General features: G+C 62.0%; 199 protein-coding genes, 2 pseudogenes and 1 riboswitch (2 of these 202 cut by a window edge). Of the genes and pseudogenes, 98 read left to right on the forward strand and 103 right to left on the reverse strand.

Annotation, left to right across the window (positions count from 1 at the left end; all coding sequences use genetic code 11):
• Positions 1-360: the 3' end of a sodium:proton antiporter gene (locus tag E5221_RS25835; RefSeq protein WP_247846646.1), read on the forward strand. Its footprint begins 876 nt before the window's first position; only the last 360 of its 1,236 coding nucleotides appear in the window; its start codon lies off the left edge, out of view; its stop codon occupies positions 358-360.
• Positions 361-482: 122 nt separating this feature from the next.
• On the opposite strand, the gene E5221_RS25840 is transcribed toward E5221_RS25835, so the two are convergent.
• On the reverse strand, positions 483-884 hold the full coding sequence (locus E5221_RS25840) for a hotdog domain-containing protein (protein WP_003257757.1): 402 nt from the start codon (positions 882-884) through the stop codon (positions 483-485).
• A gap of 178 nt (positions 885-1,062) precedes the next feature.
• Positions 1,063-1,159: riboswitch (S-adenosyl-L-homocysteine riboswitch) on the forward strand.
• Between the two features lie 20 nt (positions 1,160-1,179).
• On the opposite strand from E5221_RS25840, the gene ahcY reads away from it, so the two are divergent.
• From ahcY to E5221_RS25865, 5 genes are all read left to right on the forward strand, one after another.
• On the forward strand, positions 1,180-2,589 hold the full coding sequence (gene ahcY / locus E5221_RS25845) for an adenosylhomocysteinase (protein WP_013974512.1): 1,410 nt from the start codon (positions 1,180-1,182) through the stop codon (positions 2,587-2,589).
• A 166-nt stretch (positions 2,590-2,755) separates the two neighbouring features.
• A complete protein-coding gene (metF, locus tag E5221_RS25850; protein ID WP_039612479.1) occupies positions 2,756-3,601 on the forward strand; it encodes a methylenetetrahydrofolate reductase [NAD(P)H] in 846 nt (281 codons plus the stop codon).
• A 92-nt stretch (positions 3,602-3,693) separates the two neighbouring features.
• Positions 3,694-4,764 carry a hypothetical protein gene (locus tag E5221_RS25855; RefSeq protein WP_247846647.1) on the forward strand — a complete coding sequence of 357 codons (1,071 nt, stop codon included), beginning with the start codon at positions 3,694-3,696 and terminating at the stop codon, positions 4,762-4,764.
• 166 nt (positions 4,765-4,930) lie between these two features.
• Positions 4,931-5,719 (forward strand): transporter substrate-binding domain-containing protein, encoded by a 789-nt coding sequence (locus E5221_RS25860; RefSeq protein ID WP_061550437.1) that lies wholly within the window; start codon positions 4,931-4,933, stop codon positions 5,717-5,719.
• A gap of 219 nt (positions 5,720-5,938) precedes the next feature.
• Positions 5,939-7,822: a DEAD/DEAH box helicase gene (locus E5221_RS25865; protein WP_247846648.1), complete on the forward strand. Its 1,884-nt coding sequence runs from the start codon at positions 5,939-5,941 to the stop codon at positions 7,820-7,822.
• Between the two features lie 158 nt (positions 7,823-7,980).
• On the opposite strand, the gene E5221_RS25870 is transcribed toward E5221_RS25865, so the two are convergent.
• From E5221_RS25870 to E5221_RS25880, 3 genes are all read right to left on the reverse strand, one after another.
• On the reverse strand, positions 7,981-8,559 hold the full coding sequence (locus E5221_RS25870) for a YceI family protein (protein ID WP_013974517.1): 579 nt from the start codon (positions 8,557-8,559) through the stop codon (positions 7,981-7,983).
• A 34-nt stretch (positions 8,560-8,593) separates the two neighbouring features.
• The gene (locus tag E5221_RS25875; RefSeq protein WP_247846649.1) at positions 8,594-9,145 is read right to left on the reverse strand and encodes a cytochrome b; all 552 of its coding nucleotides are present in this window, start codon (positions 9,143-9,145) and stop codon (positions 8,594-8,596) included.
• A 256-nt stretch (positions 9,146-9,401) separates the two neighbouring features.
• Positions 9,402-11,255, reverse strand: coding sequence for a flavin monoamine oxidase family protein (locus E5221_RS25880; RefSeq protein WP_247846650.1), 1,854 nt, complete (start codon positions 11,253-11,255; stop codon positions 9,402-9,404).
• Between the two features lie 265 nt (positions 11,256-11,520).
• Here E5221_RS25880 and E5221_RS25885 point away from each other — a divergent pair, with 265 nt between their 5' ends.
• Together E5221_RS25885 and E5221_RS25890 are read left to right on the forward strand one after the other, a co-directional pair.
• Positions 11,521-12,927: an adenosylmethionine--8-amino-7-oxononanoate transaminase gene (locus E5221_RS25885; protein ID WP_061550439.1), complete on the forward strand. Its 1,407-nt coding sequence runs from the start codon at positions 11,521-11,523 to the stop codon at positions 12,925-12,927.
• 129 nt (positions 12,928-13,056) lie between these two features.
• Positions 13,057-13,776, forward strand: coding sequence for a 16S rRNA (uracil(1498)-N(3))-methyltransferase (locus E5221_RS25890; RefSeq protein WP_061550440.1), 720 nt, complete (start codon positions 13,057-13,059; stop codon positions 13,774-13,776).
• Here E5221_RS25890 and E5221_RS25895 read toward each other — a convergent pair whose 3' ends face one another.
• From E5221_RS25895 to E5221_RS25925, 7 genes are all read right to left on the reverse strand, one after another.
• Positions 13,777-14,394 carry a hemolysin III family protein gene (locus E5221_RS25895; RefSeq protein ID WP_013974522.1) on the reverse strand — a complete coding sequence of 206 codons (618 nt, stop codon included), beginning with the start codon at positions 14,392-14,394 and terminating at the stop codon, positions 13,777-13,779.
• 157 nt (positions 14,395-14,551) lie between these two features.
• Complete coding sequence (locus E5221_RS25900) at positions 14,552-15,025, reverse strand: chemotaxis protein CheW (protein ID WP_013974523.1); 474 nt, start codon at positions 15,023-15,025, stop codon at positions 14,552-14,554.
• The gene (locus E5221_RS25905) at positions 15,018-19,970 is read right to left on the reverse strand and encodes an Hpt domain-containing protein (RefSeq protein WP_247846651.1); all 4,953 of its coding nucleotides are present in this window, start codon (positions 19,968-19,970) and stop codon (positions 15,018-15,020) included. Before E5221_RS25905 ends, E5221_RS25900 begins: the two co-directional genes overlap by 8 nt.
• A gap of 48 nt (positions 19,971-20,018) precedes the next feature.
• On the reverse strand, positions 20,019-22,043 hold the full coding sequence (locus tag E5221_RS25910) for a methyl-accepting chemotaxis protein (RefSeq protein ID WP_230491512.1): 2,025 nt from the start codon (positions 22,041-22,043) through the stop codon (positions 20,019-20,021).
• Positions 22,044-22,084: 41 nt separating this feature from the next.
• Positions 22,085-22,639: a chemotaxis protein CheW gene (locus E5221_RS25915; protein WP_003257767.1), complete on the reverse strand. Its 555-nt coding sequence runs from the start codon at positions 22,637-22,639 to the stop codon at positions 22,085-22,087.
• Positions 22,636-23,001, reverse strand: a complete 366-nt coding sequence (gene pilH / locus E5221_RS25920) for a twitching motility response regulator PilH (RefSeq protein WP_003257768.1) — start codon at positions 22,999-23,001, stop codon at positions 22,636-22,638. Before pilH ends, E5221_RS25915 begins: the two co-directional genes overlap by 4 nt.
• 47 nt (positions 23,002-23,048) lie before the next feature.
• The gene (locus tag E5221_RS25925) at positions 23,049-23,450 is read right to left on the reverse strand and encodes a response regulator (RefSeq protein ID WP_003257770.1); all 402 of its coding nucleotides are present in this window, start codon (positions 23,448-23,450) and stop codon (positions 23,049-23,051) included.
• A 212-nt stretch (positions 23,451-23,662) separates the two neighbouring features.
• Here E5221_RS25925 and gshB point away from each other — a divergent pair, with 212 nt between their 5' ends.
• The 14 genes from gshB to E5221_RS25995 all read left to right on the forward strand — a co-directional run bounded on the left by gshB (position 23,663) and on the right by E5221_RS25995 (position 37,744).
• Entirely contained in the window at positions 23,663-24,616 is a 954-nt protein-coding gene (gene gshB, locus E5221_RS25930) for a glutathione synthase (protein WP_013974527.1), read from the forward strand.
• 91 nt (positions 24,617-24,707) lie between these two features.
• Entirely contained in the window at positions 24,708-25,613 is a 906-nt protein-coding gene (locus tag E5221_RS25935) for an energy transducer TonB (protein ID WP_247846652.1), read from the forward strand.
• A gap of 171 nt (positions 25,614-25,784) precedes the next feature.
• A complete protein-coding gene (locus tag E5221_RS25940; RefSeq protein ID WP_247846653.1) occupies positions 25,785-26,354 on the forward strand; it encodes a YqgE/AlgH family protein in 570 nt (189 codons plus the stop codon).
• Positions 26,354-26,791 carry a Holliday junction resolvase RuvX gene (ruvX, locus tag E5221_RS25945; protein WP_013974530.1) on the forward strand — a complete coding sequence of 146 codons (438 nt, stop codon included), beginning with the start codon at positions 26,354-26,356 and terminating at the stop codon, positions 26,789-26,791. The genes E5221_RS25940 and ruvX overlap by 1 nt, the downstream gene beginning before the upstream one ends.
• A 49-nt stretch (positions 26,792-26,840) precedes the next feature.
• Positions 26,841-27,359 (forward strand): bifunctional pyr operon transcriptional regulator/uracil phosphoribosyltransferase PyrR, encoded by a 519-nt coding sequence (pyrR, locus tag E5221_RS25950; protein ID WP_003257772.1) that lies wholly within the window; start codon positions 26,841-26,843, stop codon positions 27,357-27,359.
• Positions 27,360-27,371: 12 nt separating this feature from the next.
• Positions 27,372-28,376 (forward strand): aspartate carbamoyltransferase catalytic subunit, encoded by a 1,005-nt coding sequence (locus E5221_RS25955; RefSeq protein ID WP_003257774.1) that lies wholly within the window; start codon positions 27,372-27,374, stop codon positions 28,374-28,376.
• Complete coding sequence (locus E5221_RS25960; RefSeq protein WP_247846654.1) at positions 28,373-29,644, forward strand: dihydroorotase; 1,272 nt, start codon at positions 28,373-28,375, stop codon at positions 29,642-29,644. The genes E5221_RS25955 and E5221_RS25960 overlap by 4 nt, the downstream gene beginning before the upstream one ends.
• A gap of 257 nt (positions 29,645-29,901) precedes the next feature.
• The gene (gene hslV, locus E5221_RS25965; RefSeq protein ID WP_003249309.1) at positions 29,902-30,432 is read left to right on the forward strand and encodes an ATP-dependent protease subunit HslV; all 531 of its coding nucleotides are present in this window, start codon (positions 29,902-29,904) and stop codon (positions 30,430-30,432) included.
• Between the two features lie 76 nt (positions 30,433-30,508).
• A complete protein-coding gene (hslU, locus tag E5221_RS25970; RefSeq protein ID WP_015272084.1) occupies positions 30,509-31,852 on the forward strand; it encodes an ATP-dependent protease ATPase subunit HslU in 1,344 nt (447 codons plus the stop codon).
• A 171-nt stretch (positions 31,853-32,023) separates the two neighbouring features.
• Positions 32,024-32,401: a DUF971 domain-containing protein gene (locus E5221_RS25975; protein WP_003249306.1), complete on the forward strand. Its 378-nt coding sequence runs from the start codon at positions 32,024-32,026 to the stop codon at positions 32,399-32,401.
• Between the two features lie 270 nt (positions 32,402-32,671).
• Positions 32,672-34,351 (forward strand): class II poly(R)-hydroxyalkanoic acid synthase, encoded by a 1,680-nt coding sequence (phaC, locus tag E5221_RS25980; RefSeq protein WP_247846655.1) that lies wholly within the window; start codon positions 32,672-32,674, stop codon positions 34,349-34,351.
• Positions 34,352-34,413: 62 nt separating this feature from the next.
• Complete coding sequence (gene phaZ, locus E5221_RS25985) at positions 34,414-35,265, forward strand: poly(3-hydroxyalkanoate) depolymerase (RefSeq protein WP_015272086.1); 852 nt, start codon at positions 34,414-34,416, stop codon at positions 35,263-35,265.
• Positions 35,266-35,433: 168 nt separating this feature from the next.
• On the forward strand, positions 35,434-37,116 hold the full coding sequence (gene phaC / locus E5221_RS25990) for a class II poly(R)-hydroxyalkanoic acid synthase (RefSeq protein ID WP_247846656.1): 1,683 nt from the start codon (positions 35,434-35,436) through the stop codon (positions 37,114-37,116).
• Positions 37,117-37,129: 13 nt separating this feature from the next.
• Positions 37,130-37,744: a TetR/AcrR family transcriptional regulator gene (locus tag E5221_RS25995; protein WP_025340913.1), complete on the forward strand. Its 615-nt coding sequence runs from the start codon at positions 37,130-37,132 to the stop codon at positions 37,742-37,744.
• Positions 37,745-37,874: 130 nt separating this feature from the next.
• On the opposite strand, the gene E5221_RS26000 is transcribed toward E5221_RS25995, so the two are convergent.
• The 3 genes from E5221_RS26000 to E5221_RS26010 form a co-directional block, all read right to left on the reverse strand.
• The gene (locus E5221_RS26000; protein WP_247846657.1) at positions 37,875-38,648 is read right to left on the reverse strand and encodes a phasin family protein; all 774 of its coding nucleotides are present in this window, start codon (positions 38,646-38,648) and stop codon (positions 37,875-37,877) included.
• A gap of 10 nt (positions 38,649-38,658) precedes the next feature.
• The gene (locus E5221_RS26005) at positions 38,659-39,078 is read right to left on the reverse strand and encodes a phasin family protein (protein ID WP_061550444.1); all 420 of its coding nucleotides are present in this window, start codon (positions 39,076-39,078) and stop codon (positions 38,659-38,661) included.
• Positions 39,079-39,201: 123 nt separating this feature from the next.
• Positions 39,202-39,477, reverse strand: a complete 276-nt coding sequence (locus tag E5221_RS26010; RefSeq protein WP_015272091.1) for a polyhydroxyalkanoic acid system family protein — start codon at positions 39,475-39,477, stop codon at positions 39,202-39,204.
• Positions 39,478-39,601: 124 nt separating this feature from the next.
• On the opposite strand from E5221_RS26010, the gene ubiE reads away from it, so the two are divergent.
• From ubiE to E5221_RS26065, 11 genes are all read left to right on the forward strand, one after another.
• Complete coding sequence (gene ubiE, locus E5221_RS26015; RefSeq protein ID WP_013974541.1) at positions 39,602-40,372, forward strand: bifunctional demethylmenaquinone methyltransferase/2-methoxy-6-polyprenyl-1,4-benzoquinol methylase UbiE; 771 nt, start codon at positions 39,602-39,604, stop codon at positions 40,370-40,372.
• Positions 40,372-40,995 carry an SCP2 sterol-binding domain-containing protein gene (locus E5221_RS26020; protein WP_003259850.1) on the forward strand — a complete coding sequence of 208 codons (624 nt, stop codon included), beginning with the start codon at positions 40,372-40,374 and terminating at the stop codon, positions 40,993-40,995. The genes ubiE and E5221_RS26020 overlap by 1 nt, the downstream gene beginning before the upstream one ends.
• Positions 40,992-42,611 carry a ubiquinone biosynthesis regulatory protein kinase UbiB gene (gene ubiB / locus E5221_RS26025; protein WP_061550445.1) on the forward strand — a complete coding sequence of 540 codons (1,620 nt, stop codon included), beginning with the start codon at positions 40,992-40,994 and terminating at the stop codon, positions 42,609-42,611. The genes E5221_RS26020 and ubiB overlap by 4 nt, the downstream gene beginning before the upstream one ends.
• A gap of 72 nt (positions 42,612-42,683) precedes the next feature.
• Positions 42,684-43,076: a phosphoribosyl-AMP cyclohydrolase gene (gene hisI, locus E5221_RS26030; protein WP_013974544.1), complete on the forward strand. Its 393-nt coding sequence runs from the start codon at positions 42,684-42,686 to the stop codon at positions 43,074-43,076.
• 1 nt (position 43,077) lies between these two features.
• Complete coding sequence (locus tag E5221_RS26035) at positions 43,078-43,413, forward strand: phosphoribosyl-ATP diphosphatase (protein WP_013974545.1); 336 nt, start codon at positions 43,078-43,080, stop codon at positions 43,411-43,413.
• A gap of 172 nt (positions 43,414-43,585) precedes the next feature.
• On the forward strand, positions 43,586-43,858 hold the full coding sequence (locus E5221_RS26040) for a twin-arginine translocase TatA/TatE family subunit (RefSeq protein ID WP_003259853.1): 273 nt from the start codon (positions 43,586-43,588) through the stop codon (positions 43,856-43,858).
• Between the two features lie 3 nt (positions 43,859-43,861).
• Positions 43,862-44,239, forward strand: a complete 378-nt coding sequence (gene tatB / locus E5221_RS26045) for a Sec-independent protein translocase protein TatB (RefSeq protein WP_003259854.1) — start codon at positions 43,862-43,864, stop codon at positions 44,237-44,239.
• A complete protein-coding gene (gene tatC, locus E5221_RS26050) occupies positions 44,236-45,024 on the forward strand; it encodes a twin-arginine translocase subunit TatC (protein WP_013974546.1) in 789 nt (262 codons plus the stop codon). Before tatB ends, tatC begins: the two co-directional genes overlap by 4 nt.
• The gene (locus E5221_RS26055; protein WP_247846658.1) at positions 45,021-45,728 is read left to right on the forward strand and encodes a 16S rRNA (uracil(1498)-N(3))-methyltransferase; all 708 of its coding nucleotides are present in this window, start codon (positions 45,021-45,023) and stop codon (positions 45,726-45,728) included. Before tatC ends, E5221_RS26055 begins: the two co-directional genes overlap by 4 nt.
• Before the next feature lie 100 nt (positions 45,729-45,828).
• A complete protein-coding gene (locus E5221_RS26060) occupies positions 45,829-47,745 on the forward strand; it encodes a methyl-accepting chemotaxis protein (protein ID WP_247846659.1) in 1,917 nt (638 codons plus the stop codon).
• A gap of 263 nt (positions 47,746-48,008) precedes the next feature.
• Entirely contained in the window at positions 48,009-49,952 is a 1,944-nt protein-coding gene (locus E5221_RS26065) for a methyl-accepting chemotaxis protein (protein WP_015272096.1), read from the forward strand.
• A 138-nt stretch (positions 49,953-50,090) separates the two neighbouring features.
• Here the strand turns inward: E5221_RS26065 and E5221_RS26070 are convergent, their stop codons facing one another.
• The 7 genes from E5221_RS26070 to pip all read right to left on the reverse strand — a co-directional run bounded on the left by E5221_RS26070 (position 50,091) and on the right by pip (position 58,880).
• Positions 50,091-50,825 (reverse strand): amino acid ABC transporter ATP-binding protein, encoded by a 735-nt coding sequence (locus E5221_RS26070; RefSeq protein ID WP_013974550.1) that lies wholly within the window; start codon positions 50,823-50,825, stop codon positions 50,091-50,093.
• Positions 50,818-51,780, reverse strand: coding sequence for an amino acid ABC transporter permease (locus E5221_RS26075; RefSeq protein WP_247846660.1), 963 nt, complete (start codon positions 51,778-51,780; stop codon positions 50,818-50,820). The genes E5221_RS26070 and E5221_RS26075 overlap by 8 nt, the downstream gene beginning before the upstream one ends.
• Before the next feature lie 78 nt (positions 51,781-51,858).
• A complete protein-coding gene (locus E5221_RS26080) occupies positions 51,859-52,656 on the reverse strand; it encodes a transporter substrate-binding domain-containing protein (RefSeq protein ID WP_024087841.1) in 798 nt (265 codons plus the stop codon).
• A gap of 267 nt (positions 52,657-52,923) precedes the next feature.
• Positions 52,924-55,497 (reverse strand): glucans biosynthesis glucosyltransferase MdoH, encoded by a 2,574-nt coding sequence (mdoH, locus tag E5221_RS26085; RefSeq protein WP_085720884.1) that lies wholly within the window; start codon positions 55,495-55,497, stop codon positions 52,924-52,926.
• Positions 55,490-57,211, reverse strand: a complete 1,722-nt coding sequence (locus tag E5221_RS26090; RefSeq protein ID WP_015272100.1) for a glucan biosynthesis protein G — start codon at positions 57,209-57,211, stop codon at positions 55,490-55,492. Before E5221_RS26090 ends, mdoH begins: the two co-directional genes overlap by 8 nt.
• Positions 57,212-57,474: 263 nt before the next feature.
• Positions 57,475-57,912, reverse strand: coding sequence for a D-aminoacyl-tRNA deacylase (gene dtd / locus E5221_RS26095; protein ID WP_247846661.1), 438 nt, complete (start codon positions 57,910-57,912; stop codon positions 57,475-57,477).
• Positions 57,909-58,880, reverse strand: coding sequence for a prolyl aminopeptidase (pip, locus tag E5221_RS26100; RefSeq protein WP_013974556.1), 972 nt, complete (start codon positions 58,878-58,880; stop codon positions 57,909-57,911). The genes dtd and pip overlap by 4 nt, the downstream gene beginning before the upstream one ends.
• Positions 58,881-59,050: 170 nt before the next feature.
• Between pip and E5221_RS26105 the strand changes: the two genes are divergently transcribed.
• On the forward strand, positions 59,051-64,576 hold the full coding sequence (locus E5221_RS26105; protein WP_247846662.1) for a DUF6543 domain-containing protein: 5,526 nt from the start codon (positions 59,051-59,053) through the stop codon (positions 64,574-64,576).
• Between the two features lie 59 nt (positions 64,577-64,635).
• Here E5221_RS26105 and hutG read toward each other — a convergent pair whose 3' ends face one another.
• The 7 genes from hutG to hutC all read right to left on the reverse strand — a co-directional run bounded on the left by hutG (position 64,636) and on the right by hutC (position 73,081).
• Positions 64,636-65,439: an N-formylglutamate deformylase gene (hutG, locus tag E5221_RS26110; protein ID WP_247846663.1), complete on the reverse strand. Its 804-nt coding sequence runs from the start codon at positions 65,437-65,439 to the stop codon at positions 64,636-64,638.
• Positions 65,440-65,449: 10 nt separating this feature from the next.
• Entirely contained in the window at positions 65,450-66,655 is a 1,206-nt protein-coding gene (gene hutI / locus E5221_RS26115; protein ID WP_247846664.1) for an imidazolonepropionase, read from the reverse strand.
• Between the two features lie 16 nt (positions 66,656-66,671).
• Positions 66,672-68,075: an amino acid permease gene (locus E5221_RS26120; protein ID WP_123085579.1), complete on the reverse strand. Its 1,404-nt coding sequence runs from the start codon at positions 68,073-68,075 to the stop codon at positions 66,672-66,674.
• 153 nt (positions 68,076-68,228) lie between these two features.
• A complete protein-coding gene (gene hutH, locus E5221_RS26125; protein ID WP_003259868.1) occupies positions 68,229-69,761 on the reverse strand; it encodes a histidine ammonia-lyase in 1,533 nt (510 codons plus the stop codon).
• 107 nt (positions 69,762-69,868) lie between these two features.
• On the reverse strand, positions 69,869-71,542 hold the full coding sequence (gene hutU, locus E5221_RS26130; RefSeq protein ID WP_039612503.1) for a urocanate hydratase: 1,674 nt from the start codon (positions 71,540-71,542) through the stop codon (positions 69,869-69,871).
• Between the two features lie 259 nt (positions 71,543-71,801).
• Positions 71,802-72,374: a HutD family protein gene (locus tag E5221_RS26135; RefSeq protein ID WP_123085577.1), complete on the reverse strand. Its 573-nt coding sequence runs from the start codon at positions 72,372-72,374 to the stop codon at positions 71,802-71,804.
• Positions 72,371-73,081 (reverse strand): histidine utilization repressor, encoded by a 711-nt coding sequence (gene hutC, locus E5221_RS26140; protein WP_177328633.1) that lies wholly within the window; start codon positions 73,079-73,081, stop codon positions 72,371-72,373. The genes E5221_RS26135 and hutC overlap by 4 nt, the downstream gene beginning before the upstream one ends.
• Positions 73,082-73,226: 145 nt before the next feature.
• Between hutC and E5221_RS26145 the strand changes: the two genes are divergently transcribed.
• The gene (locus E5221_RS26145) at positions 73,227-74,591 is read left to right on the forward strand and encodes a formimidoylglutamate deiminase (RefSeq protein WP_247846665.1); all 1,365 of its coding nucleotides are present in this window, start codon (positions 73,227-73,229) and stop codon (positions 74,589-74,591) included.
• Positions 74,592-74,707: 116 nt separating this feature from the next.
• Here E5221_RS26145 and E5221_RS26150 read toward each other — a convergent pair whose 3' ends face one another.
• The 5 genes from E5221_RS26150 to E5221_RS26170 form a co-directional block, all read right to left on the reverse strand.
• A complete protein-coding gene (locus tag E5221_RS26150) occupies positions 74,708-75,280 on the reverse strand; it encodes a lipocalin family protein (RefSeq protein ID WP_247846666.1) in 573 nt (190 codons plus the stop codon).
• The gene (gene bamE / locus E5221_RS26155) at positions 75,277-75,531 is read right to left on the reverse strand and encodes an outer membrane protein assembly factor BamE (protein ID WP_003249234.1); all 255 of its coding nucleotides are present in this window, start codon (positions 75,529-75,531) and stop codon (positions 75,277-75,279) included. The genes E5221_RS26150 and bamE overlap by 4 nt, the downstream gene beginning before the upstream one ends.
• 295 nt (positions 75,532-75,826) lie before the next feature.
• A complete protein-coding gene (locus E5221_RS26160) occupies positions 75,827-76,423 on the reverse strand; it encodes a DUF924 family protein (RefSeq protein WP_046613482.1) in 597 nt (198 codons plus the stop codon).
• A 3-nt stretch (positions 76,424-76,426) separates the two neighbouring features.
• Positions 76,427-77,437, reverse strand: a complete 1,011-nt coding sequence (locus E5221_RS26165) for a class 1 fructose-bisphosphatase (protein WP_013974568.1) — start codon at positions 77,435-77,437, stop codon at positions 76,427-76,429.
• Positions 77,438-77,692: 255 nt separating this feature from the next.
• The gene (locus E5221_RS26170; RefSeq protein WP_247846667.1) at positions 77,693-80,143 is read right to left on the reverse strand and encodes a glycogen/starch/alpha-glucan phosphorylase; all 2,451 of its coding nucleotides are present in this window, start codon (positions 80,141-80,143) and stop codon (positions 77,693-77,695) included.
• Positions 80,144-80,327: 184 nt separating this feature from the next.
• Here E5221_RS26170 and E5221_RS26175 point away from each other — a divergent pair, with 184 nt between their 5' ends.
• Positions 80,328-80,732, forward strand: coding sequence for a YkgJ family cysteine cluster protein (locus tag E5221_RS26175; RefSeq protein WP_003259873.1), 405 nt, complete (start codon positions 80,328-80,330; stop codon positions 80,730-80,732).
• 158 nt (positions 80,733-80,890) lie between these two features.
• On the opposite strand, the gene E5221_RS28860 is transcribed toward E5221_RS26175, so the two are convergent.
• From E5221_RS28860 to thiI, 7 genes are all read right to left on the reverse strand, one after another.
• Positions 80,891-81,076 carry a hypothetical protein gene (locus E5221_RS28860; RefSeq protein ID WP_282189720.1) on the reverse strand — a complete coding sequence of 62 codons (186 nt, stop codon included), beginning with the start codon at positions 81,074-81,076 and terminating at the stop codon, positions 80,891-80,893.
• Positions 81,077-81,094: 18 nt separating this feature from the next.
• Positions 81,095-82,315, reverse strand: a complete 1,221-nt coding sequence (locus E5221_RS26180) for a PhoPQ-activated pathogenicity-related family protein (protein WP_282189721.1) — start codon at positions 82,313-82,315, stop codon at positions 81,095-81,097.
• Positions 82,316-82,524: 209 nt separating this feature from the next.
• Positions 82,525-83,010, reverse strand: a complete 486-nt coding sequence (locus tag E5221_RS26185) for a hypothetical protein (protein ID WP_247846668.1) — start codon at positions 83,008-83,010, stop codon at positions 82,525-82,527.
• Positions 83,011-83,117: 107 nt separating this feature from the next.
• Complete coding sequence (locus E5221_RS26190; RefSeq protein ID WP_247846669.1) at positions 83,118-83,927, reverse strand: hypothetical protein; 810 nt, start codon at positions 83,925-83,927, stop codon at positions 83,118-83,120.
• Positions 83,928-83,933: 6 nt separating this feature from the next.
• Positions 83,934-84,518 carry a 2OG-Fe(II) oxygenase gene (locus tag E5221_RS26195; protein WP_080604908.1) on the reverse strand — a complete coding sequence of 195 codons (585 nt, stop codon included), beginning with the start codon at positions 84,516-84,518 and terminating at the stop codon, positions 83,934-83,936.
• Positions 84,519-84,869: 351 nt separating this feature from the next.
• The gene (gene typA / locus E5221_RS26200) at positions 84,870-86,690 is read right to left on the reverse strand and encodes a translational GTPase TypA (protein ID WP_003259874.1); all 1,821 of its coding nucleotides are present in this window, start codon (positions 86,688-86,690) and stop codon (positions 84,870-84,872) included.
• Between the two features lie 127 nt (positions 86,691-86,817).
• A complete protein-coding gene (thiI, locus tag E5221_RS26205) occupies positions 86,818-88,272 on the reverse strand; it encodes a tRNA uracil 4-sulfurtransferase ThiI (RefSeq protein ID WP_013974574.1) in 1,455 nt (484 codons plus the stop codon).
• A 470-nt stretch (positions 88,273-88,742) separates the two neighbouring features.
• On the opposite strand from thiI, the gene glnA reads away from it, so the two are divergent.
• The 4 genes from glnA to ntrC all read left to right on the forward strand — a co-directional run bounded on the left by glnA (position 88,743) and on the right by ntrC (position 93,557).
• Positions 88,743-90,149 carry a type I glutamate--ammonia ligase gene (gene glnA, locus E5221_RS26210; protein ID WP_013974575.1) on the forward strand — a complete coding sequence of 469 codons (1,407 nt, stop codon included), beginning with the start codon at positions 88,743-88,745 and terminating at the stop codon, positions 90,147-90,149.
• A 173-nt stretch (positions 90,150-90,322) separates the two neighbouring features.
• Positions 90,323-90,766, forward strand: a complete 444-nt coding sequence (locus tag E5221_RS26215) for a cupin domain-containing protein (protein ID WP_052261023.1) — start codon at positions 90,323-90,325, stop codon at positions 90,764-90,766.
• Positions 90,767-91,038: 272 nt separating this feature from the next.
• Entirely contained in the window at positions 91,039-92,124 is a 1,086-nt protein-coding gene (glnL, locus tag E5221_RS26220; protein WP_013974577.1) for a nitrogen regulation protein NR(II), read from the forward strand.
• Entirely contained in the window at positions 92,121-93,557 is a 1,437-nt protein-coding gene (gene ntrC / locus E5221_RS26225) for a nitrogen regulation protein NR(I) (protein WP_013974578.1), read from the forward strand. The genes glnL and ntrC overlap by 4 nt, the downstream gene beginning before the upstream one ends.
• Positions 93,558-93,997: 440 nt before the next feature.
• On the opposite strand, the gene E5221_RS26230 is transcribed toward ntrC, so the two are convergent.
• Complete coding sequence (locus E5221_RS26230; RefSeq protein WP_015272117.1) at positions 93,998-94,435, reverse strand: hypothetical protein; 438 nt, start codon at positions 94,433-94,435, stop codon at positions 93,998-94,000.
• On the opposite strand from E5221_RS26230, the gene trmL reads away from it, so the two are divergent.
• Positions 94,434-94,895: a tRNA (uridine(34)/cytosine(34)/5-carboxymethylaminomethyluridine(34)-2'-O)-methyltransferase TrmL gene (gene trmL / locus E5221_RS26235; protein ID WP_013974580.1), complete on the forward strand. Its 462-nt coding sequence runs from the start codon at positions 94,434-94,436 to the stop codon at positions 94,893-94,895. The genes E5221_RS26230 and trmL overlap by 2 nt on opposite strands.
• Before the next feature lie 151 nt (positions 94,896-95,046).
• On the opposite strand, the gene secB is transcribed toward trmL, so the two are convergent.
• Genes secB through E5221_RS26250 form a run of 3 tightly spaced genes read right to left on the reverse strand, consistent with a single transcriptional unit; the run spans position 95,047 to position 96,241 of the window.
• Positions 95,047-95,532: a protein-export chaperone SecB gene (gene secB, locus E5221_RS26240; protein ID WP_013974581.1), complete on the reverse strand. Its 486-nt coding sequence runs from the start codon at positions 95,530-95,532 to the stop codon at positions 95,047-95,049.
• Positions 95,533-95,571: 39 nt separating this feature from the next.
• Positions 95,572-95,826, reverse strand: coding sequence for a glutaredoxin 3 (gene grxC, locus E5221_RS26245; RefSeq protein ID WP_247846670.1), 255 nt, complete (start codon positions 95,824-95,826; stop codon positions 95,572-95,574).
• 1 nt (position 95,827) lies between these two features.
• Positions 95,828-96,241 (reverse strand): rhodanese-like domain-containing protein, encoded by a 414-nt coding sequence (locus E5221_RS26250; protein ID WP_003259887.1) that lies wholly within the window; start codon positions 96,239-96,241, stop codon positions 95,828-95,830.
• 206 nt (positions 96,242-96,447) lie between these two features.
• On the opposite strand from E5221_RS26250, the gene gpmI reads away from it, so the two are divergent.
• From gpmI to E5221_RS26270, 4 genes are all read left to right on the forward strand, one after another.
• Positions 96,448-97,983, forward strand: coding sequence for a 2,3-bisphosphoglycerate-independent phosphoglycerate mutase (gene gpmI, locus E5221_RS26255; RefSeq protein WP_054572194.1), 1,536 nt, complete (start codon positions 96,448-96,450; stop codon positions 97,981-97,983).
• A 231-nt stretch (positions 97,984-98,214) separates the two neighbouring features.
• The gene (locus E5221_RS26260; protein ID WP_123085573.1) at positions 98,215-99,519 is read left to right on the forward strand and encodes a murein hydrolase activator EnvC; all 1,305 of its coding nucleotides are present in this window, start codon (positions 98,215-98,217) and stop codon (positions 99,517-99,519) included.
• A 77-nt stretch (positions 99,520-99,596) separates the two neighbouring features.
• Complete coding sequence (locus E5221_RS26265; RefSeq protein ID WP_247846671.1) at positions 99,597-100,913, forward strand: S41 family peptidase; 1,317 nt, start codon at positions 99,597-99,599, stop codon at positions 100,911-100,913.
• Positions 100,914-100,921: 8 nt separating this feature from the next.
• Positions 100,922-101,689 (forward strand): divergent polysaccharide deacetylase family protein, encoded by a 768-nt coding sequence (locus tag E5221_RS26270; protein WP_247846672.1) that lies wholly within the window; start codon positions 100,922-100,924, stop codon positions 101,687-101,689.
• Positions 101,690-101,979: 290 nt separating this feature from the next.
• Here the strand turns inward: E5221_RS26270 and E5221_RS26275 are convergent, their stop codons facing one another.
• Positions 101,980-103,926 carry a BCCT family transporter gene (locus E5221_RS26275; RefSeq protein WP_223998156.1) on the reverse strand — a complete coding sequence of 649 codons (1,947 nt, stop codon included), beginning with the start codon at positions 103,924-103,926 and terminating at the stop codon, positions 101,980-101,982.
• A gap of 533 nt (positions 103,927-104,459) precedes the next feature.
• Here E5221_RS26275 and betI point away from each other — a divergent pair.
• The 7 genes from betI to trxC all read left to right on the forward strand — a co-directional run bounded on the left by betI (position 104,460) and on the right by trxC (position 115,928).
• Complete coding sequence (gene betI, locus E5221_RS26280) at positions 104,460-105,116, forward strand: transcriptional regulator BetI (protein WP_003259891.1); 657 nt, start codon at positions 104,460-104,462, stop codon at positions 105,114-105,116.
• 39 nt (positions 105,117-105,155) lie between these two features.
• The gene (betB, locus tag E5221_RS26285) at positions 105,156-106,628 is read left to right on the forward strand and encodes a betaine-aldehyde dehydrogenase (protein WP_015272124.1); all 1,473 of its coding nucleotides are present in this window, start codon (positions 105,156-105,158) and stop codon (positions 106,626-106,628) included.
• Between the two features lie 78 nt (positions 106,629-106,706).
• On the forward strand, positions 106,707-108,404 hold the full coding sequence (betA, locus tag E5221_RS26290; RefSeq protein WP_013974589.1) for a choline dehydrogenase: 1,698 nt from the start codon (positions 106,707-106,709) through the stop codon (positions 108,402-108,404).
• Between the two features lie 265 nt (positions 108,405-108,669).
• Complete coding sequence (locus tag E5221_RS26295) at positions 108,670-110,412, forward strand: potassium/proton antiporter (RefSeq protein WP_013974590.1); 1,743 nt, start codon at positions 108,670-108,672, stop codon at positions 110,410-110,412.
• A gap of 35 nt (positions 110,413-110,447) precedes the next feature.
• Entirely contained in the window at positions 110,448-113,783 is a 3,336-nt protein-coding gene (mscK, locus tag E5221_RS26300) for a mechanosensitive channel MscK (protein ID WP_061550461.1), read from the forward strand.
• Positions 113,784-113,963: 180 nt separating this feature from the next.
• On the forward strand, positions 113,964-115,424 hold the full coding sequence (selO, locus tag E5221_RS26305; RefSeq protein WP_247846673.1) for a protein adenylyltransferase SelO: 1,461 nt from the start codon (positions 113,964-113,966) through the stop codon (positions 115,422-115,424).
• A 69-nt stretch (positions 115,425-115,493) separates the two neighbouring features.
• Complete coding sequence (gene trxC, locus E5221_RS26310) at positions 115,494-115,928, forward strand: thioredoxin TrxC (RefSeq protein WP_039612518.1); 435 nt, start codon at positions 115,494-115,496, stop codon at positions 115,926-115,928.
• Here trxC and E5221_RS26315 read toward each other — a convergent pair.
• Together E5221_RS26315 and E5221_RS26320 are read right to left on the reverse strand one after the other, a co-directional pair.
• Positions 115,925-116,698, reverse strand: a complete 774-nt coding sequence (locus tag E5221_RS26315; protein WP_025340949.1) for a ParA family protein — start codon at positions 116,696-116,698, stop codon at positions 115,925-115,927. The genes trxC and E5221_RS26315 overlap by 4 nt on opposite strands.
• Positions 116,699-116,777: 79 nt before the next feature.
• Entirely contained in the window at positions 116,778-117,680 is a 903-nt protein-coding gene (locus E5221_RS26320) for a LysR family transcriptional regulator (RefSeq protein ID WP_123085565.1), read from the reverse strand.
• A 166-nt stretch (positions 117,681-117,846) separates the two neighbouring features.
• On the opposite strand from E5221_RS26320, the gene E5221_RS26325 reads away from it, so the two are divergent.
• Positions 117,847-119,034: an MFS transporter gene (locus E5221_RS26325; protein WP_247847767.1), complete on the forward strand. Its 1,188-nt coding sequence runs from the start codon at positions 117,847-117,849 to the stop codon at positions 119,032-119,034.
• A gap of 100 nt (positions 119,035-119,134) precedes the next feature.
• Here the strand turns inward: E5221_RS26325 and E5221_RS26330 are convergent, their stop codons facing one another.
• The 11 genes from E5221_RS26330 to pilM all read right to left on the reverse strand — a co-directional run bounded on the left by E5221_RS26330 (position 119,135) and on the right by pilM (position 134,228).
• Positions 119,135-119,482, reverse strand: coding sequence for a NirD/YgiW/YdeI family stress tolerance protein (locus E5221_RS26330; RefSeq protein ID WP_039612521.1), 348 nt, complete (start codon positions 119,480-119,482; stop codon positions 119,135-119,137).
• 116 nt (positions 119,483-119,598) lie between these two features.
• Positions 119,599-120,663 (reverse strand): uroporphyrinogen decarboxylase, encoded by a 1,065-nt coding sequence (gene hemE, locus E5221_RS26335; RefSeq protein WP_247846674.1) that lies wholly within the window; start codon positions 120,661-120,663, stop codon positions 119,599-119,601.
• Between the two features lie 235 nt (positions 120,664-120,898).
• Complete coding sequence (locus E5221_RS26340; RefSeq protein ID WP_013974599.1) at positions 120,899-122,317, reverse strand: FAD-dependent oxidoreductase; 1,419 nt, start codon at positions 122,315-122,317, stop codon at positions 120,899-120,901.
• 106 nt (positions 122,318-122,423) lie between these two features.
• Positions 122,424-126,869 carry a glutamate synthase large subunit gene (gene gltB, locus E5221_RS26345; RefSeq protein ID WP_013974600.1) on the reverse strand — a complete coding sequence of 1,482 codons (4,446 nt, stop codon included), beginning with the start codon at positions 126,867-126,869 and terminating at the stop codon, positions 122,424-122,426.
• 372 nt (positions 126,870-127,241) lie between these two features.
• Complete coding sequence (locus tag E5221_RS26350; protein WP_100412792.1) at positions 127,242-128,876, reverse strand: AAA family ATPase; 1,635 nt, start codon at positions 128,874-128,876, stop codon at positions 127,242-127,244.
• A 15-nt stretch (positions 128,877-128,891) separates the two neighbouring features.
• Positions 128,892-129,989, reverse strand: a complete 1,098-nt coding sequence (gene aroB / locus E5221_RS26355; RefSeq protein WP_013974602.1) for a 3-dehydroquinate synthase — start codon at positions 129,987-129,989, stop codon at positions 128,892-128,894.
• Positions 129,990-130,085: 96 nt separating this feature from the next.
• Entirely contained in the window at positions 130,086-130,604 is a 519-nt protein-coding gene (gene aroK / locus E5221_RS26360) for a shikimate kinase AroK (RefSeq protein WP_015272136.1), read from the reverse strand.
• A 4-nt stretch (positions 130,605-130,608) separates the two neighbouring features.
• Positions 130,609-131,877, reverse strand: coding sequence for a type IV pilus secretin PilQ family protein (locus E5221_RS26365; protein ID WP_082044629.1), 1,269 nt, complete (start codon positions 131,875-131,877; stop codon positions 130,609-130,611).
• A complete protein-coding gene (locus tag E5221_RS26370; protein WP_247847768.1) occupies positions 131,801-132,802 on the reverse strand; it encodes a pilus assembly protein PilP in 1,002 nt (333 codons plus the stop codon). The genes E5221_RS26365 and E5221_RS26370 overlap by 77 nt, the downstream gene beginning before the upstream one ends.
• An 11-nt stretch (positions 132,803-132,813) precedes the next feature.
• Complete coding sequence (locus E5221_RS26375) at positions 132,814-133,350, reverse strand: PilN domain-containing protein (RefSeq protein WP_247846675.1); 537 nt, start codon at positions 133,348-133,350, stop codon at positions 132,814-132,816.
• Positions 133,347-134,228 carry a pilus assembly protein PilM gene (pilM, locus tag E5221_RS26380; protein ID WP_247846676.1) on the reverse strand — a complete coding sequence of 294 codons (882 nt, stop codon included), beginning with the start codon at positions 134,226-134,228 and terminating at the stop codon, positions 133,347-133,349. Before pilM ends, E5221_RS26375 begins: the two co-directional genes overlap by 4 nt.
• 1,360 nt (positions 134,229-135,588) lie before the next feature.
• On the opposite strand from pilM, the gene ltrA reads away from it, so the two are divergent.
• Complete coding sequence (gene ltrA / locus E5221_RS26385; RefSeq protein ID WP_033863259.1) at positions 135,589-137,295, forward strand: group II intron reverse transcriptase/maturase; 1,707 nt, start codon at positions 135,589-135,591, stop codon at positions 137,293-137,295.
• A gap of 128 nt (positions 137,296-137,423) precedes the next feature.
• Positions 137,424-139,877, forward strand: coding sequence for a penicillin-binding protein 1A (locus E5221_RS26390; protein WP_039612528.1), 2,454 nt, complete (start codon positions 137,424-137,426; stop codon positions 139,875-139,877).
• Between the two features lie 218 nt (positions 139,878-140,095).
• On the opposite strand, the gene E5221_RS26395 is transcribed toward E5221_RS26390, so the two are convergent.
• The 3 genes and pseudogenes from E5221_RS26395 to rpmE all read right to left on the reverse strand — a co-directional run bounded on the left by E5221_RS26395 (position 140,096) and on the right by rpmE (position 142,579).
• Positions 140,096-141,364, reverse strand: coding sequence for a malic enzyme-like NAD(P)-binding protein (locus E5221_RS26395; protein ID WP_247846677.1), 1,269 nt, complete (start codon positions 141,362-141,364; stop codon positions 140,096-140,098).
• 177 nt (positions 141,365-141,541) lie between these two features.
• Positions 141,542-142,361, reverse strand: a pseudogene (locus E5221_RS26400) (thermonuclease family protein).
• Positions 142,362-142,363: 2 nt separating this feature from the next.
• Positions 142,364-142,579 (reverse strand): 50S ribosomal protein L31, encoded by a 216-nt coding sequence (gene rpmE, locus E5221_RS26405; protein ID WP_003257833.1) that lies wholly within the window; start codon positions 142,577-142,579, stop codon positions 142,364-142,366.
• Positions 142,580-142,746: 167 nt separating this feature from the next.
• On the opposite strand from rpmE, the gene E5221_RS26410 reads away from it, so the two are divergent.
• The 3 genes from E5221_RS26410 to E5221_RS26420 all read left to right on the forward strand — a co-directional run bounded on the left by E5221_RS26410 (position 142,747) and on the right by E5221_RS26420 (position 147,524).
• The gene (locus tag E5221_RS26410) at positions 142,747-144,966 is read left to right on the forward strand and encodes a primosomal protein N' (RefSeq protein WP_039612529.1); all 2,220 of its coding nucleotides are present in this window, start codon (positions 142,747-142,749) and stop codon (positions 144,964-144,966) included.
• A 121-nt stretch (positions 144,967-145,087) separates the two neighbouring features.
• Positions 145,088-146,824 (forward strand): arginine--tRNA ligase, encoded by a 1,737-nt coding sequence (gene argS / locus E5221_RS26415; RefSeq protein ID WP_061550320.1) that lies wholly within the window; start codon positions 145,088-145,090, stop codon positions 146,822-146,824.
• A gap of 1 nt (position 146,825) precedes the next feature.
• Positions 146,826-147,524 carry an SPOR domain-containing protein gene (locus E5221_RS26420; protein WP_003257831.1) on the forward strand — a complete coding sequence of 233 codons (699 nt, stop codon included), beginning with the start codon at positions 146,826-146,828 and terminating at the stop codon, positions 147,522-147,524.
• Positions 147,525-147,560: 36 nt separating this feature from the next.
• Here the strand turns inward: E5221_RS26420 and E5221_RS26425 are convergent, their stop codons facing one another.
• Positions 147,561-147,980: a TM2 domain-containing protein gene (locus tag E5221_RS26425; protein ID WP_013974614.1), complete on the reverse strand. Its 420-nt coding sequence runs from the start codon at positions 147,978-147,980 to the stop codon at positions 147,561-147,563.
• Between the two features lie 166 nt (positions 147,981-148,146).
• Here E5221_RS26425 and E5221_RS26430 point away from each other — a divergent pair, with 166 nt between their 5' ends.
• A complete protein-coding gene (locus tag E5221_RS26430; protein ID WP_061550319.1) occupies positions 148,147-148,782 on the forward strand; it encodes a C40 family peptidase in 636 nt (211 codons plus the stop codon).
• A 127-nt stretch (positions 148,783-148,909) separates the two neighbouring features.
• Here E5221_RS26430 and E5221_RS26435 read toward each other — a convergent pair whose 3' ends face one another.
• On the reverse strand, positions 148,910-149,908 hold the full coding sequence (locus E5221_RS26435; RefSeq protein WP_061550318.1) for a PilT/PilU family type 4a pilus ATPase: 999 nt from the start codon (positions 149,906-149,908) through the stop codon (positions 148,910-148,912).
• A 65-nt stretch (positions 149,909-149,973) separates the two neighbouring features.
• Here E5221_RS26435 and E5221_RS26440 point away from each other — a divergent pair, with 65 nt between their 5' ends.
• The 9 genes from E5221_RS26440 (at position 149,974) to E5221_RS26480 (ending at position 156,543) form a co-directional block, all read left to right on the forward strand.
• Entirely contained in the window at positions 149,974-150,660 is a 687-nt protein-coding gene (locus E5221_RS26440) for a YggS family pyridoxal phosphate-dependent enzyme (protein ID WP_061550317.1), read from the forward strand.
• Between the two features lie 38 nt (positions 150,661-150,698).
• Positions 150,699-151,517 (forward strand): pyrroline-5-carboxylate reductase, encoded by an 819-nt coding sequence (gene proC, locus E5221_RS26445; protein ID WP_061550316.1) that lies wholly within the window; start codon positions 150,699-150,701, stop codon positions 151,515-151,517.
• 10 nt (positions 151,518-151,527) lie between these two features.
• Positions 151,528-152,118 (forward strand): YggT family protein, encoded by a 591-nt coding sequence (locus E5221_RS26450; protein ID WP_013974619.1) that lies wholly within the window; start codon positions 151,528-151,530, stop codon positions 152,116-152,118.
• Positions 152,119-152,217: 99 nt separating this feature from the next.
• The gene (locus E5221_RS26455; RefSeq protein ID WP_013974620.1) at positions 152,218-153,357 is read left to right on the forward strand and encodes a homoserine O-acetyltransferase; all 1,140 of its coding nucleotides are present in this window, start codon (positions 152,218-152,220) and stop codon (positions 153,355-153,357) included.
• A gap of 7 nt (positions 153,358-153,364) precedes the next feature.
• Positions 153,365-153,985 (forward strand): methionine biosynthesis protein MetW, encoded by a 621-nt coding sequence (metW, locus tag E5221_RS26460; RefSeq protein ID WP_039612534.1) that lies wholly within the window; start codon positions 153,365-153,367, stop codon positions 153,983-153,985.
• Positions 153,986-154,007: 22 nt separating this feature from the next.
• Positions 154,008-154,442, forward strand: a complete 435-nt coding sequence (locus tag E5221_RS26465) for a DUF4426 domain-containing protein (protein ID WP_003257823.1) — start codon at positions 154,008-154,010, stop codon at positions 154,440-154,442.
• On the forward strand, positions 154,439-155,035 hold the full coding sequence (gene rdgB, locus E5221_RS26470; protein WP_003257822.1) for an RdgB/HAM1 family non-canonical purine NTP pyrophosphatase: 597 nt from the start codon (positions 154,439-154,441) through the stop codon (positions 155,033-155,035). Before E5221_RS26465 ends, rdgB begins: the two co-directional genes overlap by 4 nt.
• Positions 155,032-156,207, forward strand: a complete 1,176-nt coding sequence (gene hemW, locus E5221_RS26475) for a radical SAM family heme chaperone HemW (protein WP_085587715.1) — start codon at positions 155,032-155,034, stop codon at positions 156,205-156,207. The genes rdgB and hemW overlap by 4 nt, the downstream gene beginning before the upstream one ends.
• 9 nt (positions 156,208-156,216) lie before the next feature.
• The gene (locus E5221_RS26480; protein WP_003257821.1) at positions 156,217-156,543 is read left to right on the forward strand and encodes a DUF3392 domain-containing protein; all 327 of its coding nucleotides are present in this window, start codon (positions 156,217-156,219) and stop codon (positions 156,541-156,543) included.
• A gap of 797 nt (positions 156,544-157,340) precedes the next feature.
• On the opposite strand, the gene trmB is transcribed toward E5221_RS26480, so the two are convergent.
• The 4 genes from trmB to E5221_RS26500 all read right to left on the reverse strand — a co-directional run bounded on the left by trmB (position 157,341) and on the right by E5221_RS26500 (position 159,596).
• The gene (trmB, locus tag E5221_RS26485; RefSeq protein WP_013974624.1) at positions 157,341-158,063 is read right to left on the reverse strand and encodes a tRNA (guanosine(46)-N7)-methyltransferase TrmB; all 723 of its coding nucleotides are present in this window, start codon (positions 158,061-158,063) and stop codon (positions 157,341-157,343) included.
• A 9-nt stretch (positions 158,064-158,072) separates the two neighbouring features.
• Positions 158,073-158,867, reverse strand: a complete 795-nt coding sequence (locus tag E5221_RS26490; RefSeq protein ID WP_015272152.1) for a thiazole synthase — start codon at positions 158,865-158,867, stop codon at positions 158,073-158,075.
• 53 nt (positions 158,868-158,920) lie between these two features.
• Positions 158,921-159,121, reverse strand: a complete 201-nt coding sequence (gene thiS / locus E5221_RS26495) for a sulfur carrier protein ThiS (protein ID WP_003257817.1) — start codon at positions 159,119-159,121, stop codon at positions 158,921-158,923.
• A gap of 103 nt (positions 159,122-159,224) precedes the next feature.
• The gene (locus E5221_RS26500) at positions 159,225-159,596 is read right to left on the reverse strand and encodes a DUF423 domain-containing protein (protein ID WP_013974627.1); all 372 of its coding nucleotides are present in this window, start codon (positions 159,594-159,596) and stop codon (positions 159,225-159,227) included.
• Positions 159,597-159,660: 64 nt separating this feature from the next.
• Here E5221_RS26500 and mtgA point away from each other — a divergent pair, with 64 nt between their 5' ends.
• On the forward strand, positions 159,661-160,371 hold the full coding sequence (mtgA, locus tag E5221_RS26505; RefSeq protein ID WP_247847769.1) for a monofunctional biosynthetic peptidoglycan transglycosylase: 711 nt from the start codon (positions 159,661-159,663) through the stop codon (positions 160,369-160,371).
• 182 nt (positions 160,372-160,553) lie between these two features.
• Here mtgA and rpoH read toward each other — a convergent pair whose 3' ends face one another.
• The 4 genes from rpoH to ftsY form a co-directional block, all read right to left on the reverse strand.
• On the reverse strand, positions 160,554-161,408 hold the full coding sequence (rpoH, locus tag E5221_RS26510) for an RNA polymerase sigma factor RpoH (protein ID WP_003249083.1): 855 nt from the start codon (positions 161,406-161,408) through the stop codon (positions 160,554-160,556).
• A 111-nt stretch (positions 161,409-161,519) separates the two neighbouring features.
• Positions 161,520-162,542 (reverse strand): permease-like cell division protein FtsX, encoded by a 1,023-nt coding sequence (gene ftsX / locus E5221_RS26515; RefSeq protein ID WP_013974629.1) that lies wholly within the window; start codon positions 162,540-162,542, stop codon positions 161,520-161,522.
• Complete coding sequence (gene ftsE, locus E5221_RS26520; RefSeq protein WP_013974630.1) at positions 162,539-163,210, reverse strand: cell division ATP-binding protein FtsE; 672 nt, start codon at positions 163,208-163,210, stop codon at positions 162,539-162,541. Before ftsE ends, ftsX begins: the two co-directional genes overlap by 4 nt.
• Positions 163,211-163,212: 2 nt before the next feature.
• Positions 163,213-164,739 carry a signal recognition particle-docking protein FtsY gene (gene ftsY, locus E5221_RS26525; RefSeq protein ID WP_247846678.1) on the reverse strand — a complete coding sequence of 509 codons (1,527 nt, stop codon included), beginning with the start codon at positions 164,737-164,739 and terminating at the stop codon, positions 163,213-163,215.
• Between the two features lie 230 nt (positions 164,740-164,969).
• Here ftsY and E5221_RS26530 point away from each other — a divergent pair, with 230 nt between their 5' ends.
• The 6 genes from E5221_RS26530 (at position 164,970) to E5221_RS26555 (ending at position 172,277) form a co-directional block, all read left to right on the forward strand.
• Positions 164,970-166,325 (forward strand): pitrilysin family protein, encoded by a 1,356-nt coding sequence (locus E5221_RS26530; RefSeq protein WP_247846679.1) that lies wholly within the window; start codon positions 164,970-164,972, stop codon positions 166,323-166,325.
• Positions 166,318-167,808 (forward strand): pitrilysin family protein, encoded by a 1,491-nt coding sequence (locus E5221_RS26535; protein ID WP_247846680.1) that lies wholly within the window; start codon positions 166,318-166,320, stop codon positions 167,806-167,808. Before E5221_RS26530 ends, E5221_RS26535 begins: the two co-directional genes overlap by 8 nt.
• Complete coding sequence (gene rsmD, locus E5221_RS26540; protein ID WP_061550310.1) at positions 167,808-168,410, forward strand: 16S rRNA (guanine(966)-N(2))-methyltransferase RsmD; 603 nt, start codon at positions 167,808-167,810, stop codon at positions 168,408-168,410. The genes E5221_RS26535 and rsmD overlap by 1 nt, the downstream gene beginning before the upstream one ends.
• Before the next feature lie 158 nt (positions 168,411-168,568).
• Positions 168,569-169,828: a pitrilysin family protein gene (locus E5221_RS26545; RefSeq protein ID WP_247846681.1), complete on the forward strand. Its 1,260-nt coding sequence runs from the start codon at positions 168,569-168,571 to the stop codon at positions 169,826-169,828.
• Positions 169,825-171,225: a pitrilysin family protein gene (locus tag E5221_RS26550; RefSeq protein ID WP_061550308.1), complete on the forward strand. Its 1,401-nt coding sequence runs from the start codon at positions 169,825-169,827 to the stop codon at positions 171,223-171,225. Before E5221_RS26545 ends, E5221_RS26550 begins: the two co-directional genes overlap by 4 nt.
• A gap of 59 nt (positions 171,226-171,284) precedes the next feature.
• Positions 171,285-172,277, forward strand: coding sequence for a hydrolase (locus E5221_RS26555; protein ID WP_061550307.1), 993 nt, complete (start codon positions 171,285-171,287; stop codon positions 172,275-172,277).
• A 128-nt stretch (positions 172,278-172,405) separates the two neighbouring features.
• On the opposite strand, the gene E5221_RS26560 is transcribed toward E5221_RS26555, so the two are convergent.
• Complete coding sequence (locus E5221_RS26560; RefSeq protein WP_061550306.1) at positions 172,406-173,260, reverse strand: sulfurtransferase; 855 nt, start codon at positions 173,258-173,260, stop codon at positions 172,406-172,408.
• Positions 173,261-173,307: 47 nt separating this feature from the next.
• On the reverse strand, positions 173,308-173,973 hold the full coding sequence (locus E5221_RS26565; protein ID WP_182328845.1) for a TetR/AcrR family transcriptional regulator: 666 nt from the start codon (positions 173,971-173,973) through the stop codon (positions 173,308-173,310).
• Between the two features lie 151 nt (positions 173,974-174,124).
• Between E5221_RS26565 and E5221_RS26570 the strand changes: the two genes are divergently transcribed.
• From E5221_RS26570 to E5221_RS26590, 5 genes are all read left to right on the forward strand, one after another.
• Complete coding sequence (locus E5221_RS26570) at positions 174,125-175,555, forward strand: coniferyl aldehyde dehydrogenase (protein ID WP_247846682.1); 1,431 nt, start codon at positions 174,125-174,127, stop codon at positions 175,553-175,555.
• A gap of 10 nt (positions 175,556-175,565) precedes the next feature.
• Positions 175,566-176,051 carry a twin-arginine translocation pathway signal protein gene (locus tag E5221_RS26575; RefSeq protein WP_182328843.1) on the forward strand — a complete coding sequence of 162 codons (486 nt, stop codon included), beginning with the start codon at positions 175,566-175,568 and terminating at the stop codon, positions 176,049-176,051.
• A 20-nt stretch (positions 176,052-176,071) separates the two neighbouring features.
• Positions 176,072-177,670 (forward strand): GMC family oxidoreductase, encoded by a 1,599-nt coding sequence (locus E5221_RS26580; RefSeq protein WP_182328842.1) that lies wholly within the window; start codon positions 176,072-176,074, stop codon positions 177,668-177,670.
• Between the two features lie 112 nt (positions 177,671-177,782).
• Positions 177,783-178,262 carry a pantetheine-phosphate adenylyltransferase gene (gene coaD, locus E5221_RS26585; RefSeq protein ID WP_003249065.1) on the forward strand — a complete coding sequence of 160 codons (480 nt, stop codon included), beginning with the start codon at positions 177,783-177,785 and terminating at the stop codon, positions 178,260-178,262.
• A gap of 108 nt (positions 178,263-178,370) precedes the next feature.
• A complete protein-coding gene (locus tag E5221_RS26590) occupies positions 178,371-178,622 on the forward strand; it encodes a YfhL family 4Fe-4S dicluster ferredoxin (RefSeq protein ID WP_003258518.1) in 252 nt (83 codons plus the stop codon).
• Between the two features lie 156 nt (positions 178,623-178,778).
• On the opposite strand, the gene mutM is transcribed toward E5221_RS26590, so the two are convergent.
• The gene (gene mutM, locus E5221_RS26595) at positions 178,779-179,591 is read right to left on the reverse strand and encodes a bifunctional DNA-formamidopyrimidine glycosylase/DNA-(apurinic or apyrimidinic site) lyase (protein WP_010955661.1); all 813 of its coding nucleotides are present in this window, start codon (positions 179,589-179,591) and stop codon (positions 178,779-178,781) included.
• A 3-nt stretch (positions 179,592-179,594) separates the two neighbouring features.
• Positions 179,595-180,413 carry an HDOD domain-containing protein gene (locus tag E5221_RS26600; RefSeq protein WP_177328634.1) on the reverse strand — a complete coding sequence of 273 codons (819 nt, stop codon included), beginning with the start codon at positions 180,411-180,413 and terminating at the stop codon, positions 179,595-179,597.
• 191 nt (positions 180,414-180,604) lie between these two features.
• On the opposite strand from E5221_RS26600, the gene E5221_RS26605 reads away from it, so the two are divergent.
• From E5221_RS26605 to ilvD, 3 genes are all read left to right on the forward strand, one after another.
• The gene (locus E5221_RS26605; RefSeq protein ID WP_247846683.1) at positions 180,605-181,144 is read left to right on the forward strand and encodes a type 1 glutamine amidotransferase domain-containing protein; all 540 of its coding nucleotides are present in this window, start codon (positions 180,605-180,607) and stop codon (positions 181,142-181,144) included.
• Between the two features lie 202 nt (positions 181,145-181,346).
• The gene (locus tag E5221_RS26610) at positions 181,347-182,543 is read left to right on the forward strand and encodes a class I SAM-dependent rRNA methyltransferase (protein WP_013974648.1); all 1,197 of its coding nucleotides are present in this window, start codon (positions 181,347-181,349) and stop codon (positions 182,541-182,543) included.
• Positions 182,544-182,814: 271 nt separating this feature from the next.
• Positions 182,815-184,656, forward strand: a complete 1,842-nt coding sequence (gene ilvD, locus E5221_RS26615) for a dihydroxy-acid dehydratase (RefSeq protein WP_025340988.1) — start codon at positions 182,815-182,817, stop codon at positions 184,654-184,656.
• Positions 184,657-184,719: 63 nt separating this feature from the next.
• Here ilvD and E5221_RS26620 read toward each other — a convergent pair whose 3' ends face one another.
• The 4 genes from E5221_RS26620 to E5221_RS26635 all read right to left on the reverse strand — a co-directional run bounded on the left by E5221_RS26620 (position 184,720) and on the right by E5221_RS26635 (position 188,178).
• Positions 184,720-185,808: a macro domain-containing protein gene (locus tag E5221_RS26620; RefSeq protein WP_182328840.1), complete on the reverse strand. Its 1,089-nt coding sequence runs from the start codon at positions 185,806-185,808 to the stop codon at positions 184,720-184,722.
• The gene (locus E5221_RS26625; RefSeq protein ID WP_135001746.1) at positions 185,808-186,449 is read right to left on the reverse strand and encodes a DUF4433 domain-containing protein; all 642 of its coding nucleotides are present in this window, start codon (positions 186,447-186,449) and stop codon (positions 185,808-185,810) included. Before E5221_RS26625 ends, E5221_RS26620 begins: the two co-directional genes overlap by 1 nt.
• The gene (locus tag E5221_RS26630; protein ID WP_182328839.1) at positions 186,446-187,024 is read right to left on the reverse strand and encodes a DarT ssDNA thymidine ADP-ribosyltransferase family protein; all 579 of its coding nucleotides are present in this window, start codon (positions 187,022-187,024) and stop codon (positions 186,446-186,448) included. Before E5221_RS26630 ends, E5221_RS26625 begins: the two co-directional genes overlap by 4 nt.
• A 98-nt stretch (positions 187,025-187,122) precedes the next feature.
• The gene (locus E5221_RS26635) at positions 187,123-188,178 is read right to left on the reverse strand and encodes a haloacid dehalogenase-like hydrolase (RefSeq protein ID WP_182328838.1); all 1,056 of its coding nucleotides are present in this window, start codon (positions 188,176-188,178) and stop codon (positions 187,123-187,125) included.
• Between the two features lie 244 nt (positions 188,179-188,422).
• Here E5221_RS26635 and E5221_RS26640 point away from each other — a divergent pair, with 244 nt between their 5' ends.
• A complete protein-coding gene (locus E5221_RS26640) occupies positions 188,423-189,814 on the forward strand; it encodes an L-cystine transporter (RefSeq protein WP_182328837.1) in 1,392 nt (463 codons plus the stop codon).
• 141 nt (positions 189,815-189,955) lie between these two features.
• On the opposite strand, the gene E5221_RS26645 is transcribed toward E5221_RS26640, so the two are convergent.
• On the reverse strand, positions 189,956-190,471 hold the full coding sequence (locus E5221_RS26645; protein ID WP_039612552.1) for a dihydrofolate reductase: 516 nt from the start codon (positions 190,469-190,471) through the stop codon (positions 189,956-189,958).
• A gap of 54 nt (positions 190,472-190,525) precedes the next feature.
• Here E5221_RS26645 and E5221_RS26650 point away from each other — a divergent pair, with 54 nt between their 5' ends.
• Positions 190,526-191,917, forward strand: coding sequence for a DUF2868 domain-containing protein (locus E5221_RS26650; protein ID WP_247846684.1), 1,392 nt, complete (start codon positions 190,526-190,528; stop codon positions 191,915-191,917).
• Entirely contained in the window at positions 191,910-193,274 is a 1,365-nt protein-coding gene (locus E5221_RS26655; RefSeq protein WP_061550299.1) for a GTPase/DUF3482 domain-containing protein, read from the forward strand. Before E5221_RS26650 ends, E5221_RS26655 begins: the two co-directional genes overlap by 8 nt.
• 125 nt (positions 193,275-193,399) lie before the next feature.
• On the opposite strand, the gene E5221_RS26660 is transcribed toward E5221_RS26655, so the two are convergent.
• The 6 genes from E5221_RS26660 to E5221_RS26685 form a co-directional block, all read right to left on the reverse strand.
• Positions 193,400-193,948 carry a phosphonate degradation HD-domain oxygenase gene (locus E5221_RS26660; RefSeq protein ID WP_024087867.1) on the reverse strand — a complete coding sequence of 183 codons (549 nt, stop codon included), beginning with the start codon at positions 193,946-193,948 and terminating at the stop codon, positions 193,400-193,402.
• Between the two features lie 114 nt (positions 193,949-194,062).
• On the reverse strand, positions 194,063-195,088 hold the full coding sequence (locus tag E5221_RS26665) for a putative 2-aminoethylphosphonate ABC transporter substrate-binding protein (RefSeq protein WP_015272178.1): 1,026 nt from the start codon (positions 195,086-195,088) through the stop codon (positions 194,063-194,065).
• Positions 195,089-195,106: 18 nt separating this feature from the next.
• Complete coding sequence (locus tag E5221_RS26670; RefSeq protein ID WP_182328834.1) at positions 195,107-196,831, reverse strand: putative 2-aminoethylphosphonate ABC transporter permease subunit; 1,725 nt, start codon at positions 196,829-196,831, stop codon at positions 195,107-195,109.
• A gap of 1 nt (position 196,832) precedes the next feature.
• Entirely contained in the window at positions 196,833-197,891 is a 1,059-nt protein-coding gene (locus E5221_RS26675; protein WP_182328833.1) for a putative 2-aminoethylphosphonate ABC transporter ATP-binding protein, read from the reverse strand.
• Between the two features lie 225 nt (positions 197,892-198,116).
• On the reverse strand, positions 198,117-198,980 hold the full coding sequence (locus E5221_RS26680; RefSeq protein WP_013974661.1) for a LysR family transcriptional regulator: 864 nt from the start codon (positions 198,978-198,980) through the stop codon (positions 198,117-198,119).
• A gap of 9 nt (positions 198,981-198,989) precedes the next feature.
• The gene (locus tag E5221_RS26685) at positions 198,990-201,203 is read right to left on the reverse strand and encodes a heavy metal translocating P-type ATPase (protein ID WP_247846685.1); all 2,214 of its coding nucleotides are present in this window, start codon (positions 201,201-201,203) and stop codon (positions 198,990-198,992) included.
• A gap of 84 nt (positions 201,204-201,287) precedes the next feature.
• On the opposite strand from E5221_RS26685, the gene cadR reads away from it, so the two are divergent.
• The gene (gene cadR / locus E5221_RS26690; protein WP_015272183.1) at positions 201,288-201,731 is read left to right on the forward strand and encodes a cadmium resistance transcriptional regulator CadR; all 444 of its coding nucleotides are present in this window, start codon (positions 201,288-201,290) and stop codon (positions 201,729-201,731) included.
• A gap of 113 nt (positions 201,732-201,844) precedes the next feature.
• Here the strand turns inward: cadR and E5221_RS26695 are convergent.
• A pseudogene (locus tag E5221_RS26695) lies at positions 201,845-202,159 on the reverse strand (thymidylate synthase); the annotation flags it as partial.
• A 388-nt stretch (positions 202,160-202,547) separates the two neighbouring features.
• Here E5221_RS26695 and E5221_RS26700 point away from each other — a divergent pair.
• Both E5221_RS26700 and E5221_RS26705 read left to right on the forward strand, forming a co-directional pair.
• Positions 202,548-203,342, forward strand: a complete 795-nt coding sequence (locus E5221_RS26700; RefSeq protein WP_047596034.1) for a Hachiman antiphage defense system protein HamA — start codon at positions 202,548-202,550, stop codon at positions 203,340-203,342.
• A complete protein-coding gene (locus E5221_RS26705) occupies positions 203,343-205,823 on the forward strand; it encodes a DEAD/DEAH box helicase (RefSeq protein ID WP_047596033.1) in 2,481 nt (826 codons plus the stop codon). It abuts the gene before it with no gap.
• A gap of 88 nt (positions 205,824-205,911) precedes the next feature.
• Here E5221_RS26705 and E5221_RS26710 read toward each other — a convergent pair whose 3' ends face one another.
• Positions 205,912-206,823, reverse strand: a complete 912-nt coding sequence (locus tag E5221_RS26710) for a CAAX protease (RefSeq protein WP_047596032.1) — start codon at positions 206,821-206,823, stop codon at positions 205,912-205,914.
• A 389-nt stretch (positions 206,824-207,212) separates the two neighbouring features.
• Between E5221_RS26710 and E5221_RS26715 the strand changes: the two genes are divergently transcribed.
• Both E5221_RS26715 and E5221_RS26720 read left to right on the forward strand, forming a co-directional pair.
• Complete coding sequence (locus E5221_RS26715) at positions 207,213-207,785, forward strand: hypothetical protein (protein ID WP_170033481.1); 573 nt, start codon at positions 207,213-207,215, stop codon at positions 207,783-207,785.
• An 86-nt stretch (positions 207,786-207,871) separates the two neighbouring features.
• Positions 207,872-208,993 carry a YiiX/YebB-like N1pC/P60 family cysteine hydrolase gene (locus tag E5221_RS26720; protein WP_170033483.1) on the forward strand — a complete coding sequence of 374 codons (1,122 nt, stop codon included), beginning with the start codon at positions 207,872-207,874 and terminating at the stop codon, positions 208,991-208,993.
• Positions 208,994-209,148: 155 nt separating this feature from the next.
• Here E5221_RS26720 and E5221_RS26725 read toward each other — a convergent pair whose 3' ends face one another.
• Positions 209,149-210,018, reverse strand: a complete 870-nt coding sequence (locus tag E5221_RS26725; RefSeq protein ID WP_170033485.1) for a hypothetical protein — start codon at positions 210,016-210,018, stop codon at positions 209,149-209,151.
• A gap of 333 nt (positions 210,019-210,351) precedes the next feature.
• The gene (locus E5221_RS26730) at positions 210,352-210,978 is read right to left on the reverse strand and encodes a hypothetical protein (protein ID WP_021783621.1); all 627 of its coding nucleotides are present in this window, start codon (positions 210,976-210,978) and stop codon (positions 210,352-210,354) included.
• Positions 210,979-211,566: 588 nt separating this feature from the next.
• Here E5221_RS26730 and E5221_RS26735 point away from each other — a divergent pair.
• Positions 211,567-211,866 carry a hypothetical protein gene (locus tag E5221_RS26735; protein WP_021783619.1) on the forward strand — a complete coding sequence of 100 codons (300 nt, stop codon included), beginning with the start codon at positions 211,567-211,569 and terminating at the stop codon, positions 211,864-211,866.
• Position 211,867: 1 nt separating this feature from the next.
• Positions 211,868-213,367, forward strand: coding sequence for a hypothetical protein (locus tag E5221_RS26740; RefSeq protein ID WP_021783618.1), 1,500 nt, complete (start codon positions 211,868-211,870; stop codon positions 213,365-213,367).
• 145 nt (positions 213,368-213,512) lie between these two features.
• On the opposite strand, the gene E5221_RS26745 is transcribed toward E5221_RS26740, so the two are convergent.
• The 8 genes from E5221_RS26745 to ilvC form a co-directional block, all read right to left on the reverse strand.
• Positions 213,513-213,767: an antirestriction protein ArdR gene (locus tag E5221_RS26745; RefSeq protein WP_080671125.1), complete on the reverse strand. Its 255-nt coding sequence runs from the start codon at positions 213,765-213,767 to the stop codon at positions 213,513-213,515.
• 86 nt (positions 213,768-213,853) lie between these two features.
• On the reverse strand, positions 213,854-215,134 hold the full coding sequence (gene umuC / locus E5221_RS26750; protein ID WP_021783617.1) for a translesion error-prone DNA polymerase V subunit UmuC: 1,281 nt from the start codon (positions 215,132-215,134) through the stop codon (positions 213,854-213,856).
• The gene (locus E5221_RS26755; RefSeq protein ID WP_021783616.1) at positions 215,121-215,549 is read right to left on the reverse strand and encodes a S24 family peptidase; all 429 of its coding nucleotides are present in this window, start codon (positions 215,547-215,549) and stop codon (positions 215,121-215,123) included. Before E5221_RS26755 ends, umuC begins: the two co-directional genes overlap by 14 nt.
• 128 nt (positions 215,550-215,677) lie before the next feature.
• Positions 215,678-215,911, reverse strand: coding sequence for a hypothetical protein (locus E5221_RS26760; protein WP_021783615.1), 234 nt, complete (start codon positions 215,909-215,911; stop codon positions 215,678-215,680).
• A 267-nt stretch (positions 215,912-216,178) separates the two neighbouring features.
• Positions 216,179-216,445 (reverse strand): LysR family transcriptional regulator, encoded by a 267-nt coding sequence (locus E5221_RS26765; RefSeq protein ID WP_021783614.1) that lies wholly within the window; start codon positions 216,443-216,445, stop codon positions 216,179-216,181.
• Positions 216,446-216,459: 14 nt separating this feature from the next.
• Positions 216,460-217,452, reverse strand: coding sequence for a PDR/VanB family oxidoreductase (locus tag E5221_RS26770; protein WP_046784302.1), 993 nt, complete (start codon positions 217,450-217,452; stop codon positions 216,460-216,462).
• Between the two features lie 54 nt (positions 217,453-217,506).
• Positions 217,507-219,057 (reverse strand): Rieske 2Fe-2S domain-containing protein, encoded by a 1,551-nt coding sequence (locus tag E5221_RS26775; RefSeq protein ID WP_009681437.1) that lies wholly within the window; start codon positions 219,055-219,057, stop codon positions 217,507-217,509.
• A 109-nt stretch (positions 219,058-219,166) separates the two neighbouring features.
• Entirely contained in the window at positions 219,167-220,183 is a 1,017-nt protein-coding gene (gene ilvC, locus E5221_RS26780; RefSeq protein WP_247846686.1) for a ketol-acid reductoisomerase, read from the reverse strand.
• 173 nt (positions 220,184-220,356) lie between these two features.
• On the opposite strand from ilvC, the gene E5221_RS26785 reads away from it, so the two are divergent.
• Together E5221_RS26785 and E5221_RS26790 are read left to right on the forward strand one after the other, a co-directional pair.
• Complete coding sequence (locus tag E5221_RS26785) at positions 220,357-221,022, forward strand: GntR family transcriptional regulator (protein ID WP_031322396.1); 666 nt, start codon at positions 220,357-220,359, stop codon at positions 221,020-221,022.
• A gap of 328 nt (positions 221,023-221,350) precedes the next feature.
• Positions 221,351-222,991, forward strand: a complete 1,641-nt coding sequence (locus E5221_RS26790; protein ID WP_247846687.1) for an AAA family ATPase — start codon at positions 221,351-221,353, stop codon at positions 222,989-222,991.
• 27 nt (positions 222,992-223,018) lie between these two features.
• On the opposite strand, the gene E5221_RS26795 is transcribed toward E5221_RS26790, so the two are convergent.
• A complete protein-coding gene (locus tag E5221_RS26795) occupies positions 223,019-224,002 on the reverse strand; it encodes an IS5-like element IS2000 family transposase (protein WP_013973047.1) in 984 nt (327 codons plus the stop codon).
• An 89-nt stretch (positions 224,003-224,091) separates the two neighbouring features.
• Between E5221_RS26795 and E5221_RS26800 the strand changes: the two genes are divergently transcribed.
• Entirely contained in the window at positions 224,092-224,550 is a 459-nt protein-coding gene (locus tag E5221_RS26800; protein ID WP_247846688.1) for a hypothetical protein, read from the forward strand.
• 48 nt (positions 224,551-224,598) lie between these two features.
• On the opposite strand, the gene E5221_RS26805 is transcribed toward E5221_RS26800, so the two are convergent.
• Positions 224,599-225,906, reverse strand: coding sequence for an MFS transporter (locus E5221_RS26805; protein WP_031322394.1), 1,308 nt, complete (start codon positions 225,904-225,906; stop codon positions 224,599-224,601).
• 86 nt (positions 225,907-225,992) lie between these two features.
• Positions 225,993-226,832, reverse strand: a complete 840-nt coding sequence (locus E5221_RS26810) for a class II aldolase/adducin family protein (RefSeq protein WP_247846689.1) — start codon at positions 226,830-226,832, stop codon at positions 225,993-225,995.
• A gap of 117 nt (positions 226,833-226,949) precedes the next feature.
• Between E5221_RS26810 and E5221_RS26815 the strand changes: the two genes are divergently transcribed.
• Positions 226,950-227,843, forward strand: a complete 894-nt coding sequence (locus E5221_RS26815; RefSeq protein ID WP_021783607.1) for a LysR substrate-binding domain-containing protein — start codon at positions 226,950-226,952, stop codon at positions 227,841-227,843.
• Positions 227,844-227,886: 43 nt separating this feature from the next.
• Here E5221_RS26815 and E5221_RS26820 read toward each other — a convergent pair whose 3' ends face one another.
• A complete protein-coding gene (locus tag E5221_RS26820) occupies positions 227,887-228,840 on the reverse strand; it encodes an AEC family transporter (protein WP_021783606.1) in 954 nt (317 codons plus the stop codon).
• Positions 228,841-228,943: 103 nt separating this feature from the next.
• Here E5221_RS26820 and E5221_RS26825 point away from each other — a divergent pair, with 103 nt between their 5' ends.
• A complete protein-coding gene (locus E5221_RS26825; protein WP_021783605.1) occupies positions 228,944-229,831 on the forward strand; it encodes a LysR substrate-binding domain-containing protein in 888 nt (295 codons plus the stop codon).
• A 28-nt stretch (positions 229,832-229,859) separates the two neighbouring features.
• On the opposite strand, the gene E5221_RS26830 is transcribed toward E5221_RS26825, so the two are convergent.
• A protein-coding gene (locus E5221_RS26830; RefSeq protein WP_021783604.1) for an MFS transporter crosses the window boundary here: on the reverse strand, positions 229,860-230,686 show its 3' portion. It continues 487 nt past the right edge of the window; only the last 827 of its 1,314 coding nucleotides appear in the window; its start codon lies beyond the right edge, outside the window — the gene reads right to left on this strand; its stop codon occupies positions 229,860-229,862.

The raw sequence follows: 230,686 nt of genomic DNA on the forward strand, positions 1-230,686 counted from the left end.
ATGCTCAACGCCTTGCTGTTCGCGTTGATCGGCCTGGAGCTGTTGCTGCTGCCTTTCAACTGGATGCACATGGTAGCCGGCGGCGTGCTGGCGCTGGCGGTGCTACTGTCGAGGTTGCTGACCGTGGCCCCGGCGATCGTGCTGCTGCGGCGCTGGCGCCCGGTGCCCAAGGGCACGGTACGGGTGCTGACCTGGGGTGGCTTGCGCGGTGGGGTGTCGGTTGCCCTGGCACTGTCGCTGCCACTGGGCGAAGAACGTGACCTGATGCTGTCGATCACCTACATCGTGGTGCTGTCGTCGATCCTGGTGCAGGGGTTGAGCATCGGGCGGGTGGTGCGCAAAGTCAGCGCTCAGCCTTGAGAAATTGTGCCGGCCTCTTCGCGGGTAAACCCGCTCCCACAGGATCTGCGCTACCTTTCGGACGGTGAAAAACCTGTGGGAGCGGGTTTACCCGCGAAGAGGCCGGCACCGACAACCGAGATCTATTCGACTGCACTGTCCGGGAACTGGTCCTGGATGTACTTGATCTCGGTCCGCCCATGCGCCGCTGGCAACCCATCCTCGCCAAGGTTGACGAAGACCATCTTGTCGACCGTGAGGATGGCCTTGCGGGTGATCTTGTTGCGCACTTCGCACTTGAGGGTGATCGAGGTACGGCCGAACTCGGTGGCAGTGATGCCCAGCTCGATGATGTCGCCCTGACGCGAGGCACTGACGAAGTTGATTTCCGATATGTACTTGGTCACCACACGCTGGTTGCCCAACTGGACGATGGCGTAGATCGCAGCCTCTTCGTCGATCCAGCGCAACAGGCTGCCACCGAACAAAGTGCCGTTTGGGTTGAGGTCTTCGGGTTTAACCCACTTGCGGGTATGAAAGTTCATCTGTACTCCTGACCTGCCTGGCTAACGTGTAGCAATGATGGCAGAGCGGCCGCTGTCGCTCCATTGAACATCGACTATCGTCGCGATTAATCGACAGAAAACCTTGGGCAAGCCGGCGGGCGCGGCTATAATCTCCGCCGCTTCACATGGCCGCCCTCAGCGGCGCCATGCCCGCCACCCGTCCGAGGGGCGCTGCAGCAGGCTAGGCCTGTCAGGCTCGGATGGGGCGTTGCTCGCTCTCGCGGGCGCTTAACGCACAACGGCGCCCATTCGCACACTACGAATGGAGGCTCTCATGAGCGCTGCAAACATGCCTGCTGGTTTTACCGATTACAAAGTCGCCGACATCTCCCTGGCCGCCTGGGGTCGTCGCGAAACCATCATCGCCGAATCGGAAATGCCTGCACTGATGGGCCTGCGTCGCAAGTACCTGGCCGAGCAACCGCTCAAGGGTGCGAAGATCCTGGGCTGCATCCACATGACCATCCAGACCGCCGTGCTGATCGAAACCCTGGTTGCCCTGGGCGCCGAAGTGCGCTGGTCGTCCTGCAACATCTTCTCCACCCAGGACCAGGCCGCCGCGTCCATCGCCGCCGCCGGTATCCCTGTGTTCGCCTGGAAAGGTGAAACCGAGCAAGAGTACGAGTGGTGCCTGGAGCAGACCATCCTCAAGGATGGCCAGCCATGGGACGCCAACATGGTCCTTGACGACGGTGGCGACCTGACCGAGCTGCTGCACAAGAAATACCCGCAAGTGCTGGAGCGCGTGCACGGTGTGACCGAAGAGACCACCACCGGCGTGCACCGCCTGCTGGACATGCTGGCCAAGGGCGAGCTGAAAGTCCCGGCGATCAACGTCAACGACTCGGTTACCAAGAGCAAGAACGACAACAAATACGGCTGCCGTCACAGCCTGAACGACGCCATCAAGCGTGGTACCGACCACCTGCTGTCGGGCAAGCAGGCCCTGGTGATCGGCTACGGTGACGTGGGCAAGGGCTCGGCCCAGTCCCTGCGCCAGGAAGGCATGATCGTCAAGGTCACCGAAGTCGACCCGATCTGCGCCATGCAGGCCTGCATGGACGGTTTCGAAGTGGTTTCGCCGTTCATCGACGGTATCAACAACGGTACCGAAGCCAGCATCGACAAGGCCCTGCTGGGCAAGATCGACCTGATCGTGACCACCACCGGTAACGTCAACGTCTGCGACGCCAACATGCTCAAGGCGCTGAAGAAGCGTGCCGTGGTGTGCAACATCGGCCACTTCGACAACGAGATCGACACCGCCTTCATGCGCAAGAACTGGGCCTGGGAAGAGGTCAAGCCGCAGGTGCACAAGATCCACCGCACCGGCGCTGGCAGCTTCGACCCGCAGAACGACGACTACCTGATCCTGCTGGCCGAAGGCCGCCTGGTAAACCTGGGTAACGCCACTGGCCACCCAAGCCGCATCATGGACGGTTCGTTCGCCAACCAGGTACTGGCGCAGATCTTCCTGTTCGAGCAGAAGTTCGCCGACCTGTCGCCCGAAAAGAAAGCCGAGCGCCTGACTGTCGAAGTACTGCCGAAGAAGCTCGACGAAGAAGTGGCCCTGGAAATGGTCCGCGGCTTCGGTGGCGTGGTCACCCAACTGACCAAGCAGCAGGCCGACTACATCGGCGTGACCGTCGAAGGCCCGTTCAAGCCACACGCATACCGCTACTAAGCGGCCAGCTTGAAGCTTCAAGCGGCAATCAAAGGCAGACCATGCCGTTGCCGCTTGCAGCTCAAGCATCACGGATCTTGAACGATGCCCAAGCCAGGCCGGCCATAACCGATCTGGCTTTTACTTGCAGCCTGCCGCTTGAAGCTTGCTGCCAGAGGAACGCCCGATGTCCCAGGAACGCCGTTACAGTTTCGAGTTCTTCCCGACCAAGACCGATGCCGGTCACGAAAAGCTGATGGGCGTCGCCCGCCAGCTGGCCGCCTACAACCCGGACTTCTTCTCCTGCACCTACGGTGCCGGTGGCTCGACCCGCGACCGCACGCTGAACACCGTGCTGCAGCTGGAAAGCGAAGTGAAGATACCTGCCGCGCCGCACCTGTCGTGCGTAGGCGACACCAAGGCCGAACTGCGTGCCCTGCTGGCCGAATACAAGGCTGCAGGCATCAAGCGCATCGTCGCCCTGCGTGGCGACCTGCCATCGGGTATGGGCATGGCCAGTGGCGAACTGCGCTACGCCAGCGACCTGGTCGAATTCATTCGCCAGGAAACTGCCGATCACTTCCACCTGGAAGTGGCCGCCTACCCGGAGATGCACCCCCAGGCCCGCAACTTCGAGGCTGACCTGGCCAACTTCGTGCATAAGGTCAAGGCCGGTGCGGACAGCGCCATCACCCAGTACTTCTTCAACGCCGACAGCTACTTCTACTTCGTCGAGCGCGCGCAGAAGCTGGGCGTGGACATCCCGGTGGTACCCGGCATCATGCCGATCACCAACTACAGCAAGCTGGCGCGCTTCTCCGATGCCTGTGGCGCCGAGATTCCTCGCTGGATCCGCAAACAGCTGGAAGCCTATGCCGACGACACCGCCAGCATCCAGGCATTCGGCGAGGAAGTGATCACCCGCATGTGCGAACAGCTGCTGCAAGGCGGCGCACCGGGCCTGCACTTTTACACCTTGAACCAGGCCGAGCCGAGCCTGGCGATCTGGAACAATCTGCAGCTGCCGCGCTGAAATTTTTTGCAAAATCTGTTTAAGATTTGATTAAGGCTTTGGTCATAGACTAAAGCCTTATTCATTTTCCGGTTAAACAGGTCTTGCCTGCCATGCAGCCCCCTCAGCCATTGCGTCCCCAGCTCGTCTACCTGGCTTTTGGCCCGGCAACCTACCATCAGGAAGCCTGCTTCAGCATCATCAGCGCCCTCGCCCATCTGGGCACGGGCGAAGCCATGGACATTCAGGTTTACACCGACAACCCGCAGCCCTATGCCGGTCTGCCGGTCACCGTGCACCTGTTGGACGAAGCCACACGCCAGGCATGGAACGCGCCTCACGGTTATCACTTTCGCAGCAAGCATGTGCTGTTGCGCCAGGTGCTGCAGCAACACCCGCTGGCAGTGCTGATCGACACCGACACCTTCTTCCGCAAGTCGCCGCTGGAGCTGTTCGCTCGGGTAGCCCCTGGCCGCCTGCTGTGCAATGCCATCGGTGCGCGCTACGGCAGCAACCAGAAGTGCCTGCTGTACAAGAACCTGCTGGCCATCCTCGAGTCCAGAGGCCTGGCTGATTGCCAGATGCCACTGGTCAATTCGGGGGTGATCGGCCTCACCGTCGAAGACGCCGGAACCCTGGACCGCTCCATCGCCATGATGGACGAGTTCCACCCCCTGGCTCGCGAAGCGTATACCCTCGAGGAGTTCTGCCTGGCGGTGGCGGCCTACCGCACGCTGGAATTGGCCGAATGCACAGATGTCATCCACCACTACTGGAGCCGCAAGGCGCAGTTCCGCGCCAAGATTCAGGCCTGGCTGCGCAAGCACGGCCACGACCCGCTGAGCCAGGCGGCGCTGGCCGACGTATCCCTGGTCAATGACCAGCTGCCACGGCCGCCGGCCCTGCAACGCCTGGGTTACAAGGCACTGAGCATGACCCTGCCCAGCCACGAGCGCCAGTTCGCCCGCGAGCTGCTTTATGGCTGCTACCCCTATGCCAATGAGTTCGACCGCGCCTGCGCGCCGGCCTGGTGGGACAAGGCCCTGGAAAACCTCAACGCCCGCCATGGCCACGTGGAGCCCGAACAACTGCGCCAGTGCCTGCGCCACCCGGGGTTGCGCCTGTCGCTGGGCGAGCGGCGCAAGGATATCGAGGCGCACCTGCTGAGGTCATCCCACACTTGAGTGAACCTGTGCCGGCCTCTTCGCGGGTAAACCCGCTCCCACAAGTACATCGCGAGCCTGCAAGCCAGCAGAGATCCTGTGGGAGCGGGTTTACCCGCGAAGAGGCCGGCACAGGGGAACATCATCCTCACTGGCCTTGAACAGGCCGAGCGCGTAATCTCCGGGCATGCCACACATCGCCCGACTGTTCTGGATCCTGTTGCTCGCCTGCCTGAGCCCGCTGGCCCTGGGCGAGCGCCTGCGCCTGGTGACCGACGACTGGGCACCTTATGCGTACCAGCACGACGGCCAACCGCGCGGCATCGACTACGAAGTCACCACACGGGTGTTCGAGCGCCTTGGCGTCGAGGTGGAGTGGGAGTTCCTGCCGTGGAAGCGCTGCCTGGCAATGATCGAGCAGGGCTTGGCCGACGGCATCATGGATATCTTCCAGAACGAGTCGCGCCAGCACTACCTGGTGTACGCCCCCGAGCCCATGTCGGAGGTAGAGTTCGTCCTGTTCCAGGCCCGCACTCGACGCCATGCCGTCAAGACTCTCGATGACCTTGCCGGCCTCACCGTCGGCACCTCACCCGGCTACGCCTACGGTGCCGCTTTCAACGAGGCTGTACATTTCCGGCGCGAAGCTGCACCTACCCATGAAGCCAACTTCGGCAAGCTGATGCTGGGCCGCGTCGACCTGGCAATCACCGACCGCAAGGTCGGCCATTACCAGCTGCGGCATCTGGGCCTCCAACAGCAGGTCGAGGAGCTGCCCCTGGTGATCAGCCGCCAGGCCCAGTACCTGGGGCTGGCGCGCAAGCCGGGGCGGGAAGCACTGGCCCAGGCCTTCGCCGTGGAACTACGGCGCTTCAAGCTGGAACCGGCCTATGCAGCAATCAACAACCGCTACACAGGCGACATCGGAAACATTCTCAACGCCGTTGAGCAGCAGGAAAGCAGCACAGCGCGATAGCTCTGTTATACTCGGGCCTTCCCGCCCGGCTCACGCCCGGACGCTCGGCCTCGCAACAGGCATCCCGATCGGCATCGACGCACTTTCGCGTCCACCCTCTGCTACCCGGATGTGCAGTGAAAGCCCAGCTGGACCGGACGCGATCGCATCCCACCGATGCCCGTCGCGCCAGGCAGAACATCCCAAACGGGCCCAGCCCACACGAGAACAGGATTGCCCATGTCCTTTGCTTCCCTCGGTCTCTCCGAGGCTCTTGTCCGCGCTATCGAGGCTGCGGGCTATACCCAGCCGACCCCCGTGCAACAGCGGGCGATTCCCGCCGTGTTGCAAGGCCGCGACCTGATGGTCGCCGCACAGACAGGTACTGGTAAAACCGGCGGTTTCGCCCTGCCGATCCTCGAGCGCCTGTTCCCGGCCGGCCACCCCGACAAGTCGCAGCGCCATGGCCCGCGCCAACCTCGCGTGCTGGTCCTGACCCCGACCCGCGAACTGGCAGCCCAGGTGCATGACAGCTTCAAGGTCTATGCCCGTGACCTGCCACTGGTCAGCGCCTGCATTTTCGGCGGCGTCGGCATGAACCCGCAGATCCAGGCCATTGCCAAGGGTGTGGACGTGCTGGTCGCCTGCCCTGGCCGCCTGCTCGACCTGGCCGGCCAAGGCAAGGTTGACCTGGCCCACGTGGAAATCCTGGTGCTGGACGAAGCCGACCGCATGCTCGACATGGGCTTCATCCATGACGTCAAGAAGGTCCTCGCTCGCCTGCCGGCCAAGCGCCAGAACCTGTTGTTCTCGGCCACGTTCTCCAAGGACATCACCGACCTCGCCGACAAGCTCCTGCACAACCCGGAGCGTATCGAGGTCACCCCGCCGAACACTACCGTCGAGCGTATCGAGCAGCGCGTCTACCGCCTGCCCGCCAGCCACAAGCGCGCGCTGCTGGCGCACCTGATCACCCAGGGTGCCTGGGAACAGGTACTGGTGTTCACCCGCACCAAGCACGGCGCCAACCGCCTGGCCGAGTACCTGGAAAAGCACGGCCTGACCGCCGCCGCAATTCATGGCAACAAGAGCCAGAACGCCCGCACCAAGGCCCTGGCCGACTTCAAGGCCAACAGCGTGCGCGTACTGGTCGCCACCGACATCGCCGCCCGTGGCCTGGACATCGACCAGTTGCCGCACGTGGTCAACTTCGAGCTGCCGAACGTAGAGGAAGACTACGTCCACCGTATCGGCCGTACCGGCCGTGCCGGGCGTTCGGGCGAGGCCATTTCCATGGTCGCGCCGGATGAAGAGAAACTGCTCAAGAGCATCGAGCGGGTAACCAAGCAGAAGATCCCGGACGGCGACCTGATGGGCTTCGACGCCAGCCAGGTTGAAGCCGAAAAGCCTGAAGTGCGCGAACGCCAGCAGAACAATGGCCGTGGTGGCCGTAACCAGCAGGCCCGCGGCGAAGGCGGCAAAGACGCCAACGGCGGCCGCAAGGACAAGGGCAAGGATAAAGGCAAGGCCAAGCAACAGGCTGCGGACAAGCCGGTCGACAAGGAAAAGAGCGGCGACAAGCAACAGCAGCAACGCAAGCCGCGTGACAAGAAGCCACGCCAGCAGCAACAGCAGGCCAGCAACGGCAGCGTGCCGAAAGTGCCTGCCGACCGTGATCCTGAAGAGTTCCTGGACGACGATATCGACAACTTCGGCAACCGTGCCGACTATGTCAGCCCGTACCAGGGCAAGAACCAGGGCCGCAACCGCCGCCCGGGCGCCAATGCCGGCCAAGGTCAGGGCCAGGGTAATGGCCGCAGCAACACCGGTGGCCAAGGTCGCAACAGCGGCCAGCAGCGCAACGGCGGTGGCGGCGAGAAACGTCCAGCCCGCGCTAACAACGGTGGCGGTGCCCGTCGTGATGGGGGTGGCCGTGGCCGCCCGGCTCGTGACGATGCTGCCCGGCAAGAGCCGGCCGTTCGCAACCCGCGCCAGCCGGAAAAACAGCCAGTGATCATCCGCAAGGAGTCCAAGCTCGACCGTTACCCGACGCCTGAGCAGCTGGATGACCTGCCGAGCCGCCCGCGCGGTGAGCGCCCGGCGCTGCTGACCCGCAAGGGCTGACAGAAAGTATGAGGGGGCCGCTTTGCGGCCCTTTCGCGACACAAGGCCGCTCCCACAGGTATTGCGCAGATTTCACTTGCAGCGCAATACCTGTGGGAGCGGCCTTGTGTCGCGAAAGGGCTGCGAAGCAGCCCCCTCGGTACTTCAGCTAAAGCAAATTACTTCTGCTTCACACCTTCAACACTGATATCCAGGTCCAGGGTCTGCGAGGTAGCGCCCGGGCCCTTGATGCCGAAGTCGTTCAGGTTCAGCGTGGTGGTAGCGTTGAAACCAGCGCGCTCGCCGCCCCATGGGTCCTTGCCTTCACCGTTGAAAGTGGCCTTGAAGGTGACCGGCTTGGTCACACCGTGCATGGTCAGGTCGCCAGTCACGTCAGCAGTCTTGTCGCCAGTCGGCTTGACGCTGGTGGAGACGAACTTGGCTTCGGGGTACTTCTTCACGTCGAGGAAGTCGGCGCTGGCAATGTGCTTGTCACGCTCGGCGTGGTTCGACCACAGGCTGGCGGTTTTCAGGTCGACGTTGATCTTGCTGGCTTCAGGCTTTGCACTGTCCCAGGTGAAGTTGCCGTCGAAGTCCTTGAAGGTACCGTGAATGAAGCTGTAGCCCAGGTGGCTGATCTTCCAGTCAACGAACGCGTGCTGGCCTTCCTTGTCGATCTTGTACTCGGCAGCCATGGCCTGGCCGGCGGAGAGCAGAGCGGTACCGAGCGCCAGAGCGGCAAAAGTCTTTTTCAACATCCTTACTTCCTTCCTTTGCAATTGAGGTTGAGAGTCAAGCTTTGCGGCCCAGCATGCGGGTCAGGGTCGCGTCACGGTCGATGAAATGGTGCTTGAGCGCTGCCAAGCCATGCAGCACGGCAAAAATCACCAAGCCCCAGGCCAGCCAGAGATGGATCACGCCTGCCAGGTCTGCCTGGTCGGGCAGGTCGCTGACCAGTGCCGGCACTTCGAACAGGCCAAACACCGGAATGCCGACACCGTCGGCGGTGGAAATCAGGTAACCGGCGATCATTACCGCGAACAACCCAACGTACAGGGCCAGGTGGCCCAACTTGGCTGCCAGGCGGGTGAATGCGCCGTGGCTGGCTGGTGCCGGTGGTGGCGGGCTGATGAAGCGCCAGAGCACCCGCAGCAGCATCACCGCCAGCAGCACCAGGCCAATGCTTTTGTGCAGGTCCGGGCCGGCCTTGCGCCAAGGGCTGTAGTAGTCGAGGCCGACCATCCACAGGCCCAGGCCGAACAGGCCGAAGACTGCCACAGCCACGCCCCAGTGCAGGACGATGCTGACCACGCCGTAGCGAGAAGGTGAATTGCGCAGTTGCATGTTGACGTGTTTCCCCGTGAAAGCTGTGCACAGACTAACGCGTAACGCATCGAATAAAAGCGTAAAAAATTGCTTTGGATTATCGATAAATACGATATGTATTCTGTAAGCTTTCCATTAAGGAAACATTAACGATAGACGGAGCGTTCGCGGTTGCCAGTGCCGCCTCTTTCGCAGCACAAGGCTGCTCCTACAGGACGGCGCAGTACTTGTAGGAGCAGCCTTGTGCTGCGAAGAGGCCAGCACTGGCAATAAATCAACCCGCTTTGGCTTGGGTATTGGCTACAGCTTTCTTGGCCGGTTCGGACTTGGCAGTCGCCTTTTTGGTCTGGGCTGGCTTGTGCGCCGGTGCGCGCTTGGCAGGCGCAGCCTTGGTCGCAGCAGGCTTGGCCGCTGCTTCCTTGACCACAGGCGCTGGCGCAACCGGGGCCGGCGCGGCTTGCGGGGTTGGCGCAGGTGCCAGCGCCACTTCCTCGGCCTTGGCAATCGGCTCGGCCTTCACCTCAGGCTTGTCCGCCCCGCCAAACAGGCGCTTGAAGAAGCCCGGCTTATCCTGCTTGGCCTCATCGACCGGCTTCGGCTCGGCCTTGACCGGGGCCTTGTCAGCCTTGTCGCCCTTGTCGGAAGAACCACCGAACATGTTGGAGAAGAACCCGCCCTTGCTCTCCTTGGCCGCCACCGCGCCTGCAGCTGCTGCCGCCGCCACTGGTGCCGCCTTGGCCGGGTCGAACGCCTTGCCGGCCAGCAGGTCCTGCACCTGGCTGGCCGCGCGCTGGCCACTGCGCAGGGCGCCTTCCAGGGTGCCTGGGTAGAGGGCGTCGGTATGCTCACCGGCAAAGGTGATGCGCTGCACCGGGCGCTCCCACAGGCGCCAGTATTTGCTGATCTGGCCCGGGCCATAGGCCAGGTAGGCGCCGCCGGTACCGGCGTCGGTGCTGTAGCGCTTGACCTCGTAACCGGTGAACGAGCCACGGGCCTGTGGGTAGAACGCATGCAGGCGGATCAGCACCTGATCGACCATCTGCTTGTCGCCGAACGCTTGCAGCAGGCGGGCGTTGTCGCCCGACAGGTTGATCACCACGTTGGCGCCACCCTTGAGCGCGGGTTCGATCCACAGCATGCCCAAACCTGCGTTACTGAAGATTTCGCCCGACATGCGCGCCCGGCTTTCCCACACCGGCTTTTTGAACTTGAGCATCAGCTGGTCGCGCCAGCCATAGTTGGTACCTTTCAACGCCGCCAGGTGCTGGCTGTCCAGGCCCGGAGTCATCTGGATCTTGGCCAGGGCGCGCAGGGGCACGGCCATGACCAGGTAATCCGCCTGGTAGCCGACGCTGCCGACCTTGACCGTGACACCGTCCTTGTCCTGGACGATGGAGGTCACGGGCGAACTGGTCTTGATAGTCTTCAGTTGCTTGACGAACGCTTGGGCCAGCACCGGGCTGCCACCGGGCAGGCGCGCGGCACGCAGGTCACGGTCGCTGACGCCGCGATACACGCGGTTCTGCTGGGCAAAATACAGCAGCGACAGGCGCGATGGCTCATCGTAGCGGGTACGGATCTGCTGGTTGACCAGCTGGCGGGCGGTGGTCGGCAGCTGCAGCTTGTCCAGCCAGGTGGAGACGTTGATCTGGTCGAGGGCGAACAGCGTGCTGTTGGCTTGCGGGTTCAGCGGGTCTTCGATCGAACGGGCCAGGTCATCGAGGGTTTTCTCGTAACGCTTGAGCGCCTCGGCGGTGGCCGGCTGCTTGGTAGCCAGGTCGGTGGCACTGAAATACTCGCCCTCAATCAGGTAACCGGGGGTACGCACGAATTCCGGTGCCGGCAGTGTTTCAAGTTTGAAACGGTCGAGGTACTGGTTGAGCACCGGCTGCGCCTTGGCGTTGCCGATCCACTCGCTGGTAGCCAGGCCCGAGCGCCCGCCCATGCCCGGCTTGGCTTCCAGCAGCGTCACCTGCCAGCCTTTGTTCTGCAGCTCGTAGGCGGCCGTCAGGCCCGCCAGGCCGCCACCCACGACGATCGCCGAAGGTGTCTTGTCCTTTGCCAGCGCGGCGCCGCTGGACACACCAATCAATACCAACGCGCACAGGCGCACCCAAGCAGCAGCCATGTCGGCGAACTCCGAGTCAGGGGGTTACAGAAACGTGGAGAGGCAGGAATGCCCCGGGAGAGATGCGTTAAGAATACGTCAGGTCTACCGACCCTGCCAGCGCAGTGACATCAAGTCCTTTTCGCCACTGACATTTTTGCCTGCAGCGTTTCCACGCGGTAGCAAGCGTAGCTGGCAACCCGATGAACAGCGGCGGTTGTCCTGCCCTGCGGCATTGCTTAGGCTTACGCGGTCGAACCAAGCCGCAAAGCCAGGAGAAGTGCCCATGGGCCTCAATGATCAGTGGATGCAACGCGACCTCAAGGTCCTGTGGCACCCCTGCACCCAGATGAAAGACCACGAGCAGCTGCCGCTGATCCCGATCAGGCGCGGCGAAGGCGTGTGGCTGGAAGACTTCGAAGGCAAGCGCTACCTGGATGCGGTGAGCAGCTGGTGGGTCAACGTGTTTGGCCACGCCAACCCGCGTATCAACCAGCGCATCAAGGACCAGGTCGACCAGCTGGAGCACGTGATCCTGGCCGGTTTCAGCCACCAGCCGGTGATCGAGCTGTCCGAGCGCCTTGTAGCCATGACCCCGGCCGGCCTCGACCGGGTGTTCTATGCCGACAACGGTTCGTCGTGCATCGAAGTGGCGCTGAAGATGAGCTTCCACTACTGGCAGAACGTCGGCAAGCCGGGCAAGAAGCGCTTCGTCACCCTGACCAACAGCTACCACGGCGAAACCATCGCCGCCATGTCGGTCGGCGATGTGCCGCTGTTCACCGAAACCTACAAGGCGCTGCTGCTCGACACCCTCAAGGTGCCCAGCCCCGACTGCTACCTGCGCCCCGAAGGCACGAGCTGGGAAGAGCACTCACGCACCATGTTCCAGGCCATGGAACAGACCCTGGCCGAGCACCACGCCTCGATCAGCGCGGTGATCGTCGAGCCGCTGATCCAGGGTGCCGGCGGCATGCGCATGTACCACCCGGTGTACCTCAAGCTGCTGCGCGAGGCCTGCGACCGCTACGACGTGCACCTGATCCACGACGAAATCGCCGTGGGCTTCGGCCGCACCGGCACCATGTTCGCCTGTGAACAGGCCGGCATTCGCCCGGACTTCCTGTGCCTGTCCAAGGCCCTGACCGGCGGTTACCTGCCGCTGGCCGCCTGCCTGACCACCGACAAGGTGTACCAGGCGTTCTACGACGACTACCCGACCCTGCGCGCGTTCCTCCACTCGCACAGCTATACCGGCAACCCGCTGGCCTGCGCCGCGGCGCTGGCGACCCTGGACATCTTCGAGCAGGACAACGTGATCGAGGCCAACAAGGCATTGGCCACCCGCATGGCCAGCGCCACCGCGCACCTGGCCGACCATACGCATGTGGCCGAGATTCGCCAGACCGGCATGGCCCTGGCCATCGAAATGGTCCAGGACAAGGCCGGCAAGGTCGCCTACCCGTGGCAAGAGCGTCGTGGCCTGAAAGTGTTCGAGCATGCCCTGACGCGTGGCGCCCTGCTGCGCCCGCTGGGCAGCGTGGTGTACTTCCTGCCGCCGTATGTGATTACGCCAGATCAGATCGACTTCCTGGCAGAAGTGGCCAGCGAAGGCATCGACATTGCCACTCGCGATAGCGTCAGCGTGGCCGTACCGGCCAACTTCCACCCCGACTTCCGCGACCCGGGCTAAGCCCGGAAGCCCGCCGCGTACCCTGTGGGAGCGGGTTCACCCGCGAATGCAATAGTGGAGTCACCGCCGCATTCGCGGGTGAACCCGCTCCCACAGGGACCACATTCTCCCTTTAGCTTGAGCTCAACCATGAGACTGTCCCGCTTTTTCATCGACGCCCCCCTGAGCCTTGGCGAGCATGACCTGCCCGAAGCCCAGGCCCACTATATCGGCCGCGTTCTGCGCATGGCCCCCGGCGACGCCGTGCAGCTGTTCGACGGCAGTGGCCAGGAATACCGCGGCCAGTTGCTCGAAGTGGGCAAGAAAACCGTGCGCGTCAGCCTCGACCAGGCCCTCGCCGGCCAGGCCGATTCACCACTGCACGTGCATCTCGGCCAAGGCCTGTCCCGTGGCGAGCGCATGGACTGGGCAATCCAGAAAGCCACCGAACTGGGCGCCAACGAAATCACCCCGATCGTCAGCGAACGCTGCGAAGTGCGGCTGAAGGACGAGCGCGCCGACAAGCGCCTGGCCCACTGGCGCCAGGTGGCGATCAGCGCCTGCGAACAATGCGGCCGCTCGACCTTGCCGGTCATCCACCCGCCAGTGACCCTGGTTGAATGGCTGAACAGTGCCAAGGCCGACTTGAAACTGGTCCTGCACCCGGTGGCCGAACCGCTCACCAGCCATGCCAAGCCGGCCACCCTGGCCTTCCTGATCGGCCCCGAAGGCGGCCTGAGCGAAGCGGAGGTCGACCAGGCCAAGGCTGCCGGTTTCCACGCCGCACGCCTCGGCCCACGCGTGCTGCGCACCGAAACCGCACCGGTGGTGGCACTGTCGGTGGCACAGCAACTGTGGGGCGACTTTTAACTAGCGCACGTAGAACGACACCGCCACGAAGTGCATGAGGCTGCCGGCGATCACGAACAGGTGCCAGATGCCATGCCAGTGGCGGAAGCGGCTGTCGAAGGCGAAGAAGATGATGCCGACGGTGTAGAACACCCCGCCGGCAGCCAGCCAGGCAAAGCCGGCGCTGCCGAGCGAGTGCAGCAATGGCTTGACAGCCACCAGCACGATCCAGCCCATCACCGCATAGATGATGATCGACAGGATGCGCGCTTCGGAACGTGGCTTGATCTCCTGCAACATGCCGATCACCGCCAGCCCCCAGACAACCCCGAACAGGCTCCAGCCCCAGGGCCCGCGCAGGCTGACCAGGCAGAACGGCGTGTAGCTGCCGGCGATCAGCAGGTATATCGACAGGTGATCGAGCTTGCGCATGATCACCTTCGCCCGCCCGCGAGTGCTGTGGTACAGGGTAGAAATGCTGTACAGCAACAGCAAGGTGCTGCCGTAGATGGAGAAACTGACGATCTTCCACGGGTCGCCCTGCAGGCCCGCGACCACGATCAGCCAGATGGCACCGATACAGGCCAGGACGGCACCGACCAGGTGGGTCCAGGCGTTGAAGCGTTCACCGTAGTACATGCAAACACAGACCTCCTGAGGTGGGCTGGGTTCCTGCGTCCTTCTGTTCCGGCCTCTTCGCGGGTAAACCGCTCCCACAGGGATCCCACGATACCAGAGGGTGGCGCACTACCTGTGGGAGCGGGTTTACCCGCGAAGAGGCCCTGTGTCTTACATCCTACCCAAGCTCAGGTTGCAATTGCGCGTCACGCACCAGCCGTTCCAGCCCGGCCAGGTCCGGCACCCGCGCTACCTGTTCGCCCACCTGCACCGCCGCCAGTTCCAGGCGACCCAACGCCACGTCCACGTAGTTCAGCTGGCTGTCCAGCTTGCATGAGCGCGGTATGTCCTGCAGCAACAACGCCAGGTAGCGCAGACCGGTATCACCCAAGGCATTGAGCACCACCACGCGTGCCCGCTCGCCGCAGGGTGTCTCGCCACCGCACGCGGCTTCGAAGCCGATCAGCGGCAGGCGCTGCTGGCGCCAGTCGATCCAGCCCAGGTGCCAGGCCGGCTCGCCGCGTTGGCACACCACATTGCGCTGGCCACTCAACTCGGCCACCGCCACGTTGGGCAACACCAGGGTACGGTCACCCAACGGCAGCAAAAGCCCGGTCAGGCTGCTGCGTTGGCCGGCGATCAGTTCAAGCATGGGTCTGGCTCCAGTGGGCAATGCTCTGCAACAGGACCGACTCCTGATACGGCTTGCCCAGGTATTCGTTGACGCCGATGGCCATGGCGCGGTCGCGGTGCTTCTGCCCGGTGCGCGAAGTAATCATTATGATCGGCAAGTCTTTCAGACGCTCGTCACGGCGGATACGTGTGGCCACCTCGAAGCCGTCCATGCGCGGCATCTCGATGTCCAGCAGCAACACATCGGGGCGGTGTTCTTCCAGCAGGGCCATTGCATCGACCCCGTCCTTGGCCGTCAGCACACTCATGCCGTGGCGTTCCAACAGGCGGCTGGTGACCTTGCGCACAGTCACCGAATCGTCCACCACCATTACCAGCAACGCCCGCCGTGGCGCAGGGCCGAACACCTGGCGCCGAGCCGCACCGCCACCCGGCAGGCGCGCCAGGCGCCGCTGCTGGCCACGCAACTGGCCCAGCAGGTCGAGAATCAGTACCACCCGACCATCGCCCAGCAGCGTCGCCCCCGACAACCCGGCAACCGCGGCAAACTGCGGCCCCAGGCTCTTCACCACGATCTCGCGGCTGGGCGACAGGCTGTCGGCCTGGATGGCGAACGACTGCTCCTGGGAATGCACCAGCAGCACCGGCAGCGGCACGCTCTGCCCGAGCAATGCCGGGCGCGGCATGCCCTGCAGCAGCTCACCCAGGTAGCGCAGCTCGTATTCGTGGCCGGCGTACACATAACGCGGGGCGTCCAGTTGGTAGCACGCCGCCAGTTCGGCCGGCGGCACGCGGACGATGCCCTCGATGGTGTTCAGCGGAATGGCGTACTGCTCTTCGCCCAGGTGCACCATCAGCGCACGGTTGACCGACACGGTGAACGGCAGGCGGATCAGGAAGCGCGCCCCCTTGCCTTGGGCCGACTCGATACTCATCGAGCCACCCAGTTGCTTGACCTCTTCGTGTACCACGTCCATGCCCAGACCACGCCCGGAAATCTGGGTGATCTTCTCGGCAGTGGAAAAGCCCGGTCGCAGGATGAACTGGAGGATCTCGTGATCGCTCAATTGCGCCTGCGGGTCCAGCAGGCCGCGCTTGATGGCCTTGCGGCGCACCGCTTCCAGTGGCACGCCGGCACCGTCGTCGGTCATTTCGATAACGATGTCCGCGCCTTCGTGCAGCAGATTCAGGTGAATGGTGCCCTGCTCCGGCTTGCCGGCGGCCAGGCGCATTTCGCGGCTTTCCAGGCCATGGTCGACGGCGTTGCGCAGCATGTGCTCCAGCGGCGCCACCATACGTTCGAGCACGCTGCGGTCCAGTTCGCCCTCGGCATTGCCGACCACCAGTTCCACCTGTTTGCCCAGTTCACTGGCCACCTGCCGTACCACACGCTGCAAGCGTGGCACCAGGCGCTCGAAGGGCACCATCAGGGTCGCGGTCAGGCCTTCCTGCAACTGGCTGTTCACCCGCGCTTGCTGCTGCAGCAGGCTGTGGGCTTCCTGGGCGCGCTGTGCCAGGGTTTCCTTGAGGTCAAGCAAGTCCGAGGCGGACTCGAACAAGGCCCGCGACAGTTGCTGCAGTTGCGAGTGGCGGTCCATTTCCAGCGGGTCGAAGTCGTCATAGGCATCGCCTTCGAACTGCTGCCGGCTGGACATCCGCCCTTGGGTCTCGATATCCAGGCGCAGCAACTGGTCGCGCATGCGCTCGAGGGTGGTTTCCATCTCGTTGAGGGTGAATTGCGCATCGTTCACCTGCTGCTCGATGCGCCCACGGATGATCGAGTGCTCACCGGCCAGGTTGCCCAGGTCGTCGAGCAGCTCGGCATCGACCTTGACCATGTCGCCTGGTGCCCGCTCCGGAGCCACCGCCGGCGCCTCACTGGTCGCGGCCTCGACCGGCCCTTGGCCGGCAGCGCTGTCGGCCAGAGCCGAGAAGCTGAAGTTGCGGATGTAGTCGATCAGCGCGGTGGCAGCATGCAGCGGTTGCCCCAGGCGCACGGCATCGAGCATATGCGCCAGGCGGTCATGGCAGTTCTGCAGCAAGGCGAACAGTGGCGCGCTCGGTGGCATACGGCCTGCGGCCAGCAGTTCGTAGAGAAACTCCAGCTCGTGGGCCAGGTCGCCGATCGGCGCAATTTCGACCATGCGCGCCACACCCTTCAGGGTGTGCAGGTCGCGCATCAGGTTGTCCACCTCGACACTGCTGCGCGGGTCGGCCTGCCAGCGCGCCAAGGCAGCGGCGGCACTCTCGACGATGTCCGAGCTTTCTTCGAGGAAGACTTCCAGCAGCTCTTCGCCTGGGCTTTCCGGCTCTTCGACCAGCGGCTCGGCCACAGCTGGCAGCAAAGGGTTGTGCGCAGGCCCGAGGCCAAGGGTATCGGCCAGGTCCATGTCCGGATGCAACGGCGTGACCGTGTCGATGCCCACCAGGCCAGTGGCCTCCGGTGCCAGGGCCTGGCCAAGCAGGTGGCGCAGGCTGTCGACCAGCTCTGGCCTTGGCGGGATGTCCTGCCCGGCCGCCACTTCGTCGAGCATGTCCAGCAGTGCTTCATGGGCCCGCTGCACGTGGGCGAAGAACCGTGCATCGGCGGGCAGGCTACCCTCCTCCACGGCGCCGTACAAGTCGAGCAAGGCCTCGCACACGTCATCCATCTGCCACAGGTCGGCCAGATGCGCAGCGTGGCCCAGGGTAGTCAGTTCGTCGAGCAGGGTGTCCAGCGCATCGCGCTGGCCGGGCTGTTCCTGCCAGCGCGACAGCAACGACTCGGCATCAAGCAGGATATCCATGGCCTGGGCCAGGAAACTGGCAATCGATTGCGGGTCGCGCTTGCTGCGCCGCCCATGCTGCGGGTCGTCATGCAAGCTGGCCAGGTGCCCGTCAACCGCCTGGCCGACCTGCTCGATCAGTTCCGCGGCGCCGGGGATGGCTGCCAACGGCGTGCTGTCGAGTTGCGCCAGGCCCAGGTGGAACAGCGAGCGCGCAGCTTCCAGCCATTCGATCTCGGCCATTTGCAGGGGCAGTTGGTGGCCCTTGTATTCACGTGCCAGGCGGTCGAAGGCGGTGGCCAGTTCGGCGACCGGCATCACCCCGGCCATGGCGGCACTGCCCTTGAGCGTGTGCAGGGCGCGCTGCAGGCCATCGCTGACCTGCGTATCGTGGCCGTCGGCGCCCTGCAGGAAAGCATCCAGGCTGGCCAGGTGGCCCTGCGCCTCGCTGCGGAAAATGTCGAGCAGTTGCGGATCGAGGCCGTCGATGTCGGCCGCCACTGTGGCATCGTTTTCGGCCAGGGCATGCAGGTGCCCGGCCAGTTGCTCGATTTCCGTCAGTTGCGGTAACTGGCCTGCGGCAAAGTCGGCCAGCAGGTCGGGCAGGTAGACGAATACCTGCTGCAGGGCCACCACGCCTTCCGGGCTGAGCACGCTGCGGCCCTCGAGTACCCGGTTCAGCAGGTGTTCTGCGCCCCAGGCCAGCTCGGCCACCGCCTCGGCATGCACCATGCGGCCGCTGCCCTTGAGCGTATGCAAGGCGCGGCGTACTTCTCCCAGTGCCTCGCGCTGCTGGTTGTCGGCACGCCAGCGCAACCAGTGGCGCTCGATTTCCGGCAGCAGTTCACCGGCCTCGTCGAGAAACACTTCACGCAGCTCGTCATCGATGCCATCAGCGCTGCCATCCTGGCCTGCGGTGACCTCGACCATCGCGCAGTGCACACCCAGTGTCGCCAAACTGGCGCGCGCCATGTCGATGAAGGGCTGGCCATCCGCCAATGGGTCCGCCACCCGCCATTGCAGGTAGCATTCGGCGGCGCTCAGGGCCTCGGCCAAGTGCGTCAGCTCATCGGCTGGCGGCTCCACCTCCAGGTGCTGCAGCCACCGCTGCACATAGCTGGCGCAACCGGCAAACAGCTCGGCCACGGTCGGCAGCATCAACATCGCCAGCGCACCACGAATCTGCTGCAACAGCCCTGGCAAGGGTTGCAGGCGTTGCCGAGGCCAGCCGGATTCCAGGCAATCGCCGATCAGGTCCTTGGCCTGCTGCAGCACGTTCAGCGACTCGTTCAACACCAGCTGGCGGATTTCGGCCAGGTCCGAGCCAGGCAGGCCGCCCTGGCCGTTTTCCTCCAGCGGGCCGACCATGCCATTGAGCGTGGCCTCCACGTACAGCAGGGCCCCCGCTACATCCATCAACACCGCGTCGTCCACGGCCCGCTCGCCCTGGGCCAGGGCCTGCAGCGCCAGCACCTGGTCGATGATCACCCGGCGTGGCTGCTGGAAGCCAAGCACCGCCAGGGTGTCGGCCACGTGGCGCAGCGGTGCCAGCAGGGCATCGAGCTGCTCGCTGTGCTGGCGGTCGCCACGCACGAACTGGTCCAGGCGCTCCTTGATGCGCATCAGGTCGTCGCACAGCGCGGTCACCACCGAGCGCAGGGCATCGCGGCCCGGCCCTGCCTGCAGCTGGTCGCGCCAGTTGCCCAGCGACAGGTCGAGGTTGGCCAGGTCGTCGGCACCGGCAAAGCGTTGGGTGGCGCCGCTGATCAGGCTGGCCTGGGCCAACGGCTCCTCGCCACGGCAGGCACGCAGCTGGTTGAGCAGCGGCAGCATCACCAGTGGCAGGTCGTGGCGGGCGCCGCGCAGGCGCTCCAGATACGATGGCAATTGCTCCAGGCCGCGGAACAACGCGCCCAGGCAATCACCGCGGGGGCTGACCTGACCATCGGCCAGGGCCTTGGCGAACAGCTCCAGTTCTTCAGCCAGGCGCGTGGCACCGCGCAGTTCGAGCATGCGCAGGCAGCCGTGCACCTGGTGCAGGTTGTCGACCACGAATGCCAGCATCGACAGGTCGCCAGGCTCGCCGGCAAAGCGCTCCAGCGCCTGGCGCGCCTGGCCCAGGCAGTCGAGGATGGCGGCTTTGGTCCAGGCCAGCGCCACGGTGTCGTGGCGCTCGGGGCTTACAGCAGCTACAGCCATGGGCATTCCTCGGCGCGGCTTTTCAGTAGAGCTCATCAGTAGGGCTCTTCACTTGGGCTCTGCTGGTGGTGGCAGGGTGAACCCGGACACCGAACGGCGCATCTCGCTGGCCATGCGTGCCAGGTGGCGGATGCTGTCGGCAGTGGCGCCGGAGCCGGCGGAGGTCTGCGCGGTAATCTGCTGGATGACCGCCATGGTGTGGGAGATCTGCCCGGCAGACGAAGTCTGCAGCTGGGCGGCATCGGAGATGCTGTGGATAAGGTCGGCAAGGTTCTGCGATACGCCTTCGATCTCGGCCAGCGCCACCCCGGCATCCTGGGCCAGGCGGGCACCGCGCACCACCTCGGCGGTGGTCTGCTCCATGGATATCACCGCCTCGTTGGTGTCGGCCTGGATGGTGCGCACCAGCGCTTCGATCTGCCGGGTGGCCGACGACGAGCGTTCGGCCAGGCGCTGCACTTCGTCGGCGACCACGGCGAACCCACGGCCGGCCTCGCCGGCCAGCGAGGCCTGAATCGCCGCGTTGAGGGCGAGGATGTTGGTCTGGTCGGCAATGTCGTCGATCAGGCTGACGATATCGCCGATTTCCTGGGAGGACTCACCGAGGCGCTTGATCCGTTTGGCGGTGTCCTGGATCTGTTCGCGAATGTTGTCCATGCCGTTGATGGTGTTGTGCACCACCTCGTTGCCCTTGTTGGCGATCGCCACCGAGCGCTCGGCCACCTTGGCCGACTCGTAGGCATGCGCCGAAACCCGGTCGATCGATTCGACCATGTCGCCAACCGCCTCGGAAGCCTCGCTGATCTGCTCGGCCTGGTGCTCCGAGGCCTTGGCCAGCTGGCGTGCGGTGTTCTGTGTGTCCTGCACGGCGGCAGCGACCTGCACGGCACTGTGGTTGATGGTGGCGACCAGGTCGCGTAATTGGTCCACGGAATAGTTGATCGAGTCGGCAATGGCGCCGGTGAAGTCTTCGGTCACCGATACGGTCACGGTCAGGTCGCCGTCAGCCAGCTCTTCGATTTCGTCGAGCAGGCGCATGATCGCCTGCTGGTTGCGTTCGTTCTTTTCCGCCGTCTCACGCAGCTGGCGGTTGGTGGTGCGTACCATGACCAGGCCGATGAGGATGATCGAAGCCAGCGCCAGAAGGCCCAGGACATAGCCGCCGACGGTGTCGAGCGTGCGCCCGCCAGCCAGGTTCTCGAAACCGTTGGCCAGGTGCGAGGCCTCGTCGAGCAGGGTTTGCGACAGGCTGAAGATGTTGCCCGCAGCCTCGCGCACGCGGAACAGTTCCGGCGAGGTTTCGAGGATTTCATCCACCGAGCCGGCAACGAACTGGAACAGCTCGGCAATTTCAGCCAGGCGCGCACGGGCATCGGCGTCCTCGACACGGGTCACCTGGATCGCCGCGTTGCCACTGAGCATGCCCTCGAGCACCTGGCCGAAGCGCCCGGCATCGCGGCCGAAGGCATCCGCCGCCTGGGCCGCGGCATCGTCACCGGCCAGCACGGTGTTGACCGAGCCGAGAATGCGTTCGGCCAGCAGCAACTGGCGCTGGGCCACCGCCACCTGGCTGGCCGGGGCGCCACTCTGCAGCAGGATTTCGACCACTTTCTCGTATTCCACCTGCAACTGCGGCACGGTCTCGGCCAGGGTCGCCGCCACCTGGTGCAGCGACAGCACGGTCTGCTCGCTGGCCAGGATGGTGTCGGTGTTCTTGCGCAGGTTTTCCCAGTCGCGGCGTACCGCTTCCATCTCGTCACGCACCATGGGCGGCGCAGGTGGCAGGCCGGTGGACTTGTCACCTTCACGCAAGTAGCCCCAGCGCCGTTCGAAATCGTTGCGCGCGTCCGACAGCAGCTTGAAGGCCAAGGCCTTGCCGGTGGCGGCTTCGGTGGCGTTCTTGGCGATGCGCTGCGACAGCACCCGCAGTTCGCCGGCGTGGCCGATGTACTGCTTGTCGTAGTTGGACTGGGTGTTCAGGTAGGCAAAGTTGGCGAACAACAGAATGATCGACAGGATCAGGATCAGGAACAGCACGGTGATCTGCGCGATGCTGCGGGTACGTGGGGTCACGGTGGTGACGGGGGTGGCAGGCTTGTTCACGTTCGCAGGTCCTATAACGCCACATCGAGAAAGCCCGGCGCCTGGGCCAGGGCGAAGGGGCTGAAGATCGCCCAGTTGCGTTCACGCGGGAAGTGCCCCTGCACGAAAGGTGCAGCGGCGCGGATCAGGGGCTGTGGCGGCGACAGTTGCAGGCTGTCGAGGGCAAAGTGCTGCAGGCCCAGCACCTCGTCCACCAGCAGGCCGACGAACAGGTCCTCGTGGTCCAGCACCAGCACCCGCCGCTGCTTGCCCGGGGCGGCGTGGCCCAGGCCGAAGAAACTGCTCAGGTCCATCACCGGTAGCAGCCGGCCGCGCAGGTTGGCTACCCCGCAAACCCACGGCTGCACGCCGGGGACGCGGCTGCTGCGCGGTTCGCGCAGCACCTCGGCAACCTCGCCCATGGGCGCGACGAACCATTGCCCGGCTATGCGGAAGCCGATGCCGCTCCACTGTTGCAGGCGGTTGTCCTGCGGCGGCTGGTCGGCGACCAGCAGGCGGCAGCGCCGGTCGATGTCCAGCAACAACTCGAAGGCGGTCAGCGACGCGCCCTGCGGGCGGGTGGTCAAGCCCCGAGCACTTCTTTGAGCTTGGCGATCAGCGCGTCCTCTTCCACCGGCTTGGTCAGGAAGTCACGAGCGCCCTGGCGCGTGGCCCAGATACGGTCGGTTTCCTGGTCCTTGGTGGTGACCACGATCACCGGGATGGTGCTGGTTTCCGGGTCCTTGCTGAGCTGACGGGTTGCCTGGAAGCCGTTCATGCCGGGCATCACGATGTCCATCAACACCGCGTCGGGCTTGTCCTGCCGTGCCAAGGCCACGCCATCGGCACCGTTGTTGGCCTTGAGCACCTGGTAGCCGTGCTTTTCCAGCCATTCGGTCAATCGGTACATCTCTGTCGGCGAGTCGTCGACAATCAGAACTCGGGCCATGCTGGTTCCCCATCAGGAAAGAAAGACCGTGCCATGGCGGGGCGCGGTCAGGGTGCGTGTTGTTGGGCTGCGGCAAAACCGGGCACGTGGGCGCGGATCGCGTCGAGCAGTTCTTCCTTGCTGAACGGTTTGGTCAGGAACTGGTCGGAGCCGACCACCCGGCCGCGGGCCTTGTCGAACAGGCCGTCACGTGACGAAAGCAGAATGACCGGGGTGTCCTTGAAGGCACTGTTGTGCTTGATCACCGCGCAGGTCTGGTAGCCGTCCAGGCGCGGCATCAACACATCGACGAAGATGATGCTGGGCTGGTGGTCGACGATCTTGGCCAGGGCATCGAAGCCATCACTGGCGGTGATCACCTCGCAGCCCGCTTCACCGAGCAACATCTGTGCGGTGCGGCGGATCGTGCGCGAGTCGTCGATCACCATCACCTTCAGGGGTTGTTCCATCACTTGGGCTACCGTCGCTGCTTATGCCGAATTCCTGGAGCTGCTGCGCAGCCCCAAAGGCCTGTTGTATAGCGCTATGACTGGCATTTTTAGCACACTCCGGGTGGCCGTTCCATCTGCGGCGCCCCTTGACCGGCGGCGTTCACGGCGCCACCCTGAGCCACTTTTCTTTCGATCCATCGCGGCCACGTGCCGCCAAGAGGAACCACCCCATGAGCGTTCGCCTCGGCATTGTCATGGACCCCATCGCGTCCATCTCCTACAAGAAGGACAGCTCGCTGGCCATGCTGCTGGCCGCCCAGGCGCGCGGCTGGAGCCTGTTCTACATGGAACAGCGCGATATGTACCTGGGCGCCGGCCAGGCCCGTGCGCAGATGCGCCCGCTGAAAGTGTTCGCCGACCCGGCCCGCTGGTTCGAGCTGGGCGAGGAGCAGGATAGCGCGCTGGCCGAGCTGGACGTGATCCTGATGCGCAAGGACCCGCCCTTCGACATGGAGTTCGTCTACAGCACCTACCTGCTGGAGCAGGCCGAGCGCGAGGGGGTACTGGTGGTCAACCGCCCGCAGAGCCTGCGCGACTGCAACGAAAAACTGTTCGCCACCCAGTTCCCGCAGTGCATGGCGCCTACCCTGGTCAGCCGCCGTGTCGACATCCTGCGCGAGTTCGCCGACAGCCGTGGTGACGTAATCCTCAAGCCGCTGGACGGCATGGGCGGCGCCTCGGTGTTCCGTCACCGCAAGGACGACCCGAACCTGTCGGTGATCCTGGAAACCCTGACCCAGCACGGCAACCAGCAGATCATGGCGCAGGCCTACCTGCCGCAGATCGTCGACGGCGACAAGCGCATCCTGATGATCGACGGCGAGCCGGTGGACTACTGCCTGGCGCGTATCCCGGCCAGCGGCGAGACCCGTGGCAACCTGGCCGCCGGCGGCCGTGGCGAAGCACGCCCGCTGACCGACCGCGACCGCTGGATCGCCGCCCAGGTCGGCCCGACCCTGCGCGAGAAGGGCCTGATGTTCGTGGGCCTGGACGTGATCGGCGACTACCTCACCGAAATCAACGTCACCAGCCCCACCTGCATCCGCGAGATCGATGCCGCCTACAACACCGATATCGGCGGGCAATTGATGGATGCCATTGATCGCCAGCTGAAGGCGCGCTGACCGCCGACGCACGGCAACAACCCAGAGTGGGGTATGATGCGGGTCCTTTTAGCCTGGCCTGCTGCCCCGCCCTGCGGTTGCTGGAAACCCGATGACGCTGCCCGCTGACATCCCCGCCGACCTGCTGCCCCCCCGTGTTCGCCCGGTGGACCGGCTCGGCTTTACCCTGTTCCTGGCTGCCCTGGTGCACCTGGCGCTGATCCTCGGCGTCGGCTTCAGCGTGGTCAAGCCTGCCGAAATCCGCCACACCATGGACATCACCCTGGCCACCTTCAAGAGCGAGAAACCGCCGGAGAAGGCCGATTTCCAGGCCCAGGACAACCAGCAGGGCAGCGGCACCCTGGACAAGAAAGCGGTGCCCAAGACCACCGAACTGGCACCGTTCCAGGACAGCAAGATCAACACGATCACCCCGCCACCCGCCGCGAAGCCCGAGGTGGTACCGCCCCCTGTCCCGCAGAAGTCGGCGGTAGTGACCACGGCGCCCAAGCCGCAGAAGGTCGAGCCCAAACCCAGGGAAAGCAAACCGCAGCCCAAGCCGGCAGCCCCGGCACCGGACTTCGACAGCTCGCAGTTGTCCAGCCAGATCGCCAGCCTGGAGGCGGAGCTGTCCAACGAGCAGCAGATGTACGCCAAGCGCCCGCGCATCCACCGGCTCAATGCCGCCTCGACCATGCGCGACAAGGGGGCCTGGTACAAGGAAGAGTGGCGCAAGAAGGTCGAGCGGGTGGGCAACCTGAACTACCCCGATGAAGCGCGCCGGCAACAGATCTACGGCAACCTGCGCATGATGGTGTCGATAAACCGCGATGGCTCGCTGTACGAGGTACTGGTGCTGGAGTCGTCCGGGCAACCGGTGCTTGACCAGGCGGCGCAGCGCATCGTGCGGCTGGCGGCGCCGTTTGCGCCGTTTACCGGGGACCTGGCCGAGTTTGACCGGCTGGAGATCATCCGCACCTGGCGCTTTGCCCGAGGGGACCGTTTGTCCAGTAACTGACCTGCGGCATTACGCGGTCCCTGTGGGAGCGGGTTTACCCGCGAAAGCGTCCGACTAAGCGACATCATTGCCTGATCTGGCGCATTCGCGGGTAAACCCGCTCCCACAGGGAACGCGCAAGCCTCGTTACGCACCTTGTCAGTCTCGCCACCTGGCGCCACACTATCCCCCATGAAAACCCTCACGCCGAGCTACCTCAAGCATCAGTTCCTGATCGCCATGCCACACATGGCCGATCCGAACTTCGCCCAGACCCTCACGTACATCGTCGAGCACAACGCCCATGGCGCCATGGGCCTGGTGGTCAACCGGCCGCAGGAGCTGAACCTGGCCGACATCCTCGAGCAGCTGCGCCCGGACGAAATGCCACCGGCCAGCACCTTGCAGGTGCCGATCTACCAAGGTGGCCCGGTACAGACCGACCGTGGCTTCGTGCTGCACAGCAGCGAATGCAGTTTCCAGGCCACCGTGGCGCTGGAAGGGCTGTCGCTGACCACCTCGCAGGATATATTGCTTGCCATCGCCGCCGGGGTAGGCCCGAAACAGAGCCTGATCACCCTGGGCTATGCCGGCTGGGAAGCGGGCCAACTGGAAACGGAGCTTGCCGACAACGCCTGGCTCAACTGCCCGTTCGACCCGGAAATCATCTTCGGCCTGACCAGCGACCTGCGCCTGGAAGCCGCCGCCGCCAGCCTGGGGATCAACCTGAACCTGCTGACCAGCCAGGCGGGCCACGCCTGATGGCCGAACTGCACCCGGAATTGCGTCTGCTGCTGGGCTTCGACTACGGCAGCAAACAGATCGGCGTAGCCGTCGGCCAGGTGGTTACCGGCCAGGCCCGCGAGCTTTGCACCCTGAAGGCACAGAACGGCGTGCCGGACTGGGCCCAAGTGGAAAAGCTGATTGCCGAATGGAAGCCCGACGCCATCGTCGTCGGCCTGCCGCTGAACATGGACGGCACCCCCAGCGAAATGAGCGCCCGCGCAGAAAAGTTCGCCCGCCGCCTGAACGGCCGCTTCAACCTGCCCGTGCACACCCACGACGAACGCCTGACCACCTTCGAGGCCAAGGGCGAGCGCATGGCCCGTGGCGGCCAGCGCGGCAGCTACCGCGACAACCCGGTCGATGCCATCGCCGCCGCCCTGTTGCTGCAAGGCTGGCTGGAGGCCAATACCTGATCATCTTTGCCGCCGGCCCCGCCCGGCGCACCCTTCCGAGGAGCCCGCAATGAGCCTACCCAATCCCGCCGACCTGATTCGGCAGATGGCTGTCGACCTTCGTGCCCACCTGGCGCGCCGGGCAATTAACGAACCGCGCTACATCGGCATCCGCACCGGCGGCGTCTGGGTTGCCCAGGCCCTGCAGGAAGCCATGGGCGACACCAGCCCCATGGGCACTCTGGACGTCTCGTTCTATCGCGACGACTTCAGCCAGAACGGCCTGCACCCGCAAGTGCGCCCGTCCGAGCTGCCGTTCGAGGTCGAGGGCCAGCACCTGGTGCTGGTGGATGACGTGCTGATGAGCGGCCGCACGGTACGCGCCGCGCTCAACGAACTGTTCGATTATGGCCGCCCGGCCAGCGTCACCCTGGTCTGCTTGCTGGACCTGGATGCCGGCGAACTGCCAATCCGCCCGAATGTACTCGGCGCCACCCTGTCGCTGCCCCCCCATGAACGGGTAAAATTGACCGGACCCGCACCGCTCGCCCTCGAGCGCCAGGACCTCGCCTCCGCTTCCGCCCTTTAAGAGTCCCCCGCGATGACGCCAATCGACGCCAAGCGCCCGCTGCAGCTCAATGATCAGGGCCAGCTGCGCCACTTCCTCTCGCTCGACGGTTTGCCCCGCGAACTGCTCACCGAGATCCTCGACACCGCCGACTCCTTCCTGGAAGTCGGTGCCCGGGCCGTGAAGAAAGTCCCGTTGCTGCGCGGCAAGACTGTGTGCAACGTGTTCTTCGAGAACTCCACCCGAACCCGTACCACGTTCGAACTGGCGGCCCAACGCCTGTCGGCCGACGTGATCAGCCTGAACGTGTCGACCTCCTCGACCAGCAAGGGCGAAACCCTGTTCGATACCCTGCGCAACCTCGAAGCCATGGCCGCCGACATGTTCGTGGTGCGCCACTCCGACTCCGGGGCTGCGCACTTCATCGCCGAGCATGTGTGCCCGGAAGTTGCCGTGATCAACGGCGGTGACGGCCGCCACGCGCACCCGACCCAGGGCATGCTCGACATGCTCACCATCCGCCGCCACAAGGGCAGCTTCGAGAACCTGTCGGTGGCCATCGTCGGCGACATCCTGCACTCGCGCGTGGCCCGCTCCGACATGCTGGCGCTCAAAGCGCTGGGCTGCCCGGACATCCGCGTGATCGGCCCGAAAACCCTGATCCCGATCGGTATCGAGCAGTACGGCGTGAAGGTCTACACGGACCTCGCCGAAGGCCTGAAGGACGTCGACGTGGTGATCATGCTGCGCCTGCAGCGTGAGCGCATGGCCGGCGGCCTGCTGCCCAGCGAAGGCGAGTTCTACCGCCTGTTCGGCCTGACCACCGCGCGCCTGGCCGGCGCCAAGCCCGACGCCATCGTCATGCACCCGGGCCCGATCAACCGTGGCGTGGAAATCGAGTCGGCGGTGGCCGACGGCAAGCACTCGGTGATCCTCAACCAGGTCACCTACGGCATCGCCGTGCGCATGGCCGTGCTTTCCATGGCCATGAGCGGGCAGAACGCGCAACGTCAATTCGACCAGGAGAACGCCCAGTGACCATCAGTATTCTCGGCGCCCGGGTCATCGACCCGAACAGCGGCCTGGACCAGGTCACCGACCTGCACCTGGACGGCGGCCGCATTGCCGCCATCGGTGCAGCCCCGGCCGGCTTCAGCGCCAGCCGCACGATCCAGGCTGATGGCCTGGTCGCCGCACCCGGCCTGGTCGACCTCGGCGTGTCCCTGCGCGAGCCGGGCTACAGCCGCAAAGGCAACATCGCCAGTGAAACCCGCGCCGCCGTCGCCGGCGGTGTCACCAGCCTGTGCTGCCCGCCGCAGACCAAGCCGGTGCTGGACACCTCGGCCGTGGCCGAGCTTATCCTTGACCGCGCCCGCGAGGCCGCCAACAGCAAGGTCTACCCGATCGGCGCCCTGACCAAGGGCCTGGAAGGCGAGCAACTGGCCGAGCTGGTGGCACTGCGCGACACCGGCTGCGTGGCCTTCGGCAATGGCCTGAAGGAAATCCCCAACAACCGTACCCTGGCCCGCGCCCTGGAATACGCCGCCACCTTCGACCTGACCGTGGTGTTCCATTCCCAGGACCGCGACCTGGCCCAAGGCGGCCTGGCTCACGAAGGTGCCATGGCCAGCTTCCTCGGCCTGCCGGGCATTCCGGAAACCGCCGAGACCGTGGCCCTGGCGCGCAATCTGCTGCTGGTGGAACAGACCGGCGTGCGTGCTCACTTCACCCAGATCACCAGCGCCCGTGGCGCGCGGCTGATCGAGCAGGCCCAGCAGCTTGGCCTGCCGGTGACCGCCGATGTGGCGCTGTACCAACTGATCCTTACCGACGAGTCGCTGCGTGAGTTCTCCAGTCTGTACCACGTGCAGCCACCGCTGCGCACCGCCGCCGACCGTGACGGCCTGCGTGCGGCGGTGAAGTCGGGCGTGATCCAGGCGATCTCCAGCCATCACCAGCCACACGAGCGCGACGCCAAGCTGGCCCCGTTCGGCGCCACCGAGCCGGGCATCAGCAGTGTCGAACTGCTGTTGCCGCTGGCCATGACCCTGGTGCAGGACGGCCTGCTCGACCTACCAACCTTGCTAGCCCGCCTGAGCAGCGGCCCGGCGGCAGCCCTGCGCCTGCCGGCTGGCGAGCTGAAAGTGGGAGGCGCGGCCGACCTGGTGCTGTTCGACCCGCAAGCCTCGACCGTGGCCGGCGAGCATTGGTTCTCCCGCGGTGAGAACTGCCCGTTCATCGGCCACTGCCTGCCGGGTGCGGTGCGTTATACCTTGGTCGATGGGCATGTCTGCCACGAGGCCTGACAAAGCGCACACTCGCTTTGTGTAGGAGCGGCCTTGTGTCGCGATCGGGCCGCAAAGCGGCCCCAGCTAATCTTGCATGATGCCGAGATCCTGGGGCTGCATTGCAGCCCTTTCGCGACACAAGGCCGCTCCTACATCGACCGAGTACGGTTAAGAGACCGAGCCGACCATTCATCCCCCACGGTTGAAATCCTTCCCCCCACCCCCATATGAGTCTGCATCAGGCACTTTCGCCCCGCTGCGTGGAGACTCTCCCCTTGACCACCATCGTTTCTGTCCGCCGTAACGGCAAAGTCGTCATGGGCGGCGACGGCCAGGTATCCCTCGGCAACACCGTGATGAAAGGCAACGCCAAGAAGGTGCGCCGCCTGTACCACGGCCAGGTCATCGCGGGCTTCGCCGGCGCCACCGCCGATGCGTTCACCCTGTTCGAGCGCTTTGAAGGCCAGCTTGAAAAACATCAGGGCCACCTGGTCCGCGCCGCCGTCGAGCTGGCCAAGGAATGGCGTACCGACCGTTCCCTGAGCCGCCTGGAGGCCATGCTGGCCGTGGCCAACAAGGACGCTTCCCTGATCATCACCGGCAACGGCGATGTGGTCGAACCCGAAGACGGTCTGATCGCCATGGGTTCCGGCGGTGCCTACGCCCAGGCCGCAGCACGCGCCCTGCTGAACAAGACTGACCTCTCGGCCCGTGAAATCGCCGAGACCGCCCTGAACATCGCCGGCGACATCTGCGTGTTCACCAACCACAACCTGACCATCGAGGAGCAGGACCTGGCCGACTGATCAGCTGTTCTGGCGCTCCATCCCGGTGATGGGGCTTTTCCACGCTGAATCATTCTGCCCGAGGACCCTATTGATCATGTCCATGACCCCCCGCGAGATCGTCCACGAACTCAACCGCCACATCATCGGCCAGGACGACGCCAAGCGCGCCGTGGCAATCGCCCTGCGCAACCGCTGGCGGCGCATGCAGCTCCCCGCCGAGCTGCGCGCCGAAGTGACCCCGAAGAACATCCTGATGATCGGCCCAACCGGCGTCGGCAAGACCGAAATCGCCCGCCGCCTGGCCAAGCTGGCCAACGCGCCGTTCCTCAAGGTCGAAGCCACCAAGTTCACCGAAGTGGGCTACGTGGGCCGCGACGTCGAGTCGATCATCCGCGACCTGGCCGATGCCGCGCTGAAGATGCTGCGTGAGCAAGAGATCATCCGCGTGCGCCACCGCGCCGAAGACGCCGCCGAAGACCGCATCCTCGACGCCCTGCTGCCGCAGGCGCGGGTCAGCAGCTTCGCCGAAGAAGCCGCGCAGACCAGCACCGATTCCAACACCCGCCAGCTGTTCCGCAAACGCCTGCGCGAAGGCCAGCTGGACGACAAGGAAATCGAGATCGAAGTGGCCGATGCCGTGGGCGTCGAAATTGCCGCGCCGCCCGGCATGGAAGAAATGACCAACCAGCTGCAGAGCCTGTTCGCCAACATGGGCAAAGGCAAGCGCAAGGCGCGCAAGCTGAAGGTTAAAGAGGCGCTGAAGATGGTTCGCGATGAAGAAGCGAGCCGCCTGGTCAACGAGGAAGAACTCAAGGCCAAGGCCCTGGAAGCTGTCGAGCAGCACGGCATCGTGTTCATCGACGAAATCGACAAGGTTGCCAAGCGCGGCAATGTTGGCGGCGCCGACGTGTCCCGTGAAGGCGTGCAGCGCGACCTGCTGCCGCTGATCGAAGGCTGCACCGTCAACACCAAGCTGGGCATGGTCAAGACCGACCACATCCTGTTCATTGCCTCGGGTGCGTTCCACCTGAGCAAGCCGAGCGACCTGGTGCCCGAACTGCAAGGCCGCCTGCCGATCCGCGTGGAACTCAAGGCCCTGACCCCGGAAGACTTCGAGCGCATCCTGCAGGAGCCGCACGCGTCGCTGACCGAACAGTACCAGGCCCTGCTCAAGACCGAAGGCCTGAATATCGAGTTCCTCGCCGACGGTATCAAGCGCCTGGCCGAGATTGCCTACCAGGTGAACGAGAAGACCGAGAACATCGGTGCCCGCCGCCTGCACACCCTGCTCGAGCGTTTGCTCGAAGAGGTGTCGTTCAGCGCTGGCGACCTGGCCAGCACCCATGACGAAGCGCCGATCCAGATCGACGCGGCGTATGTGAACAGCCACCTGGGTGAGCTGGCGCAGAACGAAGACCTGTCGCGTTACATCCTGTAAGACCGCAGGGGGCCGCCTTGCGGCCCATCGCGACGCAAGGCCGCTCCTACAAGGGAACGCGATCTCCTGTCGGAGCGGCCTTGTGTCGCGATGGGCTGCAAAGCAGCCCCCTTGCACAATCCCCCGAATCTCCTGAAGCTGTGCACCATCAGCTCCCGAGAGATTCCGCCCATGGCCCGCCTGCCCACCGCCATCAACCTGCACAAAGCCTCGAAAACCCTCAGCCTCACCTACGCCCCCGGCGAGGTCTACCACCTGCCCGCCGAATTCCTGCGCGTGCACTCCCCCTCCGCCGAGGTCCAGGGCCACGGCAACCCCATCCTGCAGTTCGGCAAGATCAACGTCGGCCTCAGCGGGCTGGAACCTGCCGGGCAATACGCACTGAAACTGACCTTCGACGACGGCCATGACAGCGGCCTGTTCACCTGGGAGTACCTCGAGCAACTGTGCCTGCGCCAGGAACAGCTGTGGGCCGAGTACCTCGACGAACTGCACAAGGCCGGGAAATCCCGCGACCCCGCCGAGTCGGTGGTCAAACTCATGCTCTAGCGCAAGGCCTTCAGGATTTAGAGCGCATTTTCTAAATTCATTTGTTTGAATACCTTACAGACAGCCCAGTGACGGGCTGTCTTGCGCATTACATGAAAGTCGGGTAACCAATGGGGGGGTGGCAAGTTCCCTGCATCAAATTGCAGGTAGCCAGAACCCTCGCAGCACCGCTGTTCCTTATCACTGGTCACCCGAGTAGCAGTACCGGGCTCAGAACTGTGCACCCGCCACAGCAACCGGTACTCGTCTCAGGACAACGGAGCGTCGTAGATGAGTAACAAGAACAACGATGAGCTGCAGCGGCAGGCCTCGGAAAACACCCTGGGGCTGAACCCGGTCATCGGTATCCGTCGCAAGGACCTGTTGAGCTCGGCACGCACCGTGCTGCGCCAGGCCGTGCGCCAACCGCTGCACAGCGCCAAGCATGTGGCCCACTTTGGCCTGGAGCTGAAGAACGTGCTGCTGGGCAAGTCCAGCCTTGCCCCGGAAAGCGACGACCGTCGCTTCAATGACCCGGCATGGAGCAACAACCCACTTTACCGCCGCTACCTGCAAACCTATCTGGCCTGGCGCAAGGAGCTGCAGGACTGGATCGGCAGCAGTGACCTTTCGCCCCAAGACATCAGCCGTGGCCAGTTCGTCATCAACCTGATGACCGAAGCCATGGCGCCGACCAACACCCTGTCCAACCCGGCAGCGGTCAAACGCTTTTTCGAAACAGGCGGCAAGAGCCTGCTCGATGGCCTGTCCAACCTGGCCAAGGACCTGGTCAACAACGGCGGCATGCCCAGCCAGGTGAACATGGACGCCTTCGAGGTGGGCAAGAACCTGGGCACCAGTGAAGGCGCCGTGGTGTACCGCAACGATGTGCTGGAGCTGATCCAGTACAGCCCCATCACCGAGCAGGTGCATGCCCGCCCGCTACTGGTGGTGCCGCCGCAAATCAACAAGTTCTACGTATTCGACCTGAGCCCGGAAAAGAGCCTGGCGCGCTACTGCCTGCGCTCACAGCAGCAGACCTTCAGCATCAGCTGGCGCAACCCGACCAAAGCCCAGCGCGAATGGGGCCTGTCCACCTATATCGATGCGCTCAAGGAGGCGGTCGACGCGGTGCTGGCGATAACCGGCAGCAAGGACTTGAACATGCTCGGTGCCTGCTCCGGCGGCATCACCTGCACGGCATTGGTCGGCCACTATGCCGCGCTCGGCGAGAACAAGGTCAATGCCCTGACCCTGCTGGTCAGCGTGCTGGACACCACCATGGACAACCAGGTCGCCCTGTTCGTCGACGAGCAGACCCTGGAGGCCGCCAAGCGCCACTCCTACCAGGCCGGCGTGCTCGAAGGCAGCGAGATGGCCAAGGTGTTCGCCTGGATGCGCCCCAACGACCTGATCTGGAACTACTGGGTCAACAACTACCTGCTCGGCAACGAGCCGCCGGTGTTCGACATCCTGTTCTGGAACAACGACACCACGCGCCTCCCGGCCGCCTTCCATGGCGACCTGATCGAGATGTTCAAGAGCAACCCGCTGACGCGCCCGGACGCCCTGGAAGTGTGCGGCACTCCGATCGATCTGAAACAGGTCAAATGCGACATCTACAGCCTCGCCGGCACCAATGACCACATTACCCCTTGGCAGTCGTGCTACCGCTCGGCGCACCTGTTCGGCGGCAAGATCGAATTCGTGCTGTCCAACAGCGGCCATATCCAGAGCATCCTCAACCCGCCAGGCAACCCCAAGGCGCGCTTCATGACCGGTGCCGATCGCCCAGGTGACCCGGTGGCCTGGCAAGAAAACGCTACCAAGCATGCGGACTCCTGGTGGCTGCACTGGCAAAGCTGGCTGGGCGAACGTGCCGGCGAGCTGAAAAAGGCACCGACCCGTCTGGGCAACCGTGCCTATGCCGCTGGCGAGGCATCCCCGGGCACCTACGTTCACGAGCGTTGAGCTGCAGCGCCGTGGCCCCTGCGGGGCGCCACGGTGTTCATTTCACCCCATGAGTCACGCGCATGCCGCAACCCTATATCTTCAGGACCGTCGAGCTGGACAACCAGTCCATCCGCACCGCCGTCCGCCCGGGCAAGTCGCATCTGACGCCGCTGCTGATCTTCAACGGCATCGGCGCCAACCTGGAGCTGGTGTTTCCGTTCATCGAGGCGCTGGACCCGGACCTGGAAGTCATCGCCTTTGACGTGCCCGGGGTCGGCGGCTCGTCCACGCCGCGCCACCCTTACCGCTTCCCCGGGTTGGCCAAGCTGACGGCACGCATGCTCGACTACCTCGACTACGGCCAGGTCAATGTCATCGGTGTGTCGTGGGGCGGCGCCCTGGCCCAGCAGTTCGCCCACGACTACCCCGAGCGCTGCAAGAAGCTGGTGCTGGCCGCCACTGCCGCCGGTGCGGTGATGGTGCCGGGTAAGCCCAAGGTGCTGTGGATGATGGCCAGCCCGCGGCGCTACGTGCAGCCGTCGCATGTCATCCGCATTGCGCCGACGATCTATGGCGGCGGCTTCCGGCGTGACCCGGACCTGGCCATGCAGCACGCCGCCAAGGTGCGATCCGGCGGCAAGATGGGCTACTACTGGCAGCTGTTCGCCGGGCTTGGCTGGACCAGCATCCATTGGCTGCACAAGATCCAGCAGCCGACCCTGGTGCTGGCAGGCGACGACGACCCGTTGATCCCGCTGATCAACATGCGCCTGCTGGCCTGGCGAATTCCCAATGCCCAGCTACACATTATCGACGACGGCCATCTGTTCCTGATCACCCGGGCCGAGGCCGTCGCCCCGATCATCATGAAGTTCCTTCAGCAAGAGCGTCAGCGCGCTGTCATGCACCCTCGCCCGGTTTCGGGTGTGTGAAGGCGATTTGGGACCCTGTGGGAGCGGGTTCACCCGCGAAGAATCCAACTCGGTGTATGGCACCGGCTTCGCCGGTGTTCGCGGGTGAACCCGCTCCCACAGAGCCCCTGCTAAATCAGTGAATATGTTTAGTCATGAGGCACCAGGTCAGGACGAGGGAGTGTTGCCATGAAAGACAAAACGGCCAAAGGAACGACAACGCTTCCCGCCACCAGCATGAACGTGCAGAACGCCATCCTCGGCCTGCGCGGCCGTGACCTGATTTCCACGCTGCGCAATGTCAGCCGCCAAAGCCTGCGTCACCCGCTGCACACCGCGCATCACCTGTTGGCCCTGGGTGGTCAGCTGGGCAGGGTGATGCTGGGTGACACACCGTTTCAGCCGAACCCGCGCGATCCGCGCTTCAGCGACCCGACATGGAGCCAGAACCCGTTCTACCGGCGCGGCCTGCAAGCCTACCTGGCCTGGCAGAAGCAGACCCGCCTGTGGATCGAGGAAAGCCACCTGGACGACGATGACCGGGCCCGTGCGCACTTCCTGTTCAACCTGATCAACGATGCACTGGCGCCGAGCAACTCGCTGCTCAACCCGCTGGCGGTCAAGGAACTGTTCAACAGCGGTGGCCAGAGCCTGGTACGCGGCGTGGCCCACATGCTCGATGACCTGCGCCACAACGATGGCCTGCCACGCCAGGTCGACGAGCGCGCCTTCGAAGTGGGCGGCAACCTGGCTGCAACCGCCGGCGCCGTGGTGTTTCGCAACGAGCTGCTGGAGCTGATCCAGTACAAGCCGATGAGCGAAAAGCAGCACGCCCGGCCACTGCTGGTAGTGCCGCCACAGATCAACAAGTTCTACATCTTCGACCTCAGCTCGACCAACAGCTTCGTCCAGTACATGCTCAAGAGCGGCCTGCAGGTGTTCATGGTGAGCTGGCGCAACCCCGACCCGCGACACCGCGAATGGGGCCTGTCGAGCTACGTGCAGGCCCTGGAAGAAGCGCTCAACGCTTGCCGCAGCATCAGCGGCAACCGCGACCCCAACCTGATGGGTGCCTGCGCCGGCGGCCTGACCATGGCCGCGCTGCAGGGTCACCTGCAGGCCAAGCACCAGCTGCGTCGGGTGCGCAGCGCCACCTACCTGGTCAGCCTTCTGGACAGCAAGTTCGAAAGCCCCGCCAGCCTGTTCGCCGACGAGCAGACCATTGAAGCCGCCAAGCGCCGCTCCTACCAACGCGGCGTGCTGGATGGCGCCGAGGTGGCGCGGATCTTCGCCTGGATGCGGCCCAACGACCTGATCTGGAACTACTGGGTCAACAACTACCTGCTCGGCAAGACACCACCAGCTTTCGACATCCTGTACTGGAACGCCGACAGCACGCGCCTGCCCGCCGCGCTGCATGGCGACCTGCTGGACTTCTTCAAGCTCAACCCGCTGACTCACCCAGCCGGCCTGGAGGTATGCGGCACCCCCATCGACCTGCAGAAGGTCGATCTGGACAGTTTCACCGTGGCCGGCAGCAACGACCACATCACCCCGTGGGATGCGGTGTACCGCTCGGCCTTGCTGCTGGGCGGCGACCGTCGCTTCGTGCTGGCCAACAGCGGGCACATCCAGAGCATCATCAACCCGCCCGGCAACCCCAAGGCCTATTACCTGGCCAACCCCAAGCTGTCCAGCGACCCCCGTGCCTGGTTCCACGACGCCAAGCGCAGCGAAGGCAGCTGGTGGCCGTTGTGGCTGGAGTGGATCACCCCGCGCTCCGGCCCGCTCAAGGCACCACGCAGCGAATTGGGCAATGCCACCTACCCACCGCTGGGCCCCGCGCCGGGCACCTACGTGCTGACTCGATGAGCATGCCAATTGGATGAAGACTCGCGACCGTATCCTGGAATGCGCCCTGCAGCTGTTCAACCAGCAAGGCGAACCGAACGTATCCACCTTGGAAATTGCCAACGAACTGGGCATCAGCCCCGGCAACCTCTACTACCACTTCCACGGCAAGGAGCCGTTGGTGCTGGGGCTGTTCGAGCGCTTTGAAGAAGCGCTGATGCCCCTGCTCGACCCGCCGCTGGAGGTACGCCTGGATGCCGAGGATTACTGGCTGTTCCTGCACCTGATCGTCGAACGCATGGCGCAGTACCGCTTCCTGTTCCAGGACCTGTCGAACCTGACCGGGCGCCTGCCCAAACTGGCCCGCGGCATGCGCAGCCTGATCAACGCACTCAAGCGCACACTGGCAGCGTTGCTGGCCAGCCTCAAGGGCCAGGGGCTGGTAGAGAGCGAGACCCAGGCGCTGGGACAACTGGTGGAGCAGATCACCCTGACACTGATGTTCTCGCTGGATTACCAGCGGGTACTGGGGCGCGAGGGGGATGTGGGGATTGTGGTGTACCAGGTGATGATGCTGGTGGCGCCGCATCTGCAGGCCCAGGCGCGGGGGGCGGCGGAGCAGTTGGCGGTGAGGTATCTGGAGGGGTAAGCCTGACAGGAATGTATTGCAGCAGCCGACGCATTCGCGGGTGAACCCGCTCCCACAGGTACGGTGCAGAGCTTACAAGCGGCGCAGCACCTGTGGGAGCGGGTTTACCCGCGAAGAAGGCGACGCGGTATCAGATCAGGGTACCGGTGCCTGTCGGTGCCGAAGGCGGATTGCTCGCCGGAGCCGCGGTTGGTGCAGGAGCTGCGCTAGCGGCCGGAGCGGCGCTGGCCGCTGGAGCTGCCGGCTTGGCGGCTGCTGGCTTGGCCGGTGCTTTCTTCACTGCAGGCTTCTTCGCCACAGCCGGCTTGGCCGCTGCCGGTTTCGCCGCAGGCTTGGCCGCCGCAGTCTTGGCAGCAGGTTTAGCCGCTGCGGCCTTGGCCGCCGGCTTGGCCGCCGCGGTTTTCGCCGCAGGCTTGGCCGCTGCCGTCTTGGCCAGTGGCTTGGCCGCCGCCTTGCTCGCAGCCGGTTTGGCTGCAGTGCGCGACGAAATCGGGGTAACCGAAGCGCCGGTGAGTTTCTCGATCTGCTTGGTCAGGCTGTCCACCTGCTGGTGCAGGGCCTTGATCTCGTTGCGGCTCGGCACGCCGAGGCGCGAGATGGCGCTGTTCAGGCGCTTGTCGAAGGCCTCTTCGAGTTCGCTCCACTTGCCCAGCGCACGGTCCTTCACGCCCGACACACGCGAAGTGGTCGACGACTTGGCAGTTTCAGCAACATCTTCGGCGGTCTTCTTCGCCTGCTTCTCGGCCTTCTCGCCATCCTTCACCAGCGAGTCGAACAGCTTCGGGCCGTCCTGGTCGATCTTCGAATAGATACCAAGCCCCGCCAGCCAGATCTTGCGGGAGTACTTCTCGATCCCGCCGACCCAGGAGCTGCCTTCTTTCTCGGAATTCTTCTTGCCAGCCATCCTGCTCTCCTTATGGTTTGTGCGCGACGCGCTCGAGCAGCTCGTGCAGCTGTTCAAGCTTGATGGACAACGCCTCAACGTCATGTTTAGACGGAATGCCAAGGCGATTCAAGGCGCGACCTACCCGCGCGTCGAAAGCTTTTTCGATCTTGTCCAGTTGAACTTCGACCTTGCCGCGTACGCGACTGACTTCCTGAGTCGCTTCGTCGAGCTGGTTGTTGGCAGCATCGAGCTCCTTGTCGATGCGCTTCTTGCCACGCTTCTCGACGCCTTCGCCGGCCTTGACCAGCTCATTGAAGTAGTCGGAGCCTTCCTGGCCCACACGCGCATAGGCGCCGATGCCCGCCAGCCAGATCTTGCGCGCGTAGCCGCGCACCTCGCCCAGCGTGCCCGGGGCGTCGTCCTTTTTCTTCACAGTCACTTTGGCCATGCTCTGTACCTCATGCTCATGAGTGGAGGAGAAACCGCCCATGGAGGTTGGGCTTGAGCACAAGGTAGAGAGGGAAATTAGAATCTTCACCCTAAGGTGAACGAGCATGGCCCCGGGAAGGGGTCAGGCCAGGGCTTTGTCCAGCGCCCGCTCGATCTCGCCCTTGATGGTGCCGCTCATCATCGACAGCATCATGCCCAGCTTCAATTCGACGCGGATGCGGTCATCGAAGATGTGCACGCTGCCGTTGGCACCGCTGCGCGCCACGTCGACCCTGTCGCCGTTCCAGGTGGCCTTGAGGTCGTATTCGCGGGTCAGTTTGTCGACCAGCGCTTCAGCCTTGGCACGGGCGGCATCGCGGCCGAGGGAATGTTTGCGTTCGACGCTGATCTGGGTCATGCGGGTGTTCCTGAAGATGAAGACATAATGAGCATTATGCCCGCCCCTGCCCACTGGCACACCCCGCCAAGACAAATCTGCCCGTTCGCCCTAGAATGGCGGTAATTTTTTCCGGTGAAGCGATATGAACGACCAGCGCAAAGGCGACCACGCCGAACCCACCACCCATTTCGGTTACCAGGACGTCCCTGAAAGCCAGAAGGCGAAGAAAGTCGCCGAGGTGTTCCACTCGGTAGCAGCCAAGTACGACCTGATGAACGACGTGCTTTCCGGCGGCATGCACCGCCTGTGGAAGCGCTTCACCATCGAGCTGTCGGGCGTACGCGCCGGCAATCGTGTACTGGACATCGCCGGCGGTACCGGCGACTTGGCCGCCAAGTTCTCGCGGCTGGTTGGCCCGACCGGTCAGGTAGTGCTGGCCGACATCAACGAATCGATGCTCAAGGTCGGCCGTGACCGCCTGCTCGACCGTGGCGTGGCCGGCAACATCGAGTTCGTTCAGGCCGACGCCGAGAAGCTGCCATTCCCGGACAACCACTTCGACTGCGTGACCATCGCCTTCGGCCTGCGCAACGTCACCCACAAGGACGAAGCCATCCGCTCGATGCTGCGCGTGCTCAAGCCAGGCGGTCGCCTGCTGGTGCTGGAGTTCTCCAAGCCGACCAACAAGCTGATGTCCAAGGCCTACGACGCCTACTCGTTCGCCTTCATGCCGCTGGCCGGCAAGCTGATCACCAACGACTCGGAGAGCTACCGTTACCTCGCCGAGTCGATCCGCATGCACCCCGATCAGGAAACCCTGAAGGCCATGATGGTCGAGGCCGGTTTCGACCGGGTCACCTATCACAACATGACCAGCGGCATCGTTGCCGTGCATCGGGGGATCAAGCCCTGATGCTGCTGGCCGGGCTGCTCGCCAGCGCCGAACATGGCCTGAACCGCGTCCTGCGCATGGACAGCACGGCCCTGCCGCGGCTGGCCGCGCTGGAGGGCAAGGTCATCGAGATCGACTGCCGCCAGCCAGCCTTGCAGGTGTTCATCCTGCCCGATGAAGAGGGCCTGATGCTCGCCGCCCACTGGCAAGGCGAGGTCGACTGCAGCCTGCGAGCCCCGGCCGGCAGCCTGGCGCAACTGGCCCTGGCCAGGGACAAGACCGCCGTGCTGCACAGCCCGCAAGTCGAACTGCATGGCGACAGCGCCGTGTTGCTCGACCTGTTCGGTGTGCTGCAGGACCTGGAGCTGGACTGGGAACACGAACTGCAACGCTGGCTTGGCCCGGTCGCCACGGCGCTGCTGGCCGGCCACATCCGCCTGCGCGCACGCTGGACCCGCCAGGGCCTGGCGCGCTTCAGCCAGAACCTTTCCGAGTACCTGGCCGAAGAGTCCCGCACCCTGGTCGGCAAGCGCGAAGCCGAAGCCGCCTTCAGCGAGCTCGACACCCTGAAGCTCGATACAGAACGCCTCGAGGCGCGCCTCAAGCGCCTCTCCCGATCCCTTGATACCAGCGATAACGCATGAAGCTGCTCGCCGTCCGCCGTCTTTTTCGCATCCAGCGTGTGGTGATCCGCTACCGTCTCGATGACCTGCTGTTCGACCTGCCGCTGCCCTGGTGGCTGATGAGCCTGCGACTGCTGATGCCGTGGCGCTGGCTGCCGCGCAAGCCGTCCGAGCTCAACCGAGGCGCGCGCCTGCGCCTGGCCCTGCAGGACCTGGGGCCGATCTTCATCAAGTTCGGCCAGTTGTTGTCCACCCGCCGTGACCTGCTGCCCAACGACATAGCCGATGAACTGATGCTGCTGCAGGACCGCGTGCCGCCGTTCGACCCCAAGCAGGCCGTGGCACTGATCGAGGCGCAGCTGGGCGCCCCGGTAACGCAACTGTTCAGCCGCTTCGACGTCGAACCACTGGCCTCCGCCTCGGTGGCCCAGGTGCATGCTGCGCGCCTGAAAAGTGGCGAGGAAGTAGTGGTCAAGGTGGTGCGCCCGGGCCTGAAGCCGGTGATCGCCCAGGACCTGGCCTGGCTGTTCCTGATCGCCAAGGCCGCCGAGCGCGCTTCGGCCGACGCCCGCCGCCTGCACCCGGTGGAAATCGTCGGCGACTACGAAAAAACCATCTACGACGAGCTCGACCTGCTGCGCGAAGCGGCCAACGCCAGCCAGTTGCGGCGCAATTTCGAAGGCTCCGAGCTGATGTACGTGCCCCAGGTGTACTGGGACCTGTGCCGCCCCAAGGTGCTGGTGATGGAGCGCATCTACGGCGTGCCGGTGACCGACATGGCCACCTTGGCCGACCAGCGCACCGACATGAAGCTGCTGGCCGAACGGGGTGTGGAGGTGTTCTTCACCCAGGTGTTCCGCGACAGCTTCTTCCATGCCGACATGCACCCGGGCAACATTTTCGTCAGCACGGTCAAACCATGGAGCCCGCAGTACATTGCCATCGACTGCGGCATCGTCGGCAGCCTGACCGCCGAGGACCAGGACTACCTGGCGCGCAACCTGATCGCTTTCTTCAAGCGTGACTACCGCCGCGTCGCCCAGTTGCACATCGACTCGGGCTGGGTGCCGGCGCACACCAAGGTCAACGAGTTCGAAGCGGCGATCCGCACCGTGTGCGAGCCGATCTTCGAAAAACCGTTAAAGGATATTTCCTTCGGCCAGGTGCTGATGCGCCTGTTCCAGACCGCCAGGCGCTTCAACATGGAAGTGCAGCCGCAGCTGGTATTGCTGCAGAAAACCCTGCTCAACATCGAAGGCCTGGGCCGCCAGTTGTACCCAGACCTGGACCTGTGGAGCACCGCCAAGCCGTTCCTCGAGCGCTGGATGCGCGACCGCATGAGCCCCAAGGCCGTGCTCGGCAACATCCACAGCCAGGTCGAGCAACTGCCGCACCTGGCCGACATGGCCCGCGACCTGCTCGAGCGCCTGTCGCAACCGCACCTGCACGATCCGCAACTGCCGGAGCGGCGCCGCCACGGCGACCGCTGGGCGCTGCGCCTGCTCGGCGCCGGCCTTCTTGGCGGGGGCGCGGTACTGGCCGCTGGTGCCGCCGCGGCCGCCAGCCTGGCCGCCCCTGCCGCCTGGCCGGCCTGGCTGATGCTGGCCGCCGGCCTTTACCTGATCGTGCGCCAATAGCCAGCCGCGCCCATGGCTGGCACACTAGCGCAAAGGGCCCGGCACAGGAGCGGGCCCGCTTTGGAGTCGACGATGAAAGACTGGCTGGACGAGATCAAGTGGAACAGCGAGGGCCTGGTACCGGCGATCGCCCAGGACCACAAGACCGGACGCGTGCTGATGATGGCCTGGATGAACCGCGAATCGCTGGCCCTGACCGCCGCCGAGCAACGCGCCATCTACTGGTCGCGTTCGCGTGGCAAGCTGTGGCGCAAGGGCGAGGAATCCGGGCATGTGCAGAAGCTGCATGAAATGCGCCTGGACTGCGATGCCGACGTGATCATCCTGATGGTCGAGCAATTGGGTCATATCGCCTGCCATACCGGCCGTGAAAGCTGCTTCTACCGCGTCTTCGAAGACGGCCAGTGGAAAACCGTCGACCCGGTCCTGAAAGACCCGGATGCCATCTACAGCGCAGGACACTGACATGAGCGACACCCTGAACCGCCTGGCCGAAGTGCTTGAAGAACGCAAGCAAGCGGCGCCCGACAGCTCCTACGTGGCCAGCCTGTACCACAAGGGCCTGAACAAGATCCTCGAAAAGCTCGGCGAAGAGTCGGTCGAGACGATCATTGCCGCCAAGGACGCCGCGGTCAGCAAGGATTACAGCGATGTCATCTACGAAACCGCCGACCTGTGGTTTCATAGCCTGGTAATGCTCAGCGCGCTGGGCCAGCATCCGCAGGCCGTGCTCGATGAGCTGGAACGCCGCTTCGGGCTTTCCGGGCATGATGAGAAGGCGGCTCGACAGCCGTCTGCCTGATGTAATTCAAGTGCGCGGGGCCCCCTCTCTTTTTTGTGGGAGCGGGTTCACCCGCGAAGAATGCGACGCGGTGTATGGCACCGGCAAAGCCGGTGTTCGCGGTTGAACCCGCTCCCACAGGGGCCGCGTTGCCAGAACAATTCGCTTTACCTGTAAATTTCAGGAGTACGAAATGGGTATCTTTGACTGGAAACACTGGATCGTCCTGCTGGTGGTCGTGGTCCTGGTGTTCGGTACCAAGAAGCTGAAGAACTTCGGCAGTGACCTGGGTGAGTCGATCAAGGGCTTCCGCAAGGCCATGAGCGACGAAGAGAACAAGCCGGCCGAGCAGACCCCGCCGCCTGCCCAACCCGTTCCACCGGTGCAGAACACTGCCCAGCAGAACCAGGGCCACACCATCGAAGGCCAGGCCCAGCCGGTCCAAGAGCCGCAGCGGAAAGACTGACCCATGTTCGGCATCAGTTTCAGCGAGCTGCTGCTCGTCGGTCTGGTCGCCCTGCTGGTGCTCGGCCCCGAGCGCCTGCCCGGTGCCGCGCGCACCGCAGGCCTGTGGATCGGCCGGCTCAAGCGCAGTTTCAACAGCATCAAGATGGAAGTGGAGCGCGAAATCGGCGCCGACGAAATCCGCCGCCAGCTGCACAACGAGCACATCCTGCAGATGGAGGAGGAAGCCAAGCGCATCCTCAACCCGATGACGCCGCCGGCGCAGCCGCCTGTCACCACCGCCACCGTTCAGCCCCCCGCCGGGCTCGAAGCCAGGCCGGTCGAGACCGCTGCCGCCCCGGCCACGCCTTCTGAACCGCCTCAACCGCCGCGAGCCCCATGAGCGAAAATCCGGAACACGACCAGCCAATGCCGCTGGTTTCGCACCTGACCGAACTGCGCACCCGCCTGTTGCGCTGCGTTGCCGTCATTTTCCTGATCTTTGCCGGGCTGTTCTCCTTCGCCCAGCAGATCTACACCCTGGTCTCCGCACCGCTGCGCGAGCACTTGCCGGCCAATGCGACGATGATCGCCACCGACGTGGCATCGCCGTTCCTCACGCCGTTCAAGCTGACCATGATCGTCTCGCTGTTCCTGGCGATTCCGTTCATCCTCCAGCAGATCTGGGGCTTCATCGCACCCGGGCTGTACCGCCATGAAAAGCGCATTGCCATTCCGCTGCTGGTGTCGAGCATCTTCCTGTTCTACGCCGGCATGGCCTTCGCCTATTTCCTGGTGTTCCCGCTGATCTTCGGCTTCTTCGCCAGCGCCACGCCGGAAGGCGTGTCGATGATGACCGACATCGCCAGCTACCTCGACTTCGTGATGACGCTGTTCTTCGCCTTTGGCGTGGCCTTCGAAATCCCGGTGGCGGTGGTGCTGCTGGTATGGATCGGCGTGGTCGACGTGAAGTACCTGAAGAAGATTCGCCCCTACGTGATCATCGGCTGCTTTGTGGTCGGCATGGTCCTTACCCCGCCGGACATCTTCTCCCAGACCCTGCTGGCCGTACCCATGTGGCTGCTGTTCGAGATCGGCGTGCTGTGCGGCAGCCTGATCCGCAAGCGCAGCGCCCACGACGAAACCGCCAACGACCACAACGACCAGCCACCAGCGACCCAACCGTGAACCTGTTGCTCCTTGAAGAGGCCGACTTCGTCTCGGCCGACCGCGTCGTCCTCGCAGATCGGCGCTTCACCCACATGCAGGATATCCACCGTGTGGCGGTGGGCGACAACCTGCGCGTTGGCCGTATCAACGGCCTGATGGGCAAGGCCACGGTGCTGCGCCTGGAAAAGCACGAAGCCGAACTGGAAGTCGCCTTTGACCAGCAGCCACCGGCCAAGCTGCCGCTGACCCTGGTGCTGGCCGTACCTCGGCCAAAAATGCTGCGCCGGCTTTTCCAGACCGTGGCCACCCTTGGCGTGCCGCGATTGATCCTGCTGAACAGCTACAAGGTCGAGAAAAGCTTCTGGCAAACACCGTTCCTGCACCCGGACAGCGTTCGCGAGAACCTCATCCTGGGCCTGGAACAAGCCCGCGACACCGTGCTGCCCGAAGTGATCATCGAGAAGCGCTTCAAACCGTTCGTCGAAGACCGCCTGCCGGCCATCACCGCAGGCACCCTGGGCTTGGTCGGCCACCCCGGCCCCTACCCCGCCTGCCCGCGCGCCGTGGAGCAGCACGTGACCCTGGCCATCGGCCCGGAGGGCGGCTGGATCCCCTACGAAGTGGACCTGCTAGGCAAGGCAGGCCTGGCTCCGGTCCAGCTGGGCGACCGCATCCTGCGGGTAGAGACCGCGGTGACAGCGCTGCTTTCACGGATTTTCTGACACTCTAGTCAATTTTTACCCATAAAGTTTCCCTTCCCCAGGCCGATTGTCTTGGCAACACAACAATTAATCGTGCTGCCAAGGCGCCGGGGAGTCGTACATGTATCAATGGTTCGCCCAATCATTGGGCAATGTGAGCGTCAATCGCAAACTGGGGCTGGGCTTCGGCCTGGTGCTGCTGTTGACCCTGGCCATTACCCTGGCTGGCTGGCACGGCATGGACAGCATCATCAACCGTGGCGACAAGCTGGGAAACATCTCGGTCATCCAGCAGTACACCCAGGAACTGCGCATCGCCCGCCAGCATTACCAGCGCCAGCCTGACGAAGCCTCGGTGGCAGAGCTGGAAAAAGCCCTGGGCAATCTCGAGCGCCAGGTGCAGCTTATGCTCGGGCAGATCGAGCAGCCCGCTGACAGACAGCGCCTTGAGCAGCAGCGCGAGGCCGTGCGCGGCTACCAGCAGGCATTCAACGACCTGAAACAGGCCGGCCAGCGCCGCGAGGCCAGCCGCGCCGTGCTAGGCGACACTGCCGACAAGGCCGCGGAGCTGATTGGCCGGGTGCAACGCGGCCTGCTGCAGGGTGGCGATATCAGCCAGTACCAGCACGCGGTGGAAGTCAGCGCCCTGTTGCAACAGGCGCGGTTCCAGGTACGCGGTTACACCTACAGCGGCAACGCCGACTACCAGCAAACGGCGCTGAAGGCCATCGACCAGGCCTTGGCCGAGCTACGCGCGCTACCGGCCAAAGTGCCGGCGGAGCACGCTGCCAGCCTGGACGATGCCACCACCGCCCTGGCAGGCTACCGCGACGCGGTCACCCAGTTCGGCAATGCCCAGGCCGCCAGTGAGCAGGCCCTGCAGAGCATGGTCGAGCACGGCACGGTACTGCTGCAGACCAGCCAGGCGATGACCACCTCACAAACCGCTGTGCGCGACGCCGGGGCGGCCCAGGCCAAGACCGTGCTCGCCGTGGCCACCGTGCTGGCGCTGGCCCTCGGCCTGCTGGCGGCCTGGGCCATCACCCGGCAAATCATCGTCCCGCTGCGCCAGACCTTGCACGCCGCCGAGCGCGTGGCCAGTGGCGACCTGACCCTGAACCTGCAGGTACAACGCCGCGACGAACTGGGCCAGTTGCAGGCCAGCATGCAGCGCATGACCCAGGGCCTGCGCGAACTGATCAGCGGTATCGGTGATGGCGTCACGCAGATCGCCAGTGCTGCCGAGGAGCTGTCGGCGGTGACCGAGCAGACCAGTGCCGGAGTCAACAACCAGAAGGTCGAGACCGATCAGGTGGCAACCGCCATGAACCAGATGACCGCCACCGTGCATGAGGTGGCGCGCAATGCCGAGCAGGCCTCGGAAGCTGCGTTGATGGCCGACCAGCAAGCCCGCGAAGGCGACCGTGTGGTGGGCGAGGCGGTGGCGCAGATCGAGCGCCTGGCCGGCGAAGTGGTCAATTCCAGCGAAGCGATGAACCAGCTCAAGGCCGAAAGCGACAAGATCGGCAGCGTGCTCGACGTGATCAAGTCGGTGGCCCAGCAGACCAACCTGCTGGCCCTCAACGCGGCGATCGAGGCGGCCCGGGCCGGCGAGGCCGGGCGTGGCTTTGCTGTGGTGGCTGATGAGGTGCGCAGCCTGGCGCAGCGCACCCAGCAATCGACCGAAGAGATCGAAGAGCTGATTGCCGGCCTGCAGAGCGGCACCCAGCGTGTGGCCAGCGTGATGGACAGCAGCCGCCAGTTGACCGACAGCAGCGTCGAACTGACCCGCCGAGCCGGCAGTTCGCTGGAGATCATCACCCGTACCGTGTCTTCGATCCAGGCCATGAACCAGCAGATTGCCACGGCAGCGGAAGAACAGACGGCTGTTGCTGAGGAGATCAACCGCAGCGTGATGAACGTGCGGGATATTTCTGACCAGACCTCGGCGGCCAGTGAAGAGACGGCCAGTTCCAGCGTGGAGCTGGCGCGGTTGGGTACCCACCTGCAAGGGTTGGTGGGGCGGTTCAGGCTCTAGGCTGATGTGTAGGTCACCTGTACTGGCCTCTTCGCGGGTAAACCCGCTCCCACAGGTACCGCACAGTTCTCAAAATCTGTGCAGTACCTGTGGGAGCGGGTTTACCCGCGAAGAGGCCGGCGCAGGTGGAGTATTCCTACCTGTTGAAGTGAAATTTCCTACCTGATTATCAGGTCAAGTCCTACAGCTCCGCTGCCGATTGGCAAAGGTGTGATGCCAGCAATGCGCCTGCATCCTCGCCCCCAATCGCACGGAGATTCCTCATGCTCGGCTACCTCAACCGCAAGCTCGGCAACATCAGTGTCGCAGCCAAGCTCGCCCTCGGCTTTGCCGTAGTCCTGCTGCTTACCCTGGCCACTACCGTCAGTGGCTGGCGTGCACTGGATGACGCCATTGTGCGCTCGCAGCAACTCAGCGAAATCGGCCTGATCAACGACCTGACCAAAGACTTGCGCGCAGAGCGCATCACTTACCGCGTACTCAACGACAATGCCAGCAGAACGCGGATAGCCAACATTCTCGACCAGCTCAACAGCATGCTGAGCACCTTGCAACAACGTAGCAGCGTGGATGAATCCCGGCAGATGCTGACCGAAAAGCTGGCGTTGCTGCAGCGCCTGCGCGGCGATTTCAGCGCGCTGGAGAATACTGTCGCCAAGCGTATCGCCCTGCGCCAGGCCATGCAGGCCCATGAGCAGAAGCTCACCGAAGTAATCGACGATCTCCAGACCCAGGCCTTGCTGAGGATGCCTGCCGACAGCCAGCAAAGCGGTGTGCTGGGGCTGATGGACACGCTTGGCCGACATATCGACGGTGCCAACCAGCAGAGCCTGATTCCGGCCTATACCTTCTCCCCTGTGGAAAGCTTCGCCAAGGTCGGCGACACCTCCCTGGATGCCGCCGCCAGCAGCCTTGCGCAACTGCTCAAAGGCCTTGCTCCACTTGGCTTGCCCCATGCGCTCACCCAGCAGCCCGGAGAACAGCTGGCCAAGTACCGCGCCAGCCTGGATGAGTATCGTCGGGCTGCGGTGCGTGTCGAACAGCTGCAAAACAACATGGAGAACATGGGCAACGAGCTGCGCGCGGTAAGCCTGGAACTTGGCAAACGCAAGATCGAGCAGCGCGACAGGGAAGCCCTTGAGGCCCGCTCGCTGCTGACCACTGTAGCCCTGCTGGCGTTGGTCGTAGGCGTCGTGGCCGGCTGGCTGATCACCCTGCAGATCACCCAACCTTTGCGCCAGACCCTGGCCGTGGCCGGGCGCATCGCCAAGGGCGACCTGAGCCAGGTCGAACCGGTGCAACGCCGCGACGAGATGGGCCAGTTGCAAACCAGCATGCGCGAAATGACCTTGAGCCTGCGCGAGCTGATCGGTGGCATCGACCAGGGCGTCAGCCACCTGTCACAGGCCGCCACACAGCTGGCGGCCAGCAGCGAAGACACCAAGCTGCGCATCAACCAGCAACGCGAGGAAACCGACCAGGTGGCCACGGCCATGAACCAGATGAGCGCCACCGTGCAGGAAGTGGCGCAGAACGCTGAACAGGCCTCGCTGGCGGCGACCAACGCCGACCAGCAGGCGCAGATCGGCGACCAGGTGGTGGCCGAAGCCATTGGCCGTATCGAACAGCTGGCCGGGCAGATGGACCATTGTCTGGCGGCCATGCAGCACCTGGCGGGCGAGAGCCAGCGCATTGGCAGCATCCTCGATGTGATCAAGTCAGTGTCCGAGCAGACCAACCTGCTGGCCCTGAACGCGGCGATCGAAGCGGCACGGGCGGGTGAAGCCGGGCGTGGTTTTGCCGTGGTGGCCGATGAAGTGCGCGGTCTGGCCCAGCGTACCTCGACGGCGACCGAGGAAATCGGCCAACTGATCGACAGCCTGCACAACGGCACCGACGAAGTGACCCGCCTGCTGGACAACAGCAAGAGCCTGACCGAGCAGAGCGTGGAGCTGAGTCGCAAGGCAGGCCAGGCCCTGAGCCAGATAACTGACACCGTGTCGAACATCCAGGGCATGAACCAGCAGATCGCCACGGCCAGCGAAGAGCAGAGCGTGGTCGCCGAGCAGATCAATCGCAGTGTGCTGAATGTGCGCGATGTGTCGGATCAGACCAGTGCGGCCAGTGAGCAGACGGCGGCGTCGAGCGGGGAACTGGAGCAATTGGGGCAGCAGTTGCGGGGGATGGTGGGGCGGTTCAGCATTTGAGATTGCGGGGGGCTGCTTTGCGGCCCATTCGCCGGCAAGCCAGCTTGCTCCCACAGGGACCGTACAGTTCTCAGTACCTGTGGCACTCCTGTGGGAGCCGGCTTGCCGGCGATTGGGGCGCAAAGCGCCCCCCTTCGGTTAAAGCACCTGGCGCAGGAACGCCTGCGCACGCGGGTCTTTCGGCGAGGCGAAGAACGCGGCCGGGGCCGAATCTTCCAGCAACTTGCCATGGTCGAAGAACAGCACGCGGTCCGCCACTTCACGGGCAAAGCCCATTTCGTGGGTAACGCAGACCATGGTCATGCCTTCCTGGGCCAAGGTCTTCATCACGTCCAGCACCTCGCCGACCATTTCCGGGTCAAGCGCCGAGGTTGGCTCGTCGAACAGCATCACTTTCGGGTCCATGGCCAGGGCCCGGGCGATCGCCACCCGCTGCTGCTGGCCACCGGACAGGCGCGACGGGTATTCGTTGGCTTTCTGCGCAATGCCTACCTTCTCCAGCAGCGCCCGGGCCTTGGCTTCGCGGTCGGCCTTGTTGCGCTTGCGCACCACCTTCTGTGCCAGGCACAGGTTCTCCAACACGGTCATGTGCGGGAACAGGTTGAAGTGCTGGAACACCATGCCGACTTCGCGGCGGTAGGCGTTGATGTCGGTCTTCGGGTCGGCCAGTTGCAGGCCGTCGATGGCCACATGGCCTTCGTCGAAATGCTCCAGGCCGTTGAGGCAGCGCAGGAAGGTCGATTTGCCCGAGCCCGACGGGCCGAGCACCACCACCACCTCGCCCTTGGCGACCTGGGTGGTGACGTTATCCACAGCCCGTACCACGTGGCCACGGGTGTCGAAGACTTTCAGCAAGTCACGGACTTCAATCACTTTGCGCAAGCCTCCGCTCGAGCCGGCTGGCCAGGTGCGACAGCGGCAGGTTGATCAGCAGGTACAGGCCTGCCACGCAGAACCAGATCTCGAAGGTCGAGAACGAGGTGGTAATGGCCTCGCGGCCGCTCTTGGTCAGTTCGGTGATGGCGATCACCGACACCAGCGAGGTGTCCTTGACCAGGCTGATGAACTGGCCGGCCAAAGGCGGCAGCACGCGCTTGAAGGCCTGCGGCAGGATGACGTGGCGCATCGACTGGCCTGCGTTCAGGCCCAGCGAGCGGGCCGCTTCGTTCTGGCCCTTGGCAATGGACTGCACGCCGGCACGAACGATTTCGGCCACGTAGGCGCCAGTGAACAGCGCCAGTGCAGCCACCCCGGCAAACTCACGGGACAGGTTGAGCACGGTACCGATGAAGAAGTAGAAGATGAAGATCTGTACCAGCAGCGGTGTACCGCGCACCAGCTCGACGTACACCGTCGACAGGTCCCGCAGCGTAGGGTTGCTGGACAGGCGGCAAAGGCCGGCGAACAGGCCGATCAACAGGCCCAGGGCACCGGATACCACCGAAATCCAAAGCGTGGTCCACAGGCCCCAGGCCAGCGGGCCGGCCGCCCAGTGGCGGGTGACGCCAACCTGGTCGCCTTCGGAAACATCGTCGCCACGGGCCAGCTGCAGGCTGTCCTTGTCTACATCGAGCACCTGCTCGGCACCGCTCTCATCTTTCAGCGTGACACGGGCATTGTCGCCAGAGATGACGATGTCCTGCACGGTGCCGTAACCGGCGGCGCGCTGTGCTTCCTCGGCCTTGTAGGCGAAGTACTGCGGTACGCGGTTCCAGCGCCACTCGTAGGAAATCATCGAGGTGGCCATGTACAGGCTGAACGCCAGGCCCACCAGGACCAGGGCAGTCAAACCGTGCCAGGGCCACTGGGCTTTCTTGTGTTTGATCACGTGGGGTACTTCCGTAAATACGAACGCGCAGGGTTTGCCTGCGCGTCGGGGTCATAAAGCCGGCTTGTGGCCTGGGCCTTATTCCATTTCCTTCAGCCAGTCCTTGTTCTTGAACCACTTGTCGTGAATACGATCGTAGGTCCCGTCATGCTTGATCTGGTGCAGGAAGTTGTTGATGAAGTTGATGCTGTCGTAGTCGCCTTTCTTCAGGCCGAAGGCCAGCGGCTCGTAGGTGAAGGGTTCTTCGAGGAACAGCAGCTTGCCGGCACCGGCCTTGTCCACTGCCACCACGTTGTACGGCGCGTCGTAGACGAAGGCGTCAGCCTTGCCGTTGACCACGTCCATCACCGCTTCCTGCTCGTTGTCGTAGCCGTGGTACTTGGCCTTGGCGATCAGCTTCTTGGAAACCATTTCGCCGGTGGTGCCGAGCTTGGAGGTGATGCGGTACTTCTCGTTGTTCAGGTCCTTGTACGACTTGATCTCGCCCGCCAGTTCCTTGCGGATCAGCAGGGTCTGGCCGACCACGATGAAGGGTTCGCTGAAGTTCAGGCGCAGGTTGCGTTCCTGGGTCAGGGTCATGCCGCTGCCGATCATGTCGAACTTGTCGGTCAGCAGGGCCGGGATGATGCCGTCATAGGCCGTGGATACCGGCTCGAACTTGACGCCCATGGACTTGGCCATTGCCTTGAGGATATCGACTTCGAAGCCGATGATCTCGCCACGCTTGTTGGTCATCTGGAACGGCATGTAGGTCGGGTCCATGCCCACCCGCAGGGTGCCGCGCTTGACCGCGTCATCGATCGCGCCCGCCTGGGCGGCCGTCACGGCGACCAGGGCGGTGACACCGACCAGCAGTCGCGAAAGGTATTTCTTGATCATCACCAAGTCCCCTAGCAAGAAAAGTAGCGAATCTTATTGTTGGCATGGCCGTCGTAGCCAATGCGTCATATCGGAGAGGGATGCTAACGCATGGCGGCTCGGGGACCTAGAGCCGGGGGGGACTTTGTTGGCCAAAATCGAGGGAGGGCCCTAAAAGCTTCGCGGGTGAACCTGCTCCCACAGGTACGGCGCACACCTTGAAGGCTGTGCTGTACCTGTGGGAGCGGATTCATCGGGGCGCCGAACCGCCGCGAATAGGCCCGATCAGGCGCCGACGAGTGCCGGTTGGCCTTCATTCTCCGGATGCAACGGCAACAGCGGCGAATGCGGGTCGTTCTTGATCGACGCACGCCACACGTCGATCCACGCCGCATTGTGCTCGGCCCAGACCTGCTCGTGCAGGCGGGTCAGCGCCACCGGGTCGCTGAGCAGGGCCAGGCGGGTATTGAGGTCCAGCCCTTTCGGCCCTACCTCCATCGCCTTGGCCACACGCTCGGCGCGCAGTGCCTCGATCGGCGCTGCCTGACCATGACGGGCAGTGGCCATGGCACAGGCCAGGGCGTTCTGCCGCGGGTCGACCACAGCCCGTACGAAGCCGTCATGCAGGGCATGCCAGCGGTTTTCGTGGGTGTACTGGTCGGTGGCCAGCAGCTCTTGCGGGGTGGCATATTCCTCGGGGATGAGGAACAGCTTCTCGTCCTTGGCGGCAAGGCCCAGGCGGGTACGGCTGGAGATCACCGAAACCGGGATCGACAGCACCAGCGAACCAACGATTGGCGCCAGCCACCACAGGAAGCTCGGGTTCAGCCAGGCGACCAGCGCCGCCCAGGCGATGCCCAGCAGGGTCTGCGGGCCGTGGCGGCGCACCGCTTCACTCCACGGCGTGGAGTCGTCGTCACGCTGCGGCGAGTTCCAGGTGGCGGCCCAGCCGAGGAACGCGGCCAGCACGAAGCGGGTGTGGAAGATCATGCGCACCGGCGCCAGCAGCATGGAGAACAGCATCTCCATCAGCATCGACAGGGTGACCTTGATGCGCCCGCCAAACTCGGTCGCGCCCTTGGCCCAGATCAGAATGACGCTGAGCAGCTTGGGCAGGAACAGCAGCACGATGGTGGTGGAGAACAGCGCCACGGCCTTCTCCGGGTGCCACTGCGGCCACAGCGGGTAGAGCTGGTACGGCTCGATGAAGTACTGCGGCTCCATCAGCGTGTTGGTGGCCAGCAGCGCGGTCGACAGCACCAGGAACAGGAACCACAGCGGTGCCGACAGGTACGACATCACCCCGGTGAGGAACACCGCACGGTGCACCGGGTGCATGCCCTTGACCAGGAACAGGCGGAAGTTCATCAGGTTGCCGTGGCACCAGCGGCGGTCGCGCTTGAGCTCATCGAGCAGGTTCGGCGGCAGTTCTTCGTAGCTGCCCGGCAGGTCGTAGGCAATCCACACGCCCCAGCCGGCACGGCGCATCAGCGCGGCTTCGACGAAGTCGTGGGAGAGGATTGCACCGGCGAACGCACCCTTGCCCGGCAACGGCGCCAGGGCGCAGTGCTCGATGAACGGCTTCATGCGGATGATCGCGTTGTGGCCCCAGTAGTGCGACTCGCCCAGCTGCCAGAAGTGCAGGCCAGCGGTGAACAGCGGGCCGTACACGCGGGTGGCGAACTGCTGCAGGCGCGCATACAGGGTGTCCATGCCCGAGGCCTTCGGCCCGGTCTGGATGATACCGGCGTCCGGGTTGGCCTCCATCAGGCGCACCAGGCTGCTCAGGCACTCGCCGCTCATGACGCTGTCGGCGTCGAGTACGACCATGTACTTGTATTCGCCGCCCCAACGACGGCAGAAGTCGTCGAGGTTGCCACTCTTGCGCTTCACCCGGCGCCGACGACGGCGGTAGAAGATGCGGCCGAAGCCTTTGGTTTCGCGGCACACATCCAGCCAGGCCTGTTGCTCGGCAACGGCGATGTCGGTGTCGTTGGTGTCGCTGAGCACAAAGAAGTCGAAGCGATCGAGGTTGCCGCTGGCGGCCACCGACTCGAACGTTGCGCGCAGGCCGGCGAACACGCGCGGCACGTCTTCGTTGCAGATCGGCATCACCAGCGCGGTACGCGCCTCGGGCGCGATCGGCTCGTTGCCTGCACTGCTACCCGAAATCTTGTACTTGTCACGCCCGGTGAGCAGCTCGAGGAAGCCCATCAGCGCGGTCCAGAAGCCCGCCGATACCCAGCAGAACAGGATGCCGAAGAGAACCAGGATGGACGTCTGCAAGGCATACGGCCAAACCTGCACCACGGTGTCCCACAGCGGCTGGTTGACGACTTCGTCAAAGTCCACGAACGACCAGCCCTGGTACGGCAGGATGCCCTTCATGTACCAGCCGGCAACGATGGTCTGGCCGATCATCAGCGCCAGCAGGATGTAACGGCGGATCGAGCCGACCGTACGCCAGCGGGCTGGTGGCAGCTCGCGCTTGGGCGGCTGCGGGGCGTTGGTGCGGCCAGTCATGCGCCGCCACATGCGGATCAGCACGTTGGTACGCCATGGCTCGGGCACGACCTTGGTGCGCTTGATCGGCGGGGCGATCTTCAGGCACAAGCGGCCGCTGCCGTCGACGCCAAGCATTTCGGCGTCTTCCAGCTCGGCGGCGCTGCCTACGGTCAGGCGCGGGCCCACCGAGGCCTGTACGGCCTCGGTAGAGCTGGCGGCCGGGTTGGCCGCCAGGCGTTGGTGCAGCTCACTGAATGACGTGCAGCTGGCGAGTTCCGCCCGTTGCTCGTCGCTCAGTGGTAGGTGGGCCAGGTACTCGCGAAGCGATTCCGGCCTTGCGCTTGAGTTACTCATCGGCAGGCAACTGATAGCTCCAGGTCTCGGTCAGCACCTTCTCGGTGGTGGCCGGGGTCCCGTTGGTGGGCGCCGCATCGGCGGCAGGTTGTTCGGCCTTGGCGGCTTTCTCGGCCTTGGCTTGCTTGGCTGCAGCCTTGTCCTGCTTGGCGTCCTTGGCAGGCTTGGCGGCTTCGACCGGCACGTCACGCACCAGCGCGGCACGCATTTCGGTCGATTTGTTGGCTTCCTTGACCTTCAAACGCAGGGTCAGGCGCCAGCCCTTGGTCTCAGGGTTATAGCGCAGGTTGTTCTCGACCACCTCGGCGTTGTCGCCCACGCTGATCTGGCTGCGCACGGCGGTGTCTTCCGGCAGGGCGGCCAGCGCCGGGCCGGCGAAGTCGACCAGGAAGGCCACGCTGCCGTCTGGCTGGCGGATCAGGTTGGACTGCTTGACGTCGCCGGTGGAACGCAGGGTCTGCTTGACCCAGCCCAGCTCGGGAGCCTGGAACTTCGGCTCGTCGATGGTCCAGTGCAGGCGGTAGGCGTACTCGAATGGCTTGCCTGGCTCAGGCAGCTTTTCCGGGCTCCAGAAGGCCACGATGTTGTCATTGGTCTCGTCGGCAGTCGGGATTTCGACCAGGTCGACGGTGCCCTTGCCCCAGTCCCCTTTCGGCTCGATCCAGGCGCTCGGGCGCTTCTGGTAGTTGTCGTCGAGGTCTTCGTAGTCGCTGAAGGCGCGCTGGCGCTGCATCAGGCCGAAACCACGCGGGTTCTCGACGCTGAAGTTGCTCACGGCCAGGTGTTTCGGGTTGTTCAGCGGGCGCCACAGCCATTCACCGTTGCCGGCATGGATCGACAGGCCTTCGGAGTCGTGCAGGGCCGGGCGGTAGTTGAGGACCTTGGACGGCTGGTTGGGGCCGAACAGGTACATGCTGGTCAGCGGGGCAATGCCCAGGCGGCTGACATGGTCACGCAGGAACACGCGGGACTGCACGTCGACCACGGTATCGTTGCCTGGGCGCAGGGTCAGCTTGTAGGCGCCGGTGGAACGCGGCGAGTCCAGCAGGGCGTAGATGACCAGGTGCTTGTCGGCCGGCTTTGGCTTCTCGACCCAGAACTCGGTGAAGCGCGGGAACTCCTCGCCCGACGGCAGTGCGGTGTCGATGGCCAGGCCACGGGCCGACAGGCCATATACATGGCCCTTGCCGACCACGCGGAAGTAGCTGGCGCCAAGCAGGGTCATGATCTCGTCCTGCTTGTCGGCCTTGTTGATCGGGTACAACACGCGGAAACCGGCGTAACCCAGGTTCTTGGTGGTTTCCGGGTCGTGTGGCACGTCACCGAACTCGAAACGGCTCGGGTCGTACTTGATTTCCTCGACCTTGGTGGCGGTGACCTCGTTGATCTTCACCGGGGTATCGAAGTGCATGCCCTGGTGATAGAACGACAGCTTGAACGGGGTCTTGTCCTTGGCCCACTCGGCCTTTTCCTGCAGGAAATGAATCTTCTGGTAGTCCGCGAACTTCATGTCGCGGAATACGGCCGGCAGGTTGCTTTTCGGTGCTTCGTACTTCTGGCCGGCCAGATCCTTTGCCTTGGCTGCAACATCGTCAAGATTGAATGCCCACAGCTGGCCCGCGCTCATCAGGCCGACCAGTGCAACACTGGCCATCAGGGCCTTGCGCAGCCCGGTACCGGGGATTCTTGATGCTTTTTGGGGACTAACAATCACGAGCAACCCTCGCCGAAAACAGATCATGAAACCAACGGCCAGCGACAAATGCCGGGTTGGCGAGCACTGTTCGGACCCCGTGAGGGCGTAATGATTCCCCAAACGGATCCAGACAATACTCGAGTCAGAGTGAAACGAACCTGCGAACGCAGGTCCATGCAGCGCGCGATTATCCAGCAGGTCGCGTGACAACGCATCAGGCTGGAACAACTATTTATCGTACAAAACCCCTTGTTTTCCTGTGAACAAGGGGTTTTTTACACTCACATTTGTAACATAAATGTTACGGGGCCATCATTGACCAGGTGCACCTGCATGTCCGCACCGAATTGCCCGCTTGCCACATCGGTGTGCCGGGCCTTCGCCTGCTGCAAAAGATAGTCGAACAACTCGGCGCCGAGGGCCGGTGGCGCTGCCGTCGAAAAGCTCGGGCGCATGCCGTTGCGGGTGTCTGCCGCCAGGGTGAACTGCGACACCAGCAACAAACCTCCCCCCACATCCTGGAGCGACAGGTTCATCTTGCCCTGCTCGTCGCTGAACACCCGGTAGTTCAACAGCTTGTGCAACAACTTGTCGGCCTGCTCACGGGAATCTTCAGGCTCGACGGCCACCAGCACCAGCAAACCCTGGTCGATGGCACCTACCACCTCCCCCGCTACTTCCACCCGCGCACCACGCACGCGCTGCAGCAGGCCCCTCATGCTTCTTCCAGGGGCAGATCGAGCAGGCGCCGGGCCATCTGGTCGGCGGCACGCACCAGGGCATCGGTGATGCCCGGCTCGGAAGCCGCGTGGCCAGCGTCACGGATCACCTTCAGTTCGCTGTTCGGCCAGGCCTGGTGCAGCGCCCAGGCGTTATCCAACGGGCAGATCACGTCATAGCGGCCATGCACGATCACGGCCGGCAGGTGGGCGATCTTTGGCAGATCGCGGATCAGCTGGTCCGGCTCGAGGAAGGCGTTGTTCATGAAGTAGTGGCATTCGATACGGGCGATCGACAGTGCACGCTGCGGCTCGGAGAAGCGGTCGACCACCAGCGGGTTGGGACGCAGGGTGGCGGTACGGCCTTCCCAGGTGGACCAGGCCTTGGCCGCGTGCATCTGGGCGATTTGGTCGTTGCCGGTCAGGCGCTTGTGGAAGGCCGTGACCAGGTCACCGCGCTCCTCCGGCGGGATCGGCGCGATGTAGTCCTGCCAGTAATCGGGGAACAGGCGGCTGGCGCCTTCCTGGTAGAACCATTGTATTTCCTGGGGCCTGCACAGGAAGATGCCGCGCAGGATCAGGCCATGCACCCGCTCGGGGTGGGTCTGGGCGTAGGCCAGGGCCAGGGTGGAGCCCCACGAGCCGCCGAACAGCACCCACTTGTCGATGCCAAGGTGCTCGCGGATGCGCTCGAGGTCCTCGACCAGGTGCCAGGTGGTGTTGTTCTCCAGGCTTGCGTGCGGCGTGGAGCGGCCACAGCCGCGCTGGTCGAAGGTGATGATGCGGTACAGGGTCGGGTCGAAGTAGCAGCGGCTCTGGGCGTCGCATCCGGCGCCCGGGCCGCCGTGGATGAATACCACCGGCAGACCTTCTGGCGAGCCGCTTTCGTCGACATACAGCACATGCGGCGCTTCCACGGCCAGATCGTGCCGGGCGTAGGGTTTGATCTGCGGGTACAGGGTCTGCATTGCGCACTCCGTGTGAGGATTATTCGGCCGTGGGCCATCATAAACCTGAATTGCGCTTTGAGCACTGCCCGCGCTGATGCCGCCGCACCTCGAGGGCACATATATCTACCTCCAGCAGCTCAGACAGGCCCGCGATAGTCCCTCGCCCCAAATCAAGCAAGGGCTTCGCCATGCCAACTGCAGTCACTGCCGTACCTAGTGTTCATTACGCCACCATCGAGCGCAGAATCCCCACCTGGCTCAAGCAGGCTCCGCCAGAAACCCAGAGCGCGATGCGCAACTGGCATCAAGCCCCTGCCTGGCTGGCGACGGCAATCCAGCAACAACCGGAAGTCGCCAAGGCATGGCAGGAAGAGCACGCACGTCACCGCGAGCACCAGGTGCAGGTGCACAAGCTGTTCGAAAAGCTTCCAACCCTGGAAGCGTACGCCACCAAGACACTCACCGAAGCCATCAAGCAGCGATTCAGGCTTGACCTGGACGTGCGCAACACCTACCTCGTCGATGCCCGCCAGATCGAAACGACCAATGCCATCGACAGCCGCCAGGCCGTCGACCGGGCTACACGCTCGCTGCTGCACTGCGCCTTGCACAACTTCGACCAGGATGCCGCTGCCGAACATGGCATGGACGCGCCCGCCTCCCTGCTCAAGAGGTCGGTCATAGTCGATCACCGGCGCTTCATGGGCACCGTGCCGATCAACAATGCACTGGATATCGCCGCCGAAGATTTCGCCGATTTGTGTCGTACGCTGGATATCGGCGGTAAATACCATCAACAGGTACATGCCATCTACTATCCAGCGGCCACGCCGCCACTCGGCGCGGATGAAGCCGCACTGGCCGTTTATGAAACACTGGGGCGTGCGGAGGTCTCGGCATTCCGGCAATCCCTGCATTTCGCCCGCCTCAAGGGGGATATCAGCGAGGCGCTATATTCCGCCGCTCTTGCCACGCCACTTGACCAGGCGCCATCGCCCTCTTCGCCCGTGACGTTCAGCCTGCTCGACTTGTGGGAAGCCGAGCTGACCGGCGTTGTGCTCATCACCCTGCAAGCTGAAGAGCATCAGGCAGTGGCGCTGTACATCCCCGAAGACAGTACAACCCCCCTCAAGGAATTCGCCAGCCAGGAAGCCATGAACGAAGAGTTGCGCGACAGGCTCCAGGCCGATATCGGCTACCTGGACAGGCACCTCGCCGACCGCGACAAGGCGCCGATAACCACCCGTCTGAAGGACCGGCTAATGCCCCTGGCCTGGAGTGCCCGCGGCCTGCATGAGCGTGTTCCGGACCCGCACGCCACCCTGTATCCGGTCAAAAAGCCTTTCAGCCACGCCTTTCAGGGCGTGATGACGTTCCAGAAGACCCAGCGTCATGAGAAGGATGTGCTGTTCCACGCCACGCCAACCGAAATCGTCGATCGGCGCACCGCCCAAGCCCACCGCGAGCTGATTGCCGGCCGTGTGCTCACGGCCTTGAACATCGCCGGCTTCTTCGTGCCAGGGCTTGGCGAGGCAATGCTTGCTGTTTGCCTGGCCCAGCTGGCCCATGAGGTATATGAAGGGATCGACGCCTGGGAAAACGACGAGCGTGATACTGCCTATGGCTATCTGGTCGATGTGATCGAAAACGTGGCCATCATGGCCGCCCTCAGCGCAGCAGCCAAAGCTTTGAGAGGCTTGCACGGCAGCGAAACCGGCACGTCGCTGGAAGGGCTGGAGATTGAAGAGCCAGAGGATGAGGAGCCAGGGATAACCCGTATTCCGGTAGAAACGCCTTCATTCATCGAAGAACTGGAAGACGTGGAAACATCCGATGGTCAGACGCGGTTGTGGAAACCCGACCTCACGCCCTACCAGAGTCACGAGACGCTGCCCCATGACCTGGTACCGGACGAACTGGGCCTACGGCATCACCAAGGCAAACGCTGGCTGGTACTGCAAGACAATCAGTACATCGTCAGCCAAACGCCAACGACTGGCGAATATCGTTTGCAACACCCTGCAAGTCCTCGCCGTTACCAGCCGCCAGTGCGGCACAATGGTGCCGGAGCATGGTTGCACGTTACGGATAAGCCACTGAGTTGGTCGGGCATGACACTCCTGCGCCGCATCGGCCACTTGAGTGGGCACTTCGACGAGCCGACGCTGCAACGGATTATCGCCGTCAGCGGCGTACACGAAGACGAGCTGCGCCGGGCCCTGGCCGAAAGCCAGCGGCTGCCGGCCTTGCTGGAAGACACCCTGCAACGCTTCAAGCTGGACGAAACGGTCCGCCGGCTGGCGGACGAGAGCACTCGGCCCGCTGAGTTCGCCAGGGCCTACGCCAGCCTTTCGCGCGACCTGGCGCCGGGCGCCGAGGCCATCCAGAGGGCGTATCCAAAATTGCCGTCAGCAGTCGCCAGTGAGCTGGCGCGCGAGGCCAGTGCCAACGAACTGCAGATACTCGACAACGGCAAGGTACCACTGCGCCTTGCCGAAGAGGCCCGCATCTACCAGCAACAAATTCGCCTTGCCCGCGCCTGCGAAGGGCTGTACCTGGCCAGCGTGCCGAACTGGGATAGCGACCTGTTGATCGTGCATACGCTCGAACGCTTGCCAGGCTGGCCTGCACAGACCAGGCTCCGGCTGCTCCAGCGCATGTCCTGGCCGACCCAGGATCATGCCATAGGCACACTGGACACCCGCCCATTCAAGACCATCACCCATGCCCAGGCAGGGTACATCGTCCACGACGAAAGCCTGCCCAGCGCGGCGGTCAAGGTGTATTCAAGCCTTTACGCTGCATTGTACGAGGCACTGCCAGCGGCCATGGCAAGCATCGACGTCGCCGATCAGCAAGCGCTGCAGCGTCTTGTACAGGGAAGCCCGTTGCTGCCCCGCCCGGCCTTGAGGGTGCTGCTGGGCATGCAGCCCGTACGCCCAGGCTACCGTTCTCCCATGCGCCTGGCCGATGGCCGCCTGGGCTACCCACTCAGTGGTGGCGGCCCGGCCACCCATGGCATCACCCGCCAGCAGCTGTTCGAAGCTATCGAAGCCACAGGGCTCGCCGCACGCACCGGCCGCTCGGCGGATCAGATTCTGCTGGCACTTGCCAGCCGCGGCCGCACACAGCTGCAGATATTCGAACATTTGCAGACGCTGCTGGAGCAACGCAACGAGCTGCAAAGCAGCCTGGACGATTGGAGCGAAGCCATTTCGCCGGCAAGCGACCAGGCAGCACAGGACTACGACAGCCTGCGTGACTCGATCATGCAACATTGGTACGACACTGCGCTGGACGAGAGCACCGGGCCCACCACAGAACTGCGTATCGCCCGCGTCCCCCTTGCCGACGTGCCCCTCACCTTGCCCGCTTTTTTCAACGCACGCGTGCGCAGCCTGAGCCTGATCGACTTACCGTCAGGGTCCTTGGCGGGCTGGGCGCAAAACGAGCGCCTGCTGCAACGCCTGCTCAGGCAGATGCCGCAGATCGAGTCGCTGGAAATCAGCCGTCCGTTTGACCCCAGGGCAACGCCCTCGCCCTTCCTGTTCAGCGTGCCCACCATCACCGAGTGCCTGCCAGGGTTGCAACGACTGGTGCTCACCAACCAGAACATGACGCTCTCCGAAAGCGACCTGAACCTGCTGTCAGGGCTTCGCCAATTGAGATACCTCGACCTGAGTGGTAACCGGCTGGCGCAGAGCAACAGGCCAAGCTTCCATGAATTGACCCTGGATTACCTGGGCCTGGACCAGATGCAATTGGCCCAATGGCCGATCGGGATTGGCAGCGACGCCCTGGCGCGCATTGCCCACCTGTCATTGCGCCACAACAATCTCAGGTCGTTGCCCACGTTCCTGCTTCATGAAGCGGACATGCTGACCACGCCACCGGTGATCTCGCTGGAAGGCAACAGCATCAATCAATCCCACCTGCAGCGCTTGTTGCTGAACGAGCACGTCGACACCTCGGGTATCACCACGGACCAGCCAGCAGCACTTTCCGAACAGCTCGCACGCATTCGCGATGAGCGACGGCAGATGCGCGATGCGATCGATGGCTGGGCCCAGGCATCCAGTTCGAGCAACCCATTGACCCAGGCCGCACTGGCGGACAGGCAACGTATCGCGTCAGCGATCGATCAATTCTGGGAACAGCAGGAGCAGGGCCAGTCATACCTGCGCCTGCAACTCGAGGACGTGGCCATCGAGCATTTCCCCAGGCGGCTTCCAGCGTTCTTCGGCGCCCGCGTACGTGCACTCAGCCTGACGCGGTTGCGAGGCAGCACCTCACAGCTCGATGAATTACTCAGCCGGTTCCCTAACATCAGCCGGCTGACCATCGATGCACACCAGGCCGCCATGCCCTCGCTGGCATCCGCCCTGGCTCGCCTTCCCCAACTCACCTACCTGGAGTTTCGCAACATGGGTCTGGAGGTCGACCAGGCCATGATGGACATTTTCGCAGGGCTGCGAAACCTGACCTCGCTGGACCTGTCGGGCAACCGGGCAGGCAGCATCGACCATGTGCCCGCATCGCTGGCCGGCAACCTGCAGTCACTCGCATTGACCAACATGAACCTGCAAGCCTGGCCCAGCTGGTGTGACAGTTTGCTGCCACTGGAACTTCTGGACCTGAGCTCGAACAACATCACCCAGTTGCCCGAGCACATCCTGACGAACCTGAACAATCCCATGCCAATCTCGTCGATCGCCTTGTTCGACAACCCACTGCCTCTTGAAACCATCCTGCGGGTACGCACCTTCTCGGACAGCCAGCACAGCTATTCCTTTGCCCTGGATATCCCCGACGACCTGATGTTCTTCGATTCTTCCAGCGAAGGGTCTCTCGACCACCCTCACTTCCCACTGCTGGGCGATGATACGCCCAAGCTGGAGGACTGGATGCTGGGTAGCGAAGCACAGAATGCCGCATTGCAGGACTGCTGGGAGCGGCTCGAAGGCAGTGATCTGTTGCGTCTGGCGGGCCGTTTGCACAATGCCGCCCCATACGTTGACCCGAATACGCGAGCCACCTTCTGCGAACGGGTGCGCTTGATGCTGGTGGTGGCTGCAAGCAACGAAAGCGAACGCCCGATCATGGAGAGCATCGCCGCAGCGGCATTGCCAGACCCGGTAACCGGCTCGCAGACCTGCCATGACGGAGCGCTGCAGGAGTTCAACAATATTGAACTGTACCTGATGAGCCAACGCCTGTTGGTCGACGCCGGCGATTCCCTGCAAGCACTGCGTCGTCGCCTGTTGCAGCTTTTCCGGATCGAACAGCTGGAGCTGCTGGCCAACCAACGGACCGGCTCGGGTGACCTGGTCTCGGTACGCCTGGCCTACCGCCGGGAACTGGCCAGGGAACTGGACCTGCCGATCGCCGACAGCATGCGTTTTCGAGGTGCTGCGAACCTGGCGCGCGATGAGCTATCCAGTGTGCTGGAAAAGGTCCGGAAAAGTGAACTGAGCGATGCACTGGTCGACTACATGCTGGCGAATACGGACTGGACCACGCGCCTGCGCGCCGAGTGTGCCGACCGCTTCGCCGAAATAGACGCACGCTTCCGCCTGCGGGTGCTCGAGCTGGCCAGCAAGGACCACTCGCTTCAGGACGAGTTGAACTTGCAGCAAGGCCTGCAAGATGACAAGGACCAGGAAGAGAAGGAGCTACTGCGCGAACTTACCATCAAGCAGATCAACAACAACTGACCCGTAGTGACTGGCGACGCGCATGGCCTGCATCGCGTCGCCATTCTTACTGGCGAACTTCACCGCCCGTAATGCGCCTTGCCCCAGTCCAGCACTGCCTGCAGAAGCTGCTTCAACACCTCCTGTGTCGGCCGTGCCAGGTCTTCGCGGTAATCGAACGGCTCGGTCTCTTCCATATAGGTGCTCTGCGCCAGCTCCAGCTGCACCGCATGGATGTGGTTGGCCGGATCGCCGTAATGCCGGGTGATATGCCCGCCCTTGAAGCGGCCATTGAGCACATGGCTGTAGCCTTGGGCCTGGGCGCACACCTCTTTCAGCCGTTCGGCCAGAGCCGGGTCGCAGCTGGCGCCGTTGAAAGTACCCAGGTTGAAGTCCGGCAGCTTGCCGTCGAACAGGTGCGGGATCAGCGAACGGATCGAATGGGCGTCCCACAGCAGGGCGTAGCCGAACTGCTCGCGCAGCCGCGCCAGCTCGCGACGAATCGTGTCGTGGTAGGGGCGCCAGATCTGCTCCAGATACTGCTTGCGCTCCTCGCCTGTCGGCACCAGCCCGTCCTTGAACAATGGCTCGCCATCGAACAGCGTGGCCGGGTACAGGCCGGTGGTGGCACCAACGTACAGTGGCTTGTCGTCATCCGGCCGGTTCAGGTCGATGACGAAGCGGGAATACTCCGCCGCCACCACGCTGGCGCCCATGTCACGGGCAAAGTCATACAACTGTGGAATATGCCAGTCGGTGTCCGGCAGGCTGCGCGCCTGGTCGACCAGGCCGTCTCGTACCGCCGGCGACAGTTGCAGGCCGGCATGGGGCATGCTGATCAGCAGCGGCAGGCGCCCCTGGTGAAAACTCAGTACCTTGTCCATCGTGCCTCACTCAGTTGGAAATCTCGTGGCCCTTGCGCACCACGCGCTTGGGCAGGTCGCCGCCCAGCCAGTAGGCCAGGTCGGCGGGGCGTTCGATCTGCCAGGCGACGAAGTCGGCGACCTTGCCCACTTCCAGCGAGCCGTGGCTGTCGCCCAGGCCCAGCGCCGTGGCGGCGTGCACGGTGACGCCGGCCAGGGCTTCTTCCGGGGTCATGCGGAAGCAGGTGCAGCCCATGTTCAGCATCAGCCGAAGCGACAACCCTGGCGAGGTGCCGGGATTGAGGTCGCTGGCCAGGGCGATCTTCACGCCGTGGCGGCGCAGGGCGTCCATCGGCGGCAGCTGGGTTTCGCGCAGGAAGTAGAACGCGCCCGGCAGCAGCACGGCGACCGTGCCGGCTTTTGCCATGGCAAGGGCGTCGTCCTCGGTCATGAACTCCAGGTGGTCGGCCGACAGCGCCTGGTAGCGCGCCGCCAGGCTGGAACCGTGCAGCGACGACAACTGTTCGGCGTGCAGCTTGACCGGCAGGCCCAGTTCGCGCGCCTTGATGAACAGCCGCTCGACCTGGGCCGGGGAGAACGCCAGGTGTTCGCAGAAGGCATCCACTGCGTCCACCAGGCCTTCGGCGGCCAGGGCCGGCAGCATTTCATCGCAGATGTGCGCGATGTAGTCATCAGCCCGGCCGACGTATTCCGGCGGCAAGGCATGGGCTGCCAGACAGGTGGCGCGCACCGCCAGGGGCAACTCGTCGGCCAGGCGCCGGGCCACACGCAGCATCTTGCGCTCGTTGGCCAGGTCCAGGCCGTAGCCGGACTTGATCTCGATGGTGGTCACGCCATCGCGCATCAGCGCCTGGACCCGCTGGCGAGCACTGGCGAACAGCTCGTCCTCGCTGGCCGCGCGGGTGGCCCGCACGGTGCTGGCGATACCACCGCCCTGTGCGGCGATTTCGGCATAGCTCACACCCTGCAGGCGCTGCTCGAACTCGCCGCTGCGGTTGCCACCGAACACCGCGTGGGTGTGGCAGTCGATCAGCCCCGGGGTAACCCAGGCGCCGCCCAGGTCCACCGTACGTTCGGCCTCGACCGACGCCAGCTCGACGCGTGGGCCGATCCACTCGATCAGCCCGGCGTTGGTGACAATGGCCGCGTCCTCGATGGCCGAGTAACGGCCCTCGGCCATGGTTGCCACATGGCAGTGCTGCCAGACGGTTCTCATACATCGACTCCTTTACTTAGCGGTGCAGCTCGGCCGGTTCCGCTACTGGCTTGCCCTGCCCTGCGCGCGGCTTGCACCACAGCAGGTAGGACGCCACCAGGAACACCACCCAGACCACGCCGACGAGCAGTGCCGCCTGGGTATCCGGGAAGTAACCGAGCACGCCAAAGATGAACACCATGAACGCAATGGCCATGGCTGGGCCGTATGGCCAGAATGGTACCGGGAACTGCAGCTGGGCCACTTGTTCACGGCTCATGCTGCGGCGCATGGCCACCTGGGTGAGCAGGATCATCAGCCACACCCACACGGTAGCGAAGGTGGCGATCGAGGCGATCAGCAGGAACACGTTCTCCGGGATCAGGTAGTTGAGCAGCACGCCGATCAGCAGCGCAGCACCCATCACCACCACGGTCATCCACGGCACGCCGTGCTTCGACAGCTTGCTGAAGCCGCGCGGTGCGTGGCCTTGCTGGGCCAGGCCGTACATCATGCGGCCGGCGCCGAAGATGTCGCTGTTGATGGCCGAGATCGCGGCAGAAATCACCACGATGTTCAGCAGCGCGGCGGCAGAGCCGATGCCCAGGTTACTGAAGATCTGCACGAACGGGCTGCCCTGGCTGCCGATCTGCGGCCATGGGAACAGGCACATCAGCACGAACAGGGTAAGCACGTAGAACAGCAGGATGCGCAGCGGCACGGCGTTGATCGCCTTGGGGATGACCCGCTGCGGGTCCTTGGCCTCACCGGCGGTGACGCCGATGATCTCGATGCCGCCGAACGCGAACATCACCACGGCAAAGGAAGCGATCAGGCCACCCACGCCATTGGGCATGAAGCCGCCGTGGTCGAACAGGTTGCTGACACCCACTGCCTGCCCGGTGCCTACCTGGCTGAAGCCGAAGGCCATGATGCCGAGGCCGGCCAGGATCATCGCCACGATGGCGCCGACCTTGAGCAGCGACAGCCAGAATTCCATTTCGCCAAAGACCTTGACGTTGCACAGGTTGAGGCCGCCGATCAGGAAGACGATGCCCAGCACCCAGATCCAGCGGGCCACTTCCGGGAACCAGAAGCCCATGTAGATACCGAAGGCGGTGACGTCGGCGATGGCGACGATGACCATCTCGAAAGCGTAGGTCCAGCCGAGGATGAAGCCGGCCATGGGGCCGAGGTAGGTGCTGGCGTAGTGGCCGAACGAACCGGCGACCGGGTTGTGCACAGCCATTTCGCCGAGGGCGCGCATGACCATGAACACGGCAGCGCCGCCGATCAGGTAGGCCAGCAGCACCGCCGGGCCGGCCATCTGGATGGCCGAGGCGGAGCCGTAGAACAGGCCGGTGCCGATGGCAGAACCGAGGGCCATGAAGCGGATGTGGCGGGCACTTAGCCCGCGTTTTAGACCTTGAGCTTGTTGCATGTCACGTCCTTAAATTGTTTTTGTGGTCGTGAGATCGAGGGGGGCTGCCTTGCAGCCCTTTCGCAGCACAAGGCTGCTCCTACAAGGGAGCGCGTCGCCTTTGCAGGAGCAGCCTTGCGCTGCGAATGGGCCGCACAGCGGCCCCTGGGGGCATTACAGGCTTGGCAGCACACCAGCCGGCAGCAGGCCGGTCAGGCGACCCTTGGCCAACAGTTCCACGGCCTTTTCGATGTCGGGCGCGAAGAAGCGGTCACGGTCGTAGTGCGGCACCTCGCTGCGCAGCGCCTGGCGCGCCTGCTCCAGCTTGGCCGAAGTTTTCAGGCCCTTGCGCAGGTCCAGGCCCTGGCAGGCGCCCAGCCATTCGATGGCCAGCACGCCACGGGTGTTTTCGGCCATTTCCCACAGGCGCTTGCCGGCAGCCGGGGCCATCGACACGTGGTCTTCCTGGTTGGCCGAGGTCGGCAGGCTGTCGACACTGTGCGGGTGAGACAGGGCCTTGTTCTCGCTGGCCAGGGCAGCAGCGGTGACCTGGGCGATCATGAAGCCCGAGTTGACCCCGCCGTTTTCCACCAGGAACGGCGGCAGCTGGGACATGTGCTTGTCCATCATCAGCGAGATACGGCGCTCGCTGAGCGAGCCGATTTCAGCGATGGCCAGGGCGATGTTGTCGGCGGCCATGGCCACCGGCTCGGCGTGGAAGTTACCGCCGGAAATCACGTCACCTTCGGCAGCGAACACCAGCGGGTTGTCCGACACGGCGTTGGCTTCGATGCCCAGTACCTCGGCGGCCTGGCGCAGCTGGGTCAGGCAGGCGCCCATGACCTGCGGCTGGCAGCGCAGCGAGTAAGGGTCCTGGACCTTGTCGCAGTTCTTGTGCGACAGCGACACTTCGCTGGAGTCGCCCAGCAGGTCACGGAAGCAGGCAGCGGTGTCGATCTGGCCGCGCTGGCCACGCACTTCGTGAATGCGCGCATCGAATGGCGAGCGCGAGCCCAGTGCGGCTTCGACGCTCAGGCCGCCGCAGGCGATGGCAGCGGCGTACAGGTCCTCGCCCTGGAACAGGCCACGCAGGGCATAGGCGGTGGACGCCTGGGTGCCGTTGAGCAGGGCCAGGCCCTCCTTGGCGGCCAGGGTCAGCGGCTCGAGGCCGGCCACGGCCAGGGCTTCGGTGGCTGGCAGCCACTGGCCCTTGTAGCGGGCCTTGCCTTCACCCAGCAGCACCAGCGACATGTGCGCCAGCGGGGCGAGGTCGCCGGAGGCGCCCACCGAACCCTTCAGCGGGATGTGCGGATAGACTTCGGCGTTGACCAGGGCAATCAGCGCGTCGATGACTTTGCGACGGATGCCGGAGAAACCACGGCTGAGGCTGTTGATCTTCAGCACCATGATCAGCCGCACCAGGTCGTCATCCAGCGGCGCGCCGACACCGGCGGCGTGGGACAGCACCAGCGAGCGCTGCAGGTTTTCCAGGTCGTGGCTGGCGATGCGGGTCGAGGCCAGCAGGCCGAAACCGGTGTTGATGCCGTAGGCGGTACGGTCTTCGGCAATGATCTGCTCGACGCAGGCAACGCTGGCGTCGATGGCCGGCGCGGCGCTGGCGTCCAGTTGCAGGCGCACGGGCGCGGCATGGATGGCGCGCAGCTGGGCCAGGGTCAGGGTGCCGGGCTTGAGGGTCAATTCGGTCACTTCACTACTCCAATCGCGTGGAGCCGCAGGCCCGTTTGTGAGTGCCTGCGTGCTCCTTCTTGTTGTTCAGTATCACCCCTCGTGGGGTGCGATCCAAAGCGTGGCGATCAGCCAGTGATCATCGGCAGGTCCAGGCCCTGCTCCTTGGCGCACTCGATGGCGATGTCGTAACCGGCATCGGCATGACGCATCACACCGGTCCCTGGGTCGTTGGTCAGCACGCGAGCGATACGCGCGGCGGCTTCATCGGTACCGTCGCAGACGATGACCATGCCAGAGTGCTGGGAGAAGCCCATGCCTACGCCACCACCGTGGTGCAGCGAAACCCAGGTAGCACCGCCGGCGGTGTTCAGCAGGGCGTTGAGCAGCGGCCAGTCGGAGACAGCGTCGGAACCGTCGCGCATGGCTTCGGTTTCACGGTTGGGGCTGGACACCGAACCGGAGTCCAGGTGGTCACGACCGATCACGATCGGTGCCGACAGCTCGCCGCTGCGTACCATTTCGTTGAACGCCAGGCCCAGCTTGGCGCGCAGGCCCAGACCAACCCAGCAGATACGTGCTGGCAGGCCCTGGAAGCTGATGCGCTCGCGAGCCATGTCCAGCCAGCGGTGCAGGTGGGCGTCGTCGGGGATCAGTTCCTTGACCTTGGCGTCGGTCTTGTAGATGTCTTCGGCATCACCGGACAGCGCCGCCCAGCGGAACGGGCCGATGCCACGGCAGAACAGCGGGCGGATGTAGGCCGGCACGAAGCCAGGGAAGTCGAAGGCATTGGCCACGCCTTCTTCCTTGGCCATCTGGCGGATGTTGTTGCCGTAGTCGAAGGTCGGAACACCCTGCTTCTGGAAATCGAGCATGGCTTGCACGTGCACGGCCATCGACTGCTTGGCGGCCTTGACCACTGCAGCCGGCTCGGTCTGCGCGCGGTCGCGGTACTGTTCCCAGGTCCAGCCGGCTGGCAGGTAACCGTTCAGCGGGTCGTGGGCGCTGGTCTGGTCGGTGACCATGTCCGGGCGCACGCCACGCTTGACCAGCTCTGGCAGGATTTCGGCAGCGTTGCCGTGCAGGGCGATGGAGATGGCCTTGCCTTCGGCGGTGTACTTGGCGATACGTGCCAGAGCGTCGTCGAGGTCAGTGGCCTGCTCGTCGACGTAACGGGTTTCCAGGCGGAAGTCGATACGGCTCTGCTGGCATTCGATGTTCAGCGAGCAGGCACCGGCCAGGGTGGCGGCCAGTGGCTGGGCGCCGCCCATGCCGCCCAGGCCGGCGGTCAGTACCCACTTGCCTTTCAGGCTGCCGCCGTAATGCTGGCGACCGGCTTCGACGAAGGTTTCGTAGGTGCCCTGGACGATGCCCTGGCTACCGATGTAGATCCAGCTGCCGGCGGTCATCTGGCCGTACATGGCCAGGCCCTTGGCGTCCAGTTCGTTGAAGTGTTCCCAGTTGGCCCAGTGCGGCACCAGGTTGGAGTTGGCGATCAGTACGCGCGGGGCGTTGCTGTGGGTCTTGAACACGCCGACCGGCTTGCCCGACTGCACCAGCAGGGTTTCGTCGTCTTCCAGGCGGGTCAGGGTCTCGACGATCTTGTCGTAGCACGCCCAGTTACGGGCAGCGCGGCCGATACCGCCGTACACCACCAGTTCTTTCGGGTTTTCCGCGACCTGTGGATCGAGGTTGTTCATCAGCATGCGCAGTGGCGCTTCGGTCAGCCAGCTTTTGGCAGTCAGCTTGTTGCCACGTGGGGCACGGATTTCAACGTCACGGTATTTGTTGTTGTCGGTCACGGGAAAGGTCCTCTGCGGTCGTCCGCGGGCGGGTATGTCGTGGTAGATATACAAACACACCTTTACTTGTATGTACAAGCATGGACAACCAAAATAATTGGACTTTTCCGCTGAGCGGCCAAAAAACGCGGGGCCGCTGCGCGGCCCTTTCGCGACACAAGGCCGCTCCTACAGGGGACCGCGCCAGCCAAAGCATGCACGGTGCGTGTAGGAGCGGCCTTGCGTCGCGAAAGGGCTGCGCAGCAGCCCCCCGGCTATCTCAACGTGAAACGAGTTCGATCAGGCAGAACCGCCCCTGCACATCCAACCCCAGCAACTGGTCATTGCCCTCCAGCCGCAGGCAGTCATACAACCCCAACCGCTGCGTCTCGCGCCCGGCAATGCCAACCTCGACCTGGCTGCTGGCAGCGAACAGCAACACCGTCGTCGCTGAACTGTACAAACGGCTGGTGCCATCGAACCACTGCAACCGTGCCCGGTAGCGCTGCGGTGCGTAGATCAGGTTGAAATCGCGGATCGCCCCGCCCAGCAGCTTGCAGCTGACCTGGCTCTCGCCACTGAAGGCAAAGGCATCGAAAGGCAGCAACGGCCGGCTGGCCTGGCCGTCGACCAGCAGGCGCATGCCGTCGCCCTGCAACACGGTGATGATTCGCTGGTAGCCGGCGAAGGCGGAAAAGCCACCGGACTCCTCGATATCGGCAATCGACAAGCGCCAGCCAAAGCCGTCCAGGCCTTCGCCACTGTCGCGGGTGATCTCTTCGGTGAAACCGCCACCGTTCTTCCACGGCATGCGCGGGTAGCCCTGCGCACGCAACAACTGCAGCTGACTCATTTACTGAAACGTCCTTCCAGGCGATGACGGGAACCGGGGTGGATCAGCCGCGCGGCGGTCACCGGCTGGCGGCCGGACCAGGTGCGACGGCGGATCAGCAGGCAGGGCTCGCCCCGCTCGATCTGCAACAGGCGGCATTCTTCCGGCTCGGCCAGGATTGCCTCTACCACGTGCTCACCCTCGGTCAGCGGCGCCACCTGCGACAGGTAGGCGTATGGCGTCTGCCGGGTGAAGTCCTGCTTGAGGTAGTCGGGGGCAATCGCCGCATTGACGTAGCGGTCCTCGATCTGCACCGGCAGGCCGTTCTCGAAATGCACGATCAGCGAGTGGAACACTCGCTGGCCTTCGCGCATGTCCAGGGCCAGGGCCCGCTCGGAACCGGCCGTTTCCTCGGTGAGGGTGATCACCTGGCAGCTATGCTGGTGGCCTCGCGCGGCAATTTCGTCGGCAATGTTGTTGACCTCGAACAGCGCCGAACGCCCCTTGGGCTCGGCCACGAAGGTACCGACCCCTTGCATGCGCACCAGCAGGCCTTCGGCAGTGAGCTCGCGCAGGGCGCGATTGATGGTCATGCGGCTGAAGCCCAGCTCGCTGACCAGTTCGCTCTCCGAGGGTACCCGGTGATGCGGTGGCCAGCTGCCGTTGTCGATCTGCTGGATGATCATCTGTTTGACCCGGGCGTACAGCGGAGCCGGGCCCTCGCCCATCTGGGCAACCAGCGCGGAGACAGGAGGTGTCGGCACGGCGTTGGATCCTTGTGCAAATGGAATGAGCGGTAGCTTGCCGCAGTTTACCCGGCAGGCAAACGCCTGTATATGTATATACAAGTTAACAATAACAGGATTTTTACCGATGTCCGCCTACTTCGCCGAACGCGCCCTGCTGCCCACGGGCTGGGCCAGCCATGTCCGCATCGAGGTCACCAGCGATGGCCATGTGGCCCGCATCGAGTCGGGCGCCTCGGCCAAAGGCGCCGAGCGGCTGGCCGGCCCGCTGCTGCCCGGCATGCCCAATCTGCACTCGCATGCTTTCCAGCGCGCAATGGCAGGGCTGGCGGAAGTCGCCGGCAACCCCAACGACAGTTTCTGGACCTGGCGCGACCTGATGTACCGCCTGGTCGGCCAGATCAGTCCGGAGCAGCTTCAGGTCATCGCCCGCCAGCTGTACATCGAAATGCTCAAGGCCGGCTATACCTCGGTCGCCGAGTTCCACTACGTGCACCATGACCAGGCCGGCAGGGCCTACGCCGACCCGGCCGAACTGTCTCACCGCATCAGTGCGGCTGCAGCCGACAGCGGCATTGGCCTGACCTTGCTGCCGGTGCTTTACAGCCACGCAGGCTTCGGCGGCCAAGCCCCGAATGACGGGCAACGGCGCTTCATAAATTCCACTGAACAGTACCTGCAACTGCAAGCGCAGCTGGCCCCGCTGCTGGCCGCGCAACCCGCGCAGCAACTGGGTCTGTGCTTCCATTCGCTGCGCGCGGTGACGCCCGGGCAGATCGCCGAAGTGCTGGCAGCCAGCGACAAACAGTGCCCGGTGCATATCCATATCGCCGAGCAGCAGAAGGAAGTCGACGACTGCCTGGCCTGGAGCGGACTGCGCCCGTTGCAGTGGTTGTACGAGCATGTGGATGTGGACCCGCGCTGGTGCCTGGTGCACGCAACCCACGCAGAGTCGGATGAAGTCACCGCCATGGCCCGTAGCGGCGCGGTAGCCGGGCTTTGCCTGACCACCGAGGCCAACCTGGGCGACGGGATTTTCCCGGCAGTGGACTATCTGGCACAGGGTGGGCGCATGGGCATTGGATCGGACAGCCATGTGTCGCTGAGCGTTGTGGAGGAACTGCGCTGGCTGGAATACGGCCAGCGGCTGCGCGACCAGCGGCGTAACCGCCTGTATCGCGGCGACCAGCCGATGGTCGGGCGAACGCTGTATGACGCTGCCCTGGCGGGCGGTGCGCAGGCGCTGGGGCAGGCGATCGGGGAACTGGCCGTGGGCAAGCGCGCCGACTGGCTGGTGCTCGATGGGCAGGACCCTTACATCGCCATGGCCGATGGGGATGCGATTCTCAACCGCTGGCTGTTTGCTGGCGGCGATCGGCAGGTGCGGGATGTGATGGTGAATGGGCAGTGGGTGGTGCGCCAGGGGCGGCATGCGCAGGAAGAGCAAAGCGCGCTGGCGTTTGCCGAGGTGTTGCGACAGCTGTTGGGGTGAGTGTATTGGGGCCGCTTTGCGGCCCATCGCGACACAAGGCCGCTCCTACAGGAATGTGCGTTCCCCTGTAGGAGCGGCCTTGTGTCGCGATGGGCTGCAAAGCAGCCCCCAGAAATTCAGTGCATCTTGACGATCTGCTGGTCCGACGCGCGCCAGATCAGCCGGCTGGTGTCATAACCCTGCTGCCGGGCCTTGGACATCAGGTTCTCGCGCTCCCAGGCTGGTAGCGTCGGCGTACGCGACAGCAGCCACAAGTGCTTGCGGTCCGGGCTGCCGACCACCGCCGTGCGATAGCGATCATCCACATACAGAATCCAGTACTCGCCCCTCGCCACCCCTGGCACCAGCTTGGTGAACCAGTTGTCGAACTCGACCCACAACTTGTCGGTATGCCCTGGCTCCTGGATGTTCGCATGCCCTTCGGCGCGCAGCCATTCGTCACCCATGGTGCGGCAGCGGTTGAGCACGCCGAGGCTACCATCGAGCCTGAGGTTGTAGTGCGCTTCGGACTGCTCACAGCCGGTCTGGTAGCGCATTGGCAGGCGCGCCAGTTCGTACCACTTGCCCTGGTAGCGCTTGAGGTCGATGTTGCCCGCGGTTTTCGGCGCCAGCGGGTCGTGCACGGAGCCGGCACAACCGCCCAGCAGCAACGCCAGGCATACCCCCATCAGCAGATACAGGTGCCTCATTTGAGACCCTGCCCTGAATACATGAGCACCTTGTCAGCCGCGTACTGCACACTGATGAAGCTCTTCTCGTCCCCCCAGGTGCAGCTGCTCATCCCCAGCGCACCAGAGCACTCGGTCGGCGTGCCGAGCAACTGCTCGACCTCGGCCTTGTTCATACCGGCCTTGATCTTGGAATAGTTTTCCTGATTGATCTTGCTGCAGGCAGTCAGAACGACGCACAGCGACAACAGGGCGAGGGAACGCAACGACATGAAGGACACTCCTGGAGAGGGGATACAGGCGAGTGGCCTGCAGTGACCTTCGACGGTAAAAACCCTCCCAGGTTCCCTGCTCCCCCTCCTCTACCCCTACGCCATTGGTCGGATGGCCACTACTGTGCGATTAATCACAAAGAATTATCCCGCCCAAACAAAAAGGCCGCCCCTACGTACTGTAGGAGCAGCCTTGTGCTGCGAAAGGGCCGGTAAGGCCAACAGGGATGCATGGGCAGCGAGGGACACTTCGCAGCACAAGGCTGCTCCTACAATGATCCCGACAACCCTGGAATCAGAACCTGGACCCAGGCTCCAGCAAAAAGTCCATCTCTTCGCTGGTACTCGGCCGCTCCAGCACCAGATTGCGGTGCGGGAAGCGCCCGAAACGGGCAATTACCCGCTGGTGCTGCTCGGCATAGTCGAGAAAGCCTTCGAACAACCGGCGGTTGGCTTCGGGTTGCTCGTCCAGCAGCACCTGGTAGCGCTCGACGCACAGGTTCTGCCAGTCCAGCACTTCGGCATGTTCCAGAACCAGCAGCACGAACACCCGCTGTATCGGCAGCAGCTGGTAATCCCAGTTCTTCTGCAAACCCTGCATCGCCACCACCTGGGCACGCCGGTCGCCCTCGAAGGCACGCGGCGTGTCGCGGTAGATCATGCGCGGCAGCTGGTCCAGCAGGATCAGCAGGCCCAGCCAGCCCTGCGGGCTTTGCTGCCACTCGTCGAGCCCACCCGCCAGGGCATGCTCGACCAGCTCGCCAAACAGCGCATGGGCCTCGGCATCATGATGCTTGCCGAACCACAGCGTGCTCTTCTCGTCAGCCACGGCCTGGGGACTGGTGCCCCAACCGAACCACCACTCCAGCAACGGCTGCCAAGGTGCGAGCATGACTTACTCCTTGTGGTAGGCGGTGACGCGCTCGACCTCTTCCTTCGAGCCGAGGATTACCGACACACGTTGGTGCAGGCTTTCTGGCTGGATGTCGAGGATGCGATCGTAACCGTTGGTGGAGGCGCCGCCGGCCTGTTCGATGATGAAGGACATCGGGTTGGCTTCGTACATCAGGCGCAGCTTGCCCGGCTTGCTCGGTTCGCGGGCGTCACGTGGGTACATGAACAGGCCGCCACGGGTCAGGATGCGGTGTACGTCGGCCACCATCGAGGCGATCCAGCGCATGTTGTAGTTTTTCTTCAGCGGGCCGGTCTCGCCTGCCAGCAGTTCGCCCACGTAACGCTGAACCGGGGCTTCCCAGTGGCGCTGGTTGGACATGTTGATGGCGAATTCTGCGGTAGTTTCCGGCACGCGAATGTTTTCGTGGGTGAGGACGAAGCTGCCCAGTTCGCGGTCCAGGGTGAAGCCCTTGACGCCGTTGCCCAGGGTCAGGATCAGCATGGTCTGCGGGCCGTAGATGGCGTAACCGGCGGCGACCTGCTGGGTGCCTGGTTGCAGGAAGGCTTTTTCGTTCAGGGTTTCGTTCTGGCTCAGGTATTCGTTAGGGCAACGCAGTACCGAGAAGATGGTGCCGACCGAAACGTTGACGTCAATGTTGGACGAGCCGTCCAGCGGGTCGAACACCAGCAGGTAGGCGCCTTTCGGGTACTTGCCCGGGATCTGGTAGGCGTTGTCCATTTCTTCGGAAGCCATGCCGGCCAGGTGGCCGCCCCACTCGTTGGCTTCCAGCAGGATATCGTTGGAAATCACGTCCAGTTTCTTCTGGACTTCGCCCTGCACGTTTTCAGTGCCCATGCTGCCCAGCACGCCACCGAGGGCGCCTTTGGACACGTGATGGCTGATTTCCTTGCACGCACGCGCCACCACTTCGATCAGGAAGCGCAGATCGGCAGGGGTATTGTTGCTGCGGGTCTGCTCAATCAGATAGCGACTCAGGGTAACGCGGGACATGTATGGCTCCGAAAGGATTGGGGGATAAAAACCCCCGCAGTTTACAGGGAGAGTTGCAGGCTAGCGAGTGATGAGACTCGCAACGGCTCTCAGACGGCACAATAGGTCGGTAGTTCAGCGCGCGCCAGGCCGGTGGTCTGGTTGTGGGCCCATTCGCGGGCACGCCCGCTCGCACAGGAGTTGCACAACCTTGGAAACCTTGTGCAGTCCATGTGGGAGCGGGCGTGCCCGCGAAGAGGCCGGCACAGGCCTACCTCAATCCAGCGCCTTCCAGATCTCACTGGCATATTCCCGAATGGTCCGGTCCGAGGAGAACCAGCCCATCCGCGCGGTATTCAGCACCGCCATGCGCCACCATTCCTGCGGCGTGTGCCACAGCTCCTCGACCCGTCGCTGGGCATCCCAGTAGGCATCGAAATCGGCACACACCAGGAAGCGGTCATGAGCCACCAGCCCGTCGATCAGCGCGCTATAGCGCGACGGGTCGTCCGGTGAGAACACCCCGCTGCGAACAGCCTGCAACACGTCGTTCAGGCGGCTGGAGGCGGCAATCGCCGCACTGGCACCAAAGTCCCCGTCGCGCCGTCTGGCCTCCACCTGCTGCGCGGTAAGGCCGAAGATGAACATGTTTTCGGTACCCACCTGCTCGCTCATCTCGACGTTGGCACCATCCAGGGTGCCGATGGTCAGCGCGCCGTTCAGGCCGAACTTCATGTTGCTGGTGCCGGAGGCTTCGTAACCGGCGGTGGAAATCTGCTCGGAAAGGTCCGCCGCCGGGATGATGCTTTCGGCCAGGCTGACGTTGTAGTTGGGCAGGAATACCACCTTCAGCAGGCCGCGCACGGTGGGGTCGTTGTTCACCACCCGGGCGATGTCGTTGGCCAGCTTGATGATCAGCTTGGCCTGGTGATAGCTGGCCGCGGCCTTGCCGGCGAAAATCTTCACCCGCGGCACCCAGTCGGTACCGGGGTCGTTGCGCATGGCCTGGTACAGCGCCACGGTGTGCAGCAGGTTGAGCAACTGGCGCTTGTATTCGTGGATGCGCTTGACCTGCACATCGAACAGCGCTTCGGGGTTCACCGTAACGCCCAGGCGGTCCTGGATGATGCTGGCCAGGGCCCGCTTGCTGTGCAGGCGCTGCGCGGCGAACTGCTTGCGGAAACCGCTCTTGTCGGCGAACGGCACCAGATTGACCAGGCGCCCTTCCGGATCGTCCAGCAACTCGGGGCCCAGCGCCTCGACCAGCATGTCGGTCAGTTGCGGGTTGGACTGGTACAGCCAGCGGCGGAAGGTAATGCCATTGGTCTTGTTGTTGATCCGTTGCGGGTAGAGCTTGTGCAGCTCGGCAAACACCGTGCTTTTCATCAGCTTGCTGTGCAGCGCCGACACACCGTTGACGCTGTGCGAACCGAGGAACGCCAGGTTGCCCATGCGCACTCGGCGGCCGTTGTCTTCTTCGATCAGCGACACGGCCCGCAGCACGTCGAAGTCGTGCAGGCCTTTCGCCCGCAGCGCGTCGATGTGGTAGGCGTTGATCAGGTAGATGATCTGCATGTGCCGCGGCAGCATGCGTTCCATCAGCGCCACCGGCCAGGTTTCCAGGGCTTCGGGCAGCAAGGTGTGGTTGGTGTAGGCCAGGGTGCCGACGGTCAGCTCCCAGGCGGTATCCCAGGGGATTTCATGCTGGTCGACCAGCAGGCGCATCAGCTCGGCCACGGCGATCGACGGGTGGGTGTCGTTGAGCTGGATGGCCGCCGCATCCGGCAGGTTGAGCAGGTTGTCGTGCATGTTCAGGTGGCGGCGCAGCAGGTCCTGCAACGAAGCCGAAACAAAGAAGTACTCCTGGCGCAGGCGCAGCTCCTGACCCGCCTCGGTGCTATCGGCCGGATACAGCACCCGCGAAATGCTTTCGGCCCGCGCCACCTCGGCTACCGCACCCAGGTGGTCACCGGCATTGAAGCGCTCCAGGTGCAGCTCTTCCAGCGCCCGTGCACGCCAGAGGCGCAGGGTATTCACGCTGGCCCCGCGCCAACCGACAACCGGGGTGTCATAAGCCACCGCTCGCACGGTCTCGCCCGGCCACCACACCTGGCGCTGCTGGCCGTGGGTGTCGTGCACCGTTTCGACGCTGCCGCCAAAGCTGATCGGGTAGATCACCTCGGCGCGCTCGAACTCCCAGGGGTTGCCGAAGTCCAGCCAGTTCTCGGTCTGCTCCTGCTGCCAGCCATCGACCATGGCCTGGCGAAACAGCCCGTGCTCGTAGCGGATGCCATAACCGTGAGCAGCGATGCCCAGGGTCGACATGCTCTCCATGAAGCACGCCGCCAGGCGGCCCAGGCCACCGTTGCCCAGCGCGGCATCGGGCTCGAGCAGGCGGATGCGCTCCAGGTCCACGTCCAGCCCTTCCAGTGCGTCGCGGGCAATGTCGAGCAGGCCCAGGTTGCTCAGGCTGTCGTACAGCAAGCGGCCGATGAGGAATTCGAGGGAAAGGTAATAGACCCGCTTCTGGCTGCGGCGATAAGCCTGGCGGGTGTGGTCCATCCAGTGATCGACCATGTGATCGCGCGCGGCCAGTGCGATGGCTTCGAACCAGTCGTGGTCGAAAGCGTGCTCCGGGTCCTTGCCGACCGCGTAGGTCAGCTTGTCCAGTACAGCGGCGCGAAATTCGGCCACCTCGGCGTCACGAGCTTTGGGTTCCTGGGACATGCGGCATCCTCGGGCAAGTTGACGAAAGCGGAGGGAGACTGTTGAGCCTAGACCCTTCGACAGGGAGTGACAGTTAGCGTTCGCAGTTTTCATGCCCACTCTGCGATTCCGGCAAAAGGTTGTTCATAAATTGAACAATTCCGGTATCATCGCGCGCCCCAAGACCGTGATACACCCCATACAGATGAAAACGACCCTGATCGCCGCAGCCGAAGTCGACCGCCTGGAGACCTGGCAGCGCTACACCAGCAACATGTGCCATGGCTGCCATTCGACCTGCTGCACCCTGCCGGTGGAGGTGAAGATCAAGGATCTGATCCGTATCGGTGTGGTCGACGAGTTCGAGAAAGACGAACCGCCGAAGAACATCGCCAAGCGCCTGCAGAAGGACGGCATCATCGAACGCTTCAACCAGAAGTCGGGGATCTTCACCCTGACCCGGATGAGCAATGATGACTGCCTGTATCTGGATCGTAAAAGCCGGCTGTGCACCATTTATGACAAGCGGCCGGATACCTGCCGCAACCACCCCAAGGTCGGGCCGCGGCCAGGTTATTGTGCGTACAAGCCCAAGGTGGTCGGGCGCTGATCGCTAGCCTTCAAGGGCCAAGGGCCTCTTCGCGGGCTTGCCCGCTCCCACAAGGGGCGCGCAAATCATGGGTTCAGCGACACACCTGTGGGAGCGGGCAAGCCCGCGAAGGGCCGCAAAGCGGCCACTGCTGGCCAATTATGTGCCAAGCCAGATTTCTACTTTCCGCCAGAGGGAAAGCTCCTGCACGCACCACCCTGCTCCGCCGGTGGATGTTCGGGATAGGTCTGCGGCAGCACGCTGACCGGGCTGGTAGCGATAAAGCCATCAGCAAACTTCGCTTCGACGAACTGCGCCTGCCATCCCACCGCCGGCGGCGTGCGCTGCAGGGTGAAGTTCTGCATGGGAGCGAGCGTCTCGGATTAGTAGCGCACCCCGCAGGCAAAACGGAAGTCGCGGTCCTGGCTGTTGCTCGCCGTCCACACCTTCACCGCCACTGGCGGCTCAGAGAAGTCGACGCTCATCTGCCCGGCATGCCCGCTGGCCGACACCTGCACGCTTGGCAAAGGTGTGCCATCGCGCAGGCGCGACACCGCAGGTACCAAGGTACTGACTACCGCTTGACGCACCCCGCCATGGTCAGAGTTCGGCAATACCCTGAGGCTGGTCTGGCCCGGCAGGCGCTGCTGATAATCGGTGACCGGGTCAGGGGCGAAGAAATCGTCACCACTGGCGGACACCAGGTACTTGGGAATGGCCAGACGCTGCCTTTTCTCGTTCAGGTACTGCATCGGGTCCATCATCGCCATCAGCCGCTCGAATGCCGGGGTACCCAGCTGCTGCAGGACACCAGCCTGCTGGTAGGAACCCAGCGCCAAGGGCCAGTGACCACCATAACGCTTGCGCAATCCGGCCAGCATGTCCGAAGTATCCGCGACGTCGATCACACTGGGCACGATGGCCATCACCCGCTCATCGGCCAATGCCGTGAGCCATGCGCTCCAGCCGCGCTTGGAGGCGCCCGTGATAATGAAGCGGTCCACAGTGAGCCCTTGCCCTGCCAGCTCTTGCTCGGCCAGATCCATCGCCCGGCTTGCCGCCGCGGCCATCGGCACGTGCAGTGGCAATTCCGGCGCGGCGCCGCGAAGCGCATGAGCCCAGGTATGGGCCACGGCGTCATCCTCGCGCAAGGGCTTCTCGTTATCGTTGAAGGTCACATACTGATTGGGCACATCGCTGATCATGACCACGGCCATCCGCGCCTTGAGGGCGACCTCGCGCAATGCCTCGCGGGTATAGTCCGGGGTTTGCGCCGGTCCGAACCGTACACCGTTGTTCACCACCAGCAAGGCTTTGCCGGGCACGGCATTGTGCGGGATATGCAGCTCGACATCATGCTCCCAGCGGCGCGGCTCAACCACCGGCGCTGGCTCCCAAACCTGCGAAACCATCTGCAAGCGACGGAACGCATACCCAGGCTCGGAGGCTTGCTCGAGCAATACGGCTTCCAAGGGTGCCTGACGCACCTTGCCAATATGGCACTGGACAACATCCTGCGGACGCAGGCTGGCACAATCCTGCAGGGTGCAAGCCTGCAAGCCAGCCATCAGGCAGGGGATGGCCAGCGCTAAACGGTAATTCATGTGCATGCTTCCTGCTTCGAGAAAGCACTTCACGCTATGCATCACAACAAGCGCGCACAAGTCGCAAAAGGCCGTGAAAGATGCCACCTACATCAGCTTGAGATATCACCTACAAAAACCTGCGTCAGACAAACAAAAACGCCCCCGGCGATGCGTGCGAGGGCGTTTTTGACTCGAACGAGCAAAATGGGAATAGCTCTATTTCTATATCAACCCTGCCGAGCAAGGTCGCGCAGATGAAGTACAACCATAACGATCGCGGCTATGGCGGTCACTATTGATGCCAAGGTACCCAACACGACCGTGGACATTATCGATTCATTGTTCCAAACCACGACCTGTTGATTGAGACGATCGTCATAGAGTATTTGCCCGTCCAACGTGGCGAGTTCACGCACGGTGCTACCATCATCCCCACGTTCCACTGTAAGAACAACCTTCGTATTGATACGAAGCCCCGATACCTCATACAACTTCCGGTAAGTATAAACACGTTTACCCTCCCGCTTTCCATCAAGCTTATATGCTACGCCAAAATGTACTAGCGAACGGTTATGCTCCCAAACGTCTGGATAACCGGATACTCGCCCCTCGATAACTAGTAGCCTAGACAAATCAGGGGCCTTATATACTTCCAGCTGACTGAAATAAAGCGCAACACCTGCAAGCATCGTAATCACGACAATCGCAAGCAATTGAGCTCGCCTTAAAGGAGGGGACACTCTGAGCAAACTGATGAATCCAGAAAATGACTGCACACGCCCCTCCTGCTATTTTAAATAGGAAAATCACCTAAAAATCTTTAATGATACCTATCAACTCCACCTACGCCCCCTCCAGGCGGGATGATCTCTATAGGACCTATATCAATATTCCACCTGGGGAGTTCCGGCAATGGGAATACCATAGGCCCGCCACCGAAGTCCGGCTCAATATAGCCACCCCCGCCGCCGTCGCCGCCGCCAGATATTCCGTACAGGTGAGAAAGGTCGCTTCCAAGCACCACGCCTTGTGTATCCGGGTTCCACTGGGTTACCGCAACTCGGCCCGCATAGATTGCGCTGATTTGGGCGAGCGATGCAAGGGCCAAGTCCGGCGCTACCCAGTAATCAGGGTAGGTGGCATTTGTATTTGCAACGAAATGTTTTTGCACTACAGGTGCGATAAAAGAATGATACAAATTTGATGCCGCATCGGAATTGAGTATCCCCAAGGCATTAGCCCCAACGCCCACAGCAGTGAAAATAACTGCGGGAGTGCCAGCCCCAGCAAGCAAGCTTATACTGCCGACAATCCCCGCAACATTTCCAACCAGGCTCAGGACGTCACCTTTTTCAAATTTCTGGTCGGTCTTGTACTGAGCAGTAATTTTTAGAAATACTGTAGTCGCAGCAAGCGTATTCACCTTGATATTGAGGAAGGGTGTAAAACCCGCAGTCAGCTTTACTATTGACGTGATCCCGGCGACTGCAGCTCCGGTTTGGGCACTCTGATTCACTAGAACGAACCCTGACTTGTCGCTATTGTACTGATCCGTCAGGGAAGTAGCTGCCGCACCCGCCGCTACCGGTTTTTCAACGTAGCCCAAGATAATCTCAAGTGTTTTGATCATCTTTCGCTACTCCCTGATCAATGTCTTGAAGGCGATGCTCATACGCAGCCGATTACAACTCACACCAGGCGCCCGAGCACCATGCGGCACTTCCCCATTGAAGATTACAACCCGCCTCGGCTTAGGCTGTACCGACAGCACAATACTTTCTTTGTCAGCATCGTAGAATACAAGTTCACCACCCCAGCAGGTAGCCCAGTACTCGCTGCAAAACAGCATTACAGTTTTCCCTGGAGCCTCGGCTGTATTGTCACGATGAATAGGACCATCCTGGCTGCTTGTTTGACCATTGGCGTATACCCCTAACAGGGTCGCCGAAGGCATATGCGCAGCCTTGATACGTGCCCAGATATTCGCCAGAAAAGCCCAGTCCGGTCGTTCTCGCAGTTCTTGTTCACAGTCTTCCAATTCATTTCTGCGAGTGCCGGCGATAAAACTGTGCCAACATGGACGATCAAGGGGGGCATAAGGATAGGGCCAGCCATAACGCCAGAGCGAGCCAGTTAGGAGCCTCAATATTTTCGTGTGCTCTTCGTCCGTTATTCCATCATCAATCACACAGATATTTTTACAAGCAGTCAAACCTACCATTACTTCAATCTCCTGATCTCAACATAGCGATTGGAGACTGAAAGTTAAAACACCTTTAGATATTCTCACACAGGGAAACAGCCGCTCAGCCGGTGACCTTTACCATAGCCTTGATGTGATAAAAGATTTAGTCGCCATAACGAGCTCCCATTTTCTTTACCTCAAACAAACTTTTTTCAGACTGACACCAACCTGAAGTCCTGTCTGCCCCAAGCATTTACCATTGATAAAGGCACGTGTGCGTGAGAGACCGCAGGCAGCCACTGCCCTTGGCTTCACTCAGAATTGGCATAAAAAAACGCCCCCGGCCTTTCGACCGGGGGCGTTTTCGTTTCAGCTCAAGCTAGACGATCAAGCTTTGGCTTTCTTGGCAGCGCGGGTACGCTCGCCTTCGTCCAGGATCTTCTTGCGCAGGCGGATCGACTTCGGAGTCACTTCGCACAGCTCGTCGTCCTGGATGAATTCCAGGGCCTGTTCCAGGGTGTGGCGAACCGGCGGTACCAGGGCGATGACTTCGTCTTTGCCCGAAGCACGCATGTTGTCGAGCTTCTTGCCTTTGGTCGGGTTCACGCCCAGGTCGTTGTCACGGCTGTTCAGGCCGATGATCTGACCGTTGTAGATGTCCTGGCCGTGCTCGATGAACAGCTTGCCGCGAGCCTGCAGGGTTTCCAGCGAGTAGGTCAGCGCCTTGCCGGTCTCGATCGAAACCAGTACACCGTTCAGGCGACCGGACATCTGGCCGGCTTTCATGGTGTCGTAGCGATCGAAGATCGAGGTCAGGATGCCGGCACCGTTGGTCAGGGTCAGGAACTGGTTACGGAAACCGATCAGACCACGAGCAGGTACGTTGTACTCCAGACGTACACGGCCTTTGCCATCCGGCGCCATGTTGGTCAGGTCGCCCTTACGCAGGCCCATTTCTTCCATGACCTTGCCCTGGGATTCTTCAGGGATATCGATGGTGACGTTCTCGAACGGCTCCTGCTTCACGCCGTTGACTTCGCGGATGATCACTTCAGGGCGGCCCACAGCCATCTCGAAGCCTTCACGACGCATGGTTTCGATCAGAACCGACAGGTGCAGCTCACCACGGCCGGAAACCTTGAACTTGTCAGCCGAGTCGCCTTCTTCAACGCGCAGTGCAACGTTGTACAGCAGCTCTTTGTCCAGACGTTCCTTGATGTTACGGCTGGTGACGAACTTGCCTTCCTTGCCGCAGAACGGCGAGTCGTTGACCTGGAAGGTCATCGAAACGGTCGGCTCGTCAACGGTCAGTGGCTTCATCGCCTCGACGTTGTTCATGTCGCACAGAGTGTCGGAGATGAACAGCTCGTCGAAACCGCTGATGCAGACGATGTCGCCAGCCTGGGCTTCTTCAACGTCGACGCGGTGCAGGCCGTGGTGGCCCATCAGCTTGAGGATACGGCCGTTACGCTTCTTGCCTTCGGTGTCGATGGCAACAACCGGGGTGTTCGGCTTGATACGACCACGGGCGATACGGCCAACGCCGATAACACCGAGGAAGCTGTTGTAGTCCAGAGCGGAGATCTGCATCTGGAACGGGCCATCGACGTCAACGTTCGGCGCCGGTACGTTGTCGACGATCGACTGGTACAGCGGGGTCATGTCTTCGGCCATGTCGGTGTGGTCCAGACCGGCGATGCCGTTCAGGGCCGAGGCGTAGACAACCTGGAAGTCCAGCTGATCATCGGTGGCACCGAGGTTGTCGAACAGGTCGAAGATCTGGTCCAGAACCCAGTCAGGACGCGCGCCCGGACGGTCAACCTTGTTGATCACGACGATCGGCTTCAGGCCAGCTTCGAAAGCCTTCTTGGTCACGAAGCGGGTTTGCGGCATCGGGCCGTCCTGGGCATCGACCAGCAGCAGCACGGAGTCGACCATCGACATTACACGCTCAACCTCGCCACCGAAGTCGGCGTGGCCGGGGGTGTCGACGATGTTGATGTGGTAGCCGTTCCAGTTGATGGCGGTGTTTTTCGCCAGGATGGTAATGCCGCGCTCTTTTTCCTGGTCGTTGGAGTCCATCACGCGCTCGTCGTTGAGCTCGTTACGCTCCAGGGTGCCGGACTGGCGCAGGAGTTTGTCGACCAGGGTGGTTTTACCATGGTCAACGTGGGCGATGATGGCGATGTTACGCAGATTTTCGATCACAACTGTATCTCGATCAGAGGATTCGGTTGCCGCCAGTGTAGGCGGCGAATATGTACGGTTTGAGGCTCAGCGGGCCCGGTGGTCGGGAGGGCGATGGCGGATGCTGCCGCCATACAGCCCTGGCGTCTTATGCCGGACGATAAACACGCACATTGGCATGTCCCTCACTGAGCAGGTGGTGTGCGTGCAGACGGCTCATCACACCTTTGTCGCAATACAGCAAGTACTGGCGGTTGGCATCCAGCTGCTTGAACTTGCTGTTGATGGCATAGAACGGCATGGCCTGGACTTCGATACCGTCCAGCACCAGAGGTTCGTCTTCCTGGGCATCGGGGTGACGAATGTCGATGACGATCTGGCCGGGCAGCGCCTCGGTCACTTCCTCGATTTCGATGTCCTTGCCCAGTTCGTCGATCACATGGTCGATGGAGATCAACCGGGCGCGTTCCAGGGCGCGCTCCAGCACGGCCATGTCGAACTGCTTCTCTTCATGCTCCATGCGGTGGCGCTTGGCGTGGGTGGTCGGGTTTACCGAGATCACGCCGCAGTATTCTGGCATGTGCTTGGCGAAGTCGGCAGTGCCGATCGCGTAGGCCTGGTCGATGATGTCCTGCTTGTGGCTGGCCAGCAGGGGGCGCAGCACCAGCTTGTCGGTGGCCGAGTCGATGATCGACAGGTTCGGCAAGGTCTGGCTGGACACCTGGGAAATCGCTTCGCCGGTGACCAGGGCATCGATCTCCAGGCGGTCGGCCATGTGCGCGGCACCACGCAGCATCATGCGTTTGAGGGTCACGCCCATGTAGCTGTTGTCGACCTTGTTCAGAATCTCGCCGACCACTTCCTCGAACGGCACGCTGATGAACAGCACGCGCTGGCTGCTGCCGAACTTCTTCCACAGGTAGTGAGCCACTTCCATCACGCCCAGCTCGTGGGCACGGCCACCGAGGTTGAAGAAGCAGAAGTGGGTCATCAGGCCGCGGCGCATCATCTGATAAGCCGCCACGGTGGAGTCGAAGCCACCGGACATCAGTACCAGTGTCTGCTCCAGGGCGCCCAGCGGGTAGCCGCCGATGCCCTGGTGCTGGTTATGGATCACGTACAGGCGCTGGTCACGGATTTCGATGCGCACCAGGACTTCCGGGTTTTTCAGCTCGATGCCGGCGGCGCCGCACTGCTGGCGCAGCTGGCTGCCGACGTAACGGTCGACGTCCATCGAGGTGAAGTCGTGGTGACCACCGCGCTTGCAGCGCACGGCGAAGTGCTTGCCGGCCAGCAGGTGGCCGAAGTGCTGCTTGCACTTGGCGACGATGTCATCGAAGTCGCCGAGCGGGTATTCCTCTACCTGCAGGAAGTGGGTGATACCCGGGGTGCAGGTGAGGCGCTCGATCATCTCGCGCTGGACCTTTTCGTCTTCGACGCGGGTGACCACTTCGAGATTGTCCCAGACACCATCGACCACGAGCTCAGGATCGAGGTCCTTGAGCACGTTGCGGATGTTCTTGCCGAGCTGGCGGATGAAGCGCTTGCGCACCGGCCGGCTCTTGATGGTGATTTCTGGGAAGACTTTGACGATAAGTTTCATTGGTTAACAGCGCGCGCAGGGCCTGCCGAAAATGAGGGGCGCGAATTATAGCGGAAATTGCTCAGGATTTGACCAACTTTTGTACAGAAGGTCGGATTTATATTGCCTGCACCGGCCTCATCGCCGGCAAGCCAGCTCCCACAGGCTATCCACAGTCCTCAAGACCTGCGCCCTACCTGTGGGAGCTGGCTTGCCGGCGATGAGGCCCCCAAAGAAAGCACACAACTCAAGCAATGCACACTATTGGTGCACTGCTACCAAAATTCGCATCTTAAAAGTGCACTTTTCCCCAGCACCCCACTCCCAGATGCCCGCAAACGCCCCCTTTTATCCCGCCCTCGCCATTTTCGGGCACTGGCATGCAATTTGCTCCCTTGTGAGGCAGGTAAGCTTGGCCGACTATCCGCGCCCGGCAACACCCTTTTTCCAGGGCAGCGGCCCACCGCGCTCTAGACCATCCGGAGGACAACATGTCGAAGTCGGTTCAACTCATCAAAGATCATGACGTCAAGTGGATTGATCTGCGTTTCACGGACACCAAAGGCACTCAGCACCACGTGACCATGCCGGCGCGTGATGCACTGGAAGACGACTTCTTCGAAGTCGGCAAGATGTTCGACGGTTCCTCCATCGCTGGCTGGAAAGGCATCGAAGCCTCCGACATGATCCTGATGCCGGTCGACGAAACTGCCGTACTGGACCCGTTCACCGAAGAGCCGACCCTGATCCTCACCTGCGACATCGTCGACCCGTCGAGCATGCAGGGCTACGATCGTGACCCTCGCGCCATTGCCAAGCGCGCCGAAGAGTACCTGAAGAGCACCGGCATCGGTGACACCGTATTCGCAGGCCCGGAGCCAGAGTTCTTCATCTTCGACGAAGTGAAGTTCCAGTCGGACATCTCCGGCTCGATGTTCAAGATCTTCTCCGAGCAAGGCTCGTGGATGACCGGCGCTGACGTGGAAGGCGGCAACAAAGGCCACCGTCCAGGCGTGAAGGGCGGCTACTTCCCGGTTCCGCCGTTCGACCACGACCACGAAATCCGTACTGCCATGTGCAACGCACTGGAAGAAATGGGCCAGACCGTCGAAGTTCACCACCACGAAGTGGCGACTGCCGGCCAGAACGAAATCGGCGTCAAGTTCAACACCCTGGTGAAGAAGGCTGACGAAGTACAGGCGCTGAAGTACGTCGTGCACAACGTTGCCGACGCCTACGGCCGCACCGCCACCTTCATGCCGAAGCCACTGTACGGCGACAACGGCTCGGGCATGCACGTGCACATGTCGATCTGGAAAGACGGCAAGAACACCTTCTCGGGTGAAGGCTATGCCGGCCTGTCCGACACCGCCCTGTACTTCATCGGCGGTATCATCAAGCACGGTAAGGCCCTGAACGGCTTCACCAACCCGTCGACCAACTCCTACAAGCGTCTGGTCCCAGGCTTCGAAGCCCCGGTAATGCTGGCCTACTCGGCTCGCAACCGTTCCGCCTCGATCCGTATTCCTTACGTCGGCAGCCCGAAAGCCCGCCGTATCGAAGCTCGCTTCCCGGACCCATCGGCCAACCCATACCTGGCCTTCGCGGCCCTGCTGATGGCCGGCCTGGACGGTATCCAGAACAAGATCCACCCAGGCGATGCTGCCGACAAGAACCTGTACGACCTGCCGCCTGAAGAGGCCAAGGACATCCCGCAGGTTTGCGGCAGCCTGAAGGAAGCTCTGGAAGAGCTGGACAAGGGCCGTGCGTTCCTGACCAAGGGCGGCGTGTTCTCCGACGACTTCATCGATGCCTTCATCGAGCTGAAGAGCGAAGAAGAAATCAAGGTCCGCACCTTCGTTCACCCGCTGGAATACGAGCTGTACTACAGCTGCTGATCTGATCGGCGCCTCACGCCGATGACATGATCACGAACGGCCTCCTTCGGGAGGCCGTTTTCGTTTCCGTGGCTGCCTCATCGATTTCATACAGAACCGGCAGATGCCGCTGACATTTCGCCGCCCCCTCAGCACGCAGGGTAGGCGTCCCTTCAGTCAAAGGACATCACGCCATGCGCAAACTTCTACCTGCAATGATTACCGTATCCGCCCTCCTCACCGGCTGCGCCAGCAATGGCACCGCGCCAGGCCAGGCAACTTCACAGGTGCTTCACCGCGCCACCGGCAGTTGGGACGGTACTCCCTATCTCGATTACCCCGAAGGACGACCAGTGCTGTCGCTTGTGAAAGTCAGCATTCCTGCCCACACCACCCTTGGCTGGCACTGTCACCAGGCACTCAATCTAGGCTATCTGACCGAGGGGCGACTCGAGGTGGAAACCCGTGACGGCAAGCGCACAAGCCTGGTTGCAGGCCAGACGCTGGCCGAACTTCAAGGGGAAGTGCACCGCGGGCACACCACTGCGCAACCCGCCACTGTCATGGTGTTCCACGCAAGCAATGAAGACCTGGGGTTTTCAACGCCAGAAGCCGAATGCCCGCCAACTGTGCGATAAACCCTGAAACCACCTATGCTCCATATTGGTGCATGCTGTGGTCTAACGCCCCCGAATGCATCCCAAAAGCGATCACATGAACCGTTTAATCAGTTCATTCTGGTGCGAATTTTCCCGTTTCCAGGGCTTTATCGGCAAATTCCGCTTCTTTTCGGAGCCTTGGTTTGGTTCTTGCATTTTTTGCCCAAAGACTGGAATCAGCGGATCCACCGCGCGCCCGACCATGGCCGCGCCCATGCCCGACACGCGCCAAAAGAGGTCGACGACGCCCTATGACCATCAGCGATGCCCAGCACCGTCTACTTCTGGACAACCTGACCACCGCCACGCTGCTGCTCAACGCCGAGCTGCGCCTGGAGTACATGAACCCGGCCGCGGAAATGCTTCTGGCAGTGAGTGGCCAGCGCAGCCATGGGCAGTTCATCAGCGAGCTGTTCACCGAGTCGACCGAAGCGCTCAGCTCGCTGCGCCAGGCGGTCGAGCAGGCGCACCCATTCACCAAGCGCGAAGCGCAGCTCACCTCGCTGACCGGGCAGACCATCACCGTCGACTACGCGGTTACGCCGATCCTGCACCAGGGCCAGACCCTGCTGCTGCTCGAGGTGCACCCGCGCGACCGGCTGCTGCGCATCACCAAGGAAGAAGCCCAGCTGAGCAAGCAGGAAACCACAAAGATGCTGGTGCGCGGCCTGGCCCACGAAATCAAGAACCCCCTTGGCGGCATCCGCGGCGCAGCCCAGCTGCTGGCCCGCGAGCTGCCTGAAGAAGGCCTGCGCGACTACACCAACGTGATCATCGAGGAAGCCGATCGCCTGCGTAACCTGGTCGACCGCATGCTCGGCTCGAACAAGCTGCCGTCGCTGGCCATGACCAACATCCACGAAGTGCTTGAGCGGGTTTGCAGCCTGGTCGAGGCCGAAAGCCAGGGTTGCATCACTTTGGTGCGCGATTATGACCCCAGCCTGCCTGACGTATTGGTCGACCGCGAGCAGATGATCCAGGCCGTACTCAACATCGTGCGCAATGCCATGCAGGCGATCAGTTCGCAGAACGAACTGCGCCTGGGCCGCATCACCCTGCGCAGCCGTGCCCTGCGCCAGTTCACCATCGGCCATGTGCGCCATCGCCTTGTGGCGAGGGTGGAGATCATCGACAACGGCCCGGGCATCCCGCCGGAACTGCAGGACACCCTTTTCTATCCCATGGTCAGCGGTCGCCCGGACGGTACCGGGCTGGGCCTGGCCATTACCCAGAACATCATCAGCCAGCACCAGGGCCTGATCGAGTGTGAAAGCCATGCAGGCCACACCGCATTCTCGATCTACCTGCCCCTGGAACAAGGAGCCACCGCCTCATGAGCCGAAGTGAAACCGTATGGATCGTCGACGATGATCGCTCCATCCGCTGGGTCCTGGAAAAAGCCCTGCAACAGGAAGGCATGACCACCCAGAGCTTCGATAGCGCCGATGGCGTGATGGGCCGCCTGGCACGCCAGCAACCGGACGTGATCATTTCCGACATCCGCATGCCGGGCACCAGCGGCCTCGACCTGCTGGCACAGATCCGTGAGCAGCACCCGCGCCTGCCGGTCATCATCATGACCGCCCACTCCGACCTGGACAGCGCCGTTGCGTCGTACCAGGGCGGTGCATTCGAGTACCTGCCCAAGCCATTCGATGTGGACGAGGCGGTCTCGCTGGTCAAGCGCGCCAACCAGCACGCCCAGGAGCAACAAGGGCTGGATGTGCCGCAGAGCCTGGCGCGCACCCCCGAAATCATCGGTGAAGCACCGGCAATGCAGGAGGTGTTCCGCGCCATCGGCCGCCTCAGCCACTCCAACATCACCGTGCTGATCAACGGTGAGTCTGGTACCGGCAAGGAGCTGGTGGCCCACGCCCTGCACCGCCACAGCCCGCGTGCGGCCTCACCGTTCATTGCCCTGAACATGGCAGCCATCCCCAAGGACCTGATGGAGTCCGAGCTGTTCGGCCATGAAAAGGGCGCCTTCACCGGCGCCGCCAACCTGCGCCGAGGGCGCTTCGAGCAGGCCGACGGCGGCACCCTGTTCCTCGACGAGATCGGCGACATGCCCGCCGACACACAGACCCGCCTGCTGCGAGTGCTGGCCGATGGCGAGTTCTACCGCGTGGGCGGCCACGTACCGGTCAAGGTCGATGTGCGCATCATCGCCGCCACTCACCAGAACCTGGAGTCGCTGGTGCAGGCCGGCAAGTTCCGCGAGGACTTGTTCCACCGCCTGAACGTGATCCGCATCCACATTCCACGGCTGGCCGACCGCCGCGAGGATATCCCCGCCCTCGCCCGCCACTTCCTCGCCCGCGCCGCCCAGGAACTGGCGGTCGAGCCGAAGATCCTCAAGCCGGAAACCGAGGAATTCATTCGCAATCTGCCGTGGCCGGGCAACGTACGGCAGATGGAGAACACCTGCCGCTGGATCACCGTGATGGCCTCCAGCCGCGAAGTGCTGATCGGCGACCTGCCGCCGGAGCTGCTGAACCTGCCACAGGACGCCGCACCAGTAACCAACTGGGAGCAGGCCCTGCGCCAGTGGGCCGACCAGGCGTTGGCGCGTGGGCAGACCAGCCTGCTGGACAGCGCAGTGCCGAGCTTCGAGCGGATCATGATCGAGACGGCGCTCAAGCACACCGCTGGCCGTCGGCGCGATGCGGCACTGTTGCTGGGTTGGGGACGCAACACCCTGACGCGCAAGATCAAGGAGCTGGGGATGAATGTGGCGGGGGGCGATGATGAGGAAGGTGACGAGCACTGAGTTCCAGGTAAACCCATAGTTCTCTGGGGCTGCTGCGCAGCCCATCGCGACACAAGGCCGCTCCTACAGGAGAACGCGATCCCCTGTAGGAGCGGCCTTGTGTCGCGATGGGCCGCAAAGCGGCCCCAAACATTTCAGCCCTTCGATGCACCGATCCTGTGCCCGATGCACCTCACTAAGGCACAAATCCCCTCAAAAAACGGCCAATTCACCCTGAAAGCCCAGATTCACGGGCTTTTCAAAACTGGCACGCCCCCTGCAATAAACAATACATATCCAGTTTCGGGGGCCCTGGTACAGGCAGGCCGGGTGAACCCCTCTTTTATTCGCAACATCGCCAGTTTTGGGGACCTCGGTACAGGCAGGCCGGGCCATCCCCCCTTTATACGCAGTACCCCTTTCGGGGACCCTGGTACAGGCAGGCCGGGATATCCCCTCTTTTATTCGTGCAGTTTCACCTGCAACCGCCAGCGCCCAGCGTCCTCTGCACCGGCCCACTCGCCGTGCAGGGGGCGCGCGGCCACCACCGTCAGCAACAGCCCTTCCTTGCTATTCTGCACCCGCCAACTCACAGGTTTGCCCTGCAGGCTCAGTTGCCCTTGCCGGGCCTTGCCTTGGGCCTGGAACAACAGTGCTACGGTACCGTCCACATTCTCGCCATGCAGCTGAGGCTCTTCGTTGAACCACAGCTCCAGGCCATCCTGCACCACCTCCACCTGCTGCAACTCGCGCTCGTCGGGCGTGGTCAGGCGGCCGATCATCAGCCCCACCATCAAGCCGACGATCGCCAGCGACAGCATCACCCGCGGGAACGCCTTCGAACGCACGTCCGGTTCGGGGGTAGAATGCCCGTCATCTTCACGCTTGGAGCCGTGCATGTTTCACGTCATCCTTTTTCAACCAGAAATTCCGCCGAATACCGGCAACATCATTCGCCTCTGCGCCAACAGCGGCTGCGACCTGCACCTGATCGAGCCCATCAGCTTCGAACTGGACGACAAGCGCCTGCGGCGCGCGGGGCTGGATTACCACGAGTATGCCACGCTCAAGCGCCACGAGAGCCTGGCCGGATGCCTGGAAAGCCTGGGCAACCCACGGCTGTTCGCCTTCACCACCAAGGGCTCGCACCCGTTCCACGAAGTGGCTTACCAGCCGGGTGATGCCTTCCTGTTCGGGCCAGAAAGCCGCGGCCTGCCGGCCGAAGTACTGGACAGCCTGCCGGCCGAACAACGCCTGCGCCTACCGATGCGGCCGGGGTGCCGCAGCCTGAATCTGTCCAATACCGTGGCTGTGACGGTGTATGAGGCGTGGCGGCAAAATGGGTTTGCCGGCAGCTGAGCTGTAGCCTGTGCCGGCCCTTTCGCGGGCTCGCCCGCTCCCACAGGCAGTGCGCCGAACGCGAACCTGTGGGAGCGGGCATGCCCGCGAAGAGGTCGGCACAGGCAATAAAAAAGCGCCCCGAGAGGCGCTTTCTTGATACCAGCAGCTATTACTGCACAGTCGGCGCTTCGCCGGCTTCCTGCATGCGCTGCATTTCTTGCGCGTACAGGGCGTCGAAGTTGACCGGCGACAGCATCAGGGCCGGGAACGAACCGCGGGTCACCAGGCTGTCCAGGGTCTCGCGGGCGTACGGGAACAGGATGTTCGGGCAGAACGCACCCAGGGTGTGGCTCATCGAAGCCGCGTCCAGGTTCTTGATCAGGAAGATACCGGCCTGCTGCACTTCCGCGATGAAGGCCACTTCGTCACCGTTCTTGACGGTAACCGACAGGGTCAGTACCACCTCGTGGAAGTCGCCTTCCAGGGCTTTCTGCTTGGTGTTCAGGTCCAGGGCAACGCTCGGCTCCCAGGTCTGGCGGAAGATCTGCGGGCTTTTCGGGGCTTCGAACGACAGGTCGCGCACATAGATGCGCTGCATGGAGAACTGAGGGCTGTTGTCTTCTGCAGCAGCGCCGTTGGTCTGTTGGTCAGTCATGGCAGATCCTTATCCTAATGTTTTTGAATGCAGTGCAAATCAGGCCGCCAGCAGCGCGTCGAGCTTGCCGGCGCGCTCCAGGGCATAAAGGTCATCGCATCCACCGACGTGAGTGCTGCCGATCCAGATCTGCGGCACAGATGTACGGCCGGCCTTCTGGCTCATCTCGGCACGAACCTGTGGCTTGCCGTCGACCTTGATTTCCTCGAAGACCACGCCCTTGCTCTCGAGCAGATACTTGGCGCGCATGCAGTAGGGGCAGTAGTCGCTGGAATAGACGATGACGGGCTTCATATCACTTCACCAGGGGCAGGTTATCGGCTTTCCAGCTGGAAACGCCACCGCTCAGTTTGGCGGCGTTGTAACCAGCCTTGAGCAGCTCGCGGCAGATGGTGCCGGACTGCTGGCCCATCGAGTCGACAACGATCAGGGTCTTCTCTTTGTGCTTGTCCAGCTCGCTCATGCGGTTGACCAGCTTGTCCTGCGGGATGTTCACCGCACCGACGATGTGACCGGCGGAGTATTCCTTGGTCGGGCGGATGTCGATGACCAGGGCTTTCTCGGCATTGACCAGGGCAGTCAGCTGGCCGTTGCTCAGGCTCTGGCCGCCGCGACGGATTTCGTTGACCAGCAGCGCGACCAGCAAAACAACGAAGATCGCCACCAGGATGTAGTGGTTTGTCGCAAATTGAATCAGGTTAGCAACCATCTGGGGTGTTCCACGCGATTGAAAATGCCGGCCAGTATACACAGGCCCTTATTGCCACCAAAGCCCGACGGGCCGGCCGGAAAGGTACCTTCATGTTGCCACATTGGCCACGCTGGTCAGGGAACAGGACGAATATTCGCCGCCGGTGGCGCATTTGCCCTAAAATGCGTGTCTTTATCATCTTTGAACAACCGTGAGTTTGATTGATGACGAGTACGCCCAAACCCCTGGTCCTGATCATCCTGGATGGCTTCGGCCACAGCGAAAGCCCCGAATACAACGCCATCTACGCCGCCAACACACCGGTCTATGACCGCCTGCGCGCCAGCCAGCCGCATGGCCTCATTTCCGGCTCAGGCATGGATGTCGGCCTGCCGGACGGGCAGATGGGCAACTCCGAAGTCGGTCACATGAACCTCGGTGCCGGCCGCGTGGTGTATCAGGATTTCACCCGGGTGACCAAAGCCATCCGCGACGGCGAGTTCTTCGAGAACCCTGTACTGACCGGCGCCGTGGACAAGGCAGCCAGTGCCGGCAAGGCCGTGCACATTCTCGGCCTGCTGTCCGATGGCGGCGTACACAGCCACCAGGACCACCTGGTAGCCATGGCCGAACTGGCCGCGCAGCGCGGCGCGCAGAAGATCTACCTGCACGCCTTCCTCGATGGCCGCGACACGCCACCACGCAGCGCGCAGTCGTCCATTGAGCTGCTCGACGCCACCTTCGCCAAGCTGGGCAAGGGCCGCATCGCCAGCCTGATCGGCCGCTACTACGCCATGGACCGCGACAACCGCTGGGACCGCGTCAGCGCCGCCTACAACCTGATCGTCGACAGCGCTGCCGAATACACCGCCGACACCGCCCTGGCCGGCCTGGAAGCGGCCTACGCCCGCGACGAGAGCGACGAGTTCGTCAAGGCCACGCGCATTGGTGAAGCCGTCAAGGTCGAAGACGGCGACGCGGTGATCTTCATGAACTTCCGCGCCGACCGCGCCCGCGAGCTGTCGCGCGTGTTCGTCGAAGCCGACTTCAACGAATTTCCGCGTGCCCGCCTGCCAAAACTGGCCGCCTACATCGGCCTGACTCAGTACTCGGCGAAAATCCCGGCCCCCGCCGCCTTCGCCCCGGCCAGCCTGAACAACGTGCTGGGCGAGTACCTGGCGAAGAACGGCAAGACCCAGCTGCGCATCGCCGAGACCGAGAAGTATGCCCATGTCACCTTCTTCTTCTCCGGCGGCCGTGAGGAGCCGTTCGAAGGCGAAGAGCGCATTCTGATCCCGTCGCCGAAGGTCGCCACCTACGACCTGCAGCCGGAAATGAGCGCGCCGGAAGTTACCGACCGCATCGTCGAGGCTATCGAGCAACAGCGTTATGACGTGATCGTGGTCAACTACGCCAACGGCGACATGGTCGGCCATACCGGCGTGTTCGAGGCTGCGGTGAAGGCCGTCGAGGCCCTGGATGGCTGCGTCGGGCGCATCGTCGAAGCTCTGGACAAGGTCGGCGGCGAAGCGCTGATCACCGCCGACCATGGCAACGTCGAGCAAATGGAAGACGAGTGCACCGGCCAAGCACACACCGCGCATACCACCGAGCCGGTACCGTTCATTTATGTGGGCAAGCGCAACGTCAAGGTGCGTGACGGCGGCGTGCTGGCCGATGTGGCGCCGACCATGCTGAAGCTGCTGGGGCTGGAAAAGCCGGTAGAAATGACCGGCACCTCGATCCTGGTCGACGCCTGACTCGGTGCCAAAGGGGGCCGCTTTGCGGCACATTCGCAGCACAAGGCTGCTCCTACAAAGGGCTCATGCAATGCCTGTAGGAGCAGCCTTGAGCTGCGAATGGGCTGCATAGCAGCCCCAATAACACATGAATTCCAGACAAACGCCCCTCTGCACCCGCAGCGAGGCGTTTTTTTTGCCCGCCCGCGCGGGCATACTAGGCCAGTCTCCATCCTTGGTACGCCAAACCCCATGCTTCGCGCCCTGATCCTCCTAGCCCTGTCTTGCCTGCTCAGCCCGGCCTTTGCCGATGAGCGTGCGCAGACCCAGCAGCAACTGGACGCCACCCGCCAGGACATTGCCGAGCTCAAGAAGACGCTGGGCAAGCTCCAGGAAGAAAAGGCCGGTGTGCAAAAGGACCTCAAAGCCACCGAGACCGATATCGGCAACCTCGAAAAGCAGGTGGAGGCCCTGCAGCAAGAACTAAAAAAGACCGAGGGCGAGCTGGAGCGCCTTGATACCGAGAAAAAAAAACTCCAGAGCGCCCGCGTTGAACAACAGCGACTGATCGCCATCCAGGCCCGTTCGGCCTACCAGAACGGCCGCGAGGAATACCTCAAGCTGCTGCTCAACCAGCAGAACCCCGAGAAGTTTGCCCGCACCCTCACCTACTACGACTACCTGAGCAAGGCGCGCCTGGAGCAACTGCGCACCTTCAACGAGACCCTGCGCCAACTGGCCAACGTCGAACAGGAAATCGCTACCCAGCAGCAACAGCTGCTGGCCCAGCGCGCCGACCTCGACAGCCGCCGCCAGGCCCTGGAAACCGAGCGTGGCAAGCGCCAGCAGGTGCTGGCCAAGCTCAACAGCGACATGAAGGACCGCGATCAGAAGCTGCAATCGCGCGAGCAGGATCAGGCCGACCTGTCCAAAGTACTCAAGACCATCGAGGAAACCCTCGCTCGCCAGGCCCGCGAGGCCGAAGAAGCGCGCAAGAAGGCCTTGCTGGCCCAGCAGGAAGCGGAAAAACGCCGCCAGCAGGAAGCCCTGGCCGCCGCTGCCGCCCGCGAACAGGCCCGCGAACCGGTGGAGCCACCGAAAAAGGCCCGCACCACCCTGGGCCCGATGGTTTCCAGCGACGGCGCAAGCTACGGCGGCGCATTTTCTGCCGCCCGGGGAAAACTTCCCTGGCCAGTCAATGGTCGATTGCTGGCACGTTTCGGTGATGCCCGCGGCAGCGATGCCCGTGCCAAGTGGGACGGGGTGATGATCAGCGCCAACCCGGGCACCCAGGTACGTGCCGTGCACGGCGGGCGCGTGGTGTTCGCCGACTGGTTGCGCGGTGCCGGGCTGCTGGTCATTCTCGACCATGGCAACGGTTACCTGAGCCTGTACGGCCATAACCAGAGCCTGCTCAAGAGCGCCGGTGATATCGTCAAGGCCGGCGAGGCCATTTCCACCGTTGGCGACAGCGGCGGCCAGGACGCTGCCGGCTTGTACTTCGCCATCCGCCAGCAGGGTCGGCCTACCGACCCTTCGCAATGGTGCCGGGGCTAGTCAATTTTCTACGGGGTAGCCACGGGCTGCACCGATGCTCCCCAGGGAGCGCTTACAGGATCAGGAGTTCGTTCGACATGCTGCACTCGCCTTGTCTCACCCAGCTGGCCCTGTCCATCGCCCTGGCGGTCGGCGCGCCCCTGGCCACTGCCGCGGAACCGGCCAAGCCGGCTGCAGTACCGGCCACCGAGGTGACCGCCAAGGCGCCACTGCCGCTTGAAGAGCTGCGCACCTTCGCCGAGGTCATGGACCGCATCAAGGCGGCCTATGTGGAGCCGGTGGATGACAAGACCCTGCTGGAAAATGCCATCAAGGGCATGCTCAGCAACCTCGACCCGCACTCGGCCTACCTCGGCCCAGAGGACTTCCAGGAGCTGCAGGAAAGCACCAGCGGCGAGTTCGGCGGGCTGGGCATCGAAGTAGGCCAGGAAGACGGCTTCATCAAGGTGGTGTCGCCGATCGACGACACCCCGGCCTCGCGTGCCGGCGTGCAGGCCGGCGACCTGATCGTCAAGATCAACGGCGCCCCGACTCGTGGCCAGACCATGACCGAAGCGGTCGACAAGATGCGCGGCAAGGTGGGCGAGAAAATCACCCTGACCCTGGTGCGCGACGGCGGCAATCCCTTCGACGTGACCCTGGCCCGCGCGGTCATCCAGGTCAAGAGCGTGAAGAGCCAGCTGCTGGAGAACGACTACGGCTACATCCGTATCACCCAGTTCCAGGTCAAGACCGGCGACGAAGTAGGCAAGGCCCTGGCCAAACTGCGCAAGGACAACGGCAAGAAGCTGCGCGGCGTGGTGCTGGACCTGCGCAACAACCCGGGCGGCGTGCTGCAGTCGGCGGTGGAAGTGGCCGACCACTTCCTGACCAAGGGCCTGATCGTCTACACCAAGGGCCGCATCGCCAACTCCGAGCTGCGCTTCTCGGCCGACCCGGCCGACGCCAGCGACGGCGTGCCACTGGTGGTGCTGATCAACGGCGGCAGTGCCTCGGCCTCGGAAATTGTCGCCGGCGCCCTGCAAGACCAGAAACGCGCCGTGCTGATGGGCACCGACAGCTTCGGCAAAGGCTCGGTGCAGACCGTGCTGCCACTGGCCAACGACCGTGCGCTGAAGCTCACCACCGCGCTGTACTTCACCCCCAACGGCCGCTCGATCCAGGCCCAGGGCATCGTCCCCGACATCGAAGTGCGCCCGGCCAAGCTCACCGCCGAAGCCGACACCGACAACTTCAAGGAAGCCGACCTGCAGGGCCACCTGGGCAACGGCAACGGCGGTGCCGACCGCCCGACCGGCAGCGGCAAGCGCAAGGAGCGCCCGCAGGATGACGACTTCCAGCTGAGCCAGGCCCTGAGCCTGCTCAAAGGCCTGAACATCACCAAGGGCGACTGATCCACCCCATGCGTTATCTGCTGTGTCTGCTGTTCTGCCTGATGGCCGGGGTCGCGCAAGCGGCGCCGGCCGGCAAGGCCTACATGAGCATCATCATCGACGACCTGGGCCAGAGCAGCGAGCGCGACAGCCGGACCTTGGCCCTGCCCGGCCCTGTGACCATGGCGATCATGCCCGACACCCCGCATGCCACCGACTTTGCCCGCCAGGCGCACAAGGCTGGCAAGACGGTGATCCTGCACATGCCCATGGACCCAGCCACCGGCCCTTACGCCTGGCACCCTGGCACGCCGATCGATGAACTGGCCAAACGCTTTGACGCAGCCCTGGCCAAGGTTCCGTATGCCGCCGGCATCAACAACCACATGGGCAGCCGCATGACCGCCCAGCGTGAGCCGATGGCCTGGCTGATGGGGGAACTGCAGCGCCGACACCTGTTCTTCGTCGACAGCCGCACCAGCGCCGCCACCGTGGCAGCGGCCGAAGCCCAGGCGCAGGGGCTGGCGCATGTTTCTCGGGATGTATTCCTCGATGATGTGCGCACCGCTGAAGCGATTACCGGGCAGTTGCAGCAGGGCATCGCCCTGGCGCACAAGCAGGGCTCGGCGGTGCTGATCGGGCACCCCTATCCACAGACCCTGGAAGTACTGGAGCGGGAATTGCCAAGGTTAAGGAGCCAGGGCATCGAGCTGATCAGGCTCAAGCAGATGATCGCCGTGCGCAGCAATCAGGCGATGCCGGGGCATGGCCGGAATGGCCGCTACAGCAATCGCTGATATTGCTGACGACCCAGCCGCCTCATAGAACAACACATAACTCATTGAATTAGCAGGGACCCTGTGGGAGCGGCTTTAGCCGCGAACACCGGCGCAGCCGGTGCCATGCACCGCGTTGGATTCTTCGCGGCTAAAGCCGCTCCCACAGGGTATGAGGATCGCTTGCGAATTCAGTTATCTGCGCGACAGCACAACCCAAAGGGCTGGGAAATCTCCCACAGAGACCACATTGGCTTCAGGTCATAAAAAACCCGCTCATGCGAGCGGGTTTTCTTTTGCCTCAACAGCGATCAGCTGTACACACGCCCCAGCAACTGGCGGTGGCTTTCGAACTGGTCCAGCACATCACGCACGATCTGCTCCGGCGCAAAGCCCATCAGGTCGTACTCCTGGCTGCCATCGTGCAGGTATACCTCGGCGCGGTAGAAGCGCTGGCGCACCTCCGGCTCACCTTCCACCGGCGCTTCGCTCGGCGCGGCCAGGTAGCCATCCAGGCTCACTTCATAGACGAACGGGTTGCCCTCTTCCATCATCACCCGCAGGCCCATCATGTTGCGCGACTGGCCAACCCGGGTTTCCACCTCGAAGCCCAGGGTCTGCAACTGCGCGGCAGCTTCTTTCAGCGCCGGGCTGACCTGCTTGTCCATGAAGCGCTGTACAACGGCCTGGGTCGGCTGCAGCTCCAGCTGGGTCAGGCGCTCGCTGAAGCCACGACGGCCACGTGCGGCCAGCTCGGCACGCTCCTGCTCCACCGCCACGTCCTGCTTCATGGCCTTGTACAGGCCGAACATGAACAGCACCAGCACCACCGAGAACGGCAGACCCGCCAGCACCACCATGGTCTGCATGGCTTCGAAGTTACCGGCGAACAGTAGGCCGATGGTGACCAGGGTGATGACCACCGACCAGAACACCACCATCCAGTGCGGGGCGTCTTCGTCGACCTTGCCACCTTTGCACGACAGGTTGGCCATCATCACCGCGCCGGAGTCGGCCGGGGTGAGGAACAGCACGAAGCCGACGAACACCGCTACACCGATCACGATCTTGGCCGCCGGGAAGTATTCCAGCAGCTGGTAGATCGACATCGACGGCTGTTCAAGGGCGGTCTTGCCCAGTTCCACGGCGCCTTGGTTGATCACCAGGTCCAGCGCGGTGTTGCCGAAGATCGACAGCCAGGCCAGGGTGAAGCCCAGCGGGATCAGCAACACGCCGCTGACCAGCTGGCGCACGGTGCGACCCTTGGAGATACGGGCAATGAACATGCCGACGAACGGGCCCCAGGAGATCCACCAGGCCCAGTAGAACACGGTCCACAGGCCCAGCCAGCGCTCGGACTTGCCGGCTTCGCCTTCATACACATAGAGGTCGAAGGTTTTCAGCACGATGCCGTTGAGATAGTCGCCGATGTTTTGCACGAAGCCGTTGAGCAGGTGCAGGGTTTCGCCGCCCAGCAGGACGAAGATCAGCAGGCCGCTGAACAGCACGATGTTCAGGTTGGACAGGCGGCGAATGCCGTTTTCCACACCCGAGACCGCCGCCACGGTGGCGACGCCGGCCATGACCAGGATAACCACCAGCAGGTTGGTCTTGCTGTGGTCCATGCCGAACAGGTATTCCAGCCCGGAGGCCACCTGCATCGAACCGATGCCCAGGTTGGTCACCAGGCCCAGCAGTGTGACGAACATGCCGAAGATGTCCACGGCATTGCCGGCAGCACCCTTGACCCAACGCTCGCCGACCAGCGGGTACAGCGCCGAGCGCAGGGCCAGCGGCTGGTTGTGGCGGTAAGCGAAGTAGCCCACGGCCAGGCCGACCAAGGCGTAGATCGCCCAGCCGTGCAAACCCCAGTGCAGGAAGGTCAGCTGCAGGCCCTGACGCGCTGCGTCGAGGCTGGCAGAAGTGCCTTCCGGCGGGTTGAAGTAGTGGTCCAGCGGCTCGGAGGCGCCGAAGTACAACAGCGAAATGCCGATACCGGAGGAGAACAGCATGCCGGCCCAGGCGCCATAGCTGAAGTCGGGCTGGTCATCCTTGCCGCCAAGCTTGAGCTTGCCGTAGTCGGAGAAGGCCAGGTAGATGACGAACAGCAGGTAACCGCCGATTACCAGCATGTAATACCAGCCGAAGGTGCGCGTCAGCCATTTCTGGGCTACGCCCAGCACTTGGCCGGCGGTTTCGGGTACAGCGATAAGCAAGGCAGTCAAAACGAGAATCATCAGCGCGGAGGTGAAGAACACCACGCGGTTGACCCGTACCCTCTCGGCCGGAGGGTTGGTAAGTGAGGCAGAACTCATTGCACGAATGCTCCGGGCAGTGCGGCTGTGGAGGCTAATCAGTCTTTCCCGAGCAATTGGTGGAATATCCCCACTGCATCAGGTGTTATAAAAGCACCCTTGGAAACCGTGATCCCGAATCGATACGTTGCAAAAAACAGACAGGTGGCCCGCTGCAAATGCCACGCCTCAGCTGAGGTGCGCGCATTCGTCACAGATCACCCCGCCCGCTCCAAGGGCCCGCCGCAGGGTCCATGACCGCACGGCAGAATCTGCATTTCGCATCGCTCATGCCCGTCAACGCCTTGTATTCAGGGGGTTACGCGATTTCCTGGGGTGTCAATCCGTGCCTTCTCGACCGCCTTAAAAACTGTCAATGGCACAAATTGTCGCAGAGCTTATTCTTTATTGATTGAACGTTCAATCAAAACAAAATAGACTGGCCTTCGCCGAGTCAGCCGCCCGTCGTCTGCTCGCAGGCCTGAGGAGAACGCAAGATGCCCAAGGTCGGTATGCAACCCATCCGCCGCCAGCAGTTGATCGAAGCCACGTTACAGGCGGTCGATCAGGTCGGACTGGGTGACGCCAGCATTGCGCTGATTGCCCGTTTGGCCGGTGTGTCGAACGGCATCATCAGTCACTACTTTCGGGACAAGAACGGCCTGATAGCAGCGACGATGGGTTACATCATGAACATGCTCAACGAAGGTGTCAGAGCACGTCGCCAGGCCCTGACGGACGACAGCCCGCGCGCCCACCTGAAAGTGATCATCGAGGGCAACTTCGATGCCAGCCAGGTAAACGGCCCGGCGATGAAAACCTGGTTGGCCTTCTGGGCTTCCAGCATGCACCAGCCCGATTTGCACAGGTTGCAGCGGATCAACGACCACCGCTTGTATTCCAACCTGTGCTGCCAGTTCCGCCGCGCCCTGCCGCTCTACCATGCGCGCAAGGCAGCCCGCGGCCTGGCAGCTTTGATCGACGGCTTGTGGCTGCGTGGCGCCCTGTCGGGTGATGCATTCGACACCGACCAGGCGATACGGATTGCTTACGAATACATGGATCTACAACTGGCTAAGCAGCACACCCTGGGTACAAACGACCAGGCCGCTGAACAACCGCGCACGGCCCTTGCCAACCCAGCAGGAGCATGACGCGCAAGCCAAACCACACACTGCACTTGCGAGGACACTATGGCCCGTTTCGGAACGCAAAAACTCTACATTGATGGCGCTTACGTCGACGCTGGCAGCGATGCCACCTTCGAAGCCATCAACCCGGCTACCGGCGAAGTCCTCGCCCACGTGCAACGTGCCACCGAGGCTGACGTCGAGAAGGCCGTCGAAAGCGCCGAGCGAGGCCAGAAGGTCTGGGCCGCGATGACCGCCATGCAGCGTTCGCGCATCCTGCGCCGCGCCGTCGAGATCCTGCGCGAGCGCAACGACGAGCTGGCCATGCTGGAAACTCTGGACACCGGCAAGTCGTACTCGGAAACCCGCTACGTCGACATCGTCACCGGCGCCGACGTGCTGGAGTATTACGCTGGCCTGGTTCCGGCCATCGAAGGCGAGCAGATCCCGCTGCGTGAATCGTCCTTCGTCTACACCCGCCGCGAGCCGCTGGGCGTGACCGCCGGTATCGGTGCCTGGAACTACCCGATCCAGATCGCCCTGTGGAAATCCGCCCCGGCCCTGGCCGCCGGCAACGCGATGATCTTCAAGCCGTCGGAAGTCACCTCGCTGACCACCCTGAAACTGGCCGAGATCTACACCGAAGCCGGCTTGCCGAACGGCGTGTTCAACGTCCTGACCGGCAGCGGCCGTGAAGTCGGCACCTGGCTGACCGAACACCCACGCATCGAAAAAGTCTCCTTCACCGGCGGCACCACCACCGGCAAGAAGGTTATGGCCAGCGCCTCGAGCTCGTCGCTCAAGGAAGTCACCATGGAGCTGGGCGGCAAGTCGCCACTGATCATCTGCGCCGACGCCGACCTGGACAAGGCCGCCGACATCGCCATGATGGCCAACTTCTACAGCTCGGGCCAGGTTTGCACCAACGGCACCCGCGTGTTCATCCCGGCTGATATGAAAGCTGCCTTCGAGGCCAAGATCGTCGAGCGCGTTGCCCGCATCCGCGCTGGCAACCCGGAAGACGAAAACACCAACTTCGGCCCGCTGGTCAGCTTCCAGCACATGGAAAGCGTGCTTGGCTACATCGCCAAGGGCAAGGAAGAAGGCGCACGCGTGCTGTGCGGTGGCGAGCGTCTGACCGCCGGTGATTTCGCCAAGGGTGCATTCGTGGCCCCGACCGTGTTCACCGACTGCACCGACGACATGACCATCGTCAAGGAAGAGATCTTCGGCCCGGTGATGAGCATCCTCACCTACGAAACCGAAGAAGAAGTCATCCGTCGCGCCAACGACACCGAGTACGGCCTGGCCGCCGGTGTCTGCACCAACGACATCACCCGCGCTCACCGCATCATCCACAAGCTGGAAGCCGGTATCTGCTGGATCAACGCCTGGGGCGAATCGCCGGCCGAAATGCCGGTCGGTGGCTACAAGCAGTCGGGCGTCGGCCGTGAGAACGGCGTCAGCTCGCTGGCTCAATACACTCGCATCAAGTCGGTCCAGGTCGAGCTGGGCGGCTACAACTCGGTCTTCTAAGGCCCTGTCCAGCCACGCCCGTGCCTCAGCGCACGGGCGTTCCTGCTCCCTGAACACCGCCAACACGAGGGTACTTTCATGTCCCAAGAATTCGATTACATCATCGTCGGTGCCGGTTCGGCCGGTAACACCCTGGCGACCCGCCTGACCGAAGACGCAGGCGTCACCGTATTGCTGCTGGAAGCCGGTGGCCCCGACTACCGCTTCGACTTCCGCACCCAGATGCCAGCGGCCCTGGCCTTCCCGCTGCAGGGTCGCCGCTACAACTGGGCCTACGAGACCGATCCGGAGCCGTACATGGACGGCCGCCGCATGGAATGCGGTCGCGGCAAAGGCCTGGGTGGCTCGTCGCTGATCAACGGCATGTGCTACATCCGCGGTAATGCCCTGGACTTCGATGGCTGGGCAGAACTGCCAGGCCTGGAAGACTGGACCTATCTGGACTGCCTGCCGTACTTCCGCAAGGCCGAAACCCGCGACATCGGCCCGAACGACTACCACGGTGGCGAAGGCCCGGTCAGCGTGACCACGCCGAAAGCCGGCAACAACCCGCTGTTCCACGCCATGGTCGAAGCCGGCGTGCAGGCCGGTTACCCGCGCACCGAAGACCTGAATGGCTACCAGCAGGAAGGCTTCGGCCCGATGGACCGTACTGTGACCAAGAACGGCCGCCGCTCCAGCACCGCCCGCGGCTATCTGGACCAGGCCAAGAAGCGCCCGAACCTGACCATCGTCACCCACGCCCTGACTGACCGCGTGCTGTTCGACGGCAAGCGCGCCATCGGCGTGACCTACCTGGTCGGTGACAGCGAAGAGCGCGTTGAAGCCCGTGCCCGCAAGGAAGTCATCGTCAGCTCCGGTGCCATCGCTTCGCCGCAGCTGTTGCAGCGCTCCGGCGTTGGCCCGCGCGCCCTGCTGGAAAGCCTCGACATCCCGGTGGTGCACGATCTGCCAGGCGTTGGCGAAAACCTGCAGGACCACCTGGAGCTGTACCTGCAGTACGCCTGCACCCAACCGGTGTCGCTGTACCCGTCGTTGCTGTGGTGGAACCAGCCGGCCATCGGTGCCGAGTGGATGTTCAACGGCACCGGCATCGGCGCCAGCAACCAGTTCGAGGCCGGTGGTTTCATTCGTACCCGCCCTGAATTCAAATGGCCGAACATTCAATACCACTTCCTGCCAGTGGCCATTAACTACAACGGCTCCAATGGCGTGAAGGAACACGGCTTCCAGGCACACATGGGTTCCATGCGCTCGCCTGCCCGCGGCCGCATCCAGGCCAAGTCGAAGGACCCGCGCCAACACCCGAGCATTCTGTTCAACTACATGTCCACCGAGCAGGACTGGCAGGAATTCCGTGACGGCATCCGCCTGACCCGTGAAATCATGGCCCAGCCGGCACTGGACCCGTACCGTGGACGTGAGATCAGCCCCGGCGCCCACGTGCAAACCGATGAAGAGCTGGACAAGTTCATCCGCGAGCACGCCGAAACCGCCTTCCACCCGTCCTGCTCGTGCAAGATGGGCACCGACGACATGGCGGTGGTCGACGGCGAAGGCCGCGTGCATGGCATGAAGGGCCTGCGTGTGGTCGATGCGTCGATCATGCCGCTGATCATCACCGGCAACCTCAACGCCACCACGATCATGATCGCCGAGAAAATCTCGGACAAGATCCGTGGCCGCAAGCCGCTGCCGCGCAGCACTGCCAAGTACTACGTGGCGGGCGATGCACCGGTGAAGGGCAAGCCCATGCGCGAGGTCAAGCAGGCGTAAGCCTGCACCGGCCTCTTCGCGGCTAAAGCCGCTCCCACAGGGCTCACACAGGTTTTGAAAACTGTGCAGTACCTGTGGGAGCGGGTTCACCCGCGAAAGGGCCCACCCAGGCAACACCCGAAAAGGCACCCACCGCGGTGCCTTTTTTTCATCTGCAGAAACGCTTTACAGCCTGCCAATTCATCAGGTTAGAATCATTTGGCACGCGACCTGCTAGCGTCATGCTATCAAGTCCCCTCCCCCGCGGTCCCCGGAGTACCTGCCTTTGGATGCAAGCACCATCAACAGCCTGTTCCTGATCGGCGCATTGCTGGTGGGCGCAAGTATCCTGGTCAGTTCGCTGTCGTCGCGCCTGGGCATCCCTATCCTGGTCATCATCCTTGCGGTCGGCATGATCGCCGGCGTCGATGGTGGCGGCATCATCTTCAACAACTATCCGACCGCCTACCTGGTGGGCAACCTGGCTCTGGCCGTGATCCTGCTAGACGGTGGCCTGCGCACACGGGTGGCGAGCTTCCGCGTGGCGCTGTGGCCGGCGCTGTCGCTGGCCACCATCGGCGTAATGATCACCACCGCCCTCACGGGCCTGGTCGCCGCCTGGCTGTTCGACCTGAGCCTGATCCAGGGCCTGCTGATCGGCGCCATCGTCGGTTCCACCGACGCTGCGGCGGTGTTCTCGCTGCTCGGCGGCAAAGGCCTGAACGAGCGGGTCACCGCCACCCTGGAGATCGAGTCGGGCAGCAACGACCCGATGGCAGTTTTCCTTACCGTCACCCTGATCGACATGATCGCCAGCGGCCAGACCGGCCTGCACTGGAGCCTGCTCACCCACCTGCTGCGCGAATTCGGCATCGGCGGGCTGGTGGGCCTGGGCGGCGGCTGGCTGATGCTGCAACTGGTCAACCGCATCAAGCTGGCTGGCGGCCTGTACCCCATCCTGGTGATCGCCGGCGGCCTGGTGGTGTTCTCGCTGACCAACGCCCTGCACGGCAGCGGATTCCTTGCCGTGTACCTGTGCGGCCTGGTGCTGGGCAACAAGCCCATCCGCAGCCGCCACGGCATCCTGCACATGCTCGACGGCATGGCATGGCTGGCGCAGATCGGCATGTTCCTGGTGCTGGGGCTGCTGGTCACGCCCCACGACCTGCTGCCCATCGCCCTGCCGGCGCTGGGCCTGGCGCTGTGGATGATCCTGGTGGCGCGCCCGCTGTCGGTGGTCGCCAGCCTGTTGCCGTTCAAGGCCTTCCACGGCCGTGAAAAAGCCTTCATTTCCTGGGTCGGCCTGCGCGGTGCGGTTCCGATCATCCTCGCGGTGTTCCCGCTGATGGCCGGCCTGCCGGACGCCCAGCTGTTCTTCAACCTGGCCTTCTTCATCGTGCTGGTGTCGCTGCTGGTGCAAGGCACCAGCCTGCCGTGGATGGCCAAGCTGCTGAAAGTGACGGTACCGCCAGACCCGGCGCCGATCTCCCGTTCGGCGCTGGAAGTGCACATCACCAGCGAGTGGGAAATGTTCGTCTACCGCCTGGGTGCCGAAAAATGGTGCATCGGCGCCGCCCTGCGCGAGCTGAAGATGCCCGAAGGCACGCGAATCGCCGCGCTGTTCCGGGGCGAGCAACTGCTGCACCCGTCCGGCAGTACGGTACTGGAAGTAGGCGACATGCTCTGCGTGATCGGCCACGAGCACAACCTGCCGGCCCTGGGCAAACTGTTCAGCCAGGCGCCACAACGTGGCCTCGACCTGCGTTTCTTCGGCGACTTCGTGCTCGAAGGCGATGCCGAACTGGGTGCGGTGGCAGCGTTGTACGGTCTGAAACTCGACGGCCTGGACGCGAAAATGCCACTGGCCCAGTTCATCCGACAAAAGGTCGGAGGCGCTCCAGTAGTAGGTGACCAGGTCGAATGGCATGGCACGATCTGGACCGTGGCCACCATGGACGGGAACAAGATTCAGAAAGTAGGCGTCAGATTCCCCGAAGGAACGCGACCCGGACCAGGATTGTTCCTCTAAACTTCGTTTCTGCCGGATCCACAAGTAGTCTGCCTATGTCCCTGCGCGTGTACCTCCGCACAGCCCTGTTCGGGCTGTGCCTGTCTCTCTCGTTCGCCGCTGGCGCGGCCGAGCTTCCCACCACGACCAGCATCCAGAGCAGCCTGAACAAGATTTCCCAGCCCAAGGGTGCCGAGGCCGACCCCAAGGCTGCGCAACAGACACCGGAGCAGAAGGCCCAGCAACAGGTGCTGGAACAGACCCTGGCACTGCTGCTCAGCAAGGAAGACAGCGAAAAGAAGCTTGAGGCACTCAAGCAGCAATTGGCTGGCGCGCCCAAGGAAACCGCCGACAGCCAGCGCGAGCTGATCAAGCTCAAGGCCAGCAAGCCCCTGCCGGTGGCCCAACGCTACGCCACCCTGAACGTGCCACAGCTGGAGCAGATGCTCAGCGAGCGCAGTACGCAACAAGGCGAACTGCAAAAGGCACTGTCGGATGCCAACAGCCTGATCATCAACTCGCAGACCCGCCCAGAGCGGGCTCAGGCAGAAATCAGCAACAACCAGACACGTACCCAGCAGATCAACCTCAGCCTCAAGAGCGGCAAGGAGAACGGCAAGCCACTCAACAGCGACCAACGCAACAAGCTCAATGCCGAGCTGGCGTCGCTCAATGCCCTGACCTCGTTGCGCCGCCAGGAACTGGCCGGCAACGGCCTGCTGCAGGACCTGGGCAATGCCCGTCACGACCTGCTGATCGAGCGCGCCACACGAATGGAGCAGGAAATCCAGGACCTGCAATCGCTGATCAACGAAAAGCGCCTGGCCCAGTCGCAGCAGGCGGTCACCCAGCAATCGATCGAAGCGCAGAAAGCCGGCGGCAGCACCCTGCTGGCCAACGAAAGCGCTGCCAACCTGAAACTGTCCGACTACCTGCTCAAGAGCACCGACCGCCTCAACGAGCTGACCCAGCAGAACCTGCGCAGCAAGCAGCAGCTAGACAGCCTGACCCAGGCCGACCAGGCCCTCGACGAACAGATCAGCGTGCTCAAGGGCAGCCTGCTGCTGTCCAAGATCCTCTACAAGCAGAAACAGGCCCTGCCGCACCTGAAAGTGGACCGCGACCTGGCTGACCAGATCGCCGATATCCGTCTTTACCAGTTCGAAGTGAACCAGCAACGCGAGCAGATGAGCAGCCCCGCCGCGTACGTCGACAACCTGCTGCTCGGCCAGCCGCAGGAGCAGGTTACCCCTCAGCTGCGCAAGGCGCTGCTGGAGGTGATGATTACCCGCGTCGACCTGCTCGAACGCCTCAGCCGGGAGCTGTCGGCACTGCTCAACGAATCGATCACCTTGCAGCTCAACCAGAAGCAGCTGCTCGGCACCGCCCAGGGCTTGCGCACCACGCTCGAAGAGCAGATGTTCTGGATTCCCAGCAACAAGCCACTGGACTGGGAATGGCTGAGCCTGGTGCCGGCACGCTTTGCCGACCAGGTAGCCAGCCTGCCCTGGGGTTCGGGCCTCAAGGAACTGGCCGATGGGCTGGGCCAGCGCCCGCTGCTGTTCCTGCCCTTGCTGCTGGTGATCGGCGGCCTGCTGTGGCGGCGCAAATACCTGTACCAACGGCTGGGCAAGGTGCACCAGGACATCGGCCACTTCCGCCGTGACAGCCAGTGGCACACGCCCCAGGCGATCTTCATCAACATCCTGCTGGCAATGCCGGTCAGCCTGGGCCTGGCCCTGTGCAGCTACGCCCTGCAGATCGACGCCCGCGGGCAGAATGCCAACCTCGGCGCCGCCCTCTGGCAACTGGCCCAGGCCTGGCTGGTGTTCTACACCGCCTACCGCATCCTCGCCCCGGGCGGCGTGGCGGAAATCCACTTCCGCTGGCACAAGCCGCAGGTCGAGTTCCTGCGCGGCTGGGTGCGGCGCCTGGGCACCGTGGTACTGGCACTGGTCGGTGTGGTGGCGGTGGCCGAACATCAGCCTTCGGCGCTGGCCGATGATGTGCTGGGTATCGGCGTGGTACTGACCTGCTACGCACTGATGGCCTGGCTGCTCAGCCGCCTGCTGCTCAGCAGCCCGGCACACCGCGACACCTCGCTGTTCCGCAAGGCCGTTGGCGTGGCCTTCACCGCCCTGCCCATCGCCCTGTTCGTGGCCGTGTGCTTCGGCTACTACTACACCGCGCTGAAACTTACCGACCGGCTGATCTACACCCTGTACCTGCTGCTGTTCTGGCTGGTGATCGAAGCCGCGTTCGTGCGTGGCCTGTCGGTGGCGGCACGGCGCCTGGCCTACCAGCGCGCCCTGAGCAAGCGGGCGGCGGCCAAGGAAGGGCTGGATGGCGAAGTCATCACAGAAGAACCAACGCTGGATATCGAACAGGTCAACCAGCAGTCGCTGCGCCTGATCCGCCTGGCCCTGCTCGGCGGCTTCATCGCCGGCCTGTACTGGGTGTGGTCGGACCTGATCTCGGTGTTCGCCTACCTCAACAATTTCACCCTGTACGAGTACTCCAGCGGCACCGGTGCCACCGCCAGCATGGTGCCGATCAGCCTGGGCGACTTCCTCGGTGCGCTGGTCATCATCGGCATCACCTTCGCCCTCGCACGGAACTTGCCCGGCCTGCTCGAAGTCCTGGTGCTGTCGCGGCTCAACCTGGCCCAGGGCAGTGCGTATGCCACTACTACCTTGCTGTCCTATGTCATCGTCGGCGTCGGTATCGTCAGCACCCTGTCGACCCTCGGGGTCAGCTGGGACAAGCTGCAATGGCTGGTGGCCGCGCTGTCGGTGGGCCTGGGCTTCGGCATGCAGGAAATCTTCGCCAACTTCATCTCCGGCATCATGATCCTGTTCGAGCGCCCGGTACGGATTGGCGACACCATCACCATCGGCAACCTGTCGGGCACGGTGAGCAAAATCCGCATCCGCGCCACCACGATTACCGACTTCGACCGCAAGGACATCATCGTCCCCAACAAGACCTTCATCACCGGTCAGCTGATCAACTGGTCGCTGACCGACACCGTCACCCGGGTAACGCTGAAGCTGGGCATCGACTATGGCTCGGACCTGGACCTGGTGCGCGACCTGCTGCTCAAGGGCGCCCACGCAAACCCACGCGTGCTCAAGGACCCGGAGCCGATCGTGTACTTCCTCAACTTCGGCGAGAGCTCGCTGGACCACGAGCTGCGCATGCATGTACGCGACCTGGGCGACCGCAACCCGACGCTGGACGAGATCAACCGCTACATCAACCGCGAGTTCAAGGCACACAACATCAAGATCTCGGTGCGCCAGGTCGAGGTGTTTCTGATGGATCCGAAGGGCGGCAAACAGCAGCTGATTCCGGTGGAGCAGCCGAAACCGGATGGCACTGCTTCGGCCTGAGTGGGCTCTAATACTTTATTCTGTGCAGAATCCCTGCGAGGGCTTCGCCCTCGTTCGCGGGCGCGCCCGCTCCCACAAGGGCCGCGCCGCTCTGAGGCACTGCGCAATACCTGTGGGAGCGGGCTTGCCCGCGAAGGGCCGCAAAGCGGCCCCAGCCCATCAATTTCTGGAGCCGGCCCCGTGAAAGCCCTCGACCAACTCACCTTCGACAATCGCTTCGCCCGCCTGGGCGACGCGTTCTCCACCCAGGTCCTGCCCGAACCCATCGCAGACCCACGCCTGGTGGTAGCGAGCGAGTCGGCCATGGCGCTGCTCGACCTCGACCCGGCCCAGGTAGAGCTGCCGGTTTTCGCCGAGCTGTTCAGCGGCCACAAGCTATGGGAAGAGGCCGACCCGAGGGCGATGGTCTATTCCGGCCATCAGTTCGGCTCCTACAACCCGCGCCTGGGTGATGGCCGCGGCCTGCTGCTGGCCGAAGTGCTGAATGATCAGGGCGAGCACTGGGACCTGCACCTCAAGGGCGCCGGCCAGACGCCCTACTCGCGCATGGGCGACGGCCGCGCCGTGCTGCGTTCCTCGATCCGCGAGTTCCTCGCCTCCGAGGCCCTGCACGCCCTGGGCATTCCCAGCAGCCGGGCACTGTGCGTGATCGGCTCGAGCACCCCGGTTTGGCGCGAAACCCGCGAAAGCGCGGCCATGCTCACCCGCCTGGCGCAAAGCCATGTGCGCTTCGGGCATTTCGAATACTTCTACTACACCAGGCAACCAGAACAGCAGCGGGTGCTGATCGACCATGTGCTGGAGCAGCACTATCCGGAATGCCGCGATGCCGAACAGCCCTACCTGGCCATGTTCCGCACCATCGTCGAGCGCAATGCCGAACTGATCGCCCGCTGGCAAGCCTATGGTTTCTGTCACGGGGTGATGAACACCGACAACATGTCGATCCTCGGTATCACCTTCGACTTCGGCCCGTATGCCTTCCTCGACGACTTCGACGCCAACTTCATCTGCAACCACTCCGACGACCGTGGCCGCTACAGCTACGCCAACCAGGTACCGATCGCCCACTGGAACCTCAGTGCGCTGGCCCAGGCGCTGACCACGGTGATCGAAGTCGAACCACTCAAAGAGGCGCTGGGCCTGTTCCTGCCGCTGTACCAGGCACACTACCTGGACCTGATGCGCCGCCGCCTGGGCCTGACCACCGCGGAAGAGGACGACATGGCGTTGGTCGAACGCCTGTTGCAGCGCATGCAGAGCGGTGGAGTGGACTACAACCTGTTCTTCCGCAAGCTGGGCGATCAGGCCGTGGCCGAGGCGCTGAAGGTGGTGCGTGACGACTTCATCGACCTGGCCGGTTTCGATGCCTGGGGGGCGGACTACCTGGCCCGCTGCGAGCGCGAAGCGGATAATGCCGAAGGGCGGCGTGAGCGCATGCATGCGGTGAACCCGCTGTATGTGCTGCGCAACTACCTGGCACAGAAAGCTATCGAAGCGGCCGAAGCGGGGGACTACAGTGAAGTGCGACGGCTGCATCAGGTGTTGAGCAAACCGTTCGAGGAGCAGGCCGGGATGCAGCGCTATGCCGAACGCCCGCCGGAATGGGGCAAGCACCTGGAAATCAGCTGCTCCTCCTGACCAACTCCGAACCCTGTGGGAGCTGGCTTGCCGGCGATAGGGCCCGAACAAACAACACAAGGAAACGACATGTCCGACCCACTGGTAATCCCCTGCCCCCACTGTAACGGCCTCAACCGCCTGCCCGCCGAGCGCCTGGGCGACGCGCCGAAATGCGGCCGCTGCAAACAGGACGTGCTGCTGAGCACCCCCTTCGAACTCACCGAAGCCAGCTACGCCAGCCAGATCAAAGGCGACCTGCCACTGCTGGTCGACATCTGGGCCGACTGGTGCGGCCCGTGCAAATCCTTCGCCCCCACCTTCGAACAGGCCGCCCGCCAACTGGCCGGCCGCTGCCGCCTGGCCAAGCTCGACAGCGAAGCCAACCGCAACCTGGCCGGGCAACTGGGCATCCGCTCTATCCCCAGCCTGCTGCTGTTCAAGAATGGCCGTGAAGTCAGCCGTCAGGCCGGGGCGTTACCACTCCAGTCGTTGCTGGAGTGGTTGCGTAACCAGGGGGTCTAAGCGTTCTCTTCGAGCAGCGAATGCAACTCGACAAACTGCTGGGTCAGCTTGTGCCTGGGCTCCAGGTGAATCAGCGGAAGGCTGGCATGGTGCGACTCACGCATCTTCACCGAGCTGCCCAGGTACACCGGTAGCACCGGGAGCCCTTCGGCCAGCAGCTCGTCGAGCATCTGCTGTGGCAGGCTGGCGCGGGACTGGAACTGGTTGACCACGATGCCTTCGACCACCAGGTCTTCGTTGTGGTCTTCCTTGAGTTCTTCGATCTCGGCCAGCAGGCCATACAGGGCCTGGCGCGAGAAGCTGTCGCAGTCGAAAGGAATCAGCACGCGATCGGCGGCGATCAGTGCGGAAACCGCATAGAAGTTCAGCGCTGGCGGGGTATCGATGTAAATGCGCTCGTAGTCCTCGTCCAGTTCGTCGAGCAACTTACGCAGCTTGTTGATCTTGTGCTTCGCCTCAAGCTTCGGCTGCAGATCGGCCAGCTCGGCCGTGGCGGTGACCACATGGAGGTTGTCGAACGGGGTTTCGTAGATATCGACCTGGTTCTTCTTGCTGAACGGCCCGCTGGACAGGCTTTGCTTGAAGAAGTCGGCGATGCCCATGGGGATATCGTCGCCGGTCAGGCCAGTCAGGTACTGGGTCGAGTTGGCCTGGGCATCCAGGTCGATCAGCAGGGTCCGATAACCTTCGCTGGCGCTCACAGCCGCCAGGTTGCAAGCGATGCTCGACTTGCCCACACCACCTTTCTGATTGAACACCACGCGCCGCATGATTGACCTCCGTGTATCAACGAATGCCCGAGTATGTGGCGCCGCTGCGGCAATGACCAGTGCCATTTGCCCGGAACAACTACACTGCCCCGCCAACCACCTGCCCCGTGAGCAACTCGGCAAATGCCCGTGCCATCGCCGACCCACCATGCTCGCGCTGCACCAGCCACACAGCCGACATCGCCCCTTCATCCAGCAGCGTACGATAGACCACCCCCTCGATGCGCATGCGCTGGAACGACGCCGGCAGCACCGATACCCCAAGCCCTGCCGATACCAGCCCGATGATGGTCATCGCCTCCCCCGCCTCCTGGGCAAAATGCGGGCTGAAACCCGCCTGGCGCGCCAGGCTCAGCAACTGTGCATGCAACCCGCTGCCATAGCTGCGCGGGAAGAACACGAACGGCTCATTGGCCAGGGCGGTCATGTGCACGCCATGCTCCGTACCTTCGGCAAGTGGATGCGAGGCGTTGATCACCGCCACCAGCGGCTCGCGAAACAGTTCGGTGGCCATCAGCCCTTCCGGCAGCGGCATCGGCCGCATCAGCCCGACCTCGATGGACTCGTCGAACACCCCTTCCGCCACATCGCGGCTGCTCATTTCCTTGAGGTTCAGGTGCACCGCCGGGAAGCGCTGGCGAAACGCGTGGATGGCCTTGGGGATCTTCGAGGTGAACGGGGCCGAGGAGGTAAAGCCGATCTTCATCTCCCCCAACTCCCCCAACTGCGCACGCCGGGCGACATCGGCAGCCTTTTCCACCTGCGCCAACACCTGACGGGCCTCCTCGAGGAACAATCGACCCGCCTCGCTCAGCTCCACCCGACGGTTGGTGCGCTCGAACAGCCGGGCACCCAGTTCCTGCTCCAGCGCCTGGATCTGCTGGCTCAAGGGCGGCTGCGAAATACCCAGTTGCTGGGCAGCGCGGCCAAAATGCAGCTCTTCGGCCACGGCGATGAAGTAACGCAAATGGCGCAGTTCCATGATCAGCTCCGAACAGGTCGCAAAACATCTCAAATAGGTCGAACAATATATTGGATCTAATCATTAGCCAGCTATATGCTTTTTTTCATTGCGCCAGAGGTACCCGCCCGTGAAAACTGCTGCAGCTGCCCTTCCCGCCGAGCCAGAACCTGCACCGCTGAACGAAATGTGGATCGAAAAAGGCACCCCCGCCTTCATGAAGACCGTGCTGGCGCTATTCAGCGGCGGCTTCGCCACCTTCGCCCTGCTGTACTGCGTGCAGCCGATGATGCCGTTGCTGTCGAAGGAATTTGCCATCAATGCGGCGCAGAGCAGCCTGGTGCTGTCGGTCTCCACAGCCATGCTGGCGTTCGGCCTGCTGATCACCGGCCCTATCTCTGACCGCATCGGGCGCAAGCCGGTGATGGTGTTTGCCCTGGTATGCGCCGCCCTTTCCACCCTGGCCAGCGCGGTGATGCCGAGCTGGGAGCTGGTACTGGCCACCCGCGCCCTGGTCGGCCTGTCGCTGAGCGGCCTGGCGGCGGTGGCGATGACCTACCTGAGCGAAGAAATCCACCCGCAGCACATTGGCCTGGCCATGGGCCTGTATATCGGTGGCAACGCCATTGGCGGCATGAGCGGGCGCCTGATCACCGGCGTGCTGATCGATTTCGTCAGCTGGCACACGGCGATGCTGACCATCGGCGGCCTGGCCTTGGTTGCGGCGCTGGTGTTCTGGAGGGTGCTGCCCGAATCGCGCAATTTCCACCCGCAGGCGATGAACCCACGCAGCCTGCTGGATGGCTTCGTCATGCACTTCAAGGATGCCGGACTACCCTGGTTGTTCCTCGAAGCCTTCCTGCTGATGGGCGCATTCGTCACCCTGTTCAACTACATCGGCTACCGCCTGCTGGCCGAGCCCTATCACATGAACCAGGCGCTGGTCGGCTTGCTGTCGGTGGTTTATCTGTCGGGCATCTACAGCTCGGCGCAGGTCGGCGCGCTGGCTGACAAACTGGGCCGGCGCAAGGTGTTCTGGGCCAGTATCGTGGTGATGGCGGGCGGTTTGCTGATGACCCTGGCCAGCCCGCTGGTGATGGTGATCGTCGGTATGCTGGTATTCACCTTCGGCTTTTTTGGCGCGCACTCGGTGGCCAGCAGCTGGATCGGCCGCAGGGCTTTGAAGGCCAAGGGACAGGCGTCGTCGTTGTACCTGTTCAGCTATTACGCAGGGTCGAGTGTGGCCGGTACGGCGGGCGGGGTGTTCTGGCACCAGTGGGGCTGGAATGGCATCGGGCTGTTCATTGGCAGCCTGCTGGCGGTGGCGTTGCTGGTGGCGCTGCACCTGAGCAGGCTACCACCGAAAACTGCTTGAGGCCCATTCGCGGGTAAACCCGCTCCCACAGGGACCGCGCTAGAAATAAGGGAAGCGCCGTACCTGTGGGAGCGGGTTCACCCGCGAAGAGGCCAGCGGATCAGTTGATGATCTCGACCATATCCACATCCACCTCCCGGCTCATCAGGTGCTTCTCCACCTCACCGGTCAGCTTGACCTTGGTCTTGTCGTTGAACGGCGTCGGCGGCAGGTCTTCATCATCGATTTCCACGGTGATGGTGCCGGTGTTGTCCTTGAACTCGTACTTGTCGTCGTTGTTGATCTTCTTGGTCACGAAGCCTTGCAGCACCACTGGGGTGTCGTCGGCAGCATCGTTGGCCGCAGCTACGGTGGTGACGGACTGGGCACCGGGGCCGGTATAACCGGCAGCCAAGGCAGCTGTGCTGAACAAGGGGGCGAGGATCAACGCAAGATAACGTGCTTTCATAAGGATCAGGTCCTGTTTCGGTTTCGATGGGACCAGATTAACGACGATCGCTGAATTAAAACTTAATGCAACAAAAAGCCCGGCTCATGGCCGGGCTTTCGTGTTCAGAGATCAATTCACTGATGGTACTGCGCCGACAGCTCATGCACGGCGTTGATGAACACGCCGGCGTGCTCCGGGTCGACTTCCGGTGTGATGCCGTGGCCGAGGTTGAACACATGGCCTGTGCCGTGGCCATAGCTGGCCAGGATGCGCGCCACTTCCTTGCGGATTGCCTCGGGCTTGGCGTACAGCACGGTCGGGTCCATGTTGCCCTGCAGCGCAACCTTGTCACCCACGCGGTGGCGGGCGTCGCCGATCTCGCAGGTCCAGTCCAGGCCCAGCGCGTCGGCGCCGGCTTCGGCGATGCTTTCCAGCCACAGGCCGCCGTTCTTGGTGAACAGGATCACCGGCACCTTGCGCCCCTCGTGCTCGCGGATCAGCCCGCTGACGATCTTGCGCATGTAGGCCAGGGAGAACTCCTGGTAAGCCGCCGCCGACAGGTTGCCGCCCCAGGTGTCGAAAATCTGCACGGCCTGGGCACCAGCGAGGATCTGGCCGTTGAGGTAGCTGGTGACCGACTGGGCCAGCTTGTCCAGCAGCAGGTGCAGGGCCTGCGGGTTGTCGTAGGCCATGGCCTTGGTCTTGCGGAAGTCCTTCGACGAGCCGCCTTCGACCATGTAGGTGGCCAGGGTCCACGGGCTGCCGGAGAAGCCGATCAGCGGCACGCGGCCGTTGAGCTCACGGCGGATGGTGCTGACCGCGTCCATCACGTAGCCGAGGTCTTTCTGCGGATCGGGGATTGGCAGCGCCTCGATGTCGGCCGGGGTGCTGACGACTTTCTTGAAGCGCGGGCCTTCGCCGCTTTCGAAGTACAGGCCCAGGCCCATGGCATCGGGGATGGTCAGGATGTCCGAGAACAGGATCGCCGCGTCCAGCGGGTAGCGGTCCAGCGGCTGCAGGGTGACCTCGCAGGCGAACTGCGGGTTCATGCACAGGCTCATGAAGTCACCGGCCTTGGCGCGGCTGGCGCGGTACTCCGGCAGGTAGCGGCCGGCCTGGCGCATCATCCACACCGGGGTGACGTCTACGGGTTGCTTGAGCAGTGCACGCAGGAAACGATCGTTCTTCAGGGCAGTCATGTCGGCATCCGGAAAAATAGTGCGGGCATTTTCTCAGACGCCAGCGCAAAAGGCACGGTCAAGGCCATGCGTTTTGTCTATTGGATGCCATGGATCAAGGATTTTTGTATACAAAAATGCCGTTGGGGCTGCTTTGCAGCCCATCGCGACACAAGGCCGCTCCTACAGGAAGTACGCGATCCCTGTAGGAGCGGCCTTGTGTCGCGATGGGCCGCGAAGCGGCCCCGACAATCAATCAGACTTCCAGGTAGTCCAGGATACCTTCAGCAGCAGTACGCCCTTCGAAGATAGCCGTCACCACCAGGTCCGACCCACGCACCATGTCGCCGCCGGCAAACACTTTCGGGTTGCTGGTCTGATGCTTGAACTTGCCCTTCTCTGGTGCAACCACGCGGCCCTGGCTGTCCAGCTGGATGCCATGCTGCTCGAACCAAGGCGCCGGGCTCGGGCGGAAGCCGAAGGCGATGACCACGGCATCGGCCGGCAGAATCTCTTCAGACCCCGGGATCGGCTCCGGGCTGCGGCGGCCACGGGCGTCCGGTTCGCCGAGACGGGTCTCGACCACCTTCACGCCTTCGACCTTGTCCTCGCCGACAATGGCGATAGGCTGGCGGTTGTAGAGGAACTTCACGCCCTCTTCCTTGGCGTTCTTCACCTCACGACGCGAACCCGGCATGTTGGCCTCGTCACGGCGATAGGCGCAGGTCACCGACTTGGCGCCCTGGCGGATCGAGGTGCGGTTGCAGTCCATCGCGGTGTCACCACCGCCCAGTACCACCACCTTCTTGCCCTGCATGTCGACGAAGTCTTCCGGCGACTTCTCGAAGCCCAGGTTGCGGTTGACGTTGGCGATCAGGAAGTCGAGCGCGTCATGCACGCCCGGCAGGTCCTCGCCCGGGAAGCCGCCCTTCATGTAGGTGTAGGTACCCATGCCCATGAATACCGCGTCGTACTCGGCGAGCAGCTGCTCCATGGTCACGTCCTTGCCCACCTCGGTGTTCAGGCGGAACTCGATGCCCATGCCGGTGAACACTTCACGGCGGTTGCTGAGCACGGTCTTTTCCAGTTTGAACTCGGGAATACCGAAGGTCAGCAGGCCGCCGATTTCCGGGTTTCGGTCGAACACCACCGGGGTCACGCCGGCACGTACCAATACGTCGGCACAGCCCAGGCCGGCCGGGCCGGCACCGATGATGGCAACGCGCTTGCCGGTTGGCTTGACCTTGGACATGTCCGGGCGCCAGCCCATGGCGAAGGCGGTGTCGGTGATGTACTTCTCCACCGAGCCGATGGTCACCGCACCGAAGCCGTCGTTCAGGGTGCAGGCACCCTCGCACAGGCGGTCCTGCGGGCATACGCGGCCGCACACTTCCGGCAGGGTATTGGTCTGGTGCGACAGCTCCGCCGCAGCCAGGATGTTGCCTTCGGAAACCAGCTTCAGCCAGTTGGGGATGAAGTTGTGTACCGGGCACTTCCATTCGCAATACGGGTTACCGCAGCCAAGGCAGCGGTGCGCCTGCTCCACGGACTGCTGCGGCTTGAACGGCTCGTAGATTTCCACGAACTCCTTCTTGCGCTGGCGCAGCAGCTTTTTCTTCGGGTCCTTGCGGCCCACTTCGATGAACTGGAAGTCGTTGTTCAGACGTTCAGCCATTTTTCAAAACCTCTTTACCGCAGTTGCCAGCCTCAGGCTGCAAGCTGCAAGACGATCACTTGAGCACGACGGGACCCGCGCACGGGGCCGTCACTTGCAGCTGTTGTTACTGCGGGTTGGCACGGGTGCTGGACAGCAGTTGCTTCAGGTTGGCTGCCTTCGGCTTGACCAGCCAGAAGCGCCGCACGTAGTCGTCCAGGTTCTCCGAGAGCTCACGCCCCCACTCGCTGCCGGTCTCTTCCACGTACTCGGCAAGGACCCGCGCCAGGTGGCTGCGGTAGGCCTCCATCGCTTCACCACTGATACGCTGGATTTCCACCAGCTCATGGTTGAGCTTGTCAACGAAGGTATTGTCCATGTCGAGCACGTAGGCGAAGCCGCCAGTCATGCCAGAACCGAAGTTGTAACCGGTCTTGCCCAGCACGCAGACAAAGCCGCCGGTCATGTACTCACAGCAGTGATCGCCAGTGCCCTCGACAACAGCGTGGGCGCCGGAGTTACGTACAGCGAAGCGCTCGCCAGCAGTACCGGCGGCGAACAGCTTGCCGCCAGTGGCGCCGTACAGGCAGGTGTTGCCGACGATGGCGCTGTGCTGGGTTTCGAACGGGCTGCCGGCTGGCGGCACGATGGTGACCTTGCCACCGGTCATGCCCTTGCCAACGTAGTCGTTGGCGTCGCCTTCCAGGTGCAGGTTCAGGCCACCGGCGTTCCACACGCCGAAGCTCTGGCCCGCAGTACCCTTGAAGCGGAAGGTGATCGGCGCCGCAGCCATGCCTTGGTTGCCGTGCAGGCGGGCGATTTCACCCGAGACCCGCGCACCGATCGAGCGGTCGCAGTTGCAGATGTCGAGGCTGAACTCGCCACCGGCCTGGTCGCGGATGGCCGGCATGGCCATTTCCACCATCTTCTCGGCCAGCTCGCCCTGGTCGAACGGCGGGTTCTTGTCGACTTCGCAGAACTGCGGCTTGTCAGCCGGGATGTGCGAGCTGCCCAGCAGCGGCGTCAGGTCCAGGTACTGCTGGCGCTCGGTGTCGCCTGGCAGCACGTCGAGCAGGTCGGTACGGCCGATCAGCTCGCCGAGGCTGCGTACGCCCAGCTTGGCCAGCCACTCACGGGTTTCTTCGGCGACGAAGGTGAAGAAGTTGATCACCATGTCGACGGTGCCGATGTAGTGATCCTTGCGCAGCTTGTCGTTCTGGGTGGCCACGCCGGTAGCGCAGTTGTTCAGGTGGCAGATGCGCAGGTACTTGCAGCCCAGTGCGATCATCGGCGCGGTACCGAAGCCGAAGCTTTCAGCGCCGAGGATGGCTGCCTTGATCACGTCCAGGCCAGTCTTCAGGCCGCCGTCGGTCTGTACCCGTACCTTGCCGCGCAGGTCGTTGCCGCGCAGGGTCTGGTGGGTCTCGGCCAGGCCCAGCTCCCATGGGGCGCCGGCGTACTTGATCGAGGTCAGCGGCGAAGCACCGGTACCACCGTCGTAGCCGGAGATGGTGATCAGGTCGGCATAGGCCTTGGCCACACCGGCGGCGATGGTGCCGACGCCGGCTTCTGCCACCAGCTTGACCGAAACCAGGGCCTGCGGGTTGACCTGCTTGAGGTCGTAGATCAGCTGGGCCAGGTCTTCGATCGAGTAGATGTCGTGGTGCGGCGGTGGCGAGATCAGGGTCACGCCCGGTACCGCGTAACGCAGCTTGGCGATCAGGCCGTTGACCTTGCCGCCTGGCAGCTGTCCGCCTTCACCGGGCTTGGCGCCCTGGGCAACCTTGATCTGCAGCACTTCGGCGTTGACCAGGTACTCAGGGGTCACGCCAAAGCGGCCGGTGGCCACCTGCTTGATCTTCGAGCTCTTGATGGTGCCGTAGCGCGCCGGGTCTTCACCGCCCTCGCCAGAGTTGGAACGCGCGCCCAGGCGGTTCATCGCCTCGGCCAACGCTTCGTGAGCCTCCGGCGACAGTGCACCCAGCGAAATACCGGCGGAGTCGAAGCGTTTGAGGATCGCCTCCAGCGGCTCGATCTGCTCCAGCGGCAGCGGCTGGTCAGCCACTTTCACCTTCAGCAGGTCGCGGATCATCGACACCGGACGCTGGTCGACCAGCGTGGTGTATTCCTTGAACTTGGCATAGTCGCCCTGCTGCACGGCAGCCTGCAGGGTGTTGACCACATCCGGGTTGTAGGCGTGGTACTCGCCACCGTGAACGAACTTCAACAGGCCGCCTTGCTGGATCGGCTTGCGCGCGCTCCAGGCCTCGGCTGCCAGCAGCTTCTGGTCGCTTTCCAGGTCTGCGAAACGCGCACCCTTGATGCGGCTGGAAACGCCCTTGAAGCTCAGGCCGACCACTTCCTCGGACAGGCCGATGGCTTCGAACAACTGCGCGCCACGGTACGAGGCGATGGTGGAGATACCCATCTTCGACAGGATCTTCAGCAGGCCCTTGGAGATGCCCTTGCGGTAGTACTTGAAGACTTCGTCCAGGTCGCCCAGAACTTCGCCGGTACGAATCAGGTCAGCCAGCACTTCATAGGCCAGGTACGGGTAAACGGCCGAGGCACCGAAGCCCAGCAGCACGGCGAAGTGGTGCGGGTCGCGGGCGGTGGCGGTTTCCACCAGGATGTTGCTGTCGCAACGCAGGCCCTGTTCGGTCAGGCGGTGGTGTACCGCACCAACGGCCAGCGAGGCGTGCACCGGCAGCTTGCCAGGGGCAATGTAGCGGTCGCTCAGCACCAGCTGGGTCTTGCCAGCGCGCACGGCTTCTTCAGCCTGGTCGGCGATGTTGCGGATGGCCGCTTCCAGGCCGACGCTCTCTTCATAGTTGAGGTCGATCAGCTGGCGGTCGAAACCTTCGCGCTCCAGGTTCATCAGCGAACGCCACTTGGCGGGCGAGATGACCGGCGAGCTCAGGATTACCCGCGAAGCGTGCTCGGGGGATTCCTGGAAGATGTTGCGTTCGGCGCCCAGGCAGATTTCCAGGGACATGACGATCGCTTCGCGCAGCGGGTCGATCGGCGGGTTGGTCACCTGGGCGAACTGCTGGCGGAAGAAGTCGTACGGCGAACGCACGCGCTGCGACAGAACGGCCATCGGCGTGTCGTCACCCATCGAGCCGACCGCTTCCTGGCCCTGCTCGCCGAGCGGGCGCAGCACCTGGTCACGCTCTTCGAAGGTGACCTGGAACATCTTCATGTACTGCTTGAGCTGGTCAGCGTCGTAGCTGGCCACGCCCTGGTCATCGGTCAGCGTCGCCTGGATACGCGTGGCGTGCTGACGCAGCCAGCGCTTGTACGGGTGGCGCGACTTCAGGCGGTTGTCGATGGCGTCGGTGTCGAGGATCTGGCCGGTTTCGGTGTCCACGGCGAAGATCTGGCCCGGGCCAACGCGGCCCTTGGCGATGACGTCCTCGGGCTTGTAGTCCCATACGCCGATTTCCGACGCCAGGGTGATGTAGCCGTTCTTGGTGGTCACCCAGCGCGCCGGGCGCAGGCCGTTACGGTCGAGCAGGCACACCGCATGGCGGCCTTCGGTCATGACGATACCGGCCGGGCCATCCCACGGCTCCATGTGCATGGAGTTGTATTCGTAGAAGGCACGCAGGTCGGCGTCCATGGTCTCGACGTTCTGCCAGGCTGGCGGTACCAGCATGCGCACGCCACGGAACAGGTCGATGCCGCCAGTGACCATCAGCTCCAGCATGTTGTCCATGCTAGAGGAGTCGGAGCCGACGCGGTTGACCAGCGGGCCGAGCTCTTCGAGGTCGGGGATCAGGTCGTTGGCGAATTTGGTGCGACGGGCCATGGCCCAGTTGCGGTTGCCGGTGATGGTGTTGATCTCGCCGTTGTGGGCGAGGAAGCGGAACGGCTGCGCCAGCGGCCATTTCGGCAGGGTGTTGGTGGAGAAGCGCTGGTGGAACACGCAGATCGCGGTTTGCAGGCGCTCGTCACCCAGGTCCGGGTAGAAGGCCGCGAGATCGCGCGGCATCATCAGGCCTTTGTAGATGATGGTCTTGTGCGAGAAGCTGCAGATGTAGTGGTCGGCGTCGTGGGCGTTGGCCACGGACGAACGGCGACGGGCACTGAACAGCTTGATGGCGAATTCCTGGTCGCTCAGGCCTTCACCGCCGATGAACACCTGCTCGATCTGTGGCAGGCGCTCAAGGGCCAGGCGGCCGAGCACGCTGGTATCGATCGGCACCTTGCGCCAGCCGACCAGTTTCAGGCCAGCAGCGAGGATTTCGCGGTCCATGTTGGCGCGGGCGGCTTCCGCTTTGACCGGGTCCTGGTTGAAGAACACCATGCCGACGGCGTACTGCTTGGGCAGCTCGACGGCGAAGTGCTCCTGGGCCACGGCACGCAGGAATTGATCGGGCTTCTGCATGAGCAGACCGCAACCGTCACCGGTCTTGCCGTCGGCGTTGATACCGCCTCGGTGGGTCATGCAGGTCAGTGCCTGCATGGCGGTTTGCAGAAGGTGGTGGCTCGGTTCGCCCGTCATATGGGCGATCAGGCCAAAACCACAGTTGTCCTTGAATTCTTCGGGATGGTACAGACCTGTTTTCATAGACACATTCTCACCAGGTTCACCTCTCAACGGAGGTAAATCTCTTTTTTAACAACCACTTACCATCCACGCCGATCAAACGCCAGCTTTTTTGCGGTGGCCATGGAAAACCATTGTTGCACAGCGACAGCGATGCTCACAAATTTTCATGTCTCACCATTGAAAATTTATGTCGCAATTTTGAATGTTTTTGCGCCATGCGCCGTGATAGCGGCTTGGCTCGAGTCTGAAGCGTTTCAGCCATGACTGCAAGTAAGGCTTGTGGCCGGCAGTCTGGGACAGAAAAGCCTGCCGCGTGACAACGCAGCAGGCTAGTCGAAAGTCAGTAATCGCTCAGCAACTGGGCGGCGGGGTGGTGCCGCCCGGAAGGTATCAGCGGGCCGAGGCCAGCTCTTGTTGGACGCTGGCGACGGTACGTGGCCAAGGTTTACCAGCCTGGACCTTCGCTGGCAAGTTCTTGATTGCCGCAACCGCTGCGTCGCGGTTGGCGAAGTTGCCGTAAGTAACTACGTACAGCGGCTTGCCCTGCAGGTTTTTCTTGAAGTAGCGATAGTCGCCACCTTGAGCCTTCACGAACGCCTGAGCCGAAGCCTCGGAGCTGGTACCCAGGATCTGCACCACGTAATTGCCCGGTTTCTGCCCGGCGTACCAGCCGCTGTTGCCGCTGCCACCGGCTGCCGGCTTCTCGACAGGCTTGGCGGCCGGCTTGGCCACGGCGACCTGGGTCGGTGCTGGTGCAGGCTTGGCAGGCGCAACCGGCTTGGCAGGTTGGGTTGCGACAGGTTTTGGCGCAGGCGCAACCGGCTGCGGTGGCGTCTGTACTGGCTGGGCTGGCGCCGCGGCTACTGGCTGGGCAGGTACCGGTGCCGGGCCCGCTGGCACACCTTGCGGCGGCGCGATGGTGGTCACGGTTGGCGGCGGGTTGCCTGGCTGCAGGGCGGTATCACCGGCCGGGCTGCCCTCTTCACCCTCGCCCATGCCCGCGGCCTGGGCCAGTGGCTCGCGCATCACCGGCTGCGACTGGCCAACCAGCGGCAGCGGCATCGGCTGGGACGAACCCGAGAACTCGATGGCGGGGTTGCCACCATTGGCCTGGCCCTCGCCTAGCGGCAGCTGGGCCTGGGCGGCCGGCGCTTCGGCAGGCGCCTTGTCACCTTTCTTCGGCATCAACACCGCGGCCGCAACGGCGACCACAACCACAGCGGACAGCGCGAGCACATGTTTTTTAGGCATCTTGAACCCCATGGATGGTCGCTTGGCCGTCGAGCGGCTGGCGATCATGGCTTCGATCAAAGTGTCACGGGCGACCTGGTTGATGTTGCCAGGCCAGCCGTCGGAGTTTTCATGGATATCGACGATCTGTTCACGACTGAACACCTCGATGCCCCGGCCAGCACCTTCCAGGCGCTGCTCCAGGTACTCGCGGGTTTCTTCTTCACTGTAGGGGGCGAGTTCGATGATGTGGAAGCGTTCTTCCTCGATATTGATCTCGTCCAGCCCGGCAATCAGCGACGGCTCACCGAACAGGAACACGTGCGGGCGCCCTTCCGGTACACCCGCCGCCAATTCCAGCAACGCTTGGAGTGCCGACTCGTCGAGTTGTTCCGCATCGTCCACCAGCAAATACACTTCCTGGCCGGTCAGTGCCAGTTGCACCACCTTGGCCAGGATCGCCTGCATTTCGGCCTCGGCCACATCCAGGTTCTGTGCAACCTGGCCGAGTACGCTGGCGGCATCGCTGGCGCCACGGGCGGACACCACCACGCTCTGCACCGCCTGCTTGTTGGTACTGGCCACCAGGGCCTGGCGCAGCAGGGTCTTGCCACTGCCCAGCGGGCCGGTGACAACCAGCATCAGCTGGCTGTAGCGCGCCAGGTGATGCAGCTGGCCGAGCACGGGTTTGCGCTGGGCCGGGAAGAACTTGAAGCCGGGCACGCGGGGCGCGAACGGATCATGGCTCAACTGGTAATGGTCGAGAAAGGCCTCATCGGCATGCAAACTGGTCATTGCGCTGTCACAACCTCAAAGCTGGGCCACGATCGCGCGGTAATCCGCCGACAACGTGGCCTGTAGAATCTCTTTCGGATAGTCGTCGGTCACCACGGCCTCGCCCATCTGGCGCAGCAGCACCAGACGCAGTCGGCCGTCGAGCACTTTCTTGTCGACCGCCATGTGCTCCATGAAATGCGCCGGGGTCATCTCCTGTGGTGGCACCACCGGCAAGCCTGCGTCCTGCAACAGGCGGATTCCGCGATCGCGCTCGGCCTGGTCGATCCAGCCAAGGCGCATGGACATCTCCAGAGCCATCACCGTGCCCGCCGCCACGGCTTCGCCGTGCAGCCACACGCCGTAACCCATGTGGGTCTCGATAGCATGCCCGAAGGTGTGCCCCAGGTTCAGCGTGGCGCGCACGCCAGACTCGCGCTCGTCGGCACCCACCACCGCGGCCTTGGCCGCGCAGGAGCGGCGGATGGCTTCGGTCAGCGCCACCGGGTCGAGGGCACGCAGTGCCTGCATATTGTCCTCGAGCCAGGCGAGGAACGGTTTGTCGCAGATCAGTCCGTACTTGATCACTTCGGCCAGGCCTGCGGACAGCTCGCGCGACGGCAGGGTCTTGAGGCTGGTGGTGTCGATCAGCACCGCATTGGGCTGGTAGAAGGCACCGACCATGTTCTTGCCCAACGGGTGGTTGATGCCGGTCTTGCCGCCGACCGAGGAGTCGACCTGGGACAGCAAAGTGGTCGGCACCTGGATGAAGTCGACGCCGCGCTGGTAGCAGGCGGCAGCGAAGCCGGCCATGTCACCGATCACGCCGCCACCCAGGGCAACCACGGTGGTGCGGCGGTCGTGCCGTGCAGTCAACAGGCCATCGAAGATCAGCTGCAGGGTTTCCCAGTTCTTGTGGGCTTCGCCATCGGGCAATACCACTGGCAGCACCGAATAGGCCCCCAGGGTCTTGCTCAGGCGTTCGAGATACAGGGGCGCGACGGTCTCGTTGGAAACAATGGCAACCTGCCGCCCGGCAATGTGCGGCGCCAGCAACTCAGGCTGGTCCAGCAGGCCTTCGCCAATGTAGATCGGGTAGCTACGCTCGCCCAGGTCGACCTTTAGTGTCTGCATGTATCCCCACAATGTACTTGTGCGCGGCGCCGCTCGGGCACCTACGCGGTTACGTTGAACCTCGCCTCGGCGCTGGTGGCCGAGAATAGTCCCGGGCTAACGGGGCGGCAACTGCTGCAAGCGCTCGAGAATATCGATCACCACCATGCGTGGCGGCCGCTCGTCGGTTTCTACCACCAGGTCGGCGATCTCGCGGTAGAGCGGGTCGCGGGCTTCCAGCAGGGCGCGCAAGGTCGCCTCGGGATTGGCGGTGCGCAACAGGGGGCGATTGCGATCACGCGCGGTGCGACCAACCTGCTGTTCGACCGAAGCATGCAGATAGATCACCCGGCCACCCTGGTGCAGGGCCTTGCGGTTGGCTTCACGCATTACCGCGCCACCGCCGGTCGCCAAGACCACGCCATCGAGTGCGCACAGCTCGGCGATCATCGCCTGCTCGCGGTCACGGAAACCCGGCTCGCCTTCCTTGTCGAAAATCCACGGGATGTTGGCGCCGCATCGCAGTTCGATTTCCTTGTCGGAATCCTTGAACAGCAGGCGCAGCTCTTTGGCCAATAGGCGTCCGATGGTGCTTTTACCAGCACCCATGGGCCCCACAAGTATCAAATTTCGCACAGAATCAACGACTCACAGCAATCGCCTGGTCACTCATGATACGCGGAGTCAGGAAGACCAGCAGCTCGGATTTTTTCTCTTGTAATGCATCGCGTCGAAACAGCCGCCCAACATACGGCAGATCGCCGAAAAATGGCACCTTGTCGACCACATTGTTTTGCGAAGTCGAGTACACGCCACCGATCACGATCGTTTCTCCGTCCGTCACGCGAACCTTGGCATTGACCTCGTTCTTGCGGATCGGCGGTACGTTGTTCAAGGCATTGACGTAATCCGGCTCGTCCTTGGTCACCCTGACGGTCATGATCACCTTGTTGTCCGGGGTGATCTGCGGGGTCACTTCCAGCGACAACGAGGCTTCGCGGAACGCTACCGAGGTGGCACCGCTCTTGCTGGTTTCCTGGTATGGCACCTCGGTACCCTTGAGGATCCTGGCCGTTTCCTTGTCGGCCGTGACCACCTTGGGCTGCGAGATGATTTCGCCGTTACCGCTCTTTTCCATGGCACTGAGCTCCAGGTCGAGCAGCACGTCGCCACGCAGCAGGCCCAGGCCGATGCTGCCGCCCACCCGCTCCACCCCGAGATCGACGAACAGATCCTTGCCCGGGCGCGGGCTCTCGACATACAGCGGCCCACCCCAGCGCACCCCCAGGCTTTTCTCGTAATCGACGTTGGCCTCGACGATACGTGCCTCGATCGCCACCTGACGCACCGGCACATCCAGCTGCGCCACCAGTTGCCTCAGCTCGGCAAGGCGATCTGCCGGCTGGTGCACCACCAGCGTATTGGTGCGCTCATCGACACTGAGGCTGCCCCGACCGGTGAGGATGCCGTCATCCGCCAGGCTCGCCAGCAGCAGCTCTGCCAGCTCGGCGGCCTTGGCGTGATGAATGGGCAACAGCTCCCGACGCAACGGCTGCAACTGTGCATCCAGCGCCTGGCCCACATGGGCATCGACAGACTGCGCGGCAAACTCCGCCGCGGGCGCCACCAACAGCACATTGCCCTCCTGTCGCCGGGCCAAGCCCTTGCTGCGCAGCACCAGATCCAGCGCCTGGTCCCATGGAACATCCTCAAGGCGCAAGGTGACGCTACCCTGCACGGCATCGCTGGCAACCAGGTTGACACCGGCATAGTCAGCCAGCACCTGCAGCACCGAGCGCACTTCCACATCCTGGAAGTTCAGCGACAGTGGTTCACCCTGATAAGGCATTGCCGACGCCAGCGGGAACGGCAGCAGGGCTGCCAGCATCCATTTCATCAATCTTTTCATCGTCATCCGGGGCCTCCTTGCCCAGGTGCTTTGCCAGCGTGATGAACGCCGTGCGTTCATGCCACCCCCCTGCCATGAACAGCCGTTCGCGTACTTCGACCTGGGATTGATCAACTCTCGCCACCACCCCCTGGTCACGCCCGACCCGGTCCCCAGGGCGTACGCGATAGAGCCTGCCCGCCGCCATCAGCAGTGCTTCGTGTTCCGCTCCACGTGACAGGCTGCCGACCATCTCCAGTTGCGCCAAAGGCACGCCGGCCAACCCGTCGCCCGCCAAGCGCGTCGCTCCAGGCGCAAACGGGTCGACTGCGGGCGCTGCCGTCCCGCTGCTGGCAGGCATGCGCGCAAGCATCGCAGGCTGCGACACAGGCGCCAGCGCCTGATAGGCATCAACCCGCAACTGCAGGCGCAGCAGCCCAGGCTTGCCATCTGCTGGAGCCAGTTGCAGGTCAACGCTGCGCAACACACGCGCCTGGCCCAACCAGTCACCCAGCCACTGGCGCAATGCCGCGTATCGCCCCACCACCTGTAGCTCCAGCGGCACCTTGCGGAAACCGGCCTGCCGTTCGTCTTCATGGACGTCGAAGCGTTCGATCAGCAAGCCATGCGCATGCCCCGAAGCCGCCAGACGTTCGAGAAGGTCACTCATGCCCTCACCGGCCGCCAGGTGCCAGTGCGCCTCGCGCAAGCGTTGCTCGGCGATGGTTACCGACGCGTGGAGTTGCTCCAACTCGGCCAGCTGCACCGCGCCGGCTGAATGCTGTTCGTGCAACTCGGCGTGCCGGGCCTCCTCCTGCGCCTGCTGTTGCAGCGCTGCAGGCAGACGTATGGCGCAGCCCAGGCCGAACAACGCCAAGGCCACCAGCAATGGCGCCAGCTGCCTGATGCGGCTGAAGCGCTCGGCCATGGCCAGCCAGCCGAGCACCTGTGCAGCATTCACGACCAGGACGCCGAAACGCGCGCCCCCAGCAGGAATTCATCGCCGCCTGGCAGGCTCCTGACGCGTTTGAGCTCCAGACCGACCAGCGCACTCGAGCGACTCAGGTCACGCATGAACTGTGCGACCACGGCACCTGACTTGGCCAGCCCGGTGATCTGCAGATTGCCATCTTCCAGGCTGAGGTCGAGCAGCTGCACACCCACCGGCAACGCCCGCTCGAGGTCAGCGAAGACCCCGGCCAGCACATCCTGATGGGCGCGAAGTGCTTCCAGCGCCACCGCGCGTGCCAGCAGCGCCTCATGCTGCGCATGCACATCGGCCAGCGGCTGCAACTGCTCGCCCAACACCTCAAGGGCTGCCTGGTGCCGGGTATTGGCCAGCGCCTGCTGCTCCCCGCGCTGGCGGGCCAGCTGGTCGACCAACATCACGCCACACAGGGCCAGTAGAGCGCCGGCGACCAGTTGCCTGCGGAAAGACCGCAACGCGGCTTGGCGCTGCCGTTCGCGCCAGGGCAGAAGGTTCAGCCGTATCATCGACGCAATCCTCCGAGAGCCAGGGCGCAAGCCAGAATCATCGCACCATCCACGCGTTCCAGGCGCGCCAGGTCAGGCACCAGGCGACACGGAAGGTTCAGCTGGGAGCCGAGGCTTTGCAACTGGCCCGCTTCGACCGGAGAACAGCTGGCAATCAACAGGCATTCCGGCAAAGGCTCACCGGCGAGCAAGGCCAGCAGGCGCTCTGGCAGCGCCCCAGTTATCGTCGACAGCCCCAGGCTCAGCTCACGCCGTTGCTGCGGCTGCCCCGAATGCCAACCATAAAGGATGGTGCTGTGCGCCTCGATACGCAGCAACGCCGAACCCTGGTGCCGGCCCTGCGGCAGCATGCGCCCCAAGGCAATGCTGTCGACCTCCACGGCCTCCAGTTGCAGCCCTGCCTCCTCGACGATGCCTTCAAGTGGCGCCAGTGCGCTCTGCCGACATGCCGCCACCATCACCTCGGCGCAGCCTGGCTGGACGCGAGAACCTCCCAGGACCTGAAAATCCAGGGCCAGGTCTTCCAGCGGAAATGGAAATAGCCGTTCGGCGTCAGCCAGCAGCTGCGCCTCCACTTCTGCACCGCCCTGTTCCACTGGCAGGTGGCAAAGCTTGCAGATCACCTGGTTACCCGGCAGTGCCAGCGCGACCCGGCGCTGTCTGAGGCCGCTGCGCCTGTAGGCGCGCCTCAAGGCAGCCGCCACGGCGCCAGGCTCTGCCGCCCAATCACTGCCAGCCAATGATTCGAACGGCTCTTGTACCGAGGCAAGCACCCGGCAGCGCCGGTTACGCCGCTGCAGTTGCACAATCCGAACGGAGTCAGGGGCAATTTCCACCCCCACAAGTGAACCGGCATCCTTGCCGAAGCGTCCTAGCATCGTGGCATCCTTGTTGTCTGTCGCCGCCATCCTTCGCGGCTACCTGCCCCAACCCCGCGTCAGCACTAGGCCGCGCCTGCCCATCGAGGCGACGGGCAGCCTGGCCGGTAACCCGGAGAGGCGAAAAAATGCTTATAATGCCCAGCGTTGTGCGACACGTGTAACGTGTCTCCCGTCCCAAGCTGTAGGGTCAGCTTGAGAGATTCCCAAAGGAATCAAATACTTGGGTATCCATCCCCTTGAACCAAAACCCGCCCAGAGGTCCCTCGCCTTAAAGGACTTGCCGCAGCGGCGGTGGCAAAACCCCTAGGTCGCTGAGCACTCGGAAGCGCGACTGCGGACCGATTTCATCGGTCTTGGAGTGCCATTCGTCGGAAAGTGATATGTACGAAATGAGTCATGACACATTTGGCATCATTTGCCTCACTAGCCTCCTAATCTTTTGCTTAGGGCTGGCAACGTGGGCCAACTGGTCAGAGGTCAAGAAACTTTTCAAACGGTCACCTCCACGACACTAACTCAAGCCCTTGCGGCTTCAACCCTCGCGGGAGAAATCCCCGCTGGGGTTTCTCCTGCCTCAAAACAGGAGTAACCCAACCTAAGTGAGCCGCCACAGCGGTCCCCACTTCTTCCAAACGGAGACATGAGCGAAAGCTCTGTCTGTCATTGTCCAACCATCGCTAATACAGGATGGCAGCGGACTCGTTGTGCGACCAACGGTAGCCTACGACGGCGTGCATCACTAGTAATGGTGGTGTTCGAAGCCCGTCCGACAATGTAGCCCCCCTTCAAGGGGTGCCGCTCTCCTGCGAGGGAGGCGGTAGATACTCGGAGCAGTACCGGGTTGAGGCGCTAGGCTGACTGGTATGGACAACATACGTGAACTGCTAATAAACACCGTAAGCATTACCAAGCCAAAACTGCTGTTAGGCTTGAACCAAAAGGTACGCGGTCGGTTATCTCCGTGGCGCTTGGGGATACGTCGCCTCATATGATCGCCGGTGAAAAGGCAGGTCCTAACCCAGTCGTGTGACAGATAGGGAACGTGGTAAGCCCGTATCGCTGCCCTTGGGCAGGTGAACCGTAAGGGACACTGTTAGCGGTGCGGGTATGGGATCGCAGAGAAAGCGAATGCCAGGCTGTAATGGCCTGGATAGGGGTTGGAACATCACCCCACGGGAAAACCGGGCAGACTTCTGCGTGGTCTTCCATCGCAATAACTCTGACTGAGACCGTCTCATTAACTTCAGGGCCTAGCTCCAATTGGCCCTTGATAACCCTACCCTGACGGGGTGCATGCACCCCTCAGGGGGTACGTGCGCCTTCCGCTCGGGTGGTTTCACTTTGAGAGGAAAGCAGCATGATAGAGCTCAGCCAGCAAGGTGAGTCTGCGCTTTCCGGCACTCCGCAACAGTGGCACGACGTCGATTGGCGCCGAGCCCAGCGGAATGTCCGGGGAATGCAGATGCGAATTGCGAAGGCTTGTCGGGAAGGCAAATGGCGCAGAGTCAAATCTCTGCAACGGATGCTCACCCGCTCGAAGTCGGCCAGATACTTGGCTGTACGGAGAGTCACGGAAAATCAGGGGAGCCGCACGGCGGGAGTCGATAAGCAACTCTGGGATACACCCAACGCAAAATGGAATGCGGTTGGTCAGTTGAAGACGCGGGGATACAAGGCTCGGCCACTACGGCGAGTCTACATCCCGAAGTCGGATGGACGGGAACGCCCACTGGGTATACCGACCATGACGGACAGAGCCATGCAAGCGCTGTATATGCTGGCTCTGTCCCCCATCGCTGAAACCCGAGGCGACCCGAATAGCTACGGCTTCAGGATCGAACGTTCCACGGCGGATGCGATGGCGCAGTTGTTCTTGTGTCTATCCAAACGGGCTTCGGCCTGCTGGGTATTGGACGCAGACATCGAAGGGTTCTTCGACAACATCAACCACGACTGGCTGTTAAGAAATGCCCCAACGGAAACACGGGTGCTGCGGCAATGGTTAAAGGCCGGGGTCATCCACAAGGGGCAGCTACACGCAACGGATGCAGGTACGCCGCAAGGGGGGATTATCTCCCCGACGCTGGCAAATCTGGCACTGGATGGTCTGGAAACGCTCCTCAAGGAATACCTGGGAGTGACAAGGGCGAAAAAGCTGAAGGTGAACGTGGTGCGATACGCCGACGACTTCGTGATCACAGGGGCCTCTCCGGAGGTGCTGGAGAATGAAGTAAAACCTTGGGTAGAGCAGTTCCTCGCAACGCGCGGGCTACGGTTGTCACTCAAGAAAACGCGCATCGTCCACATCGACGAAGGCTTTGACTTCCTTGGCTGGAATTTCCGGAAGTACGACGGAACGTTACTGATCAAGCCGAACAAGAAGAACGTCAAGGCGTTCTACAGCAAGATCAGAGAGGCAATCGACTCTCACAAGACGGTCAAGCAGGAGGATCTGATCCGACTGCTCAACCCGAAACTGAGGGGCTGGGCGCTGTACCATCAACCAGTCGTCGCGAAACAGGCTTACAGCCGAATGGACCACAGAGTGTTTATCAAACTCTGGCGTTGGGCGAAGAGGCGACACCCTAACAAGTCCCTCGACTGGGTAAGGAAGAAGTATTTCCGGACCTCAGGAGACAGGAGCTGGGTGTTTGCCACCACAGTGGTAGATGCAGACGGAGGTAAAAGGGAGGTCGAGCTGTACTCGCTCGCGAGTACTCCGATCGAGCGACACAAAAAGGTGAGTGGGGATTACAACCCCTACGATCCCGCCATGGAGGCTCAAGGCGAGAAACTGCGGATGGACCGGATGCTGAGCAAGCTCAAATACCGGAAACAAATCGGCAGCCTCTTTGCCAGTCAAAATGGACTGTGTCTGCTGTGTAAGCAACCGATTACCAGAGAGACAGGGTGGCATGACCACCACGTCGTACACCGCTCCCTCGGCGGTGGAGACGAACTGGCCAATCGGGTACTCTTACACCCTAACTGCCACAACCAACTGCATACTCGTGGCCTGCACGTGAACAAACCGGCTTCCATCGGAAGCTTAGCGAAGGCTTGAGCCGTATGCGCTGAAAGGCGCACGTACGGTTCTTAGGGGGGAGTCAGCCAGGAATGGCTGGCTCCCACCCGACTTTTGGTCCGCCGGACCTGCGTGCAATCCACTCCCAACCTGGACACCGAAAAGCCTTGATACGTCTGCTGAAGTTCTTCTGGTGGTCTTCCGTCGCAGTCATCTGCGCGCTCGTACTCGGTGTGAGCGGTGCGTTTCTGTATCTTAGCCCCAACCTGCCCTCGGTCGAGTCGCTCAGAAGCATCCAGTTGCAGATCCCCCTCAGGGTGTACAGCAGCGACGGCAAGCTGATTGCCGAGTTCGGCGAAATGCGTCGCTCACCGATCCGCTTCGAGGAAATTCCCCCACAATTCATCCAGGCGCTTCTGTCGGCCGAGGACGACAACTTCCTCAATCACTACGGTGTCGACCCCAGCAGCCTGATGCGCGCCGCGACCCAGTTGGTGAAAACCGGCCATATCCAGACCGGCGGCAGTACCATCACCATGCAGGTGGCGAAGAACTTCTTCCTCACCAGCGAGCGCAGCTTCTCGCGCAAGACCAACGAAATCCTGCTGGCCCTGCAGATCGAGCGTGAGCTGACCAAGGACGAGATCCTCGAGCTGTACGTGAACAAGATCTACCTGGGCAACCGCGCCTACGGTATCGATGCCGCCGCGCAGGTGTACTACGGCAAGTCGATCCGCGACGTGAGCCTGGCGCAGATGGCGATGATCGCCGGCCTGCCCAAGGCACCATCGCGCTTCAACCCGCTGGCCAACCCCGTACGCGCCAAAGAGCGCCGCGACTGGATCCTCGGCCGCATGTACAAGCTGGGCAAGATCGACGAAGCCAGTTACCAGGCGGCCCTGGCCGAGCCGCTCAACGCCAGCTACCACGTGCCCACGCCCGAGGTGAATGCACCTTACATCGCCGAAATGGCCCGCGCCGAAATGGTCGGCCGCTACGGCAGCGACGCCTACACCGAAGGTTTCCGCGTCACTACCACGGTACCCAGCGACATGCAGGAAATGGCCAACAAGGCCATCCTCAACGGCCTCTCCGACTACGATGAGCGCCACGGCTACCGCGGCCCCGAAGCACGCTTCCCGGGCCGCACCCAGGCAGCCTGGCTGCAGGAACTGGGCAAGCAGCGCAGCCTTGGCGGCCTGGAGCCGGCCATCGTCACCCAGGTCGAAAAAACCGGCCTCAAGGTCCTGACCCGCAGCGGCCAGGAAGAGCAGGTGGCCTGGGACACCATGAAATGGGCGCGCCCGTTCATCAACAGCAACTCCCAGGGCCGTGCGCCGCAGTCACCGGCAGATGTGGCTCAGGTTGGCGACCTGGTGCGCGTGCAGCGCCTCGAGGATGGCAAGTTCAAGTTCAGCCAGGTACCTGGCGCGCAGAGTGCGCTGGTCACCCTCGACCCTTACAACGGCGCCATCCGCGCCCTGGTCGGCGGTTTCTCGTTCGAGCAGAGCAACTACAACCGCGCCATGCAGGCCAAGCGTCAGCCGGGCTCGAGCTTCAAGCCGTTCATCTACAGCGCCGCACTGGACAGTGGCTACACCGCATCCAGCCTGGTCAACGATGCACCAATCGTGTTCGTCGACGAGTACCTGGACAAAGTCTGGCGACCGAAGAACGACACCAATACCTTCCTTGGTCCGATCCGCATGCGCGAAGCGCTGTACAAGTCGCGCAACCTGGTGTCGATCCGCCTGCTGCAGGCCATGGGCGTAGACCGCACCATCGACTACATCGCCAAGTTCGGCTTCAACAAGCAGGACCTGCCACGCAACCTGTCGCTGGCACTGGGCACCGCCACCCTGACCCCTATGGAAATCGCCACAGGCTGGAGTACTTTTGCCAACGGCGGGTACAAGATCACCCCGTACCTGATCGAACGCATCGAAAGCCGCAGCGGCGAGACGCTGTTCACCGCCAACCCGGCTCGGGTACCGCAAGGTACCGAGGACCAGGCGGGTGTGGCCGCGCCCGAACAGCCGATCAGCACAACCGCCATGCCTGGCGAGGCACCCGCTGCCTTCAGCCAGGTGGCTTCTGCACCGCAGGCGCCGGCCGTGGCCGAGCGGATCATCGACGGTCGCACCACCTACATCCTCACCAGCATGCTGCAGGACGTGATCAAGCGCGGCACCGGCCGCCGGGCGCTGGCCCTGGGCCGCACCGACCTGGCAGGCAAGACCGGTACCACCAACGAGTCCAAGGACGCCTGGTTCTCTGGCTACAATGCCGATTACGTGACCACCGTGTGGGTCGGCTTCGACCAGCCCGAAACCCTTGGGCGCCGCGAATACGGCGGCACGGCGGCACTGCCTATCTGGATGAGTTTCATGGGCGCGGCACTCAAGGACAAGCCTGAGCATGCGCCGGCGGAGCCGGAAGGCATCCTCAGCCTGCGCGTCGACCCGGTCAGCGGCCGTGCCGCTTCGCCGAGCACGCCGAATGCCTACTTCGAGCTGTTCAAGGCCGAGGACTCGCCGCCGTCGGTGGACGAACTGGGCACTGGCGCGGCGCCAGGCAGCCCGTTGCCGGCGGATGAAGCGGCGCCGATGGATCTGTTCTGACCAGATGTAAAGCCGGGGGGCGCTTTGCGCCCCTATCGCGACACAAGGCCGCTCCCACAGGAAACGCCTAGCCCTTGTGGGAGCGGCCTTGTGTCGCGATGGGCTGCAAAGCAGCCCCAGAATCCGACAGGCAGCCAAAAATAGCAGCATGGCGCACCGCCAAACAAAAAAGCCCCGGCTCATACGAGCCGGGGCTTTTTTGTGTCGCCAGGCAGCAATCAGCCTTTGAACACGTCATCCACGCTGGTCAGCGGGTAGTGCTTCGGATACGGCAGAGTTGCCACGCCGGATTCGATGGCGGCCTTGGCCACAGCGTCGGAAACGACGGTGATCAGGCGTGCGTCCAACGGCTTCGGAATGATGTACTCACGACCAAATTCCAGAGCCTGTACGCCGTAGGCGTCGCACACTTCCTTCGGCACTGGCAGTTTGGCCAGATCTTTCAGGGCGATGGCGGCGGCGATTTTCATTTCTTCGTTGATGCGCTTGGCGCGAACGTCCAGGGCACCACGGAAGATGAACGGGAAGCCCAGTACGTTGTTGACCTGGTTCGGGTAGTCGGAACGACCGGTAGCCATGATCACGTCGCTGCGAGTGGTGTGCGCCAGCTCTGGCGAGATTTCCGGGTCCGGGTTCGAGCAGGCGAACACGATCGGGTTGGCAGCCATCGACTTCAGGCCTTCGGCGCTCAGCAGGTTCGGGCCGGACAGGCCTACGAACACGTCGGCACCGTCGAGGGCGTCAGCCAGGGTGCGCTTGTCGGTGGCGTGGGCGAACTGCGCCTTGTACTGGTTCAGGTCATCACGGCCAGCGTGGATCACGCCGCTGCGGTCGATCATGTAGATGTTTTCGACCTTGGCACCCATGCTTACCAGCAGCTTCATGCAGGAGATGGCGGCAGCGCCGGCACCCAGGCAGACGATCTTGGCGTCTTCCAGCTTCTTGCCGGCGATTTCCAGGGCGTTGATCATGCCGGCCGCGGTCACGATGGCGGTACCGTGCTGGTCATCGTGGAATACCGGGATGTCGCACTGTTCGATCAGGGTGCGCTCGATTTCAAAGCACTCAGGCGCCTTGATGTCTTCGAGGTTGATGCCACCGAAGGTGATCGAGATGCGGCGAACGGTGTCGATGAACGCCTGCGGGCTTTCCGACTCCACTTCGATGTCGAACACGTCGATACCGGCGAAACGCTTGAACAGAACACCCTTGCCTTCCATGACCGGCTTGGAAGCCAGTGGGCCGAGGTCACCCAGACCGAGGATGGCGGTGCCATCGGAAATCACCGCAACCAGGTTGCCTTTGCCGGTGTATTTGTAAGCCAGCTCTGGATCACGGCCGATTTCACGCACGGGCTCAGCAACACCTGGGCTGTAGGCCAGGGCGAGGTCACGGGCGGTGGCTGTGGGCTTGGAGAGTTCGACGCTCAGTTTCCCCGGACGAGGTTGAGCGTGATATTCGAGAGCGGCGGTTTTCAGGTCTGACATGGTGGGCATTCCGCTATTTACTGTTCTGACGGACCGCCGAGGATACGCAAAGAGCCGGGGAGCCACAAGACTGGTCGGTCACTTGTGTCAAGGCCTTTAGCCTACGACTTTACGCTATAACCCACGGGGCATACGCCTAACAGTGTGTACAATCCAATAGCGAAATGTCTACATCTTTTAGCCTGAAATGCGCTCCAACATGCTCGGATCGGTCAACGGCAACAGCCAGCGTCGCTGCCCGGGCTTGAGGCCGCCCTTGCGGGAACGATCCAGCACCCAGCCACGCGCCTCGACTTGGCGTCCCTTGAGGTTATCGAAGAAGCTGGCGGGGAAGTTGCGTTGTAGACGAGCGGGAACCTGCAGCACCACCGCACCGTCCAGGTTCAGCCAGACCCCGCCACGGTTGCGCTCCACGCCTTCGATGCGGCCCGCAATGACCGCGAAACCCGACTGCCGGACATCCCCGGCACGCACCACCGGCGAACGACGCCACAGCCCGGAGCCAGCCTTGCGCGCAGCCTGCTCGGCAAGCTGCTGGCAAGCGCTGAGGCGCACATGGGGCAACCGCGACGCGATAGCCCAAGCCCTCGCTGAGCAGCTGTGCTTCGATATTGTCGCCATTGCGGCCGTAGATATGCGCCAGCGTGCGGCCGTATTTGTCCTTGGACTCGACGCCCGGCTCCAGCCCGACACGCCCATCGCTGGCCTTGACCAAGGCCTGCAAACGCTGCCTGGCAGCCTCGGCATAGGGCTCGCTGGAGCGCCCGTTACGGCCGATTTCCGGGGCATTGATGCCGATCAATCGCACGCTGCGGCCATCGACCAGGCGCAAGGTATCGCCATCGACCACCTGGCGCACCGCCACCTGCTGAGGGCTGCCTGGTAGCGGGCAGAACGCCAGGGCCGGGAAATGCCAGATGACACCCATAAAAAAGGCGCCCACAAGGGGCGCCTTTTTTTGCAGCAATGCGAAACCCGAGGGGTTCGCCATGCGCATGATTACTTCTTGGTACCGAACATACCGAAGCGATCGGCGAACTTCTGTACGCGACCACCGGTGTCCAGGACTTTCTGCTTACCGGTGTAGAACGGGTGGCACAGGTTGCAAACGTCGATCGCCAGGGTGCTGCCCAGGGTCGAACGGGTTTCAAACTTGTTGCCGCAGCTGCAGGTGACTGCAACTACTTCGTAGTTCGGATGAATATCTGCTTTCATGGTCACTTCCTCGAGCTGCGTGCCGCCACCCAACACCAATTGTTGAATACCGCACGTAATTAGGCGGCGAATAATACCAGAGCATCACGCCAACGCAAGTTGTCGCTTGCACCGACCGTCGTCTGCTAGGCTCGCCAGTCTTTGAAACGCCCTCCGAGACTTTCCGCGTGTCCGACGTCATCCTGCGCCTTGCCCTGCCCTCCCCGCTGCGTCGCCTGTTCGACTACAAGGCACCGGCAAGCATGGCGCGCCAGGCCTTGACTCCGGGCATGCGCATTCGCGTGCCGTTCGGCCGCCGCGAAATGATCGGGGTGCTGGTGGAGGTGTGCGAGCAAAGCGAAGTGCCCGCCGACAAGCTCAAGCCGGCCAGCGCCCTGCTCGACCCGGTATCACCGATCCCGCCGTCGCTGTTCAAGTTGTGCTTGTGGACCGCCCAGTACTACCAGCACAGTCTGGGGGACACGCTGAGCTGGGCCTTGCCGACCCTGCTGCGCCAGGGCGAACCTGCCGAGATGCGCCAGGAGCGCTTCTGGCACGTCGCCCCCGGCGCCCGCCTGGAAGACCCGCGCATCGCCCGCGCTCCGCGCCAGCGCGATGCCCTCAAGACCCTGGCCCAGCACCCGCATGGCGTGGCCCACAGCCTGCTGGCCAAGCTCAATCTGAACAAGGACAGCCTGGACCTGCTGCTGGCCAAGGACCTGGTGCAGATCGAGGTCCGCCGCCATCTGCCGGCACTGCGCCACGAACACTGGCTGGCACAGCCGGAACTACCGCTCAACGAAGAGCAACGCGATGCCTTCGACGCCGTGCGCGAAGGCTTTGGCGGCTTTGGCGCCTTCCTGCTGGCCGGTGTCACCGGCAGCGGCAAGACCGAGGTGTACCTGCAACTGATCCGCGAAACACTGGAAGCCGGCAAGCAGGCCCTGGTACTGATCCCGGAGATCAACCTCGGCCCGCAGACCCTGGCCCGCTTCGAGCAGCGCTTCAACGCCCGCATCGCCCTGCTGCATTCGGCGGTGAACGACCGCGAACGCCTGGATGCCTGGCTGGCAGCCCGGGACGGCGAGGCCGACATCATCATCGGCACCCGCTCGGCACTGTTCACGCCGATGAAGAACCCCGGCCTGATCATCATCGACGAGGAGCACGACGGCTCCTATAAACAGCAGGAAGGCCTGCGCTACCACGCCCGCGACCTGGCACTGGTACGCGCCCACCAGGAAAACGTCCCGATCCTGCTCGGTTCCGCCACGCCATCGCTGGAAACCCTGCACAACGCCCTGACCGGTCGCTACCGCCTGCTGCGCATGAACCAGCGCGCCGGCGGTGCCCGCCCGCCACGCATGCTGCGCCTGGATGTGAAGAGCCTGCCGCTGGACAGCGGTATCAGCGGCCCACTGCAGCAGGCCATCCGCCAAACCCTGGAGGCAGGCCAGCAAGTGCTGGTATTCCTCAATCGCCGCGGTTTCGCCCCGACCTTGCTGTGCCATGATTGCGGCTGGCTGTCCGAATGCCCACGCTGCGATGCACGCATGACCGTGCACCAGCGCTCCGGCGTGCTGCGCTGCCACCATTGCGGCTATGACGAGCGCCTGCCGCAGCAGTGTCCGCAGTGTAACCACGTTGACCTGCGCCCGGTCGGCGCCGGCACCGAGCGCGCCGAGGAGCGCCTGAAAGTGTTGTTCCCGGATTACCCGATCCTGCGTGTGGACCGGGACAGCACCGCGCGCAAGGACGCCATGCACAACCTGTTCAGCACCATCCAGCGCGGCCAGCCGAGCATCCTTGTCGGCACCCAGATGCTCGCCAAGGGCCACCACTTCCCGCGGGTGACCCTGGTGGCCATCCTCGATGCCGATGGCGGGCTGTTCTCCGGCGACTTCCGTGCCAGCGAACGCATGGCACAGTTGATCGTGCAGGTCGCCGGGCGGGCCGGGCGGGCCGAAGAGCCCGGCAAGGTCATCATCCAGACCCACCTGGCCGACCATCCACTGCTGGTGCAGCTTACCGAGCAGGGCTACTTCGCCTTCGCCGAGCAGGCCCTGGACGAACGCCGCGCCGCCGGGCTGCCGCCTTACTCGCACCTGGCGCTGCTGCGCGCCGAAGCGCACAAGCCCGGGCAAGCCGAAGGTTTCCTCGACGAGGCCTGCGCCGCCGCCGAGCGCCTGGTGGCCGAACAGCGCCTGCCCGGCATCGAGCTGCTGGGGCCGGTGCCAGCACCGATGGAGCGCCGCGCCGGGCGCTTCCGCGCACAACTGTTGATACAGGCCAATACGCGGGCGCCTTTGCATCGACTGATCAGCGCCTGGTTGCTAGTGTTGGAGCAGATGCCGAGCGGGCGCCAGGTGCGGTGGTCGCTGGATGTCGACCCGGTAGATCTTTATTGATCCTGCGGGCTGCTTTGCAGCCCCAAAGGTTGGCAACCCGCCCCCAGCCACGGATAATGCCCAGTTTTTCCACCTGCGCATCCAAGCGCTCCACCGCGCTTGCGGTCGAAAAGAGATCCCCATGAAAGACACCATTCGCCAGCTGATCCAGCAAGCCCTCACCCAACTCGTCACCGACGGTGTGCTGCCTGAAGGGCTGTCGCCGGCGATCCAGGTGGAAAACGCCCGGGACAAGACCCACGGCGACTTCGCCAGCAACATCGCCATGATGCTGGCCAAGCCGGCCGGCATGAAACCGCGCGACCTGGCCGAGAAACTGATCAATGCCCTGCCGACCAGCGCCGACATCAGCAAGGTCGAAATCGCCGGCCCCGGCTTCCTCAACTTCTTCCAGAACACCGACGCCCTGGCCAACCGCCTGGATGCCGCACTGGCCGACGCCCACCTGGGCGCGCGCAAGGCCGGCCCTGCGCAAAAGGTTGTGATCGACATGTCGGCACCCAACCTGGCCAAGGAAATGCACGTCGGCCACCTGCGTTCGACCATCATCGGTGACAGCGTGGCGCGCGTGCTGGAGTTCCTCGGCGATGACGTGATCCGCCAGAACCACGTGGGCGACTGGGGCACCCAGTTCGGCATGCTGCTGGCCTACCTGGAAGAAAACCCGATCACCAGCGACGAGCTGTCGGACCTGGAAAACTTCTACCGCGCCGCCAAAAAGCGCTTCGACGAATCCGAAGAGTTCGCCACCCGTGCCCGTGGCCTGGTGGTCAAGCTGCAGGCCGGCGACCCGGACTGCATGGCCCTGTGGACGCGCTTCAAGGACATCTCGCTGTCGCACTGCCAGAAGACCTACGAGCTGCTCAACGTCAAGCTGACCATGGCCGACGTGATGGGTGAAAGCGCCTACAACGACGACCTGGCCAACGTGGTCGCCGACCTCAAGGCCAAGGGGCTGCTGGTCGAAGACCAGGGCGCCCAGTGCGTGTTCCTCGACGAATTCAAGAACAGCGAAGGCGAGCCACTGCCGGTGATCGTGCAGAAGGCCGACGGCGGCTACCTGTACGCCACCACCGACCTGGCCGCCGTGCGCTACCGCAGCAACGTGCTCAAGGCGGACCGCGCCCTGTACTTCGTCGACCAGCGCCAGGCCCTGCACTTCAACCAGGTGTTCGAAGTTGCACGCCGCGCAGGCTTCGTCGGCCACCCGATGCAGATGGAGCACATGGGCTTCGGCACCATGAACGGTGCCGATGGCCGCCCGTTCAAGACCCGTGACGGCGGTACCGTGAAGCTGATCGACCTGCTCACCGAGGCCAAGGAGCGCGCCTACGCGCTGGTCAAGGAAAAGAACCCGAGCCTGGCCGACGAAGAACTGCGCCACATCGGTGAAGTGGTTGGCATCGGCGCTGTGAAGTACGCCGACCTGTCCAAGCACCGCACCAGCGACTACAGCTTCAACTTCGAGCTGATGCTCAACTTCGAAGGCAACACCGCGCCTTACCTGCTGTACGCCTACACCCGCGTGGCCGGCGTATTCCGCAAACTGGGCAAAGGCTTCGATGAAGTCGATGGCAACATTGTGCTGCAGGCTGCCCACGAGCAGGACCTGGCCGCGCGCCTGGCGCAGTTTGGCGAAATCCTCAACAACGTCGCCGACAAGGGCACGCCGCACGTGCTGTGCAGCTACCTGTACGACCTGGCCGGCCTGTTCTCCAGCTTCTACGAGAACTGCCCGATTCTTGCCGCCGAAACCCCGCAGCAGCAGCAGAGCCGCCTGCGCCTGGCGGCCCTGACCGGCCGCACCCTCAAGCAAGGTCTGGAACTGCTCGGCCTGGAAACCCTGGAGCGCATGTAAGTTGGCTGCCAAGAAAAAACCTGCACCCAAACGCGGCGCCAGCCGCCAGACGGCGCCGGCCAAGCAGCCGATTCCCGGTTGGGTATGGCTGGCGGTCGGCCTGACCGTAGGCGCGTTCATCGTGTTCCTGATGAAGCTCGAGCCTGGTGGCGAAGACATCAAGCGCACCAAGCCGGAGCAGCAGAAAGCGGACAAAGTGGCCGAAGCCGGCAAGTCGGCGCAGCCCACTCCGCAGCAGCCTGTGAAGCCGAAGTACGACTTCTACACGCTGCTGCCGGAGTCCGAGGTGATCGTGCCGCCGGAGGCCGTACCAGAGAAGACACCACCCGTCCCGGCCCAGCCGGTGACCCCGGTGACGCCAGCCGAAGCGGCAAAGATCGACACGGCGCGAGCCCAGGCAGCATTGATGGGCCAGACACCGCCACCGGCACCGCCAGTCATCAAGCCGGCGGCGACCACCCAGTTCTTCCTGCAGGCCGGCTCGTTCCGCAAGCAGGCCGATGCTGACAAGGTGCGCGCGCAGATCATCCTGCTGGGGCAGTCGGTAAAGGTAGAGTCGGGCACGGTCAAGGACGAAACCTGGTACCGCGTGCTAGTGGGCCCGTTCAGCAACCGCGAGCAGCTGACCGGGGCGCAGAAGCAACTGGCCGGGGCAGGTTTCAGCAACCTGCTGCTGCAACAGCGGCAGACCCGTCAGTAACCTGGAATTCGGGGGCGCTTTGCGCCCCCTGTGTCCTCAACCCCGCCCCGCATTCCGCTCGGAAACCTGGCTGTTCAGCGTCCAGAAGTCATACAGCACCCCCACCAGAAACAGCCCGCCGGTAAAGAAGTAGATGATCGCGGTGATCCACTTGCCCTGATACAGCCGGTGCAGACCAAACACCCCGAGGAAGGTCAGCAGGATCCAGGCGATGTTGTAGTCAATGCGCCCGGACTGGAACCGGAGGTCAGCTTCACGGTCCATGGACGGGATCAGGAACAGGTCAATCAACCAGCCGATGCCCAGCAGGCCCAGGGTGAAGAACCAGATGGTGCCGGTTACGGGCTTGCCGTAATAGAAACGATGCGACCCGGTAAAGCCGAAAATCCATAGCAGGTAGCCAATGGTCTTGCTGTGGGTGTCGTGAAACGGCGCCCCCTGTTGATAACTGTTCATTCATAGCCCCCGTGGGTTATCCGAAAATTTTCTAAGAAAAAATGTGACTTTCTTGCCGCAGGCCGACGTACGGCACCTGGACAATCGACCAACGGATCAAAGATTGATCAAAAAGCTGTTATAAAGTTGCGCGCCCAACACATAACTATTCATAAGAGCTTCATCTATGCCGCCTTTACTCAAGACATGGCTGACCCTCTGCCTATTATTGCCCCTGGCCGCCCACGCCACCAATCGTGAGCAACGTCTTCCCAATGGTTTCACCGGCTACACCACCAATGCCTCGGTAAAACATGCACCGGTCAAGCAGACCGCAATGCGCACCCGTCCAAGCAATGCCGCCAACAGCCGCGGCGTGCCCGGTGTGCCGGTCGCTGCAATGTCGCCGAAGCAGAGCAGCGATGTGCTCAGCCGTGCGGTGAATGTGCTCGGCACCCCTTATGTCTGGGGCGGCAGCAGCCCGAAGAAAGGCTTCGACTGCAGCGGGCTGGTCAAATACGCCTTCAACGACGTCGCCGACGTCGACCTGCCGCGCACCTCCAATGCCATGGCCCAGGGCCACGGCATCAAGGTGTCCAAGGGTGACCTGAAGCCAGGCGACCTGATCTTCTTCAACATCAAGAGCCGTCGGGTGAACCACGTTGCCATCTACCTGGGCAACGACCGCTTCATCCATGCTCCACGCCGTGGCAAGCGGGTAAGCATCGACACCCTGAGCAAGCCTTACTGGCAGAAGCATTACGTGGTGGCCAAGCGAGTGCTGCCGAAAGAACAGCAGCAACTGAGCCTGGCCAAGCGCTGATCTGATCGGCGCTCTCCTGTCCGGGCCTCTTCGCGGGTAAACCCGCTCCCACAGGTACACCACAGCATTCGAAGGCTGTGTTATCCATGTGGGAGCGGGTTTACCCGCGAAAGGGCCAGCACAGGCACTATAGATCGCTGATCAGCCCCCTCTCCTTCAACCCCCGCATCGCCCCCTCCATCGTCCGCATCCCGTCCGCACCACCCGCCTGCATCACCGAACATAACTGCGCCATCCGCCCTTCCCGAACCAGGTTACGCACCGCTGGCGTCACCACCAGCACTTCCCGCGCAGCAACCCGCCCTCCGCCCGCGCGCCTGACCAGCACCTGCGCCACCACCAGGCGCAACGACTCGGCCAGCATCGCCCGCACCAACGGCTTCTCTTCGGCAGCGAACACCTCCACCAACCGGTCAACACTGCTCACCGCCGAACGGGTATGCACGGTCGCCAGTACCAGGTGCCCGGTCTCAGCCGCGCGCAAAGCCAGGCGAATGGTTTCCAGGTCGCGAAGCTCACCGATCATGATCACATCCGGGTCCTGGCGCAGGGCACTGCGCAGCCCCTGGGCGAACCCACCACAATGGCGGCCGATCTCACGCTGGTTGACCAGGCTGCGCTGGCTACTGTGGATAACTTCGACAGGGTCTTCGAGGGTGATGATATGCAGAGCCCGATCGCGGTTCAGTTGGTCAAGCAGTGTCGCCAAGGTGCTGGACTTGCCGCTGCCGGTCGGCCCACCCACGAGGATCAAGCCATCGCTACACTGCGCAACAGCTTGAAACACATCGCCCAGGTCGAGTTCATCGAGCGTGGCGATATGCCCCGGGATCAGGCGAAAGGTGGCCGCAGGGCCGTGCAACTGGCGAAACAGATTCAGCCGAAAGCGCCCTAGCGCCGGCAATTCCAGCGCCAGGTCCAGCTCATCACCCTGGGCCCACTGTCGGCGCTGGTCTTCATCCAGCATGGGTGCCATGCCCTCGATCAAGGCGACCGGGCCCAAGGTCGGCAGGGCCATGCGCTGCAGCTCGCCATCCAGGCGCAACATCGGTAACTGGCCCGCCGCCAGGTGCAGGTCGGAAGCCCCCGCATCCACGGCCCGGGCCAACAGGTCGGTCACATCCATGAGACTCCCCAAAGGCCTTCAAGTAGGTAGAATGCCGCAAACCCTCCAGCCGCCGGCATCAGTCCATGTCCACCCTAGCAGACAACCTTTCCGCTATTTCCGCCCGTATCGCCAGCGCTGCCCAGGCTGCCGGGCGTGATCCGGCCAGCGTCCAGTTGCTGGCCGTGAGCAAGACCAAGCCAGCCAGCGCCATCCGCGAAATCCACGCCGCCGGCGTATGCGATTTCGGGGAAAACTACCTACAGGAAGCGCTGACAAAGCAGCAGGCACTCAGCGACCTGCCCTTGATCTGGCACTTCATCGGCCCCATCCAGTCGAACAAGACCAAAGCCATCGCCGAGCATTTCGACTGGGTACATTCCGTGGACCGCCTGAAAATCGCCCAACGCCTCTCGGAGCAGCGCCCGGCCGGTCTGCCACCACTGAACATCTGCCTGCAGGTGAACGTCAGCGGCGAAGACAGCAAATCCGGCTGCACCCCTGCCGACCTGCCGGCCCTGGCCAAAGCGGTAGCCGCACTGCCCAACCTGCGCCTGCGCGGGCTGATGGCCATTCCCGAACCCACTGATGACCGCGCCGCCCAGGAAGCCGCCTTCGCCACCCTGCGCCAGTTGCAGGAAGGCCTTGGCCTTGGTCTGGACACCCTGTCCATGGGCATGAGCCACGATCTGGAAGCGGCCATTGCACAGGGTGCGACCTGGGTGCGTATCGGTACCGCCCTGTTCGGTGCCCGCGATTACGGGCAGCCCTGATTCCATGCTTTACTCACTCTTTCCTACAAGGACCTGACATGAGCAAGACTCGTATTGCCTTTATCGGCGCCGGCAACATGGCCGCCAGCCTGATCGGTGGTCTGCGTGCCCAGGGCCTGGACGCCTCGCAGATCCGCGCCAGCGACCCGGGCGCCGAGACCCGCAGCCGCATCCAGGCCGAGCACGGCATCGAAACCTTCGAGAACAACGCCCAGGCCATCGATGGCGCCGACGTCATCGTGCTGGCGGTCAAGCCGCAGGTCATGAAAGCCGTATGCCAGGCCCTGCAACCGAACCTGCAGGAAGGCCAGCTGCTCGTTTCCATTGCCGCCGGCATCACCTGCGCCAGCCTGCAAAGCTGGGTCGGCGCTCGCCCTGTGGTGCGCTGCATGCCCAACACCCCGGCACTGCTGCGCCAGGGCGTCAGCGGCCTGTACGCCACCGCGGAAGTATCCAGCGAACAACGCCAGCAGGCCGAGCAACTGCTGTCGGCCGTGGGCACCGCCCTGTGGCTCGAGCAGGAGCAGCAACTGGACGCCGTGACGGCAGTCTCCGGCAGCGGCCCGGCGTACTTCTTCCTGCTGATCGAAGCCATGACCGCGGCAGGCGAAAAGCTTGGCCTGCCACGTGAAACCGCCTCCCAGCTGACCCTGCAGACAGCCTTGGGCGCCGCACGCATGGCGGTTGCCAGCGATGTCGATGCTGCCGAACTGCGCCGCCGAGTCACCTCGCCTGCAGGCACTACCGAAGCGGCGATCAAGTCGTTCCAGGCCAGCGGCTTCGAAGCCATTGTCGAACATGCGCTGCAGGCTGCGGCTACACGTTCCGCCGAGCTGGCCGAACAACTGGGCAAATAAGGAGCTTCAGATGAATGCACTGTCCGGCGCCGCGATCTTCGTGGTGCAAACCCTGGTCAGCCTGTACCTGGTGATCGTCCTGCTGCGCTTCGTCCTGCAGTTGGTCAAGGCCAACTTCTACAACCCGCTGTGCCAGTTCGCCGTGCGCGCCACACAGCCGCTGCTCAAGCCGATTCGCCGAGTCATCCCCAGCGTTGGTGGGCTGGATACCTCGTCGCTGCTGTTGTCGGTGGTTATCCAGGCGCTGCTGATGGCTTTCGTGCTGATGGTCACCTACGGCACCTTCGGTGACATCCTGCACCTGCTGATGTGGGCCATCATCGGTATCACCTCGCTGTTCCTGAAGATTTTCTGGGTCGCGATGATCGTCATGGTGATCGTGTCCTGGGTTGCTCCCAACAGCCACAACCCGGCGGCTGAGCTGGCCTACCAGATCAGTGAACCGGTGCTGGCACCGTTCCGCCGCATCGTGCCCAACCTGGGCGGCATGGACATCTCGCCGATCTTCGCCTTCCTCGCGATCCAGGTAATCCAGTCGTTCGTCATGCCGCCGCTGGCCGCCTACGCCGGCATGCCACAAGAGCTGTGGCGGATGATCTGAGCCCCACCTGACTCTGGTTGCTTCCAGCGACAAGCCTCTGCTTGCCGCTGGGGGTAGCGCTCTTTAGACTTACGCCTCCGTCAAGCGTGAGCAGGGTCGATGTCCACTGTCTTTCCCGAAGATTCCGTCGGTCTGGTAGTACCGCAAACCGCCCGGTTCGATGAACCGCTGGCCCTGGCCTGCGGCCGCTCCCTGGCCAGTTACGAACTGGTCTACGAGACCTATGGCACCCTGAACGCCAGCGCGAGCAACGCCGTGCTGATCTGCCATGCCCTCTCCGGCCACCACCATGCCGCTGGCTACCATGCCGCCACCGACCGCAAGCCGGGCTGGTGGGATAGCTGTATCGGCCCTGGCAAGCCGATCGACACCAACCGCTTCTTCGTGGTCAGCCTGAACAACCTGGGCGGCTGCAACGGCAGCACCGGCCCCAGCAGCATCAACCCGGCAACCGGCAAGCCCTACGGCGCTGACTTCCCGGTGCTGACCGTGGAAGACTGGGTGCACAGCCAGGTGCGCCTGGCCGAGCGCCTGGGCATCCAGCAGTGGGCCGCCGTGGTCGGTGGCAGCCTGGGTGGCATGCAGGCGCTGCAGTGGACCATCAGCTACCCCGAGCGTGTGCGCCATTGCGTCGACATCGCCTCGGCGCCCAAGCTGTCGGCACAGAACATCGCTTTCAATGAAGTGGCACGCCAGGCCATCCTCACCGACCCCGAATTCCACGGCGGTTCGTTCCAGGACCAGGGCGTGATCCCCAAGCGTGGCCTGATGCTGGCGCGCATGGTCGGCCACATCACCTACCTGTCGGATGACTCGATGGGTGAAAAATTCGGCCGCGAGCTGAAGAGCGACAAGCTCAACTACGACTTCCACAGCGTCGAATTCCAGGTCGAGAGCTACCTGCGCTACCAGGGCGAGGAGTTTTCCGGGCGCTTCGACGCCAACACCTACCTGCTGATGACCAAGGCGCTGGACTACTTCGACCCCGCCGCCGCCCAAGGCGGCGACCTGGCAGCCACCCTGGCCCACGTCAAGGCGGATTACTGCATCATGTCGTTCACCACCGACTGGCGCTTCTCCCCGGCCCGTTCGCGCGAGATCGTCGACGCCCTGATGGCCGCACGCAAGAATGTCTGCTACCTGGAGATCGACTCGCCTTACGGGCACGATGCCTTCCTGATCCCCACGCCTCGCTACATGCAGGGTTTCTCGAATTACATGAACCGCATTGCCATCTGAGGACAGCATGAGAGCCGATCTGGAAATCATCCACGACTGGATCCCCGCCGGCAGCCGGGTACTCGACCTGGGCTGCGGCAGCGGCGAACTGCTGGCCTCGCTGCGCGACCGCAAGCAGGTCTCCGGCTATGGCCTGGAGATCGACGCCGACAACATCGCCGCCTGTGTGGCCAAGGGCGTCAACGTCATCGAACAGGACCTGGACAAGGGCCTGGGCAACTTCGCCAGCAACAGTTTCGACGTGGTGATCATGACCCAGGCCCTGCAGGCCGTGGAGTACCCCGACCGCATCCTCGACGAGATGCTGCGTGTGGGCCGCCAGTGCATCATCACCTTCCCCAACTTCGGCCACTGGCGTTGCCGCTGGTACCTGGCGACCAAAGGCCGCATGCCGGTTTCGGACTTCATGCCGTACACCTGGTACAACACGCCAAACATCCACTTCTGCACCTTTGCCGACTTCGAAGAGCTGTGCCACGAGCGCCGCGCCAAGGTGCTTGACCGCCTGGCAGTCGACCACTTGCACCGCAACGGGTGGGGTGGCCGGCTTTGGCCTAATCTTCTAGGTGAGATCGGCATCTACCGTGTCAGCAGCCCGGGCCTGCAAGAACATCAGCTCGCGGTCTGACGCCCACCGGAGGAATCACCCCATGCGTCGCCTAGCCCTGTTCCTGATCAGCCTGTGCCTGGCCCTGCCGGTACTGGCTGCCGATGCTGCCCGTCCCGAGCGCAAGGAAGTGTTTGGCGACGTGACGGTGCACTACAGCGCGTTCACCTCGAGCATGCTGACGCCGGAGGTGGCCGCAGCCACCGGCCTGGTACGCAGCAAGAACCAGGGCGTACTCAACATTGCCGTGCTCAAGGCCAACAAGCCCGCCATGGCGGTGGTCAGCGGCACGGTCAAGGACCTGACCGGGCGCAGCAGCCCGCTGTCGTTCAAGCAGATCACCGAACAGGGCGCGGTGTACTACATTGCCCAGTTCAAGATCGACCAGCCAGAAACCGTCACCTTCGACCTGAATATCGAAACCGGCGGCATCAGCAACTCCCTCAGCTTCAATCAGGACGTTTTCCCAGGCGAATGATGAATTTCCAGCAACTCGTATTGGCCAGCCACAACGCCGGCAAACTCAAGGAACTCCAGGCCATGCTCGGCGCGTCCGTGCAACTGCGCTCGATCGGTGAGTTCAGCCAGGTCGAGCCGGAAGAAACCGGCCTGTCGTTCGTCGAGAACGCCATCCTCAAGGCGCGCAACGCCGCACGCATTTCCGGCCTGCCGGCCCTGGCCGACGACTCGGGCCTGGCGGTGGACTTCCTCGGCGGCGCGCCGGGCATCTACTCGGCGCGCTATGCCGACGGCAAAGGTGACGCTGCGAACAATGCCAAGCTGCTCGAAGCACTGAAAGACGTGCCTGAAGCCGAGCGCGGCGCACAGTTCGTCTGCGTCCTGGCACTGGTGCGCCATGCCGACGACCCGCTGCCGATCCTGTGCGAAGGCCTATGGCACGGGCGCATCATGTTCGAGGCCAGTGGCGAACACGGCTTTGGCTACGACCCGCTGTTCTGGGTACCGGAGCGCAGCTGCTCCAGCGCCGACCTGGCCCCTGTGGACAAGAACCAGCTCAGCCACCGCGCCCGCGCCATGGCCCTGCTGCGCCAACGTCTGGGCCTGGCATGATCGAAACGCTGTCCAACCCCGGCGCGGCGGGCTTCACCAGCCTGCCGCCGCTGGCGCTGTACATCCACATCCCGTGGTGCGTACGCAAATGCCCTTACTGCGACTTCAACTCCCACGCTGCCGGGCCTGAACTGCCGGAAGACGCCTACGTCGCCGCCCTGCTGACCGACCTCGACCAGGAGCTGGCTGCCGTGCAAGGCCGGCCGATCAGCTCGATCTTCTTCGGCGGCGGTACTCCCAGCCTGTTCAGTGCCGACGCCCTTGGCCGGCTGCTGCGTGGCGTGGAACAACGTATCCCGTTTGCGCCGGACATCGAAATTACCCTGGAGGCCAACCCGGGCACGTTCGAGCAGGACAAGTTCAAGGCCTACCGGCAAACCGGTATCAATCGTCTGTCCATCGGTGTGCAGAGCTTCCAGCCAGCCAAACTGCAGGCGCTGGGGCGTATCCACAATGGCGATGAAGCGGTCCGCGCCGCCGGCATGGCACGCGCCGCCGGCTTCGACAACTTCAACATGGACCTGATGCACGGCCTGCCCGACCAGTCGCTCGACGACGCGCTGGGCGACCTGCGCCAGGCCATCGACCTGGGGCCGACGCACCTGTCGTGGTACCAGCTGACCGTGGAGCCGAACACGGTGTTCTGGAACCAGCCACCCGAGCTGCCCGAGGACGACATCCTCTGGGATATCCAAGAGGCCGGCCAGGCACTGATGGCCGAACACGGCTTCCGCCAGTACGAAGTCTCGGCCTATGCCCAAGCGGGGCGCGCTGCCCGGCACAACCTCAACTACTGGCGCTTTGGCGACTTCATCGGCATCGGCGCTGGTGCCCACGGCAAGCTGACCTTCGCCGATGGGCGCATCCTGCGCACCTGGAAGACCCGCCTGCCCAAGGACTACCTGAACCTGGCCAAGCCGTTCAAGGCCGGCGAAAAGCTGCTGCCAGTCGACGAGCTACCGTTCGAGTTCCTGATGAACGCCCTGCGCCTGACCGATGGAGTGGAAGCCGAACTGTTCACCCAACGCACCGGTTTGCCGCTGGCACAACTGCGCGAGGCACGCCGCGCGGCCGAACAAAAGGGCCTTTTGCAGGTCGAACCGGATCGGCTGGTGGCCACGCCGAGGGGCCAGTTGTTCCTCAATGACCTGCTGCAGTATTTCTTGACCTAAGGATGACCCATGGATCTGGTACTTGATCTGCTCGCGACGGTTTCTCGCTGGAGCCGCAGCAACCTGTCGGAGATTTCACTGGCCTTGGTAGGCTGCCTGCTGGTGCTGTTCGGCACCGATATCAAGGGCTGGGTCGAACAACGCCTGGGCGGCCTGGCGGGCGCCCTGCGCGTACCGTTCATGGCCTTGTTGGTGATGATCGGCAGCGGTGCGGCGCTGATCTATGCCACGCCTTGGGTGGTGAAAGGGCTGAGCCAGTTCAACAACTACGCGCTGGCGCCGGTGCTGCTGGTGGTACTGGTGCTGATCGGGGTGGTGGCGGATCGACGGGGCTGAGCCACGGCCTTGCACTGAACCTTGCAGGAGCGGCCTTGAGTCGCGATGGGCCGCAAAGCGGCCCCAGCAATTGCTGCCTCACCGCTGACATCCTGGGGCCGCTACGCGGCCCATCGCGACACAAGGCCGCTCCTACAATGACCGCGTAATCTGGCGAGTACAGAGATGGGTTGTAAAAGCTGCCCCGGAGAACCAGGGCAGCCCTACCACCTGACTAGCCCTTACTGGGCATCATCGAAGTGATCGCGCATGAAGTCCCGAACGGTCTTGAGCACAGTCAAGATCCGGATGAACGTCCAAACGCGGCTCAGCGCATCAAGCAAACGCTTCATATGCCTTGGCCTCCGTGTTGGCGGGCCAATCTTCCAGCATCTAACCGGTACTTCGATGCCTTCAAAAACTGTGTGAGAGTCTTCTGTGAAGTGGCCAGGTCAATGGCCCTTCGAGAGGTGCACCGGCACGGTTCTCAGGCCGTGTCGAAGGGGCCGGAAAGCAGAATTCTTCTCCTACCCGGCCCATCACTGATTTCATCCACACAGGAGCAGCGCGATGATACTTGGAATGCTCACCCAAGACTGTTAACCGCTCCGACACACGTGATGCCGGATATTTCTGAGCATTGACGTTCCCCCGCTACGCTGCCTATGATCAGCCAACTGTGTGAGGGTTTTCTGTGAAACCTCAGAGCGAAGGATACTCAGTCCTGTTGCTCACATAAAAAACCGCCCTTTCAAAGGCGGTTTTTTTTCGCCTGCATTTCTGCAGGCATCGGCAAATCGAAAGGCCGTATCAGCCGGTCAATCCACCTTCTCGAACTTCAAATCCCAAACCCCATGCCCCAGCCGCTCGCCGCGGCGCTCGAACTTGGTGATCGGGCGTTCTTCCGGCCGTGGCACGTAAGTACCGTCGGCCGCACGGTTGCGATAGCCCGGGGCAGCGCTCATCACTTCCAGCATGTACTCCGCATACGGTTCCCAGTCGGTGGCCATGTGGAACACGCCACCGGGCTTGAGCTTGCGCCGTACCAGTTCGGCGAACTCCAGCTGGACGATGCGGCGCTTGTGGTGGCGCGCCTTGTGCCATGGGTCGGGGAAGAACAGCATCAGGCGGTCGAGGCTGTTGTCCGCCACGCAGCGGTTCAGCACTTCGATGGCATCGCAGTCATATACCCGCAGGTTCTTCAGGCCCTGGGTCAGCACGCCGTTGAGCAGCGCACCAACACCCGGGCGGTGTACTTCCACACCGATGAAGTCCTGTTCAGGCGCGGCAGCAGCCATTTCCAGCAGGGAATGGCCCATGCCGAAGCCGATCTCCAGGGTGCGCGGCGCCGAGCGGCCGAACACCTGGTCGTAGTCCACCGGGCTGTCGGCCAGCGGCAGGATGTACAGCGGGCCGCCCTGCTCCAGGCCACGTTGCTGGCCTTCGGTCATGCGCCCGGCGCGCATCACGAAACTCTTGATGCGGCGGTGCGGGCGGGCTTCGCCGTCGGGGGTGATCGGCGTATCGTGCGATTCAGTCATCAGGGGCTCTTACTTGATCAGACCATCCAGCGGCGAAGAGGCGCTGGCATAGAGTTTCTTCGGCATACGGCCGGCCAGGTAGGCCATGCGACCGGCGACGATGGCGTGCTTCATGGCCTCGGCCATCAGCACCGGCTGCTGGGCGTGGGCGATGGCCGAGTTCATCAGCACAGCTTCGCAGCCCATTTCCATGGCGATGGTGGCGTCGGACGCAGTACCCACACCAGCATCCACCAGCACTGGCACCTTGGACTCTTCCAGGATGATCTGCAGGTTGTAGGGGTTGCAGATACCCAGGCCGGTACCGATCAGGCCAGCCAGCGGCATGACCGCAATGCAGCCGACTTCGGCCAACTGGCGGGCGATGATCGGATCATCGCTGGTGTAGACCATCACATCGAAACCGTCTTTGACCAACACTTCGGCGGCCTTGAGGGTTTCGATCACATTGGGGAACAGGGTTTTCTGGTCGGCCAGTACTTCCAGCTTGACCAGATTGTGGCCATCCAGCAATTCGCGGGCCAGGCGGCAGGTGCGCACGGCTTCGACCGCGTCGTAGCAGCCAGCAGTGTTCGGCAGGATGGTATAGCGGTCCGGTGGCAGCACATCGAGCAGGTTCGGCTCGCCCGGGTTCTGGCCAATGTTGGTGCGGCGCACGGCTACGGTGACGATCTCGGCACCCGAGGCTTCGATGGCCAGGCGGGTTTCTTCCATGTCACGGTACTTGCCGGTACCGACCAGCAGGCGCGACTGGAAAGTACGCCCGGCCAGGGTGAAGGGCTTGTCGCTACGAACGTTGCTCATGGTTGTTCCTCGGGAAAAGGTTGCTGGGCTTGCAGGTGAATCGCCGGCCAGAATCAGCCGCCACCGATGGCGTGGACCACTTCGACCTGATCGCCGTCGTTCAACAGCGTGCTGTCGTGCTGGCTACGCGGCACGATATCCAGGTTCAGTTCCACCGCGACGCGGCGCCCGGTCAGCTCCAGGCGGGCCAGCAGGGCCGCGACACTTTCGCCAGCGGGCAATTCGTAAGGTTCACCGTTCAGTTGAATGCGCATGCGCACGGCCACCATTGTTCTTTGGGGGCCCGCATTCTAGCGCTGAACCGCCCTGCAACCCAAGGGCGCTGCACGCCATTAGTCGCGATTGTGGACCACTCGGTCAACCGAGCCGCCAGGCTGCCAGGCCCAGGCACAGCCAGCCGGCCAGGAAGCAAAGGCCACCAAGCGGGGTGATGATGCCGAGCTTGCCCAGGCCGCTGAGGGTCAGCAGGTACAGGCTACCGGAGAACAGCACTATCCCCAGGGCAAACAGGCCGCCAGCCCAGCCGACCAGGCGCCCTGGCAGGTGCACCGAAAGCACGGCGACAGCGAAGATGGCCAGGGTATGTACCAACTGGTAGGTCACACCAGTCTGGAAGATCGCCAGGTAGTCGGCCGTCAGCCGGCTTTTCAGGCCGTGGGCGGCGAAAGCGCCCAGGGCGACACCGGTGAAGCCGAAAAAGGCGGCAAGCATCAGGAAGCTGCGAAGCATGGGACGACTCCTTGGATCGGGTCTGTATAATGGCCCCTTCCACCCGTACGGCCAAGCCATCGCCATGCTGCCAACCCTTCTCCGCCGCCTCTCTCGCGCCCTGCTCTGGTTCGCTGCCGGCAGCATCGTGCTGGTACTGGTGTTCCGCTGGATCCCACCACCCGGTACGGCGTTGATGGTGGAGCGCAAGGTGCAGTCCTGGGTGAATGGCGAGCCGATCGACCTGCAGCGCGACTGGGAGCCGTGGGAGAACATCTCCGACGACCTCAAGGTCGCGGTCATTGCCGGCGAGGACCAGAAGTTCGCCAACCACTGGGGCTTCGACATCCCGGCCATCCAGGCAGCGCTGGCCTACAACGAGCGCGGCGGCAGCATTCGCGGTGCCAGCACCCTGACCCAGCAGGTGGCCAAGAACCTGTTCCTGTGGTCCGGGCGCAGCTGGTTCCGCAAAGGCCTGGAGGCCTGGTTCACTGCGTTGATCGAGCTGTTCTGGTCGAAGGAGCGGATTCTCGAGGTCTACCTGAACAGTGCCGAATGGGGCAAAGGTGTGTTTGGCGCCCAGGCGGCAGCGCGCTACCACTTTGGCGTCGATGCCAACCGGCTTAGCCGCCAGCAGGCGGCGCAGCTGGCGGCGGTGCTGCCGAGCCCGATCAAGTGGAGCGCCAGCCGGCCGAGCGCCTATGTGGCCAGCCGTGCCGGCTGGATTCGCCGGCAGATGAGCCAGTTGGGTGGGCCCAGCTACCTGATGCAGCTCGACACTTCGCGCAAACTTTGAGCCTTTTGGGGCTGCTGCTCAGCCCATCGCGACACAAGGCCGCTCCTACAGGGGATCGCAGTCTCTTGTAGGAGCGGCCTTGTGTCGCGAAAGGGCCGCAAAGCGGCCCCAAAATCCCCCGGCCAAAAAAAAGCCGCTAACCCTATGCGGGCCAGCGGCTTTTCCTTGCTGTCAGGGCTCGATCAGGCCGCGATCAGCGCCTTGACCTTGTTCATCGCATTCTTCTCCAGCTGGCGAATCCGCTCAGCCGAAACGCTGTACTTGTCCGCCAGCTCATGCAACGTGGCCTTCTCTTCCGCCAACCAGCGCTGGTAGAGAATGTCGCGGCTACGCTCGTCCAGCCCTTGCAATGCTTCGTGCAGGTTGCTGGTGGAGTTGTCGCTCCAGTCGGCATCCTCCAGCTGCACCGCCGGGTCGTAACGGTGGTCTTCCAGGTAATGCGCAGGCGACTGGAAGGCACTGTCGTCGTCAGCTTCCGCTGCCGGGTCGAAGGCCATGTCCTGGCCGCTGAGGCGGCTTTCCATCTCGCGCACTTCACGTGGCTCCACGCCCAGGCTTTCCGCCACGCGGTGCACTTCGTCGTTGTTCAGCCAGGCCAGACGTTTCTTCTGGCTGCGCAGGTTGAAGAACAGCTTGCGCTGGGCCTTGGTGGTGGCCACCTTGACGATGCGCCAGTTGCGCAGGATGAACTCGTGGATCTCTGCCTTGATCCAGTGCACGGCGAACGACACCAGGCGCACGCCCATTTCCGGGTTGAAGCGCTTGACGGCTTTCATCAGGCCGACGTTGCCTTCCTGGATCAGGTCGGCCTGGGCCAACCCGTAGCCGGCATAGCTACGGGCGATATGTACGACGAAACGCAGGTGGGCCATCACCATTTGACGAGCGGCCTCGACATCCTGCTCATAATAGAGACGCTCGCCCAGATCACGCTCCTGCTCGACAGTCAGCAGCGGGATGCTGTTGACCGTGTGCACGTAGGCTTCCAGGTTTGCACCAGGTACCAGGGCATAGGCAGGTTGCAACGATGTGGTCATTCAAGAACCTCCGACTTACAGAACTCGCGCCTTGTGGGCGCTGCCAACATTGACCTGGAACGACGGTACAAGTTCCATGGTGAATAATTTGTCAATGCTGGCACGTAAAAACTATCGCGGCGCCAGCTCGTTCAGATGGCGGGCCACTGCGATCCATGCACCGATATACCCCAACAGCACCGCTCCGATCAAGAGCGACAGACCATCGGACGCCGGCACCCCACCCAGGGCGAAGTCGCTGCCGTACAGCCCGGAAAGCCCTACCACCGCCTCGTTCAGCCAGTTCAGGCCAAACGCCAGGATACCCCAAGCAATCACCCCTGCACCCAGGCCATACAGTGCGCCCATGTAAAGGAAAGGCCGGCGTACGTAGGCGTCTGTACCACCGACCAGCTTGATCACTTCGATCTCGGTACGGCGGTTTTCAATATGTAGACGAATTGTGTTACCGATTACTAACAGCAGGGCAGAAATCAGCATCACGGCCAGGCCGAAGACGAAGCGGTCACCCAGTTTGAGGATGGCCGCCAGGCGCTCGACCCATACCAGGTCGAGTTGCGCCACTTCCACCCGCGGCAGCTCCGACAGGCGCTGACGCAAGGCTTCCAGGGCCGGCTTGTCGACTTCGGTCGGGGTCACCACCACTACGCCGGGCAGCGGGTTGTCAGGCAGTTCACGCAGAGCTTCGCCCAGGCCGGACTGTTGCTGGAACTCCTCCAGCGCCTGCTCGCGGCTGACATACTGAGCGTCGGCCACGCCGGGCATGCCCTTGATCTCGTCGCGCAGCGCCTCGCCTTCGCGGCTACCGGCATCGAGCTTGAGGTATAGCGAGATCTGTGCGGCGCGCTGCCACGAGCCGCCAAGCTTCTCGACGTTCTTCAGCAGCAATGACAGGCCCATGGGCATGCTCAGCGCCACCGCCATCACCAGGCAGGTGAAGAAGCTGCCGATCGGCTGCTTGCCCAGCCGGCGCAGGCTGTCGGCCATGCTGGCACGGTGGCTTTCCAGCCAGGCATGCAGCAGCGTGCGGAAATCCGGGCCGTCATCGTCGTCGTGCTTTTTCTTCGCCGGTTGCGGGTCGGCCGGTTTCGGCGCAACCCGCTCGGAAACCTTCGGCGTACGTGTAGTGCTCATTGCCCGGCCTCCCCATCGCCGATCAAGCGGCCGCGCTGCAAGGTCAGCATGCGGTGACGCATGCGCGCAATCAGTGCCAGGTCGTGGCTGGCGATCAATACCGTGGTACCCAGGCGGTTGATGTCCTCAAACACCCCCATGATCTCCGCGGCCAGGCGCGGGTCGAGGTTACCGGTGGGTTCGTCGGCCAGCAGCAGGGCTGGCTGGTGAACGATGGCGCGGGCGATGCCCACCCGTTGCTGCTGCCCGGTGGACAGGTCGGCCGGGAACAGCTCGCCCTTGTCGGCCAGCGACACTCGCTCCAGCGCCGAGTCCACGCGCTTGGCGACCTCGGCCTTGGACAGGCCGAGAATCTGCAGCGGCAAGGCGATGTTGTTGAACACCGTGCGGTCGAACAACAGCTGGTGGTTCTGGAACACCACGCCGATCTGCCGACGCAGGAACGGGATCTGCGAGTTGCTGATCTGGCCCAGGTCCTGCCCGGCCAGCATCAGCTTGCCGCTGGTCGGGCGCTCCATGGCCAGCAGCAGGCGCAGCAAGGTGCTCTTGCCCGCGCCCGAGTGGCCGGTGACGAACAGGAATTCGCCCCGGCGCGCCCGGAAACTCAGCTCATGCAAACCCACATGACCATTGGGATAGCGCTTGGCAACCTGTTCGAATCGGATCATGTTCAGTCTCGCTCGGCGAACAGAGCCTTGACGAACGGCTCGGCTTCGAAGGTACGCAGGTCGTCGATGCCTTCACCGACACCGATGAAGCGGATCGGCAGCTTGAACTGCTTGGCCAGGGCGAAGATCACCCCGCCCTTGGCAGTGCCGTCCAGCTTGGTCAGGGCCAGGCCGGTCAGTTCGACGCTCTGGTTGAAGTACTTGGCCTGGCTGATGGCGTTCTGGCCGGTGCCGGCATCGAGCACCAGCAGCACCTCGTGTGGCGCTTCGGCGTCGAGCTTGCCGATGACCCGGCGGACTTTCTTCAGCTCTTCCATCAGGTTGTCTTTGGTGTGCAGGCGGCCAGCGGTGTCGGCGATCAGCACGTCGACGCCACGGGCCTTGGCGGCCTGTACGGCATCGAAGATCACCGAAGCGGAGTCGGCGCCAGTGTGCTGGGCGATCACCGGGATCTGGTTACGCTCGCCCCACACCTGCAGTTGCTCGACCGCAGCGGCACGGAAGGTGTCGCCAGCAGCCAGCATCACTTTCTTGCCTTCGAGCTGCAGCTTCTTGGCCAGTTTGCCGATGGTGGTGGTCTTGCCGGCGCCGTTCACACCGACCACCAGGATCACATAGGGCTTGTTCTGCGCCTGTACCACCAGCGGCTGCTCGACCGGGCGCAGCAGCGCAGCCAGTTCTTCCTGCAGCGACTTGTAAAGGGCATCGGCGTCGGCCAGCTGCTTGCGGGCAACCTTCTGGGTCAGGTTCTGGACGATGGTGGAAGTGGCTTCCACACCAACGTCGGCAGTCAGCAGCCGGGTTTCGATTTCGTCGAGCAGGTCGTCATCGATGACTTTCTTGCCCAGGAACAGGCTGGCCATGCCCTCGCCGATGCTGGCGCTGGTCTTCGACAGGCCCTGCTTGAGGCGGGCGAAGAAGCCCGGCTTGGCCTGCTCGGCCTGCGTGGCGACCGGGGCTGCAGCCACAGGGGCCGCAGGCTCTGGTGCAGGGCGTTCCGGGATGGCGGGCGGCGCTTTCGGCTCCAGATCCGGCACCAGGGCCACGGGCTCTTCGGCAACCGGCAGCACCAGGTTGCTGACCGGCGCGACCGGCTCGACGACCGGGGCCGCCTCGACAGGGGCTGGCTCGACCGGGGCCGCCTGCAAGGGCATGGACGCGACCGGCTGCGGTGCAGGTGCCACCAGCGGCTGGGACGCGACCGGCTCGGGTTCAGGGGCCTGCAACGGTTGGGAAGCAACCGGTTCGGGGACAGGGGCCTCGACCACCGGGGATTGGACGGGTGCGACGACCTGCTGCGGTTCTGTCAGCTGTGGGGCCGCAGGGGCCTGAACGGGTTCAGGGGCCTGTGGCGCTTCGGCGGTAGCCCCTTCGACCGGAGCGGCTGCAGGCTGCTCGACGGCTGGGGGTTCATTCGCGGGCACGCCCGTTGCCACAGGTTGCTGCGGCTTCTTGCGAAACCAGCTGAACAGGCCTTTCTTCTCACCAGCCTCGGCTGGCGCTTTTTTGTCGTCGTTGGAACCAAACATGGAAGACGGCTATCTCAGGGTAGCGATGGGCCAGCTATGGCGCATCGGGAATTCTCTCTACGCAGAACAGACTATCTTGAAGCCGGCTGGTTCATGCGCAACGTTTTGTCTTAGTGTCCTGCGGGCCAGAACGGCGACAGGCATGGTCGCCAGGCAACCGGATCAGTATCCTAGCACCTCCTGGCCCGCCGACGCTAAACCAGCGGGCCGCCGAACAGGTTAAACACCGTATGAATGCTCTAGCCCGCCGCGCCGCTGGCCTGTTGCTCGGCACGCTCTGCCTGCCGCTCGCGGCCTTCGCCGCCGATGTGCAACCCACCCACGAATTCATCCTCGACAACGGCCTGAAAGTAGTCGTGCGCGAGGACCACCGCGCCCCGGTGGTGGTCTCGCAGATCTGGTACAAGGTTGGCTCCAGCTACGAAACCCCTGGCCAGACCGGCCTGTCCCACGCGCTGGAACACATGATGTTCAAGGGCAGCGCCAAGGTCGGCCCCGGCGAGGCCTCGCGCATCCTGCGTGACATTGGCGCCGAAGAAAACGCCTTCACCAGCGACGACTACACCGCCTATTACCAGGTGCTGGCCCGCGACCGACTGCCGGTGGCCCTGGAGCTGGAGGCCGACCGCCTGGCCAGCCTGCGCCTGCCCGCTGACGAATTCAGCCGCGAAATCGAGGTGATCAAGGAAGAACGCCGCCTGCGCACCGACGACCAGCCCAACTCCAAGGCGTTCGAGCTGTTCCGCGCCATGGCCTACCCGGCCAGCGGCTACCATACCCCGACCATCGGCTGGATGGCCGACCTGGAGCGTATGAAGGTCGAGGAACTGCGCCACTGGTACGAATCCTGGTACGCCCCCAACAACGCCACCCTGGTGGTGGTCGGCGATGTCACCGTCGATGAGGTCAAGGGCCTGGCGCAGAAGTACTTCGGCAGCATCCCCAAACGCGCCGTGCCACCGGCCAAGTTGCCGCTCGAGCTGGCCCAACCAGGCCAGCGCCAGCTAACGCTGCACGTGCGCACCCAGTTGCCGAGCCTGATCTACGGTTTCAACGTACCTGGCCTGCCCACCGCCAAGGATCCGCGTACGGTGCATGCCCTGCGCCTGATCTCGGCATTGCTCGACGGCGGCTACAGCGCCCGCATGCCGGCACGCCTGGAACGCGGCCAGGAACTGGTGGCCGGCGCTTCGTCCAGCTACAACGCCTTCACCCGCGGCGACAGCCTGTTCCTGATCTCGGCCACGCCGAACGTGCAGAATCAAAAAACCCTCGCCGATGTCGAGCAAGGCATCTGGCAGCTGCTTGAGGAGCTCAAGACCACCCCGCCCAGCGCCGAAGAGCTGGAGCGCGTACGCGCCCAGGTCATTGCCGGCCTGGTCTACGACCGCGACTCCATCAGCAGCCAGGCCACTACCATCGGCCAGCTGGAAACCGTCGGCCTGTCCTGGAAGCTGATCGACAGCGAGCTGGACGAGCTCAAGCGCGTGACCCCGCAGGACATCCAGAACGCCGCGCGCACCTACTTCACCCGCGAACGCCTGAGCGTTGCCCATGTATTGCCCGAGGAGTCCGCTCATGAGTGATCACCGCGCACCCCGCCCAACCCTGCTGGCCACGGGCATCCGCGCCCTGGCGCTGGCGGCGGTGCTGGCCGCCCCGGCCATGGCCGACAACGCCGCCAAGGCCGACAGCAACGCGGCACGCCCGGCCAACACCTTGCAGTCGCTGGCCGAGCTGGATGGCAAGGCGCCCAGCCGGCGCCAGTTGAACATCCAGCACTGGAACACCGCCGAAGGTGCCCGGGTACTGTTCGTCGAGGCTCGCGAACTGCCGATGTTCGACCTGCGCATCACCTTCGCCGCCGGCAGCAGCCAGGATGGCGGAACGCCAGGCCTGGCTGCCCTGACCAACGCCATGCTCAACGAGGGCATAGCCGGCAAGGATGTGACTGCCATCGCCGAAGGCTTCGAGGGCCTGGGTGCCGACTTTGGCAACGGCTCCTACCGCGATATGGCCGTGGCCTCGCTGCGCAGCCTCAGCGCCAAGGACAAGCGCGAACCGGCGCTCAAGCTGTTCGCCGAGGTGGCCGGCAAGCCGACCTTCCCCGAAGACGCCCTCAAGCGCATCAAGAACCAGATGCTGGCCGGCTTCGAGTATGAAAAGCAGAACCCCGGCAAGGTCGCTGGCAAGGCCCTGTTCGCCAAGCTTTACGGCGACCACCCCTACGCCCACCCGAGCGACGGCACCGCCGAAAGCATCAGTGGCATCACCCTGGCACAGCTGCGCGCCTTCCACGCCAAGGCCTACACCAGCGGCAACGCAGTCATCGCCCTGGTCGGCGACCTCAGCCGCGCCGAGGCCGAAGCCATCGCCGCCCAAGTGTCAGCCGGTCTGCCCAAAGGCCCCGCGCTGGCCTCACCTGCGCAACCCGGCGAAGCCAAGGCAGGCTTGACCCACATCGACTTCCCGTCCAAGCAGACTCACCTGATGCTGGCCGAGCTCGGCATCGACCGCCAGGACCCGGACTGGCCGGCCCTGTCACTGGGTAACCAGATCCTCGGCGGCGGTGCATTCGGCACCCGGCTGATGAGCGAGGTACGTGAAAAGCGCGGTCTGACCTACGGCGTGTACTCGGTGTTCAGCCCGATGCAAGTACGCGGCCCGTTCATGATCAACCTGCAGACCCGCGCCGAACTCAGCGAAGGCACGCTCAAGCTGGTGCAGGACATTCTCGCCGACTACCTCAAGACCGGTCCCACCCAGCAAGAACTGGACGATGCCAAGCGCGAACTGGCCGGCAGCTTCCCGCTGTCCAATGCCAGCAACGCCAGCATCGTCGGCCAACTGGGTGCCATTGGCTTCTACAACCTGCCGCTGACCTGGCTGGAGGACTTCATGCAGCAGTCCCAGGCCCTCACCGTCGAGCAGGTAAGGACGGCCATGAACAAACACCTGTCAGCCGATAAACTGGTGATCGTCACCGCTGGCCCGAAAGTGCCGCAAAAACCGCTGCCAGCCCCTACTGACAAGCCCTCCGAGCAGCCGCTCGGGGTACCGGAGCACTAATGCCAAGATCCACCCCTACCGCCCGCCCACAACCGGGCCACAGCAAGGGCCAGGGCCACCTGCGCATCATCGCCGGCGAGTGGCGCAGCCGACGTCTGGCGGTGCCGGAAGGCGAAGGCCTGCGGCCAACGCCTGACAGAGTGCGGGAAACCCTGTTCAACTGGCTGGCCCCCTATATCGAGGGTGCCCGCGTTCTGGACGCCTTCACCGGCAGCGGTGCCCTGGTGCTCGAAGCCCTGTCCCGCGGGGCCGAGGACGCGGTCGCGCTGGACAGCAACCCGGCGGCCATCGCCAACCTGAAGAACAACCTCGAGATCCTGCGCTGCCCGCGCGGGCAAATCCTGCAGACCGACGCCCTGCGTTATCTGCAAGGCCCAGCCAAGCAGCAGTTCGATGTGGTGTTCCTGGACCCACCGTTCCACCAGGACCTGCTGGCCGACACCTGCAAACTGCTGGAACAGAACCAGTGGCTGCGCGAGCAGGCGTGGGTCTACACAGAAAGCGAGGCTGCACCGTCGACCTTGCAACTGCCAGGTAACTGGCGCCTGCATCGCGAGAAAAAGACCGGCCAGGTGCATTACGCACTCTGGCAGCGGGGCTAATTATGTAAAGCAGGTGCAGCACCCTTGTCGCTGAAGCTGTTCGGGTTTACACCAACCAGAGCACTTCAGCGATGACCTTACCATCACCTGCGTCACCACCCGACCTGGGCCAGGTCTCTGCGGGGCTTGCCGCCCTGGCCTGCCCCATTACCTCGGCATTGCAGCACTTCACGCTGGAAAACGGCCTGTCCGTCTACTTGCGAGAAAACCACAAGACCTCTCTGGCCGCGGTCCAGCTTTGGTATCACATAGGCTCAAGCCATGAGCCTGCCGGCCACACCAACCTGTCACACCTTCTGGAGCACCTGATTTTCGCAGGCAGCAGCAAAATCCCCGCCGACCAATACAGCCGGGTGATTGCACGCTTAGGCGGCAGCGCTAATGCCACCACCCACCTGGATGCCACCTCTTTTGAAATCTCGCTACCGGCCAGCCGCCTGCCCATAGCGCTGGAGATCATGGCCGATGCCATGAGCACCGCTTCCTTCGGCAAAGCTGAAATGGAGAGGGAGATAAAGGCGGTAGAAGATGAGCGCCGGCTCAAGCTGGACGTCCAACCTGACCAGCAAGCGTACGAGCAGCATAACGCCCTGGCACATGGCGACAGCGCCTATGCAGGCCCGAGCTTCGGTGATCCGGCAGACCTGCACGGCATCGACTTGGCAGCGCTGCGAACCTGGTACAGGACCTGGTACCAGCCAAACAACGCAACGCTTGTGGTGGTCGGTAGTGTTGACCTGCCAACGCTCCGGCAGCAGGTGGCACGTTACTTCGCCGGCGTGCCGAAAACACCCCTCGCCGCCCGACCGGTCCCACGCCATGACGCTCGACTGAAGGCCCGCAGCCACACCGTAAGTCTGCCAGGGCTACGCGAGGGGCTGTTCATGTCCTTCAATGTTCCAGGCCGAGCAACAGCCCCCGACGCCAGCACATCGCTTGCCCTGAGCCTGCTTTGCGACCTGCTTGGCGTAGGCTTCAGCTCCAGGCTGTACAGCGACCTGGTACGGGACAAGCGCCTGCTTACAGGCGTACGGGTGTCCTACGAGCCCTTGGTGCGTGGCGACACGCTGTTGACGATCTCAGCCTATGTGAACACCAGCCACACCACACCGGAGGACGCTGCCCAAGCTATTTACGAGCATGTGCAGGCGCTGCGTAGTGTTGCCTTGCCGGAAGAAGATCTGCAGCGCGCCAAGTTACGCATGCTCGCCCGACGGCTGTTCAACCTTGACGCGCTCACTTCCCAGGCAGGCGAGTTGGGCGCCGCAGCCGCAGCCGGTTTGCCGGCCTCGGTAATTGACGAAGACGGCCCTCTTATCCAGAACCTCGACAGTGCGACAGTGCAACAGGTAGCAGTTGCCTACCTGGGGCGCGAACGGCTGACCACGACCTACCTTCAGCCGGGAGCACAAGCATGAGCCCAGACAATTTGACGACCACCCGACCGACGCTTTGCGACGGCCCAGCCACCGACACCGCCTTGGAGGCCATGGCCAACCTTCAATCGGCCAAGGAAATAGAGCTTGGCCAGGTACCGCCCTTGCAAGCCGCAGCCACGTGCTGGCAAACCACCAGCGGCACAAAGGTCAGCTTCATCGCAGATCATGAACGCCCGATGTTCGACCTGGCCTTGCGTTTTCGTGCTGGCAATGTGCTTGACGGGGCGAACCCGGGCCTGGCCGCAGTCACCCTGTACAGCCTCGACCAAGGGACTGGTGAACTCGATGCAGCCCAGTTTGCCGAGCAGTTAGCCGGGTACGGGGCCATCCTCGGCAGGAGGATCACCGATGACAGTGCCGTCATCACACTCCGCTGCCTGAGCTTGCCCACAATACGCACCAGCGTGATGCAGCTGTTCACCCAGATGCTTGCACGCCCTGCTTTCAGGGAGCCTGATGTAGCGAAAATCCGGGAGCGGCTCGCTTTCAACCGGGTCAGACAGGGCAGTCACCCCCTGGTACGGCTTACCAACACCACGATGGCTCATGTTTTCCGTGATCATCCGTACGCTGCCAGCGCCACCACGACAGCCAGTGGTCCCGTCAAAATCGAGCAGATCAGGGGCTTCCACCAGAAGGCTTACTCGGCGAACAATCTGGATATTGGCCTGGTGGGGGACCTGAGCCGGGAAGACGCGGAGCAACTGATCGACGAACTCACCCGTGCCCTGCCGCAGGAGTGGGCCGCCGCGGCCCCGCCGCCACTCCCCGAACACCCGCCACTCGTGCAGCACCTGGCCGCCGCCGGCAGCGCCACACGGTCGCTGTTGACTCTGTCCTCGAAAGCTTCGCCAAGCAGCCCGCTATTTCCGGCTTTGACGCTACTCAACGTGATACTTGGCACCAGCTATGAATCACGCCTGACGCAAGAGTTGCGAACCCTGCGCAGCCTGACCTACGCCATCTACTCCGACCTCAACCCGCTGGATGCGGCATGCCTGCTGCAAATTCATTGGGACATCGCCCCGCAGTACCGCGATGCGGCAGCGGCCCTGGTGTCGGGGATTGTCGCGTGCCTGCGCGAACGAGGCCCCAGCCAGGCAGAATGCGACATCGCTGTGAACGAAATTGCGGCCAAGCTGCATCACGACCTTGCAGACAGCGCCAAACTGGCCAGAGCACTTGCGACTTACAGCCACCAAGGGCTGCCAGGCGATCACCTTGCCACTTTTCTTGACAGGCTGCAGTCGCTCACGCCTGCGAACCTGCGTGAAGCCGGGCAGGTGTGGTTGGGCAACGCGACGCAAGTGCTGGTGACCGTAGGCCCCGAGTCAATGCAGCTGCCACTGCCGGAAACAATGAAGGACGACCAATAGCGCAGGTACATCGGGGTTTTTCCATGGCATTCTAGGCACGCACAACATGAGTCGCCCACATGCCCAGCCCCAGCGCAACGTTCCGTCCAGCCCTCGGCCTTGCCAACCCCCACTTGCAAACCTTGTGGGGGCCATTGTGGCGAAAACTGCCAGAGCTGCAGCGCAACCGCGAGCGGCTATGGCTGGCCGATGGCGACTTCATCGACCTGGACTGGCACGGCCCGCACCAGCCCCACGCGCCGTTGGTGCTGGTCCTGCACGGTTTGACCGGCTCCTCCCACTCGCCCTACGTCAAAGGTTTGCAGCAAGCGCTGCAAGGCCGCGGCTGGGCCAGCGTGGCGGTGAACTGGCGCGGTTGCTCGGGCGAGCCCAACCTGTTGCCACGCAGCTACCATTCCGGTGCCAGCGAAGACCTGGCCGAAATCGTCAGCCACCTGCGCGCCCAGCGCCCGTTGGCGCCGTTGTATGCGGTGGGGTATTCGCTGGGGGGCAATGTGCTGCTGAAATACCTTGGCGAAAGCGGTGTCGCCAGCCAGTTGCAGGCTGCGGTGGCAGTGTCGGTGCCGTTTCGCCTGGATCACTGCGCCGACCGCATCGGCCAGGGCTTTTCAAAGGTGTACCAGGCGCATTTCATGCGCGAGATGCTGGCTTATGTGCAGCTCAAGCAGCGGCACTTCCACGACAAGGGCCAGCATGAAGGGCTGGCGACGCTGCAACGGCTGGGGCCGTTGGGCAACCTGCGCACGTTCTGGGATTTCGACGGCAAGGTCACCGCACCGCTGAACGGTTTTCGCGATGCACACGACTACTACCGCCGCTCATCGAGTCATTTCTTCCTCGGCCAGAACCGCACGCCGACGCTGATCATCCACTCCAGCGATGACCCTTTCGTCTCCGGCCACAGCCTGCCAACAGCCCGCGAACTGGCGCCGCAAACCCGCTTCGAACTGCACAGCCGCGGCGGCCATGTGGGCTTTGTCGATGGCAGCCTGCGCAACCCGGGCTATTACCTGGAGCGGCGGATTCCACAGTGGCTGGTGGAGGGTCAATAGGAGCTGCGGTTTTCATTGGCAGCACCGGCCTCATCGCCGGCAAGCCAGCTCCCACAGGTGTGGTATAGGCCTGATGGACAGTGGTGTACCTGTGGGAGCTGGCTTGCCGGCGATGAGGCCGGGCCTGCTTACTCGCCAGTGGCTACGCCATGCTGCGGATCGTTGATCCACTCACTCCACGACCCGGCATACAGCTTGCCCAGCGGGTACCCGGCCAACGCCAGGGCAAACAGGTTATGACACGCCGTCACCCCTGACCCGCAATACGCCACCAACTGCTCCGGCGCCCGCCCGGCCAGCTTTTCGGCAAAGCGCTGTTTTAGCTGGTCCGGCTGCAGAAAACGCCCATCAGCCCCCAGGTTGTCGGTAAACGCCGCGCACTGCGCCCCCGGAATATGTCCAGCAACCGGGTCGATCGGTTCCACTTCGCCACGGAAGCGCGGCAAGGCACGCGCATCGATCAAGGTCAGGTCTGGGTTACCCAGGCGCTTGGCCAGGTGCTCGGCATCGATCAGCAGCTTGCCGTCCGGCTCACCGTTGAAGGTGCCTTCCCGCTTGAGCGGCGGGTCCAGGCTGAGCGGCAGGTGCGCCGCATGCCAGGCCTTCAGGCCACCATCGAGGATCGCTACACCGCTGCGCTTGCCCAGCCAGGCCAGCAGCCACCAGGCACGGGCGGCAAAAGCGCCAGGGCCGTCGTCATACAGCACCACCTCGCTGTCATCGTCCAGGCCCCACTCACGCAGGCGCTCGACCAACCGGCGCGCATCCGGCAATGGGTGGCGCCCGGTGCGTCCCTTGCTCACAGGCCCGCTGAGGTCACGCTCCAGGTCGGCAAAATGCGCTCCGGCAATATGCCCCTGGGCATAGCTGCGTTGGCCATAGTCCACATCCTCGAGGGCAAAGCGGCAGTCGAGGATCACCAACTTGGGCGAGCCCAGACGCTCGGCCAACTGCTGCGGGGTGATCAATTGCGCAAGGGGCATGACAATCTCCTGATCGAAGGCACTATCGATAACACTGAGGCCCTGGGTTAGTGCTCCAGGGCCTGGTTGAACGGTACATGGAATTCCTTGCAAAGGGCGTCCACCGCATTGCGGGCGTTGTCGGTGACGAAACCGAGCTCCAGCACCAGTACCTGGTAGACGCCGCGCTTGAAGGCTTCTTCACCCAGATGCGCGGAATGTTCCCGCGTGGTGCTGAGAAAACGTACCCAGGACGTCAATACGATCCAGGCATTGATGGTCAGCGATTCGATCTGGGCTGGTGTCATGGCCAGGATGCCCGCCTCGACGAAACCGCGGTAGATCGCCTGGCCCTGACGCAGGCATCGTTCGGAAAAGCACCGATAACGTGCGGCCAGCTCCGGGTCGCTGTCCAGCAGGTGTTCCAGATCACGATGCAGAAAACGGTAGTTCCACATCGCCGCCAGCAGCGCCTTCAGGTAGAAGCGCTTGTCCTCCACGGTCGCCGCACGGCCTTGCGGCGGGCGCAGGAAGCTGTCCACCAGTTCTTCGTACTGACTGAACAGCAAAGCGATGATCGCCTGCTTGTTGGGGAAGTGGTAATACAGGTTGCCGGGCGAAATTTCCATGTGCGCGGCAATGTGGTTGGTACTGACGCTGCGTTCGCCCTGCTGGTTGAACAGCTCCAGGCTGTTCTGCACGATGCGCTCTCGGGTCTTCATGCGCGGGGCCATGCTCAGCTCCCAGTCTGCGGGCCTTCAACAAAGGGGCATCTTACGGCGTATTGGCGGTGGAGTGCACCGCTCGATAAAGCGGAAAAATTCGCACCATGGTACAAATTAGAGTATAGGCTCTAGTGATTTCCTGCTCGGACTCGGAGCCGCCATGAACTCGCCCAGTGCCTTGCCCCCTGTGCAATTCGACCTCGACCTTGCGGCGACGTTCGCCACCCAACGCCAGGCCTTTGCCGGCAACCCACTGCCACCAGCTGCGCAGCGGCGTCAATGGCTGAAAAGCCTGCGGGAAGCCTTGCTGGCCAGCCAGGCCGAACTGATCGAGGCAATCGGCCACGACTTTGAAGGGCGCAGCGCCGACGAAACCCTGCTGGCCGAGCTGCTGCCCTCGGTGCAAGGCCTGCGCCACGCCGAAAAACACCTGCGGCGCTGGATGCGCGCCAGCCGGCGCAGGGTCGGCCTGGCCTTCCAGCCGGCCAGCGCGCATGTGCGGTACCAACCCCTGGGCGTGGTCGGCGTCATCGTGCCGTGGAATTACCCGCTGCTCCTTGCCATCGGCCCCCTGACCTGTGCTCTGGCCGCAGGTAATCGGGTCATGCTCAAGCTCAGCGAGGCCACGCCTGCCACTGGCCTGGCGCTGAAACAACTACTTGAGCAAGTGTTCCCCACCGATCTGGTCAGCGTGGTGCTCGGCGAGATCGAGATAGGCCAGGCCTTTGCCCGCCTGCCGTTCGATCACCTGTTGTACACCGGCGCCACCAGCGTGGGGCGCAAGGTAATGCTGGCTGCGGCGCACAACCTGACCCCCGTCACCCTGGAGCTGGGTGGCAAGTCGCCAGCCATAGTCTCGGCCGACGTACCGCTGGACAGCGCCGCCGAGCGCATTGCCTTCGGCAAGACCCTAAACGCCGGCCAGACCTGCGTCGCCCCCGACTACGTGCTGGTGCCACGCGAGCGTCTGGAGGCCTTCAGCGACGCCTACCAGCGTGCAGTACGCCGGCTATACCCGCGCATCGCCGACAACCCTGACTACACCGCAATCATCAACTCGCGCCAACTACAGCGCTTGCAGCATTTACTGGACGATGCTCGCGCCAAAGGAGCGCAGGTCCTTGACCTGTACCCGGGTGAAACCCGCCAGGGCCGGCGTCTGCCACCACACCTGCTGCTGGGCGTGAACGATGACATGCAGGTGATGCAGGACGAAATCTTCGGCCCGCTGCTACCGCTGGTTCCCTACGACAGCCTCGAGCAGGCACTGGCCTACATCAACCAGCGCCCGCGCCCGCTGGCGCTGTACTACTTCGGCTATGACCGCGCCACACAGGAGCAGGTGCTGCGCCACACCCACTCCGGCGGAGTGTGCCTGAACGACACCCTGCTGCACGTGGCTCAGGACGACTTGCCGTTCGGCGGCATCGGCCCTTCAGGCATGGGCCATTACCATGGTCATGACGGCTTCCTGACCTTCAGCAAGGCCAAGGCGGTGCTGACCAAGCAACGCTTCAACGCTGCCCGGCTGGTCTACCCGCCTTATGGCAAAGCCTTGCAGCGCCTGGTCTTCAAGCTTTTTATCCGCTGAGGGCCGGCAGATGCACCGCCGCGAACTGTTGCGCTTCAGCCTTGGCGCCAGCGTCTTTCTGGCCGGTACCAGCCTGGTCGGCTGCAGCGCACAGACAGCCGCAACGGGTTACCGGGTACTGCGGGACGACGATCTGCCGATGTTGCGCGCGCTGATCCCGGTGGTACTGGCCGGCACCCAGGCCGCCGAGACACTGGTGCTGCATAGCCTCGACCACAAACTGGCAGCGCTTTCGCCGGAAATGCTCAAACTCACCCGGCAGTTGTTCGACGTGCTCAACCTGCCGCTCACCCGCGGCCCCCTGACCGGTGTCTGGGGCGCCTGGGAACGAGCCAGCGCCGCGCAGGTCACGGCCTTCCTGCAACGTTGGCAGGACAGCTCGCTGAATCTGCTGCGCATGGGCCACGCCTCGTTGCTGCAGTTGCTGCAGATGGCCTGGTACGAACGCCCCGAATCCTGGGCCGCCTGCGGCTACCCCGGGCCACCGAAAATCTGAAAACAACAAGAGCAGCACCAATGCCTGTACCCGACCCGTTTCGCCAAGGCCTGGAAAGCGGCTGGATCACCCACGACGCGTCGCGCCTGGAGCACGACCTCACGCTGGAAGCCGACGTTGCCGTGATCGGCAGCGGGGCCGGCGGCGCTACCAGCGCGCAAATGCTCAGCACTGCCGGCTTCAAGGTGCTGCTGATCGAAGAAGGCCCGCTGAAGACCAGCAACGATTTCCACCTGCTGGAAAACGAAGCCTATGCCAGCCTGTACCAGGAAGGCCTGGGCCGCATGAGCAAGGACGGCGCCATCACCATCCTCCAGGGCCGCGCCGTGGGCGGCACCACGCTGGTCAACTGGACCTCGAGCTTTCGCACGCCGCCACAGACCCTGGCGCACTGGGCCGCAGCCCACAACGTGAGCGGCCTGGGCGAGGAGCAAATGCGCCCCTGGTTCGAGCGCATCGAGCAGGAACTGGACATCACCCCCTGGGCCCTGCCACCGAACGCCAACAACGACGTACTGCGCCGTGGCTGCGAACAGCTGGGCTACCGCTGGGCGGTGATCCCGCGCAACGTGCGCGGCTGCTGGAACCTGGGCTACTGCGGCATGGGTTGCCCGGTGAATGCCAAGCAGTCGATGCTGGTAACGCGTATTCCCGCCACCCTCGAACAGGGCGGCGAGCTGCTGTACCTGGCTCGGGCCGAGCGCTTCGAGCACAACGGCGAGCGTATCCAGGGCCTGTCATGCCAGGCGCTGGATAGCCAGGGCATACACACCACAGGCCGGCAGGTCCGCGTTCGCGCGCGTCACTACATCCTTGCCGGTGGCGGCATCAACAGCCCGGCCCTGCTGCTGCGTTCCGACGCGCCCGACCCGCATGGCCGCCTGGGCAAACGGACCTTCCTGCACCTGGTCAACTTCAGCGCAGCACGCTTCAACGACCGTATCGACCCCTACTACGGCGCCCCACAGTCCATCTACAGCGACCACTTCCAATGGCAAGGCGGCAACGATGGCCCGATTGGCTACAAGCTGGAGGTGCCACCGCTGCACCCGGCCCTGGCCAGCACGCTGCTGGGCGGGCATGGCCACGAGAATGCCCAGCGCATGACCGAGCTGCCACATACCCACGTGATGCTGGCGCTGCTGCGTGACGGCTTCCACCCGCAAAGCCAGGGCGGGACCGTGGAGCTGCGCGGCGATGGCTCACCGGTGCTTGATTACCCGGTCACCGATTACCTGCGCGACGGCCTGCGCCGCGCCTATCGCAGCATGGCGCAGATCCAGTTCGCCGCTGGTGCCACCCAGGTCACCCCCGTGCACAGCGATGCCAGCGCCGCGTCCCGCCTGGAACACGCCTTGGCCATGATCGACAAGTTGCGCCTGGAGCCGTTCCGCACGCGCCTGGGCAGCGCTCACGTGATGGGTGGCTGCGCCCTTGGCGACGACCCGCGCCAGGCGGTATGCGACAGCCTGGGCCGCCATCACCAACTGGAAAACATGTCGGTTCACGATGGCTCACTGTTCCCCACCAGCATCGGCGCCAACCCGCAACTGTCAGTGTATGCCATCAGTGCCAGGCTCACCGAAGCACTGGTCGCCCGCCTGGCACACAGTGCATGACAAGGAACAGGCCCCCTGTCTATAGTGCCGTCAGCCGGCCGCATGACTTGGCCGGGGCGCCGTCGCTGCGCTACCATCCGACTCCCCAACGCACTCCAGCCAGGATGACGCGATGAACCGAGTGTTGTACCCGGGTACTTTCGACCCCATTACCAAAGGCCATGGCGACCTGGTCGAGCGCGCCTCGCGGCTGTTCGACCACGTGATCATCGCGGTGGCGGCCAGCCCGAAGAAAAACCCGCTGTTCCCGCTGGAACAACGGGTGGAGCTCGCCCGTGAGGTCACCAAGCACCTGCCCAATGTCGAAGTCATCGGCTTCTCCTCCCTGCTGGCGCATTTCGCCAAGGAGCAGGGCGCCAACGTCTTCCTGCGTGGCCTGCGTGCGGTGTCCGACTTCGAGTACGAGTTTCAGCTGGCGAACATGAACCGGCAACTGGCCCCTGATGTCGAGAGCCTGTTCCTCACGCCTTCGGAGCGTTATTCGTTCATTTCCTCGACCCTGGTCCGGGAAATTGCCGCGCTGGGTGGTGATATCAGCAAGTTCGTCCACCCAGTGGTGGCCGATGCGCTGACTGAACGCTTCAAGAAATAACCTTTAGCGGCTGATCATCGCGCCCGCGTGCACTGCGGGCGCGAATGCGGCACAATTGTGCCCACTGCGTTGAACATGCCCGGGCGCGGAGCCCCGGCCGGAGTCCCCATGTCCCTGATCATCACCGACGATTGCATCAACTGCGACGTCTGCGAACCCGAGTGCCCGAACGAGGCCATCTCCCAAGGCGAAGAGATCTACGTGATCGACCCTAACCTGTGCACCCAGTGCGTAGGCCATTACGACGAGCCGCAATGCCAGCAGGTCTGCCCGGTCGATTGCATCCCGCTGGATGAAGCGCACCCGGAAACCGAAGAAGAGCTGATGGCCAAGTACCGCCGGATTACTGGCAAGGACTGATCGCTCGGCCCTACGCTGTACCTGTAGGAGCGGCCTTGTGTCGCGATGGGGTGCGAAGCGCCCCCCAGATTTCAGCTCAGCGGCAGAAATTGCCGGGGCCGTTTCGCGGCCCATCGCGACACAAGGCCGCTCCTACAAGGTACCGAGTAACTTGCCTCAGCGCTGGCAACGCGGGCAATACACACTCGCCCTCTGCCCCAGCTTCACCTCGCGCAACTCCGTGCCACACACCTTGCACGGCTGCCCGCCCCGCCCGTACACGAACAATTCCTGCTGGAAGTACCCCGGCTGCCCGTCGCCACCGATGAAGTCGCGTAGCGTGGTGCCGCCCTGCTCGATCGCCGCCGCCAGCACGCGCTTGATCTCGATCGCCAGCTTCAAGTAGCGCGCCCGGGAAATCCCGCCCGCTTCCCGACGGGGGTCGATGCCAGCGGCAAACAGCGCCTCGGTGGCGTAGATGTTGCCCACCCCCACCACTACCGCGTTATCCATGATGAACGGCTTGACCGCCATCGACCGCCCACGGGACAGCTGGAACAGCCGCTCGCCGTCGAACAGGTCGGTCAGCGGCTCCGGCCCCAGGCGCAGCAGCAGTTCGTGGTTGAGCGGGTCCAGGCTCCACAGCATCGCGCCAAAGCGGCGCGGGTCGGTGTAGCGCAGCATCAACCCCGACTCCAGCTCGATATCCACATGCTCATGCTTGGCCGCCGGCAAGCCCAGTTCGACCAGGCGCAGGTTGCCCGACATGCCCAGGTGACTGATCAGGGTGCCAACCTCGGCATTGATCAACAGATACTTGGCGCGCCGCTCGACACTGACGATGCGCTGCCCAGACAGGCGCACATCCAGGTCTTCCGGAATCGGCCAGCGCAGGCGCCGGTCACGTACCACCACCCGGCTGACGCGCTGGCCTTCCAGGTGGGGCGCAATACCGCGCCGGGTGGTTTCTACTTCTGGCAATTCCGGCATGTGTCAGTGCCCGCCCAACTCGCGAATGTTCTGCTTGAGGTTCTCGAAATCGTATTCCGACAAGCCGATGTAATCGAGCACCAGCGGGCCGACCACATTCCATTCGTGGTCCACGGCCTGGTTGCCCAGCACCCGGTACGATGCGCAGATGTGCTCGGCCATCTTCAGCACCGCCAGCAGGTTTTTAAGCTGGCTCTGGGTATTGCGCGAACTCTCGTCGCGGAACACCGCCAGAGCGTTGTGGTGGTTGGCAATGGCCGCGCTGAGGTGCTCGGGCAGGCGCCAGGATTTGGCAGTGAAATAGCCGACCACCGAATGATTGGTGTTGAACGCGCGGTTTTCGGTGTCGACCACGCGGGTTTCCTCGTCGGACTTGGCATAGGCCTCTTCCAGTACATCCATGTAGTCGGGGAAGCGCTTGAGCATCAGCGGCACGCCACAGTCATGGAACAGGCCCAGGGTATAGGCCTCGTCCGCCGCCTGGATGCCGGTGCGCTTGGCCAGGGTCAGACAGGTCATCGCCACGTCCTGGGCGGTGTCCCAGAAGCGGTTGAGGGTAACGATGGTCTCGTCGCTCATCTCGCCCTTGATCGACTGGGCATTGATCAGGTTGATGATCGAACGGCTGCCCAGCAGGTTCACCGCGCGCTGGATCGAACCGATCTTGTTGGAAAGGCCGAAATGCGGTGAGTTGACCAGCTTGAGCAAGGCGCCCGAGAGGCCCGGGTCCTGGGAAATCAGCTTGGCGATGGTTTCCAGGTCCGGGTCAGGCATGTACTGCTCGAACTGCAGGTCGACCATGATCTGCGGTTGCGGCGGGATGGTGATGCCTTGCAAGGCTTGCTGGATCTGTTCGGCGCTGAGTTCTTGGGACATACGTGCACACTCGTTTGGGACCGGCGATTCTAACCCTCCAGACCGGAAAGGGACCAACCACTGAATCGTTGCGCCGGAACTTTACTTTATCCATGCGGGCCTCTTTCTCATATTCATCAAGGAAAGGAGCAAGGCCCATGAGTGCAGAACTGAACGGCAAGCGAGTGGCTTTCCTGGTCACCGACGGCTTCGAGCAAGTGGAACTGACAGGCCCTCGCGAGGCCCTGCAACAGAGCGGCGCGGTGGTGGACATCCTCAGCGACAAGGAGGGCACGGTACGCGGCTGGAACCACGACCAGCCGGCCGACGCATTCGCCGTGGACGCAACCTTCGAAAGCGCCCACCTGGACCTCTACGATGCCCTGGTGCTGCCCGGTGGCGTGCAAAACTCTGACACGATTCGGTTGATTCCCGCTGCGCAGAAACTGGTGAAAAGCCACGATTCGGCTGGCAAGCCGCTGGCGGTGATTTGTCATGGTAGCTGGTTGCTGGTGTCCTGCGGGTTGGTCAAGGGCAGGCGGCTGACCAGCTACAAGACCCTGCAGGACGACATCCGCAATGCCGGCGGAGACTGGGTGGATGAAGAAGTGGTAGTCGATGGCAACCTGATCACCAGCCGCCAACCCGACGACATTCCGGCGTTCAACCAACAACTGATCAAGGCATTGGCAGCCTGACGCCATCTCTTGGCCTACGCGAGACCTGTAGGAGCGGCCTTGTGTCGCGAAAGGGCCGCAAAGCGGCCCCGGCAATTTATGCGCCGCTGCTGAAGTTCCGGGGACCGATGCGCAGCCCTTTCGCGACGCAAGGCCGCTCCTTCAAGGGACGTGTGCCCAGGCAACAGGCTATAATCCCGCTCTTTTTTCCCGGAGCGACGTCATGTCCCTGCCCAGCCTACGCCTCAAAGCCAATGCCGACCGCCGCCTACGCGCCGGCCACCTGTGGGTCTACAGCAACGAAGTCGACGTCAGCGCGACCCCGCTGCAAGGCTTCCAGGCCGGCCAGCAGGCTGTTCTCGAGGCGGCCAACGGCAAGCCGCTGGGTATCGTCGCACTGAGCCCGAACAACCTGATCTGCGCCCGCCTGCTGTCGCGCGACGCCAAGCTGCCGCTGGACAAGTCGCTGCTGGTGCACCGCCTGAACGTCGCCCTGTCGCTGCGCCAGCGCCTGTTCGACCAACCGTGCTACCGCCTGGTCTATGGCGATTCCGACTTGTTGCCAGGCCTGGTGGTCGACCGCTTCTTCGACATCCTCGTGGTGCAATTGGCCTCCGCCACCATGGAAGCGCACAAGGACGACGTGATTGCAGCCCTGGTACAGGTGCTCAAGCCAAGCGGCATCCTGTTCAAGAACGATTCCTCCGCACGTGACGCCGAAGGCCTGCAGCGCTATGTCGAGACCGTCTATGGCGAAGTGCCGGACTGGGTGCCGCTGGAAGAAAACGGTGTCAAGTTCGAAGCCCCGGTACGCGAAGGCCAGAAGACCGGCTGGTTCTACGACCACCGCATGAACCGTGCACGCCTGGCGCCGTACGTGAAAGGCAAGCGCGTGCTCGACCTGTTCAGCTACATCGGTGGCTGGGGCGTGCAGGCCGGTGCCTTCGGCGCCAGCGAAGTGTTCTGCGTCGATGCCTCGGGCTTTGCCCTGGACGGCGTCGAGCGTAACGCCGCCCTGAACGGCATCAGCGAGAAACTGACCTGCATCGAAGGCGATGTGTTTGAGGCCCTGCGCGAACTGAAGGCCGCCGAAGAGCGCTTCGACGTGATCATTGCCGACCCACCCGCCTTCATCAAGCGCAAGAAAGACCTGAAGAACGGCGAAGCGGCCTACCGCCGCCTGAACGAACAGGCCATGCGCATGCTGACCAAGGACGGCATCCTGGTCAGTGCCTCGTGCTCGATGCACCTGCCCGAGGACGACCTGCACAACATCCTGCTGACCAGCGCCCGTCACCTGGACCGCAACCTGCAGTTGCTCGAGCGCGGCGGCCAAGGCCCCGACCACCCGGTGCACCCGGCCATCGCCGAAACCCGCTACATCAAGAGCATCACCTGCCGGTTGCTGCCAAACAGCTGATATCCGCTAAAAAGGGCCGCCAAGCGGCCCTTTCCTGCTGCAATCTCCCCGCCAGCTATCCACATCTGCATTCCCTCGCCGCGCCAGCGGTGTAGAATCGGCCTATTCATCGCCAGTCATCCCCGGCGGGTTTATGAGCTCTGCCCAAGCACGCGGCGATCCCGCGCGGTCTTCGGCCCCATCCGTGCCAGTGGCAACCGGCCTGCGGTACAAAGGACAAGAGAAGCTCACTCCCCTTTTTGTGACCTGATTAAGCCGCCAGGAGTGTTTCATGCCTGATTATCGTTCCAAGACTTCCACCCAAGGCCGCAACATGGCCGGCGCCCGTGCCCTGTGGCGCGCCACCGGGATGAAGGACGAAGATTTCAAGAAACCGATCATCGCCATCGCCAACTCGTTCACCCAGTTCGTCCCGGGCCACGTGCACCTGAAGGACCTGGGCCAGCTGGTCGCCCGCGAAATCGAACGCGCCGGTGGCGTGGCCAAGGAATTCAACACCATCGCGGTCGATGACGGCATCGCCATGGGCCACGACGGCATGCTCTACTCGCTGCCAAGCCGCGAGATCATCGCCGACGCCGTGGAGTACATGGTCAACGCCCATTGCGCCGACGCCATCGTGTGCATCTCCAACTGCGACAAGATCACCCCCGGCATGCTGATGGCCGCCCTGCGCCTGAACATCCCGGTAATCTTCGTCTCCGGCGGCCCGATGGAAGCCGGCAAGACCAAGCTGGCCAGCCACGGCCTGGACCTGGTCGACGCCATGGTCATTGCCGCCGACTCCTCGGCTTCCGACGAAAAAGTCGCCGAATACGAGCGCAGCGCCTGCCCTACCTGCGGTTCGTGCTCCGGCATGTTCACCGCCAACTCGATGAACTGCCTGACCGAAGCCCTGGGCCTGGCCCTGCCGGGCAACGGTTCGACCCTGGCCACCCACGCCGACCGCGAGCAGTTGTTCCTCACTGCCGGCCGCACCATCGTCGAGCTGTGCAAGCGCTACTACGGCGAGAACGATGAGTCGGTACTGCCGCGCAACATCGCCAACTTCAAGGCGTTCGAGAACGCCATGATGCTCGACATCGCCATGGGCGGCTCGACCAACACCATCCTGCACCTGCTGGCTGCCGCCCAGGAAGCCGAGGTGGCGTTCGACCTGCGCGACATCGACCGCCTGTCGCGCAAGGTGCCGCAGCTGTGCAAGGTTGCGCCGAACATTCAGAAATATCACATGGAAGACGTGCACCGTGCCGGCGGCATCTTCAGCATCCTCGGCTCGCTGGCCCGTGGCGGCCTGCTGCATACCGACCTGCCGACCGTGCACAGCCGCAGCATGGAAGAAGCCATCGCCAAGTGGGACATCACCCAGACCGATGACGAAGCCGTGCACACCTTCTTCAAGGCCGGCCCTGCCGGCATCCCGACCCAGACGGCATTCAGCCAGTCGACCCGTTGGGAATCCCTGGATGACGACCGTGAGAACGGCTGCATCCGCAGTGTCGAGCACGCCTATTCGCAGGAAGGCGGCCTGGCCGTGCTGTACGGTAACATCGCGCTGGATGGCTGCGTGGTGAAAACCGCCGGTGTCGACGAGTCGATCCTGGTGTTCGAAGGCACCGCGAAGATCTTCGAGAGCCAGGACAGCGCCGTACGCGGCATCCTCGCCGACGAAGTGAAGGCCGGCGACATCGTGATCATCCGCTACGAAGGCCCGAAAGGTGGCCCGGGCATGCAGGAAATGCTGTACCCGACCTCGTACCTGAAGTCCAAGGGCCTGGGCAAGGCTTGCGCCCTGCTCACCGACGGCCGCTTCTCGGGCGGCACCTCGGGCCTGTCGATCGGCCACGCATCGCCGGAAGCTGCCGCTGGCGGTGCTATCGGCTTGGTGCGCGACGGCGACAAGGTGCTGATCGACATCCCGAATCGTTCGATCAACCTGCAGGTCAGCGACGAAGAGCTGGCCGAGCGCCGTGTCGAGCAGGACAAGAAGGGCTGGAAACCGGCTGAAGTACGCCCACGCAAGGTGACCACCGCGCTGAAGGCCTATGCCCTGCTGGCGACCAGTGCCGACAAGGGTGCTGTGCGTAACAAGGCGATGCTGGAAGGGCTTTGATTTTCTGAAGGCATAAAAACCGGCGCCTAGTGCGCCGGTTCTTTTGTGATTTAGTCGTTAGTTTCAATGAAGCGGAGAAACTGTACCCGAGCGAAATACTGATAGCTTTTGAAGAGCTATTCCAAGTGACTCATCATCAAACAATCTGCTTTTCCGTACAGCAGCACCTGCCCCTCCCGACCATTTCTTGAGGTGTTCTCGAACTGCTGGGACTGTCGGCTCAACACCCTCTTCATACAATAGCCAGTCAACCGTAGCCAGAAGCTCCATTCCAAATGGAGACTCGAAGCCATCGATCAAATCAGCAGTAAACTCCAGCGCAGGCAAATAGGCTTTGGCTTCACTGTTCAAATACGCCTGCACAAATGTTTTGCGCCCCTCATCGAACCAAATCACATCGAGAGGACCTGCGTCGCTAATCCGCTTTCCGCAGTGCAAATAGCTTCCGTCCAGATTGTCTAGAAGGTGCTCAAGACGGTTGGCGTAAGGGCCATATTTATGAGCGACAAATTTCAACTCCAGTGGATTGATGCCCGGGGTGAATTGCTCAATTGATCGCTCCAGAAACCAGGCTAGCTTCTGGATCTCAAGCAAGCTGCACTCCATGCCCAATACCCAATAACGGCGCACCAGTTCTGCGATCAATGCACGAGCAGGGGTCAACGTCTCAACACCACTGCGCTTGGATACGTTTTGGTAATTTCCAGTGGGTTCGAAAACGAGAATATCGGCACTCAAATCATCCAGAATACCCTCAATCTGCTCGCGCACCGCAGTCCAAGGCAATCCTCCATTGCCTGCGCCAAGAGGAGGGATAGCGATCGAAGCCACCTGGTTCTCAATAATAAAGCGGCGCAGGTCATGCAACCCGTCAATGATCCAACCAATTTGTGAAGGTGAACGCCAATGCCGCTTGGTAGGGAAATTCACAATCCATCGCGGCCCGTCCAGCTCGCACACTTCCGTAACAAACATCTTTCCGGTAATTACTTCTTTCGCTTTGCAGGCAGCAGCGTACTGGCGATAGTTTTCGACAAAGCGCTCCTTAAACATTAGCGCGATGCCTTTTCCCATCACCCCTACGGTGTTGACTGTATTAACCAGCGCGTCGGCCTTGGCCTCCAGCAGGTTACCTTGCATGAAGCGGATCATCAGAAGTACCACCCAGGACGAGCATGCACGGGGAGATCCAGCTGACGTTGCTGAACCTCCTTGTCGACACGACTCTTCAAAGCTTCGTTGTAGCAGACAATTCCCAAAAGGCCAGCGACCGGGACATGTCCATAGATAAGGGCCTCAGCCTGATAACGCTCCATTTTTCGAGGGTCATCAGGATCACGCTTGAAGTCCCTGCGTTGCAGAATCTCCCAATCGATTTTGTCCAGCTGCGCGAGATCGCTGTAGTAGCCGGCCCAATGCGGGTAAGCATGGGCATCTGTGAACACAAAACGCAGGCCCAGCGATTGGGCATGGTACAGGCTGGAGACAAGAATCACGATCTCTTCGTTCCGCCGCTGCTGAACACTCCAACCCGAGTGGATGTTCTTCATCATCACCGAAAACGGAGTGAAGTAGAAAGGCACATAGTCTGCAAGTGTTCCGTTGGGTTCAATAGGCACGTTGCGTTGAGCTCGCTTGCTGATCAGATCAGGATTGCCGATCCCAACGTAAGCGTTGGACAGCCTCCCGGAGGAGACCGCATGCAACCCATGGTCCAGAAGCCACGGCAGGTTATCGCGATGAACAATTCGCCAGATCAGCGCTTTGGATGGGTTAAGACTGGTATAAATCATCTAGGTGGGAACATGTTTGGATTCGAGTCGACCCACAGATTGCCCATCCCTGCCCCCCTAGCCTCCCGAACGACGGACTGCTGGACTTCAGGTGATGGCGTATAAATTTTGGCAAAATGGGTCGCCAGTACTGGACCCGGAGCTAAGCACTCAGCCATGCAGACATGCTTGCACAAAGGCTCACGATACTCTCGTCGCTCCATCATGTCCCAATCAATTGCGCCAAACCCAGCTTCGTAATCCAGCAACTCAAAAACGCCACCTGCCAACGGATGCCTTGGTATCACGCGCCAGTTAGACTGGCGAGCATGCTCTCGAGCCACGGCAATCAGCACAAAACGCTCGCCCGGTCGATCCTGATGCACTCTGCCATCGAAGGGGTTTTTTGCAAACCAGTGAAATGGCACAAACTGTTCAAGAGCCTCACCTCGTCGGCCTTCGATAATCTCAGGATCAGCGATGTCAGTGAAGCCTCCGTTCAACTGGGCTCTCGGAAGCAAACCGCGCCGCATGATGGAGGGTACATTCCCCACGCTTGTCAGGTGGTAGATGAATTGTTGATCTCGAATAGCCACTGAAAACCTCTGGCAGAAATGATATCCATACGCCATCAAGCGTAGTCATTGGATCCATCTCTGCCAGGATTGACCAGCATTCGAGCGAAATAGCATCACTACTGAATCTGCTCCGGCGTCACGATCACCCAGTTCTTGTCCGCCGTCACCGGCAGCCCTTCCTTGGCCTGCGCCGCGGCATTCCTGGCAATCATCCCGTTCATCTGGTCCATGTACTTGGCCTTGCGGTTTATCCACAGGTGGATGCCACCTTTGCCCACATCCACCCCATGAAACTGCATGTAGCCATCACTGGTCGGCGTATCGCCCCCCACCAGCACCGGTTTCTTCCACTCATCGATATAGGTCAGGATCGCCGCCTGCTTGCCTGCCATCCAGGTGGCCGGGGTCCACAGGTACGGGGTCAGCTCCAGCCCCACGTTGGCCTTGGCATCATAGTGCCCGGCGCTGATCTGCTTGCGCGCGGTGGTCAACTGGCCGCTGACGCGGTCCTTCAGCAACAGGCTCACGCCAATCACATTCTGCGGCTTCACGTTGTAACCGTACTTGGGGTCCGACGCGACCATGCGCACCAGCTCCTCGGAAGCAGCGGAAATCACATAGACCTCGATACCGTTCTCCATCAGCTTGTTGTACAGCTCGGCCTGGCCCTTGAAGACCTTGGGCGGCTGTACCTCGATGGCCTTGACCTGGTCCCCTTCGTAATAGGTGGCCGGGATCGGTTTGCCGGAGGCCATCAGCTCATCCACCTGCACCTTCAGCTCCTGCAGGGTAAAGCCGGAGAACACCTGGGCCACCCACGGGTAGCAGACCATGTCGTCCACTTCGCACAGCCGGTAGTAGTAACTGAACAGGCTTTCCTTGTGCTCGGCGGTGTCCTTGAACGGCATCAGCTTCAACGAGGGGTCGAGCTTGTCGCGGCTCAGCAGGCCCTTGTTTTCCATGAACGGCAGCAAGGCTTCTTCAAGGTCGTAGCGGTAGCTGGTGTTGTCCATGTCGAACACCGCGTAGTTACCCTTGTTGGCATTGGCGGCAATCATGCCGTCGAGCTGCCTGGCTGCCTCGGCGGGCCAGTGCTTGAGCTCGGTGGCGAAGGTTTCGATACTGAACAGCAGGGACAGGCCGATGGCGACGGCTTTCGGAGCGAACTTCATGTACGAATCTCCTGAAATGACCCAGAAACGCTAGTGCAACAATCCCCGCCGGCAGCCCTTGATAACGACCTCCATGCAGCTGCAAACGCCGTGTTCATTGCAATCCGCGACACGCCGTTATTCCATAAACGACTATGCACATTCCATTTGGGTATAAATTCGTTTGTTTTCAGCCTGTTAGCATTTCCGTTCGCAATCGCTCACAGAGGCGATGCCTCTTCTGCTTTTTTCTGCTGGAGCTTCAATGAACCTGCCGCTGTCCCTTAACCTGCTGGCGTTCCTGGCCCTGTTGCTGGGCCTGGCACAAACCCGCCGCACCGACTGGAGCCTGGCCAGGAAAGTATTGCTGGGCCTGGTGCTGGGCGTGGTGTTCGGCCTGATCCTGCATACCGTCTATGGCGCTGGCCACCCCGTACTCAAGGCCACCATCAGCTGGCTCGACCTGGTCGGCAACGGCTACGTCGGCCTGTTGCAGATGATCGTCATGCCGCTGATCTTCGCCTCGATCCTCAGTGCCGTGGCTCGCCTGCACAATGCCTCGTCACTGGGCCGCATCAGTGTGCTGAGCATTGGCACCCTGCTGCTGACCACCGCCATCGCCGCGTTGATCGGCATCGTCCTGACCAACCTGTTCGGCCTGAGCGCCGAAGGCCTGGTGGCCGGCGCGCAGGAAAGCGCGCGCATGCAGGTTATCCACAGCGACTATGCCGGCAAGGTCGCCGACCTCAACATCCCGCAATTGCTGCTGTCGTTCATCCCCAGCAACCCGGTAGGTGACCTGGCACGGGCCAAGCCGACCTCGATCATCAGCGTGGTGATCTTTGCCGTGTTCCTCGGCCTGGCCGCGCTGCAGCTGATCAAGGACGATGCCGAGAAAGGCGAGCGCGCACTGTCGGCCATCGACACCCTGCAGGCCTGGGTGATGCGCCTGGTGCGGGTGGTAATGAAGTTGACCCCGTATGGCGTACTGGCGCTGATGACCAAGGTGGTGGCCAGCTCGAACATGGAAGACATCCTCAAGCTGGGCAGCTTCGTGGTGGTGTCGTACCTGGGCCTGGCGCTGATGTTCGTGGTGCACGGCATTATCCTCGCCGCCACCGGCGTGAGCCCGCTGCGCTTCTTCCGCAAGGTGTGGCCGGTGCTGACCTTCGCCTTCACCAGCCGCTCCAGCGCCGCCAGCATTCCGCTGAACATCGAAGCGCAAACCCGCCGCCTGGGCGTACCGCAGTCGATTGCCAGCTTCAGCGCATCGTTCGGTACCACCATTGGCCAGAACGGCTGCGCCGGCCTCTATCCCGCCATGTTGGCGGTGATGGTGGCGCCGGCGGTGGGCATCGATACCTTCGACCCGCTGTGGATCGCCACCCTGGTGGCCATCGTCACCCTGAGTTCGGCAGGTGTTGCCGGCGTAGGTGGCGGTGCAACTTTCGCCGCACTGATCGTGCTGCCGGCCATGGGCTTGCCGGTGGAGCTGGTGGCGTTGCTGATTTCGGTGGAGCCGCTGATCGACATGGGCCGAACGGCGTTGAACGTGAACGGTTCGATGACCGCAGGGGTGGTGACCAGCCAACTGCTGAAAGAGACCGACAAGGATGTGCTGGCTGGCGATGAACATGCCGAGCTGAGTCATTCCTGACAGATTGCCGGGGGCGCGTTGCGCCCCTGTCGCGACACAAGCCCGCTCCTACAATGGTCCCGCGTACGCCGATCAATGTGGGAGCGGCCTTGCCGGGGCGCCGGACCGGTCGGAAAGGGCTGCAAGGCAGCCCCGGCAATCTCAAACCTTGTCCCAGACCTCGAAATGATACCCAGGCTTGCCTTCCTCAGCCTGCGCCTCGCTCGATACCCGCTTCCACTGCCCCCGATCGAACTCAGGGAACCACGCATCCCCTTCCGGCGACAACTCGACCCGCGTCAGGTACATGCGGCTGACCAGCCCTTTCTCCAGCGCCTGCCCATACAGCTGCGCCCCGCCAATCAGCATAAGCTCATCAACGCCCTGCTCACGCGCCCACTGCTCGGCCCGCACCAGCGCCTCTTCCAGCGAGCCAAACACCTCGGCCCCCGCCAGTTCCAGCCCGGCCTGCCGGCTGACGACGATATTCAACCGCCCGGGCAATGGCCTGCCCAGCGAGTCCCAGGTCTTGCGCCCCATGATGATCGGCTTGCCCAGGGTAGTGGCCTTGAAGTACTTGAAGTCCCCCGGCAGATGCCAGGGCATGGAGTTGTCGATGCCGATCACGCGGTTCTCGGCGTGAGCCGCGATCAGGCTGAGGGGGAGTGATGTATTCATGCCAGCGAGGATAGCACCGGGCGTGTGGGTTATGCTTCTGCCCTGACCTGTGCAATGGAAGACCTTGTGACTGCACCCACTTCACTGGACAAGCGCTGGCTCACCGAAGCGGTACGCCTGCGCGAGGAACATGCCGGCCCCCTGGAGGACCAGGAAGCCAACCGCCGCGCCCGCCAGGCAGGCGGTGACCTGGCGGCCCGCATCGAAACCCGTGCCCTGTTCCTGGCCGAACGCGACGGCATCACCACCGCCCTGCGCCACTGGAAACAGGGCGCACGCCTGGCGCTGCTGGCCTTGCTGGTGCTGGCCGTGCTCAGCGGCGCAGGGTTGGCCCTGGCCGCCTTGAGCGACGGGCAGCGCCCGGTGAATGTGTTCTGGGCCCTCGGCAGCCTGCTCGGGCTGAACCTGCTGATGCTGCTGGGCTGGGCCATCGGCTTTGCCCTGAGCGGCGAGCATGGCGCGGGGCTGGGCCGTTTGTGGCTGTGGCTGAGCGAACGCTTTGCCCGTGACGCCAAGGCCGCGCACCTGGCACCGGCGCTGCTGGTGCTGCTGCAACGTCAGCGCCTGAACCGCTGGCTGCTCGGCCTGCTGGTGCATGGCCTGTGGCTGCTGGCGATGATTACCGCACTGGGCATGCTGCTGGCCTTGCTGGCGACCCGGCGCTATGGCTTTGTCTGGGAGACCACCCTGCTCGCCGCCGACCCGTTCATCCACCTGACCCAGGCCTTGGGCGCGCTGCCCTCGTTGCTGGGCTTCACGGTACCCGACGAGGCCATGATCCGCGCCAGCGGCGACAGCCAGCCGGCCCTGAACCTGGCGCGCCAGGCCTGGGCCAGCTGGCTGCTTGGCGTGGTGCTGGTGTACGGCCTGCTGCCGCGTCTGCTGCTGGCCGGGCTGTGTCTGTGGCGCTGGCTTCAAGGCCGCCAACGCCTGGCGCTGGACCTCAGCCTGCCCGGCTACGCGCAGCTGCGTGAAGCGCTGATGCCGCGCAGCGAACGCATTGGCGTCCAGGATGCCGCGCCCGAGGTCTTGCCGCAGTTTGCCGCTGGCCAGCTGGAAAGCGGCAGCAGCGGTGCCCTGCTGGTCGGCCTGGAGCTGGACGACCAGCATCCCTGGCCACCCGCGCTGCCAAAAAGCGTAACCAGTGCCGGCGTTCTCGATAGCCGCGAATCGCGTAACCGCCTGCTGGAACAGCTCAGCCGTTTCCCGCCAGCACGCCTGGCCATCGCTTGCGACCCGCGCCGCTCTCCCGATCGTGGCAGCCTGGCGTTGCTCGCCGAACTGGCACGCAACGCCGGTGCCACCCGTATATGGCTACTGCAGGCCGTACCGGGCGAGGCCCTGAACGCCCAGCGTCTGGGCGACTGGCACGAAGCCCTCGACCGCCTTGGCCTGGCGCATGCCGATACCTCACCGCTGACCTGGCTGGAGCATGGCCATGACTGAGCCGCTGAAACTGGCCGTGGTCGGCCACACCAACGTCGGCAAGACCTCGCTGCTGCGCACCCTGACCCGTGACGTCGGCTTTGGCGAAGTTTCCCACCGCCCCAGCACCACCCGCCATGTGGAAGGTGCGCGGCTGTCCGTGGACGGCGAACCCTTGCTCGAGTTGTATGACACCCCTGGCCTGGAAGACGCCATTGCCCTGCTCGACTATCTCGAACGCCTGGAGCGCCCGGGCGAGCGCCTGGACGGCCCGGCCCGCCTCGAGCGCTTTCTGCAAGGCAGCGAGGCACGCCAGCGTTTCGAGCAGGAGGCCAAGGTGCTACGCCAGCTGCTGGCCAGCAATGCCGGCTTGTATGTGATCGACGCCCGCGAACCAGTGCTGGCCAAATACCGCGACGAACTGGAAGTGCTGGCCAGCTGCGGCAAGCCGCTGCTACCGGTGCTCAATTTCGTCGCCAGCCACCAGCACCGCGAGCCGCAATGGCGTGAAGCCCTTGCCAGGCTTGGGCTTCACGCGTTGGTGCGGTTCGACAGCGTGGCCCCGCCAGAGGATGGCGAGCGCCGGTTGTACGAAAGCCTGGCCCTGCTGCTGGAAGACGCCCGCCCGGCCCTGCAGCGGCTGATCGACGACCAGCAGGCACAGCGCCTGGCACGCCGCCACAGCGGCAAGCGCCTGATTGCCGAGCTGCTGCTGGACTGCGCCGCCTGCCGGCGCAGCGTCGAGGCCGAGCCGGCTGCCGAAGCCCGGGCCATCGAGGCATTGCGGCAAGAGGTGCGCCAGCGCGAACAGCGCTGTGTCGAGGCACTGCTCAAGCTGTATGCCTTCCGCCGCGAGGACGCCCATGCCAGCGACCTGCCGTTACTGGATGGCCGTTGGGGCGATGACCTGTTCAATCCCGAAACCTTGAAGCTGCTGGGCGTGCGTTTGGGCAGCGGTGTGGCCGCCGGTGCTGCGGCGGGTGCCGGGGTGGACCTGCTGGTCGGCGGCCTGACACTGGGGGCTGCCGCCCTGGCCGGGGCAATTGCCGGCGGCGCGCTGCAGACGGCGCGCAACTATGGGTCGCGGCTGATGGGTAAGCTCAAGGGCAAGCGCGAGCTGACGGTGGACGATACGGTGTTGCGCTTGTTGGCTTTGCGTCAGCAGCAGTTGATGGTGGCGCTGGAAAACCGCGGGCATGCGGCGCAGGACAGCATTCGGCTGGGGGAGCTGGATGAGAAGGCCTGGCGGGAGGGCAAGTTGCCGGAGGCGCTGAGCAAGGCGCGGGCACATCCGCAGTGGTCCACCCTCAACCCTGGGGCGAAGCTGAACCAGGCTGAGCGGCAGGAACAGCTGGAGGCGCTGGTTTCACAGTTTTGATCAAGCAGGTCTGGCCTCTTCGCGGGTAAACCCGCTCCCACAGGTATCTCACATTCGTTGAGATGTGCACTATTCCTGTGGGAGCGGGTTCACCCGCGAATAGGCCCGCACAGGCAGCCCACATCTCAAAGTAATGCCAAAGCCTTCCGCTTCAACCCATCCAGGTCAATCACCGCCACCCCGACCACTTTGGCCCGCTCATCCCACTCCCTCATCCGCAAGCTCACCTCGAACAGCGGATCCCGCTCGAACACATCCGCCTCGTCCTCGCTCATCACGCCCCCCTGATACTCCAAGGTCCGCCGGCTCGCTTCACTCAACCTCTGGTAATACCCAGGCTGGCGCAAAGTCAGGTAGCGCTTGGCCTCCACGTGATACTGCACCAGCCGCGCCATGCGTTCGCCGAAGCCACAGCGGCGTAAATACTCAGCGCCGATGCGCTCATGGCTGACCACGCCATAGCCGCCCATGCTCGCGTCACCGCCGCACAGGTGGCCGATGTCGTGGAAGAACGCCGCCAGCACCACTTCGTCGTCGAAGCCTTCGGCCATGGCCAGTTGCGCGGCCTGGGACATGTGTTCGAGCTGGGTGATCGCTTCGCCGATGTAGTCGTCACTGCCGTGGCGTTCGTACAGCGCGAAGGTACTGTCAATGATCTGGGCTGGGGTTGGCATCACCGTCTTCTCCTGGCTTGATTGGGTGGTGGCTTCTTCGCAGCACAAGGCTGCTCCTACAGGTTGTCGCCGCCCCGTAGGAGCAGCCTTGTGCTGCGAAGAGGCCGGTGCAGGTTACTGCTGAGCCACCTTCTCCGACTTGCCGTCATAGCGCTTGCGCCACTCGGCCAGGATCTGGTCACGGTTCTTCGAGGCCCAGGCAAAGTCGTTCTTGATCAGGCGCTGTTCATAGTCCGCCGGCAGTTCGGTCTGCGGCTTGGCAATACCCGGGGCAGCCAGCACGGCGAAGTTCTCCTTGTACAGCTCCATGGCCGCCGGGCTTGCCGAGAAATCAGCCAGGCGCCTGGCCGCATCCGCTTTTGGCGAACCTTTGATCACCGCAGTCGCCTCGATCTCCCAGCCCAGGCCTTCCTTCGGCAGCACGATGTCCAGCGGCGCGCCCTGGCGCTTGAGCTGCACGGCCGGGTACTCGAACGAGATACCGATCGGGAATTCACCCGCTGCGGCAAGCTTGCACGGCTTGGAACCGGAATGAACGTACTGGCCGATGTTCTGGTGCAGTGCATCCATGTACGCCCAACCCTGTGGCTCGCCAAAGGTCTGCAGCCAGGCACTGACATCCAGGAAGCCGGTGCCGGACGAAGCCGGGTTCGGCATGACGATCTTGCCCTTGTACTCGGGCTTGGTCAGGTCCTGCCAGCTCACCGGCTTGCTCAGGCCCTGTTTCTCGGCCTCGATGGTATTGAAGCAGATGGTCGCGGCCCAAACGTCCATACCGACCCAGGCTGGCGGGTTGGCAGCATCGCGGTAATTGGCGGCAATCTTGCCCAGGTCCTTCGGTGCGTAGGCTTCGAGCATGCCGTTCTGGTCGAGGATAGCCAGGCTGGAAGCAGCCAGGCCCCACACTGCGTCGGCTTGCGGGCGGTCTTTCTCGGCCAGCAGCTTGGCGGTGATGATGCCGGTAGAGTCACGAACCCACTTGATCTCGATGTCCGGGTTGGCCTTCTCGAACGCCTGCTTGTAGCTCTTCAGCTGTTCGGCTTCCAGGGCGGTGTAGACCGTCAGCTGGGTGCCAGCGGCCGAAGCCTGCAGGCTGAACACGGCGGAAACGGCAGCGGCAAGTGCAAGGTGCTTGTACATGGGTAGGTTCCTTACAGGTCAGACGGTCGCGGCGCGTTGGCGCCAGGCTTGGGAGCGGCGCAGCAGGCCGCGTGAGGCTGCGGCCAGCAGCAGTGAAGCGCCGGCACTGGTCAGCAGGATCAGGGTGGACATGGCGGCGGCACCACCGACGTTGCCGGCGTCATCCATGTTCAGCACGGCGACGGCAGCCAGGATGGTGTCGGGGCTGTACAGGAAGATTGCCGCCGACACGGTGGTCATCGCCGAGACGAACAGGTAGCGGATGATGTCCAGCAGCGCCGGCAGGCAGATCGGCACGGTCACCCGCAGGAAGTGCCTGTACAGCGGCGCCTTCAGCGACAGCGCGGCGGCCTCGAACTCGCCGTCGAGCTGGCGCAGGGCGGTGGTCGCGGTCATCTGCGCGGTGGTCAGGTAGTGGGCGATGGTGCACACCACCAGCAGCCCCATGCCGCCGTAGAACACATGCAGCGGGTTGCCGTTCAGGTTGAAGAAGAATACGTAGCCCAGGCCCAGCACCAGGCCCGGCACGGCCATGGGGATGAAGCTGAGCAGGCGCAGCGCCTGGTTGAGCAGGCGTTGGCCCTGGGTCTTCTCCATCAGGTAGGCGCCGGTGAAGATCACGATGCTGCCGATCAGCGCGGTGCCGATGGCCATGGTCACGCTGTTGCGGTAGGCCAGCCAGCCACCACCGGCGGTGTCCTCGAACATGTAGTGACGCAGCGACAACGACAGGTTGTAGGGCCAGAACGTGACCAGCGACGAATACACCGCCATGCCGATCACCAACAGCAATGCCGCGCACACCAGCAGCACGATCGCCAGGAAGCAGGCATCACGGCCGCGCGACGGCTTGGGCTCGAACACCTGGGCACGGCCGCTCATGGCCTCGCCCTGGCGCCGGCGCAGCCAGGCATCGACGGTAAAGCTGAACAGCGCCGGCAACAGCAGCACCATGCCGATCAACGCGCCGCGGCCGAACTGCTGCTGGCCGACCACCGCCTTGTAGGCTTCCAGCGCCAGCACCTGATAGTCGCCGCCGACCACGACCGGTACACCGAAGTCGGTGATGGTCAGAGTGAACACCAGGCAGAACGCTGCGAATACTGCCTGGCGCGTGGCCGGCCAAGTGATGCTGGTGAACGCTCGCCAAGGGCCGGCACCCATGCTGGACGCTGCGTCGAACAGGCGTGCATCGGCCAGCGATAGCGCCGACAGCAGGATCATCAGGGCATGCGGGAAGGTGTAGATGGCCTCGCCTAGCACAATGCCCCAGAAGCCATAGATGTTGTCGCTGAGCAACCCGCGTAGCAGCCCCTGGTTACCGAACAGGTAGACCAGGGCGATGGCCGGCAGCATCGACGGCGCCAGCAGCGGCAGCAGCGAAATCCCCCGCCACAGACCTTTGGCCGGAATCAACGTGCGTTGCAGGGCATAGGCGAACAGGTAGGCCAGCGGCACCACGATGGCTGCCACTGTGAAGGCCACCGACAGGCTGTTGCCCAGCAACCAGTGGAAGTTTTCACTGGCGAACAGCTCGCGGGCCGCCAGCGGGCCACCACCCTGGCCCGCTTCAGCGCTGAAGCCGCGCCAGAAGATCGCCAGCAGCGGCATCAGCACCGCCAGCACCAGAAGGATCAGCAGCAGGCTCTTGCCGCCGACGACGAACAACCGGTCGCCCAGGGCGACGCCAGCGCGCGGCGTGGCCTTGGCCTGGCTCAGCGGCAGGGACATTGGCGCGGCCATCTCAGGCAAACACCTGCAGGCTCTGCGGCGGCAGCGCCACCCAGATGTCCTGCGAGCCCAGCCGCGGCATGGCCTCGGGGGCCAGCTCCGCCAGCAGTGCATGGCCAGGCAGCGCCTTGAGCTCGAAGCTCATGCGGCAGCGGTTACCGAGGAAGGTGATTTCACGGACCATGGCCGGGAACAGGTTTTCTTCGTGCACCGCAGGGTTGACCGTGATCGCCTCCGGGCGGCAGAACAGCCGTCCGCTACTGGGTCGGGCCGAACCTGGTGCCAGACGCATGTTCATGCCACCGACCTGGGCATGGCTGTCACTGCTGCGCTGGAACGGCAACCAGTTGCCCTGGCCGACGAACTCGGCAACGAACGGCGTGGCCGGCTGGTCGTAGATTTCCTGCGGGGTGGCGTATTGCTCGACCTGGCCGTTGTTCATCACCGCAATGCGGTCGGCCATCAGCATGGCCTCCTCCTGGTTGTGGGTGACCATCAGCGTGGTGATACCCAGCTGGCGCTGCAGCTGGCGCAGCTCGGTGCACAAGTGCTCACGCACCCGGGCATCCAGCGCCGACATCGGCTCGTCCAGCAGCAGCAACGACGGCGACGGTGCCAGCGCGCGGGCCAGGGCCACACGCTGCTGCTGGCCACCGGAAAGCTGACCGGGGTATTTCTTCTCGCTGCCGGCCAGGCCCACCAGTTCGAGCATTTCGGTCACTCGCTGGCGGGCCTGTTCACGGCCGCTGCCAGTCAGGCCATAGGCGATGTTGGCTTCGACAGTAAGGTTGGGGAACAGCGCGTAGGACTGGAACAGGATGCCGTAGTCACGGGCCTGGGGTGGCAGCTCGGAGATATCGCGCTCGCCGATGTACAACGTACCGCGGTCCTGGCGCTCCAGGCCGGCGATGCAGCGCAGCAATGTGGTCTTGCCGCAGCCGGAAGGCCCGAGCAGGCACACCAGTTCGCCGGCGGCGATGTCCAGCGAGACATCATTCAGCGCCGTGAAGGCGCCGAAGCGCTTGTGGATGTTGCGCACTTTCATCTGTGCGCCGGGGGTGGTGTGGTTCATGGCAGGGCCTCATCGAAGAGATGGGGGCCATGCTAGGAAGGCTGTGCGAAGGTTCTGTGGCTTTAGGGCAAAAGCCGGTGATAGTGGTATAGGCAGATTTTGTAGTGGTCTTCGCGGGCCTCTTCGCGGGTAAACCCGCTCCCACAGGAATCTCGCCGCATCTGAAGGCTGTGCAGTACCTGTGGGAGCGGGTTTACCCGCGAAGAAGCCAACACGGGTCTAGAACTATGAACCGGCCACTTCCTGCGCCACCCCAAGGAAGGCCGCCGGCAACCGCGCCTGGCGCCGCTCCTTCAGGCAATACAGGTATTCATGCATCACCGGCGCGTTCTCCAGCGCCAGCACCCGCAACTCAGGGTTGTGCGGCACCTCGTGCCGGGCAATCACGCTGATGCCGATATTGCGCAGCACCGCCTCGCGGATCGATTCGCGGCTGCCAATCTCCAGCAACGCCCCGGCCTTCACCCCGGCCTCCTGCATCATCTGCTCGGTCAGCTTGCGTGTGGTCGAGCCCTTCTCGCGCATCAGCAGGCAATGCCCGGCCACCACGTCAATGGACACCGCCTGGCGGTGTGCCAACGGGTGGTTGCGGTGCACCGCCACCACCAACGGGTCGGTCCCCAGCACCCGCCGCACCAGCCGAGCATCTTCCAGCAGTTGCGACGAAGCGGCGATATCCACCCGGTAGTCCTCGAGCATCTCCAGCACCTGCTGCGAGTTGCCGATTTCCACCGCCACCTCCACCTGCGGCAGGCGTTCACGGTAGATCTTCACCAGGTCGAGGATGTAGTAGGGCGCCGTGGCCGCGATGCGCAAGCTGCCCTGGGCCTGGCCGCTGTTGCGCAGCTCGAACTCGATGTCGGCCTCCTGCTGCAGCAGTGCCTTGACCATCGGCAGCAGGCGCACGCCCTCCTCGCTCAGCACCAGGCGCCGCCCGCCGCGGTAGAACAGCTCCACCGCGTACTGGCTCTCCAGGTTGCGAATCTGCGTGGTCACCGTGGGCTGGCTGAGGCCGAGCTTCTTCGCCGCCAGGGTGATGCTGCCCAGGCGGGCCACCATGTAGAAGGCTTTCAGCTCCGAACTCAGCATGCACGTCCTCTATTTGCGCAACAGGCGCAAGCCGTTGAACACCACCAGCAGGCTCACGCCCATGTCGGCGAACACCGCCATCCACATGGTGGCCATGCCGGCAAAGGTGATCGCCAGGAATATCGCCTTGATGCCCAACGCCAGAACGATGTTCTGCATGAGGACCGCCGCACTTTGGCGCGACAGCCTGACGAAGGCCGGGATTTTCCGCAAGTCGTCGTCCATCAGCGCCACATCGGCGGTCTCGATGGCGGTGTCGGTACCGGCCGCCGCCATGGCAAAACCGATCTCGGCACGAGCCAGCGCCGGGGCGTCGTTGATACCGTCACCGACCATGCCCACCCGATGGCCCTGGGCGTACAGGGTTTCGATGCTCTTCAGCTTGTCGGCAGGCAGCAGGTTGCCTTCGGCACGGTCAATACCCACCACGGTGGCGATGGCCTGGGCGGTATGCGGATTGTCACCGGTCAGCATGACAGTCTTGATGCCCAGCTCATGCAGCTCGGCGATGGCCTGGCGACTGCTTTCCTTGACCGTGTCGGCCACCGCGAACAGCGCCAACGGGCCGGAGCGGTCGAGTAGCAGCACCACGGTCTTGCCCTGGCGCTCCAGCGCATCCAGCTGGGCCTCGAGCTCGGGCGAGCACAGCCCCAGCTCCTCGACTAGACGGTGGTTACCCAAGTGGTAAACCTCACCCGCGATGGTACCGCGCACACCGCGCCCGGCCAGGGCGGCGAAGTCATCAACCTCGCTCAAGGCCAGGCCTTGCTCCTTGCCGAACTGGGCAATGGCGCGGGAGACCGGGTGGTCGGAACGCTCGCCCAGGCTGGCGGCCAGGGCTTGCGCGCGGCCTTCGAACAGCGGCTCCAGTATCTTGGCATCGGTTTGCACCGGTTTGCCGTGGGTGATGGTGCCGGTCTTGTCCAGGGCCAGGAAGTCCAGCTGGCGCCCGCCTTCCAGGTACACGCCACCCTTGATCAGGATGCCCTTGCGCGCGGCAGCGGCCAGGCCGCTGACGATGGTCACCGGGGTCGAGATCACCAGGGCACACGGGCAGGCCACCACCAGTAGCACCAAGGCGCGATAGACCCAGTCGAACCAGGCACCGGCCATGAACAGCGGCGGTATCACCGCAACGGCCAGGGCAATGGCAAACACCACTGGGGTGTAGATGCGCGAGAAGCGGTCGACGAAACGCTGGGTAGGCGCCCGCGCGCCTTGCGCTTCCTCGACGGCCTTGATGATCCGCGCCAGGGTCGATTGCCCGGCAGCGGCGGTAACGCGGAACTCCAGCGCCCCTGCCTGGTTGATGGTGCCGGCGAACAACTTGTCGCCCACGGTCTTCTCCACAGGCAGGCTTTCGCCGGTGATCGGCGCCTGATCGACGGTGGATTGCCCGCTGGTCACTTCACCGTCCAGGCCAATGCGTTCGCCGGGGCGCACCCGCACCAGGGCCCCGATGGCCACCTCCCGCACCTCCACTTCCCGCCATTGGCCATCGGCCTGGCGCACGGTGGCCATGTCCGGGGCGAGCTGCATCAGGCCGCCAATGGCGTTGCGCGCGCGGTCCAGCGAGCGGGCTTCGATCAGCTCGGCGACGGTGAACAGCACCATCACCATGGCCGCTTCCGGCCACTGGCCAATCAGCACCGCGCCAGTCACGGCAATGCTCATCAGCGCGTTGATGTTGAGGTTGCGGTTTTTCAGGGCGATCCAGCCCTTCTTGTAGGTACCCAGGCCACAGCCGAGGATCGCTGCCAGCGCCAGCGCCGCCACCACCCACTCCGGGGCCAGCGCGGCAAAGTGCACGATTTCGGCGGCGATCGCGGCAATACCGGACAGCGCCAGCGGCCACCAGCGGGTCTTGGCCACTTGCGGTGCGCTGGCAGTGCCATCGTCTTCGGCGCCAAGCGGCTCGGCTTTCATGCCCAGGCTGTCGATGGCCTGCTCGATTTCAGCAGTGCCACCCAGGGTGTGGCGCACGCCGAGCACACGGTTGATCAGGTTGAACTCCAGCTGCTCGATACCGGCCAGCTTGCCCAGCTTGTCCTGGATCAGGGTCTGCTCGGTAGGGCAGTCCATGGCCTCGATGCGGAAACGGCTGAACTGGGCGTGGCTGCTGGCCTTTTCGCTCAGCTGGACCAAGGCTGGCGTAGCAGCGCTGCCACAGCAGCTGTGGGCGTGGTGATCGTGCTTGTGTTCGTGGCTGACAGGCTGGTTCATGGGGTCATCCTTAATTTGAGCCTGTTGCCAAGTGAACACCCTGTAGCCACTATAGGGTCAAGACACTTGCTGGAGAATTTCGTGATGAAGATCGGAGAACTGGCCAAAGCCACCGACTGCGCCGTGGAAACCATCCGCTACTACGAGCGTGAACAGCTGCTGCCGGAGCCGGCGCGCAGCGACGGCAACTACCGGCTGTACACCCAGGCCCACGTCGAGCGGCTGACGTTCATCCGCAACTGCCGCACCCTGGACATGACCCTGGATGAAATCCGCAGCCTGCTACGCCTGCGCGACAGCCCCGATGATTCGTGCGGCAGCGTCAATGCGCTGATCGACGAGCATATCGAGCATGTGCAGGCACGGATCGATGGTCTGGTGGCGTTGCAGGAACAGCTGGTGGAGCTGCGGCGGCGCTGCAATGCACAAGGGGCGGAGTGTGCGATCTTGCAGCAACTGGAGACGAACGGGGCGGTATCGGTGCCGGAAACCGAGCATTCGCATGTAGGGCGAAGCCACGGGCATTAAGCCAAAAGCTTCGCGGGTAAACCCGCACAGGTACTGCACAGGCCTGAGCTTCGTGCGGTCCCTGTGGGAGCGGGTTTACCCGCGAAGAGGCCGGTACAGGCAATAGAGATCTGTCACACCGCCATCGGCGCCGTCATCGGCGCATGGTGCTCATACCCTTCCAGCCAGAAATCGCTAGGCTCGATCTTCTCCAGCCACTCCGGCTCGTACTTCCCTGTGTCGGCAAACGCTGGCACGCGGTCGCTGATCACCAGCTTCGGCGCCTCCAGCGGCTCACGCTTGAGCTGCTCGTTGAGCATGTCCAGGTGGTTCTCATACACATGGGCATCGCCGATGAAGTAGGTGAACCAGCGCGGGGTGTAGCCGGTCAGGCGGCCGAACAGCGACAGCAGCGCCGCGCCTTCGGTGAGGTTGAACGGCGTACCCAAAAAATTCTTCCGACACCATACATGCACATTTCACCGTAGATTCTGGCTTTCACGCCGCAAGTGCTTGTGTGCAAAACAAATATCGCACAGTACGACACGAATAGCAAGGCATATATGCAGCAATCACATGCGGCTCAAGCCCAATGTTTACGTGGCCTAGCGGCCAACCAGCGTTCGTCGGGTCAACCACGTCCACATCCCCTCCCTCTCGCTATACTTCCTACTAAATGGCACAGTGCCTCCATGGCATTTATTGCCGTGAATTGCCTCTCTATCGCGAGCGCAGGAGCTCACCGGAGAGCTGATTCTTGGCTGCCAAATCCTCGAGTCCTGTCGCCTCCGGCGATGGGGAAAGCAAAGGCTGCGGCCCCTTTGGAAAGATCGTGTTATGGATGGCGTAATCTTCAAGCAAACCGGTCAGTACGCAGTGTGCTGTGTTGAAAACTTTTCTGATGAGCTAAAGACCACGATACGAGACAACCTAACGCGTATCTGCCATGGCGCCGATCTCGCCAGCCGCAGCTCGATCATGTTCAAGTATGCAGCCACCCTCAAATCATTCTGGGATCGCTATTCGACTAAAGATGATAAGACGCGCATTGGTATGCTTGGAGAACTCCTGGCACACGTGATCATTCTTAAAAAGCTTGATAGCTTCGATGTCATTTCCCCGTTCTTCAACATGGAAGAAAAACACATCAGGAAAGGCTTTGACCTCGTCCTGTACGAATCCGCTTCGAATGAAGTGTGGATCACCGAGGTGAAGTCGGGCGGAGCAGGCACAAGAACCTCTTGCGCAGCTACTAGTGCCTTGCTGGCCAAGGCTCGAGATGACTTAAAGGGTCGACTTGCCGAGGCCGAAACGAACCATTGGCACAACGCGATCAATGCCGCCCAGAAATCAATCAGTGAAAGTAAAGGCTACAAAGAATCAGTTCTTGAGATTCTAGGTCTAGAGGGTGACAACGCCTACCTGAACACTGCTGTTGCCTCAGACAACAATGTCGTTCTGGTATCTGCGCTATTCAACGATGCGACGCGAAAAGTAGAAGAGAAGACAGTCGAACATTTCACAAACAAGCTGATAGCCAACCCGATATTCAAAACCGTTCTGGTGCTATCGCTACAGAAAGGAACGCTTCAGAAACTAGAAGATTTCCTCCGCACAGAGGCAGGATGCTAAATGCAAGAGATCACCATTAAGGAACTAGCAAAAACCCGTTTCAAAGACATCTACATGAACCTTCTGCGCGGTCACGAAATGTCCGACGGGGAAACTGTAAAGCTGCTCGCTATTGCTGTATTACTACTTAATCACAGCGCGGCAGAGATTAAGCGTCTAGGTTATCGAATCACCCTATTTTATGGAAACCTTACTGGCCGATACGAGCCTCTTTACGACGTAGCCGTGAACAGCGGCCTTCTTCCAGTTTCTGCCGCTATCGGAAAGTCGTTTGAACAAGATGAACGGCTGAGTAACTCTTTTATCCAGAATATCGTGAGCAGCTATGTAGATACCTTCCGCGACCAAGGAATGGTGCTTACAGAGCAGCAGGATATTTTGAGAACTTTCGTACAAGCCGAGTATGAGAATTCATCAGTTGTAGTAGCTCCGACCTCCTACGGCAAATCAGAGCTGATCATCAAGTCCGTTAGAGACAATCCTGAAAAACGTGTACTCATTCTTGTACCGTCAAAAGCCTTACTAGCTCAGACAAAAAAGCGGTTGATTTATGCTGACATCAACGACATGGGCAAAGTCATCACGCATCCCGAGATGTATTCTCCTGAACGAAATAGCCGCGTTTTTGTGCTGACTCAAGAACGACTGAATCGCATGCTTAACGAGCATAGTTATTTAAAGTTCGACATGGTGTTCGTGGACGAGGCACACAACCTCCTCCAAGGCGATAGCCGAAACGAACTATTGGCCACAATGCTATGTATCTTGGGTGCTCGTAACCCCGACGCTTCCTTCAAGTTTCTAACCCCGTTTCTTTGCAACGAGCTTAATGTCCGTGTTCGCTACTTGAACATGACACCGAAGGGATTCAGGATTGATGAGTATATTAAATCCGAGCGCTTCCTTGTCAGAGACTTCAGAACGGGAAAAAATGATGGAAAGCTTAAGCTCTATGACCACTTCCTTAACCACTGGATTGACCTAGATCGCAAGCACAATAATTGTTTTGATCTTATAAAAAGTGAATCACTAGCCAAGAACATTATATATGGGAACACCAAAAAACGGATTGAGCAATTTGCGCTTGAGCTAGCCGAAAGCTTGCCAAACATTGAATGCCCACTGATTCAAACAGCTTGCGACGAACTCGAAGAAACGTTCGACAAGCGCTATCGACTCATCGCCTGCCTACGAAAGGGTGTGATGTATCATCACGGTTCAATCCCAGACACCATCCGCCTTTATCTTGAAAATTTGTTCAACCAGTCCAAGGCAATGAAATACCTGGTATGCAACTCAACGTTGCTTGAAGGTGTAAACTTACCAATCGAACGACTGTTTATATTTGACTATTCCAAAGGAAAAGGAAATCTGACCTCATCACAGTTCAAAAATTTGATTGGACGGGTAAACAGATTCAGTGAGGTATTTGACCCCAAGGCGGGTTCTGCACTGCAAAAGCTTGAGTCCAGCATTTACCTTTTGGGTGTTGATGAGTACACCCACAAGAGAGCGAATCTCAAGACCTTCTACGAAAATTCCGTAAACGTCTCGCAGGAAGACGAAGACACGGTCAACAATGTTCTCCTCGAAGCATCAGACATAAGTGATGACAAGGCCGCCCTACGCCACAAGGACGCGGTATCTAGACTTGAAAATCTTCAGCCAGGCGTTGTCACTGGCGAAGAATGCAAATATGTAAAGACAGAGGTTGGCCGTTTAATGATCGCCAACAGCGTCAGCGAAATCGACGTATTTGCTTCAGAAGAAGAAGTGGACGAAGCCATTAGCCTATCACTCGAGGCGAATGGGCCAATCAATACCGCAGACCGGCTCTTAACCGACATCAAGACTTGTTTCATCGAAAAGTTTCATGCAGGAACAAAAAATAGCGACATGCTGCGCCTAAAAAATCAGGCAGCCTTGGACTTTTACGCAATGTTCCTGGATTGGAAACTAAAAAAGCGCACTACAAAACAAATTATCAGGCATACGTTAAAGTACTGGGAAGATCTCCCCCAAACGAAAGGCACCGACTATGTATACGTGTCAAGCTGGGGCGACACCAAGTACAGAAATAGCCATAGCGCTCACTATGTAAGAATTTCACGGAAGAACGACGTAGAACGAGTCAATCTCGCAATTGTAAGGCTTAAAGACGAAGATGACTTTTTTGATAATAAGATCTTCAGGTTCCTTGAAATCCTTAACGGGGTGGGAGCCGTCGAGCCTAGCTTCTACAAGCGAGTCAAATACGGCACCGATGATGAATCAAAAATCAAATTGATTCGCGAAGGCTACAGTCGCGGATTATCCGAACTGTTGCTTGATCGATACCCTCGGTATGTGCGCATGAATGCGAATGGTGAGATTGAGGTCAGCTCCCATGTAATCGCACTGATGAGAAAGAACGAAGAAAGTGACCTGCTGATTTTCGAGGCCCAGATGAACCTTAAGCCTGTGCCAGCGCAATCGTCGTAGCCCCACAGAGAGCTGAAGGATGATGCCCGCTCGCCTGGTTGATATCGGGAGGGCGGGCAGGACTCGGAGGCGGCCAGCAGAACACCTATCAGTCAGCCTGGAGGGTATAGACCGCCTTCCGCTTTCCATACACCGCGATTTTCATAACCTCATTACCAGCGCTTGCAGCCTCTGCAACCTTGATGAGCTTGACCATGCTGTTGACCGTGCTCGTCTTAGACTGGTACTTGAACCGTTCGATTTCGGCCACGGAGCAGGCACGGTAGGCCGTTCGGATCACCCCGGATCTCTCTAGAAGGTCGATCTTTTCGGGCGAAATCCATGAGATCAGCTCAGTGATTTTGCTGATTTTCTCGTGCAGGTGGGCCACTGCTTGGTGCTCATCATTGACGTTGAAGCGCTTCCAAGCGGGTTCGTGGTGGAACACTCGATTTCGGAACTTCCTTACCAGCGCAACCTGATCTTTGCACCCGGCCAGCATGGCGCTCGCCTGACTCGTTGGCCACTGGCCCTTGAAAACCCGCCCAAGATTCTTCGGCCAGATAAGGTTGTTGCCCATATATTCGTTGTCCAGAACGAATTCCCACGTGGAGAATTCCGTTTTGGATACGACCTCTTGGTGGTCTGGCTGCCCACTGACCTGCCGGTTTTTGCGCTCGTACCAGGCGGTGTTGAAGGCCGACCCGAAATTTTTAGTCAGTTTCGCGACCGCATCGGGCACCTGGCCTCCGGGAGTAAAGCTCTTGTACTTAAGCGTCTTTGCCTTCCACCAAAATTTCCCAAGATCAGCCGTCAGGGCGGTGTCAATCGAGTTCCGCAACGTGACCTCCGCCGCGCTGAGTAGGGGGTAGAGAACGCCACATACGTGCGAGTTCCACAGGTAGGCCCCCACTAGCTCAGCGTCATTGCTGGTCGAAAATACCTTGCTGTAGCTGGCGATTCGGTGAGAGCTGATGAGGTGGTCGATCAGCTGGGGTCTATACTGGATGGTATGCGGCATGCTCGGCTTCCTACTGGCCAGGTGCCTGTATAAAGGGGGTTGACATCAGTGTCAACCGCTCGTAGGATTGAAAAACGGTTGGCATTGAGCTCCAATGAGCGAAAGCTTACGACTCCTTGCAAAGACCACGAAACACCCGCCCCGGCCTTGAGCCGGGGTTTTCGTTTCTGGAATATAAATACTCATTTCGCCCCCTCGTACACGTCGCCTCCCCCGTTATCATCCCGCCTCCAAACCGCCATTCCTGCACCTGAGAAGCGCCCTAAGTCGTTCACGTATTCCTTGCTAGTCAGCCGTTAGGCTACCATCGAGCTGCCACCATCTAGCCATCACTTTGGTAACGCTCGTTTAGGCCTTCAGGCTCAGAACTGGATGATCAGAGGGAACTCATGCCGAATATTTGGCTCAAGCTGTCGGACGTTCTCGGAGCCTGGTTCGTCTCCGCGCTTGTCCTGCTCATTGCTCCGATCCTGTTCTTTCCCTTCACTGTGATTGGCTGGCTGGCATTCGGATTTGCTTCGCCGGCAGCCGTCTACTCCTTCACCTACGACAAAGATCATATGGCCGTCGTAGGCGTGCTCCTGATGCTGCTACTGGCTTGGAAGGAGGGCTTCAAGGCATCGCTGAGCGACGCAGCTGCGTTGGCAAAATACGAATACGAGACGGATAACCCAGGATGGCTCGAGCGCTACTACCTTCGCCGAAACCGAGACCTAGTCGAGGCCTACTGGCGGGTCTACAACTTCGAGGTGGCAGAGGACTCGCTGGAGGAGTACCTGAAGAAATACATGCCTGAGGTTTATCGGCACCACACCCAGGAGCTGTCATTCCTGCCCGATTGGCCGATCTTTCAGCATGTCAGTGGGCACGTTCGAAGCGGTCACATCCGAAACACCCGCAATGGCCCCGTGGCGGTGAGATCGCATCACGTCTCCGGCCATACCAGAAATAGGCGCCGATGAGCCGTAGGCGGCAGAAATGTCAATCATGGCCTTCGTCACTACCCCTCAATGAAAATCATATTTGAGAACTAGAAGAAGGACTTTCGATGTCTTCCAATAAATTCATCCTAGAGCGATCACTGCTCCGCCGTGCCGATATCCTTCTGACCGGTGATAAGAGCCTCACCAGTCTGGGGATCCGAGCCGCCACCGCAAGCAGATACTCTCATGCTGCCCTTTACATCGGAGGAACCACAATCGAAGCCACTCTCGATGGTGTTTTTTCCAAAAGTCCACAGCGCCTGATCTTTGACAGAGCAACTGATATTCTTGTACTACGCGCCAAACGGCCAATTTCCGAAGAAGAGGTAAATGCTATATGCGACTATGCACAATCGAAGGTTGGAAGTCTTTACTCGGTCAATGAGGCAATCACGGTAAGAGCGAGATCGCTACTGCGGCACAAGGAAAGTGAACGACAGTTCTGCTCTCGCTTGGTAGCAAAGTCCTTTGAACACGCAAACTTCGATCTCATCAATCTCAGAAACCCCGCTTTCTGCACTCCGAGACAACTCTCGCTGTGCAAAGCCTTTGAGCCCGTTCTAGGGGTGGTTAGGCCTGCTAGCGAAGCAGAGGTTACCTTCGCGATGACGGAGGATCCAAACCAGACGCATCAGCGGCAAACCTTTGACTGGCTAGGCAAGGTCAGACATCTAGTAAGTGAGAATGAGGAGTTAGCTAAAAAATGGGATATCCAAACACTTAATGATGTCAACAGCTTCCTGCTTGCTCACCCAGAGTATGACCAACAAATATCTGAATTCATGCAGAGCAGCGGATATCTTGAATTCTATAAAATAGAATCAATAACCAACCCGCATCGATACAGCAGTAAACTCCTCATACATCAACTTAGGCAAATCGAAGATCCTGGCGACTACATTGACGATGAGCTTGAAAAGGAGCCAGGGCTTTTCCGAAGATTTGGAACAATGCAATATCAGCTTTCGCAGCTATACAAAGAAAAAAATCTAAATTTTTTCTGGCTACAGATAAGACTCTACAACAATATGCTTAAGGAAATTCTTATCCGAGTATCGGTAGTTCGGGACACTTACCTTAGCCTCAGAATGCCGGAAGAGGCCCAAAATCTGAATTCAACCATTGAGGCCGTTGCATCTGTGGTTCGCCAAGGGCAAGAGTTGCTGGATGGACATCGCCCAATCTGAATAAGACCACAGGGGTTGCGCTGATAGGGAGGCTACGAAAGCAGACGCTTTCCTGCGCCACCTATCAGCTTGTAGCCTCTACACGAATGCCGACGGGGTGACGCCGCCCTTCCAAGAACCTGGACTCGCCAAAAGGAGTGGCAGCCCATTTATCCTCAGCGCTTAACTTTAGCAAGTGTATCTACGACTTTTTCTAAGAGCTCAAGTTCACCCTTTTCCAGCTTTCTTGCTTCAAGAATCTCAGTTGACTGATCTTTTTCAAGCGCAGAAACCTTCGAAAAATAGGAATCTCTCTTGATAAGCTCCATAGGATTAATTTGTGGTTCAGACTCAGCCGACAGCAAGAGTAGCGCGCTTACCTCCTCACGTCTACGGGCAATAGATTCGTAATAGCGAAACTCATCCATAGCTGACCGATATTGACGAAGAAAGAAAAAGGCAACAAACTCGATGAAAAACAAAATCCCAAACTTTGGCGCCAACAAAAGTAGTAGATTTCCGACCTCATTCGGAACGTCAATTTTAGCCGTCTGACTATAGAAAAATACTAACCCTGAGAATGCCACCAACACACCGAGCAGCAAGTATACCCCTGAGCGCCCGTAGATCCCCTTCGCCAAACTCCGCGATCTCTCAGCGTGGATGAATAGAAGCTCCCTGCCACTCGAGTTCTCAAATCCCTTTTCGGCGGTAGTTCCCGCCGCACCGGAAGCTTTTGAGGTCGCAAAATAGTCGCCTCCAACATTCACTACCGAATGATTAGTTGAAGATCTATCCTTAAGAAGATATTCCAGGGGCAAGCTTGCAAATATCTGCCTGAAAAATATCGGAAATACAATTAGAAGGATAGAAACAATCACATCCCAGTAGTATTCACCCAAAAGATAATCAATAGCACGATAATCAGGCGGCAAAAAAATAACTAATCGCAATATTAACGCAAATGGAACTATGAACCACATCAGCAACTCGGCCGAGCTAGGCAACAAGCGCTTTATTTTCTTACCCTCAACCGTGAGATCCATGCATGTCAGCCCAAAAATTAAAATCATGTTAACGCCGCAGTAGGCGAGTTTTCAGCAGCACCCCTATGCCACCACAGACATTGAAGCTGCCTCTCGGATTGCCGCCCTAGAGGCCGAACGACGCGAGCTGGAGCTTTACAAAGAATTGTCCACGTGAGAAAAGGCATGAAAGATGGCCAGCTCGAAGCACAGATCGTAATCTTTTTAGCACCAGCGGGGAATGCTGGAGCACTACCGGAACCTCGCGATGGCTTAGGGCATATACTGCAGAAGAATACGTTTCACAGAAAACCGCCTATTTGGCGGTTTTTTGCTTTCTGGGCTTTGCCACGTTTACCCACGTTTCTTGATCAGATCCAGCAGCAGGTGACCTTCTGGCATGGGGGACATCGTGCGGAGGAGTACGACGTTCTTCTGAACCGTTTTCTTGATTTCAGCTGCCGGCACTGGCTTTTCTAGACGTTTGAAGCCTTGCAGCTCTTGGTAGTGGCACTCGTCTTCGAAACCGTGGTGGCTACGCTTTTTAGTCACGCCTGTGCCTTTTCCGTACGCCACGATCCCCTTGCCGTTCTCATACAAGAAGACGATGTCCCCTTGATTGATTCGATCGATGTTGAGCTTCCAAGGCGCGTAAAACGCAGCCGCACAGCCCTCGCTCAGCATGCGCTCGTGATCCTCGACACTATGGCGCTTGTTGGTATTCAGGATGTAAAAATTTGAAGCAGGTTGGGAATCGATTTCCGCTGCTGCCTCCACCTCGTCGTCGAGCTTCATAGCAACTTTGGCAATCTCAACTCCTTTTTCAAGAAGCTTGAGCATGGTCTCCTGTCGGCTCATATCAAGGTGGTCAGCCAGCCCTTCGATGAAGGAATAGAGCTCTTTGGGCATCCGAATAGACGCGGAAGCTAGGTCGCTCTTGGTCTTAGCAACGTTCTCGATCAAGGAAATGATGTCGGTCATGGGGGGCCCCTTTTCAGATGGCGAAAAGCATCCCACGGAATAGACTTAGAAGCAACGAATGCTTTTTAAAAAAAGCACCTAGAGAATCACGTGCTCAGTTGCAGCATCCCGGATGAGCCCTTTAGGGCGAGATGGATAGGACGAAATCGGCGATCTGCCGGCCGTAGCGGTACATCAGGTATGCAGTAGCTACGACCGCCGTAGGGAAGATCCCGTAGACGACCAATGGGCTTACCAGGCTGTCGCCTCCGATGAGCACCGTCAGGACGAATAGGCTTACTATCAACAAAGGAATGAAGGTTGCGGCTAAGACCGTAAGCGTCACGGCAGCCCAAAATATCAGTCCAAATATCATCCTGATCACGCTTCCGCTCCATCGAGGCAGTGATACCTACTCGCCAAACGAGGCGACCCAAGAACGGCATTTAATCGCGGCCTGTAGCCCCTTCGGGGAACGCGACGCTTTTTGCGTCCGCTGCCATGGGACAGGCCCACCTTCACCCATATTCTTAAGATTCGATCCTCTGCAGGGCTCATCAGGAAGCTTATCTTCGAAGCACCCAATGTAACCCCATAGCGGAGCCTATCATGAGCAAGAACGTTGTCTTCACACCAGGTCGCCAGATGTACCATTTCACTCAGCTTCGTCAGGAGGTCGGCGACCTGCAGGTCATTGGCCTGATGGCTCAACGACTGATCAACACCACTCAGCTATCCATACCGATGGCTGTTCGCACCGCGACTGACCAGTTCGAGATGCTTGATCAGCTTCAGCAAGGCAGCCCCGTTTTTTCGCAAATGCGGGCGGATGCCGGATTTGGCCGCTTAGCCATAGACACCGCCCAAACCCCTGCGGTGATTCAGCGCATCGAAAACAAGGATGAGTGACATGAGCGAGAAACACGTTGCCCCAACCGACCCCGCACTCTACGACCCTGCGACCTCAATCGACGCCCTTGACCCGATGGAGCCGTTCGATAAATCAGACTTTGCTGACTACATCTACGCCAGATTCCAGGCGTCTGAGAAGATTTATGAGCCACTCAAAGATTTACTGGCAAGCTACAAGATTGAGCCTGATCAGATTTTGGGCTCGGAACTCACGACGACCGAAAACTCAGACCAACTCTTACAATTTGAACGAGCAAAGCTTTTGGTTTTAGCGCGCTCAATGTCTGCGAAAAACAAAAAGTGGCGATCGATTGTCAGTCGTTCCAAACCCACAATGAGCGCTGTATTCGGCTCTAGCGCCCCTGGCAGCTTGACTCACAAAGAGAAGCTCGCATTATCTCGCCACTACATTACGTTACTTAAAAATGGTATTCCAGCCGCACAACTTGACTCAGCCAAACCATTATTGGAGAACATAACCGGCGATGTGTTTGATGGCGGGACTTTCGAAAAGCTCGGATCCCTGATGTCGACGTACACCACTAACTATATTACTGCCCGTCAGCGCGAGCTTTTAGCAAAATCGAATAAAATCAATGGCCGAATGGATGGCACAAATGGCTATAAACACTGGCCATCGGACATACCCCCTGATTTTGGCTTAGCGGATGCAATTGAGCGCGCCAAAGATGGCTTCTTACTGATGTTAGAGCAGTCTCAACCAGACGCTGAAAAGGACATGGCTCGGATTCGGCTGCTAAAAGACTTCTTCCTTGACTCCGAAAGCTCGTTTTGGGAGGAAACACACAAACTCAACTTGGATATTTTAAATCACCTCCCTCCAGAGCTACTCAGGCTTAATTTACAAATGTCCTGGGATCAGATTGGCGAGCGAGTAACCCAAGCATTTGATAAAAATTCAAATCATTTGCCGGATGACCTGCTGGCAGAGGCAGAGTGTTTGATTTGGCTTTATGGCTTGAAGCACTGCCCCATCACCATTGAGAAAGCTGACGAAGAAAGAGATATATATTTTGAAGGAAATAGAACACCCCAGTACTTGGCCATATCGGCAGTAATTTTGAACCATTTGCGCCTTGCGCATAAAAATATAAAAATAAGTATCCCCGGGGAAACCTATGTAAAAGTACCCGTGTACAAAGCGTTCCAGAGCGCACTGATGGACGCGGGAGTAGATTTAACTTTGGGCGTAGAAGCCAATAAGGTACAGCTAACCAGCGCCTACCGCGATATGGACACAAAAGCGATGGCATACCTAGCATCATTATTCTCCATCGCAACAAATGCCGTCGATGGAAAATCAAATTATATACGCCCGGATTATTTCCTTGGACAAGCCGAAGTCAAGGCAAGACGTACCGCGCTCCTAGCCGAGCTGCCTAAAATGCTCAAACCTTATAGCTGCAAGACTGCGTTCATGCACATCTGTACCTTCATATGCATAATGCGAGATTGTACACTTATTGCCCTTCGCTAAACTGGCCATCGAGCAGCAAAATAAACCGTACTGACATCGATGGCGACAGTCGACCTTAAACCATCACAGTAGGATCTATACAATTGTTTCCGCTCAGGACAGTTCAACGAGAAAGGCTCTGAGCATTTGCTCAAGTGAAACTTGGTTAATCATCTACCGCTGGCTGCTTCACCAGCCAGCGTTCTGCTCCGTTGTAGTCATCACCGCCTACTGCGATATAGATTTGCCCCGTTTCATCGACTGCGTATACTCCTGGTCGTTCGCATTGAGGATCTCGAACCTCATCTTTCCAAGCGTATACCTCTCCTTCCCAGATCATCACGATCCCGCCCCGGTACTCTTCATTCTTTGCACGCCATCGGGCAGCAGTTACGCGCAGTGCATTCCAAAAAGCCTTCATAGATCGATTTACCCTTTGTTAGCTCTAAATGTCAGGCACCCAGCAGCGGAAAAACTCACCAACAAGCCTACCGCTGTCCTAGCCTTTCACTTGCAGTAGACAGTCCATAGCTCATCAACTCGTGTGGTAAAGCTTTGGCTCATCATCTCCCGGCGCATGCCCCATGAGGGATCCACTGGCACGCTTGCCAGCCGCATCGTCCCCTTGCCCCACCTGCCGTTCACCGCATCGAGCACACCCATGAGCTTCTCGGTCGCCACCGGCTGAGCAGCCGCAAACAGGTCACCCGTAATTTCGTTCGGTTGGCTGAGGTCGAACAGCAACACCTCTGCCTTGCTGTAGCGGAAACCTTCACGGAATACTCGCTCCACGCCCTCCTGCGCTGCCTTTGTCAGCAAACGCGTATCGTCCGTTGGATATGGCAGCTCGACCAGGACGCCGTTGGCATACTTCGCCTCGTCCGGATTGAACATACCCGTGCGGATGCTCACCCGTAGCCGTTTGCAGAGCGAATGCTGGGCACGAAGCTTCTCGGCAGCCCTGGACGTATAGGTGGCCACCGCTTCTTTAATCGGAGCTAGCTCGGTCAGTCGGGTACCGAACATACGGCTGCAGCAGATCTCCTTTTTAGGTGGGGCAGGCTCGTCCAGCTCGAGGCACGAAGTGCCGGCCAGCTCCCTGGCGGTCTTCTCCACCACCACGCTGAACTGCTTTCGGAGCGACCAGGCGTCGGCATGAGCCAGCTCCCAAGCAGTGCGGATATCCATAGCCGCCAGGTGGGCGGAAAGGCGACGACCGATACCCCAGACGTCTCCCGCATCGCACTTCTTGAGCACCCAGTTGCGCTTCACGTCATCGCGCAAATCGACGACACCACCGGTATGGTTCTGCCATTTCTTGGCAGCGTAGTTGGCCAGCTTCGCCAACGTTTTTGTCGAGGCAATGCCGACTCCAACGGGGATACCTGTACGCCGATAGACCTCCGCTCGGATCTGCCGGCCCAGGCGCTCGAGGTCTCCAGGGATGCCCGTGAGCTCAGCGAAGGCTTCGTCGATGCTGTAGACCTCGGCAGCGGGCACCATGGACTCGATAACCGACATGACCCGCTCACTCATATCGCCATAGAGCGAGTAGTTCGACGAACACGCCACAATGCCGTGCTTACGGAGCTTGTCTTTGATCTGGAAGTACGGTTCGCCCATCTTCACAAATGGCTTCGCGCACGCGCTTCTTGCTATCACACAGCCATCATTGTTGCTGAGCACTACGACGGGCTTGGTGCGAAGGTCGAGGCGGAACACCCGTTCACAGCTCGCATAAAAGCTGTTGCAGTCGATGAGGGCAAATACGCGATCAGAGCTTGGCATGGCTACGCACGCTGTAGGTCACCACACCCCAGATCTCGAGCTCCTCTCCCTCCAGGAGATACCTGGACGGGTAACGAGGGTTCTCGGAACGCAGCACTACCTGGGTGCCCTCACGACCTAAGCGCTTGCACAGCGGTTCGCAGTTCACCGCAGCGATCACAATATGACCTGGCTCTGGCGGTATGGAGCGGTCGACCAGCACAAGGTCTCCAGGGTAGATACCAGCACCGATCATGCTGTCGCCTTCAACCCTGACGAGGTAGATGTGTGGGGCTCGGATGTCGAAGAGCTCGTCCAGGGAGAGCCGCTTCTCCATGTGGTCTGCAGCAGGAGACGGAAAGCCTGCCGGCACTTGAAATGAGTACAGAGGGAGCTCTGTGGTGCTGGGGTCGAGCGAGCCAAGGAAAGTGATCATGACGAAAACGCCTTTACTGTATATGCGTACAGTTAAACGGTTTGATGGCACCTGGTCAACGCCACCTGGTCAGCTCATGAAAGCTGAGGAAAATTCAGGGCGATTTTCTGAGGGGATCTGTGATGGTTTCAGCCATGCCCTGCATAGCTCGCCCCACTCGCGGCCTGCTGATTGTTTCTGCAGGAACATTCGTAATCAGCTTCGGCGCGTGTTGAGAAATTGCAGGTGAGCCGAGTTTTCTGATGGGTATCGTAAAGGTCGTAGCCTGCTCCAAGAGCGGTGGGAAGGCCGGTGCGACGAGGGAAGATTTCTTTCTCCACTGGTACAGCAGGAACCACAACAAATCGCGTCTGCATGATCATCCCTCTTCCGGCAGTACCTTAGTATTAGTACCGATATGTGAAAGCATCAAGACCGCTCATGCTGTGGCTGCCGGACATACCTGGAATCATCTACAGGCGGCAACCCAGACCTGCCGAGCTAGGCTTGTTGATTGGAGATTCAACAGGATGGGTGGGTGTCGCGTACAATAGGCACAACGTGCTGAACGGGGTTGTTCATACCCATGGATGCAAGGCAAAAAAATGCCCCGGCAGTAACTCACCGGGGCCAAGTTCCATATGCAACCTTTAATGGCTCCGTGCCGTTTCCAGCTCGGCTCGCAGCGAATCCACTGCCGCGACGATCACTCGCGCTGTGGATAACACTTTCGCGCCTGCAGGACTGAGCAGCGTTCGCCGTGATGCACTAACGAACAACTCGACGCCCAGTTCTGCCTCCAGCGCGTTCAGATGCTTGGTGACAGCCGGCTGACCAATGCCGAGCTGTGCCGCAGCGGCGCTCACTGTTCCCAGGTCAACAGTCGCCAGAAAGCTTTCCAGCTTGGTGACGTTCATGTGTTTCACCAGGCCTACAGGTCAAGCACGAGAAGCTTGGACTTCGCACGCGAAACGCACGCGGTCAGGCAGCTACCTTTTTCGGAGTCGTCGAGGATGTAGTCCTGATGGTCGACTTCTCCTTCCAGATAACGAATCTTGCAGGTGCCACACAGCCCCGACTGGCATGAAGTCTCGACTGGGTAACCCGCATCCTGAAGCACCTGCGCGAGATTCTCGTGGGCCTGGACGACGATCTCTTCGCCATTGCTGGCTATGCGTGCGACGAACGAACCATTGCTCTGCTCCGCGCTTGCCGGCTCAGGTGCTTTCACGGGTGCCTTGAAGTGCTCAAAGTGAACTGTGCCAGCAGGCCAATGAGCAGCGGCTTCCTTGCACGCGTTCATGAAGCCTGCAGGCCCGCAGTAATACACGTGGCAACCTTCGGGGGCGTCTTTCAGGAATGACTGTAGGTCGAAGCTCTTGGAGGGATCCCCGCCATCGAAATGAAGGACGACCTTTCCTTCCCCGATCAGCTCTTCCATCTCCTCTGAAAACGCAGCGAACTCGGGGCCTTTGCAACAGTAGTGGAGCTCATACTCCTGCTTCGCCGACTCCAGTGCATGCATCATCGATTTCATGGGCGTGACGCCGATGCCACCGGCCAAGAGGATGGACTTGCGAGCTTCCTTGCTCAGCATGAAGTTGTTACGCGGCACACTGACCCTCACGGTTTCGCCGACATGCAGCTGATGAACCGCGATGGAGCCGCCAGTCCCTCGCTCATCACGCAGTACACCGATCACGTACCGATGAGGCTCGGCGGGCGAATTGCTCAGCGAATATTGTCTGACCATTCCATTGGGCAGATGGATGTCGATGTGTGAGCCGGCTGTAAATGGTGGAAGCGCACCACCATTCGGATCAACGAGCTCGTATGAGTTGATCCCCTGGGCTTCGCGGGTAACGCGACGGATCAACAGTTCCAGCAACGCTGGGTTGGGATTTGCTAAAGATGTCATCGTCATCACCTCTCACCAAGGCACGGGAGCCCTAGGTAGCCCAGGGCCCGCGCTTTCTTCTTATTGTTCTTTGAAGCTCTGTTCCAACTGCTCGAACCGTGCCGTGACGAAATCCGCACGCTCCTTGCCCTTGAGCTTGTCAGCTTCGGTGAGGATGGCCACTGCCTCCCTTGCGAGCTTGCGGCGATTGATAACCTCTTGTTCCGGAGTCGCGGCTCTGGGCATGTTGAACACGTTGCCGGTGCAGTAGCTGTTCGGCTCACCGCCCATGTCACGCAACCACTGGGCGAAACCAGCTGCCGCAGCTTGCGGGTTGGTGCCACGGATGCCATCGCGCAGCATTTTGCGGAACGCATACAGGCCGGCGTCGAACTTGGTCGGGTTCTCCAGCGAGTGCACCGCAATTGGACGTTGGCTGATGATGGCCTCGTAGTCCCCTGGAGCGTACTGAGCTTCCTTGTAGTTGTGACGTTCACGGTGGTTGGACGGAATCGGTGGAATGTCTTCGAGCTTGTATTTGCCGAAGCGCTCTGGACGACGCATGGCCACTTGGCCTTCCAAGAAGTCGATGGTCTCGTAGCCGACCATGCTCTTGTCACCGACGCCACGGGTGTCGATGCCTGGGCCCATGACGCGCCATCCAATCATCTTGGAGTTTTCGTCATCCACAGGAACAGTCCAGCGGACGATGTGGAAGCGGCTGAACAGCTTCTTCGCCGAACCGTCTTCCGACGTGTAGGCATGCAGGCTGAGGTTCGGCAATACCTGATGCTGAATACGCAGGAACATGCGGTCGTCGTTCACGCGACGAGCGCCCGCACAGGCCAGACTACGACCCTGGTGAACCGGGATGAACTGCATGTCCGGAGCGACTTCCATCGAGGCGGCGCCGACTTCGTCGAAAGTGGTGCCCTGGAACTGACCGCCCACAACGTTTTTCGCAGAGTGCAGGGCCGTGGGGTGGAAGTTGTCAGCCGCGTTGTCCTGCACCTGCAGCCAGTTGCAGTGCTGGAAGTTGCTGTATGGAACCAGCTCGTCGCCTTCCATCACAGTGAAATTCTGCTCCCATTCTGGGAACGGTGGCTCTTCATCAGGCGGGCCCATGTAGGCGAACACCAACCCGTGACGCTCGAACGCCTTATAGGCACCCTGGCGGATAGAGCAGGCATATTTCTCGCCTTCCTTTTCCTCGCCGGCAGGGAACGGGACATGGAGGCAGGCACCATCCACATCGAAGACCATACCGTGATAGCAGCACTTGATGCCCTTCTCCTGAATGGCACCGTACTCCAGCGAAGCACCACGGTGGCAGCAGTGGGCATGCAGCACACCTACTTGGCCGCTACCGTCGCGAAATGCCACCAACTCTTCGCCCATGATCTTCAGGAAGCGAGGCGTATCGGTGAGCTCCAACGACATGCAGACCGGGTGCCAGAAGCGACGTAGGTACTCGCCAGCTGGCGTGCCGGGGCCGGTTTCGGTCAGCTCTGGGTCATGGTTCGGAGTGTTGTTGGTGTAGTAGCCACCGTAAGCGATCAGCTTCTTGGGAACGGCAGCGCCGTTGCCGCCTGCACCACGTTGATCATCATGCTTATCAAATTTCTCAGTCATTTTCATTGCCTCAGGCTTATTGTTAGATACGGGATACGGTATTCGTACTCTGTATACATATTGTTCGAACGCAATGTTGCTACGGGTACTGTTTGTGTTCCTTGGGGTATCAGTTGATGGATTTGTCGACCAGAGCGCCTGCCTGGATCCACGGCATCATGCCGCGCAGGCGCTGACCGACTACTTCGATCTGGTGACGTTGCAGCAGGCTACGCCGGGCAGTGAGCGTGGGATTGCCTGCCTTGTTTTCCAGAATGAAGTCCTTGGCATATTCGCCGTTCTGAATGCTGGTGAGTAGCTCACGCATCCTGTCCTTGGTATCAGCCGGCACGATTCTCGGCCCGCTGACGTACTCGCCGAATTCAGCGTTGTTGGAGATGCTGTAGTTCATGTTGCCGATGCCGCCTTCATAGATCAGGTCGACGATCAGCTTGAGTTCGTGCAGGCATTCGAAGTAGGCGAGCTCAGGCGAATAGCCACCTTCCACCAGTGTTTCGAAACCGAGCTTGATCAACTCGACGGTGCCACCGCAGAGCACGGCTTGCTCACCAAAGAGGTCAGTCTCGGTCTCCTCGCGGAAGTTGGTTTCGATGATGCCGGCCTTGCCGCAACCAATGGCAGAGGCGTAGGCCAGGGCCAGTTCGACTGCATGGCCGGAGGTGTTCTGCTCCACGGCGATCAGTGCCGGGACACCATGGCCTGCTTGATAAGTCGAACGCACGGTGTGACCGGGCGCTTTAGGCGCGATCATGATCACATCAAGGTCGGCGCGAGGCTTTACCTGACCGTAGTGAATGTTGAAACCGTGGGCGAAGGCCAGGGTGGCGTTGCGGCGCAGATGCGGCTCGACGTCGCTGCGGTAGACATCCGCGATCAGCTCATCAGGAATCAGCATCATGACCAGGTCTGCCTGGGCAACGGCCTCAGCAACAGTGCTCACCGCGAGACCGGCATTCAGCGCCTTCTTCGACGACGCCGAACCCTGACGCAAACCGACGATGACATCAATGCCACTGTCACGGAGGTTCTGGGCGTGAGCATGCCCCTGAGCGCCATAGCCGATGATCGCCACGCAGAGCCCCTGCAGCAGGCTCAAATCAGCATCTTTATCGTAGAACAGCTTCATGTCAGTCAGACCTTCTTGTTTTTGTGTTCGGGGTTTCGTGTTCTGTACTCTGTATACAGAGTTCACAGTCTTGACCTACACTGAACGGGAGTCAAGGAAAATTTGAATGACACGGGAGAAAGTGGACAATGCAGCTTTCAGTGGGGGAAGCCGATCTTCGGCGAGGTCAATCAATGACAAGCACGCTCAAGCGTATCCAGTCGCGCACGGACTACGTGGATGAGGTTTACAAGGCTCTGCTCGATGCCATCAGCGACGGCTCGCTGGCACCCGGCGCACGCCTGACGCAGGAAGAAATCGCCGAGCAGATGAACATCTCCCGGTCACCTGTGCTGCAGGCGCTGAGGTTGCTCAAGAAGGATGGCCTTGTTCAGGATGCGCCGGGGCGAGGCCTGCTGGTGACCCCGTTGACGACGGACTCGATTCGTAACCTCTACCTGATTCGAGGAGCCCTGGATAACCTCGCGGCAAAAATGGCCGCAGAGCAGAAATTCCAGATGGATCCTGCGTTGATCAAAAGAGGCCGCAAAGCCTCGCAGGGCAAAGATATCAAGGCAATGATTGATGCTGACATGGCATTTCATACGGCAATTTACGAAGCCTCTGGCAATCCGCTGATAGCTCAAAGCGCCCAGGTCTACTGGGTACACTTGCGCCGCGCAATGGGGGCTGTGCTGCAGTCATCAGAGCAGCGTGAGGCGATCTGGAACGAGCATGAAGCGATAGCGAAAGCAATTGCTGCCGGAGATGTGGTAGCCGCAGGCGAACTAACCGACGTGCACACAACCCATGCTAGAAAAAACCTGCTTGAGCGCCTCAGCCATCTACTAATGACATGACTGCAAAGGTGCCCGAGCTCTCGGGCACCAAAGTAGGTTTTCTACTGAGGTGTCTATAGGGGTTCGGTTACTGAGCGGTAGCTCAATACTCGGCCCTTGTCGGCTTCAGCCATTCCTACCTGCTTTACTCGATAGCAATCGCTCCGTCTGCATAAGCTGTGCCCACACACCGGATCCGTTGTGGAATGGTCTCCCATCAATGGGGAATCCAACGCCTGCTTATTTACAAAATGAGTCCCTAAAACTGATGATCTTGGCCTTCCATCTTTAATGGCACTGGGCTATCGTCTATGGCAACCTAAATCCATGAGTTGCAAAGGGATTGACCATGCGTTTGAGTAAGGTACGAGTTCAGAATTATCGAAGTATTATCGATACCGGCGAATTTGAGATCGAACGGTTAAAAACGATTTTGGTTGGCCCAAACGAAGCAGGTAAAACTGCAATTCTACAAGCGATCCAGCAAATCAACGCACCAGAGGGTGTTAAAGGATTTAATCCACTTCGCGACTATCCAAGAGCAAACTACACACAGATCAGTCGAGGCGAGCTAAGCGCCGAAGATATCGAAGTAGTAAAAGCGACCTTTGTACTGGAAAAGGCCGAGCTAGATCACGCCCCCGAAAAAATCAAAGGACAGCCACTCAGCTACACTTTCACAAGGTATTTGGACAATAGCTGGCGGCACAGTTTAATTGGAGTCGCCACCCCCTATTTGAAAGACATCAAGAATGACCTGCTCCGACTCGCTGCTCATCTGGATCGGGATATTGCAGAGGGCTCGTCTAAGGCCCGAACAGAAGCACTCAACAAATTGATCAATAACGTGTCTCAGTTCAGATACTTATGGTCTGTGGCTGAGATCTTGAAGCCGTGGCTTGACGAAATGCTACCCTACGTAGATGAGGAGAACGAAAAAGAGGTTGCCCGTTGGGAAAGCATCGTCACCGCCTTGGATGATGATGTAGAGATCAACAAATTCCGCTTACACCTCCACAAAAACCGCCCAGTTTTTGTGCTTTACAGCAACTACTTCCGCGTTAAACCGATCATCCACCTGGGAAACCTAGCTAAACGGTTGGAAACCAATAACCTAGATGACGAAGCCTATGACTACGGTAATGTCTGCTTGCTAAAGCTACTTGGATTCACAGCCCAAGAGCTCTCTGACCTCGGCAAAGCATCTGACCCCAGCCATACCACTACTGACCTTGAAAATTACCGGGCAAAACTTGATCAGCGGGGGTATGAACTGAATGCCGCGAGCGTAGAACTGACCCAGCAAATCGTTAAGGTGTGGAATCCTGATGACACAAAAGCCGAGGCCAATAGACTTAAGTTGAGTGCAGATGGCCAGTACCTGAAGGTTGTAGTAGAGGACAATATCGGAGTAGAGGTGGAGCTCGACCAACGTTCCGAGGGCTTCCAATGGCTGGTCTCGTTCTTCATCGTATTCTTTGCGGAAGCGAAGGGTAAACACAAGAACACCGTCCTACTCCTGGACGAGCCTGGGGTGAGCCTTCATGCGCTGAAACAGAGAGAATTTAGAAAAACCATTTCGTTGCTCGCCGATGAAAACCAGACGATATACTCAACTCACTCCCCGTTCCTGGTTGGCCCGGACGAACTCGACTTAGTAAGAGTGGTAGAGCTGACAGATAGAACTGTAGGTACCCAGGTTCACACAACTGTTTCCTCCAGCGACCCTGCAGCCTTGCTGCCGCTCCAAGAAGCGCTAGGTTATGACTTAGCTCAAAGTCTTTTTGCTAGCCAAAGGAACCTAATTCTTGAAGGGCTCACAGATTACTGGTACGTCGAAGCGATTGCCAATCTGCTCAAGGAGGGAGGAAAAGCGGCTCTGCACGACAAAATTTCGCTAGGGAAACTCCGAACAAGTTGCTCATCAGTCGGAAATGGGCGGCTTAGGGATGCCGAAAAGCCCGCTTTTCAGTCGCTGATTATTGGATAACCAAGGCAAAGCCTTGGTTATCCGGACTCACGGGCGCACCTCTCCCGCAGCAGGCAATAATTGCCGGCGCACCATCCACAGATTCGACAGGGCAAACAGCGTGGTCAGTTGCGCCGTGTTCTTGGCCAAGCCGCGAAAACGAGTCTTTACATAGCCGAACTGGCGTTTGATCACCCGGAACGGGTGCTCCACCTTCGCACGCACTTGCGCCTTGGCCTTTTCGATCTTGCGCTTGGCTTGGTAGAGCACGCTGCGTTTGCTCAAGTGTTTGTAGGTGCTGCGGCGGGCAGCGACCTGCCATATCACCTGCCGTCCCTCGTGTTCTGGCCGCTTTTCCACGCCTGTGTAACCCGCATCCGCACACACGACATTCTCTTCGCCATGCAATAGCTGAGCGACCTCCGTCACGTCAGCTACGTTCGCGGCGGTGCCATGAACGTGATGCACCAGACCCGATTCAGCATCCGCGCCGATGTGGGCCTTCATGCCGAAATAGTACTGGTTGCCCTTCTTCGTTTGATGCATTTCAGGATCGCGCTTGCCTTCCTTGTTCTTGGTCGAACTGGGCGCGTGGATGATGGTCGCGTCGACAATGGTGCCCTGGCGCAACGACAGGCCCTTGTCTTGCAGGTAATTGTTGATGGTTTCCAGAATGCCGGCTGCCAACTGATGCTTCTCCAGCAGGTGCCGGAAGTTCATGATCGTCGTGTCTTCGGGGATCGGAGCGCTGAGCGTCAGACGAGCGAACTGGCGCATCGAAGTGATCTCGTACAGCGCCTCTTCCATGGCGGGATCGCTCAAAGAGAACCAATTCTGCAGCAGGTGAATGCGCAGCATGGTTTCCAGAGGATAAGGCTTGCGGCCACCGCCAGCCTTTGGGTAGTGAGGCTCGATCAACGCCACCAGTCCACTCCACGGTACCACCTGTTCCATCTCGGCCAGGAAACGCTCGCGACGGGTTTGCTTGCGCTTGCCGGCGTACTCGAAATCGGAAAAGCTCATCTGACTCATGGGATGGCGGACTTGTAGAAGGCAGTTGGACGGAGGGCTATTTCAGCACAGGTCAGATGGCCTGTGCTGACTTGATCGGAGAATCCCTAGTGCCAGCTAATACCGCGAGCAAGATTGTATACTTCGCAACCATCCTAACCTCACATAACCTTAAGGTGGCGGCGCTGCTCGATTCGGACAATGCGGGGGATCAGGCTGCCCGTCAGGAAACGTTGGTGCATCGCCTTGGCAGTAAAAGAATTCTCCGAACGTCAGACTACACAGTACCCAAGATCGAACATGCAGAGATCGAGGACTTATTGCGAGAGACATTGGTAGCGGTCGCTAAAACCGATCTCAATTGGGACATCGACAGTGCCTTGGCTAAAGCCTCCGACAAACCCATCATTGACGTTTTCCAGAGAACAATCGGCAAGGACTTTTCCAAATACAAGCTGGCAAAAGCCTTCCTCAAATGGTCGCGCGACCACTCTGTATCTGATCTGGCACCACATGAGATCGAAGGCTGTACAAACCTCATAAACGCTATCAACGCTGCGCTCAAATAACCACGGCAAACGAAGGGCGCCCGTCGACCGGGTGCCCTTGGCAAGTAGTTATCGATTGACGATGGACTTCGGCATGATGAGGCAGATGAACGCCGCGAAGATCAACGAGCCTGCGATGCAGTACAGCGCCAGGTCAGTGGATGAGGTGACATCTTTCACCCAACCAATCATGTAGGGGCTGATGAAGCCTGCTAGGTTACCGACCGAGTTGATCATGGCGATACCCGCCGCAGCCGCAGCCCCACCCAAAAATGCGGGAGGCAGGCACCAGAACTGGCAAAGTCCGGTCATGATTCCCATGGTAGCCAACGACAGGAAGACAAGCGAAACCGTAGGGTTGCCCGACGTCAGGGTGCTGAGCACCAGTCCTGTCGCACCGAGCACTGCCGGCACGGCGGCATGCCAACGACGCTCCTTGCTGCGGTCAGCGCTACGACCGGTGAAGATCATCGCTGCGGTAGCGAACGCATAAGGGATGGTGGTGAGCAGCGACACCGTGGAGGCTTCCTGGATGCCCGAGCTTTTGATCAGCGATGGCAGCCAGAAGCTGACACCGTACAGCCCCATCATGAAGCCGAAGTAGCCTGAGCTCAGTACCCATACTCGCTTGTTGCGGAATGCGCCGAACACCGAGTGAACTTCCTTCGTCCCACCCTCTTTCTCCAAGTTACGCTTCAGCGTTTCTTTCTCGCTCGCAGACAGCCACTTGGCATCGTCGATCTTGTCCTGCAGATAGAACAGCACGACGACACCTGCAATGATCGATGGCAGCGCCTCCAGGAAGAACAGCCATTGCCAGGCGGAGTGGCCCATCCAACCATGCGTGGAAGCCATGATCCATCCAGACAGAGGGCCGCCAATGACGCCTGCCATCGGTATGCCGGTCATGAACATTGCGGTGATCTTGCCCCTGCGGGAAGGCGGGAACCAGTAGGTCAGGTACAAAATGATGCCGGGGAAGAAGCCAGCTTCTGCTAGCCCGAGCAGGAAGCGCAACACGTAAAACTGCGTCGGCGTTTGAACGAAGATCATGCTGGCCGAAAGGATGCCCCAGCTGATCATGATCCGGGCGATCCAGCGTCTCGCACCTACCCGGTGCAGAATGATGTTGCTCGGAACTTCAAAGATGAAATAACCAAGAAAGAATATCCCGGCACCCAGACCATAAATTGTTTCACTGAACTTCAACTCATCTAACATTTGAAGTTTAGCGAAGCCAATATTCACTCGATCAAGGTAGGCAAACACATAGCAGATAAAGAGAAACGGAATAAGTCGCAAGGCCACACGGGTATACAATTGGGACTCAGCTGCTGAATCCTGGACGGCATAGGGTGCCTCTAGAGTATTAGACATGATGCCAATCTCCGAATGATTTTGTAGTTGTAGGCGTCGAATCGTGCAGCAGCGCCTTTCCAGGTTCGGCGCTGCTGCAGAGAGGGTCAGGAGAACATGTCCGGCTGTTCTGCCACGAGTTGGTCGTAGATGGGTTGGAAATGGAGCCAGCCAATGAAAGGGCTGCCCACGTTTTCACGGCTGTAACGGCAGCGCGCAGGCGATACCAGCTTCGGCGTGATGCCGCTGGCTTCGATCAGCAGTTGCTGCTGGCAGCACCGCTCCAGCGCAATGAACCAGAATGCGGCTTCGTCGATGCTATGCCGGCTGGCGGTGAGCAGGCCGTGGTTCTGGTGAATGGCCGCACGCACATCCTTGAAGTATTCGCTGACCGACTTGCCGGCCTTGGCCTCGACTGCAACGGCGCCGGCCTCTGCAGTGATGACGACGTGGTCTTCAAAGAAAACTGCCGCATCCTGGGTGATAGGCGGGAGTGGTCGCCCGGTTGCGGCCCACGCCCCACCATAGATCGTATGGGCATGGCACATGGCGACGATGTCGGGATGCGCTTCGTGAACGGCGGCGTGCAGAACGAAGCCGGCCCGGTTGATCGCGTAGGTGCCCTGTACCACTTTACCCTCGTGATCCGCGAGGATCAGATTGGACAGCTTGACCTGGGAGAAGTGGACGGCCATCGGGTTCGTCCAGTACAGCTCCGGGAATTCCGGGTCGCGTACTGTCAGGTGACCAGCGAAACCGTAATCGAGACTGTGTTTCGCGAATGCACGGCAGGCTGCAACGAGATGTTTCTTACGATACTGCCGCTCTTCTTCGTAACTTTTAAAGTCAGGAATTTCCGGAAAGATCAGACCCTGCTGTTCAGGTTGATAAACCGAAATGCGGCGCTTTCCGTTAGATGCTGGTTCAATCCGCAGCAAGGGATCCATAGTGCCAACCTCATCTTTTATTGTTTTTGGAGACCCATAGTTGACTTTAGGCGTATGGATTGACAAACGAAGGCTTTTCACCCAAGGTTGAATTAAATTTAGCCTAACCTAATAATAATGAGAAAGATTCCTAACTTCGCCGCAATCAAAGCATTTGAAGCTGCTGCGCGCCTGGAAAGCTTCGTTGCCGCCGCCGATGAGCTCCATCTATCCGCCTCGGCAGTTAGCCACCAGGTCAGAAAGCTGGAGGCCACTCTGGGCATGGAGCTGTTCAAACGTCAGCCTCGCTCGGTGGAGTTGACGATCCAGGGGCGGGCGCTTGCCCAGCGCTTGACCGTCGCGCTCGACGGCCTGGAGTCTGCACTTTCTATGTGGATGCCGAGCGCCGAGCAACTGCACCTGGCCGTTCATTGCTCGCCAAGCTTTGCTTCCAAATGGCTTTCACCACGCCTCGCTCGCCTCGTCAGTGAACCCAATCCGCTTCATATCCGCCTCACTTCCAGCGCCACGCCGCCTGAGCTCACCCGACACGAGGAGATCGACATTGCGATCACCTACGGGGCGCCGATCCAGCGGGTGGGCGTGATTGCCGAACCTCTGGGGTTGGAGACTATCGCCCCCATGAGCTCGAAGCAGTTCTTCGACGCTTCCCAGACGCTCGAACCGCACCTGCTTAAGCCTGGCTCACTTATCGACTCCCAACTGAGCCCAGTGCGCTGGAGCGACTGGTTCCGCCATGAAGGGATTGCCGAACGCGCAGACTTGGGCGGTTTGTCGTTCGACCGTGCCGCGCTCGTCCTCTCCGCCGCAGCGGATGGGCTGGGTATTGCCCTGGAGTCCACCCGTCTGGCAGAGACAGAGTTGCGCCAAGGCTCTCTGGTCGTACTGAATGGACATCAGCCTCCCTTGCAGCGGGAGATGCATTTCCTCTGCTACCGTGGCTCGATGAAAGGGAGCCGCAAAATTGAGCGGTTCAAGGAATGGATCATGAACCAGATCCATGAAGCTTGATGCTCGCCCTTCACCGCTCCACTGTCAGCAACAACGGCTAACCCTAGGCCCCTGCAATACCCGTATTCATCCAGATCATCAGCCCGGTTAGGGTAGCCAGGGAACCCAGGGTGGAGATCAGGATGGTGCGGGAGATAAGCCCTGCCTCCCGACGATAGAATTCAGCCAGCATGAAGGGCCCAGTACCGGTGGGCAAGGCGCTGAGCAACAGCGCGGAATTGGCCCACATCGACTGCAGAGCGAAGACTTTGAACGCCAGGAACCAGGTCAGTAGCGGCTGTCCCACGAGCTTGATGGTGACCAGCGGCCAAGGGTTGCTCTTCCCTCCAGTCGACTTGACCGTTTTCTGGCCCAAGAACAGGCCAAGCGAAACGAGAGCACAAGGCGTGGTAGCCGTAGCGAGCATGTCGAGGAAGCTCATGACTGGGTGAGCCAGCGGAATACCTGTCATTGCCCATACAGCCCCAGCGATGGGCGCAATCACCAGAGGGTTTTTGGACAGCGCCTTCACTACGACCCCTACTGCTCTGCCGAGATGCCGCTCTTCCTGCAAGCCGATTTCGATGCAGATCACCGCAATGGCGAAGAGCAGGCACACAACGATGATCGTCGAAATGAGCGCCGGTTGAAGACCTGGATGGCCGAAGACAATCGCACACAGCGGAATGCCGATGTAGCCAGTGTTCGCATAGCCAGCGCTCAAGCCGTCGATGCTTGAAGTGGCAAGGCTGTGGCCGGTACTCAACCGCCAAATCAAAGTAGCGACAAAAATGGCCAGCGTGCCGGCTCCGAAGGAAATGATGAAGCCAGGCTGCCAGATTTCAGCCCACGACGCGGTCGCGGTCACCTTGAACAGCAGCGCGGGTAGGCAGAGCCATACCACCATCTTGTTGATCTCGGAGGCGGCCTGGTCTCCGAGTCGGTTGGTCTTGCGGCAGATGAAGCCTGCGAGGATGAGGGCAAAGATCGGCAAAACGATTGCAAGGACGGTGTACATGACTTCCACGTTTGGAGGGGATTTTAGGCCTGCATAGATTAAAATCGCCGACCAATGCAGTCCAATGACTATGAAGTATCAGATCGATACCTCTGGAGCATCAATGATCGAACATCGCCACTTACGCTACTTTCTTGCCTTGGCCGACCACCTGCACTACGGCAAAGCATCAGCGCAGGTAAACGTAGCGCAGCCCTCGCTGAGTCGGCAGATTGCTGATCTTGAATCTCAGCTAGGCTGCCGGCTGTTCGCTCGCACCTCCCGGTCGGTGGAGCTCACCGCAGCAGGTTCCGAGTTTCAACGAAGCGCGCAACTAGTCATACAGGCTATGGACTCGGCGATTCGCTCCACTCAAGCTGTCGCTCGGGGCGAGAAGGGGGAGTTGCGTATCGCATTTACGTCCATGATCGCCTGGTCTGGCTTACCCAAGATGATCAAGTCCTACGCTGTAAACGCTCCCGGTGTGAACCTTGAACTGAGCGAGCTGATACCTGGCGCCTTGATGAAAGCTGTCGAGACCGGAGAGTGCGATATTGGCCTGACCTTCAAAGCCACGGTTCAGCCACCGTATCAATATCGGGAATTGCAGCGTGAGTCCCTGGGTATCGCGGTGCCGGGAGATCATCCGCTGGCACGCAAAAAGTCGGTAACAGTCCAAGACCTCATTGATGAGCCCTTCATCTTGAGCCCTCGCGACACCGCCTCCGCCCTGCACGACACAATCTTCAAACTATGTCGAGACAGTGGATTCGAACCTCGCGTGCGGATGTACACCCAGCTGCAAGGGACGATAGTCAATCTGGTTGGTGAAGGTCTCGGCGTCTCGATCATTCCAACGTCCATGTCGAAATCGAATCCAGACTCGGTTCTGTTCATTCCAATTACCAACGCACCCGAGATCACCTTGGGGATGGTCTGGAACATGGAGAACTCCAACCCATGCCTCTCCGCCTTCATTCAATCGGTCGGCACCCGCCTCGATCCGCCATGATCGCTCGGCGGGTATCGACATTTGTTTGCTAGCGATTCACCACCGATTTGGGCATCGCCAGGCAGACCACCGCAGCACACACCAGCGCAGCCGCGATGCAGTAGAGCGCGATGCTGGTAGAACCAGTGGTGTCTTTCACCCAGCCGATCAAGTAGGGGCTGATGAACCCCGCCAGGTTGCCAATGGAGTTGATCATCGCGATTCCTGCCGCCGCCGCTACACCGCCTAGGAATGCAGGCGGATAGCACCAGAACTGGCTCATAGCAGTCATCACGCCCATGGCACCCACCGAGAGAAATGCCACCGTCAACATGGGGTTTTGCGCTGTTGTGGTGGCGAGCACCAACCCCAAGGCGCCGATCACCGCAGGCACCGCCGCATGCCAGCGACGCTCTAGTACATTGTCCGAATGACGCCCGGTCATGACCATGGCAATCGTCGCCAGGGCATACGGGATAGTGGTTAGCAGTGAGACTTCCGCCGCATTCTGAACTCCCGAGTTTTTGATCAGCGACGGAAGCCAGAAGGTGATTCCGTTCAAGCCCATCATCACGCCGAAGTAGCCTGCACTCAGCAGCCACACCTTGGGATTGGTGAAGGCGCTGAAAGCAGAGTGTCCATGGTGCGACTGGTCTTCTCCCTGAAGATTACGCTTTAAAACGGCCTTCTCTTCTGTAGTGAGCCACTTGGCATCGTCCGGATTGTCCCGCAGGTAGAAGAGGACGACGAAGCCGGCGATGATCGAAGGTATTGCTTCAAGGGCGAACAGCCACTGCCAGGCTGAATAGCCATGCCACCCGTGGGTGGTCGACATGATCCACCCCGAGAGTGGCCCGCCCAGGACACCCGCCATGG

Source organism: Pseudomonas sp. A2, assembly GCF_023100865.1.
GTDB lineage: Bacteria > Pseudomonadota > Gammaproteobacteria > Pseudomonadales > Pseudomonadaceae > Aquipseudomonas > Aquipseudomonas asiatica.

What these genes read in the sequence shown, in the direction of transcription:
- E5221_RS25840 (WP_003257757.1), bottom strand. Translation starts at nt 884, where the DNA reads ATGAACTTTCATACCCGCAAGTGGGTTAAACCCGAAGACCTCAACCCA.
- ahcY (WP_013974512.1), top strand. Translation starts at nt 1,180, where the DNA reads ATGAGCGCTGCAAACATGCCTGCTGGTTTTACCGATTACAAAGTCGCC.
- metF (WP_039612479.1), top strand. Translation starts at nt 2,756, where the DNA reads ATGTCCCAGGAACGCCGTTACAGTTTCGAGTTCTTCCCGACCAAGACC.
- E5221_RS25855 (WP_247846647.1), top strand. Translation starts at nt 3,694, where the DNA reads ATGCAGCCCCCTCAGCCATTGCGTCCCCAGCTCGTCTACCTGGCTTTT.
- E5221_RS25860 (WP_061550437.1), top strand. Translation starts at nt 4,931, where the DNA reads ATGCCACACATCGCCCGACTGTTCTGGATCCTGTTGCTCGCCTGCCTG.
- E5221_RS25865 (WP_247846648.1), top strand. Translation starts at nt 5,939, where the DNA reads ATGTCCTTTGCTTCCCTCGGTCTCTCCGAGGCTCTTGTCCGCGCTATC.
- E5221_RS25870 (WP_013974517.1), bottom strand. Translation starts at nt 8,559, where the DNA reads ATGTTGAAAAAGACTTTTGCCGCTCTGGCGCTCGGTACCGCTCTGCTC.
- E5221_RS25875 (WP_247846649.1), bottom strand. Translation starts at nt 9,145, where the DNA reads ATGCAACTGCGCAATTCACCTTCTCGCTACGGCGTGGTCAGCATCGTC.
- E5221_RS25880 (WP_247846650.1), bottom strand. Translation starts at nt 11,255, where the DNA reads ATGGCTGCTGCTTGGGTGCGCCTGTGCGCGTTGGTATTGATTGGTGTG.
- E5221_RS25885 (WP_061550439.1), top strand. Translation starts at nt 11,521, where the DNA reads ATGGGCCTCAATGATCAGTGGATGCAACGCGACCTCAAGGTCCTGTGG.
- E5221_RS25890 (WP_061550440.1), top strand. Translation starts at nt 13,057, where the DNA reads ATGAGACTGTCCCGCTTTTTCATCGACGCCCCCCTGAGCCTTGGCGAG.
- E5221_RS25895 (WP_013974522.1), bottom strand. Translation starts at nt 14,394, where the DNA reads ATGTACTACGGTGAACGCTTCAACGCCTGGACCCACCTGGTCGGTGCC.
- E5221_RS25900 (WP_013974523.1), bottom strand. Translation starts at nt 15,025, where the DNA reads ATGCTTGAACTGATCGCCGGCCAACGCAGCAGCCTGACCGGGCTTTTG.
- E5221_RS25905 (WP_247846651.1), bottom strand. Translation starts at nt 19,970, where the DNA reads ATGGCTGTAGCTGCTGTAAGCCCCGAGCGCCACGACACCGTGGCGCTG.
- pilH (WP_003257768.1), bottom strand. Translation starts at nt 23,001, where the DNA reads ATGGCCCGAGTTCTGATTGTCGACGACTCGCCGACAGAGATGTACCGA.
- E5221_RS25925 (WP_003257770.1), bottom strand. Translation starts at nt 23,450, where the DNA reads ATGGAACAACCCCTGAAGGTGATGGTGATCGACGACTCGCGCACGATC.
- gshB (WP_013974527.1), top strand. Translation starts at nt 23,663, where the DNA reads ATGAGCGTTCGCCTCGGCATTGTCATGGACCCCATCGCGTCCATCTCC.
- E5221_RS25935 (WP_247846652.1), top strand. Translation starts at nt 24,708, where the DNA reads ATGACGCTGCCCGCTGACATCCCCGCCGACCTGCTGCCCCCCCGTGTT.
- E5221_RS25940 (WP_247846653.1), top strand. Translation starts at nt 25,785, where the DNA reads ATGAAAACCCTCACGCCGAGCTACCTCAAGCATCAGTTCCTGATCGCC.
- ruvX (WP_013974530.1), top strand. Translation starts at nt 26,354, where the DNA reads ATGGCCGAACTGCACCCGGAATTGCGTCTGCTGCTGGGCTTCGACTAC.
- pyrR (WP_003257772.1), top strand. Translation starts at nt 26,841, where the DNA reads ATGAGCCTACCCAATCCCGCCGACCTGATTCGGCAGATGGCTGTCGAC.
- E5221_RS25955 (WP_003257774.1), top strand. Translation starts at nt 27,372, where the DNA reads ATGACGCCAATCGACGCCAAGCGCCCGCTGCAGCTCAATGATCAGGGC.
- hslU (WP_015272084.1), top strand. Translation starts at nt 30,509, where the DNA reads ATGTCCATGACCCCCCGCGAGATCGTCCACGAACTCAACCGCCACATC.
- E5221_RS25975 (WP_003249306.1), top strand. Translation starts at nt 32,024, where the DNA reads ATGGCCCGCCTGCCCACCGCCATCAACCTGCACAAAGCCTCGAAAACC.
- phaC (WP_247846655.1), top strand. Translation starts at nt 32,672, where the DNA reads ATGAGTAACAAGAACAACGATGAGCTGCAGCGGCAGGCCTCGGAAAAC.
- phaZ (WP_015272086.1), top strand. Translation starts at nt 34,414, where the DNA reads ATGCCGCAACCCTATATCTTCAGGACCGTCGAGCTGGACAACCAGTCC.
- phaC (WP_247846656.1), top strand. Translation starts at nt 35,434, where the DNA reads ATGAAAGACAAAACGGCCAAAGGAACGACAACGCTTCCCGCCACCAGC.
- E5221_RS25995 (WP_025340913.1), top strand. Translation starts at nt 37,130, where the DNA reads ATGAAGACTCGCGACCGTATCCTGGAATGCGCCCTGCAGCTGTTCAAC.
- E5221_RS26000 (WP_247846657.1), bottom strand. Translation starts at nt 38,648, where the DNA reads ATGGCTGGCAAGAAGAATTCCGAGAAAGAAGGCAGCTCCTGGGTCGGC.
- E5221_RS26005 (WP_061550444.1), bottom strand. Translation starts at nt 39,078, where the DNA reads ATGGCCAAAGTGACTGTGAAGAAAAAGGACGACGCCCCGGGCACGCTG.
- E5221_RS26010 (WP_015272091.1), bottom strand. Translation starts at nt 39,477, where the DNA reads ATGACCCAGATCAGCGTCGAACGCAAACATTCCCTCGGCCGCGATGCC.
- ubiE (WP_013974541.1), top strand. Translation starts at nt 39,602, where the DNA reads ATGAACGACCAGCGCAAAGGCGACCACGCCGAACCCACCACCCATTTC.
- E5221_RS26020 (WP_003259850.1), top strand. Translation starts at nt 40,372, where the DNA reads ATGCTGCTGGCCGGGCTGCTCGCCAGCGCCGAACATGGCCTGAACCGC.
- ubiB (WP_061550445.1), top strand. Translation starts at nt 40,992, where the DNA reads ATGAAGCTGCTCGCCGTCCGCCGTCTTTTTCGCATCCAGCGTGTGGTG.
- hisI (WP_013974544.1), top strand. Translation starts at nt 42,684, where the DNA reads ATGAAAGACTGGCTGGACGAGATCAAGTGGAACAGCGAGGGCCTGGTA.
- E5221_RS26035 (WP_013974545.1), top strand. Translation starts at nt 43,078, where the DNA reads ATGAGCGACACCCTGAACCGCCTGGCCGAAGTGCTTGAAGAACGCAAG.
- E5221_RS26040 (WP_003259853.1), top strand. Translation starts at nt 43,586, where the DNA reads ATGGGTATCTTTGACTGGAAACACTGGATCGTCCTGCTGGTGGTCGTG.
- tatB (WP_003259854.1), top strand. Translation starts at nt 43,862, where the DNA reads ATGTTCGGCATCAGTTTCAGCGAGCTGCTGCTCGTCGGTCTGGTCGCC.
- tatC (WP_013974546.1), top strand. Translation starts at nt 44,236, where the DNA reads ATGAGCGAAAATCCGGAACACGACCAGCCAATGCCGCTGGTTTCGCAC.
- E5221_RS26060 (WP_247846659.1), top strand. Translation starts at nt 45,829, where the DNA reads ATGTATCAATGGTTCGCCCAATCATTGGGCAATGTGAGCGTCAATCGC.
- E5221_RS26065 (WP_015272096.1), top strand. Translation starts at nt 48,009, where the DNA reads ATGCTCGGCTACCTCAACCGCAAGCTCGGCAACATCAGTGTCGCAGCC.
- mdoH (WP_085720884.1), bottom strand. Translation starts at nt 55,497, where the DNA reads ATGAGTAACTCAAGCGCAAGGCCGGAATCGCTTCGCGAGTACCTGGCC.
- dtd (WP_247846661.1), bottom strand. Translation starts at nt 57,912, where the DNA reads ATGAGGGGCCTGCTGCAGCGCGTGCGTGGTGCGCGGGTGGAAGTAGCG.
- pip (WP_013974556.1), bottom strand. Translation starts at nt 58,880, where the DNA reads ATGCAGACCCTGTACCCGCAGATCAAACCCTACGCCCGGCACGATCTG.
- E5221_RS26105 (WP_247846662.1), top strand. Translation starts at nt 59,051, where the DNA reads ATGCCAACTGCAGTCACTGCCGTACCTAGTGTTCATTACGCCACCATC.
- hutG (WP_247846663.1), bottom strand. Translation starts at nt 65,439, where the DNA reads ATGGACAAGGTACTGAGTTTTCACCAGGGGCGCCTGCCGCTGCTGATC.
- hutI (WP_247846664.1), bottom strand. Translation starts at nt 66,655, where the DNA reads ATGAGAACCGTCTGGCAGCACTGCCATGTGGCAACCATGGCCGAGGGC.
- E5221_RS26120 (WP_123085579.1), bottom strand. Translation starts at nt 68,075, where the DNA reads ATGCAACAAGCTCAAGGTCTAAAACGCGGGCTAAGTGCCCGCCACATC.
- E5221_RS26135 (WP_123085577.1), bottom strand. Translation starts at nt 72,374, where the DNA reads ATGAGTCAGCTGCAGTTGTTGCGTGCGCAGGGCTACCCGCGCATGCCG.
- hutC (WP_177328633.1), bottom strand. Translation starts at nt 73,081, where the DNA reads ATGGGCGAGGGCCCGGCTCCGCTGTACGCCCGGGTCAAACAGATGATC.
- E5221_RS26145 (WP_247846665.1), top strand. Translation starts at nt 73,227, where the DNA reads ATGTCCGCCTACTTCGCCGAACGCGCCCTGCTGCCCACGGGCTGGGCC.
- E5221_RS26150 (WP_247846666.1), bottom strand. Translation starts at nt 75,280, where the DNA reads ATGAGGCACCTGTATCTGCTGATGGGGGTATGCCTGGCGTTGCTGCTG.
- bamE (WP_003249234.1), bottom strand. Translation starts at nt 75,531, where the DNA reads ATGTCGTTGCGTTCCCTCGCCCTGTTGTCGCTGTGCGTCGTTCTGACT.
- E5221_RS26160 (WP_046613482.1), bottom strand. Translation starts at nt 76,423, where the DNA reads ATGCTCGCACCTTGGCAGCCGTTGCTGGAGTGGTGGTTCGGTTGGGGC.
- E5221_RS26165 (WP_013974568.1), bottom strand. Translation starts at nt 77,437, where the DNA reads ATGTCCCGCGTTACCCTGAGTCGCTATCTGATTGAGCAGACCCGCAGC.
- E5221_RS26170 (WP_247846667.1), bottom strand. Translation starts at nt 80,143, where the DNA reads ATGTCCCAGGAACCCAAAGCTCGTGACGCCGAGGTGGCCGAATTTCGC.
- E5221_RS26175 (WP_003259873.1), top strand. Translation starts at nt 80,328, where the DNA reads ATGAAAACGACCCTGATCGCCGCAGCCGAAGTCGACCGCCTGGAGACC.
- E5221_RS28860 (WP_282189720.1), bottom strand. Translation starts at nt 81,076, where the DNA reads ATGCAGAACTTCACCCTGCAGCGCACGCCGCCGGCGGTGGGATGGCAG.
- E5221_RS26180 (WP_282189721.1), bottom strand. Translation starts at nt 82,315, where the DNA reads ATGAATTACCGTTTAGCGCTGGCCATCCCCTGCCTGATGGCTGGCTTG.
- E5221_RS26190 (WP_247846669.1), bottom strand. Translation starts at nt 83,927, where the DNA reads ATGATCAAAACACTTGAGATTATCTTGGGCTACGTTGAAAAACCGGTA.
- E5221_RS26195 (WP_080604908.1), bottom strand. Translation starts at nt 84,518, where the DNA reads ATGGTAGGTTTGACTGCTTGTAAAAATATCTGTGTGATTGATGATGGA.
- thiI (WP_013974574.1), bottom strand. Translation starts at nt 88,272, where the DNA reads ATGAAACTTATCGTCAAAGTCTTCCCAGAAATCACCATCAAGAGCCGG.
- glnA (WP_013974575.1), top strand. Translation starts at nt 88,743, where the DNA reads ATGTCGAAGTCGGTTCAACTCATCAAAGATCATGACGTCAAGTGGATT.
- E5221_RS26215 (WP_052261023.1), top strand. Translation starts at nt 90,323, where the DNA reads ATGCGCAAACTTCTACCTGCAATGATTACCGTATCCGCCCTCCTCACC.
- glnL (WP_013974577.1), top strand. Translation starts at nt 91,039, where the DNA reads ATGACCATCAGCGATGCCCAGCACCGTCTACTTCTGGACAACCTGACC.
- ntrC (WP_013974578.1), top strand. Translation starts at nt 92,121, where the DNA reads ATGAGCCGAAGTGAAACCGTATGGATCGTCGACGATGATCGCTCCATC.
- trmL (WP_013974580.1), top strand. Translation starts at nt 94,434, where the DNA reads ATGTTTCACGTCATCCTTTTTCAACCAGAAATTCCGCCGAATACCGGC.
- E5221_RS26230 (WP_015272117.1), bottom strand. Translation starts at nt 94,435, where the DNA reads ATGCACGGCTCCAAGCGTGAAGATGACGGGCATTCTACCCCCGAACCG.
- secB (WP_013974581.1), bottom strand. Translation starts at nt 95,532, where the DNA reads ATGACTGACCAACAGACCAACGGCGCTGCTGCAGAAGACAACAGCCCT.
- grxC (WP_247846670.1), bottom strand. Translation starts at nt 95,826, where the DNA reads ATGAAGCCCGTCATCGTCTATTCCAGCGACTACTGCCCCTACTGCATG.
- E5221_RS26250 (WP_003259887.1), bottom strand. Translation starts at nt 96,241, where the DNA reads ATGGTTGCTAACCTGATTCAATTTGCGACAAACCACTACATCCTGGTG.
- gpmI (WP_054572194.1), top strand. Translation starts at nt 96,448, where the DNA reads ATGACGAGTACGCCCAAACCCCTGGTCCTGATCATCCTGGATGGCTTC.
- E5221_RS26260 (WP_123085573.1), top strand. Translation starts at nt 98,215, where the DNA reads ATGCTTCGCGCCCTGATCCTCCTAGCCCTGTCTTGCCTGCTCAGCCCG.
- E5221_RS26265 (WP_247846671.1), top strand. Translation starts at nt 99,597, where the DNA reads ATGCTGCACTCGCCTTGTCTCACCCAGCTGGCCCTGTCCATCGCCCTG.
- E5221_RS26270 (WP_247846672.1), top strand. Translation starts at nt 100,922, where the DNA reads ATGCGTTATCTGCTGTGTCTGCTGTTCTGCCTGATGGCCGGGGTCGCG.
- betI (WP_003259891.1), top strand. Translation starts at nt 104,460, where the DNA reads ATGCCCAAGGTCGGTATGCAACCCATCCGCCGCCAGCAGTTGATCGAA.
- betB (WP_015272124.1), top strand. Translation starts at nt 105,156, where the DNA reads ATGGCCCGTTTCGGAACGCAAAAACTCTACATTGATGGCGCTTACGTC.
- betA (WP_013974589.1), top strand. Translation starts at nt 106,707, where the DNA reads ATGTCCCAAGAATTCGATTACATCATCGTCGGTGCCGGTTCGGCCGGT.
- mscK (WP_061550461.1), top strand. Translation starts at nt 110,448, where the DNA reads ATGTCCCTGCGCGTGTACCTCCGCACAGCCCTGTTCGGGCTGTGCCTG.
- trxC (WP_039612518.1), top strand. Translation starts at nt 115,494, where the DNA reads ATGTCCGACCCACTGGTAATCCCCTGCCCCCACTGTAACGGCCTCAAC.
- E5221_RS26315 (WP_025340949.1), bottom strand. Translation starts at nt 116,698, where the DNA reads ATGCGGCGCGTGGTGTTCAATCAGAAAGGTGGTGTGGGCAAGTCGAGC.
- E5221_RS26320 (WP_123085565.1), bottom strand. Translation starts at nt 117,680, where the DNA reads ATGGAACTGCGCCATTTGCGTTACTTCATCGCCGTGGCCGAAGAGCTG.
- E5221_RS26325 (WP_247847767.1), top strand. Translation starts at nt 117,847, where the DNA reads ATGTGGATCGAAAAAGGCACCCCCGCCTTCATGAAGACCGTGCTGGCG.
- E5221_RS26330 (WP_039612521.1), bottom strand. Translation starts at nt 119,482, where the DNA reads ATGAAAGCACGTTATCTTGCGTTGATCCTCGCCCCCTTGTTCAGCACA.
- hemE (WP_247846674.1), bottom strand. Translation starts at nt 120,663, where the DNA reads ATGACTGCCCTGAAGAACGATCGTTTCCTGCGTGCACTGCTCAAGCAA.
- E5221_RS26340 (WP_013974599.1), bottom strand. Translation starts at nt 122,317, where the DNA reads ATGGCTGAACGTCTGAACAACGACTTCCAGTTCATCGAAGTGGGCCGC.
- gltB (WP_013974600.1), bottom strand. Translation starts at nt 126,869, where the DNA reads ATGAAAACAGGTCTGTACCATCCCGAAGAATTCAAGGACAACTGTGGT.
- E5221_RS26350 (WP_100412792.1), bottom strand. Translation starts at nt 128,876, where the DNA reads ATGACCAGTTTGCATGCCGATGAGGCCTTTCTCGACCATTACCAGTTG.
- aroB (WP_013974602.1), bottom strand. Translation starts at nt 129,989, where the DNA reads ATGCAGACACTAAAGGTCGACCTGGGCGAGCGTAGCTACCCGATCTAC.
- E5221_RS26365 (WP_082044629.1), bottom strand. Translation starts at nt 131,877, where the DNA reads ATGAAAAGATTGATGAAATGGATGCTGGCAGCCCTGCTGCCGTTCCCG.
- E5221_RS26375 (WP_247846675.1), bottom strand. Translation starts at nt 133,350, where the DNA reads ATGATACGGCTGAACCTTCTGCCCTGGCGCGAACGGCAGCGCCAAGCC.
- pilM (WP_247846676.1), bottom strand. Translation starts at nt 134,228, where the DNA reads ATGCTAGGACGCTTCGGCAAGGATGCCGGTTCACTTGTGGGGGTGGAA.
- ltrA (WP_033863259.1), top strand. Translation starts at nt 135,589, where the DNA reads ATGATAGAGCTCAGCCAGCAAGGTGAGTCTGCGCTTTCCGGCACTCCG.
- E5221_RS26395 (WP_247846677.1), bottom strand. Translation starts at nt 141,364, where the DNA reads ATGTCAGACCTGAAAACCGCCGCTCTCGAATATCACGCTCAACCTCGT.
- rpmE (WP_003257833.1), bottom strand. Translation starts at nt 142,579, where the DNA reads ATGAAAGCAGATATTCATCCGAACTACGAAGTAGTTGCAGTCACCTGC.
- argS (WP_061550320.1), top strand. Translation starts at nt 145,088, where the DNA reads ATGAAAGACACCATTCGCCAGCTGATCCAGCAAGCCCTCACCCAACTC.
- E5221_RS26425 (WP_013974614.1), bottom strand. Translation starts at nt 147,980, where the DNA reads ATGAACAGTTATCAACAGGGGGCGCCGTTTCACGACACCCACAGCAAG.
- E5221_RS26430 (WP_061550319.1), top strand. Translation starts at nt 148,147, where the DNA reads ATGCCGCCTTTACTCAAGACATGGCTGACCCTCTGCCTATTATTGCCC.
- E5221_RS26435 (WP_061550318.1), bottom strand. Translation starts at nt 149,908, where the DNA reads ATGGATGTGACCGACCTGTTGGCCCGGGCCGTGGATGCGGGGGCTTCC.
- E5221_RS26440 (WP_061550317.1), top strand. Translation starts at nt 149,974, where the DNA reads ATGTCCACCCTAGCAGACAACCTTTCCGCTATTTCCGCCCGTATCGCC.
- proC (WP_061550316.1), top strand. Translation starts at nt 150,699, where the DNA reads ATGAGCAAGACTCGTATTGCCTTTATCGGCGCCGGCAACATGGCCGCC.
- E5221_RS26450 (WP_013974619.1), top strand. Translation starts at nt 151,528, where the DNA reads ATGAATGCACTGTCCGGCGCCGCGATCTTCGTGGTGCAAACCCTGGTC.
- E5221_RS26455 (WP_013974620.1), top strand. Translation starts at nt 152,218, where the DNA reads ATGTCCACTGTCTTTCCCGAAGATTCCGTCGGTCTGGTAGTACCGCAA.
- metW (WP_039612534.1), top strand. Translation starts at nt 153,365, where the DNA reads ATGAGAGCCGATCTGGAAATCATCCACGACTGGATCCCCGCCGGCAGC.
- E5221_RS26465 (WP_003257823.1), top strand. Translation starts at nt 154,008, where the DNA reads ATGCGTCGCCTAGCCCTGTTCCTGATCAGCCTGTGCCTGGCCCTGCCG.
- rdgB (WP_003257822.1), top strand. Translation starts at nt 154,439, where the DNA reads ATGATGAATTTCCAGCAACTCGTATTGGCCAGCCACAACGCCGGCAAA.
- hemW (WP_085587715.1), top strand. Translation starts at nt 155,032, where the DNA reads ATGATCGAAACGCTGTCCAACCCCGGCGCGGCGGGCTTCACCAGCCTG.
- E5221_RS26480 (WP_003257821.1), top strand. Translation starts at nt 156,217, where the DNA reads ATGGATCTGGTACTTGATCTGCTCGCGACGGTTTCTCGCTGGAGCCGC.
- trmB (WP_013974624.1), bottom strand. Translation starts at nt 158,063, where the DNA reads ATGACTGAATCGCACGATACGCCGATCACCCCCGACGGCGAAGCCCGC.
- E5221_RS26490 (WP_015272152.1), bottom strand. Translation starts at nt 158,867, where the DNA reads ATGAGCAACGTTCGTAGCGACAAGCCCTTCACCCTGGCCGGGCGTACT.
- thiS (WP_003257817.1), bottom strand. Translation starts at nt 159,121, where the DNA reads ATGCGCATTCAACTGAACGGTGAACCTTACGAATTGCCCGCTGGCGAA.
- E5221_RS26500 (WP_013974627.1), bottom strand. Translation starts at nt 159,596, where the DNA reads ATGCTTCGCAGCTTCCTGATGCTTGCCGCCTTTTTCGGCTTCACCGGT.
- mtgA (WP_247847769.1), top strand. Translation starts at nt 159,661, where the DNA reads ATGCTGCCAACCCTTCTCCGCCGCCTCTCTCGCGCCCTGCTCTGGTTC.
- rpoH (WP_003249083.1), bottom strand. Translation starts at nt 161,408, where the DNA reads ATGACCACATCGTTGCAACCTGCCTATGCCCTGGTACCTGGTGCAAAC.
- ftsX (WP_013974629.1), bottom strand. Translation starts at nt 162,542, where the DNA reads ATGAGCACTACACGTACGCCGAAGGTTTCCGAGCGGGTTGCGCCGAAA.
- ftsE (WP_013974630.1), bottom strand. Translation starts at nt 163,210, where the DNA reads ATGATCCGATTCGAACAGGTTGCCAAGCGCTATCCCAATGGTCATGTG.
- ftsY (WP_247846678.1), bottom strand. Translation starts at nt 164,739, where the DNA reads ATGTTTGGTTCCAACGACGACAAAAAAGCGCCAGCCGAGGCTGGTGAG.
- E5221_RS26530 (WP_247846679.1), top strand. Translation starts at nt 164,970, where the DNA reads ATGAATGCTCTAGCCCGCCGCGCCGCTGGCCTGTTGCTCGGCACGCTC.
- E5221_RS26535 (WP_247846680.1), top strand. Translation starts at nt 166,318, where the DNA reads ATGAGTGATCACCGCGCACCCCGCCCAACCCTGCTGGCCACGGGCATC.
- rsmD (WP_061550310.1), top strand. Translation starts at nt 167,808, where the DNA reads ATGCCAAGATCCACCCCTACCGCCCGCCCACAACCGGGCCACAGCAAG.
- E5221_RS26550 (WP_061550308.1), top strand. Translation starts at nt 169,825, where the DNA reads ATGAGCCCAGACAATTTGACGACCACCCGACCGACGCTTTGCGACGGC.
- E5221_RS26555 (WP_061550307.1), top strand. Translation starts at nt 171,285, where the DNA reads ATGCCCAGCCCCAGCGCAACGTTCCGTCCAGCCCTCGGCCTTGCCAAC.
- E5221_RS26560 (WP_061550306.1), bottom strand. Translation starts at nt 173,260, where the DNA reads ATGCCCCTTGCGCAATTGATCACCCCGCAGCAGTTGGCCGAGCGTCTG.
- E5221_RS26565 (WP_182328845.1), bottom strand. Translation starts at nt 173,973, where the DNA reads ATGGCCCCGCGCATGAAGACCCGAGAGCGCATCGTGCAGAACAGCCTG.
- E5221_RS26570 (WP_247846682.1), top strand. Translation starts at nt 174,125, where the DNA reads ATGAACTCGCCCAGTGCCTTGCCCCCTGTGCAATTCGACCTCGACCTT.
- E5221_RS26575 (WP_182328843.1), top strand. Translation starts at nt 175,566, where the DNA reads ATGCACCGCCGCGAACTGTTGCGCTTCAGCCTTGGCGCCAGCGTCTTT.
- E5221_RS26580 (WP_182328842.1), top strand. Translation starts at nt 176,072, where the DNA reads ATGCCTGTACCCGACCCGTTTCGCCAAGGCCTGGAAAGCGGCTGGATC.
- coaD (WP_003249065.1), top strand. Translation starts at nt 177,783, where the DNA reads ATGAACCGAGTGTTGTACCCGGGTACTTTCGACCCCATTACCAAAGGC.
- E5221_RS26590 (WP_003258518.1), top strand. Translation starts at nt 178,371, where the DNA reads ATGTCCCTGATCATCACCGACGATTGCATCAACTGCGACGTCTGCGAA.
- mutM (WP_010955661.1), bottom strand. Translation starts at nt 179,591, where the DNA reads ATGCCGGAATTGCCAGAAGTAGAAACCACCCGGCGCGGTATTGCGCCC.
- E5221_RS26605 (WP_247846683.1), top strand. Translation starts at nt 180,605, where the DNA reads ATGAGTGCAGAACTGAACGGCAAGCGAGTGGCTTTCCTGGTCACCGAC.
- E5221_RS26610 (WP_013974648.1), top strand. Translation starts at nt 181,347, where the DNA reads ATGTCCCTGCCCAGCCTACGCCTCAAAGCCAATGCCGACCGCCGCCTA.
- ilvD (WP_025340988.1), top strand. Translation starts at nt 182,815, where the DNA reads ATGCCTGATTATCGTTCCAAGACTTCCACCCAAGGCCGCAACATGGCC.
- E5221_RS26620 (WP_182328840.1), bottom strand. Translation starts at nt 185,808, where the DNA reads ATGATCCGCTTCATGCAAGGTAACCTGCTGGAGGCCAAGGCCGACGCG.
- E5221_RS26625 (WP_135001746.1), bottom strand. Translation starts at nt 186,449, where the DNA reads ATGATTTATACCAGTCTTAACCCATCCAAAGCGCTGATCTGGCGAATT.
- E5221_RS26635 (WP_182328838.1), bottom strand. Translation starts at nt 188,178, where the DNA reads ATGAAGTTCGCTCCGAAAGCCGTCGCCATCGGCCTGTCCCTGCTGTTC.
- E5221_RS26640 (WP_182328837.1), top strand. Translation starts at nt 188,423, where the DNA reads ATGAACCTGCCGCTGTCCCTTAACCTGCTGGCGTTCCTGGCCCTGTTG.
- E5221_RS26645 (WP_039612552.1), bottom strand. Translation starts at nt 190,471, where the DNA reads ATGAATACATCACTCCCCCTCAGCCTGATCGCGGCTCACGCCGAGAAC.
- E5221_RS26650 (WP_247846684.1), top strand. Translation starts at nt 190,526, where the DNA reads ATGGAAGACCTTGTGACTGCACCCACTTCACTGGACAAGCGCTGGCTC.
- E5221_RS26655 (WP_061550299.1), top strand. Translation starts at nt 191,910, where the DNA reads ATGACTGAGCCGCTGAAACTGGCCGTGGTCGGCCACACCAACGTCGGC.
- E5221_RS26660 (WP_024087867.1), bottom strand. Translation starts at nt 193,948, where the DNA reads ATGCCAACCCCAGCCCAGATCATTGACAGTACCTTCGCGCTGTACGAA.
- E5221_RS26665 (WP_015272178.1), bottom strand. Translation starts at nt 195,088, where the DNA reads ATGTACAAGCACCTTGCACTTGCCGCTGCCGTTTCCGCCGTGTTCAGC.
- E5221_RS26670 (WP_182328834.1), bottom strand. Translation starts at nt 196,831, where the DNA reads ATGGCCGCGCCAATGTCCCTGCCGCTGAGCCAGGCCAAGGCCACGCCG.
- E5221_RS26675 (WP_182328833.1), bottom strand. Translation starts at nt 197,891, where the DNA reads ATGAACCACACCACCCCCGGCGCACAGATGAAAGTGCGCAACATCCAC.
- E5221_RS26680 (WP_013974661.1), bottom strand. Translation starts at nt 198,980, where the DNA reads ATGCTGAGTTCGGAGCTGAAAGCCTTCTACATGGTGGCCCGCCTGGGC.
- E5221_RS26685 (WP_247846685.1), bottom strand. Translation starts at nt 201,203, where the DNA reads ATGAACCAGCCTGTCAGCCACGAACACAAGCACGATCACCACGCCCAC.
- cadR (WP_015272183.1), top strand. Translation starts at nt 201,288, where the DNA reads ATGAAGATCGGAGAACTGGCCAAAGCCACCGACTGCGCCGTGGAAACC.
- E5221_RS26700 (WP_047596034.1), top strand. Translation starts at nt 202,548, where the DNA reads ATGGATGGCGTAATCTTCAAGCAAACCGGTCAGTACGCAGTGTGCTGT.
- E5221_RS26705 (WP_047596033.1), top strand. Translation starts at nt 203,343, where the DNA reads ATGCAAGAGATCACCATTAAGGAACTAGCAAAAACCCGTTTCAAAGAC.
- E5221_RS26710 (WP_047596032.1), bottom strand. Translation starts at nt 206,823, where the DNA reads ATGCCGCATACCATCCAGTATAGACCCCAGCTGATCGACCACCTCATC.
- E5221_RS26715 (WP_170033481.1), top strand. Translation starts at nt 207,213, where the DNA reads ATGCCGAATATTTGGCTCAAGCTGTCGGACGTTCTCGGAGCCTGGTTC.
- E5221_RS26720 (WP_170033483.1), top strand. Translation starts at nt 207,872, where the DNA reads ATGTCTTCCAATAAATTCATCCTAGAGCGATCACTGCTCCGCCGTGCC.
- E5221_RS26725 (WP_170033485.1), bottom strand. Translation starts at nt 210,018, where the DNA reads ATGGATCTCACGGTTGAGGGTAAGAAAATAAAGCGCTTGTTGCCTAGC.
- E5221_RS26730 (WP_021783621.1), bottom strand. Translation starts at nt 210,978, where the DNA reads ATGACCGACATCATTTCCTTGATCGAGAACGTTGCTAAGACCAAGAGC.
- E5221_RS26735 (WP_021783619.1), top strand. Translation starts at nt 211,567, where the DNA reads ATGAGCAAGAACGTTGTCTTCACACCAGGTCGCCAGATGTACCATTTC.
- E5221_RS26740 (WP_021783618.1), top strand. Translation starts at nt 211,868, where the DNA reads ATGAGCGAGAAACACGTTGCCCCAACCGACCCCGCACTCTACGACCCT.
- E5221_RS26745 (WP_080671125.1), bottom strand. Translation starts at nt 213,767, where the DNA reads ATGAAGGCTTTTTGGAATGCACTGCGCGTAACTGCTGCCCGATGGCGT.
- umuC (WP_021783617.1), bottom strand. Translation starts at nt 215,134, where the DNA reads ATGCCAAGCTCTGATCGCGTATTTGCCCTCATCGACTGCAACAGCTTT.
- E5221_RS26755 (WP_021783616.1), bottom strand. Translation starts at nt 215,549, where the DNA reads ATGATCACTTTCCTTGGCTCGCTCGACCCCAGCACCACAGAGCTCCCT.
- E5221_RS26760 (WP_021783615.1), bottom strand. Translation starts at nt 215,911, where the DNA reads ATGATCATGCAGACGCGATTTGTTGTGGTTCCTGCTGTACCAGTGGAG.
- E5221_RS26765 (WP_021783614.1), bottom strand. Translation starts at nt 216,445, where the DNA reads ATGAACGTCACCAAGCTGGAAAGCTTTCTGGCGACTGTTGACCTGGGA.
- E5221_RS26770 (WP_046784302.1), bottom strand. Translation starts at nt 217,452, where the DNA reads ATGACGATGACATCTTTAGCAAATCCCAACCCAGCGTTGCTGGAACTG.
- E5221_RS26775 (WP_009681437.1), bottom strand. Translation starts at nt 219,057, where the DNA reads ATGACTGAGAAATTTGATAAGCATGATGATCAACGTGGTGCAGGCGGC.
- ilvC (WP_247846686.1), bottom strand. Translation starts at nt 220,183, where the DNA reads ATGAAGCTGTTCTACGATAAAGATGCTGATTTGAGCCTGCTGCAGGGG.
- E5221_RS26785 (WP_031322396.1), top strand. Translation starts at nt 220,357, where the DNA reads ATGACAAGCACGCTCAAGCGTATCCAGTCGCGCACGGACTACGTGGAT.
- E5221_RS26790 (WP_247846687.1), top strand. Translation starts at nt 221,351, where the DNA reads ATGCGTTTGAGTAAGGTACGAGTTCAGAATTATCGAAGTATTATCGAT.
- E5221_RS26795 (WP_013973047.1), bottom strand. Translation starts at nt 224,002, where the DNA reads ATGAGTCAGATGAGCTTTTCCGATTTCGAGTACGCCGGCAAGCGCAAG.
- E5221_RS26805 (WP_031322394.1), bottom strand. Translation starts at nt 225,906, where the DNA reads ATGTCTAATACTCTAGAGGCACCCTATGCCGTCCAGGATTCAGCAGCT.
- E5221_RS26810 (WP_247846689.1), bottom strand. Translation starts at nt 226,832, where the DNA reads ATGGATCCCTTGCTGCGGATTGAACCAGCATCTAACGGAAAGCGCCGC.
- E5221_RS26815 (WP_021783607.1), top strand. Translation starts at nt 226,950, where the DNA reads ATGAGAAAGATTCCTAACTTCGCCGCAATCAAAGCATTTGAAGCTGCT.
- E5221_RS26820 (WP_021783606.1), bottom strand. Translation starts at nt 228,840, where the DNA reads ATGTACACCGTCCTTGCAATCGTTTTGCCGATCTTTGCCCTCATCCTC.
- E5221_RS26825 (WP_021783605.1), top strand. Translation starts at nt 228,944, where the DNA reads ATGATCGAACATCGCCACTTACGCTACTTTCTTGCCTTGGCCGACCAC.